This is a genomic window from Blastococcus sp. SYSU DS1024, assembly GCF_054050795.1.
In genome coordinates, this window is record NZ_JBJHAA010000006.1 from 1 (window position 1) to 210319 (window position 210319).

The following is a 210319-nucleotide window of genomic DNA, read 5'->3' on the forward strand; positions in this document are numbered from 1 at the left end:
CCCCCCCCCCCCCCCCCCCCCCCCCCCCCCCCCCCCCCCCCCCCCCCCCCCCCCCCCCCCCCCCCCCCCCCCCCCCCCCCCCCCCCCCCCCCCCCCCCCCCCCCCCCCCCCCCCCCCCCCCCGCGGGTCAGCTCTTCACCTGGTACTCCGCGAACCGGCTGCGCAGGTCCTTCTTGGAGAACTTGCCGACGCTGGTCTTGGGCACCTCGTCGATGAACTCGACCGCTTCGGGCATCCACCACTTGGCCACCAGCGGCTTGAGGTGGTCGAGGATGTCCTGCTCCGTCGCGGTCTCGCCCTCCTTGAGGACGACGCAGGCCAGCGGGCGCTCGTCCCACTTCGGGTGCGGGATGCCGACGACAGCGGCCTCCTTCACCGCAGGGTGGCTCATGATCGCGTTCTCCAGGTCGACCGAGCTGATCCACTCGCCGCCGGACTTGATCAGGTCCTTGGTGCGGTCGGCGATGCGGATGGAGCCGAACTCGTCCATCGCGGCGACGTCGCCGGTCTTCATCCAGCCGTCGGCGGTGGTGAGCTCCACGCCGGCGTCGGGGTTGTAGTAGTCCTGCGCGCACCAGGGCCCGCGCACCTGCAGCTCGCCGGTGGCCTTGTCGTCCCACGGCTGCGGTTCGAGGGTGTCGGAGTCGACGATGCGCGCCTCCACGCCGAGGAACGGGATGCCGGCGCGGGCCCGCTGGGCCGCCTTGGTCTCGTCGTCGGCGTCCTCGTAGCGCTTGGGCAGCACGCCCGACGATGCCACCGGGTGGGTCTCGGTCATGCCCCACGCCTGCAGGATCGGGATGCCGATCTGCTCACGGTAGGCCTCCGACAGCGCCTTCGGCACCGCGGAACCACCGCAGCCGATGTCACGCAGCTTGTGCGGCTGGCCGGCGAGGTGGGGGAGCACGCCCTGCCAGATGGTCGGGACGCCGGCGGTGAAGGTGACGCCTTCGTCGACGATCAGCTTCGCCAGCGCCTCCGGCTGCATGAGCGCACCGGGCATGACCAGCGAGGCGCCGGCGGCGGGGGCGGCCTGGGCGATGCCCCAGGCGTTGGCGTGGAACATCGGCACGACCGGCATCGCGACGTCGTGGATGCCGAGGCCGAAGGCGTTGGGCGCCATCACGCCCATGGTGTGCAGGAACGTCGAGCGGTGCGAGTAGACGACGCCCTTCGGGTTGCCGGTGGTGCCGGACGTGTAGCACATCGAGGCCGCGCGCCACTCGTCCGTGACGCCGAACTCGACCGGCTGCGCGTCGGCGAGCAGCGCCTCGTAGTCGAGGATGCGGGGGTCGTCGGGGATCTCGTTCCCGCCGCCGTCGTCCATGACCACGACCTGCCTGACCGTCTTCATGGTGTCGATCAGCGGCCACAGCAGGGGCAGGACCGTGCGGTCGACGAAGATGACCTCGTCCTCGGCGTGGTTGGCGATGTAGGTGAGCTGTTCGGGGAAGAGCCGCACGTTGAGGGTGTGCAGCACGCGCCCGGTGCAGGGCGCGGCGAAGTACAGCTCCAGGTGCCGCTGGCTGTTCCAGCCGAACGTGCCGACCCGGCCGTCGGCACTGATGCCCAGGGTGTCGAGGACGCCGCCCAGCTTGCGGGTGCGCTGCGCCCACTCCGCGTAGGTCGCCCGGGTCACGCCGCCGGGATTGTTGGTGACGATCGTCCCGTCGCCGTAGTGCTGCTCGACGTGCCGGAAGATCGAGTCGATCGTGAGGGGGTAGTCCTGCATCAAGCCGCGCATGTGCGGATCCTGCCAGTGACCGCGCTCACCTTCCACCGGTGCTGCGACGATCAGCTCACCTGATCATCGCGTGTCCTCCCTCGCGGTGGGCGGTGAGGGAGGACGCCCCGCGGTGAGGGAGGACGCCATCGGTGCCGCGGTCAGCCGGTGAGGACGACGGGCAGCGTCTCCAGGCCGCGGATGACGAACTCGGGACGGCGCACCGGCTCGCCGCCGAGCTCGAGCGCCGAGGTCCGGTCCAGCAGCGCGCCGAAGGTCGCCTGCAGCTCGACCCGGGCCAGCGGTGCCCCGATGCAGAAGTGGATGCCCGCACCGAAGGCGATGTGCGGGTTGTCGGTGCGCCGGACGTCGAGGGTCTCGGGGGCGGTGAAGACGGCGGGGTCGTGGTTGGCCGCGCCGAGCAGCGCGGCGATCTTCTGCCCCTCGGCCACGGTGACGCCGCCGAGCTCCACGTCGGCGGTGGCGGTGCGCTCGAACAGCTGCAGCGGCGGGTCGAAGCGCATCAGCTCCTCCAGCGCCGCGGGCAGCAGTGACCGGTCTGCCCGCAGCGCGGCCAGCTGGTCGGGGTGGCGCAGCAGCGCCAGCATGCCGTTGCCCGTGACGTTCACCGTGGCCTCGTGGCCGGCGTTGAGCAGCAGGATGCAGGTGGTGACCAGCTCGTCCTCGGTCAGCCGGTCCCCGTCGGCGTCCCGGACGGAGACCAGGTGGGAGAGCAGGTCCTCGCCCGGGGCGGTGCGGCGTTCGGCGGCCAGCTGTCGCAGGTAGGTGACGAACTCGTCCGCTGCACGCTCGGCCGCCTCCTCGACGGCCACCGTGCGCCCGTACTCGTACATCTTCACGATCGCGTTCGACCACGGCCGCAGCAGCGGGCGGTCGGCCTCGGGCACGCCCAGCAGCTCGGCGATCACCGCGACCGGCAGCTGCTCGGCCATGCCGGTGAGCAGGTCGACCGGCTCCGACCCGGCCGAGCGCTCGACCAGCTCGTCGGCCAGCCGGCCGGCCAGCTCCTCCACCCAGGGCCGCAGCCGCTCCACGTGCCCGCGGGCGAACGCGCTGGTGATCAGCCGCCGCAGCCGGGTGTGGTCCGGCGGCTCCATCTCGAGGATGGCGTTGCGGTGGATGAGGTTGAAGCTGCCGAACCGCTCGGCCGGCTCCTTGTCCCGCCAGATGCGCCCCAGCCGGCGGTCGCGCAGCACGGCGTTGGACTCCGCGTGGGTCAGCGCCAGCCACAACCCCAGCCCCTCGTGCCACTGCACGGGCGCCTGCGCCCGGGCCCGCGCGAACGCCGGGTACGGGTCGGCGACGAAGGAGGGGGCGGTGAGGTCGAGCGCGTCGACGTCCAGGGACACGCCGGGAAGCCTAGGAGCCCGCCCGCGGCGTCCGGCACCGGCGGGCCCGCCGACGAGTTCGACGAACTCGTGGCGATCAGCGGCTGATGGCCACGAGTACGCATGACTCGGCGGCGATGGCGGCGATGGCGCGGTGGCGGCAGGGACCGGGGGTGGAGACGGCGACGCGCCCCCCGCCCGCGCATCCTCGGGGCGGGGCCCCGCGCGCGGCCACCTACGCTGACCCGCATGGCTTCCCGCAAGCGCTCCACCGCCACCGCCGCCGTCGCCGAGGGCGGCATCAACCCGAAGGCGCCCTGCCCCTGCGGGTCGGGCCGTCGCTACAAGCACTGCCACGGCTCGGGGTACGCCCCGCCGGTCGTCCGGCCGTTCGAGGGCCTGCCCGGCGAGGCCGACTGGGTGGCGCTGCGGGAGCTGGTGCCGGCGGCGACGGCGACGCTGCGGTCGGCCGACGGGCGCGAGCTCACGCTGGCCAGCGTCCTGCCCGGCGGCGCCCCCGGTCTGGTGCGCGCCAACGGCCAGATCCTCGTCGGCGCCCAGCTGGCGACGTCGTCGGACGACGTCAGCCGCGACCTAGGCACCGCCGTCGCCGCCGCGCTCGAGGCCCCCGCCGGCGCGCCGGTGGACCCCGGCCCCATCGGTGGCGCCGGCTCGGCCGGCCCGCGGCTGCAGGAGGTCCTCGACCTCACCGCGCCGCTCGAGGTGACCGTGCACGACAGCTTCGACTTCTGGCTGGAGGGCACCGACCCCAGCCCCGCCGCGCGCGCCGGCCTGACGCAGGCCAACGAGGCGATCCTGCCCACCGTCCGGCTGGAGGGGCTGGGAGCCGCCTACTGGGTGCGCCCGGGCAACGAGCGGGCGCACCTGCGCTGGGTGCGGCCGGAGAAGGAGGAGCAGCTGCTCGACGCGCTGGCCCGCCTGTCGGCGTCCGAGCAGATCCTCCTCGGTGAGGGCACCCGCTACGCCGGTGCCTTCCGCGCCCACGGCCTCGTCGTCCCGGTGTGGGACCTGCCGGCCGACACCCCGGCCGAGGACTGGGTCGCGCCGGCGACCGAGTTCCAGAGCCGGCTCGAGGCGGCCCTGGCCGAGACGGCCCCGCTGACCGCCGACGAGCGGCGCGCCCGCGCCGGGCTGCTCTCCCGCCAGATCACGCTGCGCTGAGCGCCGTCCCCGCGCCCCTGCTGCTGGGGCGCGGGGACGGCGGCAGCCGGAGCGTCAGAGGTTGCGGACCAGGTGCCGGAAGAACTCGACGCCCCGCTCCAGCGTCTCGACCCGGATGCGCTCGTCGGCCGCGTGGAGGGCACCGAGCTCCTCGCGGCTGAGGTCGAAGGGCATGAACCGGTAGACGCTGTCGCTGATGTCGTGGAAGTGCCGGGCGTCGCTGGCCTGCACCATCACGTAGGGCGCCACGGTCGCGTCGGGGTAGACGGCCAGCGCCGAGGCCCGGACGGCGGCGAAGGCGTCGTTGTCGGCCCGGGAGATCGTCGTCGGATCGCTGCCCGAGACCACCCGCACCTCCACGGCCGGGTCGTCGATCACCCGGCGCAGCCGGTCGACGGTCGACTGCACCGTCTCGCCCAGGGCGATCCGGATGTTCAGGTGCGCCGTCGCCCGGGTGGCCAGCACGTTCGCCGCCCGGCTGCCCTCCAGCTGGGTGACCGCCACGGTGGTGCGCACCATGGCGTTGGCCTCCCGGCCGGCGCGGGACAGGACGGCGGCCAGCGCGGGGCGCAGCCGGTGGGCCCGGCCCAGGACCGCGCGCACCGGCGCGGGCGCCTTCGGCCGCACGGCCTCGATCATGCCGAGGACGACGTCGTTGAGGCGGGCCGGGAACGGGTGCTCCTCCAGGGCGACGATCGCTCGCGCGAGCCGGGCCGGCGCCCCGTTGGGCGTGGGGGAGGAGGCGTGCCCGCCGGGGTCGCTGGTGGCCAGCTCCACGTCGAGCAGGCCCTTCTCCGCCAGGCCGACCACGCCGATCTGCCCGGGTACCCCGGGGAACATGCCGCTCACCACGGCGCCACCCTCGTCGAGCACGGCCCACGGCCGGATGCCCCGCGCGCGCAGGGCGTCCACGGCCAGCCGGGCCCCGACCCCGGCGACCTCCTCGTCGTTGCCGAAGGAGAGGTAGACGTCGCGGCGCGGGGTGAAGCCGGCCGCCGCCAGCGACTCGACCGCCTCGATGATCGCCACCAGGGAGCCCTTGTCGTCGATGGCGCCCCGGCCGTGCACCACGCCGTCCTCGATCGAGCCGGAGAACGGGTCGCGGCTCCACTCCTGGCCGTCGACGGGGACGACGTCGTAGTGCGCCATGAGGACCAGCGGCGGCTCGTCGGTCGTGCCGCGCCACCGGTACAGCAGGGCACCGTCGCCCAGCAGCTCGCGTTCGAGCACCTCGTGGGTGGACGGGTAGAGCTCGGCCAGCCGGTCGCGGAACCGGTCGAACACCGTCCGGTCCACCCGGTCGCGGTCGCGGGAGGAGACGGTGGGGATGCGGATCAGCTCCGCGAGCCGTTCGGCCGGTCCGGTCGTCACGCCCGGCTCCTCTCGTCCGCGTCGGGCAGGGGCGCGTCGGCCACGGGTCTGTCGGAGAAGGCCAGCCGCGGCACGAACACCAGCGCCACCGCGGCCAGCAGCGCCGTCGTCCCGCAGACCACCCAGACCGTGATGTAACCCGACAGCGAGCCGGCGGTGCCCGCCGACCCGTCGGGCAGCAGCGGGACGTTGGAAGCCAGCGCGATGGCGAAGGCGGCCGAGGCGAAAGACCCGCCGAGCACCTTCGTGGTGTTGGTGAGGCCGGTGGCCACCGCCGTCCGGCCGACCGGGGCCGCGGCGGCAGCCGCCGCCGGGAGCGCGGCGACCAGGGCGCCGGAGCCGAGGCCGGCGATCGCGATGCAGGCGAGCATCTGCGCGAGCGTGTCGTGGAAGGGCACCAGCAGCAGGTAGCCGACGCCGGTGAGCGTGGCCGCGCCGATCAGCGTGCGCCGCGGGGTGGTCAGCCGGCTGACCCGGGAGAACTGGCTCGCGCCGACCAGCATGGAGATCACGTAGGCGCCGATGACGATGGACACCTCGCTCGTGGAGAGCCCCAGCCCGTAGCCGTACACCTCCGGGTCGGTGCGCGCGAACGTGGAGAGCGGGCCCTGGGCGCCGAGCACGCTGATGCCGAAGAGGCCGGCGGTGAGCTGGACCGGCCACATCGAGGAGCTGCGCAGCACCCGGAAGTCGACCAGCGGGTCGTCCTGGCGCAGCTCGTAGAGCACGAACGGGACGAGCAGCACGAGACCGAGCGCGGTGACCGCCCACGGCCAGAGCGCGTCCTCGTTGAGGCGGACGAAGCTCAGGCCCCCGGTGATGACCAGCAGCACCAGGCTGAGCAGGGCAGCACCCGTCGCGTCGACGCTGCCGCCGGTGCGGTCCTCGCTCTCCGGCACGCGGAAGGCGACGATCGCGCAGACGCCGACGACCAGGACCAGCGGGGCCATCAGCACGAGCCAGAAGGAGCCGGCGAGGCTCTGCCCGATCTGCCCGCCGCCGAGCGCGCCGACGATGGCGCCGGCCTGCAGCGCGGCGACGATCAGCCCGGTCGCGCGGCGGGTCTGGCTCGCGGCCCCCGGCGTCCGGCGCGACCGGTCCCAGATCAGCGCCACCTGCAGCGGCAGCCAGACCACGTACATGCCCTGCAGCGCCCAGGCGACGAGGAACAGCGGGAAGCTCTGGGCGAAGGCGAGCACGACCGTGGACAGCGCGACGACCACGGCGGACCACAGCAGCACCCGGCGGTGGCCGTACAGGTCGCCGAGCTTGGCGAGGACCGGCACGGCGATGGCCGAGAGCATCAGCTGGGCGGCCTCGAGCCAGTTGACGTCGGCGTCGTTGACGCCGAGGTAGCGGGCGATGTCGGTGAGCAGCGGGACGTAGTAGCCCTGCAGCACGCCGCTGGTGAACTCGACGAAGACCAGGTAGCCGACGAGCCCGCCGCCGATCCCCGCGATGCGCCCCGTCCTGCGCGCCGTCCCCGTCGCTGCCACCGCGCCGTCCTCTCGCCGAGCGCCGGGCCCGGCGCGGGAAAGGGCAGCGTAGTGGCCGTGATCACGCCGATGGGAGCTCCGGCGCGGAAAGTCCCCCGGTCGCAGCGCCGAGCCGCCGTCCCCGGCGTCGTGCGCCCGGGGTCAGAGGGGGGCGCGGGAGACGGGGCAGGACATGCAGCGCGGGCCGCCCCGGCCGCTGCCGAGCTCCGAGCCGGCGATCCGCACCACCTCGATGCCCGCGGCCTCCAGCGCGGCGTTGGTGACGGTGTTGCGCTCGTAGGCGACCGTCAGGCGCGGTGCCAGGGCAAGGGTGTTGTTGCCGTCGTCCCACTGCTCGCGCTCGGCGGTGACCGGGTCCAGCCCGGTGTCGATCACCCGGAGCTTGTCGATGCCCATCGCGGTCGCGGCCGCGGTGAGGAACGGCTGCGGCCCGGTGACGGCGAGGTCGGTGCTGTCGGCGTCGTCGGCGACCCCGTACGGGGCCGTCACGGTCCAGGCGACCAGCGAGTCGGCGACCGCCGGGTACATGACCATCGCGTCGACGTCGACCATCGTGGCGATGGTGTCCAGGTGCATCGTGGCGCGCTCCTGGGCGATCGGGACGACGAGCACCGTGTGCGCCAGGCCGCGGGCGAACAGCCGCCGCGCGAGCCGCTCCGCGCCACCCGGCGTCGTCCGCTCGCCCACCCCGACCGCGACGACGCCTTCGGCCAGCAGCAGCACGTCACCGCCCTCCAGGTGCTCGAGCCCGGGCCCGTACAGCTGCTCGGACCCGGAGAAGCGCGGGTGGTGGGTGTAGATGGCGGCGGTGATCGTGCTCTCCCGGTGCCGCGCCGGCATGGCCAGCGAGGTCACCGCCACCTCGTCGCCGATCCAGACCGAGGAGTCGCGGGTGAACAGCAGGTTGGGCAACGGGGGGACGACGAAGTCCGAGCGCGCCATGAGCTGGTAGGCGAGCCCGTGGCCGCGCAGCTCGTCGTGCGCCAGGCCCGCGATGAGCGCCGTCGCCAGGTCCTCGGGGGAGAGCCAGGCCAGGTGCCGGGTGGCGTCGCGCTGCAGGGTCGCGCCCAGCCGGGGGTCGTCGACGGCGGCGCCGATCAGCTCGGCCCGGGCGGCCGGGAAGGCGAGGACCTCGGCCAGCAGCGTGGCCAGGTGCAGCACCTCGACGCCGCGGTCGGTGAGCGCCTGGGCGAACGCGTCGTGCTCCTCCTGCGCCCGCGCCACCCACGGGACACCGTCGAAGAGCAGCTGGTCGTTGTTGCGCGGTGTCAGCCGGCGCAGCTCGGGGCCGGGCCGGTGCAGCAGCACGGTGCGCAGCGGGCCGACCTCGCTCGTGGCCCCCGGGGTCGCGGCGGATCCGATCATGGGCGCCAGGCTGGCACACCTGGCTCCGACGCCGCCCGCTGCGGGCCTCGTTAGGGTGCCGGGGGTGGTGCCGACGACGGCGCTGCGACGCCGAACCGGAGGTACCCGTGGACCTGTTCGACCTGACCGGCAAGGTGGCTGTGGTCACCGGGGGCACCCGCGGCATCGGCCTGATGATGGCCCGGGGGCTGCTGCAGGCGGGGGCGAAGGTCTACCTCAGCTCCCGCAAGGCCGAGGCCGGCGACGCCGCCGTCGCGGAGCTCGCCGAGTTCGGGACCGCCGTCTCGATCCCCGCCGACCTCTCCACGGAGGCGGAGTGCGTGCGGCTGGCCGAGGAGGTGGGCCGCGCCGAGGAGCGGGTGCACATCCTGGTGAACAACGCCGGCGCCACCTGGGGCGAGCCGCTGGAGACGTTCCCCGAGTCCGCGTGGGACAAGCTGCTCGACCTGAACCTCAAGTCGCCGTTCTTCCTCACCCGCGCCTTCCTGCCGAAGCTCGAGGCCGCCGCTGCGGAGGGTGACCCGGCGCGCATCGTGAACGTCGGCAGCATCGACGGCCTGCACGTCAACCCGATGCCGACCTACTCCTACGCCGCGAGCAAGGCCGGGCTGCACCACCTCACCCGCGTGCTCGCCAAGGAGCTCGGGCCCAAGGGGATCACCGTCAACGCCGTCGCCCCCGGGCCGTTCGAGTCGAAGATGATGGCCGCCACCCTCGACGCCTTCGGGGCCGAGATCGCCGCGAAGTCGCCGCTGGGCCGCATCGGGCGCCCCGACGACATGGCGGGCGTCGTCGTCTACCTCTCCTCGCGGGCCGGCTCCTACGTGACCGGTGCGGTCATCCCCGTCGACGGCGGGATCGCCACCACGAGCTGACCCGCGCCCGCAGGGCGAGATCTGCACACTCGCCCCCATCAGCACGCTGAAGGGGGCGAGTGTGCAGATCTCGTCGGGCTAGTCGGGCAGCAGGACGCCGGGGTTGCAGATGCCGCGCGGGTCGAGCCGCTGCTTGACCGCCCGCAGCACCTCGACGCCCAGCGGCCCCACCTCGCGCTCCAGCCACGGCCGGTGGTCGGCGCCGACCGCGTGGTGGTGGGTGAGCGTGCCGCCCGCGGCCAGCAGCGCGTCGGTCGCCGCCCGCTTCGCGGTGAGCCACTGCTGGATCGGCAGGGCGTCGTCGCGGTCGGCGATCACGGTGAAGTAGAGCGAGGCGCCGGTGGCGTAGCCGTGCGAGACGTGCGCCAGCACCAGCGGCCGGTGCCCGCCGCGGGTCAGCGAGTCCTGCAGCGCGCGGCGGGTGGCGTCGTACACGGTGGGCAGCGCCGTCCAGGTGGCCGCCGTCTCCAGCGTCTCCACCAGCAGGCCGCCGTCCATGAGCCGGTCGCGCAGGTAGGGCCCCTCGAACCGGTGCCGGCGCCAGGAGTCGCCCACCCGGCGGCCGAGCCGCACGGCCCCGCCGTCGCGCAGCAGCGAGGCGGCGGCCCGCATCCGGGCGCGCACCAGGTCGGGCACCCCTTCCCAGCCCACGACGAGCATGCAGCCCTCACCGCGCCCCCGGGCCCGCAGGCTGCCGCGCAGCGCCTTCGCCCCGGCGCCGGCGGCCATGAGCAGGTTGGCGCGGGTCTCGTCGGCGTCGGAGAGCCGGACGACGTCGGGCAGCAGGTCGTGCCGGGCGAGCAGCTGGAGAGCGGCGAGCCCCGCCGGCCAGGTGCGGAACGACCAGCCCTCGTAGGCGCTGGCCGACGGCTTGGGGCGCACCCGCAGCGTCAGCTCGGTGATGACGCCGAGCGTCCCCTCCGAGCCCAGCGCCAGGCCCAGCAGGTCGGGGCCGGCGGCCGAGGCGGGCGGGGAGCCGAGCTGGAGCACCCCGGACGGCGTGGCCAGCGTGAGGCCGGCGACCAGGTCGTCGAACCGGCCGACCCCGGTCGAGGACTGCCCGGCCGACCGGGTCGCGGCGTAGCCGCCGAGCGTGGCGAACTCCCAGCTCTGCGGCAGGTGGCCGAAGGTGAGGCCCTCCCGGGCCAGCGCCTGCTCCAGCACCGGCCCGCGCATGCCCGGGCCCACGGTGACCAGCGACGAGGGCACGTCCAGCGCCTGCACCGACGACATGCGCGACAGGTCGACGGCGATGGCGGGCCGGTCGTCGGGGTCGACGCCGGCCAACCCGCCGACCACGCTGGTCCCGCCGCCGAACGGCACGACGACGATGCCGCGCTCGCTGCAGAGCGCGAGCAGCGCGGCGGTCTCCTCGGTGGTGCCGGGCAGCACCACGGCGTCGGGGGCGTCGGAGGCGTCGCCCTCCCGCCGGCGCAGCAGGTCGAGGTAGCTCTTGCCGCCGGCCCGCCGCAGCCGCGACTCCCGGTCGGTGCGCACGTGCTCCTCGCCGAGCAGGCCGGCCAGCGCCGTGCGGTCCTCCTCGGGGAGCCGGCAGGGCGCCAGCCGGATCTGCGCCACCGGCACGGGGGGCGTGGACCGCGGTTCCCAGCGCAGCTCGCGCGTGAGGTAGCGGCGCGCGGCCTTGGGCAGGGCGCCGTCGGGGCTCCCGTCGCCCTGGGTGGCGGGGCGCGGGCCCCAGCCCTGGATCGTCAGTTCCGGCTGCTCGGGCACGGCTACAGTCTGCCGGTGCCGCAGCGCTGGACAGCCAGGTGATCGGCTCCCTGTCACCCGCCCGGCGGGCCCGGGATCTCGCGGAAGCGCCCGGCGCGACCGTCGACGTCGTCGTGGTCGGCGGAGGTGTGACCGGCGCCGGGGTGGCCCTGGACGCCGCGGCGCGTGGCCTGTCGGTGCTGCTGTGCGAGCGCGCCGACCTGGCGGCGGGCACCAGCCGGTGGTCGTCGAAGCTCGTGCACGGCGGCCTGCGGTACCTGGCGCACGGGGAGATCGGGCTGGCGCGGGAGAGCGCCCGCGAGCGCGCCGTCCTCATGGGCGCGACGGCGCCGCACCTGGTGCGCCCGCTGCCGTTCCTCGTGCCCGACGCGGCCGGCCGCGACGTCACCGCCCTCGCCGGGCTCGGCGGGCGGCTCGGTGACGCGGTGCGGTTCTCGGTGCCCGGGGGGCGCGGCTCGCTGCCCTCGACCCGGCGGGTGGACGCCGCCGACGTCGGCCGGCTGGTGCCGGGGGTGCGGGCCGGGGGCGGTGGCGTCGTCTTCTGGGACGGGCAGCTGACCGACGACGCGCGCCTCGTCGTCGCCCTGGCCCGGACGGCGGCTGCGCACGGGGCGCGGGTGCTGACCGGGGCGGCGGTGACCGGCGTCGACGGCGCCGACGTGCACGTGGCCACGGACGAGGGTCCGCTGACCGTGCGGGCGGGCGCGGTGGTGAACGCGGCCGGGGTGTGGGCGCAGCGCCTCGCGCCGCGGATCCGGCTGGTGCCCTCGCGCGGCTCGCACCTGGTGGTGCCGGCCGTGCGGCTGGGCTCGCCGGCGGCGGCGCTGACCGTTCCGCTGCCCGGGTCCCGGTCGCGGTACGTGTTCGCGCTCCCGCAGGCCGACGGGCTGGTGTACCTCGGGCTCACCGACGAGCCGGTGGAGGGCCCGGTGCCCGACGACGACGCGGTGCCCTCCGACGCCGAGGTGCGGCTGCTGCTGGACACGGTGAACCAGGTGCTCGCCGAGCCGCTGACCCGCGCGGACCTGGTGGGCGCCTACGCCGGCTACCGGCCCCTGGTGCTGCCCGAGTCGGCAGGCACCGGGCCGGGGGGCGCCACGGCCGACCTCTCCCGGACGCACCTGCTGGTGTGGGACGGACCGGTCCTCTCCGTGGTGGGCGGGAAGCTGACCACCTACCGGGCGATGGCCGAGCAGGCGGTCGACGCCGTGGTCGCCCGGCTCGGGCGCGGGGCCGCGCACTCGGCGACCGCGCGGCTGCCCCTGGTCGGCGCGGCGCCGCGGGTGGCCCTGGACCGGGTGGCCGCCCCGGCCCGGCTGGTGGCCCGGTACGGCACGGAGGCGCCGGACGTCGAGGCGCTCGGGCCGGCGCTGGTGGTGGCCGGGCGGCCGGAGACGGTGGGGGAGCTGCGCTTCGCCGTCCGCCACGAGGGGGCGCGGACGGTGGCCGACCTGCTCGACCGCCGCACCCGCATCGGCCTGGTGCCGGCCGACCGCGAGCGCGCGGTGCCGGTGGCCGAGCAGGTGCTCGCCGAGTAGGTGCTCGTGGCCACGATCAGGTGACCTGATCATGGCGCTTCCTCCCGCACCGTGGGCGCTGAGGGAGGACGCGCCGCGGCGAGGGAGGAGGAGCGGATCTCACATTGTGGACTGCTGGTTCCAGCCAGCGGGACGTTCGGCCACACTGCGACCGTGGACACCTACACGCACGGGCACGCCGAGCCGGTGCTGCAGTCGCACCGGTGGCGCACGGCGGCGAACTCGGCGGGTCACCTGCTGCCGGTGCTGCGCCCGGGGCTCGACCTGCTCGACATCGGCTGTGGCCCGGGGACGATCACCGTCGACCTCGCCGCGCGGGTGGCGCCCGGCCGGGTGCTGGGCCTCGACGTCTCCCCGGACCCGCTCGACGAGGCGCAGGCGCTCGCCGCCCGCACCGGCGTGGCGGTGACCTTCGCCGTCGGCGACGTCTACTCCCTCGACCTCCCCGACGCCTCGTTCGACGTCGTCCACGCCCACCAGGTGCTGCAGCACCTCACCGACCCGGTGGCCGCGCTGCGGGAGATGGCGCGGGTCTGCCGGCCGGGCGGGCTGGTCGCCGTGCGCGACGTCGACTACGCGGCCACCACCTGGTTCCCCGCCGACGACGGGCTGGACCGCTGGCTGGCGCTCTACCAGCGGGTGGCCCGGCGCAACGGCGCCGAGCCCGACGCGGGACGCCGGCTGGTGAGCTGGGCGCACGCCGCCGGGCTGCGCGAGCTCACGGCGTCGACGTCGGCCTGGTGCTTCGCCACCCCGGCCGAGCGGGAGTGGTGGGGCACCTCGTGGGCGGGGCGGGCGACGGCGTCGTCCTTCGCCGAGCAGGCCCTGGCCCACGGCCTGGCGACGCGCGCAGAACTCGAGGAGCTCGCCGACGCGTGGCGCCGGTGGCGGGACGCCGACGACGGCTGGCTGGGCATGCTGCACGGCGAGCTGCTCATCCGCGTCTGAGGCTCACGCCGCGGCGCGCAGACCATCCTGCGCGCCGAGCGCCGACAGGCTGCGGCGGACCCCGACGGCGACCGCGCCGAGGGCGAAGAAGCCCTCGTCGTCGGAGACCGTGCTGGTCCGGACCAGCCCCACCAGCCGGTGCAGCGCGTCGACGGCGCGGGCGAGCCGGGCGTCGCGCTCGTGCGGTGCCGTCCCCTCGCCGGCGCGGAGCACGTCGGCGAGCCCGTCCAGGGCCTCGGCGAGCACCCAGCCGGTCCCGGCGTCGGCGTGGTCGATGCCGCGCCGGTGCGGGTGGAACTCGACGACCAGCGAGGTGAGGTCGTCGACGAGCACCGCGACGCGGTCGACCGCACGGGACTCGTCCCGGATGCTCTCGGCCCGCCCCTTCCAGCGGCGTGCCCGGGGGTTGGCGAGGCGGGCCCGGTCCACCTGGCGCTCGGCGGCGCGCATGCGGTCCAGCGCGCCGTCCAGCCGGCGGTTGCGCTCGGTCCACTCGCCCGGGTCGGGGACCTGCCCCTCGCGCAGGGTCCCGGCCATGTCGGAGAGGTGCTCGGCGAGGACGGCGCGGGTGGCGGCGATCCGGTCGACGGCCTGGGTGAGCTGCAGGGGTGGGAAGAGCACGGCGGTGACCAGGACGCCGATGGCGGCGCCGACCAGCGTCAGCCCGGCGTACCGCAGGACGTAGGGCCCGGGTTGCCCGGCCCCGACGGTGATCATCAGGACGGCGGCGAAGCTGACCCAGGCGGCCTGGTCCCGCAGGAGGCGACGCCACTGCTCGATCGCGATGGCCAGGGCGACGATCAGCGCGATCGTCAGGGCGTCCGGGACCGTCCGGGTCAGCTCGTACACGGCGTAGGCCAGGGCGAAGCCCAGGAGCATCGCGAGGACGCTGCGCCACGCCGCGCTCGCCGAGTCGGCGATCGTCGGGTGGACGGCGATCACCGCGCCGAGCGGGGCGTAGTAGGCGTACTCCGACAGCAGCGGCGGCAGCATGACCGCCACCTGCCAGGCCAGCCCCGCAGCGACCGCGGCCCGCACCCCCCGCTGCGCGGCCGGGCGGTGCAGCCACACCCATACGGCCCTCATCCCGCCCCAGGATGACCGGTGCCCCGCCGTCCGCGCGCGCCGGGGTCCCGGCGGGGGGCGCGCCACCGCGCGAGCGCGCGGACAGGATCTCCCCGGCGCCCCCGGCCGCGGCTACGGTGGTCCGGACGCGGCCGACCTACCGGCGCGTCCCGCCGCAGCGCGGCACCACCGGGGCGCGGGGATCCGTGCCGGGACGAGGAACGACGACGAACCCCTACGACGAACCCCGACGACGACGTCGGGCAGGGAAGGCGTTGCCGCGATGTGGGAGTACGTGACGGAACGTGCCGATCTCATCGCCTTCCAGGCCTTCCAGCACGTCAGCCTCGTGGTCCAGTGCGTCGTCCTGGGCTCGTTCATCGCCGTCGCGCTGGCGGTGCTGGTCTACCGGAACCCGACCGCGACGTCGGCTGCCAACGGGTTCTCCGCCGTCGGCCTGACCATCCCCTCGTTCGCGCTGCTGGGCATCCTGCTGGCGCCGTTCGGGTTCGGCATCACGCCGGCGGTCATCGCGATCACCTTCTACGCGGCGCTGCCGGTGCTGCGCAACGCCGTCGTGGGGCTGGCCGGGGTCGACCGGTCGCTCGTCGAGTCCGCCCGCGGCATCGGCATGAGCCGCGTGCGCACCCTGCTGCGGGTGGAGCTGCCGCTGGCCTGGCCGGTGATCCTCGCCGGCATCCGGGTGTCCACCCAGATGGTGATGGGCATCGCCGCCATCGCCGCCTACGTGCTGGGCCCCGGGCTCGGCGGCTTCATCTTCTCCGGCCTCTCCCGGCTCGGCGGGGCCAATGCCCTCAACTCCACGCTCACCGGGACGATCGCGATCGTCCTGCTGGCGCTCGTCCTCGACCTGCTGCTCGTGCTGGCCGGCCGGCTGACCACCCCCAGGGGGATCCGTGTCTGAGACCCTGCCCGCCCCGACGTCCGCTGCCGAGTCCGGCCGCGACGACCGGAACATCAGCGGCGTCCCGATCCGCCTGGACGGCGTGACCAAGCGCTATCCCGGTCAGGACGTGCCGGCCGTCGACGACGTCACCCTGGAGATCGCCGCCGGCGAGACCGTCATGTTCGTCGGCCCGTCGGGCTGCGGGAAGACCACGCTGCTGAAGATGATCAACCGGCTGATCGAGCCGACCGGCGGGCGCATCCACCTCGGCGACGAGGACGTCACCGACCAGCAGCCCGACCAGCTGCGCCGGCGCATCGGGTACGTCATCCAGGCCGGTGGGCTGTTCCCGCACATGACGGTGGCGACCAACATCGGCCTGGTCCCGAAGATGCTGAAGTGGGACGACGCCCGGGTCACCGCGCGGGTCGACGAGCTGCTCGACCTGGTGGGCCTGGACCCCGACCAGTACCGCGACCGCTACCCGCGCGAACTGTCGGGCGGCCAGCAGCAGCGCGTCGGCGTGGCCCGAGCCCTCGCCGCGGACCCGCCGGTGCTGCTGATGGACGAGCCGTTCGGCGCCGTCGACCCGATCACCCGGCAGCGGCTGCAGGACGAGCTGATCCGTATCCAGGAGGAGCTCGGCAAGACCATCGTCTTCGTCACCCACGACTTCGACGAGGCCGTGAAGCTCGGCGACCGGATCGTCGTCTTCGACGTCGGCGCGCGGGTGGTGCAGTACGACACCCCCGAGCGGATCCTCGCCGAGCCCGCCGAGGAGTACGTCGCCGACTTCGTCGGCGCGGGTGCCACCCTCAAGCAGCTCACCCTGACCCGGGTGGGGGACGTGGAGCTCGAGCAGCCGACGACGGCGACCGTCGGCTCGGACTCCGTCGCGGCGGTCGCGGCGGCGCGGGCGGCCGGCGACGACTACGTGGTGGTGGTCGACCAGCGGGGGCGGCCGATCAGCTGGCCCACGCTGGCCGAGCTCGAGCGGACGTCGACGGTGCCCGGCGCCGTCGACGAACGGCTCCCCGTGGTCGGGCTCCGCTCGACCCTCAACGACGCCCTGGACGCGATGCTGGCGGCCAGCCAGGGCGGCGTCGTCGTCACCGGCCGTCGGGACGTCCTGGCCGGCGTGATGGCCGTGGAGGCCGTGATGGGGGCCATCCAGCGCACCCGCAGCGGGGGGGACGGATGACCGCCTCCACCGGGCTCCGTCCGGACGGGACGCCCGATCCGACGGCCCCGGAGCCCGCGACCCAGGCGGCCGACGAACGCGCGGCGCAGGCGGGTGCCGGCGGCTGGCGGGCCCTGCTGTGGCAGCCGGTCATGCTGGCCGTCGCGGTGCTGGCGTTCGTCGTCTGGCGGCTGACCGCCGACCTCAGCGAGACCGAGTCCCGCCAGCTGGCCTGGGACGCCCTGTCCCGGACCGTCGTGCAGCACCTGCAGCTCACCGCGGTCGCGGCCGTCATCGTGCTGGCCATCGCCATCCCGCTGGGCGTCGCCCTCACCCGCCGACGGCTCCGCCGCTTCACCCCTGCAGTGCTGGCCGTCGCCAACACCGGCCAGGCGGCCCCCGCGATCGGCCTGTTCGTGCTGATGGCGACCTGGCTGGGTTTCGGGTTCGGCACCGCGGTCGTCACGCTGGTCCTCTACTCGGCGCTGCCCGTCCTGCGCAACACCCTGGTCGGCATCCAGGGCGTCGACGCCCGCCTGGTGGAGGCCGGCCGGGGCATGGGGATGAGCGCCCTCGCCGTGCTGCTCCGCGTGGAACTGCCGCTCGCCGTGCCGGTGCTGCTGGCCGGCGTGCGGACCGCGCTCGTGCTCCTCGTCGGCACCGCGACCCTGGCCACCTTCATCAACGGCGGCGGGCTCGGCCTGCTGATCACTACCGGGATCAACCTGTCGCTCGACGCCCTGCTGATCAGCGGGGCGGTGCTGGTCGCCCTGCTGGCACTGGCCATCGACTGGCTGGGCCGCGTCGTGGAGCACGTCGCCCGCCCGAAGGGACTCTGATGCGCGCGCGCCCGCCCGCCGGACTCGTCGCACTGGTCGTCGCGGGCTGCCTGGCGACCAGCGGCTGCGGCCTCCAGGCCGCCACGCAGTACACCCCACCGTCGGCACCCGGCAGCATCGAGCCGATCGACGGCGCCGACGGCGCCGAGATCGTCGTGGGCGCCAAGAACTTCACCGAGCAGCTGATCCTCGGCAAGATCGCGGTGATCGCGCTGCAGGTCGCCGGTTTCGAGGTCGTGGACCGGACCAACATCCCCGGCTCCGTCCCCGCCCGCCAGGGCATGGTCGACGGCGACATCGACATGGAGTGGGAGTACACCGGCACGGCCTGGCTCTCCTACTTCGGCGAGCCGGAGCCGATCCCCGATCCGCAGGAGCAGTGGGAGGCGGTGCGGGAGGCCGACGCGACCAACGGCCTGACGTGGCTGCCGCCGGCGGAGGCGAACAACACGTACGCCTTCGCCGTCCGCAGCGAGGCGGTGCCCGAGCTGGGCGGCATCTCCACCCTCTCCGGGATCGCCGAGCTCCCGGTCGAGGAGCGGACGTTCTGCGTCGAGTCGGAGTTCGCCAGCCGCAACGACGGGCTCGCCCCGATGCTCGAGACCTACGACATCCCGCTCGGGGATCCGCAGGGCGTGCCGCGGGACAACATCCGCATCCTGGACACCGGCGCGGTGTACGAGGCCACCGGCGACGGGCTGTGCAACTTCGGTGAGGTGTTCACCACCGACGGCCGCATCCCCGCCCTGGATCTCACCGTGCTGGAGGACGACCGGCAGTTCTTCCCGGCTTACAACATCTCCCCGGTCGTGCTGACCGAGACCCTGGAGGAGCACCCCGAGCTGGCCGACCTCTTCGGCCGGATCACACCGCTGCTGACCGACGAGGTGCTGCAGATGCTCAACGCTCGGGTCGACGTCGAGGGGGAGGAGCCCGCCGACGTCGCGCTGGACTGGATGGTCTCCGAGGGGTTGGTCACCCGCGGGTGACCCCCGAGCGCGTGCGCCGGAGCCCGGTTCCGGAGCGGGGGACCGGGCTCCGGCGCACACGCCTGCTCAGCCCTGGCGGGCGGCGTTGGCCTGGACGGCGGCGCTCACGTACTGCGCCAGCCCGGGCGCGATCCGCTCGTAGTACGCGGTGAACCGCTCGTCCTCGACGTACATCCGGCCCAGGCCGGCGTGCACCTCGGGCGGGCAGTCGTAGAAGTTCCGGCTGATCTGCTGCCGGTGCTCCTCGGCCAGGTCCATCGCCGGCGCCGAGTCCGCGGGCACGCCCGCGGCCAGCGCCTCGGCGAACCGGCGCTCGACGTCGTCGGACTCCGCCTTGACCCGCAGCCAGTCGTCCTTGGTCATGGTGCGGGTCCGCTGCTGGGACTGCGCCCAGGCGTCGGTGCCGCCCCACTTCTCCTCGGCCTCGGCGGCGTACTCCTCGGGCAGCCAGTCGCCGAACACCTCGAACCGCTCCTCCGGGGTCAACGAGATCCCCATGGCCCGTGCCTCCATCTCCTTCTCGACGGCCGCGACCATGGCCGACGTCCGGTCCAGCCGGTCCCGCAGCAGCCGGTGCTGCCGGCGCAGGTGCTCCGCGGGATCGGCGGACGGATCGTCGAGCAGCGTCGCGACCTCCTCGAGGGGGAACCCGAGCTCGCGGTAGAGCAGCACCTGGTGCAGCCGCTCCAGGTCGGCCGGCGCGTACTGCCGGTAGCCGGCTGCCGTGCGGCCGGACGGCGACAGCAGGCCGATCCGGTCGTAGTGGTGCAGCGTGCGCACCGTGACGCCGGCCAGCGCCGCGACCTCGCCCACGTTCACGCGGACACCCCCTTCTCTGACATGGAGCAGGCAACAGCCTGACGTCGCGTCAGGGTCAAGCCCGATTCCGGGCGACGTGGTGGCCATGACCCGTCGAGTGTCACGAACTCGTGGTCATCAGGCGCTGATGGCCACGAGTTCGTCGCATTCGGCGCGGTTGCCGGGCCTCGCGGGACGCCGGGCCGCGGCCGGTGCCGACCTCCCGAGGACGGGGCGCCGCCTAGGCTCGACCCGGTGAGCGAGGAACCGCGCGGCTGGGGCACGCCGCTGCACGAGGCCGTCCTCGACGCCACCGGCGTGGGCCGTGGCACCCGCGTGCTCGACCTGGGCTGCGGCGCCGGCCTGTTCGCCCGGGCGGCGGCCGACCGCGGCGCCCGGGTGACCGGCGTCGACCTCGACGCGGAGGCCGTCGCGCAGGCCGCGGCGGAGGTGCCCGGCGGGACCTTCCTGGTGCGGCACGCGCAGGACCCGCCGCCCGGGCCGTTCGACGTGGTGGCCGCCGTCCAGCTGCTGATGCACGTCGCCGACCCGGTCGCGGTGCTGCACCGGGCCGGGCGCGCCGGCGGCGTGGTCGCCGCGACGGTGTGGGGGCGGGATCGGGAGTGCGAGCTGCGCGTGCTGCAGCAGGCGCTGGCGCCCGGCCGCCCGACGCGGACGCCGGCGGTGAGCGAGCCGGCCCGGCTGCGGGCGATGGCGGAGCGGGCCGGGCTGGTGGTCGAGCGGCTGCACGAGGTGCTCGTCCCCTTCGACTACGCCGACGCCGACGAGCTGCTCGGCCCGCTCCTGGCGACCCCGCTGGGCCGCGCCGCCACGCGGCAGACCGAGCCCGACGCCCTGCGCGACGCCGTGCTCGAGCACCTGGAGCCCTACCGGACGGGCGACGGCGGCTACCGGCTGCAGAACCTCTTCCGGGTGCTCATCGGCCGGCCGGGCGCCGGGGGCAGGCAGGGAAGGCCGTAGCGGGCCCGGTTCGTCACCCGCCCAGGGCACTGTTCCGGGCATGGGAACGACGGACCCGGACCGCAAGACGGTCCTGCACACCTACAAGACGGTCCTGCACACCTACCTGCGGCAACGGCGCGACGACCTCCTCGCCAAGGTGGACGGGCTCGACGAGTACGCGATCCGCCGGCCGATGACGCCGACCGGCACCAACCTGCTCGGCCTGCTCAAGCACGTCGCGTACGTGCAGCTGGGCTACTTCGGCGAGGTGCTCGGCCGGCCGAGCGGCCGGGCCTACCCGTGGGACGCCGACGGTGCGGACGACGCCGACATGTGGGCCACGGCCGAGGAGTCCCGGGCGGAGATCGTCGAGCTCTTCCGCTTCTCGGCCGTGCACGCGGACGCGACGATCGACGCGCTACCGCTCGACGCGGTGGGGGAGGTCCCCTGGTGGCCGGAGGAGAGACGGCGCCCCACGCTGCACACCCTCCTCGTCCACGTGGCGGTCGAGGTCGCCCGGCACGCCGGCCACGCCGACATCCTCCGCGAGACGCTGGACGGCGCGGCAGGGCTGAGCGCGGGCAACCCCGACCTGCCCGAGCGCACCCCGGAGGAGTGGGCCACCTATCGGGGCCGCATCGAGGCCGCCGCGCGCGCGGCGGCGCCCGGGTCCGGTGGCTCCGGAGGTGGTCCCGCCGCCGCGGGGTGAGGATCGCCGGTATGGCTGACGAGATCTCGCCCGACGACCCGTTCCCCCGCCGGCGCGTGCGGGTGGGGGATGCCGAGATGGCCTGCGTCGACGTCGGCGAGGGCGATCCGATCGTCTTCCTGCACGGGAACCCGACGTCGTCCTACCTGTGGCGCAACGTGATCCCGCACGTCCAGCACCTCGGCCGGTGCCTGGCCCCCGACCTGATCGGCATGGGCGAGTCGGACAAGCTGCCCGATCCGGGCCCGGGCACCTACTCGTTCGCCACCCACGCCGCCTACCTCGAGGAGTTCCTCGTCGCGGTCGGCGCCACCGAGCGCGTGACCCTGGTGATCCACGACTGGGGGTCCGGCCTCGGCTTCGACTGGGCCGCCCGCCACCCCGCCGCCGTCCGCGGCATCGCCTTCACCGAGGCCATCGTCACGCCGGTCACCTGGGAGGACTGGCCGGACGCCGCCCGCGGCATCTTCCAGGTGATGCGCGGCCCGCAGGGTGAGGCCGCGGTGCTGGACAAGAACGTCTTCGTCGAGCGGATCCTGCCGGCCTCGGTGGCGCGAGGGCTGACCCCCGAGGCGCACGACCGCTACCGGGCACCCTTCGCGCGGCGCGAGGACCGCTGGCCGACCCTCGAGTGGCCGCGGCAGCTCCCGATCGAGGGGGAGCCGGCGGGCGTGGTGGCCCGGGTGGAGCGATACGGGGCCTGGCTCGCGGGCAGCGACGTCCCGAAGCTGTTCATCGACGCCGACCCCGGCTCGATCCTGGTCGGCCGCCAGCGCGAGGTGGTGCGCAGCTGGCCGGCGCTCACCGAGACCACCGTGGCCGGCAGCCACTTCGTGCCGGAGGACTCACCGCACGAGATCGGTCGCGCCGTGGCGGAGTGGATCCCGACGCTGGGCTAGTCGTCGCGGCCGCGCGTCACCGGGTGGCCGCCTCCGGCACGGCGCCCTCGACGCCGGGCTCCCGCGTGACCTCCGCGACCGCCAGGCGCTCGCGCCAGTCCCGCATGGCGGAGCGGTGCGGCTCGGCGACCGCATAGGCACGCGCGGCCGCGGCGTCGTCCCACCACGAGACGGTGCGGAAGCGCCTGGCCAGCGGTTCGGCCTGCAGCCGTACCGATCGGGCGCCCGGGGCGGCGATGGCCTGCCGGTGGACGGCGAGCGAGGTGCGCACGAAGGCGGGCACTTCGCGCAGCCGCCGCAGCCGCAGCTCGGTGCGGACGACGACGCCCGGGCCCGGACGTGGCTCGGGGGCGGTCCAGGTGAGATCGGGGATCAGCGGCACGGCGGCCTCCTCGGCGACGACGGCTTTACATCTGTAAAGCACGGTAGGCCGTGTGTTTACAGCTGTAAATTGCCGATCGTGCCCCGGGACCTGCGCGCCGATCTGGTGACCGCCGCGACCACGCTGCTGGAGCGCGAGGGGTCGCCGACCGCGGTCAGCCTGCGGGGCGTGGCGCGGGAGGCGGGGGTCAGCGCGCCCGCCGTGTACGGCCACTTCGCCGACCTCGACGCGCTGCTGGGCGCCGTCCTGGACGCGGGGTTCGAGCAGCTGCGCGCGGCGGTGCTGGCGGCGGTCGACGCCGAGTCCGACCCCGTGCGCCGGCTGCTCGCCGGGTGCCGGGCCTACGTGCTGGCGGGGCTGGCCGCACCGGCCCGCTACCGGGCGATGTTCGGCCCGCGGAAGGTCGCCAGCGGGCAGCGGGCCTTCGCCGTCCTGGTCGGGGGCGTCGAGGCGTGCGTGGCTGCGGGGCGCTCCCGCAGCCGCGACCCGCGCCAGGAGGCGGCGCTGGTGTGGACGGCGCTGCACGGCGTCGTCACGCTGCGGTCCGCGGCGCCGGAGGTGGGCTGGCCCGACCTCGATGCGCAGCTGACGGCGCTGGTCGAGCGGCTGGCGCTGCTGACGCCCCCGGTCAGCTGAGCGCGCGGACCGTCTCCACGACCGCGACCACGGCGAACACGAGGAACAGCCCCGCCGCGACCCGGCGGATGAGCGTGATCGGCAGCCGGTCGGCCAGCTTCTTGCCGAGGAAGACGGCCAGGCCGGAGACGACCAGGAGCGCGGCCCACGCGCCCACGAAGACCGACAGCGGCGCCTCGTAGCGCGCGGCCAGCCCCGCGGTCGCCAGCTGGGAGAGGTCGCCCCACTCGGCGGCGAACAGCACGCCGAAGGAGATCGCGGCCGCCCGCAGGAACGACGTCGGCTCCCGGCCGTCGGCGGCCGCGCCGGCGTCCTCCGCCCCGGCGGTCGCGCTGCGCCAGAGGATCACCGCGCCCACCAGGAACAGCAGCGCGACGACGCCGCTCACCAGCGCCTCCGGGAGCAGCGAGAGCAGCGAGCCCGCGGTCACGGCGATCGCCACCTGCAGGCCGAACGCGGTGGCGACGCCCACGAACACCGGCAGCGGGGGGAACCGGGTGGCGAGCACCAGGCTGGCGAACAGGGTCTTGTCGGGCAGCTCGACCGGGAGCACCAGGACGAATGCGGCCAGCACGACCGACCAGATCACGACGAACCCTCCTCCGCGGCACTGCCGGGCGGAGCTCGGGCAGGCGACCTTCTCGGCGGCCAACGGTAGCGGCCGCCGGGCGGGGCGGGTGGAGGGGTCAGGGGGCGGGGACGGCGGGTCCCGGCACCGGCCGCGGCGCGGGGAGGCGCCCCGCCCGGCGGGCGGCCTTCACCCGGTACATCGCGGCGTCGGAGGCGGCCAGCGCGGAGTCGGGCGTCTCGCCGGGCCCGCACAGCGCTACCCCGATGCTGATCCCCACGGCGTGCTCGTCGCCGTTGGCGCGGCGCAGCGGGCGGTCGAAGGCGGCGGTGATGCGGTCGGCGATGACCTGCGCGGCCTGCTCGGAGCCGGCCTCCGGGCACAGCACGACGAACTCGTCCCCGCCGATCCGGGCCACGGTGTCCCCGGGGCGGATGGCGGCGGCCAGCCGGTGGGCGGCCTCGACGAGCACCTCGTCGCCGGCCGCGTGCCCGGCGGTGTCGTTGACCGGCTTGAACCCGTCCAGGTCGCAGTAGAGCACCGCCATCGACCGGCGGACCCGCTCCGCGGCGGCGAGCGTCTGGTCGAGCCGGTCGAGCAGCAGGTTGCGGTTGGGCAGGCCGGTCAGCGGGTCGTGCAGCGCGGCCTCGCGCAGCGCGGCCTCGAGGGCCCGCTGCTCGGTGACGTCGGAGAGCGTGACCACCGCACCGAGCAGGGCGCTCTCGTCGTCGTGCACCTGCACGCCCGAGCAGGAGATGCGCCGGAACGGCTCGCCCGGCACCGCGATCCCGATCTCGGCCCGGTCGAGCCGTCCCTCGGCGTAGACCCGCCGCAGCGGAACCTGCTCCGGCGGCAGCGGTGCGCCGTCGACGTCGGTGAGCCGGTAGGTGCCCGGGATGTCCGTCGGCTCGACGGTGGGGTCGGCGTCCAGGCCGTGCCACCGGCGGCTGGCGGCGTTGAACAGGGTGATGCGACCCTCGGCGTCGGCGCCCACGACGCCCACGGGGAGCACCTCGAGCAGCGCCTGGCTGAAAGCGGTGGACCGGGCCAGCTGATGGTGGGCGCGGGCGGTCTCGGCGCGGGCGAGCTGGCTGGCGGCGGCCAGGTCGGCGAGCTGGCGGGCCTGCTGGGCGGCGCGCACCAGCGAGGCCACCGCGGTCGCGACGTCGGCGAGCCGGGCCCGCTCCTCGTCGGTGAAGGTGTGCGGGGCCGAGTCGAAGACGCAGACCGCGGCCAGCGTGCGGCCGTCCACGACCACCGGGGCGGTGCCGAAGGCGCGCATCCCGGCGCGGCGGCCGTCGACCCAGGGGCTCCGGGCGAACCGCGGCTCCGCCATGAGGTCGTCGCAGGTCTGCACCCCCGGGCCGCGCTCGAGCACCGTCGCCACGATGGACCCCTCGCGCGGCCACGCCGCTCCCCGGAAGCCGTGCACCGCCATCACGTGCATGACGGCGGTGTCCATGGTGATCACCGAGGCCCAGGACATGCCGGTGACCGCCGCGGCGACACGCACCAGGCCCTCGAGCGCGGGGTCGGTGTCCATGACCGGCCGCTCGAGGTCCTCCTCGCGGGCACCCGGACGGCCGGGCACCGGCGCGTGCTCGGCCGTGCGCTTCATCCTGCGTCCCTCCCGGGCGGGCCGGTGCATCCGGTCCCTCCAGTCTCGCAACGGCGTGCCGTGGCCGGCGGTTGAGCCCCGGCGTGTCGCTTCCCCCGCACGGGTCATGCCCGCCGGCCCCCGTCGTCACCCGGTGCGCCGGGGCGCCGTCCGGGCTAGCCTGCGGGCCATGCGCCGACATTGATCCGCACCGCCCCCGCTGCCTCCCGCAGCCAGGCCGCTCGCCCGCCTGGCCATCGGTTGGGCAGCGCTCTCCGAGTGGGTGCCGCTGTACCCGCTGTACGCCCTGCTGTTCCTCGACGCCGGGGTCTCCGCCGCCCAGCTCTCCGTGCTGTTCGGCCTCTGGTCGGTCACCGCCCTGCTGGCCGAGGTGCCGGCCGGGCTGCTCGCCGACCGGTGGTCCCGCCGAGGTGTGCTGGCCCTCTCGGGCGTGCTGCAGGCCGCGGCCTTCGGCGTTTGGGTGGCGGCTCCCTCGGCGGGCGCGTTCGCCGCCGGCTTCGTCCTCTGGGGCCTCGCCGGCGCGGGCACGTCGGGCGCGGCGGAGGCCTTGGTGCACGACGGGCTCGCCGAGGTCGGCGCCGCGGAGTGCTTCGCCCGGGTCAACGCCGCCATGACCGCTGCCGAGCTGCTGGTCCAGGTACCGACGGCGCTGGCGGCCACGGCCCTCTACGCCGCCGGCGGCTTCCCGCTGGTCGGCTGGGTCAGCGCCGCCGTCTGCCTGGGTGCCGCCGCGCTCGCGCTCCGGTTCCCCGAGGCGGCGGCCACCGACCCCGCAACCGGCGAGGAGCCGGCCACCGGCCCGGGTGTCGCGCTGCGCCGCCCCGCGCTGCTCGCCGCCGTCGTGGCCGTCGCGCTGGTCGGCGGGCTGGACGGGATGGAGGAGTACTTCCCGGTGCTGGTGGCCGACCGGGGGGTGCCGGAGGTGGCGGTGCCCGGCTCGGTGCTCGTCGTCTCCCTCGCCGGAGCCGCAGGAGCCGCGCTCGGCGGCCGGTTGGCGCGGCCGCCGGGGCGGCTGCCGGCCGCGCTGCTGGTGGCCGCCGGGGCCGGGGTGCTGCTCGCCGCGGCGGCGAGCGGGCTCCTCGTGGTCGCCGTGCTGGCGGTGGCCTACGGCCTGTACCTCGCCGTGCTCGTCGCCGCCGAGGCAGAGCTGCAGCGCCGGATCACCGGCCCGCACCGCGCGACGATCACCTCCGTCGCCGGGATGGGGGTCGAGCTCTCGTCGCTGCTGGTCTTCGCGGCGTGGGCGCTGGGCGGGCCGGCCGCCGTCGGGCTGCTCGTGCTCGCCGCCGTCCCGGTGGTGGGGGCGGGCCTGCGGCGGCGGTGAGGTCAGCCCCAGAGCGGGGGAGCGTCGCCGGGAGGGCCGACCGGGTAGGCGGCCGCCGCGGCGGCGGTGGCGGCCCGCAGCACCTCCTTGACCGGCAGCTCCCGGGCGCGGGCCAGCGCGGCGACGTCCTCGAACTCGACGCTCACGTTCACCGGCCGGCCTCCCGCGGAGGCGATCTTGACGCCCACCCGACCGCCGAGCACGTCGACGGCCGCCTGCATGCGGTCGAGCGCGACCTTGCCCACCGGAACCACCCGCAACCCGATCGTGGAGGTGGTGGCGAAGACGGCGCCCTGCACGGCCACGACCGCGTCGGGCCGGCAGAGCGCCGACAGGGTGTGCGCGGGGCGGCCCTTCTTCATCAGGATCGGGGTGAGCCAGGCGTCCGAGGCGCCGGCGGTCAGCAGCGCCTCCAGCACGCCGGGCCACAGCCGGGGGTCGAGGTCGTCGACGTTGGCCTCGAGCACCACCGGCCCGCCCGGCGCGGGCTCGGCCGGCTCGCCGAGGACCAGCCGGACCACGTTGGGCAGCTGCTCGGGGTCGCGCCCCCCGGCGCCGGTGCCGACCCGCTCGACGCGGAGGGCGGGCAGCGTCGTCCACTCCTCCACCCGGGCGGCGAGCAGCGCGGCGCCGGTGGGCGTGCACGTCTCCGCCGGCACCGGGCCGGCGTGCACCGGCACCCCCGCCAGCAGCTCCAGCACCGCCGGGCCGGGGATCGGGACGACGCCGTGCGCACCGCGGGCCGAGTCGCTGCCGAGCGCGACGGGGGAGGCGGTCAACCGGTCCAGGTGCAGGTGTTCCAGGGCGGCCACCACACCGACGACGTCGGCCAGCGCGTCCAGCGCCCCGACCTCGTGGAAGTGCACGTCCGCGGGGTCGACGCGGTGCACGCGGCCCTCGGCGACGGCCAGCCGCTCGAAGACGGCCAGCGCACCGTCGCGGACCGGGGCCGGCAGCGCGGCGGAGGTCAGCAGCCGCCGGACGTCGGCCCAGGTGCGGTGGACGTCGGAGGGCGGGGCATGCACGTGCACGCGGGTGGCGCCCAGCCCGTGCCGGGTGACCTGCTCGGTCTCCAGGCGGACGCGCTCGACCGGGAGGGCGGCGACCGCCTCGGCCGGCACGTCGAGGGGCACGCCGGCGTCCACGAGGGCACCGAGCAGCATGTCGCCCGAGGCCCCGGCCGCGAGGTCCAGCCAGCCGATCACCGTGACATCGTCGTCCTCCGGACGACACCGCGGCCAGGTGCCGTCCCCCGGTCGCGCGGAGCCGGGTCCGTCCGTCCTCGCGGGACCCTCCGGGCCCCACTCCTCCGGACCCTGCCGAGAGACCGCGGCCAGGTGCCCTCCCCCGGTCGCGCGGAGCCGGGTCCGCCCGTCCTCGCGGGACCCGCCGGGCCCCACTCCTCCGGACCCTGCCGAGACCGCGGCCAGGTGCCGTCCCCCGGACGCTCTGCGCCGGGTCCACCGCTCCCCGGGGGGTCACGCCTTCCGGGCACCCCTCCGTGCCGTGCGTGCGGCGAAGACGCCGGCCGAGCAGCCGTCGTCGACCGCGGTGACGACCACGCCGGACCCGGTCGGGTGCAGCATCGTGACGAGCGCGCCCAGCCCGCCGAGCCCGCCGGGGTGCGCCGCCGAGGTCGGGACCGCGACCACCGGCACGTCGGTGCGCGCGCCGATCGTCGCGGCCAGACCGGGGTCCGCCCCGGCGACGACGACCAGGCAGTCGGTGCCCTCGGGGAGCGACCCGGCCTCGATCAGGCGGACCTCGGTGCCGGTGACGCGGGCGGCGAAGGCCGCCTCGGCGGCGACGGCGGCGTCCGCACCGTCGGCGCACAGCACGGTGGTGCGGCCGGCCGGCTCCGGCAGCGGGCCGACCGCCGCGGCCCGCGCGGCGCCGTCCAGGGTGGTGCCGGATCCGTGCTCGGTGGCCAGCGCCACCAGCGTCTCGGCGGCCGCGTGCAGCACCAACACGGGGCGGTCGGGGGTGTCGCGGCGGGCGTCGCGGACCAGGGCGAGCACCTGCTCGGTGCTGCGGCCCGCGGCCCGGACCACCACCGGGCCGGTCCCCGCAGCGGGGGGTGCCGGCGCGACGGGGGCCAGCAGCGGCTCGTCGGGGCGTGCGGTGCCCAGCGGGGGGTGCGCGCCGCCCAGGAGCGCGGCGAAGCCGGCCGCCTCCGCGCGGACGGCGGCGGCGGCGCGGGCGGCGTCGTCGGCGGACGTGCTTCCCGCGGCCTCCGGCGGCGCGGACTCGGGCGTCGCGGCCTCCGGCGTCGCGGCCTCCTGGGCAGCGGGCTGGGGCGTCGCGCCGTCGGCGGCGCGCGTCTGGGTGACCGCGGAGAGCCGCACCACGCGGTCGCGGCCGCTGCGCTTGGCGTCGTACAGCACCCCGTCGGCCGCGGCGAACAGCGTCTTGCGGTCGTCGCCCCGGGTGGCCGAGGCGATGCCGGCGCTGATGGTCACCGGCAGGTCGAGGCCGAGGTCGGTCCACGGGTACCGGGCGACCGAGGCGCGGATGCGCTCCAGCGCCCGCTCGCCCTGCTCCGCCGTCGTCTCGGGCAGGAGGATGACGAACTCGTCACCGGCCCAGCGGCACACCTCGTCGGTGTCGCGCACGCCGGCGACCAGCAGCTCGCCGATGGTCCGCAGCACGGCGTCGCCGGCCGGGTGCCCGGCGGTGTCGTTGATCGCCTTGAAGTTGTCGACGTCGACCACGGCCAGCGCCGGGACGTCGCCGGCGGCCAGCAGCCCGTCGAGCCGCGCCTCGGCGTAGCGCCGGTTGGGGAGGTGGGTCAGCGGGTCCTCGTAGGCCTGCCGGCGCAGCTGCCCGGCGGCCCGCTCGGTCTCCAGCAGGCTCTTGCGCCGGCCGAACAGCTCCACCCAGCGGGTGCGCCGCTCGTCGACCCGGTCGAGCTCGTCGGCGAGGTAGGCCTGCAGGTACGGGAGCGCGCGGCCGGCGTCGTCGAGGTCGGCGTGCAGCGTGCAGAGCTCCCGCAGGGCGGCCCGGCGCAACCGCGGCAGGCCGTGCCCGGTGGCCAGGGTGAGGGCGGCGACCAGGTGCTCGTCGGCGGCCCGGCCATCGCCCTGGCGGCGCAGCGCGCGGCCGAGCGCCAGCTGCGCCGAAGCCATGCGGTCCCGGTCGGCGGCGGCCGCGGACAGCCGGATCGCGGCGCGCAGCGGCCCGACCGCGGCGGCCTGCTCGCCCAGGCCGACCAGTGCCCACCCGTGCACGACCTGGGCGGGCACGACACCGGCGGAGTCCGGCGGCAGCTGCACCAGCGCCTGCTCGGCGAGCCCGCGCGCCTCCGCGAAGTAGGGCGCGGCCGACTCGGGGGCGCCGTCGTCGAGGAGGCCCTCGCCGAGCTCGGCGCACAGCTCCCCGAGCCGGGTCGCGGCGACGGCGACGAGCACGTCGGGATCGGTCTCCTCGGCCCCGGCCGCGGCGACCGCCTGGGCGGCCTCGAGGGCGCGGCGCTGGTAGTCCAGCGCCAGCGGCATCAGCTCCAGGTCGGCGAGGACGCCGGCCAGCGTGCCGAGCGTGTCGACCAGCAGCGGGCTGGGCGCCATCCCCGGGTCGAGGAGGCTCGCGGCCTCCACGGCCTCGTCCATCGCGGCGTCGATGCGCCGGGAGAGCAGCTCGATGCGGGCGTGGCGGGCCAGCCCGGCGGCCCGCTGGAGGTCGTCGTCGGCGGCGTCGAACGCCGCCTTGGCCGAGCGGACCAGAGCGATGGCCAGGGCCGCGCGGGAGGCAGACTCCGACCGCGGGTCGGTGTCCGCGCGGTCGCCGTCGATCAGCCCCGCGACCCCGGCGTGCAGGTCGAGGGCGGCCTCGGCGGGCCCGGCGGGGGAGACGGGCTCGCCGACGAGCGTGAAGCCGGCGACGCGCAGCCGGCGCACCAGAAGCTCGGCACGCAGGGTGTCGGCCCACGCGCGGCCGAGCGACACCGGGGCGCCGTCGGGCGCGTCGGCAGCCGGTGCGGCAGCGACGTAGGGCGAGGCGTCCCGCTCGACCCCGGCGAGCAGCTGCTCGGCGTCGTCGAGCTGCCAGTTGCTCAGGGCGGCGGTCACCCGGTGGTGCAGGGCTCCCGGTGGCACGAGCGCACTGTGCATGTCGTCACCGACAGTGTCGAGCACGTCACGCGGAACGCGCCGTCCCTCGTCCGTCGTGTCCCTCCCGCCCCACGCGTGCAGGGTCGTCACGCGCTCGCCCCGCGATCGGCCGGGGCGGCGTCGGGGGGGCCGTGCGCGCGGACCCGGTTGCGGCCGAGGCGCTTGGCGGAGAACAGGTGGAGGTCGGCGGTGTCGAACAACGCCCGCCAGCCGACGACCGGGCTCGGCTGCCCGTCGGGGACCGCCGGCGCCGTCGCCACGCCGATGCTCACCGTCACCGGCCCCGAGAGCTCCAGGTCACCCCAGTCAGCCTCGGCGACGGCCGACCGCAGCCGCTCCGTGACGACCACGGCCTGCGCCTCGGTGGCGGTCGGCAGCACGACGAGGAACTCGTCACCGGCCCAGCGGTACACCTCGTCGCCGGTGCGGCTGTGCTCCCGCAGCAGGTCGGCGACCCGGCGCAGCACGGCGTCGCCGTGGGTGTGGGAGGTGTCGTCGTTGACCTCCTTGAACCGGTCGACGTCGACGACGGCCAGCGACAGCGGCTCCTCACCCAGCCGCAGCGCCCCCAGCCGGCGCTCCGCGCTGCGCCGGTTGCCCAGCCCGGTCAGCGGGTCCTCCAGCGCGTGCCGGCGGAGCACCGCCTCCTGCCGCTCGGCCTCGCGCAGCCGGCTGCGGCGGACGAACATCTCCGCCCAGAGCTCCCGGCTGCGGGCGTGCGCCCGGCCGGTGTCGGCGCGGTAGGCCTCCAGCCAGTGCAGCGCCTCTGCCGGCCGGCCCAGGTCGGCGTTCCCCTGCCCCAGCTCCAGCAGGCTCTGCCGGTAGCGGCGCCGGTCGCCTGCGGCGGCGAACGCGCCCGAGGCCTCGACCAGCAGGGTGATCGCCTCCTCGCCGGCCGCGGGGTCCCGCTCGGCCGACCCGACGGCGGCGAGCACGCGGGCCAGCGCCAGGTCGGTGTAGCCGCGCAGCCACAAGCCGCCGCCGTCGCGCTGCAGGGCCCGCCGCACGCGGCGCAGGGGGCCGAGGGCGGCGCCCGGGTCGCCGCTGCACATGAGCGCCCAGGCCTGCACCACGTCGAGCAGGTCGGCGTCGGCCTGCTCGGGGGACCAGTCCAGCTCGCGGGCACCGGTCGCGCAGGCGATCGCCTCGGTGGCCAGCTCGGCGGCGCGCTCGGTGTCGCCGCGGCGGCGCATCGTCTGGGCGAGCTCGACGTGCTGGCGGGCGGTGAGCAGCAGCAGCCGGCCACGGTCGCCGACGTCGGGGAGCTCCGCGGCCACCTGGTGCCCGCGGACGGCGTGGTGGACGGCGAGCTCCTCGAGGTCCAGCGCGGAGAGGGTCATCGACAGCCAGCGGTGGGCCTGCAGCAGGGCGCGGGAGGGCGGCACGGCGGGCCCGTCGGTGAGCAGGCTGGCGTCGACGGCGAGCAGCAATGCCGAGTCGAGGTGGTCGGCGGTCGCCTCGACGTGGGCGAGGTAGGCCATGAGCAGGGCCGTCCCCGACGACACCGGGCACTCGTCGAGCTGCTCGCGGGCCGCCGCGATCCGGACCGCGGTGCCGGCGGGATCGTCGTCCACGAGCGCGCGGTGGGCGTCGAACGCGTGCTGCCAGGCGCGCCAGGCGGGGTCGGGGCTGCCGGCGAAGGCCTCGTCGACCTCCTCCAGGTGCGCCAGGAAGGGGGCGTGGTCTTCCCGGTCGCTGGCGTCGAGCAGCCGCCAGAGCGCGGTGTGCAGGGCGCCGGGAGCGACGCGGGCAGGACCTGCGGTCACGCATCCCTCCCCTCCGCGGTGGGGCCCCGGAGGGCCGGTTCTGCCGGTTCCCGTCGCCCGTCCCGGGCCGGGCGACCGCCTCGTCCCGTGCGCACTACCCTCGTCGGATGCCCGGGATGCCACCCAGTCCGTCTCCGACGCGAATCGCCTACCTGGGGCCCGAGGGTACCTTCGCCGAAGCGGCCCTGAGCAGGGCGATCGCCACTGCCGAGGGACGTCGGGACCCCCAGCCGAGTGTCGCCGCGGCCCTGGCCGCCGTCCGATGGGGCGACGCCGAGGCCGCCCTCGTGCCGCTGGAGAACTCCGTCGAGGGGTCGGTGCCGGCGACCATGGACGGTCTGGCCGACGGCGCGCCGCTGGTGATCACCCGCGAGGTGTACCTGGAGGTCGCCTTCGTCCTCGCCGTCCGCCCGGGGACGGCGCTGTCCGCCGTCCGATCGGTCGCCAGTCACCCGCACGCCCTGGCGCAGACCGGCGGGCGGCTGGCCGAGCTGCTGCCCGGCGTCCACCCGCTGCCGACCAACTCCACGGCCGCGGCGGCCGCGGCGGTGGCCGCGGGCGAGGTGGACGCGGCCGTCTGCGCGGCGATCGCGGCCGAGCGCTACGGCCTCGACCGCCTGGTCTCCGACGTCGCCGACCACCCCGGTGCGGTCACCCGGTTCGTGCTGGTCGGGCCGCCCGCCCCGCCCGCCGCGCCGACCGGCAACGACAAGACGTCGCTGGTCGCCGTGGTGGGCGACCGCACCGGCGCGCTGCTGGAACTGCTGCGGGAGTTCGCCGTCCGCGACATCAACCTCACCCGCATCGAGTCGCGGCCCACCCGGCAGCGGCTGGGCGTCTACTCCTTCTCCCTCGACTGCGAGGGCCACGTGGGCGACCCGCGCGTGGGGGAGGCGCTGGCCGCGCTGCACCGGGTGTGCGAGGACGTCCGCTTCCTGGGGTCCTACCCGCGCGCCGACGAGCGGGGGAACCGGCCGGTGCGGCCGGAGTCGTCCGACGCCGCGTTCGCCGACGCGGAGCAGTGGCTGGCCCGGGTCCGCGCCGGCGACCTCTGAGCAGGTCCGGCCGCGGCTCGCCCGTCGGGAACGGCCCCGATGGCCCGGTGCGCCGCTACGCTGCGCCGCCGTGACCCCTCTCACCGCCATGCCGCCGCCCGGCCGGGCCCTGCCGGCCGACCCGGCGGCCCGGCGTCGCGCCGCGATCGAGATCGGCGTGCTGCAGGGCCTCTACGTGCTCTTCCTGCTCCCGTGGTTCATGGTCGCCATCGGGGGTGTCATGGCGGCGGGCACCGCGGGAACCACGCTCGCCGCGCTGCTGATCTACGCCTGGTTCGGCTACCCGTTCGTCGCCCTCGGGACGACGGTCGCCGCCTGGGTGCTGTTCGGCACCCGCAGCACGGCCGCCGCCCGGTGGGTCAACCGGGTGCCGCTGCTGTGGGTGGTCGTCGGCGGCGCCGTCCTGACCTGGGTGTTCACCGCCGGCTGAGCCGGCTCACCGGAGGCGGGTGCGCAGACCGGCCACGATCCGCCGGGTGACCGGGACGTCGACGCCGTGCCGGTCGGCCGCCCGCAGCACCGCCCCGCCGATCGCCTCCAGCTCGGTCGGGTTGCCCGCCTCGGCGTCGCGCTGCATCGACGAGCGCATGCCGTCGGGCAGCGACCAGGCGAAGTCGCGGGTGGCGGCGGGGTCGGAGGCGGCGCCCTCGGCCCGCGCCACCGCGGCGACCTCGCCGATGACCGCGGTGAGTTCCTCGCCGTGCTCCTCGCGCACGGTGCCGAGGGGGGCCGCGGCCTCGGTGGTCAGCAGCGCCATGGGGGCGAGGAAGCAGAGCTTGTCCCACAGCAGGCCGGCCTCGTCCGGTCGGACCGTGACGTCCACCCCGGCGGCCGCCAGCGCGTCGGCCAGCGGCTCGGCGCCCGGCGCCAGCTGGACGGCGCACAGCTCGCCGTCGTGCCGGACCACGCCGGGTGCGGGGCGGTCGGCGAACACGCGGATCGTGCCGGCGACCACCCGCGCGGCCGGGTAGCGCTCGCGCAGCGCCGCCAGGTGCTCGACGCCGTTGAGCAGCGGCACCACGACCGCGCGGCCCAGCACGTCGGTGGGCACGCGATCGAGCGCCTCGTCCAGCTGGGTGGCCTTCGTGGTCACCAGCAGGACGTCGACCGGGCCGTCCAGCCGCTCGGCGCCGCGGACCCGCGCCGTCAGCTCGCCGAAGCGAGCGCTGGCGACGCGCACGCCGTGCTCGTCGAGGTGCGCGGCGGTCCCCGGCCGGGCGAGGCAGGTGACCGCGTGCCCCTCCCGCGCCAGCAGAGCGGCCAGCAGACCGCCGACGCCGCCGGGCCCGAGTACCGCCACGCGCAGAGAAGTCACGGAGGCCAGCCTGCCACCCCTGCTGATCCCGCCGACGGTGAGCGCACGGCGGCCGGCGTCACCGAGGGCGGGGTGGAGTGCCGATCACCTCGCGGCCGCGCCGGTGAGCTCGCGGTCGGGCTCGGCCGGCTCGGTGGGGCCCTGCGCCAGCTTCCCGGGCCACCACACCTTGTCGCCGATCAGGTGGACCGCCGACGGGACGAGCAGGGTACGGACGACGAAGGTGTCGAGCAGGACGCCGAAGCCGACGAGGAACCCGAGCTGGATGAGGATGACCAGCGGCAGCACGGTGAGCGCCCCGAAGGTGGCCGCCAGCACGAGCCCTGCGCTGGTGATCACGCCGCCGGTGACCGCCAGCGACCGCAGCACGCCGTCCCGCGCCCCGTGCCGGATCGACTCCTCCCGGGCCCGGGTCATGAGGAAGATGTTGTAGTCGATCCCCAGGGCGACGAGGAAGACGAACCCGATGAGCAGCACCTGCGGGTCGCTGCCCGGGAACTGGAACAGGTGGTCGAACACGAGCGCGGCCACGCCGACGGTCGCGGCGGTGCTGAGCACGGTGGTGCCCACCAGCAGCAGCGGCGCCACGACCGCCCGCAGCAGCAGCGCCAGCACGACCGTGATGACGACCAGCACCAGCGGCACGATGACCGCGAGGTCGCGGGCGGCGGTCTCCTGGGTGTCCAGGTCCTGGGCGGTCGAGCCGCCGACGAGGGCGTCGGGGTCGACGTCGCGCACCGCCGTCCGCAGGTCGGCCACGGTGTCCTGCGCGGCCTCGCTGTCCGGGGCGTCGGCCAGCGTGGCGTCGATGCGGACCAGTCCGTCCACCTCGACCGGCTCGCCGGCCTCGGCCCCGGGCGGGCCGCCCTGCTCCCCGGTGTACGGCGCCACCTCGGCGACGCCGTCGACCTGCGACGCGGCGTCGGCGACGTCCTGCCAGCCGTCGGCGGGGGTGACGATGACCGCGGGGCTGGCGCCGCCGGCCTGGTAGTGCCGGGCCAGGGCCTCCTGCCCGGCGCCGGACTCCGAGCCGCCGCGCACCGCCTCCGACAGCGGGATCCCGTCGGCGTCGAAGGCGGGCAGGAACAGCGCGAGGACGACGAGCACGCCGGTGCTGCCGACCAGGTACCGGCCGGGACGGCGGCCGACCGAGGTCGACACCCGCTCCCAGCCCTTCCCGTGCGCGTGCTCCTCGCCGTACTTCGGCCGGAAGGGCCAGAACGCCGCGCGGCCGAACAGCAGCAGCACCGCGGGCAGGAAGGTGAGCGCGGCGAGCATGGCGAAGGCGATGCAGACCGCGGAGATCGGGCCGAGCGCGCGGTTGGAGCCGAGGTCGGAGAAGAGCAGGCAGAGGACGCCGAGGATCACCGTCCCGCCCGAGGCGAGGATCGGCTCCCACGACTGCCGGAGCGCCACCTTCATGGCGGCGACGGGGGACTGCTCGCGGCGCAGCTCCTCGCGGTACCGGGCGACCAGCAGCAGGCCGTAGTCGGTGGCCGCGCCGACGACGAGGATCGAGGCGATGCCCTGGCTCTGGCCGTTCACCGTGATCCAGCCCCGGGAGGCCAGGAAGTAGGCGACCGCGAGGGAGACCACCAGCGCGAGGCCGGCGGTGCCGATGACCAGGAGCGGCAGCAGCGGGCTGCGGTAGACGACCAGCAGGATGAGCAGGACGACGCCGAAGGCCGCGAGCAGCAGCAGCCCGTCGATGCCGGAGAAGCCCTCGGCGAAGTCGGAGAAGATCGCGCCCGGGCCGGTGACGTATGCGGTGGTCCCGTCGATGCCGGGGAGATCCCGCAGGTCGGCGATGACCTGGCCCAGCGCGTCGCCGAGGTCCGGGTCGAAGGGCAGGACGGCCTGCACCGCTTCGCCGTCCTCCGACGGGATCGGCGGCGACGGCTCGCCCGCCAGCGCCCCGGCGTCCTCGGCGATGCCGGCCGCCTGCTCGACGCGCTCCTGCGCCTCGGCGAGCGTGTCCGGGCCCAGCGCACCGCCGTCGCTCTCCCAGAGGAGGATCACCGGCAGGGTCCGCTCGGTGCGGAACTGCTGCTGCAGCTCGGTGACCCGGGTGGACTCGGCGCTGTCGGGGAGGAAGGCGGCGGAGTCGTTCTCCGAGACCTCCCCGAGCTTGCCGCTGAACGAGCCGAGCGGCCCGGCCAGCCCGAGCCACAGCAGGGCGACGACGGCAGGCAGGATCCAGCGGAGGACGGGGGTGCGGCGCGGCATCGCATTTCCTTGACGGTCGATCATCTCGATGATCGAGAGATTAGGGCGGTTCCGTGCCGCGCGCGAACGGAGGTGCGGTGGCCGAGGTCGATCCCGCGCGGCAGGAGCTGGCGCTGCTCCTTCGCCGGCTGACCGTGGAACTGGATGCAGTCGGGCAGCGGTTCGCCGGGCTGCACGGGCTGGGGCGCACCGACGTCCGCGCGCTGGTCGCGGTCATGGACGCCGCCCGCCGCGGTGAGGCGCTCACCGCGGGCCGGCTCGGCGCGGCCGTGGAGCTCAGCTCGGCGTCGGTGACGGCGCTGGTCGACCGGCTGGAGCGCGCCGGGCACCTGCGCCGGGTGCGGGACGACGCCGACCGCCGCCGGGTGACGCTGGAGATGTCACCGGAGGCGATGGCCGCGGGGGCGGAGTTCTTCGGCGGGCTGCAGCGCGACCTGCTCGCGGCGATGGAGGGGTTCTCGGAGGACGAGCTGGCCGTCGTCCGCCGGTTCCTCATCGGGATGACCGAGGTGATCGAGACGCACGCCCGCGAGAGCCCGCACGGGACCCAGGCATAGCAGGCTCTGCATGCGGATCCGCGTCCCAGCACGCATGCATGGCTTCCTGTGCCTGGAACGTCAGAGGTAGAGGCCGGTCGATTCCTCGATGCGCTCGGCGGCGACGGCGTGCACGTCGCGCTCGCGCAGGATGATCAGGTCCTCGCCGTGCACCTCGACCTCGTGCTGGTCCTCGGGGGAGAAGAGCACCTGGTCGCCGATCTTCACCTGGCGCACGCTCGGGCCGACGCCCTTCGCCTCGCCCCACACCAGCCGCTTGGCCACCTGCGCGGTCGCCGGGATGAGGATCCCGCCGGTGGAGCGGCGCTCGCCGTCCTCGCGGCGCAGCGACACCAGGATGCGGTCGTGCAGCATCTTGATCGGCAACCGGCCGGCGCTGTTGTCGGGCACGTCCCCTGACGCTACCCGGCCGGTGTCGTCCGACCGGTCGGGCCCGGGGAGGACGGCGGGGGGTCAGGCCGCTCCGGCTCACCTGGGGCCGCGCCGCGGCCCGGCTGCACGTCCGGCCGGGCGGCTGGACCGCCCTCCCGCCCCGCCCGGCGGCCTCAGCCCCAGCCGAGCTCGTGCAGGCGGTCCTCCTCGATGCCGAAGTGGTGGGCGATCTCGTGCACGACGGTGATCGTGACCTCCTCGACGATCTCGTCCTCGGTCTCGCAGATGTCGCAGATCGCCTCGCGGTAGATCATGATCCGGTCCGGCAGCGCCCCGCCGTAGTCCCAGCCGCGCTCGGTCAGCGCGTAGCCCTCGTAGAGCCCGAGCAGCTCGGGCTCGTCGGGGTTCCGGTCCTCGACGAGGACGACGACGTTGTCCAGCAGCGCCATCAGCTCCGGCGGCACCTGGTCGAGGGCGTCGGCGACGAGCCCCTCGAACACCGGCAGCGGGAGGGGGGTCACCAGGACGTCGGCAGCGGCCGGCCCTCCTCGTAGCCGGCCGAGCTCTGCACCCCCAGCACGGCCCGCTCGTGCAGCTCGTCGACGGTGCGGGCGCCCGCGTAGGTGCACGAGGAGCGCACGCCGGCCACGATCTGGTCGATCAGGTCCTCGACACCCGGCCGGGCGGGGTCCAGGTACATCCGGGACGACGAGATGCCCTCCTCGAACAGCCCCGCCCGCGCCCGCTCGAACCCGGTCTGGGTCGCCGTCCGGGCCTTGACCGCCCGCGCCGACGCCATGCCGAACGACTCCTTGTACAGCCGGCCGGCGTCGTCGTGCACGTCACCGGCCGACTCGTAGGTGCCGGCGAACCAGGAGCCGACCATCACGTTCGCCGCGCCGGCCGCCAGCGCGAGCGCGATGTCGCGGGGGTGCCGCACGCCGCCGTCGGCCCACACGTGCTTGCCCAGCGAGCGGGCCTCGGCGGCGCACTCCTCGACGGCGGAGAACTGCGGCCGGCCGACGCCGGTCATCATCCGGGTGGTGCACATGGCGCCCGGCCCCACGCCGACCTTGACGACGTCGGCGCCGGCCTCGATCAGGTCGCGGGTGCCCTGCGCGGTCACCACGTTGCCGGCGACCACCGGCACGGAGCCGGCCACCGAGCGCACTGCGCGGACCGCCTCGATCGCCTTCTCCTGGTGCCCGTGCGCGGTGTCGACGACCAGCACGTCCACCCCGGCGGCGAGCAGGGCGCCGGCCTTGCCTGCGACGTCGCCGTTGATGCCGACGGCGGCCGAGGTGAGCAGGAGACCGTCGGGGCCGGTCGCCGGCGTGTAGATCGCCGACCGCAGCGCGCCCTTCCTGGTGATCACGCCGACCAGCCGGTCGCCCTCCACCACGGGAGCCGCGCTCACCCGCTCGCCGGAGAGCACGTCGAAGATCTTCGGCAGGTCCGTGCCGGCCGGGATGGTGAGCGGGTCGCGGGTCATGACCTCGGCGAGCTGGGTGAACCGGTCGACGCCCTGGCACTGCCCGTCGGTGACGACGCCGACGGGGGAGTCGCCCTCGACCACCACGACGATCCCGTGCGCGCGCTTGGTGAGCAGCGACAGCGCCTCGCCCACGGTCGAGGTGGGGGAGAGGGTGATCGGGGTGTCGTAGACGGGGTGCCGGGTCTTGACCCACGAGACGACCTCGGTGACGACGTCGACCGGGATGTCCTGCGGCAGGACGGCGAGGCCGCCGCGGCGCGCCACCGTCTCGGCCATCCGCCGGCCCGAGATCGCCGTCATGTTGGCGACCACGATCGGGATCGTCGTCCCGACGCGGTCCGGCGTCGTCAGGTCGACCTCGAGCCGCGATCCGACCGTCGAGTGGTTGGGCACCATGAAGACGTCGGAGTAGGTGAGGTCGTGCGAGGGCCGCTGCAGGAAGCGCATTGCTGCATTGTCGTCCTCCGGACGACACCGCGGCCAACGGCCGTCCCCTGCTGCGGCGAGCGCGTCCGCCCCCCGCCGTCGGGAGCCCTCCGCGCCCCGCGCCGCCGCGACCCCCTCGCGGAGCGACTCTCGTCGCCGAGGCCGTCGCAGGAGCGGCTCACCTAGTGTTGTCCCCGTGATCGACCTCCGGCTCGTGCGCGAGAACCCCGACGTCGTCCGTGCCAGCCAGCGCGCCCGCGGAGCCGACGAGTCCCTGGTCGACCAGCTGCTCGCCGCCGACGCCGCCCGCCGCGACGCGGTGAAGCGGGCCGACGACCTGCGGGCCGAGCAGAAGAACGCCTCCCAGGCGGTGAAGAAGGCGAGCCCCCAGGAGCGCCCCGCCGTCCTGGAGCGGGCGAAGGCGCTGGCCGCGGAGGTCAAGGAGGCCGAGGAGGCGCAGCGCGCCGCCGACGCCGCGCTGCGGGAGGTCCACCTGCGCATCCCGAACGTGGTCGCCGACGAGGTCCCGCCCGGCGGTGAGGACGACGCGGTGACCCTGCGCACCGTCGGCGAGGTGCCCACCTACGACTTCCAGGTGCGCGACCACATCGAGATCGGCGAGAACCTCGGCGCGATCGACATGGAGCGCGGGGCGAAGGTCTCGGGCTCCCGCTTCTACTTCCTCACCGGCCCCGGCGCGCTGCTGGAGTTCGCGCTGGCCCAGCTGGCGATCAGCCGGGCGGTGGCAGCCGGGTTCACCCCGGTGATCGCTCCCGCCCTGGTCAAGCCCAGCGCCATGGAGGGCACCGGCTTCCTCGGCGAGCACGACGAGGAGGTGTACCGGATCGAGCGCGACGACCTGTACCTCGTCGGCACCTCCGAGGTCGCACTGGCCGGCATGCACGCCGGCGAGGTGCTCGACCTCGCGCACGGCCCGAAGCGCTACGCCGGGTGGTCCTCCTGCTTCCGCCGCGAGGCCGGCTCCTACGGCAAGGACACCCGCGGCATCATCCGCGTGCACTGGTTCGACAAGGTCGAGATGTTCAGCTTCTGCCGGCCGGAGGACGCCGCCGCCGAGCACCTGCGGCTGCTCGCGTGGGAGGAGGAGTTCCTCCAGGCGCTGGAGCTGCCCTACCGCGTCGTCGACATCGCCGCCGGCGACCTGGGCACCAGCGCCACCCGCAAGTACGACATCGAGGCGTGGTTCCCCACCCAGGGCACCTACCGGGAGCTCACCAGCACCTCGGACTGCACCACCTTCCAGGCCCGCCGGCTGACCATCCGGTACCGGGACGAGGACGGGAAGAACCAGACGGCGGCCACGCTGAACGGCACGCTCTGCGCCATCGCCCGCACCATCGCCTGCCTGCTCGAGGTGCACCAGCGGGCCGACGGCTCGGTGCACGTCCCGGTGGCGCTGCGGCCCTGGCTCGGCGGCGTCGAGGCGCTGACCCCCGGCATGACCCTGGCGGCCCCCGTCCCGCCCCCTGCGGCATGAGCCCGACTCCGCGCCGCGGTCCGCTCCTCGCGCGCAGTGCTCGCTGCGATGCTCCCGCGACTGTCGTCGGGCGGTCCGCATGAGCGATTCACCGTCGAAGGCCCTGCCGGCCTACGGCGTCCTGCCCGGCGCCGACGAGGTCGTGGAGCTCGGTGACCTCGGCCCGTGGCGGCCCAAGCTGGTCGCCACCGACCTCGACGGCACCCTCCTCGACGACTCCGGCGAGGTCAGCCCGCGCACCCGGGCGGCGGTCACCGCCTGCTGGGACGCCGGCATCCCGGTGGTCGGCGTGACCGGCCGCGGCCCGCGGCTGCTCGACAGCGTGCGCGCCGCCCTCGGCGGGCGCGGCATCGCGGTGCTGTCGCAGGGCGGCTTCGTGGTCGACCTGGAGCGCGACGAGGTGCTGCGCGCCGTCGCCCTCCCGCGGAGCCAGGCGGCCGCCGTGATCGAGCAGATCGAGGCGGTGACCGGCGACCTGGTGCTGGCGGTGGAGGACGCCGCCCAGCAGGGGGAGGCGCGCGGCGCCCTGCGGGTGCAGCACGGCTTCGACTGGCCCTATCCCGAGGACGCCCAGCTCGTGGCCAAGGACGAGGTCCTGCCGGCCGAGGCCGTGCTGAAGGTCTTCCTGCGCTCGCCCACCATCGGCCAGGACGAGCTGCTGGCGCTCGCCCGGTCCGTCGTCGACCCGGCCGACGCCGAGCTGACCCACGCGGGCCTCGGTTTCATCGAGGTGCTGCCGCCGGGCATCACCAAGGCCACCGGCCTGGCCGTCGCGCTCGAGCGCTTCGGCGTCGACCTCGCCGACGTCCTCGTATTCGGCGACATGCCCAACGACCTGCCGATGCTGACCGCGGTCGCCGGGGCCGGGGGCCGGGCGGTGGCCGTCGCCAACGCGCACCCGACGGTGCGCGCCGTCACCGCCCACGTGACCAGCGGCCACCGCGCCGACGGCGTCGCCCGCTACCTGGAAGAGGTCCTCGGTGTCTGACCGGATGCGCGATGTCTGACTGGAAGCCCCGGCTCATCGCGAGCGACATGGACGGCACCCTGTTGCGCTGGGACGACACGGTCAGCGAGGCGACGGTCGCCGAGCTCGAGCGGTGGCGGGCCGACGGCGTCCCCGTGGTGCTGGCCACCGGCCGCCCGCCGCGGTGGATGCACCGGATCCGCGAGGTGCTCGGGTACGGGACGGCGGTGTGCTGCAACGGTGCCGTGCTCCTGGACCTGGAGAGCTTCGAGATCATCCACGAGGAGCCGGTGCACCCCGACGTCCTCCGGTCGGTCACGGCCGAGCTGCGCCGGCGGCAGCCGGACACCTGGTTCGCGGTCGAGTACGGGCTGGAGTTCCGCCACGAGCCGATCTACAAGCCGCGGTGGGACGTCGACGCGCCGGGGGTCGCCGAGGCGACGCTGGAGGAGATGCTGGTGCAACCGGTCGCCAAACTCCTGGCCCGCCACGAGACGCTGCCGCGCGACGAGTTCGTGGCGCTGGTGGAGGAGGTCATCGGCGGCCGGGCCACGGTCACGTGCTCGTCGACGGATGCCCTCGCGGAGATCTCCGCGACCGGGGTGACGAAGGCGTCGGGTCTGGCCACGGTCGCCGATCGGCACGGGATCGGCCCGGAGGACGTCGTCGTCTTCGGCGACATGCCCAACGACATCGCCGCCTTCGAGTGGGTGCGCAACGGCGGCGGCCGCGCGGTCGCGATGGCCCATGCGCACCCCGACCTGCTCGCCGTCGCCACCGACGTCACCGGAACCAACGACGACGACGGCGTCGCCGCCTTCCTGAGGTCGCTCTAGGCGTCCGGCGCTCCGCTGGAGTGACTCCACTCCTGGGTCGACTCAATCCGGCGCCCGATCTGCCGAGAACTGGGGCGGACGACCGCCGGTGGAGCGGTTCGGCCCTCGGGAGGCTCGGCATGGACGCCGCTGTCGCACCAACCGCTCAGCACGGTTCCGATTCCTCGGCGGAAGGAGGGCGCGGGCTGTTCCGCCGGGTCGGTCTGCAGGGCCGGCTCCTGCTGGCGATCCTGCTCGTCGCCCTGACCACCCTGGCGGTCGGCGTCATCGGGGCTTCCCGCATGGCGGTGCTCAGCGACCAGGCCGAGCAGATCTACCACGACGGCACGGTGCCGCTGGACGAGATCCGGCTGCTGCAGGCAGCCTGGTGGGAGTACCAGGCGAACTCGGCGCGCACCACGATCCCCGGGCTCCAGCCGGAGGCAGTCGCCCAGTACCAGGCCCGCGCCACCGAGGTGCAGGCCCGGATCCAGGAGCTGACCGGCCTCGTCGACGGTGAGCCGCTGGGTGCCGAGTCACGTGCGGCCTTCGAGCGCTTCGAGCCCGCGATGACCGACTACTTCACCGTGCTCGGCGAGATCATCGCTGCCCTCGAGAGCGGCGACCCGGCGCAGCTGGCGCAGCTGGAGACCGCGGGCGCCGCGCTCGACGCGGCCGAGATCGAGGCGATCGCCGCCCTCACCGAGGCCGCCGATGCCCAGTCGGAGTTCGCCGACGCCATCGCGGAGGACGCGAGGAACGCCGCCGAGGCGGCCCGCACGCTGACCTTCCTCGTCATCGGGATCGGCCTCGTCGTGTCGGTGGGGCTGGCCGTGCTGGTCGCCCGCAGCATCAACCGCCCGGTGCAGCGGATCAGCGAGGTGCTCGACCGGGTGGCCGACGGTGACCTGAGCGTGCGCGTCGGCCCGACCGGTGGCGCCGAGCTGGCCCGCGTCTCGGCCTCGGTCGACCGGACCCTCGACTCGATCGGCGGGGTGCTGCGGCTGGTCGGCGACTCCGCGAACCGGCTCGCCGACGCCTCGCAGAAGCTCGACGGCGCGGCCGAGGGCATCGCCGCCAACGCCCGGGCGGCGGCCGGCCAGGCCGACGAGGTGGTGACCTCCGCGGGTGCGGTGGCGTCGAGCGTGGACACGGTGGCGACGGGGTCGTCGCAGATGGAGTCGGCGATCCGGGAGATCGCGCACAACGCGACCGAGGCGGCCCGGGTGGCGGGTCAGGCGGTGACGGTGGCGGAGACGACGACGCGGACGGTGGGGAAGCTGGGTGACTCCTCGCAGGAGATCGCCACGGTGATCAAGCTGATCAACGGGATCGCGGAGCAGACCAACCTGCTGGCGTTGAACGCCACGATCGAGGCCGCGCGCGCTGGTGAGGCGGGCAAGGGGTTCGCGGTGGTGGCCAGCGAGGTGAAGGAGCTGGCGCAGGAGACGGCGCGGGCGACCGAGGACATCTCCAAGCGGGTCGAGGCGATCCAGGGTGACACCGCGGGTGCGGTGGAGGCGATCAGCCGGATCAGTGCGGTGATCGGGGAGATCAACGATTTTCCAGGCCACGATCGCGGCGGCGGTGGAGGAGCAGACGGCGACGACGAACGAGATGAACCGCAACGTGGCCGAGGCCGCCAGCGGTTCGCAGGACATCGCCGCGGCGATCTCGGGTCTGGCTGCGGGTACGCAGGAGACCAACCAGCGGGTCGAGGATGCGCAGCGGGCCGCTGCCGAGCTGGCCCGGATGAGCGGGGAGCTGCAGGAGGCGGTCGCCCGCTTCACCGTGTAGTCCGCCAACGCACGCCCGACGGCGCCGTCCTCACCCGGGGACGGCGCCGTCGCGCGTCCCGGCGCACCCCCTCGCTGGAGCCGCTCCACAACTGGGGTGCACTCCGCCGTTCCGCCTGCCGATGAGCAGAACGACGGTCCTCGGCGACCGACCGACTTCCAGGAGAGCGAGCAGGCATGGAGCGCGTGCAGGACCCCGACACCGCGGCGAGCCCGACGCGGTACGACCAGCAGCCCCGGGGGCTGTCCGGCATCGGGCTGCGCGGCCGCCTGCTGGGCTCGATCCTCGTCGTCGCGCTGACCACCGTGGGCGTGGGTGCCTTCGGCATCGACCGGATGTCCACCCTCAGTGACCAGGCCAAGCAGGTCTACGACAACGGTGCCGTCCCGCTCCACGGGCTGCAGGAGCTCGAGAGCGACTGGTGGCGTCTGTCGACCAACGTCGCGCGGGCCTCCATCCCCACGCTCCCCCCCGAGACGATCGCCAAGGCGCAGCGGGGCACCGCGGCCTCCAGCGAGTCGCTCGCCGAGCACATCGCCGCGGTGGGTGAGATGCCGCTGGACGCGGCGACCCGGGCGGCGTACGAGACCTTCGCGACGGCGACCCAGAACTACCTCGCGGCCCTCGCCCAACTGCAGGCGGTCAGCGGGACCAACCCCGCTGCGATGCCGGGGCTGCTGCAGACCATGGCCGAGAACGAGACCATCATCGAGGAGTCGCTGATCGAGGCGACCGACGCCGCGGCCGCATCTGCGGTGGCGACGGCGGAGGACGCCAAGGACGCCTACGAGACGGCGCGGACGCTCACTCTGCTGATCATCGCCGCCGGCCTGCTCGTCGCCGTGGTCCTGGCGATGGTGGTCGCTCGCGGCGTGACCCGGCCCGTGCAGCGGATTCGCGAGGTGCTCGCGCAGGTGGCCGCTGGTGACCTGACGGTGCGGGCGGGTCGTACCGGCGGCGCCGAGCTGGGTGAGATGGCGGCGTCGCTGGACCACACGCTGGACTCGATCGGCAACGTCCTGCTGCTGGTCAACGACTCCTCCACCCGCCTGGCCGCGGCCTCCCACCAGCTCAGCGGCGCGGCCGAGGGCATGCGGGAGAACGCGCGCCTCGCCGCCGGCCAGGCCGACGAGGTGGTGACCTCCGCGGGTGCGGTGGCGTCGAGCGTGGACACGGTGGCGACGGGGTCGTCGCAGATGGAGTCGGCGATCCGGGAGATCGCGCACAACGCGACCGAGGCGGCCCGGGTGGCGGGTCAGGCGGTGACGGTGGCGGAGACGACGACGCGGACGGTGGGGAAGCTGGGTGACTCCTCGCAGGAGATCGCCACGGTGATCAAGCTGATCAACGGGATCGCGGAGCAGACCAACCTGCTGGCGTTGAACGCCACGATCGAGGCCGCGCGCGCTGGTGAGGCGGGCAAGGGGTTCGCGGTGGTGGCCAGCGAGGTGAAGGAGCTGGCGCAGGAGACGGCGCGGGCGACCGAGGACATCTCCAAGCGGGTCGAGGCGATCCAGGGTGACACCGCGGGTGCGGTGGAGGCGATCAGCCGGATCAGTGCGGTGATCGGGGAGATCAACGATTTCCAGGCCACGATCGCGGCGGCGGTGGAGGAGCAGACGGCGACGACGAACGAGATGAACCGCAACGTGGCCGAGGCCGCCAGTGGGTCGCAGGACATCGCCGCGGCGATCTCGGGTCTGGCTGCGGGTACGCAGGAGACCAACCAGCGGGTCGAGGACGCGCAGCGGGCCGCTACCGAGCTGGCTCGGATGAGCGGGGAGCTGCAGGGGGCGGTCGCCCGCTTCACCGTGTGATCGGCTGGGATCAGGTGACCTGATCATCGAGCGTCCTCCCTCACCGCACACCGTGAGGGAGGACGCTCTGCGTCGGGGGAGGATGCGGTCGGCCCTCGAGGCGCCGGTGTCAGGCGACGGCGTCGGCCGGATCGGATCCGGGCTCCAGCCGGCGGAGCGCCCGGAAACGGCGCGGCCCCTCCAGCGGTCGGGCCAGCAGGTGCCGGAGGCGTGCGGCCGGGCCGTGGAGCCGGGGGAGATCGTCGTCGACGACGCGGACCACGCGCACGTCCAGGTCGCGGATCCGGTCCTCGCGACGCTTCTCCTTCCACGCCACCTCTGCCGGGGTGCGTCCTCCGTGGGGGTCCTCGTACTTGATGCGCCCGTCGAACTCGACGGCGACACCGGCCTCCTCGTACCAGGCGTCCACCCGCGCGACGAAGCCCCGGGGCCCGTGCAGGTCCACTTGCAGTTCCGGGCGGGGCAGTCCGGCGTCCAGGAGGGCCAACCGCCCCCGCGTCTCCAGGGGTGACTCGGCCCGCCCGTCGGCCAGGCCCAGGGCGCGCGCGGCGCCGCCGATGCCGAACCAGTGGCTCTGCTCGAGCACCACCGCCGTCAGCTCGGCGCGGCGCACACGCTTCCGGGAGATGGCCGCGTCGATGGCCACGACGGCATCGGCGAGGGGCAGCTCCCTGGCGCAGTCGACGAGCGTTCGCGCGACGCCCGTCACCCGGAACGGGCCGGTGTCGACGACGTCCCCCTGCGGGAGCGCGGCGGCGGCGATGCGGTAGCCGTCGCCGACCCGCCACTGGTCCGGGTCCGTCAACCGGACGACGTCGTCGAGGCCGCGGGGGAGGACGAGTTCGTGGAAGCGGGCCGCCGACGAGTGGCTGAGCACCGGCCCGGGGCCGAGGGCGGTGAGCGCCGCGACCGCCGCGAGGAGGTGCCGGGCACGCGGGTCGCCCGTCGCAGCGGCCCACGCCGGGGCCGGAACGTAGATGCCGCGGCGCAGTCGATGCCAGGCGCCCGATCCGACGGCTGCGCGGATCTCGTCGGGGCGGTAGCCGGCGCGGCGGGCGTCGGCGACGGTGAAGACGCCGCCACGGCGTCGCGCGGCGGACTCGAGCAGTGGATGCACCGCGCCAGTGTCGGAAGCGGCGGTCAGCTGCGGGAACGGCGTGGGCCGATCTGTGGACAAGTGCGTCCACCCTCGGCTCGCAGCGTCCTCCCTCACGGTGCGCGGTGAGGGAGGACGCTCGATGATCAGGTCACCTGATCCCAGCCGCGGGGCGCGTCAGAGGTACTGGCCGCCGCCGGGGCGGAAGTCGGGCTGCTGGCCCGCCGGCGGGTGGCCGCCGGGCAGGGCCTTGCGACGCATCTCCTCCAGCTGCGCCCGGGCGGCCATCTGCTGGGCGAACAGCGCCGTCTGGATGCCGTGGAAGACGCCCTCCAGCCAGCCCACCAACTGCGCCTGCGCGATCCGCAGCTCGGCGTCCGAGGGCGTCTCGCCCTCGCTGAAGGGCAGCGAGATGCGCGCCAGCTCCTCGCGGAGCTCGGGGGCCAGCCCCTGCTCCAGCTCGCGGATGGAGGAGGCGTGGATGTCGCGCAGCCGGTTGCGGCTGGCGTCGTCGAGGGGCGCCGCCCGGACCTCCTCGAGCAGCTGCTTGATCATCGTGCCGATCCGCATGACCTTCGCGGGCTGCTCCACCAGCTCGCCGACGTCCATGCCGCCGTTCCCCTCGTCGTCGGCCCCCGGGGGCATCGGCACGGTGCCGACCGGACGCCCGTCCGGCCCGACCACGACGACCTGCTGGGGGCGCTCGTTGCCGTTCTGCGGTGCAGTCATGCCGCCCATCCTGCCCGGTGGCGCGGACGTTCCGCCGGGGGCCGGGACGGTGCGGGTCGACCGGGGGCGGGAACTAGGGTCGGCCCATGGCATCGGGGGGCCGGCTGGACGTCGCACGGGTCCGCGGTCTCTTCCCCGCCCTGTCCGACGGCTACGTCCACGCCGACGGCCCGGCCGGCTCGCTGGTCCCCGAGAACGTCGCCCACGCGGTCGGCTCCGCGCTGCGCATGCCGATCGCCGACCGGGGCGGGGTCTTCCCGGCGTCCGGGCGGGCCGAGGCGCTGGTCTCCAGCGCCCGGGCGGCCGTGGCCGACCTGGTCGGCGGCCGGCCCGGCGGCGTCGTCCTCGGGCCGAGCGCCACCACGCTGACCTACGGCATGGCCCGCACGCTGGCCCGCACCTGGCGCCCCGGTGACGAGATCGTGCTCAGCCGGCTCGACCACGACGCCAACATCCGGCCGTGGCTGCAGCTGGCCGCGACCACCGGGGTGCAGGTGCGCTGGGCGGAGGTCGACATCGAGACCGGCGAGCTGCCCGCCTGGCAGTACGCCGACCTGCTCAACCGGCGCACCCGGCTCGTGGCGGTCACCGCCGCCAGCAACGCGCTGGGTACCCGGCCCGACGTCGCCGGCATCGCCGCGCAGGCGCACGCGGTCGGCGCGCTGGTCTACGTCGACGCCGTGCACGCCGCCCCGCACGTGTTCGTGGACAAGGGCTCGCTCGGTGCGGACTTCGTCGTGGTGTCGGCCTACAAGTGGTGCGGGCCGCACGTCGCCGCGGTGGTGGCCGACCCGGAGCTGCTGGAGTACCTGCGGCCGGACAAGCTGCTGCCCTCGTCGGACCGGGTGCCCGACCGGTTCGAGACCGGGGCGCCGCCGTTCGAGCTGTACGCGGGGGTGAGCGCCGCCGTCGACCACCTGGCCGGCCTCTGCGCGGAGGCGATCGGCAGCCGCCGCGACCGGCTGCGGGCCTCGATGGCCGCCGTCGCCCGGCACGAGGGCGACCTGTTCGACTGGCTGGACCAGGCGCTGCGGGCGATGCGTCACGTGCAGGTCCTCGGCGAGCCCGAGCGGTGCACCCCCACGCTGTCGTTCACCGTCGCCGGCATGCGCCCCCGCCAGGTGGCCGCGGAGCTGGCCCGGGCCGGCATCTGCGCCTGGGACGGTGACTTCTACGCCCGGGAACTGTTCGACGCCCTCGGGGTGAACGAGAGCGGGGGCGCGGTGCGCCTGGGGCTCATGCACTACAACACCGCCGACGAGGTCGGCCGCATCATCGACGCGGTCGCCGGGCTCCGGCCCCGCTGAGAAAGGGCCCCGCCCTCCTCATCGCTCGCAGGCTCGCGACGAGCCTCGGGGCGGGGCCGTCAGGAGCCGGGGAGCAGCAGCACCTTGCCGACGTGCTCGCTGGCCTCGACGACGCGGTGGGCCTCGGCCGCCCGCGACATCGGCAGCCGCCGGTCGACGACCGGCCGGATCGTCCCGCGCTCGACGTCGGGCCACACGTCGTGCCGCACCGCGGCGACGATGTCGGCCTTGCCGCCCGGGCCGGTCGCCGGCCGCGAGCGCAGGGCGGTGGCGTGCACCGCCGCCCGCTTGCGCAGCAGCATGGCGATGTCGAGCTCCGCCTTCGACCCGCCCTGCATGCCGATGATCACCAGCCGGCCGCCGACGGCCAGCGCCTCGACGTTCCGCGCCAGGTACTTGGCGCCCATGTTGTCCAGGACGACGTCGACGCCGCGGCCGTCGGTCGCCTCGCGCACCCGCTCGACGAAGTCCTCGTCGCGGTAGTTGATCGCGACCTCGGCGCCCAGCTCGCGGCAGACGTCCAGCTTGGCCTGGGTTCCGGCGGTGGTGAGCACGCGGGCCCCGGCGCGGACGGCGAGCTGGATGGCCATGGTCCCGATCCCGCTGGACCCGCCGTGCACGAGGAAGGTCTCGTCCCTGCCGAGCCGGGCCAGCATGAACACGTTCGACCACACCGTGCAGGTCACCTCGGGCAGCGCGGCCGCCGTGGCCAGCTCCACGCCGGCGGGCTTGGGCAGCAGCTGCCCGGCGGGGACGGCGACCCGCTCGGCGTAGCCGCCACCGGAGAGCAGCGCGCACACCTCGTCGCCGACCGACCAGCCGGTCACGCCCTCGCCGACCTCGCTCACGGTGCCGCTGCACTCCAGGCCGAGGATCTCGCTGGCGCCCCCGGGAGGCGGGTAGAAGCCCTGCCGCTGCAGCAGGTCGGCCCGGTTCACCGCGGCGGCCGCGACGTCGACGAGCACCTCGCCGGGGCCGCAGACCGGGTCGGGGACCTCGCCCCACCCGAGGACGTCGGGGCCGCCGGGTTCGCTGATGGTCACCGCACGCATGCCCCGACCCTAGAAGAACCCCGTCGCCCCCCGCCCCTCGCAGGCCCGGGGCGGGACCCTGCGACGGGGCCGTTCCAGCACGTCACCGGCGCCACGCCCCCGAACGATCATGGCGCCGGGACCACCGGACGACGCTGTCCGGCGGTCCCGGCGCCATGCTCACGCGCGGGGGAGCTCCTGCTTACGCGCGGGCCTTCAGGTCCTTGCGCAGGATCTTGCCCGCCGCCGACTTCGGCACCTGCTCGATGAACTCGACGAAGCGGATCTTCTTGTGCGGGGCCACCTTCTCGGACATGTAGGCCATGACGGCGTCCTCGGTGAGCTCCGAGCCGGGGGCGCGCACCACGAAGGCCTTGGGCAGCTCCTCGCCGCTCTCCTTGTCCGGCACCCCGATCACGGCGGCGTCGGCGATCTCCGGGTGGTTGATCAGCACGGCCTCCAGTTCGGCCGGGGCCACCTGGTAGCCCTTGTACTTGATCAGCTCCTTGACCCGGTCGACGACGGTGTAGCGGCCGTGCTCGTCGACGATCGCGACGTCGCCGGTGTGCAGCCAGCCCTCGCTGTCGATGGTGCCGACCGTGGCATCGGGGTTGTTGAGGTAGCCCTTCATGACCTGCGGGCCGCGCACCCACAGCTCGCCGCGCTCGCCGGGGGCGGCGTCCTCACCCGTGCTCGGGTCGATCAGCCGGCACTCGGTGTTGGGCACCGCGTAGCCGACCGAGCCCTTCGGCACCTCGCTGGTGACGCCGGGCGGCTCCGCGCCCGGGTCGGGCGTGGTGTGCGAGACGGGGGAGAGCTCGGTCATGCCGTAGCCCTGGCCGACCGAGACGCCGGTGTCGGCACCCTTGCGCAGCCGGTCCTGGGCGGCCAGCGCGAGCTGCTCGTCGAGCGGGGCGGCGCCGGAGAGGATCGAGGTGAGCGAGGAGAGGTCGTACTGGTCGACCAGCGGGTGCTTGGCCATGGCCAGCAGGATGGGCGGCGCCACGAACGCGCGGGTGATCTTGTGGTCCTGGATGGTGCGCAGGAAGTCCTCGAGGTCGAACCGGGGGAGGGTGACGACGGCGCCGCCCCAGGCCAGGCCCTGGTTCATCAGCACGGTGAGGCCGTAGATGTGGAAGAACGGCAGGACGGCGATGATCCGCTCGTCCTCGCCCAGCTGGATCAGCGGGCGGCACTGCGCGACGTTGGCCACCAGGTTGCGGTGGGTGAGCATGACGCCCTTGGGCAGGCCCGTGGTGCCGCTGGAGTAGGGGAGGGTGACCAGGTCGTTGGCCGGGTCGATGTCCACCTGGACGCTCGGTGCGTCGGCGCCGAGCAGGTCGAACAGGTTGGCGTGGCCCTCGGCGCCGTCGAGCACGACGACCTCGTCGACCGGCGACTTCTCCACGGCCGCGCTGGCGCGGTCCATGAACAGCGAGATGGTGATGAGCATCTTCGCCCCGGAGTCCTTCAGCTGGAAGGCGATCTCCTCGGGCGTGTAGAGCGAGTTGATCGGGCTCATCACGCAGCCGGCGGCGGCGATGCCGTGGAACACGACCGGGAACCACGGGGTGTTCGGGCAGAAGACGGCGACGACGTCGCCCTTGCGCAGGCCGCGGGCGTGCAGGTTGGCGGCGACCCGGTCCACGTACTGGGCCAGCTGACCGTGGGTGATGACGTCGCCCTTGAGGCCGTCGATCAGCGCTGGTGCGTCGGGCTTCTCCCGGCCGGCCGCCAGGACGAACTCGGGGACGGAGACGTTCGGGATCTCGACGTCGGGATACGGGCTGGACAGCGCCACGGGTGTTCCTCCTCGCATGGTGTGTGGCGCCAGTCTCACACCATGCGGTGTCCCGGCTCACAGGGGGGTTACCGGCGAGTTCGCCCGATCAGCGGGGCCAGAGCACCGACTGCGTGCAGCGGAACAGCGCGATGGTCTTCCCCGTGTCGGCGTTGCGCACGACGGCGTCCCACACCTGCGTCGTCCGCCCGGCGTGCACGTTGGTCGCCTCGCAGGCGATGCGGCCCTCGCGCGCGGTGCTGAGGTGGTTGCTCTTCAGCTCGATCGTGGTGAAGCCGCTGGAGCCGTCGGGCAGCAGGGCGCGCGTGGGCAGCCCGCAGCTGGTGTCGGCCAGGGTGACGACCGTGCCGGCGTGCAGGTAGCCGTTCGGTGCCAGCAGCTCGGGCCGGATGTCGAGGTGCGAGGTGAGCCGCCCCGGTTCGTGGGTGTCGACGACGATGCCGAGCAGGCCCGGGAAGGTGCCCGGCAGCAGGTCGTTGAGCTCGTCGGCGGTCAGGAACCCGGTGGCGGACATGGCTGGCAACCTATCCAGGCGGCCGGCCGGCCCTCCGTCCTCCCCTCAGCGGTGGGCGTCCGCCTCGCGGCAGCGCGTCCTCCCTCACCGCAGCGCGTCCTCCCTCACCCCCCACCGCGAGGGAGGACGCTCGATGATCAGGTGAGCTGATCGTGGCGCGGGGCGGGCGCGGCGGGCGCTCAGGCGAGGCCGCGGACGGTGCGCACGGGCGGCCGGGTGCCCTGGATGGACGCCACCATGTCCAGCGTCTGCCGGGTGGCGGCGACGTCGTGGGCGCGGAACACCCGCGCTCCCAGCCACGCGCTCACCGCCGTCGCGGCCAGGGTGCCGGTGAGGCGCTCCTCGAGGGGGACGTCGAGGGTCTCGCCGACGAAGTCCTTGTTCGACAGCGCCACCAGCACCGGCCAGCCGGTGGCGACGAGCTCGCCCAGCCGGCGGGTGGCCTCCAGCGAGTGCCGGGTGTTCTTGCCGAAGTCGTGCCCCGGGTCGACCAGCACCCGCTCGCGCTCCACCCCCGCGGCGACGGCGGCCTCGGCCAGGGCCGTCGTCCGGGTCACGATGTCGGCGACGACGTCGGCGTAGGCGACCCGGTGCGGCCGGGTCCGCGGCGGCAGCCCACCGGCGTGGGTGCACACGATCCCCGCGCCCGCCTCGGCCGCCACCGTGGCCAGCTCCGGGTCACCCCCGCCCCAGGCGTCGTTCACGACGTCGGCACCGGCCGCCAGCGCCTCCCGGGCGACGGAGGCCCGCCAGGTGTCGATCGAGATCGGCAGCGCCGGGTGCGCCGCGCGGATGGCCGCCACGAGGTCGACGGTCCGGCGCACCTCCTCGGCAGGGGAGACCTCCTCGCCCGGCGCCGCCTTCACGCCGCCGACGTCCACCATGTCCGCGCCCTCGGCGACCACCCGGTCGACGCGCTCCAGCGCCGCGGCCAGCTCGTAGGTGGCGCCGCGGTCGTAGAACGAGTCGGGGGTGCGGTTCACGATCGCCATGACCGCGAACGAGCCGTCCGGCACGTCGAGGGCCCCCAGTCGCAGCAACCCGCTCCCCGTCCGATCGTGGTGTGTGGTGGAGTCAGCCAACCAGACCGTCCACGAGGAGGCAGACAGATGGCGCAGACGACGGCGCACGGCGTCGAGGGGGTCCAGGGCCTGGTCGGGCAGCACCTGGGGCACAGCGACTGGGTGGCGATCACCCAGGAGCAGGTGAACCAGTTCGCCGACGCGACCGGGGACCACCAGTGGATCCACGTCGACCCGGAGCGGGCGACGAAGGAGAGCCCGTTCGGTGGCCCGATCGCGCACGGCTACCTGACGCTGTCGCTGCTGCCGTCGCTGGTGCCGCAGATCGTGGAGATCACCGGGTTCCGCATGGGCGTGAACTACGGCACGGAGAAGGTGCGCTTCCCCTCGCCGGTGCCCGTAGGCGCGCGGGTGCGGGCCGGCGCCACGCTCGAGGCGGCGACGCCGTTCGAGGGCGGCATCCAGATGAACCTCGCCGTGACCATGGAGGTCGAGGGCGGGAGCAAGCCGGCGATGGTCGCCACCGTCGTCTACCGCCGCTACCTCTGACCCGGAGGGGCGGGCTCCTCGACGGGGCCCGCCCCTCCAGGGGTCGATCCGTCCGCGGCGGGCCGGTCACGGCGGACGGAGACGGCTCGCACTCGCCGTCCTCCCGCGCCGTGCGGCGTCCTCCCTCACCGCCGACCGTGAGGGAGGACGCTCGATGATCAGGTGACCTGATCCCGGAGCGGACCGGCCCGGGTCAGCTGACGAGGGCCTGGTTGACCAGCTGGCGCAGGTAGTTGCGGATCGGCAGGGTGCTCGAGGGCAGCAGCTGCGTGTAGAAGCCGACGGTGATGTCCTCGACCGGGTCCACGTAGAACGCCGTGGACGCCGCCCCGCCCCAGCTGTAGTCGCCGATGTTCGAGACGACGCCGTAGCGCGTCGGGTCGATCACCATCGAGACCCCGAGGCCGAAGCCCACCCCACGCAGCGGGGTCTCGGCGAAGAGTGGACGGCCGAAGCTCTCCAGGTCCTGGCCGCCGGGGATGTGGTTGCGCACCATGTGCGCGAGCGTGCGCGGGCCGAGCAGCCGGCCGCCGTCGTAGGCGCCACCTCGGCGCAGCATCTCCGCGAACCGCAGGTAGTCCCCGGCGGTGGAGACCAGCCCGCCGCCGCCGGAGAGGAACGCGGGCTTGCTCAGCGCCGCCTGCCCCATGGCGTCGAGCGGGGCGAAGCCCGTGGGCGCGCCGCCCGGCTGCCCAGGGGTGGCGGCGTAGAGCCGGGCCAGGGTGTCGGGGTCGTCCTCGGGGCGCAGCCCGAACGACGTCTGGGCCATGCCGAGCGGCCCGAAGATGCGAGAAGCGAAGAACTCGTCCAGCGGCTGCCCGGAGACGACCTCGACCAGCCGGCCCAGGACGTCGGTGGAGACGCCGTAGTTCCACTCGCTGCCGGGCTGGAACACCAGGGGCACCGAGGCCCACTGCCGGCAGACCTCGGCGGAGTCCGCGCCCGGCGGGGTGCCCCACTCGTGCCCCATCGTGCGGTACATCGCGTCCACGGGGTGGGCGTGGTGGAAGCCGTAGGTGAGCCCCGACATGTGGGTCAGCAGGTGCCAGATCCGGATCGGCTCCACCTGCGGGGCGGTCACCGGCTTCATCGCCGACCCGGCGACGTAGACCCGGGTCTCGGCGAACTCGGGCAGCCACCGCGAGATCGGGTCGGTGAGCTGGAAGGCGCCTTCCTCGTACAGCATCATCGCCGCCACCGAGGTGACCGGCTTCGTCATCGAGAAGATGCGCCACCGGGTGTCCAGCTCGACGGGGAGGCCGTTCTCCACGTCGCGGGAGCCGTAGCGCCCGACGTGCACCAGCTTCCCGCGCCGGGCGACCGTCACCAGGAAGCCGGGCAGCTGGCCGTCCTCGACGTAGCGGGCCAGCCGGCCGTCCAGGCGTCCCAGCCGGGCGGGGTCCATGCCCACCTCTGCCGGGTCGGTGACCACCTGCAGTTCGTCGCTCACGCGCACCTCCGGGTCCCGGGCGCCGTCCGCCGCCGGGCGACGCCTCGACCGGCATCCTGACTCACGCCGTTGTGAGCCGGGACACATGGGGGTCTCGGCGTCCGCCCGGCTGCGGGCGCGACCTGCGATCAGACCGGGACGGAGCTCGCGGCCTTCTTGAGGTTCGAGCCGGCGGTCACCTTGACGGTGTTGGCCGCGGGGATGTCGATCGACTCACCGGTCTGCGGGTTGCGGCCGGTGCGGGCGGAACGCTGGGTCCGCTCGACGGTGATCAGCCCGGAGACGGCCACCTTCTCGCCACGGGTGATGGCGTCGACCAGCTCGTCCTGCAGGCCGGCGAGGACCGAGTCGACGGTCGAGGCCGGGACGTCGGCGCGCTTGGCGATGGCGGAGACCAGTTCGGCCTTGTTCATGTGTTTCCTCTCGTAGGCGGTGGCGGTGCCGTGTGCTCGGCACTCAGCCGGGTCTTCCCTCCCGGACGCGCGGCGCGCCGCCGGGGTTCCCGCTCCCACGCTCGTCGCGGGGTGCGGACGGCCCGTCCCGCGGGAGTCCGGGCCGGCAGCACGGTGTCATGCCGTGTGCTGTCCTGGCCAGTGGGGGGTGCCGGGAAACCCCGCAGCAGACCCGCTGGTCACAGCGGTCACTCCCCGTCGCGGGCCGCGCGAGGCGCCGGGACGGCGGCCCTCCGGGGCGCCCTCGCCGCGCGCGGGAGCTCGCCGGCGGGGCCGGTCTCAGACGTCGAGGATGTGCGAGCGGGCCGTCGCCAGCAGCTCGGCGCCGGCCTCGTCGATGCCGTGCGCGGCGCCGCCGTGGGGCACCGCCTGCGCGAAGATGCCGTCCTCGTCGGCCGCGGTGGACGTGGCGTCGCAGCCGGGGATGACGTCGCCGCGGGCGAAACGCTTCATGGGTGTCTCTCCTCTGGGTGGGTCAGCGGTCCGACCTGGCGCTGGACGCCAGGTCCTCGATCCGCAGCAGCCCGAGCACGTGGCCGGTCGGGTCCGTGCAGACGACGGGGTCGAAGCGGTGGGCGGGCGGTCGGGTGAGCGCCCGGCGCAGGGCGTCGCCGATGTCGGTGGAGGGGTGCACCCGGAGCGAGACCGGCGCGGTGTGCACCTCACCGGTCCGCGGGTCGCAGAGCAGCAGCGCCGCGGGCTCCCCGTGCGGCCCCACCAGGACGGCCGGCGGGGTGGCGGGCACGTCCTCGCCGAGCAGGTGCTGGCGCACCGGCCGCAGCAGGCTGGCGACGCTGTCGGTCAACCCGGCGCGTGCCACGTGCGCGCGCACCAGCCGCGCGACCTCGGGGTCCAGCGGCCGGAACTCCGGGGCCGGGCGGCCCAGCAGCCAGCCCTGCGCCAGCGGCACGCCGAGGCGGGTGAACGCGGCCAGCTCCGCGGGGGTCTCCACGCCCTCGGCCAGCAGCCAGGCGTCGATGCGCCCGGCGAACTCGCCGATCATCTCGACCAGGGCCATGCGCACCGGGTCGCCGTCGACGTCGGAGACGAGGGCACGGTCGAGCTTCACCAGCTGCGGCCGGACGGCGGCCAGCTGCTGCAGCCCGGAGTAACCGCTGCCGGCGTCGTCCAGGGCGATGAGCGCGCCGCGCTGCCGCAGGGCGTCGGTCTGCCGACGCAGGGCGGACAGGTCGTCGACCGGGGTGTGCTCGGTCAGCTCCACCACGACGCGGTGCAGGTCGGGCCGGGCGGCCAGCGCCGTCTGGATCACCTCGGTGCCCAGCAGGTGCGGGCTGATGTTCACGGTCAGGAAGGTGTCGGCGGGCAGCGCGTCGACCGCGGCGAGCGCCTTGTGGACGGCCAGCGCCTCGAGCTCGGCGGCGATCCCGGTCTCGGCTGCGGCGGCGAACCACACGTCGGGCCCGGCCGCGCCGGGGAAGCGGGCCAGCGCCTCGTAGCCGGCGATGCTCGCCGTGGCGAGGTCGACGATCGGCTGGAACACCAGCGTGAGGTCGTCGGCGTCGGCGAGCAGCGGCCGGCAGTCCGGCAGTCCGGCAGTGCGCGTGCCCAGCATGGTCAGGAGATCGACCGGTGCGCCCCGGTCCTTGACCGCAGCTGCGCGCCTCACCCCGGCGGGGGGAGGGCGCGCCCGTGGCGGGGACACCGGTCCGGTCCCGTCGGTGAGCCGTGCCAGCATGTGCGGAGGACGCCCCCGGTGCGGGGGCAGCGGACGCCGGGCGGAGGGTGCGTGGCCACGACAGGCTCCGCTGTCCCGGACGGGCAGTTCGAGGCGGACCCGCTCACCGATCCGCTGCGGATCGCCGCGGCGCGCCGGCTGCTGCTGGAGGTCCCGGGACCCGCGGCCTTCGACCGGCTCTCGGCGCTGGCCGCCCGGCTCCTGGACGCCGGTCACGCGAAGGTCACCCTCTTCACCGACCACGACGTCGTCGTCGGCGGGCACGGGCTACCCGCCGGCGTGGTGGGGGGGCCGGCGCTGACGACCGGTGCCCTCTCGGCCATCACGGTTCGCCAGGGCCGGCCGCTGAAGATCGCGGCGGCCGCCGAGGACCCGCGCGTGGCGGACCTGCCCGCGGTCTCCTCCGGCGAGGTCGGCGCCTACCTGGGCGCGCCGCTGATGGCCGCCTCGGGCCAGGTCGTGGGTGCGCTGGCCGTGTACGACGCCGCGCCGCGGAGCTGGTCCGCCGACGCCGCCGAGCTGCTGGAGCAGCTGGCGGCCTCCGTCGTCGCCGAGCTGGAGCTCTCGGCGGCGCAGTCGGCGGTCGGCACCTCGCGGGCCTGGCTCGAGGTCGCCCTCGAGGCGAGCTCCGTCGGCATCTGGGAACGGGACCTGCGCACCGGGACGATCCACTGGGACGACCGGTGCGCGGCGCTGTTCGGCCTGGAGTCCGCGGTGGAGCTGAACTCGCTGGACGACGTCCTCGAGTCGCACGTGCACCCCGACGACCACGCCGCGATCGCCGATGCCATGCGGGTGGCGACCGAGGAGCGCGGCGACTACACCGTCGAGTTCCGGGCGCTGCGCGAGGACGGCGCGACCCGCTGGGTGCTCGCCCGCGGCCGCGTGGTGGCCGACGCGACGGGCACCCCGGCGCGGGTCCTCGGCACGGCCGTCGACATCACCGAGGCCCGCGGCCAGGCGCAGCGGCGGCTCACCGCCGTGCAGCGGGCCGCCGCCATCGCCGAGGTGGCGGCCGAGCTGGCCAACGCCGCCCGGCCGGACCAGCTCGCCGACATCGCGCTGCGCGGAGTCCAGGTGCTGGGTGCGGAGTCCAGCGCACTGGCCGTCTTCGACTCGTCGGGCGGTCCGCTGCGGCTGCGCATGGCCGGCAACATGGTCGCCACCGTCCGGGAGGGTGTGCCGGACGCCTGGCTCGACGACGGCGTGGTCCTCCCGATGGACGACGCGCTCCCCGCGCAGCACGCGGCCCGGCACGGGCGCCGGTTGCTGCTCGGCGACCCCCGCGAGGCCGTCGACCGGTTCCCCGCGCTCGAGCCGGTCGTCGAGCTGCTCGGCCTGAGCGCGCTGGCGACGATCCCGCTGCGCATCGAGGGGCGGCTGCTCGGGGCCTTCCTGGCGGTGTGGACCACCGAGCACGAGTTCACCGCCGACGACGTCGAGGTGCTCGAGGCGCTGGCCGCGCAGATCGCGCTGAGCGTCTCGCGCCTGCAGGCCGACGCCGAGCGTGCGGCGGCGGTCGCGGCGATGGCGCACGCCAACCAGCGGCTGCGGCTGCTCGCGGACGCCGGCCGGGTGCTCTCGGGCACGCTCGACATCGACCAGCAGATCGGTCGGCTCGCCTCGCTCGTCGTGCCCGAGCTGGCCGACTGGTGCTGGATCGTGGTCACCGACGAGCAGGGCCGGCTGCACGGGCTGGCCAGCGGCCACCGCGACCCCACGCGCCGCGAGGAGGTCCAGGCCTACGTCCGGGCGATGGTCGCGGAGATGACCGAGGAGTCGGCCGCGCGGCAGGTGACCGCCACCGGCCGCCCGATGGTGCTGCCGGACATCGACTGCGAGCACGTCGCCCGCGCGCTGCCCGACCCCGCCACCCGGGAGCTCTTCGCCCGGCTGGGCGCTGCCTCCGCCGTCGTCGTGCCGCTCGTCGCGCGCGGGCAGGCGCTCGGGGCGATGGGGCTGTTCACCGGCGAGGACCGCGGCCCGCTGGGGGAGGGGGAGGTGGACACGGCCGTGGAGATCGGCCGGCGGGCGGGCCTGGCCCTCCACCAGGCGCGGCTGTACGGGCAGCAGCGCGACCTCGCCGACGCCCTGCAGCGCAGCATGCTCACCGAGCCGCCGCAGCCGGAGCACTGCGAGATCGTCGTCCGGTACGTGCCGGCCGCCGAGGGGGCCGAGATCGGCGGCGACTGGTACGACGCGTTCCTGCAGCGCGACGGCACGACCGTGCTGGCGATCGGTGACGTCGTCGGGCACGACACCCGGGCGGCCGCGGCGATGGGCCAGGTCCGCGGCCTGCTGCGCGGGATCAGCTACTCCAGCGGCGGCTCACCCGCGGAGGTGCTCACCGAGCTCGACCGCGCCGTCCACGGGCTGGCGCTCAACACGATGGCCACCGCGCTGGTGGCCCAGCTGGAGCCCGAGCCCGCCGACGAGGCCGGCCGGCTGCGGCTGCGCTGGGCCAACGCCGGCCACCCGCCGCCGGCCCTGCTGGCCTCCGACCGCAGTGTGGTCCTGCTGGACGCCAAGCAGGCCGACCTGCTGCTCGGCGTCGCACCGGAGACCCGGCGGGAGGACCACGTGGCGGTCCTCGCGCCGGGCTCCACGGTGCTGCTCTACACCGACGGCCTGGTCGAGCGCCGCGACCGCGACATCGACGCGGGCACCGAGCAGCTGCTCGAGGTGCTGGGGGAGTGCGCCGGCCTGCCGCTGGACGAGCTGTGCGACCGGGTGCTCGAGCGCATGTTCCTGCCCGACGCCGAGGACGACGTGGCCGTCCTCGCCGTCCGCCTGCGCTGACCCGCGCCGAGCCTGCGAGGCGCGGGTCAGCGTGACGCCCTGGAACGGCCTCGTCCAGGGTCCCGCCCCGAGCGTGCGAAGGGGAGGACGAGGTCCTTCCCCTACTGGCCGGGCGGGACGTCCAGCGCCGTCGCCGTCCCGTCGGGGGTGCTCGCGCGCAGCTCGGCGTCGCGGGCGGCCATCGCCTCCTGCCGGGCCGGCTCCTCCTCCAGGATCGCCGCGGCCTTCCAGTCCGCCGGGATGGCGAAGGCGTCGACCAGCGTGGTCAGATGCGGTCGCAGCTGCTTGAGCAGACCGTTCACCGTGGCCGTGAGCGACTTCGCCCGGGCCGGGGTGAGCTGCCCGTGCTCGAGGAACCAGCCCTTGTCCGCCTCGATGGTCGAGAGGGCGTAGAGGTCGCACAGGGTGTCCAGCAGCGCCTTCGCGGCGGGGTCGCTGACGCGCTCGACGCCTTCGACGAACGCCTCCAGGACGATCCGGTCGATGTGCGCCTCCGCCGTCTTCAGCACGTGGTCCTGGACGTCGTTGAAGACGTCGAAGGGGGCCATGCCCTCGGTGGCCGAGTTCTTCCGCAGCCGCCGGATGGCGCCCTCGAGCGCGTGCTTCTCGCGGAACTCGAGCATCTTGGCCTGCCAGCCGCGGTCGAGCATCGGCACCTCGTCGTCCCGGCCGGGGACGGCGTCGACGAGCCGCTGGAGGAGCGCGCGGGCCGCCGTCCGCTCCAGCACGGTCTCGCGGACCATGTCGGCCACGAAGCTGACCCGGCCCCAGCCGTCGAGAGAGCCGAAGTTGTCCCGGTAGCCGGTCAGCAGACCCTTGGCCACCAGCTGCAGCAGGACCGTGTTGTCGCCCTCGAACGTGGTGAAGACGTCGGTGTCGGCCTTGAGGTGGGGCAGCCGGTTCTCCTGCAGGTAGCCCGCGCCGCCGCAGGCCTCGCGGCACATCTGGATGGTGCGGGTGGCGTGCCAGGTCTGGGCCACCTTGAGCCCGGCGGCGCGCGACTCCAGCTCCCGCTGGGCGTGCTCGTCGATCTCCTGGCCGTGCTCGTGCACCGCCGTCTGGACGTCGTGCATGGTGCTGACCAGCTCGGCCTGCGCGAAGTGCAGCGCGTAGGTCTTCGCCAGCGCCGGCAGCAGCTTGCGCTGGTGCACCAGGTAGTCGTTGATGACGATCTCGCGCTCCTCGCCGGGGGCGGCGAACTGGCGGCGGCTGTTGCCGTACCGGACGGCGATGTCGAGGGCCAGCTTGGTGGCCGCGGAGGCGGAGCCGCCCACGCTGACCCGGCCGCGCACCAGCGTGCCGAGCATGGTGAAGAAGCGGCGGGTCTCGTTCTCGATCGTGGAGGTGTAGGTGCCGTCCTCGGCGACCTGGCCGTAGCGGTCGAGCAGCATGTCGCGCGGCACGGTGACGTGGTCGAAGGTCAGCCGGCCGTTGTCCACGCCGAGCAGCCCGGCCTTGGGGCCGTCGTCGCCGATGGTGACGCCGGGCGCCGGGTTGCCGTCCGCGTCGCGGATGGGCACCAGCCAGGCGTGCACCCCGTGGTTCTTCCCCTGGGTGATCAGCTGCGCGAAGACGACCGCCATCCGCCCGTCCTTGGCGGCGTTGCCGATGTAGTCCTTGCGCGCGGCCTCGTGCGGGGTGTGCAGGTCGAACGTCTGCGTCGCCGGGTCGTAGGTGCAGGTGGTGCGCAGCTGCTGGACGTCGGAGCCGTGACCGGTCTCGGTCATCGCGAAGCAGCCGGGCAGGTCGAAGCTCATGATGTCGCGCAGGTAGTCCTCGTGGTGCCGGCGCGTGCCGAGCAGCTGGACGGCGCCGCCGAACAGCCCCCACTGGACGCCGGCCTTGACCATGAGCGAGAGGTCGACGAAGGCGAGCATCTCGATCGAGGTGACCGAGCCGCCGGCGTCGGCCTCGCCGCCGAACTCCTTGGGGAAGCCGAGGGTGACCCGGCCGGACTCGGCGAGCGTCCGCGCCATGCGGGTGACCCGCTCCCGGGCCTCGGCCATCGACTCCCCGTAGACGGGGAGCATGCCGGGGTCGTGCAGGTTCTCGCGGGCGTCGCGGCGCACGTGCGCCCAGCGGCCGTCGAGGGCCTCCTGGAGCAGAGCCGGGTCGACCGTGGGGGGCAGGGTGCTCGTCACAGTTCCTCCTTGCGGGGTGCGGTGGCCACGACGCCGGAGAGCCCGGCCCAGGCGAGTTCGGTGAGGTGCGCGGCGAGGTCGCGGCGCGGCATGGGGCGGCCGGCGCGCAGCCACCAGTCGGCGGCGGAGCGGACCAGGCCGACGACCCCGTGCCCCCAGGGCGCGGCGGTGACCGGGTCGCCGCCGGTCCGCGCGAGGGCGGTGGCCAGGAATGCCGCGGCCTGGTCGCCGACGAGATCGGCGAGGCCCGTCACGGGGTCGGCGGCCTCGCCGGCGCCGACCGGCCCGTGGACGACGAAGCGGTAGAGCTCGGGGTCGGCCTCCAGGAAGGCGAGGTAGGCCTCGACGGCGGCGGCCAGCATGTCGCGCGGCCGGTCGGAGCTCTCCATGGCCGCGCGCAGCGTGGTCAGCAGCTGCTCGGCCACCCGGGCGCAGACGGCGACGTGCAGGTCGCTGCGGTCGGCGAAGTGCCGGTAGACGACGGTCTTGCTGGTGCCGGCCTCGGCGGCGATCTCGTCCATGCCCACGCCGGCGCCGTGCTTGCCGACCGCGACGACCACGGCCTCCACCAGCGCCGCCCGGCGGGCACGGCGGTGCTCGTCCCAGCGGGAGTCGCGCCGGTCACGCGTCCCGGCGGCCCGCGCCGGGCGCCGGATCTCCGCGCGCACGGGATCGCGCCGGCCGGTGCCGGGGGCTGCGGCGACTTCCGGCGCGCGGCGCTCGTCCGCCGGCGTCCCCTGTGGTGGCTGCACCGCCTCGACTTTCACGGCACCCACGGTACCGGGTACTGTTGGTACCGGCCAGTCCCACCCGACTTCGGAGGTCCCGATGGCTACCCAGAACCCGGCCACCCGCAAGGCCGCGATCGTCGGCGGCAACCGGATCCCGTTCGCGCGGTCCAACACCGCCTACGCCCAGGCGTCCAACCAGGACATGCTCACCGCCACCCTCGACGGGCTGGTCGCCCGCTTCGGGCTCCAGGGTGAGTCCGTGGGCGAGGTGGTGGCCGGCGCCGTCCTCAAGCACGCCCGCGACTTCAACCTGACCCGCGAGGCGGTCCTCGGCTCGAAGCTGTCGCCCACCACGCCGGCCTACGACGTCCAGCAGGCGTGCGGCACGGGGCTGGAGGCAGCGATCCTCGTCGCCAACAAGATCGCCCTGGGGCAGATCGAGTCCGGCATCGCCGGTGGCGTCGACACCACCTCCGACGCCCCGCTCGCGGTCAGCGACGAGCTGCGCCGCGTGCTCATCTCGCTGAACAACGCCAAGACCTGGCAGGACCGGCTCAAGGTCCTCGGCCGGATCCGTCCGGGCATGATCGCGCCGGAGATCCCGCGCAACGCCGAGCCGCGCACCGGCCTGGCGATGGGCGACCACGCGGCGATCACCGCGAAGGAGTGGGAGATCGGCCGCGAGGAGCAGGACGAGCTCGCGGTGCGCTCGCACCAGAGCATGGCGGCCGCCTACGACCGCGGCTTCTTCGACGACCTGGTGACGCCGTTCCTGGGGCTGGCCCGCGACAACAACCTGCGCCCCGACTCCAGCGTCGAGAAGCTGGCGAAGCTGAAGCCGGTCTTCGGCAAGGGTGACCCCGACGCCACCATGACCGCGGGCAACTCGACCCCGCTCACCGACGGCGCCTCGGCCGTGCTGCTGGCCTCCGACGACTGGGCCGACGCCAAGGGGCTGCCGGTGCTGGCGCACCTCGTCGACGCGCAGACCGCCGCCGTCGACTACGTGTACGGCGGCGAGGGGCTCCTCATGGCGCCGGTCTACGCCGTCCCGGTGCTGCTCGCCCGCAACGGGCTGACCCTGCAGGACTTCGACTTCTACGAGATCCACGAGGCGTTCGCCTCGACGGTGCTCGCGACGATGAAGGCCTGGGAGGACCCGGCCTACTGCAAGGAGAAGCTGGGCCTGGACGCCCCGCTGGGCTCGATCGACCGGTCCAAGCTCAACGTTAACGGCTCGTCCCTGGCGGCCGGGCACCCGTTCGCCGCGACCGGCGGCCGGATCGTGGCCCAGCTGGCCAAGCAGCTGCACGAGGCGGGGCCCGGCAAGCGTGGCCTGATCTCCATCTGCGCCGCCGGCGGCCAGGGCGTCGTCGCCATCCTCGAGTCCTGACCCACCCGCCGTCGTCCGGCTCCACCCGCGCCGCCCGACGTGCAGCCGCGTCACGACCCGGCTGCACGTCGGGCCGGGCGGCTCGACCCGGGCGGCGGGCACCCTCGATCCCTCCTGGAGGCACCAACAGTGGCTGACTGGTACACGAACTTCGCCAACTCCGGCTTCGGCACCACGCTCACCAAGCAGCTCGGCCTGCCGCGGCCGGCGGAGCTGCGCCGCTACGAGCCCGGCCAGCCGCTGCTGCACGGGCCGGCCGTCGTCGGCTCGGCCGGTGCAGGCCGGCTGCGGGAGACGGTCACCGCTGTCCTCCGGGACGCCGGCGTGACCGTGCAGTCGCCGGCGACCGCCGACGGCGGCACCGACGGCGAGAAGCTCGGCGCGGTCGTCCTCGACGCGACCGGGCTCACCGGGCCGGGAGACCTGGCCAGCGCGCACGACTTCCTGGCCCCGGCGATCAAGCGGCTGCGCGCCTCCGGCCGGGTGGTGATCCTGGCCGACCCCCCGTCGGACGCCGGCTCCCCGGCACAGGCCGCGGCCCGCCAGGCGGTGGACGGACTGGTCCGCTCCATCGGCAAGGAGCTGCTGAACGGCTCGACGGCCAACGCCCTGTTCGTGCCCGAGGGTGCCGAGGCGTCGCTCGCGAGCCCGCTGCGGTTCTTCCTCTCCGGCCGGTCGGCCTACGTCGACGGGCAGCTGCTCACCGTCTCGCCGGCCGACGTCCCGGCCGACCCGGACGAGGAGAAGCCGCTGGCCGGGAAGGTCGCCGTCGTCACCGGCGCCGCGCGCGGCATCGGTGCCGCCATCGCGACGGTGATGGCGCGGGACGGCGCGCACGTCGTCGCCGTCGACATCTCGGCCGCCGGCGACAACCTGGCCCAGGTGGCCAACGAGATCGGCGGGACGGCGCTGCAGCTCGACATCACCGCCGACGACGCGCCGCAGCGGCTGGTCGAGCACCTGAAGGAGCGTCACGGCGGGGTCGACGTCGTCGTCCACAACGCCGGGATCACCCGCGACAAGCTGCTGGTGAACATGGACGCCGCCCGCTGGAACTCGGTGATGGCGGTCAACCTGCAGGCGCAGCTGGACATCACCCAGGCGCTCCTGGACGCCGACGGCGTGCTGAAGCCCGGTGCCCGCATCGTCTGCGTCTCCTCGCAGTCGGGCATCGCGGGCAACCGCGGCCAGACCAACTACGCGGCGAGCAAGGCCGGCGTCATCGGCATGGTGCGCGCGTGGGCGCCGGAGTTCGCGGGGCGCGGCGCCACCATCAACGCCGTCGCGCCGGGCTTCATCGTCACCGAGATGACGGCGAAGATGCCCTTCGGCACCCGGGAGATCGGCTCGCGGATCAACTCGCTCCAGCAGGGCGGGCTGCCGGTGGACGTCGCCGAGACGATCGCCTGGCTCTCGCAGCCGGGCAGCGCCGGGGTCAACGGGCAGACCGTGCGGGTCTGCGGCCAGTCGATGCTGGGGGCCTGATGGCGACGACGGAGCTCGACGGGCCGCCGAACATGGCGGCGCTGTTCGCGAAGGCGGCGCTCACCGCGCGGGGTCGGGGTGGGGAGCTGCCGGACACCCGGCTCGCGCGCACCGGGGTGACGGTGGACGGCGCGAACCTCGCCGACTACGCGCGCGTCTGCGGGTTCCCGCTGACGGACTCGCTGCCGGCGACCTACCCCCACATGCTCACCTTCCCGCTGCAGACGGCGCTGATGACCGACCGCGCGTTCCCGCTGGCGCTGCCCGGGCTGGTGCACGTGCGCAACCGGATCGACGTGCTGCGGCCGATCGGCGTCACCGAGGAGCTCGACCTCGAGGTGTGGGCCGAGCGGTTCGCGCGGCACCGCAGCGGGGCGACCGTCGACCTGTGCGCGTCGGTCTCGGCCGACGGCGGGGAGGTCTGGCGGAGCCGCTCGACGTACCTGGCGCGGGGGGCCGAGGCTCCCGGGGGCGCGCCGGAAAGCGATGTGACGGTGGCGGTGGGGGACCTCGACCGTGCGGTCGCCACCTGGCGGGTGCCCGGCGACGCCGGCCGCCGGTACGCCAAGGTCTCCGGGGACGTGAACCCGATCCACCTCTCGGGCCTCACCGCGAAGGCGTTCGGCTTCAAGCGGGCGATCGCGCACGGCATGTGGGTCAAGGCGCGGGTGCTGGCGGCGCTGGAGAACCGGCTGCCCGAGGCGTTCACCGTTGACGTGGCCTTCCGCAAGCCGCTGTTCCTGCCCTCGACGGTCGAGCTGTCGACGGCGCGGGCCGACGGTGGCTGGGACGCCGCGGTCCGGCACGCGACGAGCGGCACCGAGCACCTGGTCGGGGCGATCCGGCCGGCCTGACGTCGCCAGGGGCGGCCCGGTCGCGCGCCGCGGGGTCGGTACCGCTGGGCAGATCCGCACAAGCCGCGCCGGGGGTCTCGTCGCCATTTCGGCTGGTGGCACCGGCCCCGACCTGCGGTTTCCCGGTGGTGGTCACGGTCCGGCCACGCGCCGCCACAGGCGTCACCAGGCGCATGTCGCGGGTGCCCGCCGACGGCGACGGGGTGGTCTCGTAACCCGGCGTCCGACGACCGGGCGCGCGTCCCCGGCGCCATCCGGGTCCCCTCCAGGGAGTCGGCGTGCACCTCGCTCCACCGTCCCGGCGTGCGGTCGGCCTCACGGCCGTCGGCGCCATCGCCATGTCCACCACCGTCTTCGCCCTCGGTGGGGTCGCCCAGGCGGCCCCGGCCCCGGCGCCGTCGTGGTCGGTGTCCGAGGCCGGTGTCACGGCACCCGTGCCGGCCGGGATCTGCTTCGTCCGCTGGACGGTGACCGGCGCCTCCGGCGGGGCCGACAGCGACGGCGCCGCCGGCGCCCTGGGCGGGCAGTTCACGACCTCGCTGCGCGTCGCCGCGGGTGACGTGTTCACCCTGAGCCCGGGCGGCGTCGGCGCCGACGGGGTGGCCGCGCAGACCGGCGCCGCGGGCGGCACGAACGCCAGCGGTGCGAGCTCGACGCAGGGTGCGGCCGGCGGCCTCGACGGGGCCGTCGGCGCGGGCGGCGGCGGCGCGGCCAGCGTCGTGCAGAAGGACGGTTCGGTCTACCTGCTCGCCTTCGGTGGCGACGGGGCCGGCGCGAGCGGCGGCGCCGGTGGCGGGAACGAGGCCAACACCACTCCGGGGGGTGCACCGGCGGACTGGCAGGTCTCCACTCCGTCCGCCCCGGGCGCCGGTTCGATCTCCGGCGTCGGGACCCCCTGCCAGCCGATCCCGCCCTACTTCATGGGGATCGGCTCGGGGGACGGCGAGCTGACCCTGCACTTCGCCGACATGCCGAACATCCCCGGTGGCACGCAGACGGTCGGCTTCGAGTACACGATCGACGGCGGGACGACGTGGCGGCCGCTGGACGCCGACCCCGCGGACGACACCTCGACGGTGACGGTGTCCGGCCTGACCAACGGCACCGCCTACACCGTGCGGCTGCGCGGGCTCGGCGGCCCTGACACGGTCCCCAGCGAGCCCAGCAACCCGCTGACCGCGACGCCGTACGCGACGATCGGGGCCCCGACGAACGTCGTGGTCACCCCGGGCGGGACATCCACCACGATCACCTGGGACGCCCCCGCGCCGGTCGCCGGCAGCCCGGAGGTGACCGGCTACGAGGTCGTCCACTCCTCGGGCGGTGAGCTCGGCGGCCTGTTCTGCACCACCCCGGCCGACGTCCGCACCTGCACGGCGCCGCTGTTCCCCGGCAACGACTACACGGTGAGCGTGTACGCGGTCGGCGCCCAGGGGCAGATCGGCGAGGTCGCCGAGGTCTCGACGGGGGTCATCCCCTTCCCGGCGACCGTCCCGGCCCCGAACGGTCAGCTGCAGAAGGCCGGCGCCGCCGGCAGCACGCTCGCACCGGGGCAGAAGGTCACGCTGACCGGTGCCGGGTTCAGCCCGTGGTCGGCGGTGACGGTGCTCGTCTACTCGGAGCCGCAGGTGCTCACCACCACCGTCGCCGACGGTGACGGCCGCATCTCGGTCGAGGTGACCGTGCCCGACGGGCTCGCCGCAGGTGAGCACACGCTCGTCGCCATGGGCGACGACCCGATGGGCAACCCGTACACCCTGACCCTGCCGATCACGGTCCGCGGCGGGACGACCGGGTCGGGCGGGCTGGCCTACACCGGCGCCGACGTCGCCGTCCCGGCGATCGGCGGCGTGGCCGCCCTCGCCGTCGGCGGCGCTCTGGTCCTCGCCGGCCGGCGCAGGGCCGCCGCCGAGTAGCACGCCCCGCTCCACGGCGGCCGTCGTCCCTCCGGGGGCGGCGGCCGTCGGCGTCTGTGCGGAGCCGGCTCCGCGCGCCGGGCGTTCCCCCGCGCCGCATGCCAGGATCCGAACCCCGATCCGGTCGCGCGGCGACGTGCCACCGGTTGCCGCACCGAGAAGGGACCTGCCGAGGATGCCCGTGTCGTTCGACCTCACCGAGGACCAGATCGAGCTCCAGAAGTGGGTGCACGAGTTCGCCGCGAACGTCGTCCGCCCGGCGGCGCACGAGTACGACGAGCGGGAGGCCTTCCCGTGGGAGGTCCTGCAGGAGGCGGCGAAGATCGGGCTCTACTCGCTCGACTTCTTCGCCACCCAGTGGTTCGACGAGTCCGGCCTCGGCATCCCGCTCACCATGGAGGAGCTCTTCTGGGGTGACGCCGGGATCGGGCTGGCGATCGTCGGCACCACCCTGGCGGCCGCGTCGGTGCGGGCGAACGGCACCGACGAGCAGGTCGGCCAGTGGATCCCCGCCATGTTCGGCACCGAGGCCGAACCGAAGGTCGCGGCGTTCTGCTCCTCGGAACCCGACGCCGGCTCCGACGTCGGCGCGATGCGCACCCGGGCCGTCTACGACGAGGCGGCCGACGAGTGGGTGCTCACCGGCACCAAGACGTGGGCCACCAACGGCGGGATCGCCGACATCCACGTGGTCACCGCCGTCGTCGACCCGGAGCTCAAGGCACGCGGGCACGCGAGCTTCGTCGTCCCGCCAGGCACGACGGGCATCAGCCAGGGGCAGAAGTTCCTCAAGCACGGCATCCGCGCCTCGCACACGGCCGAGGTCGTGCTCGACGAGTGCCGCATCCCCGGCGACTGCCTGCTCGGCGGCCGGGAGAAGCTGGAGGAGCGCCTGGCCCGCGCCCGTGAGGGCGTCAGGAGCGGTCGTACGCAGCCCTCGATGGCCACCTTCGAGCGCACCCGCCCCGCGGTCGGCGCGCAGGCGGTCGGGGTGGCGCGGGCCGCCTACGACTACGCGCTGGACTACGCCAGGCAGCGGGTGCAGTTCGGCCGGCCGATCATCGAGAACCAGGCGATCGCCTTCCAGCTCGCCGACATGCGGACGCGGATCGACGCCGCCCGCCTGCTCGTCTGGCGCGCCGCCTGGATGGCGCGCAACGGGCAGCGGTTCACCGCCGCCGAGGGCTCGATGAGCAAGCTCGTCGCCGGGGAGACCGCGGTGCGGGTCACCGAGCAGGCGATGCAGATCCTCGGGGGCAACGGCTACACCCGCGACTACCCCGTCGAGCGCATGGCGCGGGACGCCAAGATCTACACGATCTTCGAAGGCACCTCGGAGATCCAGCGCCTGGTCATCGCCCGGACCATCTCCGGCGTGCAGATCCGTTGACGCGCCGTCGCGCGGCCGATCAGCGTGCGCGAACGGGCAGTTCCGGGCCCGATCCCTGCCTCCCCGGGCACACGGTCCGACCGGCAGCTTTCCCGGCGCGTCGGATCACGCTGAGCGCTCGTTCCGTCACTTAACATCTGGCCGAGCGCGCCACGGGCGTGCATCGCAGGCCGACGACCGGGGGCACGGTATGGCGGACCCGGACCGGGGACGGCGCGAGGACGACACCCGTCCCACGCAGCGGTGGGACCGCGTCGACGAGCCCGACGTGGTGCCGGTGCTCGGTCGCCCGCCCGTGCCGCCGGTGCCCGCCCGCGACGCCGCGCCCCGGCACGGCGCGCTCCCGGACGCGGGGGGCAGCTCGACGGGCACCGTCGCCGAAGAGCCTCCGGCCGATCGTCCGTGGGACGACGGGCCGTGGGACGAGCACTGGGACGAGCTGGTCTCGGACGACGGCGCCTGGGACGACCTCTCCCCGGACGACCGCTCCTGGGACGACGGCTCCTGGGACGACCAGCCGTGGGACGACGACCGCGACCAGCCGGCCGCCGAGCCCCGGCGCCGCGAGCCGCGGTGGCAGGTGGTGTCCCGCGGCATCGGTGAGCTGTTCGTCACCGCCGGCCTGGTGCTGCTCCTGTTCGTCGTCTACGAGGTGTACGTCACCGACCTGCTCACCGACCGCCGGCAGGACCAGCTCAGCGCCGAGCTGCAGGAGCGCTGGGAGGACGCCGACGCCGACGCCGGCCTGGTCCAGGTGGAGATCGGGGATGCGTTCGGCGTCCTGCGGATCCCCCGGCTGGGCGAGGACTACGCCCGGGTGATCCTCGAGGGGACCACCGAGGAAGCGCTCTCGCAGGGCCCCGGCCACTACGCCGACACGGCGATGCCCGGTGAGCCCGGCAACGTCGCGCTGGCCGGCCACCGCGTGGGCAAGGGCTCGCCCTTCCTGGAGCTGGACGCGATGCAGCCCGGCGACCCGATCGTCGTGGAGACCGTCGACAGCTGGTTCGTGTACCGGGTGCTGGGCGACCCCGCGACCGGCGACGTCGACGCCGATCCCAGCGGCATCCCCGGCATGCAGATCGTCAGCCCGAGCGACGTCTCGGTCATCGCCCCGACGCCGAACGCCGATGTCGCGGTCGGGCCGACGGGCTCCTACCTCACGCTCACGACCTGCCACCCGCGGTTCTCCGCGAAGCAGCGGCTGATCATCCACGCGGAGCTCGACGGCGCGGGCATCCCCAAGGCCGAGATGCCCGACGGCCCGCCGGCGTTGCGCGAGAGCTGACCGAGGAGGCTGCGATGTACGGCTGGATCTGGCGTTCCCTGCCCGGCGGCAGGGGCGTGAAGGCGCTGGAGGCGCTGGTGCTGGCGCTCGCCGTCTGCGCCCTGCTGCTCTTCGTCGTCTTCCCCTGGGTGGAGCCGCAGCTGCCCTGGAACGACGTCACCGTCGACGGCTGACCCGGCTCACCTCCGGTCGAGCACGCCCAGCACGGCGTCGAGCACCCGGGTGGCGCCGAAGCGGACGACGTCGTCGGTGACCAGCCCGGTCTCCGCCGCGGCGGCCTCGACCGCGGCCCGGGCGTCGTCGTCGCCCAGCCCGGCGGTGTTCAGCGCGACGGCGGCGACCCGCGCGGGGCGCACCCACCCGGCGGCCTGCTCGTAGCCGCGCACGAGCTCGCCCAGCGGCGGCAGCGCGGTGCCCGGGTAGTCGGCGATCGCGGTGCGCCCGGCCCGGTGGCACAGCACCAGCGCGTCGGCCGAGGAGCCGTGCAGCAGGCCGAGCGTCACCCCCGAGTAGGCCGGGTGGTGGATCGAGCCCTGGCCCTCCAGCCAGAGCAGGTCACCACGGGTCGCCCCCTCGCGCACCAGCCGGTCGGCGGCGCCGGCGACGAAGTCGGAGATCACGTGGTCGACGGCCATGCCCCAGCCGGAGATGGCGACCCCGGTCTGCCCGGTGGCCACGAACACCGAGCGCAGCCCGCGGTCCCGCGCGGCCCGGTCGAGCTCCAGGACGACGCTCATCTTCCCGATCGCGCAGTCCGAGCCCACCGTGTGCACGACCCGGGCCCCGACCGGCCCGGCGAGCGGCACCCCGAGGTCGTCCGGCACCGCCCGCAGGTCCCGGATCCGCACCCCCGAGGCCCGGGCGGCGGCCGCCAGCTCCGGATCGGCGCGCAGGTCGGTGTGCAGCCCCGCCTCCACGTGCATCCCCAGGCGCAGCGCGGTGAGCAGCGTCCGCCGCCAGGCGTCGGTCAGCCGGCCCCCGAGCGGGGCCACGCCCAGCAGCACCGTCGTCGCGCCGAGCTCCCGGGCGGCCGCGACGTCCGCGACGACCGGCACCGGACGGGCGCAGAACGGGACGACGTCCACCGCCCGCCGCCCGGCGTGGACGTCGTCGATCACGCACACGACCTCGCGGGCGCCGTAGCGCAGCACCCCGTGCGCGGTCTTGGCGTAGGACTCCGCGAGCTGGCCGCCGGTGAGCACGGCGAGCCGTTCGCCGCTCACGCCGCCTCCCGGGCGGTGAGCCCGAACCCCGGCGCGTCCGGCAGCACCAGCCGGCCGTCCCGTAACCCCAGGCCGGTGAACGGCTCGTCGCTGATCAGCAGGTGGCCGTCCAGGTCGACCAGGTCGGCCAGCGGGCCCAGCTGGGCGGCCTGCGCGATGCCGAGCTGCGACTCGATCATGCAGCCGAGCATCACCCGCAGGTCCAGCGCGGCCGCCGCGGCGATCATGCGGTGCGCCTCGCGGATGCCGCCGCACTTGGCCAGCTTCACCACGATGCCGTCCGCGTAGCCGGCGACGCCGGCCACCGAGGCGAGGTCCTTGCACCCCTCGTCGACGAAGACCGGGAGCCGCCCGGGCAGCTCGCGGTAGCGGGCGAAGGAGTCCAGGTCGGCCGCGGGGAAGGGCTGCTCGACCATCTCCACGCCGAGCTCCCGCAGCCGCGGGGTGAGGTCTCGAGCCTGCTCGAACGTCCAGCCCTCGTTGCCGTCGATCCGAAGCCGGGCGCCGGAGACCGCCCGGATCGCCGCCAGCCGCTCCAGATCGCCTGGGCCGCCGACCTTCACCTTGTAGACGGCGAAACCCGGGGCCCGGCGCACGCGGGCCACGGTCTCCTCCACCGTCGAGATGCCGATCGTGAAGCTCGTCGGCGGGGCGACGCCGTCGAGGCCGAGGAGCCGCCACACCGGCAGGCCGTACCGGCGGCCGACCCAGTCGTGCGCGGCACCGTCGAGGGCCATCTTCGCGCCCTGCGGACCGTCCCAGGCGCGCAGCCGGCCGGCGATGCCCTCGAGGTCGCGCAGGTCGTCGCCGAGCAGCGCGCGCCCGTCCGCGGCGACGGCGTCGGCCATCGCGGCCACCGATTCGCCCCAGTAGGCCACCGGCGCGCCCTCGCCGTACCCGCGGACGCCCCCGTCGTCGACCTGCACCACGAGCACCTCCTCGGTGTCCACCGACGAGCGGGCGATCGTGAACGTGTCGCGCAGGCGCAGCGTCCGGCGACGGCAGGTGAGTTCCACGGGGGTGAGTCTGGCGCGCCGCGGGCGGGATGTCTCGAACAGGCAACGATCCTGCTCAGCGGCTGGTTCGGGTTGTCGGCCGGCAGTGACGGGGTCAAGGTCGGAGGTGGACGACCTGCCCCGACCCCGGAGGTTCCCGTGCGCAGCACCCGACTCCTGTCCCTGGGCGCCGTCGGCGCGCTCGCCCTCTCCGCGTGCGGCGGCGGTGGGGAGAGCGTCGACACCGGCGGTGGCGGTGGCGGCGGGGACAACGTGCTCGTGGCCGCGGTGAGCGCGCAGCCCGACCAGCTGGACCCGCACGTCACCAGCGCCTACCCGAGCTTCCAGGTGCTGGAGAACGTCTACGACACCCTCGTCGTCCCGAACGCCCAGGACCTGACGATGGAGCCCAGCCTGGCCACCGACTGGGAGGTCAGCGACGACGGGCTGACCTGGACGTTCAACCTCCGCGAGGACGTCACGTTCCACGACGGCACCGAGTTCGACGCCGCCGACGTCGTCTACTCCTACAACCGGATCATCGACGAGGAGCTCAACAACGCCTACCGGTTCGCGACGGTCGAGAGCGTCGAGGAGGTCGACCCGCAGACCGTCGAGATCACCGTCAGCCAGCCGACGCCCAACCTGCCGGCGCTGATCGGCGCCTTCAAGGGCATGGCGATCCTGCCCGAGGGCGCGGCCGAGGAGTACGACCTCCAGACCGAGGCGGTGGGCACCGGGCCGTTCACGCTGGAGAGCTTCGGCGCGAGCGGCACCGAGCTGGCCGCCTACGAGGACTACTGGGGCGGCGCGCCGACCGTCGACGGGGTCGAGTTCCGCTACGTCACCGAGCCGGCCGCGGCGCTGACGGCGCTGCAGAACGGCGAGGTGCAGTGGACCGACAACGTCCCGCCGCAGCAGATCGAGTCGCTGGAGGGTGACGACGCCGTCGAGCTGGCCACCACGCCCAGCGTCGACTACTGGTACATGAGCATGAACTACGACCGGGAGCCCTTCGGGAACCCGCTCGTGCGGCAGGCGATCGCCACCGCCGTCGACCGGGCCGCGGTCACCGAGGCGGCCCGCTTCGGGGCGGCGCAGCCCAACCAGACGGCCATCCCCGAGGACAGCTTCTACTACTACGACTACTCGCCCTTCGAGCCCAGCGCCGAGGAGGCGCAGGCGCTGCTGGAGGAGGCCGGCGTCCAGACGCCGATCACGATGGGCCTGATGGTCACCGACGAGTTCCCCGAGACCGTCACCGCCGCGCAGGTCATCGCCAGCCAGCTGCAGCCGATCGGGATCGAGGTGGACGTCCAGACCGTGGACTTCGCCACCTGGCTGGACCGGCAGAGCCAGGGCGACTTCGACGCCTTCATGCTCGGCTGGCTGGGCAACATCGACCCGTTCGACTTCTACCACGCCCAGCACATCACCGACGGCTCCAGCAACTACCAGGGCTACAGCAACCCGCAGGTCGACGAGCTGCTGACCCAGGCCGCCACGGAGACCGACCAGGACGCCCGCAAGGAGCTCTACGACCAGGCGGCGACGCTCATCGTCGACGACGTCTCCTACCTGTACCTGTACAACCCCGACGTCGTGCAGGCCTGGGCGCCGGGGCTGTCCGGGTACGAGATCCGCGCGGACAAGGCGATCAACTTCGAAGGCGTGGAGCTGCCCTGACCGGCTACGTCCTCCGGCGCATCGGCCAGTCGGCGGTCGTCCTCGCCGGAGTGAGCGTCATCGTGTTCGCCCTGGTGCACCTCGTACCGGGCGATCCGGTGCGGCTCGCCCTCGGCACCCGCTTCTCGCAGCAGAGCTACGACGCCCTCCGCGAGCGGTCGGGGCTCGACCAGCCGCTGGTCGAGCAGTTCTTCGGCTGGTTCGGCCGGGCGCTCACCGGTGACCTGGGGGTCAGCTTCCGCAGCGGCGAGACGGTGACCTCCCAGATCGCCGAGCGGTTGCCGGCCACGTTGACGCTGGCGTTCGCCGCGATCCTGGTGGCGCTGCTCATCGCCATCCCGCTGGGCACGATCTCGGCGCTGCGTCCGCGCTCGCTCGTCGACCGGGTCGCCACGGTGATCAGCCAGTTCGGCATCTCGGTGCCCGACTTCTGGATGGGCATCGTGCTGATCCTGGTCTTCGCCGGGACGCTGGGCTGGCTGCCCTCGGGCGGCTACGTGCCGCTCAGCGAGGACCCCGGAGCCTGGTTCCAGCGGCTGCTCATGCCGGCGCTGGTGACCGGCGTGGTCTCCGGTTCGGTGATCACCCGGTTCGTCCGGTCCAGCATGCTGGAGGCCCTCGGCGCCGACCACGTGCGGACGGCGCAGGCCAAGGGGCTGCCGCAGCGACAGGTCTTCTCCTGGCACGTGCTCCGCAACGCCCTGCTGCCGCTGGTCACGGTGACCGGCGTGCAGCTGGCCTACCTGCTGTCGGGGGTGGTCGTCGTCGAGATCGTCTTCTCCTGGCCGGGGCTGGGCCAGCTGGCGCTGCAGGCCGTGCAGGCCCGCGACTACCCGGTGCTGCAGGGCGCCATCCTGCTGTTCGCGCTGGTCTTCCTGGTGATCAACCTCGTCGTCGACCTCCTCTACACCGCGATCGACCCCCGGATCAGGCGATGACACGCAGCCGAGTCCTGCTGATGATCCCCAGCCGGGTCCTGCTGATGACCCCCAGCCGGGTCCTGCTGATGACCCCCAGCCGGGTCCTGCCGACGACACCCGGCCGGGGCCTGCTGCCATGAGCATCCAGCCGACACCGGGCCCGCCGCCCTACCAGGAGCCGGACGGCGAGCGCCGCCCGGAGACCCCCGAGGAGCCTCCGGGCGGCTCGCCGCAGCGGGAGTCGCGGACGCCGCCGACGCTGCGCCCGGCCCGCCCGCGCTGGCGGGAGACGCTGAGCCTGCTGGCGCACAACCCGACGGCGGCGATCGCCTCGGTGGTCCTGCTGCTGATCGTGGTCGTGGCGGTCTTCGACGACACGTTCGCCCCGGAGGGGGCCAACGAGATCTCGGTGACCGACCGGCTCCAGCCACCCAGCTGGGCGCACCCGTTCGGCACCGACGACTTGGGCCGGGACATCCTCAGCCGGGTGATCCTGGGCGCCTCGGTGTCGCTGCGGGTGGGGTTTCTCGCCGTCGGCTTCGCGCTGGTCGTCGGCACCCTGATCGGCCTGCTCGCCGGCTACTACGGCACGTGGGTCGACGACGTCCTGATGCGGTTCATGGACATGCTCTTCGCGTTCCCCGCGGTGCTGCTGGCGATCGCCGTCCTCGCCGTCCGCGGCCCCGGGTCGGGGAACACCGCGCTGGCCATCGGGATCGTCTACACGCCGATCTTCGCCCGGGTCACCCGCGCGAGCGTGCTGGGCGTGCGCGAGGAGGTGTACGTGCGGGCATCGCGGTCGGTGGGGGCCTCGGACTGGCGGATCCTGACCCGCCACATCCTCCCGAACGCCGCACCGCCGATCATCGTGCAGACCTCGATCAGCCTGGCGTTCGCGGTGCTGGCCGAGGCGGCGCTGTCGTTCCTCGGCCTGGGCACCCAGCCGCCCAACCCGTCGTGGGGGCTGATGCTGGCCGAGGGGCGCGGCTACATCGACCTGGCCTGGTGGCTGGCGTTCTTCCCGGGGATGGCGATCTTCCTGACCGTGCTCTGCTTCAACCTGCTCGGTGACGGGCTGCGCGACGCGCTCGACCCGAGGCAGCGGACCCTCATGGCCGGGGGTGGCAAGTGAGCGGCGAGCCGGTGCTGGAGGTCGAGGACCTGCGGGTGCGGCTGCGCACCCCGCGCGGGCCCGCCGACGTCGTCAACGGGCTGAGCTACACCGTCGGCGCGGGGGAGACGGTCGCCGTCGTGGGCGAGTCCGGCAGCGGCAAGAGCGTCTCGGTGCTGGCGCTGCTCGGCCTGTTGCCCGCCCGGGTGGCGACGGTGACCGGCCGGGCCCTGCTGCAGGGCGAGGACCTGCTGACCATGCCGCCCGAGCGGCTGCGCCAGGTGCGCGGCCCGGGCGCCGGCATGGTGTTCCAGGACCCGATGACGTCGCTGAACCCGGTGCTCACGGTCGGCCGGCAGCTGGTCGAGGGCATCCGGGCGCACGGCGACGTCGCCAAGGCCGACGCCCGGGCCCGCGCGGCGGAGCTGCTCCGCGAGGTGGGCCTGCCCGATCCGGAGAAGGCGCTGGACCGCTACCCGCACGAGTTCTCGGGCGGCATGCGCCAGCGGGTCGTCATCGCGATCGCGCTGAGCAACTCGCCCTCGCTGCTCATCGCCGACGAGGCGACGACGGCGCTGGACGTCACCGTGCAGGCGCAGATCATCGATCTGGTCGAGAAGCTGCAGGCCGAGCACGGCACCGGCGTCATCTGGATCACCCACGACCTCGGCGTCGTCGCCGGGATCGCCGACCGGGTGCTGGTCATGTACGGCGGCCGGTGCGTGGAGGACGGCACGGTCGACGACGTCCTGGAGCGCCCGGCGCACCCGTACACCCGCGGGCTGCTCGGCTCGCTGCCCGACCTGGCGGCGCCGGTGGGCCCCGACGGCGAGGTGCCCGAGCTGACCGCGATCCCGGGGCTGCCGCCCCCGCCCACCGACCTGCCCCCGGGCTGCGTGTTCTGGCCGCGCTGCCCGGTGCGGTCCGATCCGCGCTGCGAGACCGAGCAGCCGCCGCTGGCGATCGTGCCCCGCGCCGCGGCCGGTGGGCCGGCGGGCGCGACCGCGTCGGGCAGCTACGCGGGCGACGGCGCGGGGCTGCCGCACCGCGCGGCCACCTGGTGCACCGAGGGCGTGGACGGGGGGAGCCGGGCATGAGCGAGGACGTGCTGGTCTCCGCCCGCGGGCTGGAGGTGCACTTCCCCATCGGGGGCGGCGGCCTGCGGCGGACGCCCGCGAGCGTGCTGCGCGCGGTGGACGGCGTCGACCTGGACATCCTGCGTGGCGAGACCCTGGGCCTGGTGGGCGAGTCCGGCTGCGGGAAGTCGACGCTGGGCAACGCGCTGCTGCGGCTGGTGCCGCCGACCGGGGGCACGGTCACCTTCGACGGCACCGATGCCACCTCGCTGGACCGCCGCGGCCTCAAGGAGATGCGCCGCCGGGCCGGGATGGTGTTCCAGGACCCGTTCGCCTCCCTCGACCCGCGGCGCACCGTGGCGCAGACGGTGAGCGAGCCGCTGGAGGTGCACGGCCTGCGCTCGGGCAAGAGCGAGCGCGCGGCGCGGGTGGGCGAGCTGCTGGAGCTGGTCGGGCTCGACCCCGTGGTGGCCGGCCGCTACCCGCACGAGTTCTCCGGTGGGCAGCGCCAGCGCGTCGGCATCGCCCGGGCGCTGGCGGGGGAGCCGGACTTCCTGGTCTGCGACGAGGCGATCGCCTCCCTCGACGTGAGCGTGCAGGCGCAGGTGCTCAACCTGCTGCGCCGGCTGCAGCGGCAGCTGGGGCTCACCCTGCTGTTCATCTCCCACGACCTCTCCGCCGTCCGGCACATCTCCGACCGGATCGCCGTCATGTACCTGGGCCGGATCGTGGAGATCGGGCCCGCGGCCGCCGTGGGCAGCGAGCCGCAGATGCCGTACACGCAGGCGCTGCTGTCGGCGGTGCCGCTGCCGCACCCGGCGCAGGAACGAGCGCGGGAGCGGATCGTGCTGCACGGCGACGTCCCCTCGCCCTCCGACGTCCCCTCGGGCTGCCGGTTCCGCACCCGCTGCCCGTACGTCTTCGAGCCGTGCGACGACGTTGACCCGGCGCTGCAGCCGGCCGGGGCGCCCGGCCAGCTGGCCGCGTGCCACCTGCACGGCGTCGTCGGCACCCCGGTCACGAAGACGCCCGAGGGCGTCACCGCCGACCCCGGCGGCTGAGCGGGTCAGACGGCGGAGCCGACCAGTCGGGGGCGGGCCGCGGCGAGCCCGACGGCCGTCTGGGCCAGGACGACGACCAGCAGGAGGAGCAGCCCCGGAACCCACTCCCCGGTGGCCTCGTGCAGCAGGCCGACGCCCAGCGGGCCGGTGGCGGCCAGCAGGTAGCCGACGCTCTGCGCGGACGCCGACAGCCGACCGGTCTGGGCGGCGTCCCGGGTGCGCTGCAGGATGAGCGTCATGGCCAGGGGGAACGAGACGCCGGTGCCGAGGCCGTAGAGCAGCGCCCACAGCAGGGGAGCCGCCGCCGGGGCGAGGACGAGGCCGGTGATCCCGGCGATGACCGGCAGGGTGCCGACGAGCACCCACCCGCCCTGGCCGGGACGCCGGGCCGCGAGCGGGGGGACGACCAGCGACGCGGGGATGCCCAGCGCGGCAGCGAGCGCCAGCAGGCCGCCGGCCGCGACGGGGGAGAGGCCGGCCTCGGCCTCGAGGATCTCGGCCAGCCAGGTCAGCATCGCGTAGAACGCGAGCGACTGGAGCCCGAAGAAGAGGGTGACGGCGAGGGCCACCCGGTCGCGCAGGACCGCGGTGCGGGCGCCCTGGGGAGCCGGCGGCGGGGGCGGGACGTCGCGCCGCGCACGGGCGAGGGCGGCCACCGCGACCAGGGCGGCCAGCACGGGCACGCCCCAGAGCAGCAGGCCGACCACGGCGCTGCCGGCGGCGGCGGCCAGCGGCTGCGCCACCCCGGCCCCGATGCTGGCCGACGCCGCCATGGAGGCGACGATCATCCCGACGACGACCGCGCTGCGCGCGCCGTACTCCGCCCGCGCCACCGCGGGCAGCAGGACGTTCCCGATCGCGATCCCGCCGGTGAGCAGCACGGTGCCCACGTAGAGCCCCGGCGTGGCGGCCAGCCGCACCAGGATGCCGACCGCTAGCAGGACGACGCCGAACAGCACCGCCCGGTGCAGGCCCAGGCGCGTCGCGAGGGCAGGGGCGAACGGCGAGACGAGCCCGAAGCAGACCAGCGGCAGGGCGGTGACGACGGCGAGCGCCCCGGTGGAGAGCGCGAGCTCGTCGCCGAGTTCGGCGAGCAGCGGCCCCACGGCGGCGAAGGGCGCGCGCAGGCAGAGCGCCACCAGGACGAGGGCGACGGCGGGCAGCGCCAGCCGCCAGGTGGCGCGCGGCCGCCGATCGTTGACGGTCACGCCTGCGTGCGCCGGCCGCTCGTCGGGCACGGAGGCCACGGCGCTCCTTCGCTCCGGTCGGTGGGCGGCACCACCCTAGTGCGCGCGATGGACGGCGTGCGCGGTGCACCGGGTTCGAGCCGGTCGCGCTGCTCCCCGGCGGAACGTTCCGGCGTGTGCGCCGACCGGCAGGTCGACCGGTGTCTCCTGCCGATCCGCGCACAGCGTCCGGCGCGCTCGGCCCGGCGCGGGTGGGCCGGGAGCGGGCGCCCGGGCTGACGCACTAGCCTCGACGGCGCCAGGAGGGCTCGCCTAGTGGCCGATGGCGGCGGTCTTGAAAACCGCTAAGAGGTAACCCCTCTTCGTGGGTTCGAATCCCACGCCCTCCGCACTGCGGTGCCGCGCGAGGTCGCCACACCGCCCGGACGGGCGTCTGACCTGCCATGTGTCCCGCCTCGGACCCGACCGTCCCACAGCATGGGACACGATGGGGGCGGATCCGGCGGTCCGGAGACTGTTTCGCAACGGTAAAGAGCCTGGTCGGATCCGTAGTTCCCCGTGGCGAGGCGCGACCGCAGCGTGACCGGTCGGTGTCGATATGTAGACACAGGTGCAGGCTGCATCTAACGTCCCGCTCGACCGCCCGCGAGCGGCCGCCGGTGGCCCCCCACCGGCCGGCTGGACGGTCTTCCTCCGAACGCAGGAGAACCATCCTTGAAGAGAGCTCTGGCCGTCGTCGCCGGCGCCGCCCTGGTCATGGCGGTGCCCGTGACGGCTTCCGCCGCACCCCCCGCAGAAGACGCCCCCGCGACCCCGCAGCGCGCCCACGACCTGCCCAACCCGCTCGCCGAGACGCAGCAGGCGCTGCGTGCCGAGGCGCTCGAGCAGGTGCTCACCGGGCAGACCACGCCGCGGGGCAGCAACAAGGTGGTCGAGGTGGCCCGCGGCCGCTACGTCGAGCTGGCCCAGGAGGACAGCGACGCGATCTGGACCGTCCTCGGCGAGTTCAGCGACCTGCCGCACAACTCGATCCCGGAGCCCAAGCGGTCGGTGGACAACACCACCATCTGGACCGAGGACTTCTCGCAGGGCTACTTCGACACCCTGCTCTACAGCTCCGCCCCGGGCGTCAACTCGGTGGCCAACTTCTACGAGCAGCTCTCCTCGGGCCGCTACACCGTCACCGGTGAGGTCGAGGACTGGGTGCAGGTGCCCGGGACGGGTGCCTCCTACGGCGACAACGACCTGGGCGACAGCGCCGTCTGGGGCTTCATCAACGACTCGGTGAACACCTGGTACGCCAACCAGCTGGCCGCCGGCAGGACCGCCGAGCAGATCGACGAGTACCTCTCGCAGTTCGACGTCTGGGACCGCTACGACTCCGACGGCGACGGCATCTTCGACGAGGCCGACGGCTACATCGACCACTTCCAGGCCGTGCACTCGGGCGAGGGCGAGGAGGTCGGTGGCGGCGTCCTCGGCGACGACGCCATCTGGAGCCACCGCTGGTACAACCAGACCAACCGGATCGGTACCGCCGGCCCGACGGTCGACGGTGCGGTGAACCCGCTCGGCGGCGCACAGGTGGGCGGCTCGAAGTACTGGATCGGTGACTACACCGTCGAGCCCGAGAACGGCGGCGTCGGCGTCTTCGCCCACGAGTTCGGTCACGACCTCGGTCTGCCCGACCTCTACGACACCTCCGGCAACAGCGGCGGCGCGGAGAACAGCACCGCCTTCTGGACGCTGATGAGCTCCGGCTCCTACGGCAACTCCGGCCGCCCCGAGGACGGCATCGGTACCCAGCCGATCCACATGGGCGCGTGGGAGAAGCTGCAGCTGGGCTGGCTCAACTACGAGGTGGTGCAGCCCGGCGAGAGCGCGAACCTGCGGCTCGGCCCGGCGGCGTACAACTCCAAGGAGAACCAGGCCGCCGTCGTCGTCCTCCCGGAGAAGGAGGTCACCGCCACGATCGGCACGCCGTTCGAGGGCGAGGACTTCTGGTACTCCGGCTCGGGCGACGACCTCGACCACAGCATGCTGGCGCCCAAGCCCGCCGGGGCCGGCGAGCTGACCGCCCAGGTCAAGTACGAGATCGAGGCGGACTGGGACTACGCCTACGCGGTGTACTCCACCGACGGGGGTGCCACCTTCACGTCGATCCCGACCAACCTGTCCACGACGACCGACCCCAACGGCCAGAACTTCGGCCACGGCATCACCGGCAGCACCGGTGGCGAGTGGGTCGAGCTCACGGCCGGCCTGGCGGGCGTGCCCGACGGTGCGCAGGTCGGCTTCCGGTACTGGACCGACGGCGCGGCCACCGAGCCGGGCCTGCAGGTCGACGCCGTGGCCATCGACGGCGCACCGGTCACCGACTGGACGCTGGAGGGCTTCGAGCTGACCACCGGCACGACGACGAACTCGTACTTCAACGCCTACATCCTCGAGAACCGGGCCTACACCGGCTACGACGCGGGGCTGAAGACGGGGCCGTACAACTTCGGTGACCCGCGGCGGCCGAACTGGGTCGAGCACTTCCCGTACCAGGACGGCCTGCTGATCAGCTACTGGAACACCCAGTACAACGACAACAACGTCGGCGCCCACCCCGGTGCGGGCCTCGTCCTCCCGGTCGACGCCCACCCGGGCCTGCTCTACGAGCCGACCGACGACGAGGGCGAGGACCGCACGAACGGGGAGAGCTGGCGGCCGCGGGTGCAGTCCTACGACTCCACCTTCGGGCTCCAGCCGACGGACAAGATCACCCTCCACGACCCGGACACCGGTGTGGGCCAGAAGGTCGGCGGCCTCCCGGCCGTGCGCACCTTCGACGACACCAAGGACTGGTGGGTGGCGCCGGGCGAGCAGCCCGACGCCAACGGCTGGACCGGCGTCGACGTGCCCAAGACCGGCACGACGATCACCGTGACCGGCATGAGCGCGCAGGGCGCGCTCATGCAGGTGCGGGTCAACTGACCCGGTAGCGCAGCACGCGAACGGCCCGTCGGCACCCGCCGGCGGGCCGTTCCGCGTCGCGCGGGAGGTCCACCGGGCGGCTGCGCGCGGCGGCGGGGGATGCGCCCCCGCCGTGGCGTCCACCGTCCCGCGACCCGCCGCCCCCGCCGGGGTGACCGAGCCTGCGCCAGGCGCATCCGCGCTGGTCAGCGCCGTCCATGTCGACATGACGGTGATCCGGGCGAGGGGTGACCGCACGCTCGCGGAGCCGGTCGCAACGATCCGGTGACGGGCGTTCCGGGGTGGCGTCGAAGCCGCCGATGAGGAGGTCGGTGCGCCGTAACTTCACCCGTGATCGCGGCACCTTCCCCGGCCGCGACGCGCGCACGGAGGAGTCCTCTGGTGATCATGGGCACGATGCTGCTGTGGCCGGCCGCTGCGGTGCTGGGCTTCCTGCTCTGCACCGCGGTGGTGGTCGCGCTCGGCGCCAGCTCCACCGCCCGGTACGAGTACGCCGGCGCGGCCACCACCCAGCAGGCCCAGCGTGCCGCGGCGCGCGCCGCCGGCACCCACCCGGCCGGACGCCGCGCCGCCCCCGCCCCCGCTCCGGCCGATGGCGGGGCCCAGGGGCGCCCCCGGGCGGTCGCCCTCGCCCTCCGGCCCGCCGCGGCGCCGGCGCCCGCGCGGCCGGCCGCCGCCGCTCCCGTGGCCGCGAACGGCTGGTGGCTGGTCGACGAGGCGGCCCAGGTGGTGGCCGGCCCCTTCGACGACCGGATCGACGCCGACTGGGCGGCGCTGTCGGGTGAGCTGGCGGCCCTGACCGTCTTCGGCACCCCGCGGCCCGACGGCACGATCGCCCCGCGACCCTCGCCGGCGGACCGGGTCTGGCTGACCGAGCTCGGCGACCAGCTCGACCGGCTGTCCGAGGACTGGGACGCGCTGCTGACCGACACCGACCCGCTGACCACCCTGGTCGTGGAGGTCGCCGCGGCGCTGGTCGAGGCCGGGCTGCCGCTGCACGACGCCGCCGGGAGCGGGACGGCGGGCGGGGTCTGCCTGGTGCCCGAGCCCGCGTCCTGCGGGGTGCTGGTCAGCTGGCGGACGCACGACCGGATGGGCGTGCAGCACTCGCGCGGCGAGGCGGCGCAGGTGGTCGTGCAGGAGGTCATGGCCGCCGCCCTCGCCGACACGCTGGCCGAGCTCGGCTTCGTCGTCCAGACCGTCGGGGCGACCGGGGTCACCCTGGTGACCGCGCTGCGCTGAGCGCTGCCGCCGCGAGGCGCGAGGGAGGCGACGCGGAACCGGCGGCGAACGCTCGGTGAACGCTGCGTCCAGGCCGTAACTGCGCGGGGGCCCGGTCAATGGACGGACCGTGATCACCCGTACGCCGCCGATCTCCCGCCGCACCGCCCTGCAACTGGCCGCCGTCACCGGCGCCGGGGTTGCGGGCGCAGCGGCCGCCGGCCCCGCCGCCGCCGCGCCGCCGGCCCCCGCCCGCGGCCCCTTGCCGTTCGCGCACGGGGTCGCCTCCGGCGATCCACTGCCCGACGCCGTGGTCCTCTGGACCCGCGTGACGCCCGACGCCCGCTCGACGCCGGGCTCCGGCGCCGGCCCCGTCGTGGAGGTCGGCTGGGAGGTGGCCACCGACCCCGGCTTCCGCCGCGTCGTCCGCCGGGGGCGGGTGCGCACCGGGCCCGCCGCCGACCACACGGTGAAGGTGGACGCCGCCGGGCTGCGGCCGGCCACCGGCTACTGGTACCGCTTCAGCTGCCGGGGGGCGACCTCCCCGGTGGGCCGCACCCGCACGGCGCCCGCCACCGGTGCCGCCGTGCCGCGGCTGCGCATGGGGGTGGTCTCCTGCGCCAACCTGCAGGCCGGCTGGTTCACCGCCTACCGGCACCTGGCCGCGCGCGGGGACCTCGACCTCGTGGTGCACCTGGGCGACTACCTGTACGAGTACGCGCCGGGGGAGTACCAGGCGCGTGACATCGTCGTCCGGCCACACGACCCGCCGCACGAGATCGTCACGCTGGCCGACTACCGGCGCCGGCACGCGCAGTACAAGGCCGATCCCGACCTGCAGGCCCTGCACGCCGCCGCGCCCTGGGTGGTCACCTGGGACGACCACGAGAGCGCCAACGACGCGTGGTCCGGCGGCGCGGAGAACCACGCGGAAGGGGTCGAGGGTGCCTGGGCCGTCCGGCGCCGCGCCGCGCAGCAGGCCTATGCCGAGTGGATGCCGGTGCGCTACACGCCGGGCGGCCGGCTCTACCGGCGGCTGCGGTTCGGCCGGCTGGCCAGCCTGTCGATGCTGGACCTGCGCACCTACCGCGACCAGCAGGCGGCCTCGCCGGTCGATCCCGCCCTCGGCGACGCCGGCCGCACGCTGACCGGGCCGGAGCAGCTGGAGTACCTGCTGGAGGGGCTCGCCGACGACGCGGTGCAGTGGAAACTCGTGGGCAACCCGGTGATGATCGCGCCGGTGCGGTTCCCGAACGGGCTCGACCTGCGGGTCGTGCGGGGGATCGCCTCGCTGGTGGACGCCCCGGCGCCGGCGGTGACCGGGCTGCCCTACAACGTCGACCAGTGGGACGGCTACCCCGCCGAGCGGGACCGGGTGCGGGCACACCTGCGGGACCGCGCCCTGCGCGACACCGTCTTCCTCACCGGCGACATCCACTCCGGCTGGGCGGCCGAGCTGCCCGCGGACGACGCCACCTACCCGCTCACCCGCGACAGCCTCGGAGTGGAACTCGTGTGCACCTCGGTGACCAGCGACAACCTCGACGACATCCTCGGCAGCGCGCCCCGGACGACGTCCCTGGCGGTGGAGACGGCGATCCGGGTCGCCAACCCGCACGTGAAGCACCTGGACTTCGACTCGCACGGCTTCTCGGTACTCGACGTCACGCCGGAGGCGGTCCAGATGGACTGGTACGTCCTCACCGACCGCACCGATCCGGCGTCGGCCGCGGTCTGGTCGACGTCCTGGCGGACACCGGCCGGCACCGGCCGCGTGGAGCGCGCGACCCGGCGGCTGGGATGAGCGGCGCGGCGCAGGGCATGGACCGCCGGCAGTTCCTCCGGGTCACGGCCGCGGGCGGCGCGGCCGTCGTCCTGTCGACGGCGCTCGGCGCGCCGCGGGCCCGGGCGGCCGACCGGCTGCGGGTCTACGTGCTGGTCGTCGACGGGACGCGGCCGGAGGAGATCACCCCGCTGCTCACCCCGAACCTGCACCGGCTGAAGACCGGGGGCACCTGGTTCCCGTCGGCGCGCTCGCTGCCGGTGATGGAGACCATCCCCAACCACGTGATGATGATGACCGGCGTCCGGCCCGACCGGTCCGGGGTGCCGGCCAACTCCGTGTTCGACCGGACCGAGGGCGTCGTCCGCGACCTGGACCGCCCCACGGACCTGCGCTTCCCCACGCTGCTGGAGCGGGTGAACGCCACCGGGCGGACCACGGGCACCGTGCTGTCCAAGGAGTACCTGTACGGCATCTTCGGAGAGCGGGCCACCTACCGCTGGGAGCCGTTCCCGGTCCTCCCCGTCACCGGGCACGCGCCGGACGCCGCCACCACCGACGCGCTGATCGCGATGGTCGACGAGGCCGACCCCGACCTGGTCTTCGTCAACCTCGGCGACATCGACCGCGTCGGGCACAGCGACCTGACCGGCAGCACCCTGCGCGTCGCCCGCACCCTCGCGCTGAGCGGCACCGACCTGCAGGTGGGCCGGTTCGTGCGGCACCTGCAGCGCACCGGCCGGTGGGCCAGCAGCGTGCTGGTGGTGCTCGCCGACCACTCGATGGACTGGTCGGTGCCGACGAACCTCGTCTCGGTGGACGCCGTCCTGCGCCCGCGACCGGACCTGCGGCAGGCTGTGCAGATCGCTCAGAACGGGGGAGCGGACCTCCTCTACTGGACCGGGCCGGCCGCCCAGCGGGCGGCGGGGCTGGCGGAGGTGCGGCGGCTGGTGGCCGGGCACCCGGGCGTGCTGTCGGTGCACCGGCCGGCGGAGCTGCGGCTGGGGCGGGAGGCCGGCGACCTGGTCGCCTACTGCCGGGCCGGGTGGCGCTTCACCGACCCGACGCCGCTGTCCAACCCCATCCCCGGCAACCACGGGCACCCGGCCACCGAGCCGATCCCCTTCCTGCTGTCCGGCGGGCACCCCCTGGTCCGCACCGGGGCGGTCAGCGGGGCGCCGGCGCGCACGGTGGACGTCGCGCCCACCGTCGGCGCGCTGTTCGGCCTCGGTGCGCCGCGGGGCGGGTACGACGGCGCGGCGCGCACGGAGGCGTTCACCCGGCTGCCCGGGCGGCGGTGAGCCGACCGCACCGGGGGGTTGCCTCCTCGGCCGGGGGGTTGCCTCCCCGTCCGGGGGAGGGGGAGCTCCGGTGCCGACGTCCCCGTGCCGATGGGGGGAGGTGAGCTTCCCGCCGTCGCTGCGAGCGCGCGAGCCCCGTGCCGCGGCGCGCACGGCCGTCGTCGTCCTGGCCGTGTGCGCCGGGATGCTGGCCCTGGTGGGCCTCCTGGGGCCCGCCGCGGACGGTGATGCGAGCCCGGCGGTGGTCTGGGCCTGCGTGCTCGGCCTGGTCGGGGTGGCGGCCCTCTTCCACCGGGTGCCCGCGGAGCGGCTGGACCGCGCCGGGGCGTTCGTCGTCCTGGCCGTCGGCGGGGTGACGGTGCTGTGCGTCCTGGCGGTCGTCAACGGGGGGACGTCGACCCGCGCGCAGGCGTTCCTGGCGTTCGTGGTGCTCTACGCGGGCTTCCACCTGCGGACGGCGGGCGCGGTGCTCGCCACGGTCGCCGCCGTGGCGGCCGGCGGAGTCATGCTGTTCGACGCCGCGCCGTTCAGGGGCGCCCTCACCGACTTCGCGTTCTTCGGCGCCATGCTCGGCGTGATCGGCGGTCTGCTCATCCGCTCCACCGGCAAGCAGGAGCGGCTGGTGGCGGCGCTCCAGCAGCAGGCGGACGTCGACACGCTGACCGGGCTGGTCACGCGGCGCGTCCTGGACGAGGCGCTGGATGCCGCCGGCGCCACCCCGGCGTCGTCGCAGGGCACCGCGCTGATCCTCATGGACGTCGACCGGTTCAAGATGATCAACGACGTGCACGGTCACCTGGCCGGCGACGACGCGCTGGTGCACCTCTCCACGCTGATCAAGCAGCAGATCCGCAGCGCCGACGCGCTGGTCAGCCGGTTGGGCGGGGACGAGGTCGCGGTGCTGCTGCGCGACTGCTCGCGGGCCACCGCGGTGCGCCGCGCCGAGCAGGTGCTGGACGCCGTGGGCGGTGCGCCGCTGGTGCTCCCCGACGGGAGCGCGCTGGCCATGTCGGTGAGCGTCGGGGTCTCGCACGTCGTCGGCGCGGCCACCGATCTGCGCGAGCTCTACGCCGCCGCCGACGTCGCCCTGTACACCGCCAAGCGCGCCGGGCGTGGCCGGGTGGAGGTCGCGGCGGCCTAACCGGCCGGTGGGGGGCGCAGGGAGCGGGCGGCGCCCGCGAGGGCCCGCAGGCTGAGCCGGCCGTCGGCGAGGCCGAGGTCGACCACGTCGTCGAACACGCGCTGCGAGCCGGCCGCGGCCCGGAACACCGCGTCCATCAGCAGCGGCCAGCGGCTCAGCCGGGAGGCCGTCGCCGAGTGCCGGAGGTGCCGGCCGAGCCGGTCGGCGAGCGCGCGCCGGTAGGCCGCGCCCGCGCCCGCCCCCAGGGCGGCCGCCTGCCCGGCGAGAGCGCCGGAGAGCACGGCGTAGAAGATGCCCTCACCGGTCAGCGGGTTGATCAACGCGGCGGCGTCCCCGGCCAGCAGCACCCGCCCGTCGGGCTGGCGGGGTCGGCCGGTGCTCAGCGGCAGCCGGTGGGCGCGGAGCTCCTCGGGCTCGGCTCCCGGCAGCAGCCGGCGCAGCCCGGCGACGAGCTCGGCCCGGGTGGCGCCGCCCGACACCAGTTCCCCGTACCCGACGTTGGCCCGCCCGTCGCCCAGGGGGAAGGACCACGCGTAGGCCGGCCAGCGCTGGTCGGTGGTGGTGATGACCTGGACGCCGCGCTGCCCGGGGGGCTCGGGGGCGTAGCCGCGGAGGGCGACGGCGAGGTGGTCGGGGCGGTTGCGCCCGGCGCCCAGCGCCCGGCGGACCACCGACTCCGCGCCGTCGGCGCCGATCAGCACCCCGGCCGTGACGGACCCGTCCACCTCGACGGCGTCGGTGCGCACGGCGAGCCGCCGGACCACGTGCCGGCGCAGCACCGCCCCGGCGTCCCGGGCGGCCGCGATCAGCCGCGCGTCGAGCACCGCCCGGGGGACGACGTGGGAGGGCCGGGCGGTGGCCCGCTCGACCGTCGTGCCGCCGGGGGAGCGCAGCCGCAGCCGCGGCACCGGCGGGAAGCCCGCCGTGACGGCGCCCGGGTCCAGGCCGAGGCCGGCGAGGACGTCGAACGCCTCGGCGGCGATGCCGTCGCCGCAGACCTTGTCCCGGGGGAACTCGGCGCGGTCGAGCACCAGCACCCGCGCCTCGGGCCGGGCCCGGCGGGCGGCCAGGGCGGCGGCGGCACCGGCCGGCCCACCACCCACGACGACGACGTCCCAGTGCTCCACCTGCCCGACGCTAGGCAGTCGCGGGGCTCACCGCGCGACTGACCGCGGGACGCCGTCCCAGTTCTGGGCGAGCAGCCGCCGCCAGCTGTCCAGGTCGTGCTCGGCCGGCTCGGTGGTGGCGACGAAGTCCAGCAGCACGTCGCAGAAGCGGTCCGGCTCGTCCAGGTGCGGCCAGTGGCCCGCGTCCTCGAACACCTCGATCCGCGCCGACGGGACCGTGGTGCGGACCGTCTCGGCGTGCTGCGCCGGCACGATCGGGTCGCGGCCGCCCCAGACGACCAGCATCGGCACGGAGTCGGCCAGGTAGAGCCGGTCCAGCGCGGTGACCGCCTGCCCCCGCACGTCGACCACCCCGCGGAGGGTGCGCAGGAACGCCCGCCGCGCCTCCGCGTCCTGCAGGGCCAGCAGCGCGTCGCCGGCCTCGGCGAGGTCCCGCACCCGTCGCCACCCGGCGAGCGTCCCGAGCCCGTCGACCGCGCGCAGGCCGAGGCGCAGCGGGCCGGAGACCCCGGCCAGCGCGGTCACCACGAGCTCGGCCCCGGGCAGGGTGGCCGCCCGCAGCCCGGCCGAGAGCTCGGGGCCCAGCCCACCGCTGCCCACGAGCGCCAGCCGCTCGCAGCGCTCGGGGAACTGGTAGGCGAACTGCAGCGCGATGCCCCCGCCGAGCGAGTGCCCCACGACGGTCGCCCGCTCGATGTCGAGGACGGTCAGCAGGTCGCGCATGCCGTTGGCGTAGGCGGCGAGCGAGTAGTCGCCGCGCGGCTTGTCCGAGTCGCCGTGCCCGAGCAGGTCGGGAGCGATGACCGTGTGCGACTCGGCGAGGCGGTCGACCACCCCCGCCCAGGTCTGGCAGTTGTTCCCGATGCCGTGCAGCAGCAGCAGCGGCGGACCCTCCCCGGCGCGGAGGAAGGCCCGCTTGTGCCCGTGGACGATCCGTGACTCGCGGAGCAGACCGGGTGTCACGGCCCTAGTCCACCACGGATCGTGTTGCCCCGGGGTTACGGCGGCGCCGGTCAGGCCGAGGACGGCGCCGTCCACTTCCGCGGCGGGTGCTCGTAGCCCTCGGCGAACCGGAGCAGCCCGGCGGCGTCGCCGACCACCCCGAGCGCGTCGAGCCGGCGGGCGTCGAGGTAGCCGTCGTCGACCATCCGGCGCAGCTGGGCCAGCAGCGGCTGCCAGAACCCCTCGACGTCCAGCAGCGCCGCCGGCTTGCTGTGCAGCCCGAGCATCCCCCACGTCCAGGCCTCGAACAGCTCCTCCAGGGTGCCGGCGGCGCCGGGGAGCGCGACGAACGCATCGGCCAGGTCGGCCATCAGCGCCTTGCGCTCGTGCATGGTGGCGACGACCTCGAGGCGGGGCAGCCCGGGGTGGGCCAGCTCGTCGTCGACGAGGTGCTGCGGGATGACCCCCACCACCTCGCCGCCGGCGGCGAGGGCGGCGTCGGCGACGACGCCCATCATCCCGACGCGCCCGCCGCCGTAGACGATGCCGACGCCGGCCTCCGCCAGCCCGGTGGCGAAGGCCGCGGCGGCCTCCGCGTGGGCCGGCGGGCCGGCGTGCGAGCCGGTGAAGACGGCGATGCGCACCGGCTACTTGCCGCCGTAGTAGCGGAAGACCGGCTCGGCGATGCAGACCGGCTTGTCCCCGCCCTCGCGCTCGATGACGGCGCCCAGCGTGACCTGCAGGCCGCCGGTGACCTCCTCGACCGACTTCAGGGTCGCGGTCAGCCGCACCCGCGAGCCCACCGGCACCGGGGAGGGGAAGCGCACCTTGTTCAGGCCGTAGTTCACGCCCATCACCGTGTCGGTCACGGCGAGGACCTGCGACGAGAGCGGGGCCAGCAGCGAGAGCGTCAGGTAGCCGTGCGCGATCGGGCCGCCGAAGGGGCTCTCCGCCTTGGCGCGCTCGACGTCGACGTGGATCCACTGGTGGTCCCCGGTCGCGTCGGCGAAGAGGTTCACGTGCTCCTGGGTGACCTCGTACCAGTCGCTGCTGCCGAGCTCGGTGCCGGTCAGGCCCTGCAGCTCGGCCATGGTCGTCGTGGTGCTCATCGGTGTGCGCTCCTCCGTTGGACGTGGGTGCCTCCAGGCAACGTAGTCCTGGCGGACGTAGCGCTCTGCCCACCCCGGGTGGGCAGAGCGCGAGCTCCGCCGGGGCACCCCCGGTCCCGCTCCGGTCCGGCCGGCCTCGCGCCACCCGGGCCGGGCGCGGGCGCGCGGAACCGGGTTCACTGGCCGTCGTGCTCACCTCGACCGACGGCTGGACCGCCTGCGACCAGGGGCACCGCCACTGGGGGCGGGCCGGGGCGGCCGGCCTGCTGATCCACCGCGACGGCCCCGACGGCGTCGAGCTGCTCCTGCAGCACCGGGCCTGGTGGTCCCACCACGGGGGCACGTGGGGCACCCCCGGGGGTGCGCTGCACGCGGGGGAGGCGCCGGCCGACGGTGCGCTGCGCGAGGTGGCCGAGGAGCTGGGGCTCACCGCGGCCGACGTCGTCCTGGGCGCGCAGTCGGTGGACGACCACGGGGGCTGGGCCTACACCACGGTGCTGGCCCGGCCGGTGCGCCCGTTCGAGGCGGTCGACCTCCGGCTGGACGGCGAGAGCGACGGCGTGGCGTGGGTGCCGCTGGCGGGGCTGTCCGCGGTCGCGCTGCACCCGGGGCTGGCCGCCTCGCTGGACCGGCTGCGGCCGCTGCTCGAGGACGGCGCTGCTCCGCCTCCGGCCGCGGGTTAGGTTCGGCGCATGAGCGCCCGCGACGACGTCTCCGAGATCTTCGACAGCTCCGCGTGGGCGCCGGTCGAGGGCTTCGACTTCAGCGACATCACCTACCACCGGGCCGTGGACGCCGGCGTCGTCCGCATCGCCTTCGACCGCCCCGAGGTGCGCAACGCCTTCCGGCCGCAGACCGTCGACGAGCTGATCACCGCGCTGGAGCACGCGCGGCTCGCCACCGACGTGGGCTGCGTGCTCCTCACCGGCAACGGGCCGAGCCCGAAGGACGGCGGCTGGGCGTTCTGCTCCGGCGGCGACCAGCGGGTGCGCGGGAAGTACGGCTACGAGCACGACAAGGGCCGCTCCAGCGGCCGGCTGCACATCCTGGAGGCGCAGCGGCTGATCCGCTTCATGCCGAAGGTCGTCGTCTGCGTCGTCCCCGGCTGGGCCGCCGGCGGCGGGCACAGCCTGCACGTCGTCGCCGACCTCACCCTGGCCAGCGCCGAGCACGCCCGGTTCAAGCAGACCGACGCCGACGTCGGCAGCTTCGACGGCGGGTTCGGCTCGGCCTACCTCGCCCGGCAGGTGGGGCAGAAGTTCGCCCGCGAGATCTTCTTCCTGGGCGAGGAGTACACGGCGGCCGACGCCCACGCGATGGGCATGGTCAACCGCGTCGTCCCCCACGCGGAGCTCGAGGCGACGGCGCTGGACTGGGGCCGGAAGATCGTCGCCAAGAGCCCGACCGCCCAGCGGATGCTCAAGTACTCGTTCAACCTGATCGACGACGGCCTGGTCGGGCAGCAGCTGTTCGCGGGGGAGACCACCCGGCTGGCGTACATGGCCGAGGAGGCCGTCGAGGGCCGCGACGCCTTCCTCGAGAAGCGGGACCCCGACTTCGGCCGGTTCCCCTGGCATGTTTAGCGGAAGGACCCCGTCCTCCCCATCCTTCGCAAGCTCAGGGCGGTGCCGTGGACGGGGCCATAACCTGTCATCCATGAGGAGTTCGAAATGATCGTCGAGGTGATGACGGGCGCCGACGAGCGACCCGAGGCGCGGGTGGTCGACGTCGACGACCTGGGCCGGGTGCACCTGGCCCTGGGCGCGGTCACCGACCAGGAGGCCGCCGAGGCGCTGGAGCGGTCGGGGCTCGGCCGGTTGCAGGACTCCGAGACGGCCACCCTCGACGTGGCGGCGCTGCGGGCTGCCGCGGCACCCCGGGCCACCGCCCCGGACTGGACCACGCGGTGGGACGCGATGATCGCCGGCGCCCGCGCCCAGGGCTGGCTGTCCGAGGACGGGGCGAACCTCCGGGTGCACATCGAGAGCGCAGCGGGCGCCTGACCAGCGCGGTCCTCCGCTGCACCCGGCCGGGGGACTGCGGAAGTTACCTGTGCCTCAAGGGACCGAGATCATTGTGGTGACCTCGTCCGGCAGCCAGGATGACCGCGTGCATAGGACAAGCCGTGACAGGACGGCGTCGTGAGCGGCACGCCGGGGCGTCCGCTGAGCGCGCAGCTGTCGGAACAGCTGCTCGCCGTCGCCGTCGACATCCTGGCCGACGAGGGGTGGGGTCGCCTGAACAGCGACCGCATCGCCGCCCGGGCCCGGGCCGGCAAGGCGGGCATCTACCGCCGGTGGCCGTCCATGGCCGCGCTCGCCCGGGCGGCGGTGAGCCGTTTCGAGCTGGTGGTGCTGCCCGAGGACTCCGGGTCGCTGCGGGCGGACCTGCTGGGCCTGCTCACCGAGCGCTGGACGCAGCCGCTGGACCGGGAGGAGCGGGCGGTGGCGAGCCTGGTGGGCGCGGCCCGGCACGACGAGGAGCTGCGGGAAGGGCTGGACGAGGCCCTCACGCGCCCGCTGGCGGCCGCGGTCCAGACCCTCGGTGAGCGGGCCCAGCAGCGCGGGGAGCCCCTCCGCCTCGAGCGCCTGCGGTTGCTGACCTCGGTGCTCGAGGCCTTCTGGTGGCAGCGCTACCGGATGGTCGAGCCGCTGACGGCGGAGCAGGTCGAGTTCATCGTCGACGAGGTGCTGGTACCGCTGCTGCGACCGGTCGACGAGACCGTCGCCGCCTGAGCAGCCGGCGGTTCAGCCGGCGCGGCGGGGCAGCGAGGCGACGTTCGCCGGTGGCTCCAGGCCGAGCTGGGCGTACAGCCCGCTCATCAGGCTGTCGGTGAGCGCCCGCACCTCGGTCGCGGCGGTCCGGTGGTCGGCGGCGTGCTCGACGACGCGTCGCTGCTCCACGACGACCACCCGGGACACGGTGAGCCAGAGGGCCGCGGCCAGGGGGGCGGCGATCCGCGGGCAGAAGAGCACCGGCGAGGTGCCCATCCCGGGCTCGGGGTCGGTCTCCCACGCCTCGGCCAGCGCGGTCGCCAGCTGCTGCTCGGCCTCGAACAGGACCCGCTGCTCGTAGGCGGCCAGTGCGGGGCTGGTGTGCACCGACTCGGTGAAGGTGCGTTCCTCGGGGTGCAGGTGCAGGGCCACGAAGTGCGCGGCGCCCTCGGCCAGGTGATCGCCCAGCGCGATCAGCGGCGTGGTGCCGGGCGGCCGGCTGCGGACGGCGTCGGCCGGGCCGCGGGCCGACGGGATGCGCCCGTCGAAGAAGAGCTCCTCCTTCGTCGGGAAGTGGTTGAACACCGTCTGCACGGCGACGTCGGCCCGGCGGGCGACGTCGGCGACGGTGACCGCCTCGAACCCGCGCTCGGCGAACATCTCCTGCGCCACGGCCCGCACGTGGGCGCGGGTCTGGGCCTTCTTCCGCGCGCGGCGGTCGCTGAGTTCACGCACGGTGCACAGCCTAGGCACCGGAGGTGGCGATTCGCTGTCACAACCGACCGTCCGGTATGTCGCGGGCTCGCTGCCCGGGGGCGTGTGCGGCGGGCTGGGCACCACCAGGCACGATGGCCGCGGATCGGCCCGCCCGGGGCGACCGGACGACGACTGCGAGGAGGAGCCGCCCGGTGCGGACGAGAGCTGCGGTGCTGCGCGAGGCAGGAACCGAGTACGAGATCGTCGAGCTGGAGGTCCTCGACCCCGGGCCCGGCGAGGTGCTGGTCGAGATGGCCTACGCCGGCCTGTGCCACTCCGACGAGCACCTGCGGCACGCCAACCCCGGCGGGCGCTACCCGATCGTCGGCGGGCACGAGGGCTCCGGCGTCGTCCAGGCCGTCGGCGCCGGCGTGACCGGGGTGGCCCCCGGCGACCACGTCGTCACCAGCTTCCTGCCCGCCTGCGGGCACTGCCGGTTCTGCGCCTCGGGCCGCTCCAACCTCTGCGACAAGGGCGCCACCATCGCCACCGGGCAGCTGCCCACCGGCACCTTCCCCTACCGCCTCGACGGCGAGCCGCTGGGCGGGTTCTGCATGATCGGCGCCTTCGCCCGGCACACGCTGCTCAGCGAGTTCTCCTGCGTGCGGATCGATCCCTGGCTGCCGCTGGAGACCGCGGCCCTGGTCGCCTGCAGCGTGCCCACCGGCTGGGGCTCGGCGGTGTACTCCGGCGGGGTGCGGCCGGGCGACACCGTGGTCGTGGTCGGCCTCGGCGGGGTGGGCGTGAACGCCGTCCAGGGGGCGGTGCACGCCGGCGCCATGCACGTCATCGGCGTCGACCCGGTGGCGATGAAGCGGGAGTTCGCCGAGTCGCTGGGCGCCACCCGCACCGTCGCCGACGCCGGCGAGGCGGTGGGGCTGGCGCGCGAGCTCTCCCGGGGCACCGGCGCCGACGTCGTCGTCGTGACGGTGGGGAAGATGACCGGGGAGGTCCACCGGGCCGCCTCGGCCTGCCTCGGCAAGGGCGGCACGCTCGTGCTCACCGCGCTCGCCGACCGGCCCGAGGAGGGCCGGGCGACCCTCAACGGGCAGCTCACCACGGTGTTCGAGCACCGCGTGCAGGGATCGATGTTCGGCTCGTGCAACCCGTTCACCGACATCCCCCGGCTGCTGCGGCTGCACGAGGAGGGCCGGCTCGAGCTCGACCGGCTGATCACCCGCCGCTACGCCCTCGACGAGGTGAACCAGGGGTACCGCGACCAGGCCGCCGGCGAGACGGTCCGCGGCCTGCTCGTGCACGCCGACTGATCCCGCCCGCGCCCCCCGGGCACAGGAGGCTCTGCCTGTGGATGCGGCCTCGGAACCGCATGCACAGCCTCCTGTGCCCAGGGGCGGGGGCCGGTTGGGGAGTGCACCAGCTGGGCAGCCCCCGGGGCGTGAGTTCTCCCCGCATCGCCGTCCTCGACGTCGACGGCACGCTCGTCGACACCAACTACCAGCACGCCCTCGCCTGGTACCGGGCCTTCCGGTCGCTGGGGGAGACCTTCCCGATCTGGCGGATCCACCGGCTGATCGGCATGGGTGGCGACCGGCTCCCGGCCGCGCTCGGCGGGGACGACGTCGAGGAGCGCCTCGGCGACCAGGCCCGTGAGCGCTGGACCGAGGAGTTCGACCGGCTGATCGACGAGGTGGCGCCGCTGCCCGGCGCCCGGGAACTGGTGCGGGCGCTCCGCGAGCGGGGTCACCGCGTGGTGCTGGCCAGCTCCGGCAAGGCGAAGCACGTCGACCACTCGCTGGACCTGCTCCAGCTGCGCGACCTGGCCGAGGCCTGGACCACCAGCGACGACGTCGAGTCGAGCAAGCCCGCCCCCGACCTGCTCGAGGTGGCCCTGACGAAGCTGGGCGAACCCGCGGGTGCGCCGAGCGTGATGGTCGGCGACTCCGTCTTCGACGTGGCGGCGGCCAAGCGCGCCGGGATGCCGGCGCTGGTCGTGCGCTCCGGCGGGTTCGGGGACGACGAGCTGCGCGACGCCGGCGCCCTGGACGTGTTCGACACCCCGGGCGATATCGCCGCCGCCCTGGATCGCCTCGACCTGCGCTGACCCGAGGAGGGCGCGAGGGGCTCTCCGAGCGGGGGAGAGGGCCCGGAGGGCGGCAGGGACCGCGCCGGTGGGGGGTGGTCCGGCGGGCGCGGACGCTCAGGACGCCGTGGAGGAGCGGCCCAGGCGGCGCAGCGCCTCGTCCGGGTGGTCGGTGATCATCGCGTCGACGCCCAGAGACACGAGGAAGTCGATGTCGGCGGCCGAGTTCGCCGTCCACACGTGCACCTCCTTGCCGGCGGCGTGCGCCTGCGCGACGTACCCCGGGTCGGCCCGCAGCAGCGCCAGCCCCGGGCCGACGGCGCTCATGGTGCCCCCCAGGAGCTCGGTGCGCACCGAGCGCAGGCGCTTGCCGATCAGCTGCACGGTCGGCACCCCCGGAGCCAGCGCGTGGACCCGGCGCACCGCCAGCTGGGAGAAGCTCATCACCCGGAACGCCGGCCGGCCGGCCCACTGCGCCGGCCGGTCGCCCCGCAGGAGTCCGTAGCGGCGCAGCAGACGCACCAGCTCCTGCTCCACCCGGTTGGTGTGCCGGGTCGGGTGCTTGGTCTCGAAGGCGAGCCGGACGGAACCGGGTGTGGCCGTGGCGAACTCGAGCAGCCGGTCGAGGGTGAGCACCAGGCCGTTCTCGACGTCGGGCTCGTCGGTGATCGCGGTGATCGTGTCGTCCTTCCACCGGTCCAGCCGGCCGCGCCGGGCGCCGAACCGGAACTGCTCCAGCTCGGCGAGGCGGAGGGCGGAGACGACGCCGCGGCCGTTCGAGGTGCTCCGCACCCGCCGGTCGTGGACGCAGACGAGCACGCCGTCGCGGGTCATCCGGACGTCGCACTCCACCGCGTCGGCGCCCACGATCGCCGCGTTGCGGTACGCGGCCAGGGTGTGCTCGGCCGCCTCGGCGGTGGCCCCGCGGTGGGCGATGACCTCGGGGCCGTTCACCGGGGTGGACGGGGCGAGCGGCGGGTGGTGCGGTGGGGCGGCACGCGGGGATCCTCCCCGCCCGCCGCGGGTTCCGCGAGGTGTGGGTGCCGCGGTCAGACGGCGAGGCGTGCGCGGTACTCGGGCACGGTGATCATCGGCGGGCGTTCGTCGACCGCGACGGCGGAGCTGCGCGGCACGAACCCCGCGCCGTCGTGCCGGAACTGGGTGAGCAGCCCGCTGGGCTCGCGGGTGCACGCCGCCCGGGCCAGCACCGTGGCCACCACCTGGCCGGCCATCTCGCCCAGCGCCTCGACGCTCTGCGAGGTGTGCCGGCGTTCGCCGAGGTCGACCTGGGCCAGCGAGGAGAGGCCGCCCAGGCGCAGCAGGTCGACGAGCAGGCCCACTTCCACGCCGTAGGCCGAGACGAACGGCACCTGCTCCAGCGCCACGCGGCGGCCGGCGTACTCGCCGCCGAGCGGCTGGACGAAGCCGGCGAGCTCCGGCCACAGCGCGTTGAGCAGCGGACGGGCGGTGAGCTCGGTGACCCGGCCACCGCCGGCGGGCTGCTCGGCCCCACCGACCTGCAACGGCCGGGTGTAGCAGCCCTTGACGTAGCTGACCTGCGGGTCGGTGAGCAGCGGCCCCAGCAGGCCGGGCACGTAGTGGGCGACGTCGCCGAGCAGGTCGGCGTCGAGGAAGACGACGAGGTCGCCGGTCGTGGCCGCCAACGACTTCCACAGCGCCTCGCCCTTGCCCCGGCGCGTCCCGGTGGCGGGCAGCACGTCGGTGGTGGCGACGACGGCGGCGCCGGCGGCCCGGGCGACGGCGGCGGTGGCGTCGGTGCTGTCGGAGTCGACGACGACCAGCTCGTCGACGAGCGGGACGCCGCGCACCCAGTGCGCGCGCAGGTCGGCGACCAGCCGGCCCACGGTCGCCTCCTCGTCGCGCGCGGGGAGGACGACGCTGACCCGGTGCCCGCCGCGGCGCTTGGCGTGCAGCAGGGCCGCGGGGTCGACCTCCGCCAGCGAGCGCGCAGCGGTGGTGCGGTCGGCGAACCAGGCGCGGGCGTCAGGTCTCACGCACCCACTGTCGTCCAGCTCCGGGGCGGGCACCAGGCGCGCTTCCCGGTGTTCACCGTGCCGTCACGCGAACGTTCCGGGCGGTGAGCTGCCGGATCCGGCGCGGACCCGCCGGGGGATCAGGCGGTGGGGACGGCGGAGATCAGGCGGGCGAGCTCGTCGGCGTCCAGGTCGTGCGGCAGCGCGCGGCCGTGCACCAGGTGGACACCGGCGGCGAACGCGGCGTCGCTGAGCTCGGGCGTGCTGATGCCGCCGGCGATCGAGGTGAGGCCGAATCCGCTGGTGGTGCGGGCGATGGCGGCCAGCACCCGGAGCGCGCGGCCGGTGTCGTCGCGGGCGGCGAGGGCGGTGAGGTCGACCCGCACCAGGTCGAGGGCGACGCGGGCGAGCAGCGCGAAGATGCTGTGCCCCATGCCGTAGTTGTCCAGGCAGAGCCGGACGCCGGTGCGGCGCACCGCCTCCAGCTCGGGCACGAGGCCGACCGCGGAGGTGAGCAGGGTCTCCTCGGTGAAGGAGAGGACCAGCCGGCCGGCGGGCAGCGCCGCCGCCTCGAGGGCCGCGGTGACCGTGCCGGCCAGCCCCTCGACGCGGACCAGCCCGGCGGGGAGGGGGACCGCGACGGCGACCTCCTCGTCGGGCAGCCCGGCGACCGCGCGGCAGGCCTCGTGCAGCACCCAGGCCTGCAGCTCGGCGACGCGGCCCTGGCGCTCGGCGACGCCCCACAGCTCCAGGCCCCGGACGGAGTCGCGCAGGGGGTGGGACCACACCGGCACGGCGTGCACCACCTCGATGCGGCCGTCCGGACCGCACCCGGCGTCCATGCGCACCGAGAAGGTGCCCTCGGCGACCACGTCGTGGAAGTCGGGCAGGCTCTCCGGGCCGTCCCGCTCGGCGTCGGCGGCGAGCCGCACGCAGCCCTTGCCGGCCCGCTTGGCCGAGCGCAGGGCGACGTCGGCCTCGCGGAAGGCGTGCTGCCCGCCGGCGGCGGTCACCGGGGCGACGCCGACGCTCGCCCCGGTGGCGAAGGTGGACCCGCCGGAGCGGAACGGCATGGCCATCACGTCGACGATGCGGTGCGCGACGTCCTCGGCGTCGGGCAGCGTGCCGCCGACCAGCACCGCGAACTCGTCGCCGCCCAGGCGGGCCACCAGGTCGTCGTCCCGGACGACGGTGTGCAGCCGCCGCGCGACGTCGACGAGCAGCTGGTCGCCGGCCTCGTGCCCGGCGACGTCGTTGACCGCCTTGAAGCCGTCGAGGTCGATCACGAGCAGGCAGCGTTCCTCGGGAACCGGCGCGGCGAGCTCGCGGAAGAGCATCGCGCGGTTGGCCAGGCCGGTGAGGTGGTCGGTGTAGGCCATGCGCTCGAGCTCGCGCTCGCGTCGGCGGCGGGTGGTCACGTCGCGCAGGTAGAGCACGCGGCGGCTGCCGCCGGGGCGCTCGGAGGAGGTCGCCTCCAGCTCGCGGGTGGCCCCGTCGTCGACGGGCACGCGGAACTGCAGCGGCGGCCCCTCGCCCGCGGGGCGGTCCTGCGCCGCCCGGCGCAGCGGCTCGCGGTCCTCGGGGAGCACCAGCTCCAGCAACGACACCTCGGGGTCATCGGTGCCGATGCCCAGCAGCCTGCGCGCCGCGGGGGAGGTGAAGAGCAGCCGGAACCGGGTGTCGATGATCGCGATGCCGTCGGAGCTGGCCTCGACCAGCTCGCGGAAGTCCTCCTCGCTGCGGACGAGGTCCTCGCTGAGCCGGCCGTCCTCGCGGATGCGCAGCACCGCGCGCGCGGCCATGAGGGCGAAGACGACCGCCATGCCCAGGTCGGCGAGCAGGGAGTGGCCCTCGCCCAGCAGGTCCATGGCGATGGTCGACGCCGGGAGGGCCACCATCACGGCCACGACCAGCAGCAGGCCCACCGGGCTGACGACCGGCGTGGCCGCTCGGGCGGTGCGCTCGGTGAACGCCCGCGGTGCGCGGTGGACGGCCAGGGCGGTGGCGACGAGCGAGGTGGCCACGCTCAGGTCGGAGACCGCCGTCCAGACCGTGCCGGGGGAGACGATCGCCATGGCCTCGGCGCCGGCGCCCACCGACTGGGCGATGACCGCGACCATCAGCGTGCTCACCGACCGGCGGAGGCCGGCGGTCGAGACGGTGCACAGGGCCCCGCAGGCGCCGAGCATCACGGCGGCGTAGGACCCGTAGAGCAGGACGAGGGTGCGCAGGTCGTCGGGGGCGCCCACCGGGTTCACGAGCGGCGCACGCAGGATCTCGGTGACCACGAGGACGGCGGTCGCCACGATGGCCCCGTCGACGACGAGCGCGCTCCACCGGGTCCGGATGACCCGCCGGGCGAGCAGCGCCGCGGTCACCAGCGGGGTGGCCGCACCGACCACGAGCAGCACCTCGTCGACGCCGAACCCGTCGAAGGCCGGCCCCGGGAAGGAGCCGGCGAGGAACTGGGCGACGGCGAAGCACAGCGCCCCGGCGGCGACCGGCCACCACGGCCGGGCGGCGGCCGGGTCCATGGTGCGCAGGTGCCGCAGCATGACGAGCGCGCCGCTGGTGGCGACGGCGCCCAGGACGAGCTCGTCCCACTGCATGCCGGTGCCCCCGGGGGCGCTGAACGGGACGGCGAGCACCAGGCCGAGCAGGCCCAGCACCGCCGTCCAGCGCAGCTCCCGGGGGAGTTCGCGCCACCCGGTCACGACGGCACCGCCGCGGGGGGCTCGCCGGCGGAGGTCACGCCGTCGTCATCGGGCGCCGGGGCCGCGCGCTTCACCTGCCGTCGGTCCGCCGTCACCCGATCGGGGGACCGGGCACGGGTGGGCGCCGAGTCGCGGGCCGGCCGGGCCTCCCGCACGATGCGGGCATGACCTCAGGTCAGCTGCCCGCTGTGCGCGTGGGAGGCGAGGAACGGCGGCGGGTCGCGCTGCTGCTGGAGACCGCAGACGTTCTCGCCGACCGGGCCTCGCGCACCGCCGACGCAGCCCAGGCCCAGGTGCTGCTGCGCCGGTCCGCCCAGCGCCGGGCGCAGGCCGAGCGCCTGGCGGCGGAGGGCCCGCCGGGGCGCGACGGCCGCGGGGCGGACGGTGCCCTGCCGTCCGCGAGGAGCGCAGCCCGGCCCTGACGCGGCCGCCGCGAGGCGGGTCCCTGCGGGAGCGGGGCGGGTGGGGCCCGGGCGCGGCTACGGTGGTCCGATGCTCCGCTGGCTCTGCGCCCTGGTCGCCGGGGCGGTCGTCTCCGGGTTCGCCCTCCTCCTGGTCACCGGCGAGTACCGCAACGAGGGCCCGGTGCTGCTGACCATCGTCGGCAACCACGGCGTGCACGCCGGCGACCTGTTCGTCCTGGCGGGGTGGGCGGTCGCCGTCCTGGCGCTCCTGGTGCTCGCGGTCGCCCCCTGCCCGCACCGGCCCGCCGAGGCGCCGCCGCGGGGCTGACGCCGCCGTCCTGCGGTTTTCTTGCGGATCGCTGGACACGACCCTGCGGTTGGCGGCGCAGGGTCGCTCCTGCCGCGGGATGGAGCCGCCACCCCGGCACGAGCAGGGGAGGCAGCGACGTGACCAGCCGGACGAGCAGCACCGTGGCGCACCAGGGCACCACCGCGAAGGTCGTGGGCACGCTCGCCGTGCTCGCCGCCGTGGGCGCGGTCGCCGGACTGGGGACCCTCGGCGGGTTCAGCACCAGCGACAGCGTGGCCACCAAGGTGCAGGCGGGGGTCGTGTCGATCCGGCTGGACGCCGCGGCCGGCGGGTACAGCGTGCCGTTCTCCGGTGGGGCGATGCTCCCCGGCGACGTCGTGCAGGTGCCGTTCGACCTGCGCAACGACGGGGACGTGCCGCTGTCGTCGGTCGGCTTCCGCTCGGTCGCGCGGGTGTCGAGCCCGCTGGACACCGACCGGGTCCACGGACTGCAGATGAGCGTGCAGTCCTGCGACACGCCGTGGGCGAAGGCGGGCGGGAGCTGGTCCTGCGGCGGTGCCGTGACCGACTTCTACGCCGGCCCGATCGTCATGGACCGGGCGCTCGCCGGCGCCGCGAGCCTGCGGCCCGGTGGGGTGGACCACCTGCTGACCACGGTCTCGTTCCCGTCGACGGCCGGTGACGAGCTGCGTCGGCAGTCCAGCACCTTCACCTTCACCTTCACCGCGGCGCAGCGGGACGGCGCCGCGCGCTGACCCGACCACGGCGGCGGCGGGTACCGGGCCCACGGGGGGCCCGGTCCCCGCCCCGCCGTCCGCGCCACCCCCCGTTGCGGACGGTGCCGATCCGGAGCGCGGGCCTGTCGGCGCGCCGCGCGGGACGCCGGATGGCAGAGTGACGCGGGTGAAGACCTGGCTCGACAGCTGGCCGGTGTACCGCCAGCTCACCGGCTCCGACCCGCTGGGTCGCGGCAAGGCCGCGCGCAGCAAGGCCACCGAGGCAACGGTGTCGCGCACCGCCACCGCGGACAGGGTCGTGAAGAGCGTCTGCCCGTACTGCGCCGTCGGCTGTGCGCAGAACGTGTACGTGAAGGACGAGAAGATCGTCCAGATCGAGGGCAACCCCGACTCGCCGGTCAACCGCGGGCGGCTCTGCCCCAAGGGCAGCGCGAGCAAGCAGCTGGTCACCAGCCCGACCCGGGTCACCACGGTCAAGTACCGCCGTCCGTTCGGGACGGAGTGGGAGGACCTCGACCTCGACACGGCGATGGAGATGATCGCCGACCGCGTCCTGGAGGCACGCCGCAAGGGCTGGCAGGACGAGGACGGCGGGAAGCGCGTCAACCGCACCATGGGGATAGCGAGCCTCGGAGGGGCGACCCTCGACAACGAGGAGAACTACCTCATGAAGAAGCTCTACAGCGCCCTCGGCGCCATCCAGATCGAGAACCAGGCGCGCATATAGCACTCCTCCACGGTGCCCGGTCTGGGTGCCTCGTTCGGTCGTGGTGGCGCCACGAACACCCAGCAGGACCTCGCGAACGCCGACTGCATCGTCATCGAGGGCTCCAACATGGCCGAGTGCCATCCGGTGGGCTTCCAGTGGGTGGCCGAGGCCAAGGCGCGCGGCGCGAAGGTCGTGCACATCGACCCGCGGTTCACGCGGACCAGCGCGATCGCCGACCTGCACGTGCCGCTGCGGATGGGCAGCGACATCGCCTTCCTCGGCGGCCTGATCAGGTACGTGCTCGACAACGAGCTGTACTTCAAGGAGTACGTCACCGCCTACACGAACGCCGCCGCGCTCATCGGTGAGGAGTTCGTCGACGCGGAGGACCTCGGCGGCCTGTTCTCCGGCTTCGACCCGGAGACGAGCACCTACGACGAGACCAGCTGGCAGTACGAGCTCGAGGAGCCGGCGCAGTCGGGTGCCGACGACCCGGCCCAGGCCGCGGAGCAGGACCGGACCGACGATGACCCGTCGGTCACCAGGTCCGACCGCGCGCAGGCGGCCGGCAGCGGCGGGCCGCCGATCCCGGGCAAGCCCAAGCGCGACGAGACGTTGCAGCACCCGCGCTCGGTGTTCCAGATCCTCAAGCGGCACTACGCCCGCTACACCCCCGAGATGGTGTCCGAGGTCTGCGGCATCGAGCCGGAGGTCTTCGAGCAGGTCGCGCGGTGGGTCACCGAGAACAGCGGCCGCGACCGGACGACGGCGTGGGTGTACTCGGTGGGCTGGACGCAGCACAGCGTCGGCGCGCAGTACATCCGCACCTGCTCGATCCTGCAGCTCCTGCTGGGCAACATCGGCCGCCCCGGCGGCGGGATCATGGCGCTGCGCGGGCACGCCAGCATCCAGGGCTCGACCGACATCCCGACGCTGTACAACATCCTGCCGGGCTACCTCCCGATGCCCCACGCGCTGCAGCACGACGACCTCGACGACTACGTCGCCGACGCCGCCGGCAAGGCGGGCTTCTGGGGCAACAAGCGCGCCTACATGACCAGCCTGCTCAAGGCGTGGTGGGGCGACGCGGCGACGGCGGAGAACGACTTCTGCTTCGACTACCTGCCCAAGATCAACGGCGACCACAGCTCCTACCGCACGATCGCCGACATGATCGAGGGCAAGGTCTCCGGCTACTTCCTGGTCGGGGAGAACCCCGTGGTCGGGCACCCCAACGGCCGGATGAACCGGTTCGGCCTGGCCAACCTCGACTGGCTGGTCGTCCGCGACCTGCAGTTGATCGAGTCGGCGACCTTCTGGCAGCAGGCGCCGGAGATCGAGACGGGGGAGCTGTCCCCCGATTCGATCGGCACCGAGGTCTTCTTCATGCCCGCGGCGACGCACGTGGAGAAGGAAGGCACCTTCACGCAGACCCAGCGGATGCTGCAGTGGCGGGACAAGGCGGTCGAGCCGCCGGACGACGCGCGCAGTGACCTGTGGTTCTACTTCCACCTCGGCCGCATCCTCCGCGAGCGGCTGAAGGACTCCACCGACCCGCGCGACCGCCCGCTGCTGGACCTGACCTGGGGCTATCCGGTGCACGGCGAGCGGCTCGAGCCGGACGCCGACGCGGTGCTGCGCGAGATCAACGGCTTCGGCCCCGACGGTCAGCTGCTGAACTCCTACATGCAGATGAAGGACGACGGCTCGACGACCGGCGGCTGCTGGATCTACTGCGGCGTCTACGCCGACGGCGTCAACCAGGCCCGCCGGCGCAGGCCGGCGGCCGAGCAGGGCCCCGCGGCCCCCGAGTGGGGCTGGGCCTGGCCGCTCAACCGCCGCGTCCTCTACAACCGTGCCTCGGCCGACCCCGACGGCAAGCCGTGGAGCGAGCGCAAGAAGTACGTGTGGTGGGACGAGGCGGCCGGCGAGTGGACCGGTCTGGACGTCCCCGACTTCGAGAAGAACAAGCGCCCCGACTACGTGCCGCCCGACGACGCGCGGGCGCAGGACGCGCTGCGCGGCGACGACCCGTTCGTCATGCAGGGCGACGGGAAGGGCTGGCTCTACGCGCCGGCCGGCCTGGTGGACGGGCCGCTGCCGACGCACTACGAGCCGGCGGAGTCGGTCGTCGGGAACGCGTTGTACGAGGTGCAGGCGAACCCGACGATCGAGCGGATCCCGGGTCCGTGGAACCGGGAGAACCCGTCGCGCAGCGACGTCTTCCCGTTCCAGGTGACCACCTACCGGCTCACCGAGCACCACACCGCGGGCGCGATGAGCCGCACGCTCCCCTACCTGGCGGAGCTGCAGCCGGAGTTCTTCGTCGAGGTGAGCCCGGAGCTGGCCCGGTTGCGCGGACTGGCCAACGGCGAGTACGCGACGCTGGTCAGCGCCCGGACGGCGATCGAGGCGAAGGTGCTGGTCACCGAGCGGATGCGGCCCATCAAGCTGCGCAACGGCACGGTCGTGCACCAGATCGGCATGCCGTACCACTGGTCCTACAGCGGCATCTCCACCGGGGATTCGGCCAACGACCTGCTCGGCATCGTGCTGGACGCCAACACGCACATCCAGGAGGACAAGGTCAGCACCGCCGACATCGTGCCGGGACGACGCCCGCGCGGCCCGGAGCTGCTCGACTTCGTGGAGAGCTACCGCCGGCGGGCCGGGGTGGAGTCGGGCCGGGTGGGGCTCAACGGCCGCGACCCGGTGGCCGCCGAGGCCGGCGAAGGGTCCATGCAGTGACCGCCGGGATCAGGTTCCCTGATCGTGGCGTGTCCTCCCTCGCGGTGTGCGGTGAGGGCGGACGCGCTGCGGTGGGGGAGGACGTCGACGACCGGCGTCGGCGCGACCGCGAGAGGAGGGGAGCGAGATGACGATCAGCTCGGCCAGCCCGGCCTTCACCGGCCGCGACCCGGAGAACCGGCTGTTCGGCCCGCTGCCCGACGTCACGGCCGAGGCCGGCTACGAGGAGGAGCACCCCAAGCGGGTGGGCTTCTTCACCGACACCTCGGTCTGCATCGGCTGCAAGGCTTGCGAGGTGGCGTGCAAGGAGTGGAACACGCTCCCGATGGACGACTCCCACGGCGTCCGCGATGCCCTGGGCCTGTCCGGCATGTCCTACGACAACACCGGGCAGCTGGGCGCGAACTCCTGGCGGCACGTGGCGTTCATCGAGCAGAGCCGCGCCGTCGACCTGCCGATGCCCACGTTCGGCCGGCCGGGCGACGACCGGCAGGGCAGCGGACCGTCACCGGCGGTCGCCGGGGACGACGTGAGCCTGGCGAACGCCCAGCAGAGCGTGCTCAACGCCGAGGCGCTGAGCGAGTTCGACCCGCAGACCGGCCAGACCGGCGCGGACAAGCAGATCCGCTGGCTGATGAGCTCCGACGTGTGCAAGCACTGCACGCACGCCGGGTGCCTGGACGTCTGCCCGACGGGGGCGCTGTTCCGCACCGAGTTCGGCACCGTGGTGGTGCAGGGCGACATCTGCAACGGCTGCGGCTACTGCGTTGCGGCCTGCCCCTACGGCGTGATCGACCAGCGCAAGGACGACGGCCGGGTCTTCAAGTGCACGATGTGCTACGACCGCCTGACCGACGGGCTGCAGCCGGCGTGCGCCACTGCGTGCCCGACGCAGTCGATCCAGTTCGGTGACCTCGACGAGCTGCAGGAGCGCGCCGACGCACGGCTGGCGACGCTCAAGGCGCAGGGCGTGGAGACCGCCCGGCTCTACGGCCGCGACGAGAACGACGGCGTCGGCGGTGACGGGGCCTTCTTCCTGCTGCTCGACGAGCCGGAGGTCTACGGCCTGCCGCCGGACCCGATCGTGACGACGCGGGACCTGCCGGCGATGTGGAAGGCGGCCGGCAAGGCCGCGGCGATGATGGTCGGGGTCGCCGTCACGGCGATCCTCGGCTCGCGGCGGAGGTGACATGACCGGCGGGATCACCAGCCCGGGCTCGGGGTGGCGCCAGGCCGACCAGGGCCCGGCGGTGCAGCGGACGGGCAAGAAGCGCCGCAAGCGCGGCGGGGGCCGGGGTCGCGGCGAGGTCGCGATGGTCGACGACGTCGAGTTCACCTCGTACTACGGCCGGCAGATCGTGAAGACGCCGGTGTGGAAGACGCCGGACGTGCCGCTCTACCTGTTCCTGGGTGGGGCGGCCGGCTCGTCGGCGATCCTCGGCGCACTGGCCGACGTCACCGACCGCCCGGCGCTGACCCGGGTGTCGCGGTACACCGCGGGCGCCGGGTCCATCCTGTCGGTGGTCTTCCTCATCCACGACCTGGGGCGGCCGGAGCGGTTCCTGCACATGCTGCGGGTGCTCAAGCCGACGTCGCCGCTGTCGGTGGGCACCTACATCCTGGCGCCGTTCAGCGCGGCGGCCGGCGCGACGGCGGCGGTGGAGCTGCTGGGCTGGTTCCCGCGGCTGAAGCGCTTCGGCGGTGCGGTGGCCGCGGTGTTCGGTGGCCCGCTGGCGACCTACACCGGCGTGCTGCTGGCCAACACCGCGGTGCCCTCGTGGCACGCGGCGCACACCCAGCTGCCGTTCGTCTTCGGCGGCTCGGCGATGGCCGCCGGTGGGGGCATCACGATGGTGTTCACGCCGGTGGAGGAGGCGGCGCCGGCGCGGAAGATGGCGATGGCCGGGGCGGCGATCGAGCTCGCCGCGATGCACAAGGTCGAGAACGACCACGGCATCCTCAGCGAGCCGTTCCACGAGGGGCGGCCCGGGAAGCTGATGCGGGCGGCGCAGGCGTGCACCGCGGTGGGCGCCGGGCTGACGGCGGTGGCCGGGCGGAAGCGGTGGGGCGCGGTCGCCTCGGGCACGCTGCTGGCGGCCGGCTCGCTGCTCACCCGGTTCGGCGTCTTCGAGGCCGGCATCGCCAGCACCAAGGACCCGAAGTACGTCGTCGTCCCGCAGAAGGAGCGGCTCGCCGCCCGGCAGCAGGAGCACGCCGACACGACCACCCGCTGACCGGCGGCGGTCGGGGGCCGCACCCGGTCAGCTGGCCGGGTGCGGCAGTGCCGTGGTGCGGGGCGCCGGCCGGTGCGCCGCCGGGATCCACCCGGCCTGGGGACGGGGATCCACCCGGCCTGGGGAATCGTGGGGGGGGGCGTGACCCCGGCGACTCGCCGGCGCCAGTACGTTCGTGCCCATGTCGGGCGTAGATCAGGCGGCGACCAGGACCACGCCGCGGCCGCCCGGCGGTCCGCTGCGCTTCCGCGCCGACATCCAGGGGCTGCGGGCCGTGGCGGTGGCGCTGGTCGTCGCCGACCACATCCTCGGCTGGCCCCACGGCGGGTTCATCGGCGTCGACGTCTTCTTCGTCATCTCCGGGTACCTGATCACCGCGCTGCTCCTCCGCGAGCTCGCGTCGAAGGGCAGCATCTCCTTCCGCGACTTCTACCTCCGGCGCGCCAAGCGGATCCTGCCCGCGGCCATGGTCGTGCTGGCGGTGACCGTGGCGGTCGGGTACGCCCTCTGGTTCCTGCCGCGGGCGAACCAGACCGCGGTCGACGCGCTGGCCGCGGCGCTGTTCGTCGAGAACTGGCACCTGGTGGCCGTCGGGGCCGACTACCTGCAGGCCCAGGGGCCGATCTCGCCGGTGCAGCACTACTGGTCGCTGTCGATCGAGGAGCAGTTCTACGCGCTCTGGCCGCTGCTCCTGCTCGCCGGCTTCCGGCTGCTCGACCTCCGCCGCCGGCCGGAGCGGCTGGTCTGGTTCATCACCGCGGGGATCGCCGTCTCGCTGGCGTGGGCGGCCTACCGGACGAGCACCGCCCCGACGGCCGCCTACTTCGACACCCTGGCGCGCGCGTGCGAACTGCTGATCGGGGCGCTCGTCGCCGTCGTCGCCGGTCGGGTGGCCGTCGCCGACCGGTTCCGTGCGGGGCTGAGCCTCGGCGGGCTCGTGGCGATCCTCGGCTCCGCCGTGGTGATCTCGCCGTCCTCGCCGTTCCCCTTCCCGTGGGTGCTGGTGCCGGTGCTCGGCGCGGCGATGGTGCTGCTGGCCGACCCGCCCCCGTCCCCGGCCACCGCCCTGCTGACCAACCCGGTGGCGCGAAGGCTCGGCCAGTGGTCGTACTCGATCTACCTGTGGCACTTCCCGGTGGTGGTGTTCGGGGTCGCCGCGCTCGGCAGCTCCTTCGCCGTGCAGGTGGGGCTCGTGGCCCTCACGGTGCTCCTGTCCGCCGCCTCCTACCGGTGGGTCGAGCAGCCCGTGCTGGCCCTCCGCGCCCGCCCCCGCTACGTCTCGGGGTGGGAGCGACGCCCCGGCACGGGGATCCTGCTGCCCGTCGCCGTGGCCGGGGTGCTGTTCGTGGTGGGCGCGGCCCAGTTCTGGGGGCCGGCGTGGCTCCGAGGCGCCGACACCGCCGGCGCGGACCCGGCCCCCTCCGCCGCCGCCACCGGGGAACGGCCTACCGCGGCCCAGCTCGAGGAGCAGGTGGAGGAGGCGCTCTCCGCCGAGTCCTGGCCGGCCGACCTCACGCCCTCCCTCGACGGGCTGGGGCCCGCCCAGCAGCCGGTGGAGATGGGCACCACGGCACCGGGGTGCCGGAACACGGTGGCCGCCGGAGATGACCCCCTGGTCTGCCGGCACGGGCCGGAGGACGCGGCGAAGACGGCGCTCCTGATCGGCGACTCGGTCGCGATGAGCTGGGGGCCCACGGTCAGGGCGGTGTTCGAGGGCGACGACTGGCAGGTGCTCGCGCTCGGCTACGCCAGCTGCCCGTTCGTCGACGTCGCCGTGGCCCCGCCGACCGAGGGGCCCGACTTCCCGGAGGAGTGCGCGGCCGCGCGGGAGCGCACGCTGCAGTTCATCGAGGAGACGGCGCCCGACGTGCTGGTCCTCTCGGCCGGGCAGGGGTACTTCGGCAACTTCGTCAGCGGGAGCGGTAGCGACGGCGACAGCGACGCCGCCATCGACGAGTGGCGGCGCGGCCTGGAGTCGACCCTCGAGACCGTGATGCCGCTGGTCGGCTCCGTGGTGGTCCTGGGCAACCCGCCGCTGGGTGCCGACCCCCGCGAGTGCGGCGGCCGGCTGGGTGGCCCGGAGGACTGCGTCAGGGCGATCAGCCGCGGCTTCCTGGACAAGGCCGAGGCCGAGCAGGCCGCCGTCGAGGCGCTGCAGGAGGCGGGTGCGGACGTGACCTACGTGGAGACCCGGGAGATGTTCTGCGCGGACGGCCGCTGCCCCGCCTTCGCCGGCTCCGTGCTGCTGCGCACGGACGAGACCCACCTGACGGCGGCCGCCGCGGACATGGTGGCGGCCGCCGTCCGGGAGATGATCCCGGCCCGGGTCAGGTCGTGATCGCGCTGGACCCGGTGGCCCTTCCCGCCTGACCGGCCGGCGGACGGCTGCTGTCCCCAGGTCCGGGCAGTCGCTCTCTGCCCACCTGGGCGGGGCAGAGAGCGATGCCCGAGGAACACGTCCTGCCCTGGTCAGAGCCGGGCGACACCCCAGCGCGCGTTGTGCTCTCGGGCCGCGTTGGCGGCCGTGCAGGCAGCGACGATGAACAGCGGCAGCCAGAGCAGCGGTGCGACGACCCAGCCGATCAGCGGTATGAACCAGAGGATCCAGAGGAAGAAGCCGGTGGTCATGAAGCCGATGCCGGGCCCGATCCGTCCGGCGTAGAGATGACCCGCACCCATCCACAGCAGGGACAGCAGGACCGCGATCCCCGGTGTCTTGGCGGTGACGACGGCCGCCGGCTGCGGCACGTAGCCGTAGGGCGCGACCCCGGCGGGTGGGCCGGGCGGGAAACCGGGCGGCGGGAAGGGCGGGAACCCGGCCGTGGCGCCCGGCGAGAATCCGGCCGTGGCGCCCGGCGGGAATCCGGCCGTGGTGTTGGGCGGATGTCCGGGCGGTGGCCCCGGTGGTCCGGGCGTCACCCACCCGGGTGGGAGCGGCTCGGGGTGAGGCGTGGGCGACATGGGACCCCCCGTTCATGAGCTGCGACGCAGTTCCGGAACGGTACTGCCGCGTGGGCCCCATCGAGTAGCGGTTCGGGGATGCCGGCCGTGGTCCGGCGGCGTGGCGGCCGCGCCACGCCGGGAGCCGGACAGCACGTCGTCCTCCGGGGTACGCGCCGGTCGGGTTCGCGGAGCCCTGTGAGCCTTCCCGTCTGACCGGCGGGCCCACCGGTCATGGCCGCATGTCCGGGCAGTCGCTCTCTGCCCACCTGGGCGGGGCAGAGACCTACTGTCCGCGGAACAGCGGTCCTGCCCCGCGAGCCAGGGGCGCGGGCCGCCGGCCTACCTGAGGGGCGCGCTCTCGCGGCGGGCCGTCGGCGGCCGCCACCCGGTGGTGTCCCGGCGGGGCTGCTCCGGGAGCGCCGGCTCGGCCGCCTCGACGAGGACGCCGCGGGTCGCCGCCAGGTCGGCCGGGTCGACCGTGATCGAGCGGAACACGCCGTGGTCGAGCGCCGGGGCCAGGTCCGGGCGGGCCCCGTACACCTCGGCCTCCGCCGTCGCCACGACGAAGACGCACGGGGTGCTGGCGGGGGAGCCCAGGTAGGGCCGGGACGTCGCGCCCGCCATCGCGTGCCAGGGCAGGCCCATCGCGCGCACCAGCCGGTGCACCCGGTCGTCGAGGATGGTGACCATGCCCGGGATCCCGCAGTTGCGCGCGTACCGCCAGATGCCGTGGCACAGCGCGACGCTGACCTCGGCGCCCGCGGCGCCGGCGCGGTACCGGGGGTCCACGGCGAGGCTCGCCACGTCCCACACCGTCCCGGGCGCGAGCCCGACGGCGCCCAGGCTCTCGGCCACGGGGAGGTGCCACGGCGGACCCGCGATGTCGACCAGGGTCTTCACCGGGCTCGCGTCGGCGGTGATCAGCCGCGCGGTACCCAGGGCGGTGCCGCTCTCGTCGTCGATCACCGCGACGAACCGCGACCGCGCCTCGTAGCCGCCGTACTCCTGCTCCATGAGCTCCGGCGTGTTGCCGAACGCCTGCAGGAAGACGTCGGCCTCGACCTGTCGTGCGGCATCGCGTTCGGCGGGGGTGTGCGCCACCAGCAGTCGGAGGGCCATGTCAGAAGGACTTCGCGACGACGGTGCCGGCGGCGAAGAAATCGGCGGTGAACGCCACGGCGACGTCCGGGTCGAACGCCTTGCACGTGTAGATGTCGACGGAGAAGAACAGCCGCGGCTGCTCCCAGGCGTAGAAGTGCGCGCCCGACGTCTCCCAGTGGATCCAGCCGGCCCAGCCGTAGAGGTCGGAGCGGTGCGTCACCGGCTCGAGGAGCTGGACCATGTCCACCTCGCGGGAGAGGGCCGAGAGGTACGTGCGGATCTGGGCGTCGTCCACGGGCGCGGCCGGGTAACCCTCGATCACCAGTCGCTGCCGGAGGATCTCCGGGGCGAGGTCGCGCCAGGCGACGGGGGAAGGGAGCAGGTCAGGGGCGGTGGAAGGCGGCGTCACCCGCTCATAGTCCACAAACCGCAACGCTGCGTGGTGATCACGGTCGGCGTGTCGCCCGGTCGCGCGTCACCCCGTGGTGTCCTCCTCACCCCGCGGAGTCAGCCGGGGGCCGACCACCGGCTGAGCTGCGGGATCAGCGCCGCGTCGACGAGCCCGGAGTCGGAGGCGGCCAGCCACTCCAGGAAGTCCTCGACCGGCATCGGGCGCGCGAGGGCGTACCCCTGCGCGACGTCGCACCCGAGGCGGGCGAGCGTAGCGCTCGTCGCCAGGGTCTCGACCCCCTCGGCCACCAGGCTGAGGCCGAGGGCGTGGGCCAGCGCGACGGTGCTCTGCACGATGGCCGCCGCCCGCGGGTCGCGGTCGACGTCGGCGGTCAGGCTGCGATCGAGCTTGAGCTCGTCGGCCGGGAGGTGCCGCAGGTAGGCCAGCGAGCTGTACCCCGTGCCGTAGTCGTCGATCGACGTGCGCACGCCCGAGGCGCGCAGGTCGGCGAGCACCGTGCGGCCGCGCTCGGGATCGGCCATGAGGGTGTCCTCGACGAGCTCCAGCGTGAGCGCCCGCGCGGGCAGGCCGTGCCGGTGCAGCGCGGCGGCGACCTTGCCGGCCAGGTCGAGGTCGGTGACGTTCGCCGCCGACAGGTTCACCGACACCGGCACCTCGCGCCCGGGCCACCAGCGGGCGGTCGCGGCGAGCGCCAGTTCGAGCACCCGGTCGGTCAGCGGCCGCAGGAGCCCGGCCTGCTCGGCCGCCGGCAGCAGGTGGGCGGGCGAGAGCAGCCCACGGGTGGGGTGGTTCCACCGGACCAGCGCCTCGGCGCCCACGATCCGGCCGTCGCGCAGGTCCACCTGCGGCTGCAGGAAGACGCAGATCTCGTCCCCGTCGAGGGCGGTCCGCAGCTCCTCCATGGTGCGCAGGCGGTCGCTGCCGGCGGTGCCGGTGACGGGGTCGGGCACGTAGACGTGCACGCCCTCGCGGGCGCGCTTGGCGCTGTACATGGCGACGTCGGCGCACTGCAGCAGCTCCTCGACGGTCGCCGCCGGGGCCGGCGTGGTCGTGACGCCGATGCTCACGCCGACGTGCAGCCGCACGTCGGTCACCGTGAACGGTGCGAGCAGCAGGTCGCGCAGCCGCTCGGCGAGCGCCCGGGCCTCGGCCAGCCCCGCGGCGGGCATGAGGACGGCGAACTCGTCACCACCGAGCCGGGCCAGGAGGTCGCCGGCCCGCAGCGAGCCGCGCAGGCGGGGGCCGATCTGGCGGAGCAGGTCGTCGCCGGCGGTGTGGCCGAGGCTGTCGTTGATCTCCTTGAACCCGTCCAGGTCGAGCAGCAGGAGGGCGGCGGGCCGCTCGGGAGAAGCGGCGGTGACGACGCGCTGGGCATGCTCGAGCAGTGCCCGGCGGTTGGCGAGCCCGGTGAGCTCGTCGGTGCGGGACTCGAGCTTGACCTGGTTGTACCCGCGGACCTCGCGGAAGGTGACGGCGATGCGGAGGACGCCGGCGAGCACGCACCCGATGGCCAGCCAGCCGGCGATGTCGGGCACGGGCTGCGACCAGGGGCTGAGCACGACGAGGCTGGCGACCAGGCAGGCGAGCGGCACGGCGATCAGCCGCCAGCCGGTGCGGGTGCCCCCGCTGCCGAGGCGGCGGGGTGGCTCGACCGCGTTCTCGGCGGCCGCGGCGGCCAGGACGACGGAGGCGAGCCAGCCGAGTTCCAGCGGCCCGCCGTCGACGTAGGTGCCGCGCACCTTGAGGCCGAACAGGACGAGGTCGGACAGGCAGATCAGGCTCAGCGCCGCGCCGAGCAGCACGAACGTGCGGTCGAGGCGCACGCCGAGGATGCCGCCGACGGCCATGACCACGGCGATGAGCAGGATCGTCGTGGTCGGTGCCGCGAGGTCGACGGCCGCCACCGGCGTCCGGCCGGGCTCGACGAGGAGGTAGGGGCCCAGCAGGAAGGCGACGCCGGCGGCCAGGCTGCCGAGCGCGGCGACCACGCCGTCGAGCCACATGCTGGGGTGGAAGCGCGGCACCCGCGTGCGGATCAGCACGACGACCGGCACGTACATGGCCAGGTAGGCCACCAGCATGACCGCGTGCGAGAGGGTGGACGACGGTTCGTTGCCCTCCAGGCCGGAGGAGAGCACGCGCAGCACGTTGCCGAGCGCGCCCAGGACCAGGGCGACGGCGAGCGTGGCCCAGGCGATCCGTTCCGTCCGCACCCGCCGGGCCGCGATGACGCACACGGCCGCGGCCGCGAGGTACGGCAGGTTGTAGAGGACGACGTCGTAGGTCCGGTCCCACGCCGCGCCGGCCGGGCGAGGCCCGATGCCGGTGGCGAAGAGCGCGACCAGCCCGATGGTCAGGAGCAGCGCGCGGCCGGGGCGCCGCCGCGTGGCAGCGTCCTGGTCTGGCTGGTGCATGGCAGGGGCATCGGCCGCGAGGCGGCGGGAGTTCACCGGTCCGGGGCCCGGATCACCCGGAGGGGGGAGCCCCGCGCGCTCGACCGGGCACCGTCACGAACGCAACCCCGGCTGCCGATCAGGTATGTGTGGGGCGATCGAACGAGCATGCAGCGGTACTGCCGTGGACGGTGGCTCTCGACCCGGAGGCGATGAGCGCCACGGTCGTCCGCCGCGGTTCAGACGCCGAGAGCTACGGCCGCCATGCCGCGCCGCCGTCCGCGTACGGACCGGCCGACGTCCACCGCCTGCCTCCCGTGGCGCCTTCCCGACTCCGGCCGGTGGAGTGGGTCGACGGCGGGGACGCGGCGGTGGATGCCATCGACGACGCGGTCGTCGCCGAGGCCGTCGCCGCCACCGGCGCCCGGTCGTCGGGCGAGGTGCCGGCGAGGGCCACCGGCTTCCTGGCCCGCCTCCGTCTGCTCCCCCGGGCGGCATAGCGCAGGAGCAGCGCCAGGCGCCCGGGCTGCCGGCGGAGTCGCTCGACCGGGGGGTGCCGTCTCAGCAGCCCTGCGTGATCTGCGCCACACCGCGATGTCGCACGGCCGATCGGATCACGGCTCGTGGTAGACGCCCGGCCCTCTCCGGGCGGTGCGCCGAGGTGGGGCGGGCGAGGCCGTCGGTGGCGGGTCGTCCGGCTCCGCACGCCGTCCACCAGATCGGTGGGCCACAACTTGTTCGTTTGCACCTGCATATGCGCCGTGCCGCTGCATTAGCACCGCACTCCACCGCGGTTGGAGGTTCGCGCACACCCTGGGATCTCGCGGTCGAGCCACCTCGGACCAGCCGGCACGTCTCCGCACCACCGCCCCTACCAGCCAGTTCTCCGCGGGGCGGGTGCACCGGCCGAGCGGGTGGGCGTGCCCGAACGGGTGCTCCGCGAGGGTGGAGAGATTGCTGGGGAGAATGGCTGGACGAATGCGCGGGGAGCTCGCGACAAATGCGACCGAAAGGGCTGTGCGGCGGAAACTCAGAGTGACGGCGCCCGGACCCGTACAGTTCGGCCCACGGTCGAACGTGCACGTCACAGGGCCGCGGCCGCAGACCTCTGATGACTCACCGTAGTCAGTTGAGCGCACAAAGATCGTACCGGTAAAGCCTTTCCCGGCGACCCTCCCACGGCATACGTTTTCGGCGCCTGCTCATCGTTGCCGCGATGAGCAGGAACATGCGGGATGAAGATCCGTGAGCCCGAGGCGCACTCGCCGGGTCGCTCGCGGCAATCGGGGGGATCCGGTGGGAACTGCAGGAATCGAGGGCGCTCACGCGCGTCCTGTGGACGACCGCGGCCCCGCCGCGGGGGCGCGCACGGCGTTCGCTCCGGAGGTCCCCCGGCAGTACCGCTTCGAGTCCAACGCCGCGGTGCTGGCGCCGGCCGAGATCCCGCGCACGGCGCCGGAGCCCGGCAGGGGCGCCCATCGCCGGCAGGCGCGGGTCACCGCGGTCATCCCGGCGCACAACGAGGAAGTCGGCATCGCGCAGACGATCGCGAGTCTCCGTCGGCAGACCATGCCGCCGCAGCGCATCCTCGTCGCGGCCGACAACTGCACGGACGGCACGGTCGAGATCGCCCGGGCGCTGGGCGTCGACGTGCTGGAGACCCGGGGCAACAGCGCCAAGAAGGCGGGCGCGCTGAACCAGGGGCTGGCGCTGGTCCTGGCGGCGCTGGAGCCCGACGACGTCGTCCTGTCGATGGACGCGGACAGCCGGCTGAGCCCCGACTTCATCGAGCGCGGGATGCGGTACTTCGAGGCCTACCGGCAGCGCGGTGGCATCAGCGGCTCCTACGAGGCCGCCGACCACCCGTCGCGGATCGGCCTGCTGCAGAAGATCGAGTACGCCCAGGGCCTGCGGACGGTGCACCGCCGCGCGGGCCGGATCCACGTGCTCTCCGGGGCGGCCACCATGTTCACCGCCGAGGCGCTGCGGGCCGTGGCCGCCGCCCGCGGCTCCGCCCTGCTGCCCGGTGTGCCGGGGCAGGTCTACCACGAGACGTCGCTCACCGAGGACTACGAGCTGACCGTCGCGCTGCAGCGGCTCGGGTACGACCCCCGGTGCGCGCCGGACTGCACGGTGGTCACCGACATCATGCCGACCTGGTCGGAGTGGAGGACCCAGCGGCTGCGCTGGCAGCGGGGCACGCTCGAGACGCTCATGACGTACGGCTTCGTCGAGCACACCCGCAAGGCGTGGCTGGTCCAGGCGTGGACGTACTTCCGCAGCCTCGTGCCGCTGCTCATGGTCGCGGCCTGGTCCTACGCGCTGGCCCTCGAGGAGCCGTCGCTGCACCTGATCTGGCTGGTGATCATCCCCGTCTTCGTCCTCGACCAGGTGCTCGCGTCGTGGAAGGCGGGCCGGCGAGGCCGCGTCTACGCGGCGTTCCTGCTCCCGATGGTCGTCTACGACATGGCCCAGGCGGTCGTGAACTGGCAGGCGCTGTCCCGCGCGCTGCACGGCGCCGAGCCCGAGTGGATCACCTGATGGACACCGGATTCCCCGCTCTCCTGGAGCAGGTGAGCCACGACGGGTTCATGGGCGCCACCGCCGTCCTGACGGCGGTCACGGTCCTGATGCTCTCCCTGGCGGTGCGACGCATCCTCCCGAAGAACGACCGCGACGACACCCTGCCGGCGCGCGAGGAGGGGCGGCGATGACCGTCACCTCCGCCGCGCCCACAGGGGCCTACCGGGCACCGCACTGGCACGACGCGCTGCTGCTGGCACTCCCCGCACGCCTGGTCCGCCCGGCGAGCCGCCGGTGGATCGCCCGGCTGCCGCTGGTCCTGACGGCGGTCGTGCTCGCCGTCCTGGCGCTGCGGCTGCGCAACGGCGCCTCGGCCGACGAGGCGCTCGCCGTCACCACCGGCCGGGACGTCATCGGGCAGTGGATCGCGCAGGCACCGGCCGGCGTGCCCGTCGAGGCGCTGCCGGGCGCTCCCTTCCTCTACCCCGTGCTGGCCGCCGCGCTGGACAGCGTCGGCGGGCTGCTCCTCGTCCGCGCGTTCGGGCTGGCCTGCGTGGTCGCCGCGATGGTGCTGCTGTCGGGTGCGGTCGCGGCGCGCTTCCCGCACCGGGCGGGCGTCCTGACGGCGGTCGCCTTCGCGCTGAGCGCGCCGGTGGTGTTCGTCGCCGGGCTCGGGACGGCGGACGCGGTGGCGCTGGCCGGCCTGGCGGCCGCCCTCTGGGCGATCGCGGCGCGCGGCGGAGCCGCATCGGCGCTGGGAGCCGGCGCCCTGCTCGCCCTGGTGCCGGTCCTCCTGCACTCCACCGCCCTCCTCGTTCCGCTCGTCCTCGTCGCGGGGGCGGCCCTGGCCGGTGCCGGTGCGCTCCGCCGGACGGCTCTCGTCGGCGGCACGGCGGTGCTCCTGACGGGCGTGGTCCACCTGCTCGGGGCGGGGCCTGGCACGCGGGCGTGGACCGACCTCCTCGGCAACGTGCCGCTCAGCCCGCACCCGTGGACGGGGCTGGTCGGCTGGGTGGTGCTCGACATCGGCGTCCTCGTGCTGCTCGCCGGCGCCGGTGCGGTGCGGCTCGCCGGCACGGGCAGGACCAACGCGGTGCTGGCCGCGGCGCTGCTCGCCGGGAGCGCTCTGATCCCGGCCGCGCAGCTGTGGACGGGCTCGGCGGTGGCGTTCGACCGCAACCTGGCGTACTCGGCCCTGTTCCTGGCGCCGCTGGCCGGCCTCGCGCTGAACCGGCTGTCGCGGGGCACGTGGCGGCTGGGGCCGGTGCTGCTGATCCTGCCCGTGCTGGTGCTGTTCGGCTTCTCCCGGTCGGGGGCGGTCTACGCGGCCTGGCCGGACGTCCGGCCGGTCGTCGCCGAGATCCTCGCCGACCCCGCCGCGGGGTCCTACTTGGCCAGCGGCACCGCCGCGGAGGCGCTCGAGTTCTACACGTTCGACCAGCCGGCGGTGCAGTGGGCCGACACCTACGGCCTCTACGCCCGCGGCGAGGACGCCGTGCGGGTGGCCATCGAGGACCTCGAGTACGAGGCGATCGTCCTGCACTCGGCCAGCACCGGCTCGCCGGCCGAGGACGCCATGGAGGAGGTCATCCTCACGGCGCTGCACGACAACTACACCGACTACGAGCTGGTGGCGGCCATCCCCGCCTCGGGCGTCGCCGACGCCGACGTCTGGCTGCTCTACCGGCAGGTGGCCCGGTGAGCCGCCGGCGGCGGATGCTGCTGGTCGCGCTGGCGGTCGTGCTGGGGCTGACCTTCACCGGCTACCGGGTGGTCTCGGACGTGTCGGGGAGCGGGGTGGCGTCGGCCGCACCGGCGTCGGCGGGTGAGCCGGTGGAGCTCCGCCCCCTCACCAGCGACTGCTCCGGCGGGTACGTCGTCCTCAGCTTCGACGACGGCCCGCGGCAGCACACCGATGAGCTGCTGGACCGGCTGCGCGACCTGGGCCTTCCCGCCGTCTTCTTCTGGAGCGGGCACAACATCGAGGGCCGGGGGGAGCTCGTCCGGCGGGCCGTCGCCGAGGGGCACGTCCTGGGCAACCACACCCAGTCGCACGCGAACCTCACCACCGGGGAGCTGCCCTCCGGCGAGCAGGTGGCGCCGTGGGGCGACGCGCAGATCCGCGAGGAGCTGCGTCGGGCCAACGAGCTGCTGGTGGCCGAGGGCGCTCCGGTGCCCGACCTCTACCGGCCGCCGTACGGGGCGGTGAACCAGCAGGTGGACGACGTCGCGCAGGCGCTCGGGCTGCGGCTGGTCATGTCCTTCGGCCGCGACGCGAGCGACAACCTGGTCGACTCGCACGACACCGAGGGGATCTCCGCCGAGGAGATCGCAGCCAACGTCGTCGGGCCGATGCGGGACGGCTCGATCATCACCATGCACGACGGCCTGGGGCAGGCGACGCTCAACTCGATCGAGGCCCTGCAGCCGATCGTCGACGCGATGAACGAGCGCGGGCTCTGCGCCACCACCGAGGTGCGGCCCGATGCGACCGGCCGGATGCTCGAGCCCGGGCCGACCGCGGTTCAGGTGCCGAGCTCGGCGCCGAAGGCCTCGGCGAACGGGTAGCCCTCCGCGCTCTCGATCGTCATGTCCCACACGTAGGCGCCCCGCACGCGGAGGCCGGCGTCGGCGAGGGCGCGGTAGGCGGCGAGGTACTCCTCGACCGGCATCTGCCCCGGGTCGCCGAGCGCGGAGCCGGCGTAGGTGGTGCCGATCGCGAACCGGGACGGCTCCAGGCCGCGGTCGGCCAGCCGTCGCGCCGTGGCCACGATGTCGGCCCGGCGCTCTGCTGCGGTCTGTGCGAAGTCGTAGAACTGGGGACCGTAGAGGTCGCAGACCCGGCCGCGCCACGTGCGGCCGTCCACTGTGGCCTCGCCCTCGGCCAGGGCGAAGTCCTCGTACAGGCGCAGGCCCGGCTCGGCGGAGACGGTGACGGCGAAGTCGGCTCCCCGGCTCGCCTTGAGCCGGGCGCTGGCGCTGACCAGGGCCGGCAGGTCGGTGCCGGCGCCGCCCTGCTCGAGGTCCCAGTCGACGCCGTCGCAGCCGTAGGTGTCGCAGATCCGCTCGATGCTGCTGACGACCTCGTCGACCTGCTCGTCGGTGCGCACGACGATCCCGCCGTCCTCTGCGCCGCCGACGGAGAGCAGGACCGCGGCGCCGCGGGCCTGCACGGCCGCGATGTCGGCGCGCAGCTGCTCGGGGGTGACGCCGCTGCCCTGGTCGGGGTCGAACTCGAGCCGGCCGGTGCCGGGCTGCGCGCTGGTGGCGAAGGCGAGGAAGAAGACGGTGACGCGTTCGCTGGCCGTGGTCAGCCGGGGCGAGCCGTCGGCACGCCAGTACTCGGCGACGACCGCCCGGGGGAGGGGATCCACCGCGGCTCCCCGCTCGGGCTCATCTGACGAGCGCACTGCGGCGACCACTCCGATCGCGACGGTCAGCGCGACGACGCCGACGAGGAACGGCACCGCCGTCCGGCGGCCAGGAGAGAGCACCGGCACCCCCTCCTGCAGTCGTCCGCGCCCGGGGGTGCCCGGCAGGTGTGCGCGGGCACCCGCTGGAGCCGATCCTAGGAGCCCGGCCGGGCGACCCGGATCCTCCGGGAGGTCGCGTGCCTCCTGTGCCGCGCGGCCTGTGCCGTCACTGGCAGACGGGGACGGCGAAGTCGGTGTTGTGGAGGTACGGGCCGCCGGGCGGATCGCCGTTCATGTAGGAGTTGGCCGGCGTCCAGAGCCCGTTCCAGGGCTCGGTCTCGATCAGGTACCAGAAGCCGTCGGGGCTGACGCTGGGCACGCTCGGCGCGTAGTAGCGGCAGCGCACCAGGATCGTGGTGTGCGGCGGGATGGGTGCGCCTCGCCCCGACAACGTGCGCGGATCGGCGAACGTGTTGGCGCCGATGCTGCCGGCCTCCTCCTCGACGGGCGTGCCGTCGCCGGTGCTGGGCAGCGGCACGTCCACCAGGCTGTTGGCGGCAGCGGTCGGGTCCGCCGCCGACGCCGCGGGGCCGCGGTCGCCGATCACGAGGACGGTGAGCGCGGAGGAGAGGACGGCGACCAGGACGAGGGCGGCGGCCATGAGCGCCCAGGCAGGCGGCCGGCGTCGGCGGGGCGCCGGCCCGGTGCGGTCGGCAGCGACGTCCTCGGCCGGGGCGGGCGCCGCCACGGGGACGGCCGAGGCGCCGCGGTAGGGGCCGCAGGACTCGACGAGAGCCGGCACCCCGGCCGCCTCCGGGTACCCGGGCATCTCGGCCCGCGCCCACGTGTCCAGCTCGCGGACGGCGCCGGTCACCTTGGTGCGCGGGTAGCTGCCGGCCATCCAGTTGTCGAGCGTGCGGGCACTCACCAGCCCGCCGGAGCGTGTGACGAGCTGTTCCTTCCCGCCCGCCGCCGCGATCAGCCAGCCGACCTGCGCCACGAAGGGGTCGAAGGCCGGGGTGGTCGCAGGCTCCCGCGCCTCGTCCGTCGATCCGCTCATCGGTACCCCCCGTGCTCGCAACTGCTTGCCGGGCAACCTAGCGCAGCGGGGCAGCGACCCCGCGCAGCCGTGCGCAGGTGGTGCTGCGCTCAATCTGCGGGCGGCTTGCACCTCGCCTCCGTTGCCGCGGCGGCGCCGCACGGGTTTAGTACGAAGCGGTACCGCATGGCGGGGTCCGGAGTGCGCACGCCGTCCTCGCCCCTCGGCCCGGCTGACCAGCACGGGGGTGGTCAGCCCGGCCCAGGAGGTCGACGGAACGGCGCAGCGGCCCTGACCCCGCCGCTGCGCCGGCCCGGCGTGGAGGTCAGCGGAGGCGGCTGTCGATCGACTGCTGCCAGGCCAGCTCGTCGATGACGGCGCGCTTCTCGACGTCGTCGAAGCGCACGTCCTTCCACCGGCGGCGCTGCTCGTCGCCGAAGGCGCCGCCGCGGTGCCACTCGCCCTTGCGGGTCAGGAACCACGAGCGGCCGTGGTAGTCGGGCCCCTCGAAGGCCCAGCCGGTCAGCCGGGTGAGGCCGGTGCGCCGGGTCTCGGGCTCGCGCGCGTAGGGGAGCAGGTAGAGGCAGACATCGGTGAACTGCGCGGCGGTGAGCCGGCGCAGCACGTGGACGGCGGAGCGGACCTCCTGCTCGGTGCGCTGCTCGTCGCGGGCGTAGAGGAGCCAGAGGGCGTCCTCGTCGGCGAGCTCGAGCAACGTGGTCCGCTGGCGCAGCCGCTCTGCCTCCGCGGCGGCGGCCTCCTCCTCGCGGCGCTTCTCCTCGGCGGCGGCGGCCGCGCGGGCGCGCAGCCGGGCGTTGGCCAGGTCGCGGTCGCACACCCGCCAGCCCTGCCACAGGTCGGAGTGGTCGGCGCAGACGGCGCGGGTGCACTCGGTGCACTCACCGATGGCGGGCTCGCCGCAGCGGCAGGTGGCGGTGGCGTCGTCGTCGCGGGTCTGGATGTAGACGGTGCCGCAGCGACGGGTTTCGACCGGTGACGGAACTGCCGTGGGCTCCGCGCCGGCGGGGACGAGGTGGTCGATGCGGACGTCGGCGTCGCACCGCCAGTAGCCGGGGAGGATCTGCGTGCGCGTGGCCGTCGCCCCACAAGAGGGACAGGGCATGCCACGAAGCATAGAAGCGACTAGGGCTGATGGACGCTGTTCGCATACCGTGTCGCGCTACGAGGCACTCCCGTTACAAGCCGCGGTGCGTCGGGCTTTAAGCGGCGCGACCGATGCGATGCTATTCGCACCCTGTGCGGCCGGGTGGCGGCTGTGCACCATTACTGCCCAAGGATCGGCTCATGTATCGATGTCACCGATGGGCACAGCGGACACTCGCGCAACATTGGTCACCCGCCGAGTCCCCGCAGCGTGGAACGGTGGGCACGAGGACGCTGGCGTCCACCTGCAGCGAATGCACAGGAGGCCGCGCAACCACGCATCCGGCGGCCAAATCGTGAGCGAAGGACTGGATTTGACACATCGCTGCTGGACCGCCGCCATCGCCGTTGTGATCGTTGGCAGCTGCATTGTTGTGTCGACTGAGATTGCGAGCGAGGGACCGCACGGCAGCGCCGCCGGCCGACATGTGGATGTCGGGGAATCCATCGCGGCGTCGGGACCCAAGACTCCCGAAGGGACTAAGCCTAGTGGCGTCGTGCTGCACGACGAGCGGCCTGGCTCCGTAGAGCAACGGCAGCGCGCCTCGGATGACGGTGCGATAGACGAGTACTCACCAGATCGTGAAGTGCCAGTAGAGCTCAGTGAGGCATGGGCGACTGCGGGGGGCGCCTTGGATGGAATTCCTTCCGTCCCGGATCGACCGCAAGGGCCCCCCCCTGCCTTACAGGGTGACACAGGCGCCACCGCTGACGGGACCTCGGACTCGACGCCGGGGTGGCTATCGGGCGCAGCAGGCTTCGGCGTCTCGTCCGGAGATTTCGCTGCCTGGCGAGGGTCTGCGGTCGAAATCGCTGGTACGTGGGCGGATAGCAATGCAGGACAGCGCAACCTTTGGCCGCTTAAATCTGTTGAGCAATATGGCGCCTGGAATGGAAACTTGGATATTGCTATCGGCGCTATAGATGATGGTGAGACATGGGAGGCCGCCTCGACGGGAGCCTATGACACTCGCTGGCGAAATGCGCTTGAGGACCTGCGGCGACTCTGGGGTAAGCGCGAAGGCACCCTCTATATCCGATTCGCCCACGAGATGAATTCCAACTGGTATCCGTGGGCAGTGGATGCAGGCGACTCTGAGGAGTTTATCGCCGCATGGCGCAGGTTTCGGGCTATCCAGCAGGAGGTCTTCCCGGCGGCCAAGCTCGTCTTCTGCGTGAATCGAGAGTCGATAGGCACAGGCATCGACTGGCGCGTCACCTTTCCGGGGAGCGATTATGTTGATGTCATGGGTGTTGACTACTACAACCAGTGGCCGTACGTCGACACCGCAGAAGGGTGGACCTCCTCCCTGCACGCCGTTGATAGTTTTGGGGCGCCGAAGGGGCTTGCGCAGCACCTAGAGTTTGCGCGAGAGGTGGGCCTGCCTCTCGCCATTCCTGAGTGGGCTAGCGTTCCCAGTCAGGGGGACTCTGCCATTTATGTCGAGCAATTTAGGCAGTACTTGGGTGCGCATGCGGGCGCAGGCCCTGGGCAGATTCTCTACGAGATCCTGTTCAACGTTCTGCGCGCGAACGGGGACGACTATCGCTTTTACGGCGGGGCTGGCATGCCGGCGTCCTCGGGAGCCTACCGAGCAAACTTCTAGCGAGTGTCCCCTTCTATGGAAATAGTCGATGAGCACTGGACTCTCTGTCCTGGACGCTACCGGCTATGCCTCCCCCGGCACCGCAATGCCTCATGCCGGAACGTCGGTTTCGCCTGTCGGGACAATTAGTCCTTCGACCGCCGGTGCCGGGTAGCGCCCATGGACCCGTTGCCGGAGGTCGTTGCGACGACACCGGCTTCAGCGCGGCCGATCTTTGCGGGCGACTCCTTCTCGCAACCGCACGTGCCCTCGCCAGTCGCCGGCCGGTCGCAGGCTTGGGGGGGTTGCGTCAGCGAGGGCTGCTCAGCTGGCCCTCGCTCAGACAAGCGGCGGCAACGGTCAGACCCCGGCGACTACACCGGCAGACACATGCTCCGAGAGTCGACAGCCTCGGTGACGCTGTAGCTGGAGGAAGTCAGCAGATCGCTACGCGCATGAGCGCGGGTCGCGCGAAGGCCAAGGTGCCCTTACGGGTGAGAAGCCATGGATGCGCTAGTCGCGGGGCTGTTACCGTGACTTGCAGAATCTGCGATAGGTCGATCCGCGCACGCGTTGTGATGAGGGCCGGTGAGCAAGGGGTGCCGGTCGAATGTCGGTCGGCAAGTGAACTCCCATGCGGATGAGAAGTACCGGCAGCAGGTGACGAAAGGCGGTTGTCAATGAGTGACGCGAGCGCGCGGCGGGCTGAATCGCAACCGCACACGGAGTCAGCGCCCATGCTGGCGGAAGTAGACGTGTGCAAGCCGGGTCAATCACGTTCTCTGCCCACCGTAGGCGTAGTCATCCTCACGATGGGGACCCGTCCTTCGGAATTACGCACCGCGTTGGAGTCGGTCCTTACCCAGCGCGGAGTCGCCCTGGACATCGCGGTCGTTGGCAATGGCTGGGAGCCTGTCGATCTCCCCGCCGGGGTGAAGGGCGTCGGCCTGCGCGAAAACTTGGGCATCCCGGGTGGGCGTAATGCCGGAGTACCCCATGTCACGGGCGAGTTTCTACTCTTCCTCGATGACGACGAGATTCTTGCGGAAGAGGACTTCCTCCTTCAGGCCGCACAGCGTTTCGCTGCGAATCCCACGCTCGGAATGATCCAGCCCCGCATCGACGTACTGGGCGGCGGGGAGCCGCCGCGCCGGTGGACTCCACGATCGAGGGTTGGGGACCGAACGCGCTCGAGTGTGGCCTTCTACGTGATGGAGGGGGCGCTGGTACTCCGCAGGTCTGTCTTTGATCAAGCGGGAGGATGGGCGGCCCAATTCTGGTACGCCCATGAAGGTACAGAGCTGGCATGGCGAGTGTGGGACACCGGACACACCGTCCACTATGCCGGTGACCTTGCAGCCGCCCATCCGCTTACTTCCGTGACACGCCACGCTGACTCTTACCGCCTGAATGGCCGTAATCGCGTGCTACTTGCGCGACGCAATTTGCCGATCCCGTTCGGGGTCGCGTACGTCGCCTCATGGGCCGCGCTTCAATGCGCCCGGTCGTGGCGGCATCCTGTCACGCTTGCCAGCTATATTCGCGGCTCCATAGAGGGCCTGACCATGGAGACGACTCGCAGGCGACTCAAGTGGCGGACCATCGCGCGAATGACCCGACACGGACGTCCGCCAGTGTGGTGAGTAGTGCACCGGCCAGGGTAGGGGCAACAACGTAGTGCGCCCGCAAGGCTGGCCATGGACGGCTGAACTTCGGCAGTGCGCCACCTTCCGCTCGCGGAGTGGCCGCTGGCATATGAAACCGAAATCGCGCTAAGACGAAGGAATCATGAGTAACGTAACGGACGCAATGCCACACAGCTCGCCATCATCCCGCGGCGGAAGTGTCGCCCCTTTGGTAACCGTGGTGGTGCCGGCAAAGAATGAAGAGCGAGCGATTGGGCCCTGCATCGAGTCGATCCTGCGGCAGTCGTATGAAGACTTCGAGCTCATCGTCGTAGATGGTGCATCCACCGACGCGACGGTCGATGTCGTGAGGAGCTTCGGCGAGCGGGACCCACGCGTGACTCTCATCTCCAACCCTCTCGGCATCATTCCCGTGTCCTTGAACATGGCTCTGCAAGAGGCCCGTGGCCGCTGGTTCATCCGAGTTGACGCTCATGCCGCCATCCCCCGGGACTACATCGCCCGCCTTGTTGGCCACCTCTCCACAGGCGCCTGTCAGGCAGCAGGTGGAAGGAAGCAGGGCATAGGCCGCACTAGCGCGGGAATCGCCATCGCCCGAGTGATGGACTCGAAGTTCGGGGTAGGAGGCTCCACGTATCACCATGGCGACCGGTTGCAGACGGTTACTCACGTGCCATTCGGCGCCTACGATACTGACTTTATCCGGCGGCTCGGTGGTTGGAACGAGAGTCTTAGGGTCAATCAGGACTTCGAGCTTGACTTCCGTGTTGTCCGGAACGGTGGAACGATTGTCTTCGACCCGGCCATCGTAGCGGACTGGGAGTGTCGCCAAAACATCCCGGATCTTTGGCGACAGTACGTGAGATACGGCGGGGGTAAGGTTCACGTCGCATTGCTGCACCCGGCGTCTGTATCGCTTCGACACCTGGGACCACCCGCGCTTGTCCTGTTGCTCGGCTCCGCCCTGCTTGCTGGTCTCCGAAGGCCGAGTATGGGGCTCGCCCTAGCGGCGCCCTATGCGGCCTTTCTCCTGACGGGGACAGCGTCAGTGGCCACCAAGGTGCCGCCGCCATCACGCCCCTACGTGGCGCCGGCGCTTGTCTCTATGCACGTCGGCTGGGGATTCGGGTTTCTGAAGACGCTTATTGCGCGCGCGACCCCTTCGTGGCGGTGAAGTGCTGCTCAGTTCCTAGGTTGGTGGAGCTCCTCACCAGCGGTGCGGGGTCACGAGAAGGGGGTCGTAGGCGCATCCCGATGCCACGGGTCGGGCCGGACGTTCGGGAAGCTGCTGGGGTGGTTGCCCACTCTCCCTGCGTGGCTCGTGCGAGAGAGGCCGTCGACCTTCAAGCCTTCCCACGACGCAGAGATCCGAACGACGCGGGCCAATGTCTGCTGTAGAGCGCCTCGGTGGAGGCGGTGTCACTGCGTCACGGGTGACGGGCGCCGTGGGGAGTGACGCCGACACGTCAAGGCGAGCGACGCGCTTCGTTAAGGCGTGGCTGCTGGCCCTGCTGGTGACTCAGCGGCTCGCCGTCGACATCCCGGGTGTGGGTCAGCTGAGCCTGTCCCTGTTAATCCTGCTTGCGCTGGCGGGTTATGGTGTGGCAGCGGGACACCTGGCTCCGCGGCTGAATCGTCTTACGGCCTTCATTTGGTTGTCGGCAGTCGTCAGCACGATCGCATGGCTAGACCAAATGCGTTGGGGCTCAATATCCGTTCCAGCCCTGGTGTTATTGATATCGGTGTACAGCGTGAGCCCTTTCCGGCCAAAACTGGGAACGTGCGGTGCCGACGAAGTGCTCCGATTCTTCATCAGCTTGATGCTGGTTGCCTCGGCCGTCAGTCTGGCGCAGCTAGGCAGCCAGATGCTAGGCGTTCCCTATAGCGACTTCCTAGGGCAGGTGCTTCCTCCCGAACTTCTGGCAAGCACCTACAACACGGCCAACCCCATCACCTTCGGGTCGGATATCTATAGGTCCAGCGCCTTCATCTTTCTCGAGCCGTCGTTCCTCTCCTTCTTCCTCGGTATAGGCGCTTTGGCCGCTCTGCATCTACGGGCGCCGTGGTGGAAGGCTCTCCTGATCTGTCTTGGCATCGTGCCGACACTCGCGGGGAACGGCATTGTCATAGTTCTGCTTGGGCTCCCGGTGCTCGCCGTTCGTGGCCGCCTTCGCGAGGTGGCGCGACTATCGTTGCTGGGAGTCGTCGCCGCACTCTTTGCACTGCTAACACCACTGGCTGAACTCTTTGTGCGACGCTCCTCCGAGCTAAGCGGTGGCGGGTCGGCGTCATTAAGGCTGATTGAGCCATACGAGGCGCTCATTCCTCGATTCTCGAGCAGTACTTGGTCGACCTTCTTTGGCTATGGCCCGGGTACATCAGATGCCTACCTGCAAGCGCTCCAACCAGGCGTGGCAGTGTTGAACCCGTACCTGACTAAGCTGCTGAATGAGTACGGACTCGTAGGCTTCGTCGCATTTACGCTGTACCTGGCGCCGATCGTGTTCAACAGGATCCTCCGCCTGCCCTGGGTGGCCGGTGTGGCCTTCTGCTTCTTCGCGCTTAATGCTTCCCTGGCTCAGCCAACCTTCGCTTTGGCGACAATCCTGTTCTGCGACTGGCTGAGAGACGCCGGCGCTGGCGCATCGGCACCACCGCCGGAGGTCCTGCCTTCAGCTGGCGGCGCAGGACCCAGTGGATCGTCGAAGATGTTGGCGAAGAGTGAGGCAGGGCTGCTTAGAGGAGTCGAGCTACGTGACTGAAACCGCATCTGGCGTCTCAAAGTCAAGAGGTGGCCGGGCGGTCTGGACGGTGCTTGATCAGGCGGTGTCGTCGGTCGGTAACGCAGGCATGACAATCCTTGTGGCGACTACTGTGTCCCCACGTGAATTCGGCTACTTCGCCGTCTGCTTCTCGATCTATGCGCTCTCGGTGGCGGCTGCTCAGGCGCTGGTGGGTCAGACCTATGTGATCGCGTATGCCGGGGAGAGCGCTGTCAGTCAGCTTCGCGCGGCTCGAAGCGCGTCAGGTGCTGCGTTGGTCGCTGGGTGTATCGCAGGAGTCCTTGTGGCGATGTGCGCGGCGGTCTTCGACTCAACCCTGCGCTTCAGCTTGCTGGCACTGGCGGTCAGCTTGCCTGGCTTGCTGGTGCAGGATTGCTGGCGGTCGGTTCTCACTGGCACTATGCGAGCGCGCCTGACCTTCCTTAACGACGCTTTATGGACGCTGCTTCAGGTGGCGGCGATCGTGATTATCCTGTGGGCAGTCGACACCTCTCTCGCCTGGCCCTTGCTACTGGCCTGGGGGCTCTCTGCGTACGCCGCCGCTATTTATGGGTGCGTGCAGGTGGGAATCTGGCCGGGCCCTGGCGCAGCGATGCTGTGGATTAGGCGGCACAAGTCGACTGGGCTGCCACTGGTGCTTAACTCGGTTGCCACCGCCGGGAGCGTGCAGGTTGCCTACCTTATTGTCTCCTCACTGGGATCCGCAAGGGATGCGGGATCGCTACGGGCCGCCCAAACTCTGCTTGGGCCCTTAACGGTTCTGATGGTCGCGCTCAACAACTTCGTGCTACCAGAGCTCATTCGTCAACGACCCACCGGCCGACGCCTGTGGGTGGTCGTTAGTGCCCTCAGTGCACTGCTGGCCTTGGTGGATCTGGCTTGGGGGGCGGGGATGTTGCTGATTCCCGACTCCTGGGGAGTTCTGCTGTTAGGGCAGTCTTGGGAGGGTGCCCGGGAAGTCTTGCCTTACCTCATCCTGATGACTGTCGCCACGGGGGCTGCTGCTGGAGCTAGCACGGGCATGAGAGCGTTTCGAGCATTGCGCTCGTTGACTGGAATCCATGTGGGCTTGGGGGTTGCGCTCGTGACTCTGGCGACGGTTGGCGTATCGGCTGGGGGGGCGGTCGGTGCGGCATTGGGCATGGCGCTCGCCAGCGTGGCCATCCTTCCTGTCTTGTGGCTTGCGTTCGCGTTCGTGGTGCGCAAAGGCTGGCCGGATTGCGTGCGGTCGTGATGCACGGCTGTCGGCGCTCGCGATCAACGATCGAAGTGAAAGGAACCGCGCGGTGAAGGTTCTTGCGGAGTGTCGGACTGCTGAACAGCGTGACTCGCTGCCTCGTTGGACAGGCCGTGGTGAATAGCAAACCGGACGGGGATGAAGTGCGACTAAGGGAATTCATCGAACCGCTGCGCGACCAGTGGTGGATCGTGCCGACCGCCTCGCTCGTAGGTGGGCTTGTGGCTCTGATGATTAGCTCCGCGACCACTCCGCTATACAGGGCGGAAACGCAGTTCTTTGTGTCGACGCGGGAAGCGACGTCAACTGCGGAGGTGTTCCAAGGTGGCCAATTCTCGCGCGAACGCGTGGCTTCCTACGCGCGCCTGCTCTCTGGCGAGGAGGTCGCTAGTCGGGTCGTTGACCGCCTGGGGCTCGAGACTACGGCACTAGAGTTGGCAGATTCGGTCGACGCCACTGCTGTTGCGGATACGGTGTTGATCGATATGGCAATCACGGATAGTTCGCCGGAGCGGGCCCAGCGCATAGCGGAGGCGTTCGGTGCGGAGTTTCCACAGTTCATAGAGGAGTTGGAGTCGCCAGTGGACGGCGTCTCCCTTGTCGACGTGACTGTGACCGATCGTCCAGAAGTTCCGGACAAGCCAGCCCTTCCGCGCACTCCTTTGAATGTTGCGCTGGGGGTCTTGGCGGGACTACTGATGGGAATCGGCATCGCTCTGCTGCGCGCGCGACTCGATCGAACTGTCAAGGACGTAAAAGTCACCACACCTGGCGGCGCTCCCGTCATCGGAACGGTGCTCAAAGACGCCTCGATTGAGACGCGGCACGTGGCGGATTGGGTCAACCCCTCCCGGTCGGCGGAGGACTTCCGGCAATTGCGTACGAGTCTTCGGTACCTCAGTGTGGATGAGCCCCCGCGGGTAATGGTGGTGTCGAGTGCCATGCCGGCTGAGGGAAAGACGACGGTCGTCGTCAATCTGGCCTTGGCGCTCGCCGAGGGCGGTCAGACGGTTGCCGTTGTGGATGCGGACCTTCGTCGCCCCCGGCTATCGCGCTATTTGGGCCTTGTCGAGAATGTGGGCCTGACCAACGTCCTCGCCGGGACGGCGGAACTTCCTGAAGTTGGTCAGCGCATCGCTAATGGGGGTGTGACTGTTGTCGGGTCTGGCCCATTGCCTCCGAATCCGAGTGAGTTGTTGGCGTCCAGGCAGATGTCCGCCGTGATCGAGGAACTTCGCAGTACGAGCGACTATGTGCTCATCGACGCGCCGCCTCTCCTTCCCGTCGCCGATGCTTTGGGGCTCGCCGTGGTGGCGGACGGGGTCTTGTTGTCTCTGCGCTACGGCCGGAGTCGCAAGGACCAGTTGCATCAGGCCGCCAATGCCCTGGAGCGCGTTGGCGCCCGGACGCTCGGACTTGTGCTGAGCGAGGTGCCGGCTAGGGGGGATGCGGCGCGGGGCTACGGGTACTCGTACGCGGAGAGCGAGCCAGCTGACGTGCCGAATCGACGGAGGCATCGGCGACAGAAGCTGTGACGGAAGCTGTAGGGGGTCCTGACCACGGTGGGCCCGTTCGAGTGCGGATGCAGCGCGCGCGTGTCGAGATCGCTTGCCTCGGCGGGTGGCGTTCTGTGGGGTGACGCGCTGGCTTGCACCCGTTCGTGGGTCGCTCAGTCTCGCTACTTGAGCTCAGCCCCTATCCGCCGCGCCAATCGGGAGGTACGTTCCCTCTGCCGGTTGAACAGTGAAGTTCCTGGTTGTACGCACAGTCACGCTGGGGCCTCCGTCCTGGCAACCGCACGGGGGTACGGGGCTTGTCTTTGCTTGATGTCCGTGACGACGCTGTTCGTCACATTCCGCGACAGCGTGATCGCCGGCCGCTGTGGCCTGCCGCTCGCCTCCGTGGCGAGGGGACGGCCGCGCGCCGCGCCTGGCGTTCCAGGTATGTCCGCCGCCTGATCGCGCTCGATGTGGTCAGCGCCATCGCCGCCGGTGTCCTTGGTCAGATCGCCGAGACGCAGCCCGTGAGCGGGTCGCTCGACCTGGTCGGCAGCCTGGTGACGGTCCTCGTCGCCTTCCCGCTGCTGTGGGCGGCGGCCATGCTCGTGGCCCGCGCGTACGAGGAACGGTTCCTGTGGATCGGGGCCGAGGAGTTCCGGCGGGTCTTCTTCGCCGCGGCGATGCTCCTCGCCACCATCGGCACCGTCTCCTGGGCCTTTCGGCTCGAGCTCGCCCGCGGCTTCGCCATCGTTGCTCTCCCGGTCGCCCTGCTGCTGACGCTGGGTCACCGCATGGCCCAGCGCTCCTGGCTGCACGGTGAGCGCAAGCAGGGCAAGCTCCAGCAGACCGCGATCGTCGTGGGGCACCGCGGTGGTGTCGCCGCACTGCACTCGCAGCTGAATCGGGCCACGGAGCACGGCTACCGCGTTATCGGGTGCTGTGTCCCCGCCGGTGAGGGGGTCGGGACTTTCGACGGAATGCCCGTGCTCGGTTCCCTCGACTCCGTCGTCGACGTCGTCCGGCGCTACGAGGTCGACACGGTCGCGGTCCTCCCGTCACCGGAGCTCGATGGGCCGGCTCTTCGGCAGCTCGGTTGGGATCTGGAGAGCACGCAGGCCGAGCTCCTGCTGGCCCCTGCCGTCACGGAGGTGGCCGGCCCCCGAGTGCGCATCCGACCCGTGGCGGGTCTGCCCCTCATGCACGTCGAGCGCCCCGAGTTCACCGGTCACCGGCGAATCGTCAAGAACGTCTTCGACCGCTCCGCGGCCCTCCTCGGCATCCTGCTCATCTCGCCGGTGCTCGTCGTCCTGGCGCTCGCGGTCAAACTGACCAGTCGCGGCCCGGTGTTCTACAAGCACGAGCGGATCGGCCTGGGCGGCAAGCCCTTCGAGGTCTACAAGTTCCGCAGCATGGTGCCCGATGCCGACAAGCTCGTGGACACGCTGTTCGAGCAGAGCAACGAGGGCAACGACGTCCAGTTCAAGATGAAGCGCGATCCGCGGGTCACCCGCGTCGGCGCCATCATGCGGCGTTACTCGCTGGACGAGCTGCCCCAGCTGCTCAACGTGCTGAACGGCAGCATGAGCCTCGTCGGCCCCCGTCCGCACGTCACCCGCGAGGTGGAGCAGTACGGCTTCGACATGCGCCGCCGGCTGCTGGTGAAGCCTGGGATCACCGGGCTCTGGCAGGTCAGCGGCCGTTCGGACCTGTCGTGGGACGACTCGGTGCGCATCGACGTCCGGTACGTGGAGAACTGGACGCTGACGTTCGACCTGATGATCCTGTGGAAGACGTTCGGCGCCGTCCTGCGCGGCGCCGGCGCCTACTGAGGGCCTCGCTGCCTCGGCGGCCTGCGGGGTGAAGGCGGCTGCTCGCCTCGTACCTCTGTACCTGCGCGTCAGCCCCTCGGCCGCCTGGCCGAGGGGCTGACGCGTTCGGGCCTCGAAGGAAGGTGTGGCGCCAGTCCGGCGACTGCTGAAGCGCGGCCGCGCGGGTGTGGCCGTGGCTCGGCTTCGCGGCGGGTGGACGATCGCGCCTTCGCGGTCGATCACGTGCCAGGACCCGCAGATGGCACGCGGCTGCTGCGACAGTCGCGCGCGCTCCGCTCAGCGGGGGACGTCAGGCAGGGCTTCGTCGGCGAACTCGTCGGCGTTCTGCCCGAGGGAGTCGCTGCGCAGGTACTCCCACATGCGGCCGGCGGTCACGTCGTCCAGGTAGACGACGCTGGCTGCCCCCTCTGTGCCGAGGCCCATCACCGGGGCGGTGAAGAACTCGACGTCGCCGGGCGTCACGTCCCGCATCGAGTAGGCCAGGCTCACCAGGTCGGCGTTGCTCAGGGTGTCGTCGACGCTCACCGCGTTCGTGATGGCGAGCATCGCCGCGTCCAGCTTCGGCGGGCTGGTGAAGGTCTCGGAGCTGAACAGCTTGTCGAACATCGCGCGCAGGTACTGCTGCTGCCGCTTCACCCGGTCGAAGTCCCCGCCCGGCAGGCCGTAGCGCTGACCGAGGTACCAGCGGGCCTGGTCGCCGTCGAGGTGGTTCATGCCGGCGGTGAAGGTGTACGGGCCGTTCTGCGTCGTCTCGGCCACCACCACGTCCACGCCGCCGAGGTCGTCGGTCACCTGGATCAGGCCCTCGAAGTCGATGGCGACGTAGTGGTCGATGCGCACCCGGGTGAGCTGCTCGACGGTCTGCACCAGCAATGACGGGCCACCGAAGGCGTAGCTGGCGTTGATCTTGTTCATGCCGTGGCCCGGGATCTCCACCCACGAGTCGCGGGGGATGGAGATCAGCTGCGCGTGCTGCCGGTCGGCCGAGAGCCGGGCCAGCATGATCGCGTCGGAGCGGCCGCCGGGATCGACGCCCTGCGCGCCCTCGCTGCGGGTGTCGGAGCCGACCAGCAGGAAGGTGACCGGCTCCTCGCCGGCGCTCTGCGGCGGGGTGGCCGGCGCGGGCCGCGCGTCCTCGTCGATGTCGGCGAAGACGTCGGAGACCCGGTCGATGTTGCCGGCCCACCGGTCGGCGAGGAACCAGAAGCCGCCCCCGACCAGCACGGCCAGGAGGAGAGCCAGCACGCCGAGGCTGATCAGCACCCGGCGCAGCCCGCGGGGGCGAGGGCGCTCCCCGTCCACCTGGTCGCCGTCGGCCACGAGAGGGATGGGTGAGGTGTCACCCGTGCGCCCACTGCTGCGCACGCCGTCGTCCTCGCTCTGCATCGCCTGACCCCCGTCGCCGTACAACCCGGCCGAGGGTACGGCGACGCCGGAAAGGCCAGGCCCCGGTCTGCCCCGCGGGGGTGAGGATCAGGCCAGCCCGGGCTCGCGATCGATCGGGGCGGTGTCGGAGGCGCGGATGCGCTCGTCGATGGACGGGCTCCCCGGCGGTCGTGCCCGGCGCGGCAGCCCCTCGGTCGCAGCGCCGCCCCGGGGCGACCACGGAGCCTCGTCGGCGCACACGGTCGAGCGAGGGGGCCGCGCCGCCTCGGCAGTCGGCTCGGTGAACCGGGTCCGGGCCGCTTCGGCCGCGCTGTCGGCCAGGCGGATCCCCCGCCCGATCACGATGGCCACGGCGAGGCCGAGCATCATCCACACCGCGATGAGGATCAGCACCCAGCCCATGGGCTCTTCCTTGGTGTCGTCGGCTCGCCGCCGGATTCGAGAGGGGACTACCCTTCAGGTGACCGAGATCACCTACCCCGACGGTACGCGCAGATGACCGCCGGCAGGACAGATCTGTGCGTCTTCAACCGTCCCGGCATGGTGGAGTCACCGCGCGGCGATTGCTGAGCGCAGCCGGGCGAAGCCGGTGGCGCTACCGCTTCTGGACGTGACCGCCGCCGCCGGTGCTGACCGGCAGCGTGCCACCGCGCAGCCGCCGCTCCAGCGGCTTCTCGACGACGGTGAACAGCACGTAGGCGCTGGCGATCGAGCCGGCCAGGGCCAGCGCGGAGGCGCCGATGGCCACCGCCACCGAGGTCGGCTCGAGCACGTAGTCCACCGCCCGGATCACCAGCTGGTGGGTGAGGTAGAACGCGAACGACCACTCGCCGAGCTTCACAAGCACCGGGTGACGGAACACCGACGGGCGCCCGTCGAGGTCGGCCTGCGCGGCCGTCGCGATGGTGAGCGCGAACGGGATGAACGGGATCGCCACCCAGATCAGGTACGCGGGTGCATACGCCGCGACGACGTAGGCGACGGCGACCAGCCCGAGCGAGCCGCCGAGCCCGATGCGGCGGACCCGGGCGCCCTCCTTGATCCACAGCGCGATGAGGATGCCGAGGCAGAACTCCCACAGCCGCTGCACCGGGAAGATGAAGATCGCCCAGTCGGCCACCGTCTCGCCGTGGGTGAGCGGCGCCAGCACGATCGGCGGCACGATCACCAGCAGGCAGAGCACCCCGGCCACCCACCACCGCGCCCGCTGCGACAGGCGCAGCGCCTGCACGATCAGCAGCGGGAACAGCGCGTAGAAGAACATCTCGCAGGAGATCGACCACGTGACGCCGTTGCCGGCCCAGTAGTAGTCGGAGTCGGGGATCCACGCGTGCAGGCCGAGGAACTGCGGCGCCATGTGCAGCAGCAGCGTCCCGGTCTCCTCCGGGCGGGCCAGCGCGTTCAGCGGGATGAACGCGATCACGGCCACCCAGTACGCGGGCGCGATGCGGGCGAAGCGCCGGCGGTAGAACGGGCCGGCCTTGTCACCGGGGCGGTGCGTCCAGGTGAGCACGAACCCGCTGAGGATGAAGAAGAAGCTCACGCCGGCCGCGCCCGGCTCCAGGTACGGGTAGACCGTGTCGGCCACCGGCGTGAACTCGAACGCCGCGATCAGGTGCGAGCCGAAGACCAGCAGCGCCGCCACGAACCTCAGGCCGGTCAGCGAGTCCAGCCGCGCGGTCGGCTTCGCGGGAACAGGACCGGACGACGACGCCCGCGGACGCGCCGGCAGCGCTGCCGGGCGACGCGACTGCCGCTCACCCGCACCCTGCCCCGTCGGCCGCGCAGCAGCGCCGCGCGAGGTCGTGCCGGGGCGTGGTGCCGACACCGCTAACCCACCCGAGGTGCGCCGGGCACCTCGGGCCGCTCGTCGCCGACACGCCTGGGGAAGATCATCGCCACCGACGATAAGCGCTGCTCGCCGTCGCCGCTGGGCGTCGGGGAACACGTGAGGTGAACACCTCGTTTCCCCCTGCGTGGCGGTGACGCTCCGGTCACGGGCTCTCGGTGAGTAATCTCGGGCATCCCGCCCGTGGTTGCCCGGCGCGGGCCCGCGCCGGGGGAGTCGGCCGTCGTCCGGGGCGCTGCGCCGCCCACCGCGCTGAGACCAGGACCAAGAGGGAACCGCAGTGACTCGAGGACGACGACGGCTCCCGCTCGCCCTGGCGGTGACGGCGTCGCTGGTCCTCAGCGCCTGCGGCTCGGATGACTCCGACGACGGCGAGACCGAGGCCCCGCACGCCACGGCGCAACCGACGTCCACCCCGATCGAGAGCACCGCGGTCCCGCGCTCCGACCTCGACCCCGTCCCGACCACGGGCGACCGGTTCACCACCTCCCGGTCGAGGTCCGCGTCCCCCTCCGGCTCGGCGTCGCCCGAGGCGGCGGAGGAGCCCGAACAGGTGTGGAGCTACGCCGACGGGGACCTCTCCGACTGGAGCGAGGTCCAGGCCGCCCGGCCCGAGCAGGTCCGGGTCGTCGACGAGCCGGTCCGCCCCGGGTACGAGTACTCCGCCGCCTTCTCCGCCCGCCCGGGCGACTTCACCTTCGGCGTCGACACCACCATCCGCGGGGAGGTGCGCTCGACCATCGAGGAGGCCGGCGCACCCCGCGAGGGCGACGTGCAGTGGTACTCGTGGTCGACGTACTTCCCCGAGGACTTCCTGTGGGACGGCGGCAACGAGTTCCTGATCTACACCCAGTGGCACCAGACGGCGAACGAGGGGTCGCCCAACGTCGACCTCTGGGTCACCCCCGGGCCGGAGCCCGAGATCCGGCTCTCCGTGCGCGGCGGGCTGCAGGGCCGGGAGTCCGCGCAGTACGTCGCCACCTACGACCTCGGCCCGCTGGAGCGGGGCGAGTGGCTGGACCACACCGTCCGCATCGAGTGGTCCACCGACCCCGAGCAGGGCAACACGCAGGTGTGGATCGACGGCGAGCGGCTGGTCAACGCCGTCGGGGCCAACCTGTTCGAGGGGCAGAGCGTCTACTTCAAGCAGGGCATCTACGCGGCGAGCAACACCCGGCGCGAGCACACCGTCTACTTCTCCGACGCCCGCTGGGGCGAGTCGCGGGAGAGCGTCGCCCTCGACGCGGCCGGCGACTGACGGCTACTGCGCCGCGGACGCCGGTGAGCCCAGCGGGTTCTTGCCGGTCGGCGCGTTCTCCGTGGGCTCGACGGCCTCGTCGCCGGCCGTGCCCTCCTCCTCCGGCGGCGGGGTCTTCGGCACCACCCGGACGGCGACCAGCCAGCTCACCAGCGACATCGTGGCGGCGGCGATCACCAGCCCCGCCATCAGGCCCGTGCGGCCCCAGACTGCGGTGAGGGCGACGGGCAGGAGCACCGCGATCGGCGCCACCGCGATGCGCACGCGCAGCGCGGCCCCGGTGTTGCGCGACCCGCGCATCGCCAGCAGCGCCCCGTGCGTGATGCCGAACAGCACCATCTGCACGCTCACCGCGGCCACCAGCCAGCCCGAGCCCCAGGACTCACCGAACAGCGCCTGACCGACGCCCTGCGGCAGCAGCACGAGCACCGTGCCGTACACCACCGCGACCCCGGCCAGCGCCAGCGAGGCGAACCGGCCGATGCGCAGGGCCCGGTTCCGGTCGGACTCCACCGCGCTCGCCACCATCGGCAGGCAGATGACGCTGGCGGCGGCCACCGTGATGTTGAGCGGGCCGTTGGCCACCTGCGCGGCCTTCAGCGAACCGAGCAGCGCGGTGCTCGCCACCAGCGGCAGCACGAAGATCGTCAGCTGGCCGGAGCCCGAGGAGAGCGCGAAGTCGCCGAGCAGCGGGCCGGACACCGGCCACATCGCCCGCAGCCGCGCCCGCAGGCGCAGCGGCTCCCGGCGCAGCCGGAAGGCGACCAGGCCGATGACGTCGGCCAGCAGCGCGCCGAGGATCCACAGGCCCAGGACGACGGCGGTGCCCGAGATGACGTCGGTCAGGGCCAGCACGGTGGCGACGATCATCACGACCAGCCAGACGCCGTCCAGCAGCACCGCCCGGCCCGGCCGCTGCTCGAAGAAGCCGACGTAGCGCAGGGCGTCCTGCACCAGCAGGGCGGGCAGCCCGAGGAAGAACACCACCCAGGCGACGTCCAGGGGCGTGGCCAGCAGGAGCAGGCCGACCGGTACCCCGACGGCCCCGACCGCCGCCGCCGAGGCCACGGCGACCAGGTGCACCGGCGCGCCCTTGAGCACGTTGCGCTGGGTGATGAGCAGCGGGTCGAGGACCGCGGCGCGGGTTCCGCCCAGCAGCAGCCAGTAGATGCTGTAGATGATCGCGAACTCGCCGAAGACGCTCGCGCTCACGCCGGAGGCGATCGCCACCGACAGCAGCATGTTGCTGGCGCTGGAGATCGCCTGGTCGGCGACGGTGAGCCCCCGGCTGACCAGCTTCCCGCCGCGCAGGGCCCGGCCCAGGCGTCGGATCACCATGGAGCGGCGCGGAGGGTCAGCGGCACGGCAGGCGGGATCGGAGCGGCGTTCAGCCGGCGCGGCGGCCGAGGGCCCGGTAGGTCCAGCCGGCGGCGGTCCACGCCTCGCGGTCCAGGGCGTTGCGCCCGTCGAGCACCCGCTTCTGCGCCACCACCCGGCCGAACGCGACCGGGTCCAGCTCGCGGTACTGCTTCCACTCGGTGAGCACCAGCACCGCGTCGGCGCGCTCGGCGGCCTCCTCCGGGGTGGCGGCGTAGTCCAGCTGCGGCCACTGCCGGCGGCTGTTCTCGATCGCGGCCGGGTCGGTCACCCGCACCACGGCGCCCTGCAGCTGCAGCTGGGCGGCGACGTTGAGCGCCGGGGAGTCCCGGATGTCATCGCTGTCGGGCTTGAACGCCGCCCCCAGGACGGCCACCTTCTTGCCCAGCAGCGACCCGTCGCAGACCTCCCGGGCCAGCTCCACCATCCGGATCCGCCGCCGCATGTTGATGTTGTCGACCTCGCGCAGGAACGTCAGCGCCTGATCCGCACCCAGCTCCCCGGCGCGGGCCATGAACGCCCGGATGTCCTTGGGCAGGCAGCCACCGCCGAAGCCCAGGCCGGCGTTGAGGAACTTGCGGCCGATCCGGTCGTCGTAGCCGATCGCGTCGGCCAGCAGCTTCACGTCGGCACCGGTGGCCTCGCACAGCTCGGCCATCGCGTTGATGAAGGAGATCTTGGTGGCCAGGAACGAGTTCGCGGCGGTCTTCACCATCTCGGCGGTGGCGTAGTCGCTCTCCACCTTCGGGGTGCCCCGCGCGACGATCGTGGCGTACACCTCGTCCAGCAGCCTGCGGGCGGTCTCGCCGTCGGCGCCACCGGGCAGGCCGTAGACCAGCCGGTCGGGGTGCAGGGTGTCCTGGACGGCGAACCCCTCGCGCAGGAACTCCGGGTTCCACGCCAGCAGGGCGCCGGGCACCTTCTCGTCGATCAGCTCGGCCAGCCGGGCCGCCGTCCCCACCGGCACGGTGGACTTGCCCACGACGAGCTCGCCGGGGGCCACGACCTCGAGCAGCGACTCGACCGCACCCTGCACGTAGCGCATGTCGGCGGCGTACTCGCCGCGCTTCTGCGGGGTGCCGACGCAGACGAAGTGGACGGCGGAGCCCGCCGCGTCGGCGAAGTCGGTGGTGAAGCGCAGCCGCCCGGTGGCCAGGGTGCGCTCGAGCAGCTCCTCGAAGCCCGGCTCGAAGAAGGGCGCCTGGGCCTTCGCCAGCAGGTCGATCTTCGCCTGGTCGACGTCGATGCCGACGACGTCGTGACCCAGCTCGGCCATCGAGGCGGCGTGCACCGCGCCCAGGTATCCGCAGCCGATGACCGAGATCTTCACGCAGTGCTCCTGTAGTCCGAGTGGGGGTTGCTCCGGTGGATCGGCCCCGGCGTTCCCCCGTCCGTCCGTTGCAGGCCCCCGCCATGTTCGACCACACACCACCCGGAACGCCAGCCGGGCGGCGACGGGGAGGAGGAGAATCCACCGTGCAGGTGGCGGTGGGCCCCCGGGGGATGTGATGACAGCCATACCCAGGCGTCGCCCGGCCGGGGGGTTCCCGGCGGCGTGGCATTGTCGGAGCGTCGGTACGCGTGGAACGCTGCGTCGGACCAGCGGGGACCGTATCGCCCGGGGCGAGCGGCCGGTGGCGTGGAAGGGGTCGGGGTGGGTGACGCGCTGACCAGGACCGTGCCGCGCACGCTGGTCGTCTGCGTGCTCGCCGTCGTCGTGCTCACCGTGGCGGCGTCCTACCAGCCGGTCCCGGTGCTCCTCCTGGTGGTCGGCGTGCCCGTGCTCGTGTGGGGCTGCCAGCACCCCAAGCGCTTCGTGGCGGCCGCCGTCCTGATCAGCCTCTTCAACAAGTCGGCCGCCCAGGTGAGCGGCATCAGCCAGGTCGACTACCTCGACGAGGCGGCGATCGCGGCCGCGCTGCTGGTCTGCGTCGGGCCCCGGCTGTTGCGCGGCGAGCCGCTCCGGACCTTCCCCGGGTTGGGCTGGTTCGCCCTCTACGGCGTGCTGGGCGTGGTCAGCGGGCTCGTCGTGAACGTGCCGCTCGTCGTCCTGGCCTCGGGAACCGCGCTGGCCGGCAAGGGGATCCTGCTCGCCCTGGCTGTGGCCCAGCTGCGCTGGTCCAGCGCGGACGTGCGCCGCCTGGCCAAGGGCGGCGTCGGCGTCCTGCTGTTCATCATCGCCTGCTGCCTGGTCAACCTCGCCATCCCGCAGACCTGGCAGAGCACGGTCGGCAACATCGACCAGCTCAGCTACCGCGCGGCCATCCCGTCGCTGATCGGGCCGTTCGTCGAGCCGGGCACGCTCGGCATCATGGCCGCCCTGGGGTTCCTCGCGGTCATCGCCTGGAACACCACCATGGGCTCGACCCGCCTCACCTGGCTGCTGTCGGCCGGCATGGCCCTGGTCGCCGTCCTCTCCTTCCGGCGCAAGACCTGGCTGGGGATGATGGGCAGCTTCCTGTGGCTGAGCTCCCGGGCCGGTCGCGCCGGCGTCTTCCCGGCGGCGCTCACCGTCGTCGCCGGCATCGTCATCGTCTTCTGGTCGACGCTGCTGACCGCGCTGCAGGGCATCGTGGCCACCTACCTGGACCAGTCCGAGGGCACCGCGGCGCGCACGCTGATGACCCGCGACTCCTTCTTCGTCGCCCGCGACTACTTCCCGCTGGGCGCCGGCTTCGGCCGGTTCGGCTCGGACACGGCCTCGGAGTTCTACAGCCCCCTCTACCTCGAGCGCGGCTACCAGCACGTCTGGGGGCTCTCCGAGCGCACGGGCAACGCGATGTTCCTCACCGACACCATGTGGCCGGCGGTGCTCGGGGAGTCCGGCTTCTTCGGGATGCTGGCGTTCCTCGCCGCGCTCGTCGCCATCTTCCGGACGCTGAGCCGGCTCACGCGCGACGCCGAGCCCGTGGCGCGCTTCCTCGGGCTGACCGGGATCGCCTGGCTGGTCCAGTACATGCTGGAGTCCACCGGTAACCCGGTGTTCGTCTCCCCGCCCTCCTACATCCCCTTGTTCGTCCTGGTGGGCCTGCTGGGATCGTTCGGTGCACGGTCCGCCGAGGAGGACGGCGCCGCCCGGGAGCAGCCGGCCGCGGCGCGCCCGGCCCGGCGGCGCGCCGAGCGGGCGCGAGCGGACGTGGCGGGGGCCACCCGGCCGGTGCCCGTCGGCTGACGGCGTCCACCCCAACCGGCGAATCGGCGCGCGCGGGAGCGAGCGCGCTCCCGCCCCCCATTACGCTTCGGGAGTGCCACCACGACGGGATCGAGACGAATCAGCAGCTGAGAGGGTGGAGCTGTCCGCCGCGCTCGGCGGCAAGCGCGCGCTCCTGGTCGCCTCGACCGGTGGTCACCTGGCGCAGATCGTCCGGTGGGCGGAGCGCTTCGACCTCCAGCCGGATTCGGTCTTCGCCACGTTCGAGTCCGAGCAGAGCCGGTCGTTGCTGGGCGGACGCCGCGTGGTCACTCTCGACTACGTGCCTCCGCGCGGCCTGGCGCCGGCGGCCCGCGCCGCCGTCCGGCTGTACCGGGAGACCCGCCGCGAGCCCTTCGACGTCGTCCTGAGCACCGGAGCCGCGGTCGGTCTCTCCGCCTACGCGGTCGCGCAGCTGCGGCGCATCCCGTTCGTCTACATCGAGAGCGTGTCCCGCTTCGACGGGCCCTCGGCCACCGGCCGCATCCTCGAGCGGCTGCCGCGGGTGCAGCGCTACTGCCAGCACACCGCGTGGGCCGACCGCCCCGGCTGGCAGCTCGGGCCCTCGCTCCTCGACGACTACACCGCCGTCCCGGATCCCGACCGCGCTCCCCGGAGCGGCGAGGGACGCCGCATCTTCGTCAGCCTCGGCACCATCAAGCCGTTCCGCTTCGACGCGCTCGTCGACGCGGTGCGGAGCGGGTTGCGGCCCGGCGACACCGTCACCTGGCAGCTGGGCGTCACGACGCGCGACGACCTGCCGGGTGACGTGAACCAGGAGATGCGCGCGGAGGACTTCGACCGCCTGGTGGTGGAGAGCGACGTCTTCGTCACCCACGCCGGCGTGGGCACCCTCATGCGCGCCCTCGAGCTGGGCGTCCGGCCCGTCGTCGTCCCGCGGGTGGCCGGGCGCGGTGAGCACGTCGACGACCACCAGCTGCAGGTGGCCCGGGAGCTCGCCGAGCGCGGGCTGGTCCTGCTGCGCGCGCCCGGGGAGCTGACCGCCGCAGAGCTCGACCCCTCCGGCGTGGTGATCCGCCGAGCCGGGGACACGCCGGCGTGAGCCGCCCGTCGCGGCCCGCGCTGCGCGTCACGCAGATCGGCAACGCGTCGGAGGGGCGCGGCGGTGTCTCCTCCGTGGTGCGCACGATGAACACCTGGAGCGGCGAGGACCTCGTCGTCCGCGAGTGGCCCTCCTACTGGCACGGGGACCGGCGGCGCACCCTCGCCACGTTCGCCCGGACGGCGCTGAAGGTGCTGACCAGCCGGGTGCAGCCCACCGACGTCTGGCACTTCCACCTGACCCAGTACGGCTCCTTCCTCCGCGAGGGGCTGCTGCTCGGCATCGCCCGTCGGCGCGGGGTCTGCTGCACCGTCCTCGTGCACGGCTCGCAGTTCGTCGCGTTCGCCGAGGGCAACCGCCGGCTGGCCCGGCTGGTGCTGCGCTGGCCGGCAGTGGTGTTCGTCCTCACCGAACCGGCGGCGGAGGTCCTGCGCTCCCTCGGCATCGACGCCGTCCGGGTGGCCAACTCCGTGCCGATCGAGGACGCCCCGGTCGCCGACGGCCGCTCGGGGTTCGTCTTCGCCGGGGAGGTCGGGCCGCGCAAGGGCGCCGACGTCCTCCTCGACGCCTGGGCGACGGCCCGGCCGGCCGGCCAGCAGCTGGTCTTCTTCGGCGACCTCGCTCCCCAGTTCCGGCTGCCCGAGCCGCTCCCCGACGGGGTGGTGTTCGAGGGCCCCGTCGCGCCGGAGCAGGTGCGCGCCCGGCTGCGGACGGCGCTCGCGCTCGTGCTGCCCAGCCGGGCGGAGGCCATGCCGATGATCATCCTCGAGTCGATGAGCCTGGCGACGCCGGTCATCGCCAGCGACGTCGGCCAGATCGCCGAGGTGGTCGACGACACGGGGATGGTCGTGCCCCCGGCCGACCCCGAGGCGCTCGGGGCGGCGCTGCGCCAGATGGCCGATTCCCCGGAACTCGCCCTGTCGCTGGGGCGCCGCGCGTGGGACCGGGTGCGGGCCCGGCACTCGAACGACGTCGTCAAGCGCAGGTTCGTCGAGCACTGGCAGAGGTGCGTCGGCCATGGCCCGTCCGGGTGACGCTTCCCCCGGATTCCCGGGACGATATCTAGCCTGGACGGCCCAGCAACTGCTTGAGTCGGCTGCGACGGCAGGGCGCGGGCCCGTGCGATGTCCGCGACCGCCCGCAGCTCACGGCAGTGAGCGTCGATCATCGGAGACGAGGAAGTAGTGGATCTCAGAGACACCATCGCGGCCTTCCGCGCCGGGTGGTTCCTGCCCGTCATCGGGATGATCCTGGGCGGCGCGGTCGGGGCCGGCACCACCCAGGCGATGACGCCGACGTACACGTCGTCGGCTCAACTCTGGGTGACGTCGACGGACGCCAGCTCCACCACCGCCGCGTTCCAGGGCACCCAGTTCGCCGAGAGCCGGGTGCCCTCCTACGTCGAGATCCTCGGCAGCGAGGTCCTGGCCGACTCCGTCATCGACCGCCTCGACCTCGACCTCACGGCGGCGCAGCTGCAGGAGCGGGTCGAGGCCTCGGTGCGGCCGGACACCACCGTCCTGGACATCGTCGTGACCGACACCTCGGCCGAGCGTGCCCGCGACATCGCCGTGGCGGTCGCCGCCGAGTTCACCGAGCTGGTGCTGGCGGTCGAGGAGACCACGACGACGCCCACCGACCCCGACGAGGTGCCGGTGACGACCGTGCCGGTGGAGATCCAGCCTTTGGGCACCCCGGCGATCGCGGAGGAACCCGCCTCCCCGAACCTCGTCGCCAACACCGCCGTCGGCGTGCTCATCGGCCTGCTCGTCGGCCTCGTGCTGGCCTACGCGCGGGTGCGGATGGACCGCTCGGTGCGCGATGCGAAGGTCGCCGCCGCGGCGGCCGGCGTCCCGGTGATCGGGGCCGTCGCCCGCGATCGGCAGCTCGCCTCCCAGCACGTGCTCGAGCGGCACAGCCGGTCGGGCAACGCCGAGGCGTTCCGGCAGCTGCGCACCAACCTCCAGTTCCTCGACGTCGACCAGCCGCCGCGCGTGATCATGGTGTCCAGCGCGGCCGGCGCGGAGGGCAAGACCACCCTCGCCGTCAACCTGGCCGTCACGCTGGCCGAGGGCGGCCACCGGGTGGCGTTGGTCGACTCCGACCTGCGGCACCCCCGGGTGGTCGAGTACCTCGGGCTGTCCGACGGCGCGGGGCTCACCAGCGTCCTGGCCGGCACCGCGGAGCTCGACGACGTCCTCCAGTCCTACGACAACGGCCGGCTGGCGGTGCTCGGCGCCGGATCGATCCCGCCGAACCCGAGCGAGCTGCTCGCGTCGGGCAAGCTGCTCGGCGTGGTGGACCGGCTGCGCGCCACCCACGACTTCGTCGTCTTCGACACTCCGCCGCTGCTGCCGGTCGCCGACGGCAGCGCCGTCGCGGTGGCCATGGACGGCGTCCTCCTGGCCGTCCGCCAGGGGAAGACCCGGCAGGACGAGCTGGAGCGGGCAGCGGCGGTGCTCGACCGGGTCGGCGCGAGGAGGCTCGGGGTGGTCCTCACCCACGCCCCGGCGTCGGCGCTGCCGCAGGCGTCCGGCTATCAGGGGGAGCCCCCCACGGAGCCCGAGCCCAAGCTCCGGCCCGCCGCCGCCCAGGAGACCCCCCAGGCGCCGGGTGAACGGAGCGGGGACGGCGGCGGGACCGAGCCCGCGCGAGCGACGACGCGGGAGGCGCCGGCGGCGGCACCGCGCCCCGACGTGCCGGCAGCGACGCGCCCCGACGTGCCGGCAGCGACGCGCCCCGACGTGCCGCCCCCGCCGGCGGGGGCGACGCGGCCCGCGGTGCCGAAGGATCCGGCGACCACCGAGATCCCCGCCGTCGGCTCCACCGCGCCCCGGCATTCGGACTCGACGACCCGGGGCTGAGCCGTTCGCGCCACGGGCGAGCGTGCGAAGTGACGGGCGTCGCTGACAGGGTGTGACCGGCGGCCTCCGTTACGTACTGTCACGTCGTGAGCGCGACATATCGGCCCTGAGCAGTTAACGTCGTGCTCGGCGGCTCGACCGGCCGGTGCAATGGTGCCCGGCCGCTCATGCGTGCTCACTCTCCGTACAGGTGAGCGAGGCGGTGTGTTGGCGGGTTCGCCACCACGACGACCAGACGCACCCAGGGGGCTCGGTATCTCGATGCAGGTTGCTCACGAACAGACCACTCGTGAGGTGCTGCCGGCGAAGGTGCGGACCCGCTTCTACGGCCTCCGCCGCCTCCGCGGCGAGGGCACCGAGGCGCGACGGGCGTGGCGCGCAGCCTACGTCCGGAGCATCGTCCTCGGTGATGCGGTCTGCGCCGTGCTCGCGGCCACGATCGGCTACTTCGTCCGGTTCGGCACCGATGTCGACGGCGCGGCCCAGTACTCGCTGTGGGCCGCCGTGCTCCTGCCCGTCCTGTGGCTGGCCGCCATGCACGTCGGCCGCAGCTACGAGGAGCGCTTCCTCTGGGTCGGCGCCGAGGAGTTCCGGCGGGTCCTGCACTCCGCCGCGGTCCTGCTGGCCGTCGTGGCCGTGGTCTCGTGGGGGCTGGACCTGCGCGTCGCCCGCGGCTTCGTCGTCGTCGCACTCCCGCTCGCCGCGGTGCTCACCCTGCTGCACCGCTACGTGCGCCGGCAGGCGCTGCACCGGGCCCGCACCGGCGGGGCGTTCCAGCAGACGACGGTCATCGTCGGGCACCGCAACGCGGTGGCCTCGCTGCACGCCGAGCTCGACCGCGCCGCCTACCACGGCTACCGGGTCATCGGGTGCTGCCTGCCCGACGGCAAGGCGGCCGACGTGCCCACCGACTTCGACGGCCTGCCCGTCCTCGGCGGCCTCGACGAGGTGCTCGACGTGGTGAAGCGGTACGAGGTCGACACCGTCGCCGTCATGCCCTGCCCGGAGCTGGACGGGCCGTCGCTGCGCCGGCTCGGCTGGGAGCTGGAGAAGACCGAGGCCGAGCTGCTGCTCGCCCCGGCCGTCACCGAGGTCGTCGGGCCGCGGGTGGCCATCCGCCCCGTGTGCGGGCTGCCGCTGCTGCACGTCGAGCGGCCCGAGCTGCGCGGGGTGCGCCGGCTGGCCAAGACGGTCGTCGACACCTCCCTCGCCGCCGTCGCGCTGCTCCTGACGTTCCCGCTGTTCCTCGTCATCGGGCTGGCCCTGAAGACGACCAGCCGGGGCCCGGTGTTCTTCAAGCAGACCCGCGTCGGCCGCGACGGTCAGACGTTCTCCATGCTCAAGTTCCGCAGCATGGTGCAGGGCGCCGACCGGATGGCCGAGGTGCTCGAGGCCGACAACGACGGCAACGGCGTCCTCTACAAGCGCAAGGCCGACCCGCGGGTGACGCGGGTCGGGCGGGTGCTGCGCCGCTACTCCCTCGACGAGCTGCCGCAGCTGATCAACGTGCTGCGCGGCGACATGAGCCTGGTCGGCCCGCGCCCGCCGCTGCCCAGCGAGACCGAGCGCTACGGCTTCGACATGCGCCGCCGCTTCCTGGTCAAGCCGGGCATCACCGGGCTGTGGCAGATCAGCGGCCGCTCGGACCTCTCCTGGGACGACTCCGTGCGCATCGACGTCCGCTACGTGGAGAACTGGTCGCTGAGCTTCGACATGATGATCCTCTGGAAGACCCTGGGGGCCGTCCTCCGCGGGCGCGGCGCCTACTGACCGGCGGCCGCCGTCCGCCACGTGGCGCGGATGTCGGCGTACATGGTGCGGGCGTCGAAGCCGGCCACCCACGTCTCGTAGGCGGCCTGGGCCATCTGGTCGCGCAGCTGCGGATCGGCCAGCAGGCGCACCAGGTGCTCGGCGAGGGCGTCGACGTCGCCCGGGGGGACGAGGAATCCGTTCCGCCCGGAGGTGACCAGCTCCTCCATGGCGCCGACCGGTGTCGTCACGGCGGGAATGCCCTGGGACATCGCCTCGATGACCACCATCGGCAGTCCTTCGGCGTGGCTGGGCAGGGCCAGCAGGTACGCCTCGCGCAGCAGGGTCTGGGCCTGGGCCCGGGGGAGCGACCCCGCGTAGGTGATGCGGCCGGGGCGGGCCCGGACCGCCTCCTCCACGAGCGCGACGACGCGGGGCTCGGCCGGGGGGCCGGCGAGGACCAGCTCCACGTCGGGGAGGGCGTCGAGCCGCTCGAACGCGCGCAGCAGCTCCGGCACGCCCTTGGACTCGTCGATCCGCCCGAGCAGCACCACCCGCCGCGGGCGGTCCGCCGGCCATGGCACGACCGGGGGTGCGCCGTCCGCCACGCCGTTGTGCACGACGTGCACCCGCGCCGCGGGAACGCCCAGCTCCTCGGAGACCAGCCGGGCCCAGGGCTTGCCCAGGACGACCACGTACGCCGCGCGCTGGAAGAACCGGTCGACCCGGCGCTTCGCGGCCGGTGAGAGCGTCGCGAGGAAGTCCCGGTACCCGGCGCCGTGCAGGTGGATGCCGTAGGGCAGGCCACGCAGCGCGCACGCCTGCGCGACCGCCATCTTCCGCCAGGTGCTGCCGCGGCTGGCGACGTGCAGGTGGACGACGTCGGCGCGCGTCGTGGCGGCCGTCGCCAGGCAGCGGGCGAACGCCACGGCCCGCTGCGGGGCGGGGCCGATCCCACCGGAGTCCACGACCCGCAGCTGCAGGGGGGTGGCGCTGAGGCGGTTCTGGGTCTCCAGCTCGGCGACGACCGAGGCCATGCCGCCGGGCTGCCCGCCGGTCGGGCCGACGCTCAGGACCCGGAGCGCGCCGTCGACGTCGTCGTCGGGGCCGGTTGTTCCGTTCCGCATCGTGCCCGGCTCACCGCCCCGCGACGTCGTCGAGGTCGGGCAGCGTCCACTGCTCCCCGAGCCAGGCGTCGAAGCTGGGCGGCTCGAACGGCAGCACGCCTCCGCCGGGGTACGGCGTGAACTCGCTGAACCAGATGGTGCCGTCGACGTTGTAGAGGTCGACCCGCATGAAGTCGAAGTCGCGGCCGAGCACCTCCGCCGCGTGGTTCAGGGCGGCCAGGTTCTCCGGCGGGGGGCCGGGCTCGCCGCTGCCGAGGGCGGTCGCCACGTGCAGCGGCTCCCAGTCGGCCGTGTAGAAGGTGCGCGAGTGCTGCTTGGTGAACCGGCCCGTGTCGACCGACACCGCGGCGATCTTGCCGTCGAAGACCAGGTACTTGTAGTCGTCGGGCGGCGTCACGCCGTCGCCGATGGCCTCCTCGATGACGTAGAGGGGCCGCGCCTCGCTGTACGCCCACTCGCCGAGCAGGACGCTCTGGTCGTCGCGCAGCCAGGTCCTCGTCGCCGCGATCGTCCGGGCGTCGACCGACTCCTTCGCGCTGCCGAAGCGCACCAGGCCGCTGCGGTGGTTGGGCTTGAGCACCCAGGGGCGGTCGAACATCCGGCCGGCCACCTCGGTGAGGTCGGTGCCCGACCAGAAGGTCTCCGGCACCGAGATGCCGGCCTCCTCCCGCACCTGGGCCGCGTGGTCCTTCATCGCCAGCTTGTCGCAGGTCCAGGCCAGCAGCGGGCGCCGGTCGTGGAGGATCCGCCAGTTGATCTTCTCGCCGAACGTCTGCGGATCGCGCAGCCGCGGCAGCCGCCCGTGCCCGGCCAGGTACAGGTACCGCCGCCGGAGGGGGAGGGGCAGGAGGCCGGCGACCCTGCGGTGAGCCGGCTGGAAAACGTGTCGGAGGCTCTCGTTCAAGCCGCTCCGGGGCATCCTGACCCCTTCTGGTGTGAGACGTGGGCACGCCGGCTGGTGTCTGCTCCCGGGCGTCCGATCCGGCGTCCGGTGTCGCGGCGAGCCTAGTACCCGGGGATCAGGGGGGCCTTCCCGCGCAGTGCAACCACCCCATCGGAGGTGTCGGGGAACCGGCAGCACCGCCCACACTGGTGCCGTGCCCGACCAGCAACCGCCCGCGAGCCCCGTCACCGTCCTGCTGGTGTGCACCGGGAACATCTGCCGCTCCGCCCTGGGGCAGGGGCTGGGGCAGGCCTACCTGCGCGAACTCCTCGGGCCGGCGGTGTCCGACGTCCGGCTGGTCAGTGCGGGCACGCGCGCGGTCGCCGGCTCGCGGATGCACCCCCACAGCGCGCTGGTCCTCGCCGGGCTCGGCGGGGACCCCGAGGGGTTCGTGGCCCGCCAGCTGGAGCCCGGGATGGTCGCCGAGGCGGACCTGGTCCTCGCCCTGACCCGCGACCACCGCCGCGACGTGCTGGGGCTCGTGCCCCGGGCCCTGGCGCGCACGTTCACCCTGCGGGAGGCCGCGGCCCTGCTCGACGCCCTCGACGACCGGCGGCCCGAGGGGGACGGCTTCGCCGACCGCGTCCGCGCGCTGGTCGCCGCCCTGGCCGCGGCGCGCCCCGGGCGCAGCGGCGGGGAGGACGATGACATCGCCGACCCGATCGGCCGTTCCCTGCAGGGGCACGAGGAGGTGGGGCAGGCGGTGGCCGAGGCGCTGCTGCCGGTGCTGGCCGCCCTGGCCGCCCTGCACCCGTCGCTCGACGACGCGGCCGTGCCCGATTCCCTGGGGGCCACCGCGCACGTCGATCGCGGCGGGGCCCATGCGGCCGGCAGCCACCCGTCCGGCGAGGGCGGCCCGACCGCGGACGGCTCCGCACCGGTGGAGGGGCGGCCCGGGCGTCCCGCGCGGCGTTCCTTCGGCGTCCTGGGCTTCCGCCGGCGCGCCGGCTCCGGTTCCTAGCGAGGGGTGATCGGGGAGGCCGTCCACTCCGCGGGCACGAAGTCCGGCACCGGCGGGGTACCCGGCGCCTGCCGGCGGTCGGCCACGCGGACCGCCCGGCCGATGGCGAGCGCCAGGAGGCCGGCCAGCGTCATCCAGGCGGTCGCGAGGACCAGTACCCACGTCATGGGACCTTCCTAGGCGGGCCGCTCCCGGCGGGCCCGCTACGACGCGGGCAGAACCTGCCGAAAAAGTTCGTCCCCGCATGTTCGGGTGTCCGCGCAGGTGGGGCCGCGAGTCGCTTAGCAGAACCGGAGACGGCTCGCCGCAAGGCCGGAAGAATTCACTCGAACGGGCTTGGCGTTATGTAACCGTGACGCTACGGTCTGTCGCGTGTCACGAACCGCTCACCGACAGTGGCGAAACAACCGGCCCCGCCGCAGGCGTCTCTCCCGACGTCGGCTGGCGCAGTTGTCCCTCGCCCTGGTCGGCATCCTCCCCCTCAGCTACCCACTCGTGCAGGACCAGCGGGTCGACGTCGTCGCGAGCCAGTCCACGCAGGCCGCAGAGACCCGGGACGCCCGCCCCGCCGCGCAGCCCCCCGTCGGTGCCCCGCCGGCCGGCCAGGCCCCGGCCCCCGCCGGTACCCAGACGCAGGCCCCGGTCCGGACCGAGCAGCCGGCCCCGGTCGCCGATTCCCGCACCGGCACGCGCCCCGCCGGCCAGACGGCCACCGCTCCCACGACGCCCGCTCCGGTCCCCGCGACCACGCAGCCCGCGACCACCCCCGCGCAGCCCGTCACCGCTCCCGCGAGCGGCCCCCTCAGCTGGGCCCCGCCGGCCGGCTGGCAGAACTACCCGGTCACCAGCATCACCTCGACGACCTCCGTGACCACGGTCAGCGGCAACGGCGGCGACGTGCTCGTCAAGCTCCCCGCCGACCGTCCCGCAGCGCCGGTCATCATCGCCAACTGCCGCAACGCCGTGATCATGGGCGGGCAGATCACCGTCCTGCCGACCGCGCGGATCGGAACCGACGACCAGCGCGCCATCTACGTGCACAAGTGCACCGGCACGGTGCACATCGAGGGCGTGCACATCAACGGCAACGTCAACGGCTCCCAGGCCGACGGCATCGCCGTGAACGCCCCCGAGGCCACCGTGCAGATCCAGAACGTCCGGATGGACGCCCTGCGCGGCACGTACTCGGTGAACCACGCCGACGTCTTCCAGCCGTGGGGCGGGGTCAAGGAGTACCGGATCGACCGGCTCACCGGCTCCACCAACTACCAGGGCATCCAGGTCCGCCAGGACCTCGGGGCCATCAGCAAGGGCACCATCCGGAACACCAACGTCGGCAGCTCCGAGGTGAACCCGATCGAGCGGGGCGGGCAGTTCATCCGCATCGACTGCAACACCTACCCGCTGGCGCTCGAGAACGTGTACATCAACCCGCGCTCCGGCCGCGACATGGGCTACAGCGTGTGGCCGCAGACCGATGACCGCAGCTGCCCCGCGAAGATCAGCAACGGCGTCGTCTCGTGGCCGTCGATCGGGAACCTGAGCGGCACCCTCACCCAGGGCAAGCCCGCGTCGGGTGACTTCGTCCCGGCCGGTTCCGTCGGCCTGGGGTACGTCTCTCCCGGCTACCGCTGACCTGACCTCGAGGGGCGGGTGCCGCGCAGGATGCGCGGTGCCCGCCCTTCGTCGTCCTAGTAGGCCCCGCGTCCGGTGACCACCGCCCCCACCGTCCGCCACAGGATCATCAGGTCCAGCATGAGGGACCAGTTCTCCACGTAGTGGATGTCCAGCCGCACCGAGTCCGTCCAGGACAGGTCGGACCTGCCGCTCACCTGCCACAGCCCGGTCAGGCCGGGCTTGACCACCAGCCGGCGGCTCATCTCCACCCCGAACCGCTCGACCTCCGACGGCAGCGGCGGGCGGGGGCCGACCATCGACATCTCCCCGCGGAGGACGTTGAGCAGCTGCGGCAGCTCGTCGAGCGAGTACCGCCGCAGGAACCGGCCCACCCGCGTCACCCGCGGATCGCGCCGCATCTTGAACAGCACGCCGTTGCCGTCGTTCACCGAGGCCAGGCGGGCGACCAGCCGGTCGGCCCCGACGTGCATGCTGCGGAACTTCAGCATCGGGAACCGGCGCCCGTCGCGGCCCACCCGCACCTGGCGGTAGAACGCCGGCCCCGGGCTGTCGAGCTTGACGGCCAGGGCGACGACGAGCAGGAGCGGGGTCAGCAGCAGCAGGAGCAGGGCGGCGCAGGACCGGTCGAAGGACTCCTTCACCAGCCGGTGGAGGCCGCGCAGCTCGGGCCGCTCCATCTGCAGCAGGGAGAGCCCGCAGACCGGGCGCACCCGGATGCGCGGGCCGGCGACCTCGGAGACCGACGGCGCGAGCAGCAGGTCGGCCTGCGTCTTCTCCAGCTCCCAGCCCAGCCGGCGCAGCGCCGCGCCGTCCAGCTCCGGGCACGGCAGGACGGCCACGGTGTCCACCTCGTACCGCTCGACGACGTCGACCACCTCGTCGAGGCCGCCGAGCACCGGCAGGCCGACGGGGCCGCCGCGGGCGCCGGAGCGCGCGGGCAGGCAGCAGCCGATCACGGAGTAGCCCTGGTCGACCTCCCGGTGCAGCTGCTCCCGGAGCGCGGCCACGCCGTTGCGGTGGCCGACGAGCAGCGTCGTCTGCTGGAACCGGCCGCGGGCCCGCTGCCGGCGGAGCCAGGACCGGTGCGCCTGGCGGTGCGCGAGGGTGAGCGCGGTGGCCAGCGGGAGGGCGACGACGACGAAGCCGCGGGCGACCTCCAGCTTCAGGCCCCACGAGACCGTGCCCACCAGGGCCAGCAGGAGGGCGGCGGCGAAGAAGACCCGGCGGAACTCCTCCGGTCCCTCCCAGAGGTAGCGGCTCTCGTAGCTGCGGGCGATCACCATGGCGAGCAGCCAGACGCCGGGCAGGGCGACGGCGATGGCCAGGGACGCGCTGGTGGCACCGACGTCCGGTGGGTGGAAACGGGCGAGCAGACCGCTGCCGGCGGCGGCGGTCGCGCAGAGGGCGTCCCACACGACGAGGCGGCGGACGTAGGGGCCGCGCCAGGCGCGGCGGGCGACGGTGCCGGCCCCGCGCAGCCGGTCGGCCCGCGTCAGCCGCGGCGGCGGCGCGGCACGGTGGTGCGTGACGTGTCCGGACGGGATGGCTTCACTGCTCATAGGGCGAATTCCCTGCGGTGCGAACGGCGATCCGGCGCTCGGCGGGAGAAGGCCACCGGGGCGGGACGCGCGTGCGGAGTCATGGACTGTGCGACGAGCCGATCGACAGACCGGCGGGGCGGGGCAGAGGAAAGCGCGCGCCCGTCAGTCGGGGCTGGCGCCCGGGTCCTCGACGCGGCCGAGGAGGGCGGCGTCGTACCCGCGAGCAGTCCGGATCGAGCCGGCGAGAGAGGCGGGGAAACCTGCGTCGAGCACTGCCAGCGCGGCGTCCGCGTGGTCGGTGTGGCCGGCGCCGTAGGACGCGCTGCCGGAGGCGGTGGTCGCGCCGGGGCCTCCAGGACCGCTCGCGGGAACCGGCGGCACGGGGGTCGCGGGCGGGCCGGGGTTCCTGGGTCGGGGCGCGGGCGGCGGCGGTGGCGGGGCGGTGTCGCGGGGGGCCTCGGTGACGACCGGAGCGGTGGTGGCGGCCGGAGGGGTCGATGACGCGGAGGGCGTCGGGGAGGAGCCCGACGTCGCCGGCTCCGTCGTCGTGACCGCCTTGTCGCGGGGCGCCGCGGTGGGGTCCGGCGCGGCCGGGGGCACTGTCGGTGCGTCCTGCACCGGCGCCGTCGGCGGCTCCGCTGCGGTCGTGTCGGAAGTGGTCGCCTCGCCGGCGGTCGTGTCGGTGCCGACGGTGTCGGCGTCGATCGCGGCGAGGTCGGTGTCGGTCCCGCTGTCGGTGTCGCTGGTGCCGGTGCCGGTCGTCTCGGTGTCGCTGTCGCCGGTCGTCTCGGTGTCGCCGGTGTCGGTGGTCTCGGTGCCTGTGTCGCTGCCGCTGTCGCTGCCGCTGTCGCTGTCGCTGCCGCTGCCGCTGCCGCTGTTGCTGGGATCAGGGGGGCTGGTCCCGATGGTGGCGGGCTCGCCTGGATCGAGATCTTCCTCGTCGCCGACCGCCCCCGGGTCCCCGTCCGGGAGGTCGTCCCCGGTGCCGGTGCCGGTGCCGGGCTGTTCCTCCTCCGGCGTGGGCGGCGCCACCGGAGGCGCCGGGGGCTCGGCGGGCGGCGGGTCCGCCGGCGCGGGCGGGGGCTCCGTCGGGAGGACGGGCGGGTCCGGAGGGGCCGGCGGTGGATCCACCGGGACGGGTGGGTGGTCGGTCGGGACGACGGGTGTCTCCGCCGGCGGGGGCGGAGGACCGGGCGGGACGTCGGGGGGCGGGTCGGCCGTGCCGTCGGGGGGCGCCACCACGTGGCTGTCGGGTTCCGGCACGGTGGGGGAGTCGGCCCGTGCCGGGTCGCCGGTTGCGGCGAGCAGCGCCCAGCCACCCAGCAGCAGCAGGGCGGTCAGCAGCAGGCGCCGCAGCCAGGCCGCGCGTCCGGGCGGGACGGTGCGCGGCGTGCCGAGGACGTGCGGTCCCGCCAGCGCTTGCGCCGGCCGGCCGATGGACACGCGGCTTCCCCCAGCTCGTCGTCCCTCTGGAACTCCCTCGGTCGAGTGTGGGCACGGGCGACCGGCCCCCGGGTAGCGCGCCGGTTAACAGCCGCCGTTCCCCGGCCCGGCCTCACGCTGCGTCACGTGACGGTCCGGTAGCGGTGGCACGGGTGTGGCGGTCAGCCACGTCGAGTGCCCCCACGATCGGGTTCGTCGGGCTCTGGACCGGCACTGCGTGACGCCAAAGACGACTACGGTCTGGCCTGCACGACGACCCGCCGCAGCGCGGGGCTCGGGCGGCACCGTCGTCCGGACGCGGATCCACGATGGAGGTTCAGCAGGCGATGCGCATGCTCGTCACCGGGGGCGCGGGCTTCATCGGCGCCAACTTCGTGCACCAGACGCTGCGCGAGCACCCCGAGTTCGAGGTCACCGTGCTCGACGCGCTGACCTACGCGGGGAACGAGGCCTCCCTGGCGCCCGTGCGCGACGACATCGAGTTCGTCCACGGCTCGGTCGCCGACGCGGACCTGGTCGACCGGCTGGTGAGCCGCTGCGACGTCGTCGTCCACTTCGCGGCCGAGAGCCACAACGACAACTCGCTGCGCGATCCCTCACCGTTCCTGCAGACCAACGTCGTCGGCACGTTCACGCTGCTCGAGGCGGTGCGCCGGCACGGCGTCCGCTACCACCACATCTCCACCGACGAGGTCTACGGCGACCTGGAGCTGGACGACCCGGCGAAGTTCACGCCGGAGACGCCGTACAACCCGTCCAGCCCCTACTCGTCGACCAAGGCGGGCTCGGACCTGCTGGTGCGGGCCTGGGTGCGCTCCTTCGGCATCCACGCCACCATCTCCAACTGCTCCAACAACTACGGGCCGTACCAGCACGTCGAGAAGTTCATCCCGCGGCAGATCACCAACGTGCTCTCCGGCCTGCGCCCCAAGCTCTACGGCGCGGGCGAGAACGTGCGCGACTGGATCCACGTCGACGACCACAACTCCGCCGTCCACGCGATCCTCGACCGGGGCCGCACCGGTGAGACGTACCTGATCGGCGCCGACGGCGAGAAGAACAACCGCGAGGTGCTCGGCCTCGTCCTCGAGCTGCTCGGCCGGCCGGCCGACGACTTCGACTCGGTCACCGACCGGGCCGGTCACGACCTGCGCTACGCCATCGACGCCACGAAGCTGCGCACCGAGCTCGGGTGGACGCCGCGCTACACCGACTTCCGCGACGGCCTGGCCGCCACCATCGACTGGTACCGGGAGAACACGGCCTGGTGGCGCCCGCTGAAGGAGGGCGTCGAGGCGCAGTACGCGGCCCAGGGGCAGTGAACGCCGTCATCGTCGGCGCCGGCGGGCAGCTCGGCCGCGCGCTGCGGCGCGAGTTCCCCGGCGCCGTGGCGCTGGACCGGGCCGCGCTCGACGTCACCGACGCCGCCGCCGTGCGGGCCTTCGACTGGAGCGGCGTCGACGTCGTGCTCAACGCCGCCGCCTGGACCGCCGTCGACGCCGCGGAGGACCCGGCGAACCTGGCCGCGGTGCGCGCGGTCAACGTCGACGCCGTCGCGCACCTCGCGCACGCCGCCGACCGGGCCGGCGCGGCGCTGGTGCACCTCTCCAGCGAGTACGTCTTCGACGGCACCCATCCCGGCCCGATCCCCGAGGACCTGCCGCCCACGCCGCTGTCGGTCTACGGCCGCAGCAAGGCCGACGGCGACGCCTGCGCCGCCGCCGTCGAGCGGCACTGGCTGGTGCGCACCACCTGGGTGGTGGGGGAGGGGGGCAACTTCGTGCGCACCATGGCCGGCCTCGCCGACCGCGGGATCAGCCCGTCGGTCGTGGACGACCAGATCGGCCGCCCCACCACCGCCGTCGACCTCGCCGCCGGCATCCGCCACCTGGTCGGCACGGGGGCGCCGTACGGCACCTACAACCTCACCGGCGACGGCGAGCCGGTGTCCTGGGCCGACGTCGCCGCGCTGGTCTTCACCGCCCGCGGCCGCTCCGCCGACGACGTCACGCGCGTGAGCACCGCCGAGTACTTCGCCGGGAAGACCGGGATCGCGCCACGACCGCTGAACTCCGTGCTGGACCTGGCCAAGATCCGCGCCGCCGGCTTCCGGCCGGCGCACTGGCGCGAGAGCCTGCGCGACCACCTCACCCACCTCAGCTGACCCCCGCGTCCCGCCGCCCCCGCCACGGGGGACGGATCGGTCAAGTTCGGCCACCCGCGTGCCGATGATCGCCGTGTGTGGTGGGCCTGGATCGTCGGCGGACTGGTCGTCTGGATGGCGATCGCCGTGGTGCTCGGCGTCGTCATCGGCCGGACGATCCGTCACGCGGACGAGCGCGCGGCCGCCTCCTGGGTCGAGCCGGCTCGCGCCCCGCAGCCCGCCGCCGTACGCGCCCGTCGCCGCGCCGTCCCGCTGCCCCCGGTGGGCATCGGGCTGGCCGCCGCCGCGGTGGCGCTCATGGGCACCGGCTTCCTGCTGCGCCTGACCGGGGCCACCGGCACAGCGGCCCGCGCCCTCTCCATGGACGCGCCCTTCTCCCTGCCCCGCCTCTTCGTGGCCGGGCTGTTCGTCGTCGCGGCCCTGGCCGCCGTCGCCGGCGCCGCCCGCAACCCCGGCCGCCGCACCTGGTGGCTGGCCGTCGGGCTGGTCGCGGCCGGCATCGCCTCGGTCAAGGCCGGGGGCACCGTGCACGCCGACGCGATGGCCGGCCTGGACGCCGCCGTCGGCCGCCCCGCCGCCATCGCGCTCAGCGCCCTCGTCGCCCTGGCCGTCGTCGGGGCACTGTTCTTCCTCAGCCGCACCGAGCGACGCGACCGGCGGCGCGTCCTCGGCAGCCTCGCCGGGTACGGCTTTGCCGCGGTCGGGCTCTCCGCCCTCTCCGTCGTCGCCCCCGACTCGCTACGGGTCGCCGCCACCTTCGTCGAGGAGTCCGGCGAGGCGCTGGCCGGTGTGGCCTTCCTGGTCGCCGTCCTCGTCGGTGTCGCGCCGCAGCTGGTGCTCCCCGCCGACTGGGCGCTGCGCCGCACGGACGACGCGCTCGGCATCGAGGCCGCCGACGTGCTCCCCGGCCGGGCCGCCGACCCCACCTCCTGACGGCTGCGGACGCCGCCCGCGGCCGGAGAGGCCGGGCGCGGAGCCTCCCGCAGCCGTGCGGCGCCGCACTGCTGGACGGAGCGCAGGCCGGCCACCGGCCGCGGTGTCGTCCCGGGCCGAGCGCGGACCCGTGGTGGTCGTCGACGCCACCCCCGATACTCGACCGGTGACCTGGGACCTGGCCGTGCTGGAGGCGCTGGCCCGGAACCGCACCGACTGGGCCGACGCCTTCACCCTGGGCCTGATGGCCGCCGGCCAGCCGACGGCCACCTACCTGGCCGCCCTGGTGCTGGCGGTGCTCTTCGCGATCGCGTTCGGTGCCTGGCGGGCGACCGGCGCGGCCGTGCTGGCCACCGTGGCCGCGACCGCGCTCGCCGAGTACGGCAAGGAGTTCATCGGCCGGCCGCGGCCGCCGGCCGAGCTCGCCCTGGTGGCGACCGACGGGTACGCGATGCCGTCGTCCATCGCCGCCCTCACCGCCGGGGCCGCCGTTCCGCTCGTCCTGTGGGGGCTGGCCCGGGCCGACGCCATCGGGCGGCTGGTCGTCGCGGTGCTCGCCGGGGGAGTCCTGCTGGTCGGCGTCAGCATGGTCTACCTCGGTGCGCACTGGGTCAGCGACGTCCTGGCCGGGTGGGCGCTGGGTGCCCTGTTCGGCGTCCTGGCGTTCCGGCTGCTCGAGCGGCTCCCCGGGCGGAGGATCCGGGCGGCCGGCTGATCGGGGCTGCTACTGGTGCCGGTGCAGCGGTGCGCGTCGCCGGGTGGTCGCCGGTGTCCGGGGCGGCGTTCCCGCTCCCTGGCCGCCGGGCTCCTGCCGGGCCGGATCGGTGCCCTTCGCGCCCGCATCGCGCGGGGACCCGGGACGCGGGTGGACCGATCGGGCGACCACCGCGGACGGCCTGCGGCGGGTGCGGCGGCCGGCCGGGCTCGGTGGCAGGGGAGGGCCGGGATCGGCCTGGCCCGCCGCGGTGGCGCCGAGCGGGTCGGTGTCCGTGCGAAGGGCGTGCGCCGGGCGGCGACCCCCCTGGTCGCCGCGGCGGAGGAGCCATCCGGTCAGCAGAGCGAGGGGGAGGGCGAGCGCCGTCCAGGCCAGGGCTGCGATCCACACCCAGTCCATAGGCCTGCCCGATTCACCAGGGGCGTCGTAGCCAGCGAACGCCCGACCCGAGACGCAGATTGTGGCCGCTCTTCTACCCGCCCGGCATGCGATCGACTCCACGGTTCATCCACCGGGGCGCGCGGTCGGGGGGTCGCGGGCGGACCGTCGCCGGGCGGTCGCCCTGTGGTACGTGGTGCAGCACTGGATCACGTGCAGGGTCGGTCGGCTCCGGTCCGCCGGCCGCGGTCACCGCCAGCCGAGGCGCACCGGCGACCCGCCCCGGGCGATGTCGAGCAGGGCCGGGAGCTCGTCGAGGCGGAGCGCACGCAGCAGCTGCCCGACCCGCGTCGTGCGGGCTTCCGGCGCGGGTGATCCCGCGGTCGTCCGGAACTGCAGGGCGGGGTACGGGCGGCCGTCGGCGCCCCGCCGGTCCTGCCGGACCAGGACGGGGCCGGGGCCGGACAGCCACACCACCAGGGCGATCAGCAGCAGGGCGGGCAGCAGGGCGACGGCCACGAGCGCCGCCAGGGACCGGCCTGCTGCGTTCGGCAACCGCGCCAGCGCGCCGGCGGCCAGCAGGAGGCTGCCCAGGACCAGCCAGTGCAGCCGTGGTGTGCCGGGGTCGGAGACCAGCGTGAACAGGCACACCGCGATACCGAGCCCGGTGAGGACCGGGGCGGCCGGGTCGACGTCCGACAGGCCGCGACGGGTGGGACGCGGCGCGAGCTCGCCGGAACTCCGGTGGGCGGTCGGTCGGGTGCCCGGCTCGCTGTCGGCGGACCGGGTGCATGCGCTGGCCCGGCGGTGCACCGGTCCACCCGGCGGGTGGGCCAGCGCGCGGTGGAGAAATCTGGAGTGCCGCATGGTGAGACGGTCCTTCGGCAGATGCGCTGAGGCGCGGGAGGTGGTCAGCGGGCGGGAGGCCACGTCGGGAGGACGGGCCGCCGCGAGGCGTGGCGGAGCGGGGGGCGGTGGGCGTCGCGTGGTCCGGACGCGGGGTGGCGTGTCAGTCGGGGCGCGCGCCGGGGTCGTCGGTGCCGCTGAGCACGCGAGCGGGGACCTGGGAGGTCAGCCGGGCCCATGCGCGGTCCTGCGTCGCCGCGAGGACGCCGTCCACGACGGCCAGCTGGCCGCTGGCGGTTCCTGCGCTGCTGCCCGAGCCCGAGAGGGAGGTCGTCGCACAGCCGGAGCCGCCGGGCGCCGGCTGCCCGGGGGTGGCCGGGGAGGGCGCCGGGGGCGGTGGGGGTGGTGACACCGGCTGGGCGGGCGAGGACGGGAGGGTGCTTCCGTGCGGCGCGTGGTCCGGCGACGAGGACACCGTCTGCGGCGGAGCCTTCCGCTCGGACGGTGATGCTGACGGGGCGGCGTGCCCGGCCGCTCCCAGGGCGAGGTCGGCGGGGCTGTCCGCTGCGCCCGTCGCCCGGGGGCGCTCCTGGGGCCACCGGCCGCCCACCGCCGTCGTGCCGTCGTCGAGGGTGACGGCGCAGGGCGTCACTTCCGCGGCAGTCCGACCCTGCCCAGGAACGGAGGGCGGCCCGGAGGTGATCCCGGTTGCCGGCACCGCGGGGGTGACCCCGGTCGTCGTGGGCGGCCCGTCCGGGACGGTCGCAGCCTCGGCGGTGGTCGGCTGCGGGGTGGTCGGCTGCGGGGTGGTCGTGGTGTCGGGGACGTCGGTCTCGGGGACGTCGGTGTCCGTCGTGGCGGTGGACGGCGCGGTCGTGCCGGTCCCGGTGGGCTGCGGCTCGCCGGTGGCTTCGACGCGCGGCGCCGGCACGGCCTCGGTTCCGGCAGGTTCGGCGCCGGCATCCGCCGCCGTCGGCGCGGGGATCTGCGCAGGAGGTGCCGAGGGGACGACCGGGTCAGGGGAGGGGGCGGCTGGTGCCTCCGGCGCCGCGGTAGGTGGCGGAGCTGTCACGGGAGGGTGCTCCGCGGGCACGGGTGGTGCGGGGACCGGCTCGACGTCGCTGGTGGGCGGCACCGGGTCACCCGTCGGGGCGGCGGGGCCCGGCGCCGGCGTGGTGGGCGCTGAGCCGGGACCGGGCGGGGGCGGAGGTGGGACCTCGGGTGCGGGGGGCGGCGGGGCGTCCGCCGGTGAGGGCGGCACCGTCGGAGGCGCGGGTGGGACCTCGGGTGCCGGGGGCGGCGGGGCGTCCGCCGGTGAGGGCGGCACCGTCGGAGGCGCGGGTGGGACCTCGGGTGCCGGGGGCGGCGGGGCGTCCGCCGGCGAGGACGGCGCGGCCGGGGTCGAGGGCTTCTTGGGGGCCCGGCTGCCAGCAGGGGTCGGGCGGAACGGCAGGGGGCGGTCGGACGGCCGCGCACCGTGACCGGGGGACGCCGCGGGCGCGGCCGTGGCCGACACCGGGGGCGCCGGCGGCTGCGGATCCGCAGCCCGGGCCGGTCCGGGCTCGAGCAGGAGAACCAACCACCCGAAGGCGAGCAGGGCCAGCACGCGTGGGGCGGCGACGCGCGCGGCGGCACGGAGGGGCGCCGTCGGACCGCCGGCGGGCACGGCCGTGGGGCCTGGGGGCCCCTCGCCGCCGTCCACCACCGGAACCTCCTCGTCACGGGGCCCGCGCCCCGGCTCTCGCAGCCGTGCGAACCTCTCGCTGTCCCGGCGTCGCCGCAAGTCCTCCCGGGACGGACGCCGGAGACGACCGGCCTGGCCTCACGCTGAGTGAGCGCGCCCGGGGCTGATGGTCCAAGTCCGCGCCCCGCCACGAGCCTCTGGTTGCGGCGCGTCACGAGGCCCGGCGCTAGGTGCGGGTCCTGGCGAGCAGCTCGTCGGCCGGGCGGGCGTTGATCACCCGCTCGATCGGGACGCCGCACTCGATCGCCCGCTCGCAGCCGTTGTACTGCCAGTCCAGCTGGCCGGGGGCGTGCGCGTCGGTGTCGACGGCGAACTCGCAGCCGAGCTCCACCGCCAGGCTCAGCAGCCGCCGCGGCGGGTCCAGCCGCTCGGGGCGCGAGTTGATCTCCACCGCGGTGCCGTGCTCGACGCAGGCGGAGAACACCGCCTCGGCGTCGAACTGGCTCTCCGGCCGCGGCTTCTGCGTGCCGTCGCGCTGCCTGCGGCCGATGACCAGCCGGCCGGTGCAGTGACCGAGGACGTCGGTGTGCGGGTTGGCGACGGCGGCGAGCATCCGCTCGGTCATCGCCGAGCGCTCGGCCCGCAGGTCGGAGTGCACGCTCGCCACGACGACGTCCAGGCGGCCCAGCAGCTCCTCGGTCTGGTCCAGCGAGCCGTCGACGTTGATGTCGCACTCGATGCCGGTGAGGATCCGGAACGGCGCGAGCTCCTCGTTCAGCGCGGCGACGACGTCGAGCTGCTGCTCCAGTCGTTCGGGGGAGAGCCCGTTGGCCACCGTGAGCCGGGGGGAGTGGTCGGTCAGCGCCAGGTACTCGTGGCCCAGCGCGATCGCGGCCTCGGCCATCTCCCGGATCGGGCTGCCGCCGTCGGACCAGTCGGAGTGGACGTGCAGGTCGCCCTTGAGCGCGGCGCGGAAGGCGGCGACGTCCTCGGCCGCCGGCAGCTCCCCGGCGTAGGTCCCCTCCAGCGTGGCCAGGTACTCGGGCACCTGGCCCCGGTGCGCCTGGGCGACCACCGTCGCCGTCTTCGGGCCGATGCCCTTGAGGTCCTTCAGCGTGTTGGTGCGGATGCGGCGGTCCAGCTCGGCCTCGTCCAGCCCGTCGACCACCGCCGCAGCGGTGCGGTAGGCGCTCACGCGGTAGCTGGCCTCGCGGGCGCGCTCCAGGAGGAAGGCGATCCTCCGGAGCGCGGCCGCGGGCGGGAGCGGAGCGCTCAGCGAAGCACCTTCAGGGCGCCCTTGCCGGACTTCTTGCCGACCTTGCGGGAGGCCCGCTTCTGCGCCTTGGTCGCGCGCTTGGAGGCCTTCTCGTAGTTCTTCTCCGTCGCGGTGGCGGCCCGCTTCGCCGCCCGGCGCGTGCGGTAGCCCACCGACGGCTTGCCCTCGGTGTCGACGGCGGCCAGCAGCAGCCCGCCGAACAGGCCGGTGTTCTTGAGGAAGTTCGAGAGCTGCCCGAACTTCTCCGTCGGGTCGTCGTGCTCCCAGAACCGGTGCCCGGCCAGCGTCGTCGGGACGACCGACGCCGACAGCACGATGGCGGTCAGCCGCGGGAACCGGTTCAGGGCGAACAGCGAGCCGGCGGCCACCTTGATGGCGGCGTCGGCCTTCACCCACTGCTCGACGTCGCGGGGCAGCTCCACCGGGAGCTGCTTGTCGGCGGTCTCGGCGATCTTCTCCACCACGGGGGTGGCGCCAGGCACGCGTTCCTGCGGCTTGCGCAGCGTGCTGATCCCCCCGTAGATGAACGGCGCGGCGAGCAGGGGCCGGGCGATCCGGCGAACGAGCATGGTGACCTCTTTCCTCGATGCCACTGGGCAGTCGCAGCGTGCACTGCCCGGAAGATCCATCCGGCAATCACGCGGCGCAACTCGGGCGGCCGATCTCCCCGGCGGCGCGGGAGGACTCGGCGGTGCCGCAATCCGGGATCGCTGCACTACGGTCAGCGGGTGCCCGTCGCCGCCGCGCTCCGCCAGGTCGTCGTCATGCTCGCGGCCGCGGGCCTGGCCGCTGCCGTCGCGGGCGGGGTGTGGGCGGCAGTGGGCGACGAGGGCTTCCGCAGCCGCTTCGCGCTCTCGCTGATGGTGGTCGCCGGTCTGCTGGCGCTCGTCGGCGGCACGCTCGCGCCCCGCCTGGCCACCGCCGAGGCGCGTGCCCTCCTCGGCCAGGGGCCGGGTCAGGAGGAGCCGGGGGAGGGCGAGCCGCTGACGGCGCTGGGCGTCTTCCTGTTCGTGGCGCTGCCGCTGTTCGCCGCCGGCCTGGTCACCTACGGCAGCGGCTGACCCGCGGGGTCACTGCAGGTCGACGAACCGCTCGACGTCGCGGGGCCGCCCGGCGATCACGATCGTCGAGCCGTACGTGAGCACCGTGTCGACGGCGGCGTGGGTGTAGGCCCCACCGCCCTCGGGCTTGACCGACACCACGGTGACCCGGTGCCGCTTGCGCAGGCCGGTCTCCCCGAGCGGCAGCCCGACGATCTCCCGCGGCGGTTTGGTCTTGGCGAACACCCACTGCGGGTCGAGCTCCACCCAGTCCAGCAGCCGGCCGGAGACCAGGTGCGCGACGCGCTCGCCCATCTCGTGCTCGGGGAACACCACGTGGTGGGCGCCGATCCGCTCCAGGATCTTGCCGTGCTGGCTGCTCAGGGCCTTCGCCCAGATGTCGGCCACCTCCAGCTCCACCAGCAGCGAGGTGGTGAGGATGCTGGCCTCCAGATCGGTGCCGATGGCCACGACCACGCGGCGGAACTCGGCCAGGCCCAGCTCGCGCAGCGCGTCCAGGTCGGTGCCGTCGGCGACCGCCACCTGCCCGAGCTGGCCGGAGAGCCGCTGCACGATCTCCGGCCGGTGGTCGATCGCCAGCACCTCCGTGCCCCCATCGGCCAGCTCCATGGCCAGGGCCGTGCCGAACCGGCCCAGCCCGATGACGGCGACCGGATCCCTGTGACTAGCCAACGATGGTCCTCTCCTCGGGGAGCTGGTAACGCCTCGCGCGGTCCCGCAGGGCCAGGCCCGAGGCCAGTGTGAGCGGGCCGATCCGGCCGACGAACATGAGCAGGACGACGAGCAGCTGGGCACCAGGTGGCAGGCCGGCCGTGATGCCGGTGGAGAGGCCGACGGTGGAGAACGCCGACACCGTCTCGAACAGCACCTGCTCGAAGGAGAAGTCGGTCAGCGCCTCCATCGCGAACGTGGCGACGGTGACCACCCCGATGCTGAGCAGCGCCACCGCTAGCGCCTGGCGCTGGTTCGTCGGGGGCACCCGGCGGCGGCCCACCTCGACGTCGACGTCGCCGCGCAGCTCCGCCCACAGCACGTAGGCCAGCAACCCGAAGGTCGTCACCTTGATCCCGCCCGCGGTGCCGGCGCTGCCTCCGCCGATGAACATCAGCGCGTCGGTGAGCAGCAGCGTCTCCGGCTGCAGCGCGGCGATGTCGAGGTTGTTGAACCCCGCCGTGCGCGGCATGACGCCGGCGACGAAGGCCGCCATGACGGTGTCGCCGGCTCCGAGCGGACCGAGCGTCCGGGGGTTCCGCCACTCGGCGAGCAGGTAGCCGGCCGTGCCGACGACGATCAGCGCGGCGGTGACGACCACGGTGACCCGGGTGAGGACCGACCACGTCCGCGGCCGGCGCCACGACCGGAGCAGCTCGAACACGACCGGGAAGCCCAGGCCGCCGACGATGACCGCCGCCGCGATCGTGAGGCTCACCCAGGGGTCGCCGACGTAGCGCACCAGGCTGTCCGGGTGGAGCCCGAAGCCGGCGTTGTTGAACGCCGAGATCGCGTGGAACACCCCGCTGTACAGGGCCGCGGGGGCCGGCTGGTCGTAGCCGAGCGCGAACCGGGTGGTCAGCACCACCGCCGCCACCGCCTCGCAGGCGAGGCTGAACAGCACGACCCGGACGATCACCCGCCGCACCTCGGCGGCCGACAGCGACTTGGTCTCGGCCTGCGCGATCAGGCGCGCCCGGAGGCCCAGCCGCCGGGAGAGCACCAGCGCGACCAGGCTCGCCAGGGTCATGATCCCCAGCCCGCCCGCCTGGATGAGCGCCAGGATGACGCCCTGCCCGAAGCCCGACCAGTAGGTGCCGGTGTCCACGGTCACCAGGCCGGTGACGCAGACCGCGGAGGTCGCGTGGAAGAGCGCGGTGAGGAGGTCGGCCCGGCCGGGCCCCGGCGTCGCCAGCGGCAGCGACAGCAGTGCGGTGCCCACGGCGATCGCGAGCAGGAACGCCCCGGCGATGACCCGGCCCGGGTGCCGGAAGCCCCGGGCGATGGCCCGCTGGGGTGCCGGTGCGCGGTAGCCGAGCGTCACCGCGGTCCTCCCGTCAGCGCCTCCGACGGTCGGTGGGCGAGCCACCTTCGCACACCGTCCGCGGGCCGACCGCGCAGCCGGTGCCCGGCGGGTCACCCGCTCCGCGGGGCCGGCGGCTCAGCGCCCGACGCGCCGTCCCGCCACGGCGACCGCGCCGCCCACCGCGAGCCCCGCCAGCACGTCCCCGGGGTAGTGCACGCCGACGTGCACGCGGGAGTAGGCGACGCCCACGGCGAGCGGCGCCGCGACGGCCCCCGCCGCGGGGTTCTCCAGGGCCAGGCCGGTGACGAAGGCCACGGCCGAGCTCGCGTGGCCGCTGGGGAACGACAGGCTCCCCGGTTCCCGGCGCAGCCGGCGCTCGGTGCGCAGGTTCGCCAGGTCCGGCCGCACCCGGCCGAACAGTGGCTTGAGGACGGCGTTGACCACCGCGCTGGCCACCAGCATCGACCCCACCCCGCGAACCGCGCCGCGCCGCAGCCCGCCGGGACGGCTGCCCAGCGCGAGCCCGACCAGCAGCCACAGCTTCCCGTGGTCGGCCGCGGCCGAGAGGTGGCGCAGCCAGCGGTCGGCCGGGGTGGTGGGGAGCCCGCCGATCCAGGCGTGCAGCCGCGCATCGACGTCGCGGGGGATGCGCACGTCCGGACGCTAGCCGCCGGGGCGATGATCAGCCCACCTGATCGTCGAGCGTCCTCCCTCACGGTGGGCGCTGAGGGAGGACGCTCCATGATCAGGTTCCCTGATCGTGGCCGGGGGTCAGGACTTCCGGCGGGCCCGGTAGGCGGCCACCGTCGAGCGGCTGGCGCACGTGTTCGAGCAGTACCGGCGGCTGGCGTTGCGCGAGGTGTCGACGTAGACGTCGTCGCAGCCCTCGGCCGAGCAGACGCCCAGGCGCTGCCAGCCGTGCTGCACCACGACCTGCGACAGGCCCATCGCGACCGTCGTCGTCAGCTGCTCGAGGGCCGGGGCGTCGGGGCGGGCGTAGTGCAGGTGCAGCTCGCCGTCGTGGTCGGTGGCGTAGGGCCGCGGCCGGGCCAGCGCCAGGAGCTCGTTGAGCCGGGCGAGGACGTCGGGCTGTGACTCGGCCAGCGCGACGGCCCGCACGAGCTGCGCGGTGGCGGCCGCCTTCGCGACGTCCGAGGGCGCCAGGTCCAGCGACGTCCCGGGCGTGAACCACTCGTCGTGCGCCGCGAGGAAGCGCGCTATCCCGTCCTCGGGTGCCAGGTCGGCGTTGGCCAGGGCGATGGCCAGCTCGACCGCGGTCGACCCGTAGGTATCGTAGTCCAATTGACTCCCTACCGTCGAGTCCCTACTCTCGGGACTGCGTAGGCGGTCAACAGCCTTTGACCGCCTACTGTTCCTTCCCCTGCAGTGCGAAACGAGTGCAAGCGTGCGTGCCTACCTCGCCGTCTGGCGGCTTCCCTCCGCCAAGGTGCTCCTCCTCGCCGGCTTCGCCGGCCGTCTGCCGTCGTCCATGGTGCCGCTCGCGCTGCTGCTCATGGTGCAGCAGCAGACCGGCTCGTACGCGATCGCCGGTCTGGCCGCGGCCACCCTCGGCATCGCGTCGGCCGTGATGGCGCCGGTCCTCGGCCGCCTCGCCGACCGGAAGGGTCCCCGCCGCATCCTGCTCGCGCAGTCGGCGCTGTACCCGCTGCTGCTCGGCCTGCTGGTGGCGGTGACCCTCGGCGGCGCGCCGCATGCCGCCGTCGTGGCCGCCGCCGGCCTCGCCGGCGTCAGCACGCCGCTGGTCTCCGGCACGGTCCGCGCCCTGTGGTCGCGCACCGACCCGCGCGTCCGCTCCACCGCCTACGCCCTCGACGCCACGGCCACCGAGCTGGTGTTCGTCGTCGGCCCGACGCTGGTCGCCGCGCTCGCGGTGCTCGCCGCGCCGACATGGGCGGTGGGGCTCGCCGGTGCGCTGGCCGTCGTCGGCGCGCTCGGCGTCGCCCGCGTCGCCCGGTCGTGGGTGCCCGTGTCGGCGCCCGCCGCCGGCCTGTTCACCACCGTGCTCGCCCCGGGCATGCCCCGGGTGCTGCTCAGCGGGTCGGCCGTGATGCTCGGGTTCGGGGCGCTCGAGGTCGCGATACCGGCGTTCGCCGACTCCACCGGATCCCCGGGGCTCTCCGGGGTCCTGCTGGCGGTCTGGTCGCTGGGATCGGTCGCCGGTGGCCTGTGGTTCGGGGCGCGGGTGATGAGCGCGTCGCTGCCCCGGCAGTACCGCTGGCTGCTCTTCGGCGTCACGATCGGCCTCGCGCCGCTGGCCTGGGTCTCCAGCCCGTGGGCGCTGGGTGTGCTGCTGTTCCTCGGGGGGACGGCGATCGCGCCCACCCTGACCGTGCAGAACTCGCTGGTCGGCTCGCTCGCCCCGGTGCACGCCACCACCGAGGCGTTCACCTGGCTGTCCACGATCACCGTCGGCGCCTCGGCCATCGGTGCGGCCCTGGGTGGCGCACTGATCGAGACCTCCTCCGGGGTGCCGGGGGCGCTCGTGCTGGCCTGCGCGGGGGCGGCCGCCGCCGTCGTCGTCACCCTCGTGCCCGGTCGCAGCCCGCTGGCACCCACCCGGTCGCGCGAGGCGGTCGCGGCCTGAGCGCCCACTGCCGGGGGTGCCGGTGCACCCCCGGCAGACCTCGCCTCGAAGCGCTGGTAGTCTCTCTCCTCGGTGGTTACGAGGTGACTCGAGCCCCGGGAGGCTTCGCCTAGTCCGGTCTATGGCGCCGCACTGCTAATGCGGTTTGGGTTAATCCCCATCCCGGGTTCAAATCCCGGAGCCTCCGCGCACGACAACTGAACACAGGCACCCGTAGCTCAACGGATAGAGCATCTGACTACGGATCAGAAGGTTAGGGGTTCGAATCCCTTCGGGTGCACGTCTGGTTGAGACAGCGACGAGGCCCCGTTCCGTAGTTCCGGAACGGGGTCTCCTCGTGTTCCCGTCGTGTCACTGCACTCGGTGCCGATCCGGCGAAGCAACCCCCACACGGGGATCCCGCCGACCTCTCGGGGGACACGTGCGTAGCCGTGCACCTGCACTGGGTAAGGTCGCCTGCGTCGGCCGTGACGGGCCGGCCACGGCCCGTCACGCGGGCCGCGAGACGGAGGGTGGCGCTGATGACCGGTCTGCTCGTGGCGGCAGCGGTGTGGCCGGTGCTCGTGGTCCCGCTCGCCTTCCTCATCGGCCGCCTGCTCCGGTCCACCGATCGGCTCGAGGAGGCGCAGCGGGCCGCCGACGCCACCGCCGCGGCCCCGCCCGTCCGGCGCGGAGCACGGTCGCGTGCCCGCCGGTCCCGCGCCGGCCGCGGGCGGCTCTCGCCGTCCCTGGGAGCCCACGGAAGCTGAGCCGGAGGCTCCCGCCGCGTCGCGGAAGGCTTCCACGTCGCACGTCCGGCCCTACAGTGACCCGGTGATCCCGCGATCCGTACGGACCGTCCGGTGAACGCGCCGCGGCTGGTCGTCGCCGCCTCCTACGGGCCCGCCGGTGCCAGCACCCGGGTTCGGGTGCACGAGTGGCTCGCCGTCCTCCGGCTCGAGGCGGAGTGCCTCGACTACCTGGGCACCTCCGATGTCCGGCCCCGCACCCTCGCCCGGCAGCCGCTCGGCGTGCTGCGCGCCGAGGCCCGCCTGCGGCGGCTCCACTTCCGCCCGGCACCCGAGCGGCTGCTGGTGTCCCGCTCGATGGGCCCGTTCACCGGGGGCCGGCTGGAGGCGTCGCTCCTGCGGCGCGCGGGCTGGGGTGTCTACGACTTCGACGACGCGCTGCACGCCGATGACCGCGGGGGCATCCACCGGTTCTTCGGTGAGGCCGCCGGCTGGGGCCCAGCCGTGCGCAGCGCCGACCTGGTCATCGCGGGCAACAGCTACCTGGCCGACGCCGCCGCCGAGCACAACGCCGACGTCACGATCATCCCGAGCTGTGTCGACCCGGCGGCCTACCCGCAGAAGCGGGACTACGCCGTGGGGCCGGTGCCCCGGATCATCTGGGTCGGCTCGCCGTCGACCGAGCGGTACCTGGAGTCGGTGGCGCCGGCGCTCCTGGAGGTGCACCGGCTCACCGGCGCCCGGCTGACGGTCGTGAGCGCCGGCGACCGGCCGCTCGGGGACCTCGCGCCGATGACCGACCGGGTGCAGTGGGACGGCCCGCGCACCGACGCCCTGCTCGCCGAGGCCGACTGCGGCATCATGCCGCTGCCGGACACCCCGTTCACCCGGGGCAAGTGCGCCTACAAGCTGCTGCAGTACGGCGCGGCCGGCCTGCCGGCGGTCGCCTCGCCGGTGGGCGTGAACGCCACGGTCGTCCGCGAGCTCGACGGGTACGGGGCCGTCGGCGTCGACGACTGGGTGGACGCGCTGGTGGCGCTGCTCGAGGAGCCGGAGACCGCTCGCCGGGCGCGTGGGCTGGCCGCCCGGCGAGCCGTGGAGGAGCGCTACAGCTACGCGGCCTGGCGCCCGGCCTTCCTGCGTGCCCTGCGGCTCCCGGAGTCCGGGATCGCCCGGGACGCCGTCGGTGAGAGCGCCGCGGAGCCGCCGAGGTAGATCGACTGCAGCCCTGACCAGATGGTGGTCGGGCGGAAGTCGCGGAGGGCCCGCTGCCGCGCGGCGCGCCCAGCGGCGCGGACACCCTCGCGGTCGGCCTCGCAGGCCCGGATCGCCGCAACGAGCTGCGGTACGTCCCCGGTCTCCACCAGCCACCCGGTCTCCCCGGGGACGACGGAGTCGCGGGACCCGGTGGCCGTGGTGGTGATCGTGGGCACCTGCGCCAGGGCCGCCTCGAGCACCACGTTCGGGAAGCCCTCCCGCCGCGTGGGCAGGCAGAACACGTCCATGCCGACGTAGGCCTCGTAGGGGTCGAACGTCCAGGCGTCCACGCGCGTGACGTTGTCGTCCAGCTCCGCGACGGCGGCGCCGAGCTCCTCGTCCTCGATCGGCCCGAGCAGCATGAGCTTGACCGGCAGATCGTGCAGGTGCCGGAACGCCTCGAGGAGGTCCTGGACGCCCTTGTCGTAGGAGATCCGGCCGACGAAGCCCACCACCAGGTCGTCGGGCTCCACCTTCCAGTCCGCCCGGACGGCCTCCCGGTCGACGCCCGCCAGCCCCGGGTCCCAGCGCTCGGGGTTCACCCCGTTGCTGCTGCCGTGGGCGATGACCACGGGCCGGTCCCGCCGACCGAACAGCCGCCACCGCACCGCCTCGTCCCGCAGGCTGTCGCTGACGCAGACCACCTCCGTCGCGAGGAGCACGGTGAGCCGCTCGGCGAGCCACAGGACGGCCAGCTGCGGCTTCGAGCGGGCGCCCTCCAGCCGCAGGCCGCGGAGGATGTAGACCCGCCGCGGCACCCGGGTGAGCCAGCCCGCGATGCTCCCCAGCAGGCCCGCCTTCGGCGTACCGACGTTGAGGACGTCGGGGCGCAGCCGGCGCAGGAGGCGGATCCACTGCACGAGGGCGACCGCGTCCTTGCGCAGGCTGGTGTCGCGCTCCATGGGCAGCGGGTGGATCGTCACCTTCTCCCGCTCGGCGACCGTGTCCAGCGGGTCGCCGGGGGACGTGACCAGGTGGACGTCCCAGCCCTGCTCCCGGAACCAGCCGAGCTGGCCGCGCAGCAGGGTGGCGGCCGACTGCGGCACCGTGATGCCGTAGACGATCCGGCCCGGCGCGGGGGAGCCGCCGGGACGCTGCACCGAAGGGGTGTTCATCAGGCTCCCTGCCACTGTGCCAGCCAGCCTTGGAAGACCAGCAGGTTCCAGACCTCGTTGGTGTGGTCGCGCCGGCCGCTTGCGTGGCGGGCCCAGGTAGCCCGGACGGCGTCGACGTCGAGGATCCCCTGGCGGCGGAGCGTCGCGGGGGAGAGCAGGTCCTCCGCCCAGCTCCGCAGCGGACCGCGCAGCCAGTCGCCGATCGGCGGGCCGAACCCCATCTTGGGCCGGTCCATGAGGTCGGCGGGGAGCAGGCCGGTCAGCAGCCGGCGCAGGACCAGCTTGCCCACCCCACCGGCCAGCTTGTGCTCCAGCGGCAACGACCAGGCCAGCCGGTAGATCGCCGGGTCCAGCATGGGGATGCGGGTCTCCAGCGAGACCGCCATCGCCGCCCGGTCGACCTTCACCAGGATGTCGTCGGTCAGGTACCCGATGGCATCGGCCAGCATGAAGGACTCGGCCGGGCTGCCGACCGACGGCAGCAGCGCCGGGCGGGGCGCGACGTCCCCCAGCACGTACCGGCGGCCGGTGACGGACGTGAGCTTCGCGTAGAGGTCCTGGGCGTCGGCGAAGTCCGCGATGGCGCCGAGCTTGTGCACCCGCGGGCCCAGCCCTCCGGTGGGCGCACGCATGCCGGCGGCCCGGCCCACGGAGTCCCAGGCCGACGGGCTCACCCGCAGCGCGGCCGACCCGGCGAACCCGCGCAGCCCCCGGGGCACACGGGCCAGCGGTCCGTACAGGCGCTCGGAGGTGATGTGCCGGTTGTAGCCGCCGAAGAGCTCGTCCCCGCCGTCGCCGGACAGGGCGACGGTGACATCGGCCTGCGCGACCCGGGCCACGAGGTGGGTGGGCAGCTGCGAGGGGTCGGCGAACGGCTCGTCGTACATGGTCGGCAGGTCGGGCACGACCGCGAGGACGTCGTCGGCGGACAAGGAGACGGTGGTGTGCTTCGTCCCCAGCGCCGCGGCGACGGCGGATGCGTAGGACGACTCGTCGACGGACGGGTCGTCGAAGCCGATGGTGAAGGTCCGCACCGGCAGGTCCGACGCCTCCTGCATGAGCGCGGTGACCACCGTGGAGTCGATCCCGCCGGAGAGGAAGGCGCCGATCGGCCGATCGCTGATCGTGCACCGCTGCACGCTGTCGCGCAGCTCGGTGTGCACGGCCTCGACGGCGTCGTCGAGGGAGCCCCGGAAGGGCGCCATCCGGGCCCGGACGGCCTCCCCGACGGCGTCCCAGTGCACGTGGGTGCTGATGCCGGCGTCGTCGATCCGGTCCTCGAGTTCCACGCACACGGCGCCGCCCGGCGGGACCTGGGCGACGCCCTGGTAGATGGTGGCCGGCTGCGGGACGGCGCTGCGGGAGAGGAACGTGGCCAGGGAGACCGGGTCGATCGCCGGCCGGTGCCCGGTGAGCGCGGCCAGCGCCTTCAGCTCGCTGGCGAAGGCGACCGAGGACCCCTGGTGCGTCCAGTACAGCGGCTTCTCGCCGAACCGGTCCCGGACCAGCCACAGCCGGCGGCGGAGGCCGTCGACGTACGCGAAGGCGAACATCCCGCGCGCCCGCCGCGCCGTCTCGACCGGGCCCCACCGGCGGCAGGCCAGGAGCAGCACCTCGGTGTCGGAGCGGGTGCGGAACCGGTCACCGCGCCGCTCGAGCTCCGCGCGGAGCTCGTGGAAGTTGTAGATCTCCCCGTTGAAGGTCACGGCGTGCTCGCCGTCGTCGACCGTCATCGGCTGGGTGGCATCGGTCGTGAGATCGATGATCGCGAGCCGGCGGTGGCCCAGGGCGACGGGCAGGCGGGAGGAGAGCCACCTGCCCTCGCCGTCGGGACCACGGTGCCGCAGGGCGTCCAGGCTCGCGCCGATCAGGTGGTCGAGGCTCTCGGGCGACCGGCCGACCAGCCCGCCCGCGACTCCGGCTATCCCGCACACGGGCCGGAACGTAACTGCGTCGGGGGGGAAGCGGAACGGTTCTCGTCGCGATCGGCCGCCGGGGTGCGCCACGGGGGGAAGAACCCGCTCGTCGAGTCGGTCCCGGCCAGCTCCGCGTAGCGCTCGCGGTCGTGCACGAGCTTGGCGATCCGGAAGGTCAGGGGAGCGCTGCCCGGGTCGAAGCGGTGCTTGAACAGGAACAGCGGGGACGCCGAGCTCCCGCCGACACCGCCGCCGAGGTGGAAGCCGGTGACTCCGCGGGACTGCGCCCACTGGGCGGCCGCCAGGAAGCAGCGGTTCGAGGCGCCGGTCCTCCGGGCCAGGTCCGCCGAGCCACCGAGGTGGTAGTGCAGCCACGGACCCTTCATGAAGCAGAGCAGCGACGAGACGAGCTCGCCGTCGATCCGCCCCTCCACGAGCACCGGTTCGAGGTCCGCGGAGTGCGTGAGCAGCGTGTCCCAGTACGGCGTCGGGAAGAAGAAGAACGGGTTGGCCCCCTGGCGGCGCATGGTGATGTCGTAGAGCTTCCGGAAGCCCTCCAGCGAGGGCGGGCCCGGGTGGATGGTGATCTCCAGGCCGGCCTGGTCCGCCCGGCGGACCGCCCGGCGGTGGTGCGGGTGCATGTGCGCGACCAGGTCGCGGCCGGCCGAGACGTCCCACGCCACGGTCTGCCCGAGGGTGGTGACGTCGCCGGTCGGCGGGACGAACCGGTCGTTGCCCAGCAGCGGGTGCAGCCGCAGGAACGTCGAGACGACGTGGTTCCGGCGGGCCCACTCGTCGAGGGCCCGGCCGAACGCGGCCACGTCCGGGGCGCCCCGCGACACCGGGCCGCCGTAGCCGTACGGGGTGGTGGCGTCCCAGCCCCAGTCGGGCAGCGGCCGGAGGAGCAACGGCAGTCCGACGTCCCCGCCGGGCAGGCGGACGCGCAGGAAGACCGGCCGGGTGCCCGGCGGCTCGAGCAGTGCCGAGGCGTGGTGGTAGGCGGCCTGCAGGTAGGTGTCGCGGGCGCCGAGCGCGGCCACCAGCGCATCCCACCCGGCGGCGGGCACGACCTCGACGGCGCCGGCCGACACGACGGGCTCGGGAGGTGCGATGGTCACGGTGCCTCCACGGGTGACGGGCTGCCGAGCGGCCGCTGGACGTGACGGGTCAGGCGCGCCCGCGCCACCGCGGCCATCACGACGTAGGCCAGGACGACCCCGCCGCCGATCCCGGCGGTGCCGAGGAGCAGGTAACCGGCCGACGTGGTGATCACCAGCGCGACGCAGCCCACCAGCGCCCCGACCGCTCCGGTGCGCAGGTCGCGGCGCCCGGCGCAGGCCGCCGAGTCGACGTGGTAGCTGGCGTAGGGCACGGCGGCGAGGCAGAGGATGGGCAGGACGTCGCGCGCCGGGGTGAAGGTCTCGCCCAGCAGGAAGGGGATCACGAACCAGCCCGCGACCGATACCGCGACGGCCAGCACCGCGGTCAGCCCCAGGACCCGCAGGTACATGCGCCGCCACGGCTCGAACGTGCCCGCTTCGGCGGTCCGGCGGGTCAGCATCGGCGCCAGCGCCACGGGGGCGACCCACGAGATCTGCGCCAGCGACGAGGCCGCGGCGTAGATCCCCACCTGCGCCGGGGAGCCGAGGGCGCCGAGGACCAGGCGGTCGCCGATCACCACGAACGACGTGCCCAGCGCGGCCACGAGGGCCGCCCGGCTCAGCAGCAGGAAGCCCCGGGCCTGGGCCCACCACTCCGCGAACCCGGTGCGCGGGCGTGCCCGGCTCGCGGAGTCCGCGGCGCGGCCCACGAGGATCTGCGCCGTGATCGCGCCGCCGTAGCAGACCGCGCCGGCGTACAGCGCCGTTCCCGGCGTCAGCGCGCTGCTCGCGTGCAGTGCCGCGATCAGCAGGAGCTGCACCGTCGCCGCGGCCACGTCGATCGCCATCGTCGTCCGGTGCCGGCCGAGCCCGTGCAGGCCTTCCCGCAGCAGGTGCGCGCTCAGCGCGGTGGCCGAGTAGGCGAGGAACGGGACCACGATGCCGGAGTCGCCCGTGGTCAGCCGGAGCAGGACGACGAGGCCGAGGGTGGCGCTGACGACGACGTGCGGCACGGTCAGCAGGCCGGCCAGCCCCAGGTACCGCGGCCACGTCCACCACCGGCCCGGTTCGGCGAGGACGACGTGCGAGGCCTGGCCGGCGCCGAGGCTGCTGAGCAGCAGCACCAGCGTCGCGACGGTGGTGGCCAGGACCAGGTCACCGCGGTCGTCGGGCCCCAGCCACCGGGCCGAGAGCAGAGCGACGCCCATCTGGACGGCCATCTGGACGGCCGACCAGGCCGGGAGCTGGAGCCCGCGCAGGAGCGGGCGCAGCCGCCCACCGGGGGGTGGTGCGGGGGCGCCGCCGACCGCCGTGGTCAGGCCACCGGACACGGAGGTCACGACGACTCCCCGGGTGGTCGTCCTGGGGTCATGCGGCATCGTGCCGGGTGACCGGCGTGCCGTCCTCCGCGCGGTCGGGCGCCACGGCCGGGGCGGGCTCGCTCCCGGTGAACAGGTGCATGGTCGCCGTTCCCGGGGCGGAGATGCCCTGGCGGCGCAGCACGGTGACCAGCGTGGTCAGCAGGATCCTCGCGTCGAGGGCCGGGCCGAGGTGGTCGACGTACTCGACGTCCGCCGCGAATTTCTCCTCCCAGGTCAGCGCGTTCCGCCCCCGGACCTGGGCGAGCCCGGTCACGCCGGGGCGCACCTCGTGCCGGCGGAACTGCTCGGGGGTGTACCGGTCGAGGTACTCCATGAGCAGCGGCCGGGGGCCGACGAGGCTCATGTCGCCGCGCAGGACGTTCCAGAGGGTGGGCAGCTCGTCGAGGCTCGTGCTGCGGAGCCGGCGGCCGAACGGGGTCAGGCGCACGGCGTCGGTGTCCACGCCGTCGGTGTCGCCGAGCGTGCGCATGGTGCGGAACTTGACCAGCTCGAACGGCCGGCCGTCCAGCCCGGGGCGCACCTGGCGGAACAGCACCGGGGACCCGAGGTCGCGGCGTACCGCCAGGGCCACCGCCGCCATGACCGGTGCGGTGACCACCAGGCCGGCCCCCGCCACCAGCACGTCGACCGCGCGCTTGACCCGCAGGTACGCGCCCCGGCGCGCGCTCACCGGCGCTGCCCGAGGAAGGAACGCAGGCACGACTGCACCTCGTCGATCTGGCCGGACGTCAGGGCCGACCCGCTGGGCAGGGTGAGCCCGGTGGCGAACAGGCGGTCCGCGGCACCGTTCAGGACGGAGCGGGCTCCGGCGAAGACGGGCTGCCGGTGCATGGGCTTCCACAGCGGCCTGGACTCGATGTCGGCCTGGTCGAGCGCTGCCCGCAGGTCGTCCGCCGACCAGCCGGCCTCGCCGGGCTCCACGAGCACAGCGGTGAGCCAGCAGTTGTCGGCGTCGTCCCCGGCGCGCTGGAAGACGCGCACCCCGGGCACGCCGGCGAACAGCCGGGCGTACTCCTCGCGCAGCCGCCGGCGGCGGCCGATCATCTCGTCCAGCCGCTCCAGCTGGGCCAGGCCGAGGGCCGCCAGCACGTTGCTGAGCCGGTAGTTGTAGCCGATCTCGGTGTGCTCGTAGTGCACCGCCGGCTGCCGCGCCTGCGTGCTGAGGTACCGCGCCCGCTCGGCGATGGATCCGTCGTCGGTCAGCAGCATGCCACCACCGCTGGTCGTCATGATCTTGTTGCCGTTGAAGGAGAGCGCGGCCATGAGGCCGAAGGACCCGGCCGGGCCGGACGCGTGGCGGGCACCGAGGCCCTCGGCGGCGTCGGAGATGACGGGCACCCCGAACCGCTCGCAGACCGGCACCAGCCGGGTGTAGTCGGCGCACCGGCCGAGCAGGTCCACGGGGATGACGGCGGCCACCCGGGCCCCCTCGGCCTCGAGGGACCGCAGGGTCCGCTCCAACAGGTCGGGGTCGAGCGTCCCGGACTCCTCCTCGCAGTCGACGAAGACCGGCTCGGCGCCGGTGTACACGACCGCGTTCGCGGTGGCGGCGAACGTCAGCGTCGGGACGACGACGACGGTGCCGGGGCCGGCCCCCACCTGCAGCAGGGCCAGGTGCAGCGCCGCGGTGCCGGAGGAGAGCGCCACGGCGTGCCGCCGCCCGCAGCGGTCCGCGATGCGCCGCTCCAGCTCGTCGACCATCGGGCCCAGCGGGGCGATCCAGCCCGACCGGATCGCCGCGGCGACCAGCTCCTCCTCCCGCAGGCCCACGTCGGGGGAGGACAGCAGGATCCGCCCGCGCTCTCGGGCACCCGCCAGGCCCAGCGCGGTCATCGCGTCACCGTCCGGGCGTCGTCGGCGAGCCGGTCGGCCGTGGCGCCCTCCCGCGAGGTCCACACCTCGTCCACCAGCTGCGAGGTGCCCAGCTCGGCGAGGGCCTCGGTCGTCAGCCCCTGCACCGCGACGTGGCTGATCATCGGGTGGACGGGCCGCTCCCCGCGCTCGCCGGCGCCGAACAGGTCCTCGTGCAGCTTCTCGCCCGGACGGAGCCCGGTGAACAGGATGTTGATCGGCCGGCCCTCCATGCTGATCAGCTGCGCCGCGACGTCGGCGATCCGGACGGGCTCTCCCATGTCGAGGACCAGCGCCTCGCCGTCGTTGCCGATGGCGCCCGCCTGGATGACCAGCTGGACGGCCTCGGGGATGGTCATGAAGTACCGCGTGACATCGGGGTGCGTGACGGTCACCGGCCCGCCGCGCGCGATCTGCGCGGCGAACGTCTCCAGGACGGATCCGCGGCTGCCCAGCACGTTGCCGAACCGGACCGAGAGGTACCGGCCCTCGGCCTGCTGGGCGTACGTGGCGGTGAGCCGCTCCGCCATCCGCTTGGTCCGGCCGAGGACGTTCACCGGGTCGGCGGCCTTGTCGGTGGAGACGTTGATGAAGTGGCTGACCCCGACGGAGGTCGCCGCCTCGAGGACGTTGCGGGTGCCCAGCACGTTGGTCTTCCAGCCCTCGCCGGGGTACTGCTCGAGCATGTTGACGTGCTTGAGCGCAGCGGCGTGGAAGACCACGTCGGGCCGCCGCTCCGCGAATAGCTGACGGAGCGCCCCGGCGTCCCGGATGTCGGCGAGGATCGCCTGGGGGAGGTCGAGCCGGGCCTCCCCGAACATCGTCAGCTGCAGGGCGTGCAGAGCCGATTCGTCCCGGTCGAGCATCAACAGCTCGGACGGGTCGAACGTCGCGATCTGCCGGCACAGCTCGGACCCGATGGATCCACCGGCGCCCGTGACCAGGACGCGCTTGCCGGTCAGGTAGCCGGCGATCTCGGCGACGTTCGTGTCGATCTGGCGGCGCCCCAGCAGGTCGGCGACATCGATGTCCCGGACGTCGCGGATGCCGACGCGGCCGTGCAGCAGGTCGGCGAAGCGCGGCAGGACCTTCACCGTCAGCCCCACCTCGGTGGCGGGCCGGGAGACCTCGCGGACCAGGGCCGAGTCGGCCGACGGGAGCGCGATGACCAGCACCTCGGCCTTGGTGCTCACGACCGCGGAGGGGATGTCGTCGCGGCCGCCGAGCATGCGGACGCCGCGGATGCGCACGTGCCGCTTGGCCGGGTCGTCGTCGAGCAGGCCCACCGGCAGGTAGGGGCTCTGCGGGTCGCTCAGCATGGAGCGGATGAGCTGCTCCGCGGCGTCACCCGCGCCGAAGACCAGCGTCGGCAGGCCGGTGCGCGGCCGGACGGCCCCCTCGCGCTGGCTGCGGATCACCAACCGGACGGTCGTCATGAGGACCAGGGAGAGCACGGCACCGATCACCGGGACGCTGAGCGGCAGCAGGCGCGGGGCCCCCGACGCGAGGACGACGGCCAGGACGGCGGTCGCGCTGACCCCGACCGCCAGCCCCAGCGCCTTGAGCTCGTCGGCGCCGCCGACGGCGTAGCGGCCCTGGTGCAGGCGGAGCGCGGCGGAGGTGACGGGGAAGACCGCGGTGCCGACGAGGATCCCGACGAGGAGCCCGGAGGGGTGGGACTCCTCCAACGAGCCCTCGTAGCGCGCGGCCAGCGCGAGGACCAGGCCCGCGTGCAGCGAGAGGACGTCGACGACCAGCATCAAGCACCGGACGAGCCGCCACCGCGTGACGGGCCTCCCCCGCGCGCCGTTCCGCCGATCGTGCGGAGCGACCCGCGGTGCCTCGTGCGCTTCCATTCCGCCCCCCGTTCGTCCAGGTGGAGCCCGTGTACTCCCGGCCCCACGACAGGTGGCGCCGATGACGACGGAACGTAGTGCTGGCGGGGGCGCTGTCGAGCGCTTCACGTCCTCCCGTCTCGCGGTGCGCCGTGGTCGTCCGGCTACGGTCGGGCAAGCCTGCAGGTCACTGGCTTGTTTTCGGCGAACGACACCGAATGACCACTTTCAGTCACGGCGGTCTGTCGATCCGCTCGGTGCTCATCTCTCGACGCTGCGTGTTCCGCTGTCGTGCGCTGGCGCCTGCCCACCCCCGCCGTCACCTGCGGGAGCGCACCGGCCAGGTGCCCGCCGGACGGTGACGCATCGTGACCCCTACTCCTCCGGCCTCCGCGCCGTTAGCCTCCGCACGAGCGACCCCGGCGGGCGTGTCAGGCCTGCCGCGCACCCGTCCCGCACGCCCGGTCCCGCCCGCGGGCCGCACCAGAGGGAGAACCATCGTGAGCGTCCTGATCACCGGTGTCGCAGGCTTCGTGGGCAGCGCCCTCGCCCGGCGCCTCCTGGCCGCAGGTGAGCGCGTCATCGGGGTCGACTGCCTCACGGACTACTACGACCCCGGCCTGAAGAAGGAGAACCTCGCCTCCCTCCCCGCCGACGGGTTCACCTTCGTGGCGGAGGACCTCAACACCGCCGACCTGGACCGCCTCCTCGAGGGCGTGTCGACGATCTTCCACGAGGCCGGCCAGCCCGGCGTCCGCAAGTCGTGGGGCGAGGAGTTCGCCACCTACGTCGACGCGAACGTCTCGGCCACCCAGCGCCTGCTCGAGGCCGCCCGCCGGGCGCCGGACCTGCGGCGGCTGGTGTACGCGTCCTCGTCCTCGGTGTACGGCAACGCCCTCGCCTACCCGACCACCGAGGACGACCTGCCCCGCCCGCACAGCCCCTACGGCGTCACGAAGCTGGCGGCGGAGCACCTGTGCACCCTCTACGCGGACAACTTCGGCGTCCCGACCGTCTCGCTGCGGTACTTCACCGTCTACGGTCCCGGCCAGCGACCGGACATGGCCTTCAACCGGTTCATCCGGGCCGCGCTGGCCGGCCGGCCGATCGAGGTCTACGGGACCGGGGAGCAGATCCGCGACTTCACTTTCGTCGACGACGTGGTGGCGGCCAACCTGCTCGCCGCCGGGGCCGACGTCCGGCCGGGGGCGGTCTTCAACGTCTCGGGCGGCACGAGCATCAGCGTCAACGAGGTCCTCGACGTCCTCGGCGAGATCGCCGGACGACCGCTGGAGGTCGACCGGAAGGACCCGGTCGCCGGTGACGTCCGGCGGACGGGCGGCTCGGCGGACCGCATCCGGGACGCGCTCGGCTGGGAGCCGACCGTGGACGTCGTCGCCGGCCTGCGGGCCCAGTGGCGGTCGCTGGGCGGCGACGCCTGACCGACGGCCGGGTGGCCGGCCCGGGTCAGCGGGGCCGGCCACCCGGCCGTCAGCGCCCGCTGGCGACCAGCGTCCGGGCCAGGTCGGTGCCGAGCGCGGAGCCGAAGGCGCTGATCCGTCCGCAGTGCTCCATGTGCCACACCGGGGCGCCACCGACCACGTTGCCGGCCAGCAGCGGGCCCATGACGTAGAGGCCGGGAGCCGCGGCCATCGACGAGTCCACCGCGATGCCGCCCCCGGACGGGGTGAGCCGGCACACCCCGCTGGTGATCAGCTGGGTCAGCAGCGGGGGAGCGGCGTGGCGCAGGCTGCGCGCCGGCCCGGCGCAGTTGACGACGGCATCCACCGGCGAGGCGATCTGGTGCAGCTCGCCGTCCACCTGGTACCGCACGTGCACCTGGCCGGCCGCATCGGCGACGAGGTCGACGAACGAGCCGGCCACGAGGCGCAGCCGGCCCTCGGCGGACAGCCGCTCGACGACCTCGCAGTACTCCCAGCCCGCCCGCCGCTGGTGACGGCCCAGCTCCACACCCCACCGGTCGGCGAAGACGGCGGTCTCGTCCTCGGGGAGCCGGCGCAGCACCCGGCCGACCGCCGCGGAGATCGGCGCGAGGGTGTCGGAGACCGACAGGCCCAGGGCCCGTCCCAGGGCGATGTCGGCGACGGCCGCCCGGTAGACCGCGGCCGCGTCGAGGGTCGCCACATCCTCGAGGGCGGCGAGGTGCTCGGGGTGGAACGGCCGGACGGCGCGCCCCTCGTCGAGCCGCTCGGGGAGCTGTCCGCTCGGCGAGAGGACCGTGAAGACGGTCTCCGCCGGGCCGGGGCCGGCGGCGTCGTTGACCTGGTAGAGCATGTCCATGGTGCTGGCGTTCGCGCCGATGACCGCGACGTGCGCCGGGCGGGCCCTGGAACCCCGGGCCGCGGCGGCGACGATCCGGTCGACGGCCTCGCCCATGTCGTCGAAGGGGTCGTCCACCAGCACCGCGCCCGGTGCGCCGAGGTCCTGCGACAACCGTCGCAGCACCGGCGGAGACCCGGTGGCGAGGACCACGCGACGGCCGTCGACGACCCGGTCGGTGCAGCGCACCAGGTAGCCGTGCCCGGCCGGCTCGATGGCGACCACGTCCTCCTGGATGACCTCCGTCGTCACCAGGCCCGCGGCCTCCGCACGGGCGATGGCCTCGCGGGTGCGCCGGGCGAGGAACTCCCCGAACGTGTACCGGGGGAGGTAGAGGGACTCGAAGTCGTTGCGCCGGACGGACTCCTCGTGGCGGGCCCACCACCGCGCCGAGAACGGTCCCTCCGCGGCGAGGAACTCCTCGAACACCCAGCCCTTGTTGTCGCCGAGCCACTCCACGAACAAGGCGCGCTCCTGCTCCGGCAGGAAGTCCCGCAGCGCGGTGATCAGCAGGGAGGTGCGGGCGGCGCGACGGCCGTAGGGCACGCCGGTGAACGGATCGGGCGCCCGCTCGACCACCGCGATGCGCAGTGGCTCCGCGGCCGGTCGCTCCTCCAGCGACCGGAGCAGCGCCAGCAGGATGTACGAGGTCGAGGCCCCGGCCCCGACGAACACCAGGTCCTGCCCGGGCGGCTCGTCGCCCACCTGTCCGACCACTGCGCTCGCCCTTGCTGTCGCGGTCACGTCCGTCACGAGGTCACCAGCCGGGTCGCCGCCGGGTGCCCGGCACGGGCGAGGGACCAGTCGGGCACCGGTTCCCCGCTGCGGTCGGGCAGGATCCGGGCCGGGTTGCCCACCGCGGTGCAGTGGTCGGGCAGGTCCCGGATGACCACCGCTCCGGCGCCGACCCGGCACCACCGGCCCACCTTGATCGTGGGGATGAGGACCGCCCCGGCCCCGATGTGCGTGCCCTCCCCGATGTGCACGTGACCGCTGAGGGTGGCGTGCGGGCTGATGTGCGCGTAGTCCTCCACGACGCAGTCGTGGTCGACGCTGGCGGCGGTGTTGACCAGGACGTGCCGCCCCAGACGCGCGTTCGGCTGGACCACGGCACCGTGCAGCACCACCGTCCCCTCGCCGATCTGCGCCGTCGGCGCGATGAGCGCGGACGGGTGGATCGCCAGCGCGAAGGTGGCGTCGAGCATGACGTCCAGTTCGGCGCGCTCGCCGTTGATGCCGACGGCGAGGACGACGGGGACGTCGATCGCCGGGAAGCCCGCCGGACCCGTCCGCCGGATCCCCGGGTGCACGTGGAAGCTCGCGGGGTGCTGGTTCTCCGGCCGGTCGTTGTACTGCCGTCGCACCCGGATGCCGCGAGCCCGCAGGACGTCGATGACGACCTGGGCGTGCCCGCCGGCGCCGTAGACGTCGTGCACCGGTTTGGGTCCGAAGGTCATCGTGGCCTCTTCCTGGTCACCGACCGCGGGGTGGGTGGGGACGTGCCCGGCGTGCGGCCGGTTCGACGCGGAGGTTAAGGGTTCCGCCGGGCCCGGACGGGGTCGTCGTGCGCGCCATGTGAAGTCCGTCCACCCCACTCGGCGGCGCTCCCGGCCCTGTACTACGCACCGTCGACGCCCGACCACGGAGTGCGTGCCCCGTACCGATCGCCGACCACGCCGCGGCGGCTGGCCCGGCCGCGAGCGACGGGGTGTCCACCCGGCGGGGAGGCCCTACGGGGCTTGCCGCGAGCCCTGGCCGGCCGAGGCGAGGTGCGCGGCGCTCCCGGAGGGAGGAACGGTGCTGGTCTCCGCCGGGGCCCTGGCCGCCGTCGGGAACAGCCGCCCGCGGTGGCCGAAGCCGGAGCAGGTCACCGGAGCCTCGATCCGGTGGCGTCCGGACAGGTTGTCCGGCGGAACCGGGTGTTCGACGGCCGCACTCTCCTGGACCCGGGACTCCGGTTGGGGGCGCAGCGCACGCCCCAGCCCCGCCAGGGCTACCCGTAGCCGATGAGGTCGTTGCCACGCACGTCTGCGCCCGGCGTCGAGACCGTCCGGATACCGACCGGATCGCCGCACGAAGGCCCGACGAGCGTGGCCCGGTTGTCCCGGATCGCGACGTCGGTCGCGTCCTTGACGAAGATCGCGTCGGTGCGCGAGACGAGGCTGTTGCCCGTGATGACGACGTCGTGCACCGGCACCTTGCTGTAGACGAAGCTGATCTCCGGGGTGCACTCGCCGTCCAGCGACGCCCCCGGCTGGGTGACCAGGTTGTCGGCGATCAGGATGTCGGACACGTCGTTGCGGAACGTCTGGAACGGCGTGCCGACGGAGAAGAACGCGTGCCCGTGCCGGCCGATCGTGTTGCCGGTGTAGCGGACGCCGCGGGTAGGCCACTCGTCGTCCTCCACCTCGAGGTCGAACACGTGGTATCCGATGCCGTTGAACACGCTGTCCTCGACGGTCACCCCGTCGCAGGCCACGCAGGAGATCCCCATCCGTCCGACGGTCTCGGCCGACGAGCTCCGGATCCGGATGCCGGTGGGGATGGTCCGCCGGTCGAGCCCGTGCGCGATCGCCACGAAATCCCCGTAGGCGCCGCGCCCGTGCACGTTCTCGACGGTGACGTCGCTCGCGCCGCGGATGAAGACGTTGTGGTCGAACTCGTTGTCGGGGTCGAAGCGCGGCTCGGGGTTCATCCCGACCAGCGTCATGTTGCGCAGGACGATCCCCGTGCCGTAGTTCAGGTGCCACTGCGCGCGGTTGGTCTCCGGTGTGGGCACCGGGACTCCGGCCCGGAAGGTCGCCCCGTTGCCCTCGATGACCAGGTCGGCCCGGCCCTCGAGGGTCAGTGAGCCGTCGACCCGGTAGCAGGCCTGCTCGTCGAAGAGCACCTCGCTCCGGTCGGGCACGCTCGCCAGCCACTCGTTGAGCGCGGCGGTCACGTCGGTCGAGCAGTCGGCCGCGATGCCGGCGGGCACGACGTGGCGGGGGAGGCGGGGACCGGCGACCGGAGGAGGCTCGCGGGGAGCCCCGGTCATCCGAACGGTCAGCAGGTCGCCACCGGTCGGAGGCTCCGGGGCCCCGTCGCCCCGCCGCACCGCCACCGTGTCCTGCAACCGTTCCGGGCCGCTGACCGCAGTCACCTCCACGTCGTCGGTGACGCCGGCCGGCGGGCGGAACGCGAGGGCGAACCTGCCGTCCTCGTCGGCCACCACGAGGGCCGACCCGCTGCCCCCCTCGAACCGCGCCGACACGTCGATCGGCTGCTCGGCCACCAGGCCGCGGCCGGTGACGACCACGACGTCGTCCTGCCAGGTGGCCGCGACGGCGAAGGTTTCCCGGACCCGATCGATGGCGGGGGGGTCCCGGACCACCGCAGCGACCACCGCCAGCAGCAACCCGGCCAGCACGACCAGGCGCCACTGCCGGCGTCGCCGTGAACTCGCGGCCACGGTCGGCCCAGTGGAGGCGCTCACGGCCGTGTCACCGGGTGCCCCGCACGCCGGCGGACGGCCGGACGGTCCCGCTCCCGCCTCGCGGCGCGACGGACGGCCACCTCCGGGCGTCCGGACGGTGGCAGGCTCCACGGGCATGCGCAGGAGCCTCGTGGCGGCCGCGATCCTCCTCCTGCTCGTCGCGGCCGGCGTGGCCCGGCTCTTCGTGCACCCACCGACCGATCCGGCCGCCGGCGCGGACGCGGTCGTGGTGCTGGCCGGGGATGCGGGCAGCCGCCTCCCGGTCGCGATCCGGCTCGCCGAGTCGGGGGCCGGTGTCCTCGCCGTCTCCGTGGACGATGGGCGGGACAACGAGCAGGCTCGAACCCTGTGCGAGGACCCCGGTGGCCTGGAAGTCCACTGCTTCACCGCGACGGGGTCGGACACCAGGTCGGAGGCGCGTGCGCTGGGCGCACTGGTCGACCAGCAGGGCTGGGCCAGGATCGCCGTGGTGACCAGCAGCTACCACGTCGTGCGGGCGGGAGTGCTGATGCGCCGCTGCACGGACGCCGACGTCGCCATGGTCGAGGCCCGGGCGGGTATGACGCCGCGACGCTGGGTGATGGCAGTCCTCCACGAGACCGGTGGCATGGTTGCCGCCGTGGCCGGCAGCGGCAGCTGCTGACCACGGGTGGAGGCGACCGGGCGGCATCAGCTCGTGGCCGACGGAGAGGATCCCGGTCCAGGGCGCGAGGAGCCGGACCACGCCTCGGTCGGCCGGCCGGTCGGCGGGGCCGGTGGGGGGAGCGCCCCGGTGATCGGGAGCGCGTCGGGCTCGTCCTCGGCGTGCGTCCGGCCGGCGGCACCGACATCGGCCGCGTCACCGGGCGCGTGCCGGGCCGCAGCGGGAGCGCCGGTGCGCTGCCGGCCGGTGTCGGGTGCGTAGCTCTTGCGGCCGCCCCGGGTGGTGGTCGGCGGCATGCGGTTGAGCACCGTCCCCAGGACTTCTGCACGTACCCGGTTGATGGCCGCCGTGCCCTCCGCCAGCTGGTCCTGGGTGGTCCGCCCGTGGCGCACCACCAGCAGGCAGCCGTCGGCGAGCGCGGTCAGGACCGCGCCGTCCACGACGGACAGCAGCGGTGGTGCGTCGACGATCACGTGGTCGTAGCCGTCCCGGGCCTGCTCCAGCAGGGACTGCATGGTCGGTGAGCCGAGCTGCTCCGCCGGCTCCGCGGGCAGCGGACCCGCGTCCAGCACGGTCAGCGTGCTCTGGCCCCACGGCCGGGTGACCTCGTCCAGCTCGGCGGTGCCGGCGAGGACATCGGTGAGACCGGGGCCGGCCGGGAGGCCGAGCTGCCGCGCAACCCGCGGCCGCCTCAGGTCGCCTTCGATCAGCAGGACCCGGCTCCCCGACCTCGCGAGGGAGACAGCCAGGTTGACCGCCACCGTCGATGCCCCCTCCCCGGGTACGGCCCCGGCGACGACGATGACGCGTGACCGTCCTCGGGGGCCGACGTGCTGCAGGTTGACCCTGAGCGTCCGGAAGGCCTCGGCGACGGCGGACTGGCCGGTGGCCGCCCCGGAGGCGACGTGCCGGCGCGTCAGCTGCCGGTCGACCGGCACCCGTCCGAGGATCTCCGCGCCGGTGGCTGCGGCCGCGTCCTCTTCGTTGCGCAAGCTCCTGTCCATGCGCACGCTCAGCAGGGCTGTCCCGACACCGAGGAGGAGCCCCAGCGCGCCGCCGACCGCGAGCGTCCGGGCGGTGGCCGGGCTCACCGGGGTCGCGTCGTAGCTGGGGGGCTCCATGAGCTCCACATCGACGGTCGGTGTGGCCGCGCCCTCGGGGGTCTCCAGCTGGCGCACGCGGTCGATGAAGTTCTGGGCCACCGAGGTGGCGATGAGCTGTGCCCGGTCGGGCGAGGTGTCGGTGACCGTCACCTCGAGGACGACCGTGTCCGGCAGCGGGGTCGCCGTGATCATCTCAGGCAGCTCGGCGGCCGAGATCGGCAGCCCGAGGTCGTCGACGACCCGCTGGGCGAGCTCCCGGCCAGTGAGCACCTGGACGTAGGTGACGACCCGCTGCTGGGAGAACTGCTGGTTGCCGTAGGGGTCCCGCGACTCCGTGGACTCGGGGGTCACAGTGACGAACAACTGGGCCGTTGACGCGTATCGACGCTCCGCGGACCAGTTCAGAAAGGCGGCCACGGCGAGGCCGAGGAGTAGTCCGGCCACGATGTATCGCCGTCTGGTGCGGAGCGCGCGCAGCGCGTCGGTCCCTTCCACTCACATCCCCGTTCTCGGCCGGAGCTCGGCAGCTCCGGGATCGGTCGGCGCCCGGCTCAGGGCCTATGTGGGCACGGACGGTAACGCCGGGACGGGCGGCGCTGGCCCCTTCTCCGTACGGCGAGGAGCTGCTGCACGTTCCGGCGCGGGCCGCCGGAGCTCGAGCAGCCGGATCGACCAGCAGTTACTTCGCTGGGTAGTTGCGCCACGACAGGACGCTGTTTCGGCTTGTCGCCGCTCTGCGTCATCGCACCAACAGCCTGCGTGACGGACGGCTCGTCTGCGACCTCCCGGCCCGGCGGACGGCGGCGCGCAAGCACTACTGCGCGGGTCCTGGTCTGGTTAGCGTGCCCGGTGTGAAGCAGAAGCTCGGCCCGTGGCGCTGGGCGGCGTTGTTGCTGCTGGGGTACGTCCTGGCACGGCCGGTCTCGACCAACATCGTCCTCGTGCCCGTGCTGGCCGCCCTGGGGGCGCTGTCGGCCGGCACGATCGTGCTGGCGCGCCGCCGTCTCGCGCCGCCCCTGGTGCCCATCGTGTTCGTGACCTTCGCCTACGCACTGGTAGGCCTGCTGGCGGGCCCGACAAATCCGGGCTTCACGGGCGGCTTCCTCGTCTTCGTCGCCGCCCCGCTCCTCTGGTGGATGGCCGCGACGGCCGTGGACGAGCGGACCCTGCGGGCGGTCTTCACGACCCTCGCGGTGGTCACGGTCTTCATCGGCGGCACGATCTCCCTCTACGCAGCGGGCAACACCGGGGTGGTCCCGCAGGTTCTCCCGTCATGGTTGCTGGACCAGTACGGCGCTGGCTTCGGTGGCGGGCGGTACACCGAGGTGCGCCTCTACGGGCTCTCGACGCTGGTCGCTGCCGGGCCGCTGTGGATCGCCTCCCTGTTCGTCGGCAACGACCGGCTGCTCCCGCCGACGTGGCTCAGGCTGGTCGCCGCGCTCGCCGCGACCGCGGGAACCCTGACCGGCGGCCGTCGGGCGCTCGCCCTCGTGCTCGTCCTGGCGCCACTCATCGGCTGGTTCCTGCGGATGGCCCTGCAGGGCCGCCGTCCGGTGGAGGGGACCACGGTGCGCGGGCGCGTGCTCCTGGCGGCCGGCGCAGCGGTCCTCGTGGTCGGCTTCATGCCAGGGCTGTTCTCCTCCGGCGTGATCGGTGCGGCCTGGCAGAGCGTCGCCAGCTACGTGACCGGCGCGGTCTTCCCCGATGCCAGTGCGGCGGATGACCGCCTGCGGGCGTACCAGGCCGATCGCCTGCTGGAGGAGTGGAGCGAGAAACCCTTCTTCGGGCACGGGTTCGGAGCGGTGATCGACGGCTTCGCCCGGGATCCGGTGGAGCCGTGGCGCTGGGAGCTGCAGTACCACGGTCTGCTCTTCCAGACCGGGGTGGTGGGCATGCTCATCGTCCTGGTCGGCGCCCTCCTCACGCTGGGGGCGGTGATCCGGGCCGCGCGGGCGCGGGCCGACCTGGTGCCGAGTCTGGTGGTCACGTGCACGGGCGCCGCCGGGATGCTGATCGGGAACGCGACGAACCCGTACCTGCAGGCTCCCGGTCACGTCTGGTCCATCTTCCTGCCGATCGCGGTCGCCAACGTCGCGCTGCTGAGCGCCCGCGGTTGCGGAGCGGAGCGGGCCGCTGATCGGGTGGCGGCCGGTGCGGGCAGTGACGGCGGGGGAGATCCCGAGCGGCTGGACGGGAGCGCGGCGCTCCCGTCACGTGTTCCGGGCCGTGCACCCTGATGCCCTCGGCGGCCGGCCCGCTCCACCTCTCCCCCCGGCCACCGGCCCTGCCCGGTCGCCGGATCGCCCGATCCGATTGTCGCGCACCGAACCCCCCCGTGGGCTGCGACGACGTCATACGGTGCCGGCGCGGCGGCACAGGGTGTCCGCCCCGTGCCGGCCGCGGAGCGGACACCCTGTGGGCCTCGCCGCGGCCGTGCGGATCCGTGCGGTCATACGTGTGGAGAGACATCGCGGGGGCGTTGTGGCAGGAGATCGAGCAGGTACGGCCCGTGCCGGGTCCGCATTCCGGGGATCGGTGCGGAAGGGGCTGGTGCGCTGGTCCGCGGCGGTGATCGCGGCCGCCGTCACCGCCGGGCTCGCCGGCTGCGGTGGCGGTGCCACCGCAGCCGCCCCGGAGCCCACCGGCGCGCTCGCCGTGGTGGTGGGAGCTCGCGCCAACATGCCGCCCGCAGCGCTCGGCGGACGTTCGGCCAGCGTCGTCGAGATGGCAGTCGCCCAGCGCGCAGCGTTCTCGCTGATCGTGGCGGACGGGGCGCCGTTCCAGGACGAGGCGGCCGGCTCCCCCGAGCTCGCCGACCGGCGGCCCGTCGACGATGCGGTCAGCGGAGCCCGGGCCCGGACGGAGGGATCCGATCTGCTCGGTGCCCTGGGCCTGGCCGTGGAGGAGCTCGCCGGGCAGCCCGGGCTGCGCAGCCTGGTCGTTCTGGACTCCGGGTTGTCGACGGCAGGTGACCTGGACTTCACCACGCCGGGGATGATGGACGCCCACCCGCAGGAGGTCGCCGAGGCCCTGGGTGATGCCCAGCGCCTTCCCGACCTGTCGGGCATCCGCGTCGTCTTCCAGGGGTTGGGCGACGTGGTGGCCCCCCAGCAGCCGCTGGACTCGATCCGCCGCGCCCAGCTGGTGGCCATCTGGAGCACGGTCGTCCGGCAAGCGGGTGCGGCGAGCGTCCACGTGGAGAGCACGGCGCTGGAGGGATTGCCTGATCCTTCGCTGCCCCCGGTGGAAACCGTCGGGATGGACCCGGGCTACCGCTGCACCGGGCAGACCATGACCATCACCGGAGGGCCCTTCGCCTTCCGGCCGAACAGCGACCAGTTCATCGAGCCGGGGGCTGCCGAGGACGTCCTGCGCGGGGTCGCCGAGCAACTCCGGTCCGGCCAGGTCGTCGCCATCCTTTTCGGCACCACCGCGAACATCGGCGAGCCCGCCGACCAGGTGAGGTTCAGCGACGAGCGGGCACAGGCGGTGGCCGATCTCCTCATCGCCCTTCGCGTGCCGATCCCGCAGCTCCACGTCGAAGGCCGGGGGAGCGACTTCCCGGGGTACGTCGCCGACCGGGACCCCCAGGGCCGGCTTCTCCCAGCTCCGGCCGCGCTCAACCGCACGGTGCGCATCGAGTTCTCCGCCCCGGTGAGCTGCTGAGCGACCCGGTTCCGGGCTCCCGGGGCTGACCAAGATCAGGGACGGCATCAGGGCTTTCCCTGATGTTCCGTCCCGCCTCCTCCGGAAGTCTCTCCGCCGGCGGGCCGCGCCCCGATGATCGGGCCCCCCGACCCCCGCCCGACCAGCCGGCGGGTGGGTGCGCGCGCCCGTGACCAGCAGGTCGGCCTTCGGACACCGGCACTCGAACAGGAGACGACGATGGATGGATCCCGCAACCTCGCGGGGCGGGTCGGCCGCTGGAGCGCCCGGCACCGGAAGACGGCGGTGCTCGGCTGGCTGGCCTTCGTGCTGGCCGCCGTCGCGATCGGTGCGCTGGTCCCGCAGGGCGAGCTCACCGACGCCGAGCAGTCGCTCGGCGCCCCGGCCCAGGCCCGCCAGATCCTCGACGACAACGGCTGGGAGGAGCCGGCCTCGGAGATGGTCCTCGTGCAGCGGGCCGCCGACGTGCCCGGGGCCGCCGCCACCGCCGCGCTCACCGACCTCGTCGACGGGCTGCGGGGCACCCCCGAGGTCACGAACCTGGTCAGCCCGCTCGACGGTGCCCCGCTGGTCTCCGCCGACGGCCGCTCCGCGCTGGTCACCTTCGACATCGCGGGGGACCCGGACGACGCCGCCGACCGGATCGGCCCTGTGCAGGCCGCGGTCGCCGCGGTGGCCGCCGAGCACGACGACGTCCGGGTCGAGCAGTTCGGCGGCACCAGTGCCGACGTCGCGCTGGGCGAGACCCTGGACGCCGACTTCCAGCGCGCCGAACTGCTCTCCATCCCGATCACGCTGGCCGTGCTGCTGCTGACCTTCGGGGCGCTCGTCGCGGCCCTCCTCCCGCTGGTCTTCGCGCTGACGGCGTTCGTCGGCGCCCTGGGCCTGCTCAGCCTCACCAGCCAGATCTGGCACGTCGACCAGGCCGCGCAGATCGTCATGCTGCTCATCGGCCTGGCCGTCGGCGTGGACTACTCGCTCTTCTACCTGAAGCGGGAGCGCGAGGAGCGGGCGAAGGGCGCCGGCCCGGTCGACGCCCTCGACGTCGCCGCGGCCACCTCGGGGCACTCGGTGCTCATCTCCGGCATCACCGTCATGGTCGCGATGGCCGGCATGTTCCTCACCGGCTTCTCGATCTTCACCGGCGTCGCCTCCGCCACCATCCTGGTCGTCGCCTGCTCGGTGCTCGGCTCGCTCACCGTGCTCCCGGCGATGATGGCCTGGCTCGGTGACCGGGTGGAGAAGGGCCGGCTGCCGTTCCTGCGCCGGCGCGCCGCCGACCGGCCCGGCCGGTTCTGGCCCGTCGTCCTCGGCGCGGTGCTGCGCCGGCCGCTGGTCGCCGCGGTGGTGGCCGGTGGCGCGCTGGTCGGGCTCGCCGTCCCGGCGCTGTCGATGGACCTGCGTGCCGAGGGCGTCCAGGACCTGCCGCAGGCGCTCCCGGTCATCCAGACCTACAACCGGATCACCGAGGCGTTCCCGGGCGGCCCCTCACCGGCCGAGGTCGTGATCCAGGCGCCCGACGTCACCGCCCCGCAGGTGCAGGCCGCGATCGCCGAGCTGCGCGAGCGCGCCCTGGCCAGCGGGGAGATGAACGAGCCGATCGCCGTCGAGACCAACGAGGCCGGCACCGTCGCCGTCGTGGGGGTGCCGCTGACCGGCGACGGCGAGGAGCAGGCCTCCCGCGACGCCCTCGCGACCCTCGCCGACGAGCTGGTGCCCGAGACAGTCGGTGCGCTGGACGGCGTGACCGCGGTCGTCAGCGGCGGCACGGCCTCCTCGGTGGCCTTCGACGAGCTCATGGCCGAGCGCACCCCGTGGGTGTTCGGCTTCGTCCTGGTGCTGGCCTTCCTCCTGCTGCTCGTCTCGTTCCGCTCGGTGACCGTCGCGGTCACCGCGATCGTGCTCAACCTGCTCAGCGTGGCCGCTGCCTACGGCGTGATGGTGCTGGTGTTCGAGGAGGGCGTCGGCGCGGGGCTCATCGACCTCGACCGGACCGGGGCGATCGTGAACTGGATCCCGCTGTTCCTGTTCGTCATCCTCTTCGGCCTGTCGATGGACTACCACGTGTTCATCCTCAGCCGGATCCGCGAGGCCCGGGACCGGGGGCTCGCCACCCGGGACGCCGTCGCGCAGGGCATCACGTCCTCGGCCGGGGTCGTCACCAGCGCCGCGGTGATCATGGTGTTCGTCTTCCTGACCTTCGTGACGCTGTCGATGACGAGCATGAAGCAGATCGGGCTGGGCCTGGCGGTGGCGGTCCTGCTGGACGCCACCGTCGTCCGGGCGCTGCTGCTGCCCGCGGTGATGCAGCTGCTGGGTGAGCGCAACTGGTACCTGCCGCGCTGGCTGGGCTGGCTCCCGGCGGTCCGGCACGAGCCGGCCGTGCAGGTGCCTGCCGTGGTGCCGGCTCCGCGGCCGGCGCCGGCGGCGCCGGTGGTGGCCGCGGTGGACTGAGCGCGTCCGGCCCTCCCTCCGGGAGTGCCGCGCGGCCGGCCCGTCCCGCGACGCCCGGCCGCGCGGCACCCGGGCGCCGCGCGGCGGCGGCGCACATTGCGATCGCATGACAGTTCGCTCATCCGGGAGGCGGATCCCGGACGGAGGGGTACCGAGGAAGGCGGGTCCGCTCCGCGTGGGCGCCGCCGTTGTCGCCTGTGCCGAGGAGTTCCGTGTCGCCCCGTCCCGTCATCGACGGCCTGCCGCTGCCCGGCGTGGAGGAGGCGCCGGTGCGGCGCGTCCACCGGGGGAGCGCGCTGCTGGGCCTGGCGCTGGCGGTCGTACTGGCAGGTGCGCTGCTCGCCGGTTTCGCCCTGCCGCTCGTGGGTGGGGCCACCTTCGCCACCCGCGCCGGCGCCGACCTGATGCGCCCGGTCGGCGACGAGCTGCTGGACCGCACGCCGGCCGGCAACACCCGCGTGCTCGCGGCGGACGGGTCCCTCGTCGCCGAGTTCTACCGGCGCAACCGCACGGTGGTGCCCTCCGAGGCGATCGCCCCGGTGATGAAGGACGCGGTCGTCGCGATCGAGGACAGCCGGTTCTTCGACCACAGTGGTGTCGACGGCAAGGGGCTCGCCCGTGCGCTGGTCCGGAATCTCTCCGCCGGCCAGGTGGTCGAGGGCGGCTCCACGCTGACCCAGCAGCTGGTCAAGCAGATCCGCCTGCAGTCGGCCACCGATCCCGACAGCCGGCAGGCCGCCACCGACGAGAGCGTGGCCCGCAAGCTCCGGGAGGCGCAGCTGGCCCTCGCCTTGGAGCAGGACTACACCAAGGACGAGATCCTCACCCGGTACCTCAACCGGGTCTACTTCGGCGCCGGCGCCTACGGGGTCGCCGCCGCGGCCGAGACCTACTTCGGCGTGACGCCGGACGCGCTGACCCTCGCCCAGGCGGCCACGCTCGCCGGCCTGGTGCAGAGCCCCACGCAGTACGACCCGTTCGTGGCCCCCGACCGGGCCACCCAGCGCCGCGACGTCGTCCTCGCCCGCATGGCCGAGCTCGGGATGGCCGATCCCGCCGCCGTCGACGAGGCCCGGAGCGAACCGGTGGTGCCCACGCCGGGCGAGGGGCCGCCGCGGGGCTGCCAGGAGGCCCGGATCGGCGGGTTCTTCTGCGACTACGCGATGAGCTACCTGACCGGCACGCTCGGGCTCGACCAGGAGGCGATCGAGACCGGCGGGCTCACCATCGAGACGACGCTGGATCCCGCCGTGCAGCAGGCCGGGGACGCCGCCGTCCGGGCGACCCTGGCCCCGGACGACCCGCGCGCCGGCATCTACACGGCCGTGGAGCCGGGCACCGGCCGGGTGCTGGCGATGTCGGTCAACCGGACCTACGGCGCCGCCGAGGACGACCCCACGCAGACGATGGTCAACCTCAACGTCGCGGCGGGGCAGGGCACCGGGTCGACGTACAAGGTCTTCACCGCCGCCGCCGCGCTCGAGCAGGGCCTCGGCCTGGAGCACCGCATCACCACCTCCGACCCCTACGAGTCGACGGTCTACCGCGACGGCGACGGCCCCTACGACGTCGAGAACGCCGGCCGTTACCGGTCGACGCTGGACATGGAGCAGGCGCTCTACATGTCCTCCAACACCTACTTCCTCGCGTTGTCCGACCAGCTCGGCAGCGTGGAGGCGCCGGTGCGCATGGCGCAGCGCCTGGGCCTGCGCTCCCTCGACCCCGTCGCCGACCAGGTCGTCGCCGAGAACCGCGGGTCGTTCACGTTCGGCGCCGAGGCCACCAGCCCGCTGGACCTGGCGAACGCCTACGCCACGCTGGCCGCGAGCGGTACCCGCTGCGAGCCGACGCCGATCCAGCGCGTGCTCGACCGCTCTGGTGAGCCGGTGCTCGGCGAGGACGGGCAGCCCCTCGGCGGCCCGCGCTGCGAGGAGGTCGTCGCCCCCGGGTTGGCGAACACCCTCAACCAGGCGCTGCGCAAGGACGTCGAGCCGGGCTACCCCGGGCAGACCGGTCGCCGCGCCTACGTCCCCGGCCACCAGATCGCCGGCAAGACCGGGACGACGCAGGACGCCTTCTCCGTCACCTTCGTCGGGTACACACCGCAGGTCTCGGCCAGCGTGATGATCTACAACCCGGCGGAGAACCAGGACGTCGGCGGCTTCGGCGGCGGCATGCCCGCCCGGATCTGGCACGACGCGATGCAGCCGGTCCTGAGCTCCCGGGAGCCGGTGCCGTTCCCGCCGGCCGACCCGGTGTTCGTGGAAGGCACCCGGGCGGGGGTGCCCCCCGGCTGCGCCGGCCGGTCCGCCGCCGGTTGCCGCCAGCTGCTCGGCGCCCGGGACCTCGGTGCCTCGATCGTCCGCGTCGACAGCGCGCTCCGCCCCGGCACCGTCGTCGGCGTCGACCCCGCGCCGGGCACGCTCCTCCAGCGCGGCGACACGGTGACCGTGCTGGTCAGCAACGGCGCCCGCTGGAACCCGCCGCGCCCCGCGCCGGCCCCGGCGCCGCGGCCCGCGCCCGAGCCGTCGCCGGCCCCCGCACCGTCGCCGGCCCCCGAGCCGAGCCCGGAGCCGCCCCCTCCGCCGCCGAGCCCGGAGCCGCCTCCGCCGCCGCCGAGCCCGGAGCCGCCTCCGCCGCCGCCGAGCCCGGAGCCGCCTCCGCCGCCGCCGAGCCCGGAGCCGCCTCCTCCGCCGCCGAGCCCGGAGCCGCCTCCGCCGCCGAGTCCGGAGCCGCCTCCTCCGCCGCCGAGCCCGGAGCCGCCTCCGCCGCCGCCGAGCCCGGAGCCGCCTCCGCCGCCGCCGCCGACTGAGCCCGAGCCGCCGACGGAACCGGAGACGCCGACCCCGGAGACGGCGGACCCCCCGCCGGACGCGGTGCAGTAGGAGTGGGGGCGGGGGGCCGGTCCTGACGGTCTGGCCGCGTTGGTCGGTCTACCCAGCAGTGGGTAGCCACTGTTTCCCGGCTACCCCCGCCCACTTCTACTGTGACCCAGGCCACAGGCATCGTCAACCCGCGGCGCGGCAGCGTGCGTCAGCCGACGCGGTGCAGGACCTCCGGCGTCAACTGGTCGACGGCGGTGTGCCCGGTGAGCCCCAGCGTCAGGTCGAACTCGCCGACGACGTCCTCGACCACCTGCCGCACGCCCGCTTCGCCGGCCAGGGCGAGGCCCCAGGCGAACGGCCGGCCCAGCAGCACCGCACGGGCACCCAGGGCGACGGCGGTGAAGACGTCGGCGCCGCTGCGGATGCCGCTGTCGAGCAGCACCGGCGCCCGGTCGCCCACGGCCGCGACGACGTCGGGCAGCGCGTCGAGCGCGGCGATCGACCGGTCGACCTGGCGCCCGCCGTGCGTGCTCACGATCACGCCGTCCATGCCCTCGTCCAGCGCGCGCCGCGCGTCGTCGGGGTGCAGCACGCCCTTGAGCAGGATCGGCAGCTTCGTGCGGGAGCGCAGCCAGGCCAGATCGGCCCAGCTGATCGACGGCCGGGAGTAGATGGCCAGGAAGGTCTCCACGGCCGCGCGGGGCAGCGGTGAGCGCAGGTTGTCGCGGAACGACCCGGGCCAGGCCCGCGCCATCGTCACCAGCGCCCTGACCGCCGCCGGGGTGGGCCGGGGCTGCGGTTCCCGGGGGCCGGCGGCCGCCGCGCGCTCCTCGACCAGGCGGCGGAACACCGGGTCGGAGGTGTACTGCGCGATGCCCTTGCCCAGGGCGAACGGCAGGTGGCCGAGATCCAGGTCGCGCGGGCGCCAGCCGAGCATCGTCGTGTCGAGGGTGACCACCAGGGCCTCGCAGCCGGCGGTCTCCGCCCGGTGGACCAGGCTCTCCACGAGCTCGTCGGAGGTCGACCAGTACAGCTGGAACCACCGGGGCGAGCCGCCCATCGCGGCCGCGCACTCCTCCATGGACCGCGAGCCCTGGTTGGAGAAGACCATCGGCACGCCGGTGGCGGCGGCGGCGCGGGCGACGGCCAGGTCGGCCTCGGGGTGCACCAGTTCCAGCGCGCCCACCGGGGCGAGCAGCAGCGGGGCGGGGAGCCGGCGCCCGAACAGCTCCACGGAGGTGTCGCGGACGCTCGCGTCGCGCAGCACCCGCGGCACCACGGCCCACCGGTCGAACGCGGCGCGGTTGGCCCGCTGGGTCACCTCGTCGCCGGCTCCGCCCGCGACGTAGGCGTAGGCGCGGGCGTCCAGCGCCCGCTTGGCGCGCTCCTGCAACCGCCGGATGCCGACCGGCACCCGCGGGGAGCGGCCGTACACGCCGGCCCGGTACACCTCGTTCTGCCGCCGTCGGCCGGCACCCGCTTCGTCCACGCGGTCACCGTAGTGACCCCGCTCACGGCGACCGGAGGAGGGGCGAGTCCGCGTGCGTGAGGAACGCGGCAGCCGGGTAGTGCGCGAGCTCGCCGGGATGACGAACGGGCGTCCGGCGGTTCCCCCGGACGGGCGATCGGCGGGTCGATTCCCGACACGCCGCACGACACGCGCGACACGCGCGTAACGGGCTAGCAACGAACTGTCACTTCCGTCATCATCTGGAACTCGAGTGCATCGCAAAGGGGAGACCGGGCTGAACACCAGCTTCGAGCGGATCACCGGGCAGACGTGGACGACGTCGGCCCGGGTGGTCCGCGGCGCCCTGCCCGCCGGTGTCGTGACCGGTCTCCTCGTCGTCCTGCTCGGCCTCACCGTCTCCGCGGCCGCCCCCGCGCACGCGCTCGACGATCCCACCAAGCCCGACGCCCGCGTCACCCACGGCCCGAGCTGCCGCCCGGGCGGGATCGTGGTGGAGGTCGTCGCCGGCACCGCTCCCTACAGCGTGCGCCTGGCCACCACCCGGACGCCGTCCGGTGAGGACGAGGCCACGCTCGTGCCCCTCGGCAGCGTGGTGCTGCGCACCGACGACGTCGCCCCCGGCGAGACCATCGACCCGCGGCTGGAGTTCACCGCGCGCGACGGGTCGGGCCGGACCCACGTCGACGAGCTGACGGACTACACGCTCACCCGGCCCACGGTGGAGGACTGCGAGGTCGCCCTGTCCCCGCCGCCGCCCCCGCCGGCGCCGCCGACCGCCACGGTGGAACCGTCCGCTCCGGCGCCCTCGACCACCGGTGGTCCGACCACGGGCAGCGCGCTCCCGGGGACCACCGCTCCGCAGGCTCCCGGCACCACGACGGCGCCCGGCTCCCCGCCGACCACGGGCGGCGCGCCGACGAGCTCCGGGACCACGGCCGGCGGCACCCCGACGCGCAGCTCCGGCGATGCGGGGGCGGTCGCGCCGGGCGGACCCGGCGGCGGCGTTCCCCAGGTGCAGCCCGGCGGCACCGTGGTGCTGCGCGGCGCCGGCTTCAACCCCGGGGAGCGGGTGGACATCGTGTTCCACGGCGGCGAGACCGTGCTGGCCACGACGACCGCGGACCTCGCCGGCGAGGTGCGCGTCGACGTGCGCATCCCCGAGGGCGCCGCGGCGGGCCCGGCCACGCTCGACCTCGTGGGCGCCGACTCGGCCGTGCGGACCGGCGTCGCCCTGCAGGTCGCCGCCGCCGTCGGCGAGGCCGCCCCCGCCCGGGGCGTGGTGTCCCTGGCCTCCCTGGCGGTCGCCGCGGTGGCGCTCGTCGCCACCGCCGGCGGGCTGGTCTCGGTCGCCGGACGCCAGCACGCCGGCCGGCGCGCCATGGGCTCGATCTCTGCCGTCTGAGATCGGTTTCACCGGCTCGTGATCCGGGGAGTCTGAGCGGGTGCCACGGTCCGAGGACGCGCTCGCGCGCGGTGTCCCCCGGGATGCTGCCGCTCTTCCCGGAGTCGCTCCCCGCCCCGCCGAGACGTGGTTGCGCATCGTGCAGGTGCACGACCGCATCACCCGGCGGGTCGACTCGGCGCTCCACCGCCACCACGACCTCTCCCTCACCGGCTTCGAGGCGCTGCGCCGCATCGCCGAGTCGCCGGGGGAGCGGGCCTCCATGGGAGAGGTGGCCGAAGCGGTCGGCCTCTCCAGGCCCGGCGTCACCAGCACCATCAACCGGCTGGTCGCCCAGGGGCTGGTCATCCGCGAGCGGGTGGAGGCCGACAAGCGCCTGCTGCACGCCCGGCTCACCACCGCGGGGCGGGAACGGGTGGCCGCGGCCCGCACCACGCACGACGAGCTCGTCGCGCACCTGCTGAGCCTGCTGGGGGACGACGCCGCCGTCGTCACCGACGCCCTGGCGCGGGTCTCGGCCGCCACCCGCGCCCGTCGTTGACCCGTCCGTCCGCGCACCGCCGGCGCGCGTACGGTGCCCCCATGGGTGCCCAGGGTGATCCGCCCCACGTCCGTACGGGTCGCACGGCGGTGGTGGCGTGAACGGCGCCCGCGCCCTCATCCGGACGCTCGTCGCCGGCGGGGTCGACGTGTGCTTCGCCAACCCGGGCACCTCGGAGATGCACTTCGTCGCCGCGCTCGACGCCGTCCCCGAGATGCGGGGCGTGCTCTGCCTGTTCGAGGGCGTGGCCACCGGGGCCGCGGACGGCTTCGGCCGGTTGGCCGACCGGCCGGCGGGCGTCCTGCTGCACCTCGGGCCGGGCCTCGCCAACGGGCTGGCCAACCTGCACAACGCCCGCCGCGCGGCGACGCCGATGGTCACGGTCGTCGGTGACCACGCCGGGTACCACAAGGAGTACGACTCCCCGCTGGAGTCGGACATCGACGCGCTCGCCGGCACGGTCTCGGCATGGGTGCGCCGCTCCTCGACCGCCGCGGACGTCGGGGCCGACGCGGCGGAGGCGATCGCCGCCGCCCGCACGGCCCCCGGCGGCATCGCGACCCTCGTCCTGCCCGCCGACGTCTCCTGGTCCGAGGGTGCCGAGCCCGCGACGGCCCCGGAGCCGGGCAGGCCGCGGACGGTGCCGGACGACGCCGTCGCCGCGGTCGCCGCACTGCTGTCCTCCGGTGAGCCCTGCGCCGTCCTCGTGGGCGGGGCGGCGACGCGGGCGCCGGGGCTGCGAGCGGCGAGCCGGGTGGCGCGTGCGGCCGCGGCGCGGCTCTACTGCGAGACCTTCCCGGCGAGGCTGGAGCGCGGTGCGGGCCTGCCGCCCGTCGAACGCCTGCCCCGGGCCGGGCAGCAGGTCGCCCAACGGCTGGCCGGCGTCCGCCACCTCGTCCTCGCCGGCGCCCGGTCCCCGGTGGAGTTCTTCGCCTACCCTGACCGGCCCAGCAGCCTGGTCCCCGAGGGGTGCCAGGTGCACGTGCTCGCCGACGGCGCGGACGACGTCGTCGACGCCCTCGTCCGGCTCGCCGACCTCGTCGGCCCGGGGGAGGAGCCGGAGGAACAGCCCCTGGTGCGACCCGCCCTCCCCACCGGCGTGCTGACCCCCGACGCCGTGGGCGCCGTGCTCGGCGCCCTCCTGCCGGAGGGTGCGATCGTCGTCGACGAGGGGGTGACCTCGACCCGGCAGATGCCCGTGCCGACCGCCGGGGCGCCGCGCCACGACTGGCTGACCCTCACCGGCGGCGCGATCGGGCAGGGGTTGCCGGTCGCCACGGGCGCCGCGATCGCCCGGCCCGGGCAGCGCGTCGTCTGCCTGGAGGGCGACGGCAGCGCGATGTACACGATCTCGGCGCTGTGGACCCAGGCCCGGGAGTCCCTCGACGTGACCACGGTGGTGTTCAGCAACCGCTCCTACCGGATCCTCGAGGGGGAGCTGCGCAACGTCGGGGCGGAGGCGTCCGGGCCGCGGTCGAGGGACCTGCTGGAGCTGGACCGGCCGGACCTGGAATTCGTCTCCCTGGCTGCCGGGATGGGCGTGCCCGGCAGCCGGGCGACGACCGCGGAGGAGTTCGTCGAGCAGTTCCGCCGGGCGATTTCCGAGCCCGGCCCGCACCTGATCGACGTCGTCCTCGCGGCGCCCTGACCGAGTCCGGATCGTTGCCTTTTCGGGGCGCTGGCCACCCACCCCTGTGCTTACATCGCAGTGATCCGCACCACCGGCCGGGCGCAATCCGGCGGGGGCAGACCGGTCAACGGTGACCGTTGGGGGAGAGACATGCGCATCTCGTCAGGCATCGCGGCCGTCGTGCTGGTCGGTCTGCTCGCCGCGTGCGGTGGGGACGACGGCGGGGGCACCGGCACCGCGGCCGAGGGTGGCGGTGACGCCTCGTCCTACCCGACCGAGTCGATCCGGATGCTGGTGCCCTACGGCGCCGGCGGGCCGACCGACCTGACCACCCGCACCGTGGGCGCCTGCCTCGAGGACGAGCTGGGGCAGACCGTGGTGGTCGAGAACCTGCCGGGCGGCTCCGGCGCGCTGGCCACGACCGAGCTGATCGCCGCCGAACCCGACGGGCACACCCTCTCGCTGGTCACCGCGGGCACGATGGTGCTGACGCCGCTGGCCAACGAGGTGGGCTACACCAAGGACGACATCACGCCGGTGGGGGTCATGGCCGAGGTGCCGTCGGTCCTCGCGGTCGGGGAGAACTCGCCGTACGCCTCCGCCGAGGACTTCTTCGCCGCGGCCGAGGCCCAGCCCGGCACGGTCACCGTGGGCACCCCCGGCGCCTCGACCCCCCAGGCCATCGAGCTGCAGCGGCTGGCCGACGAGCACGGGGTGCAGGTCACCGCCGTCCCCTTCAACGGCAACGCCGAGATGACCACCGCCCTCCTCGGCGGGAACGTCGACGCCGTGCTGATCAACGCCTCGATCGATGTCGTGCAGAACATCGAGTCGGGTGCGTTCGTCCCGCTCGTCGCCTCGCCCGAGGAGCGGCTCTCCTGGCTGCCCGACACCCCCACGTTCGCCGAGCTCGGTTACGACGGCCTGACCCTCTCCGGCTCGACCTTCGGCCTCGCCGGCCCGGCCGGGCTCCCGGACGACGTCGTCACGACGCTCGAGGAGACCCTGCAGACCTGCCTGGAGAAGCCGGAGGTGCAGGAGCGGATCGGCGAGCAGTACGTGCCGGAGGAGTTCGCCGGCGCCGAGGAGCTCGCCGAGGTCCTCGACCGCACCCAGGAGGTCTACGAGCCGATCCTCGGCTGACCCGATCCCCGCACGACCCACCCCCGACCACCGGAGGAACCCATGCGCCGTACCCGCTCGACCTGGCCCGCGCTGATCGCCGCGTCCGTGCTCACCCTCGCCGCCTGTGGCGGTGACGACGGGGGCGACACCGGCGGAGGGGGCGGTGGCGGCGACGCCGCGGCGTCGGACTACCCGACGGAGAACATCACGCTGATCGTCCCCTACGCCGCCGGAGGCCCGACCGACCTCGCCGCGCGCACCATCGGCAGCTGCATCGAGGAGGAGCTGGACCAGACCGTCGTCGTGGAGAACCGCGAGGGCGCCTCCGGCTCCGTCGGGATGCAGGCGATGCTCGCCGGTGGGAACGACGGGCACACGCTGTCGCTGATCGCGGTGCCGGCCTCGGCCACCAACCCGTTGCAGCAGGACGTCGGCTACACCAACGACGACTACGTCCCGATCGCCGCCGTCACCGAGATCCCGTCGGCGCTCATCGTCGGCGCCGACTCGCAGTTCTCCACCGCCGAGGAGTTCTTCAGCTACGCCGAGGAGAACCCCGGCGAGCTCAACGTGGGCGTCCCCGGCACCACCACGTCGCAGGCGATGGAGCTGCGGCGGCTCGCGGAGGAGTACGGCGTCGAGGTCACCGCGGTGCCCTTCACCGGCAACGCCGAGATGACCACGGCGATCCTCGGCGGCAACGTCGACGCCATCTTCATCAACTCCTCGCAGGACGTCCTGGAGAACATCGAGGCAGGCAGCTTCGTCCCGCTGGCGGTCAGCCCGCCCGAGCCGGTCGACTACATCGACGCGCCGACGCTGGCCGAGTCCGGCTACCCGGAGCTCACCAACAGCGTGTCGGTCTTCGGCCTCGCCGCGCCGGCGGGCGTCCCGGACGACGTGGTCTCGACGCTCGAGGACACGGTCGACACGTGCCTGCAGAAGGACGACGTGCGGGAGCAGCTCGGCGAGCAGTACGTGCCCGACGAGTTCGTCAGCAGCGACGCCTTCTCGCAGCGGATCGACGAGATCGTCGAGGCGTACGGGCCGATCCTGCAGGAGTGAGCCATCCTGTCGCGGGGCCGGTGCCGTACCGGTCCCGCGACGTTCGCCCCGGCCCCGTCCCCACCTTCCCCGGAGACCTGGATGTCGAAGCAGCTGCACCGGATCGCCCCGCTGGTCCTGGTGATCTTCGGTGCCGCCGCGATGCTCGGCGCCCGCAACCTCGGCCTCGGCGAGATGAGTGCGCCCGGCCCCGGCCTCTGGCCGTTCATCGTCGCGACCCTGCTCACCGTCACCGGGGTGGTGGTGCTGTTCATCGACGACCCCGAGGACTACGAGCCGTGGACCCGCGGCACGCTCAAGATCGTCCTCGGGCTGGCCGGCCTCGCTGTGTTCGTCGTGCTGTTCCAGACCATCGGGTTCTTCGTCTCGGCCGTGCTCATGCTGCTGTTCTGGCTGCGGGTCTTCGCCCGGGAGCCGTGGCGCTGGGCCGTCCCGCTCGCGGTGCTCGGGGCGCTGGCGTTCCACCTCATCTTCGTGGAGGTGCTGGCCGTACCGTTCCCCGACGGCATCGTCTTCGCACCGGTCGGGAGCTGAGGCATGGGCATCCTCGACGGCCTCGGCCAGGGGTTCTCGGTCGCCCTGGACCCGACCAACCTGCTCTACGTCTTCATCGGCGTCCTCATCGGCACGGTCATCGGTGTGCTGCCGGGCCTCGGGCCGACGGCGACGATCGCGCTGCTGCTGCCGATCACCTACGAGATCGAGCCGGTCACCGCGGTCATCATGCTGGCCGGCATCTACTACGGGTCGATGTACGGCGGCACGATCACCTCCGTCCTGCTGCAGCTGCCCGGCGAGGCTGCCTCGGTCGTCACCACCTTCGACGGCTACCAGATGGCCAAGCAGGGCCGCGCCGGGCCGGCGCTGGGTATCGCCGCGGTCGGCTCGTGGATCGGTGGCACGGTCTCCATCGTCGGCCTGGTCCTGCTGGCACCACCGCTGGCCGACCTGGCGGTCGAGTTCGGCGACCCGGAGTACGTGGCGCTCACCGCGCTCGGCATCCTGCTGGTCACCTACCTGGGCACGCGGCACCCGGTGAAGAGCCTGGCGATGGCGGCCCTGGGCCTGCTCCTGGCCACGGTCGGGCAGGACCTGATCACCGGGACCAACCGATTCACGTTCGGGCAGATCTCGCTGTTCGACGGCTTCGACTTCGTCGCCGTGGCGATGGGGCTCTTCGGCGTCGGCGAGATCCTCTACAACGTCGAGAAGACGGAGAAGGCGCAGGCGCTCAAGAGCAAGATCAAGGACATCTGGCCCAGCCGCAAGGATTTCAAGGACTCCTCCGGCGCGATCGCGCGTGGCTCGGTCCTCGGCTTCTTCCTCGGGGTGCTGCCCGGCGGTGGCGGCGTCATCTCCTCGCTGGCCTCCTACGGGATGGAGAAGCGGCGGGCCAAGGACCCGACCCGGTTCGGCAAGGGCGCCATCGAGGGCGTGGCCGGCCCGGAGACGGCGAACAACGCCTCCTCCACCTCGGCGTTCATCCCGCTGCTCACCCTCGGCATCCCGCCCAACGTGGTGCTGGCGCTGATCTTCGGCGCGCTGCTGCTCAACGGCGTCCAGCCGGGCCCGCAGCTGATCGACCAGCAGCCGGAGATCTTCTGGGGCGTCATCGCGTCGATGGCCATCGGCAACCTGATGCTGCTGATCCTGAACATCCCGCTGGTCGGGTTCTTCGTCCAGCTGCTGCGGGTCCGCGCGGGCATCCTCGCCGCGTTCGCGCTGCTGGTCACGATGGCCGGCGTCTTCTCGGTGAACAACGACGTCTTCGACATGTGGGTCGTGCTCGCTTTCGGCGTCATCGGCTGGCTGATGAAGAAGACCGGCTTCGAGCCGGGCCCGCTGGTGCTGGCGTTCGTGCTCGGCGCCATCCTGGAGAGGTCGTTCCGCCGCTCGATGCTCATCTCGGGCGGCGAGGTGTCGATCTTCTTCACCCGGCCCATGTCCGGGACGCTGTTCGCCCTGATGGCCCTCGTCATCATCTGGAGCACCGTCCAGGGCATCCGTCGTCGGCGGCGGCGCAGCCGCCCGGCCACGCCGGGGGAGGAGGACCTCGCGGCGACCGGGACCACCGCCGAGCCCGAGGGCAGCCCGGGCGCGGAGACCACCGACGACGCGGAGGGCGCCACGACGGGGGCGCCGCGGGACGGTGCCGGGGGCGCGGGCTCCACCGGGGCGACCGGGGCGACCGGCCCGACGGCGCAGGGCAGGGGGCCGGGGCCCGACCGTTCCTGACCGATCGTGGCGGGTACCGCCGTCAGCACCCGGTGGCTCCGCGCCGGCACGACCCCCGGGGGGGACAGTGATCGACAAGAGGGTCGGCTCGCTCGCGGCCGCGGTCGAGGGCATCGCCGACGGCGCCACCGTGCTCGTGGGCGGGTTCGGCGCCGCCGGCGTCCCGGTGGAGCTCGTGCACGCGCTGCTCGAGCAGGGCGCCCGCGACCTGACGATCGTGACCAACAACGCCGGCAGCGGGGAGACCGACGTCGCCGCGCTGATCCGGGAGCGCCGCGTGCGCAAGATCATCTGCTCGTACCCGCGGTCGGCCGGCTCGATCTGGTTCGAGGAGTTCTACCGGGCGGGGGACATCGACCTCGAGCTCGTCCCGCAGGGCACGCTCAGCGAGCGGATGCGCGCTGCGGGCGCGGGGCTCGGCGGCTTCTTCACCCCCGCCGGCGCCGACTCGCTGCTGGCCCGGGGCAAGGAGGTGCGGATGATCGGCGGACGGCGGCAGGTCTTCGAGGAGCCGCTGCGGGGCGACGTGGCGCTGGTCAAGGCGCTGAGCGCCGACCGATGGGGCAACCTCGTCTACAACAAGGCGGCCCGGAACTTCGGCCCGACCATGGCCACCGCCGCGGAGCTCACCGTCGTGCAGGTGCGGGAGTTCGTCGAGCTGGGGGAGCTCGACCCCGAGGCCGTCGTGACCCCGGGCATCTTCGTCGACCGGGTCGTGGAGGTGGGGGTGTGAGCACCTCCCCGCTGTCGCAGACCGAGATGGCCGCCCGGGTGGCCCGCGACATCCCCGACGGCTCCTACGTGAACCTCGGGATCGGCATGCCCACCCTCGTCGGTGACGTCGTCTCCGCCGGCAAGGAAGTCGTCTTCCACAGCGAGAACGGCATCCTCGGCATGGGGCCCGGGCCGGCCCCCGGCGCGGGGGTCTGGGAGCTGATCAAACCACGCAATGCGCCGGGCACCACCCTCCCCGGCGGCAGGTACTTTCAC

175 protein-coding genes, 3 tRNA genes and 1 pseudogene are annotated in these 210319 nt (G+C 74.0%); 101 read left to right on the plus strand and 78 right to left on the minus strand.

Annotation, left to right across the window (positions count from 1 at the left end):
* Window positions 1-127 precede the first annotated feature (127 nt).
* Together ACI79S_RS07345 and ACI79S_RS07350 are read right to left on the minus strand one after the other, a co-directional pair.
* Window positions 128-1744, minus strand: a complete 1617-nt coding sequence (locus tag ACI79S_RS07345) for a long-chain fatty acid--CoA ligase (protein WP_456592787.1) — start codon at window positions 1742-1744, stop codon at window positions 128-130.
* Window positions 1745-1884: 140 nt separating this feature from the next.
* Window positions 1885-3093: a cytochrome P450 gene (locus tag ACI79S_RS07350; protein WP_456592788.1), complete on the minus strand. Its 1209-nt coding sequence runs from the start codon at window positions 3091-3093 to the stop codon at window positions 1885-1887.
* 228 nt (window positions 3094-3321) lie between these two features.
* On the opposite strand from ACI79S_RS07350, the gene ACI79S_RS07355 reads away from it, so the two are divergent.
* Complete coding sequence (locus tag ACI79S_RS07355) at window positions 3322-4254, plus strand: DUF5926 family protein (RefSeq protein ID WP_456592789.1); 933 nt, start codon at window positions 3322-3324, stop codon at window positions 4252-4254.
* Between the two features lie 54 nt (window positions 4255-4308).
* Here the strand turns inward: ACI79S_RS07355 and ACI79S_RS07360 are convergent, their stop codons facing one another.
* From ACI79S_RS07360 to ACI79S_RS07370, 3 genes are all read right to left on the minus strand, one after another.
* Window positions 4309-5625, minus strand: coding sequence for a M20/M25/M40 family metallo-hydrolase (locus ACI79S_RS07360; protein WP_456592790.1), 1317 nt, complete (start codon window positions 5623-5625; stop codon window positions 4309-4311).
* The gene (locus tag ACI79S_RS07365; protein WP_456592791.1) at window positions 5622-7121 is read right to left on the minus strand and encodes an MFS transporter; all 1500 of its coding nucleotides are present in this window, start codon (window positions 7119-7121) and stop codon (window positions 5622-5624) included. Before ACI79S_RS07365 ends, ACI79S_RS07360 begins: the two co-directional genes overlap by 4 nt.
* A 141-nt stretch (window positions 7122-7262) precedes the next feature.
* Complete coding sequence (locus ACI79S_RS07370; RefSeq protein ID WP_456592792.1) at window positions 7263-8486, minus strand: arginine deiminase; 1224 nt, start codon at window positions 8484-8486, stop codon at window positions 7263-7265.
* Between the two features lie 107 nt (window positions 8487-8593).
* Between ACI79S_RS07370 and ACI79S_RS07375 the strand changes: the two genes are divergently transcribed.
* Entirely contained in the window at window positions 8594-9361 is a 768-nt protein-coding gene (locus ACI79S_RS07375; RefSeq protein ID WP_456592793.1) for an SDR family oxidoreductase, read from the plus strand.
* Between the two features lie 78 nt (window positions 9362-9439).
* On the opposite strand, the gene ACI79S_RS07380 is transcribed toward ACI79S_RS07375, so the two are convergent.
* A complete protein-coding gene (locus ACI79S_RS07380) occupies window positions 9440-11092 on the minus strand; it encodes an FAD-binding oxidoreductase (protein ID WP_456592794.1) in 1653 nt (550 codons plus the stop codon).
* Window positions 11093-11130: 38 nt separating this feature from the next.
* On the opposite strand from ACI79S_RS07380, the gene ACI79S_RS07385 reads away from it, so the two are divergent.
* Window positions 11131-12630 (plus strand): glycerol-3-phosphate dehydrogenase/oxidase, encoded by a 1500-nt coding sequence (locus ACI79S_RS07385; RefSeq protein WP_456592795.1) that lies wholly within the window; start codon window positions 11131-11133, stop codon window positions 12628-12630.
* 153 nt (window positions 12631-12783) lie between these two features.
* Window positions 12784-13578, plus strand: a complete 795-nt coding sequence (locus ACI79S_RS07390; protein WP_456592796.1) for a class I SAM-dependent methyltransferase — start codon at window positions 12784-12786, stop codon at window positions 13576-13578.
* Window positions 13579-13581: 3 nt separating this feature from the next.
* Here ACI79S_RS07390 and ACI79S_RS07395 read toward each other — a convergent pair whose 3' ends face one another.
* Entirely contained in the window at window positions 13582-14664 is a 1083-nt protein-coding gene (locus ACI79S_RS07395) for an FUSC family protein (RefSeq protein WP_456592797.1), read from the minus strand.
* Between the two features lie 274 nt (window positions 14665-14938).
* On the opposite strand from ACI79S_RS07395, the gene ACI79S_RS07400 reads away from it, so the two are divergent.
* From ACI79S_RS07400 to ACI79S_RS07415, 4 genes are read left to right on the plus strand one after another with little or no spacing between them, the layout of a single operon-like run.
* Window positions 14939-15568 carry an ABC transporter permease gene (locus tag ACI79S_RS07400; protein ID WP_456592798.1) on the plus strand — a complete coding sequence of 210 codons (630 nt, stop codon included), beginning with the start codon at window positions 14939-14941 and terminating at the stop codon, window positions 15566-15568.
* The gene (locus ACI79S_RS07405) at window positions 15561-16751 is read left to right on the plus strand and encodes an ABC transporter ATP-binding protein (protein WP_456592799.1); all 1191 of its coding nucleotides are present in this window, start codon (window positions 15561-15563) and stop codon (window positions 16749-16751) included. The genes ACI79S_RS07400 and ACI79S_RS07405 overlap by 8 nt, the downstream gene beginning before the upstream one ends.
* Window positions 16748-17569 carry an ABC transporter permease gene (locus tag ACI79S_RS07410; RefSeq protein WP_456592800.1) on the plus strand — a complete coding sequence of 274 codons (822 nt, stop codon included), beginning with the start codon at window positions 16748-16750 and terminating at the stop codon, window positions 17567-17569. The genes ACI79S_RS07405 and ACI79S_RS07410 overlap by 4 nt, the downstream gene beginning before the upstream one ends.
* Entirely contained in the window at window positions 17569-18558 is a 990-nt protein-coding gene (locus tag ACI79S_RS07415) for a glycine betaine ABC transporter substrate-binding protein (protein WP_456592801.1), read from the plus strand. The genes ACI79S_RS07410 and ACI79S_RS07415 overlap by 1 nt, the downstream gene beginning before the upstream one ends.
* Window positions 18559-18624: 66 nt before the next feature.
* Here the strand turns inward: ACI79S_RS07415 and ACI79S_RS07420 are convergent, their stop codons facing one another.
* A complete protein-coding gene (locus ACI79S_RS07420; RefSeq protein ID WP_456592802.1) occupies window positions 18625-19377 on the minus strand; it encodes a MerR family transcriptional regulator in 753 nt (250 codons plus the stop codon).
* A gap of 234 nt (window positions 19378-19611) precedes the next feature.
* Between ACI79S_RS07420 and ACI79S_RS07425 the strand changes: the two genes are divergently transcribed.
* The 3 genes from ACI79S_RS07425 to ACI79S_RS07435 are packed head-to-tail and all read left to right on the plus strand — an operon-like array spanning window position 19612 to window position 21927.
* Window positions 19612-20337: a class I SAM-dependent methyltransferase gene (locus ACI79S_RS07425; RefSeq protein WP_456592803.1), complete on the plus strand. Its 726-nt coding sequence runs from the start codon at window positions 19612-19614 to the stop codon at window positions 20335-20337.
* Window positions 20338-20377: 40 nt separating this feature from the next.
* Window positions 20378-21028, plus strand: a complete 651-nt coding sequence (locus ACI79S_RS07430; protein WP_456592804.1) for a DinB family protein — start codon at window positions 20378-20380, stop codon at window positions 21026-21028.
* 11 nt (window positions 21029-21039) lie between these two features.
* Window positions 21040-21927 carry a haloalkane dehalogenase gene (locus ACI79S_RS07435; RefSeq protein WP_456592805.1) on the plus strand — a complete coding sequence of 296 codons (888 nt, stop codon included), beginning with the start codon at window positions 21040-21042 and terminating at the stop codon, window positions 21925-21927.
* Window positions 21928-21943: 16 nt separating this feature from the next.
* Here the strand turns inward: ACI79S_RS07435 and ACI79S_RS07440 are convergent, their stop codons facing one another.
* Window positions 21944-22351, minus strand: coding sequence for a hypothetical protein (locus ACI79S_RS07440; RefSeq protein WP_456592806.1), 408 nt, complete (start codon window positions 22349-22351; stop codon window positions 21944-21946).
* A 36-nt stretch (window positions 22352-22387) separates the two neighbouring features.
* On the opposite strand from ACI79S_RS07440, the gene ACI79S_RS07445 reads away from it, so the two are divergent.
* Window positions 22388-22945 (plus strand): TetR/AcrR family transcriptional regulator, encoded by a 558-nt coding sequence (locus ACI79S_RS07445; protein ID WP_456592807.1) that lies wholly within the window; start codon window positions 22388-22390, stop codon window positions 22943-22945.
* Here the strand turns inward: ACI79S_RS07445 and ACI79S_RS07450 are convergent.
* Together ACI79S_RS07450 and ACI79S_RS07455 are read right to left on the minus strand one after the other, a co-directional pair.
* Window positions 22938-23534 (minus strand): TMEM165/GDT1 family protein, encoded by a 597-nt coding sequence (locus ACI79S_RS07450; RefSeq protein WP_456592808.1) that lies wholly within the window; start codon window positions 23532-23534, stop codon window positions 22938-22940. The genes ACI79S_RS07445 and ACI79S_RS07450 overlap by 8 nt on opposite strands.
* 97 nt (window positions 23535-23631) lie before the next feature.
* The gene (locus ACI79S_RS07455; protein ID WP_456592809.1) at window positions 23632-25131 is read right to left on the minus strand and encodes a diguanylate cyclase domain-containing protein; all 1500 of its coding nucleotides are present in this window, start codon (window positions 25129-25131) and stop codon (window positions 23632-23634) included.
* A gap of 262 nt (window positions 25132-25393) precedes the next feature.
* Between ACI79S_RS07455 and ACI79S_RS07460 the strand changes: the two genes are divergently transcribed.
* The gene (locus ACI79S_RS07460) at window positions 25394-26455 is read left to right on the plus strand and encodes an MFS transporter (protein WP_456592810.1); all 1062 of its coding nucleotides are present in this window, start codon (window positions 25394-25396) and stop codon (window positions 26453-26455) included.
* A gap of 2 nt (window positions 26456-26457) precedes the next feature.
* On the opposite strand, the gene larC is transcribed toward ACI79S_RS07460, so the two are convergent.
* From larC to ACI79S_RS07475, 3 genes are all read right to left on the minus strand, one after another.
* Window positions 26458-27660 (minus strand): nickel pincer cofactor biosynthesis protein LarC, encoded by a 1203-nt coding sequence (gene larC / locus ACI79S_RS07465; protein ID WP_456592811.1) that lies wholly within the window; start codon window positions 27658-27660, stop codon window positions 26458-26460.
* 273 nt (window positions 27661-27933) lie between these two features.
* The gene (locus tag ACI79S_RS07470; RefSeq protein WP_456592812.1) at window positions 27934-30546 is read right to left on the minus strand and encodes a diguanylate cyclase domain-containing protein; all 2613 of its coding nucleotides are present in this window, start codon (window positions 30544-30546) and stop codon (window positions 27934-27936) included.
* Window positions 30547-30647: 101 nt separating this feature from the next.
* Window positions 30648-32327 carry a diguanylate cyclase gene (locus tag ACI79S_RS07475; RefSeq protein WP_456592813.1) on the minus strand — a complete coding sequence of 560 codons (1680 nt, stop codon included), beginning with the start codon at window positions 32325-32327 and terminating at the stop codon, window positions 30648-30650.
* 107 nt (window positions 32328-32434) lie between these two features.
* Here ACI79S_RS07475 and pheA point away from each other — a divergent pair, with 107 nt between their 5' ends.
* Together pheA and ACI79S_RS07485 are read left to right on the plus strand one after the other, a co-directional pair.
* Complete coding sequence (pheA, locus tag ACI79S_RS07480; RefSeq protein WP_456592814.1) at window positions 32435-33382, plus strand: prephenate dehydratase; 948 nt, start codon at window positions 32435-32437, stop codon at window positions 33380-33382.
* A 70-nt stretch (window positions 33383-33452) separates the two neighbouring features.
* Window positions 33453-33812 carry a hypothetical protein gene (locus ACI79S_RS07485; RefSeq protein ID WP_456592815.1) on the plus strand — a complete coding sequence of 120 codons (360 nt, stop codon included), beginning with the start codon at window positions 33453-33455 and terminating at the stop codon, window positions 33810-33812.
* A gap of 6 nt (window positions 33813-33818) precedes the next feature.
* Here ACI79S_RS07485 and ACI79S_RS07490 read toward each other — a convergent pair whose 3' ends face one another.
* Both ACI79S_RS07490 and ACI79S_RS07495 read right to left on the minus strand, forming a co-directional pair.
* A complete protein-coding gene (locus tag ACI79S_RS07490; RefSeq protein WP_456592816.1) occupies window positions 33819-34697 on the minus strand; it encodes a ketopantoate reductase family protein in 879 nt (292 codons plus the stop codon).
* 84 nt (window positions 34698-34781) lie between these two features.
* Window positions 34782-36923: an MMPL family transporter gene (locus ACI79S_RS07495; RefSeq protein ID WP_456592817.1), complete on the minus strand. Its 2142-nt coding sequence runs from the start codon at window positions 36921-36923 to the stop codon at window positions 34782-34784.
* A gap of 77 nt (window positions 36924-37000) precedes the next feature.
* On the opposite strand from ACI79S_RS07495, the gene ACI79S_RS07500 reads away from it, so the two are divergent.
* A complete protein-coding gene (locus ACI79S_RS07500) occupies window positions 37001-37480 on the plus strand; it encodes a MarR family winged helix-turn-helix transcriptional regulator (RefSeq protein WP_456592818.1) in 480 nt (159 codons plus the stop codon).
* A gap of 60 nt (window positions 37481-37540) precedes the next feature.
* Here ACI79S_RS07500 and ACI79S_RS07505 read toward each other — a convergent pair whose 3' ends face one another.
* The 3 genes from ACI79S_RS07505 to ACI79S_RS07515 form a co-directional block, all read right to left on the minus strand.
* Window positions 37541-37870 (minus strand): GroES family chaperonin, encoded by a 330-nt coding sequence (locus ACI79S_RS07505; protein WP_456592819.1) that lies wholly within the window; start codon window positions 37868-37870, stop codon window positions 37541-37543.
* A gap of 155 nt (window positions 37871-38025) precedes the next feature.
* Complete coding sequence (locus ACI79S_RS07510) at window positions 38026-38373, minus strand: metallopeptidase family protein (RefSeq protein ID WP_456592820.1); 348 nt, start codon at window positions 38371-38373, stop codon at window positions 38026-38028.
* Window positions 38370-39794 carry a GuaB1 family IMP dehydrogenase-related protein gene (locus ACI79S_RS07515; protein ID WP_456592821.1) on the minus strand — a complete coding sequence of 475 codons (1425 nt, stop codon included), beginning with the start codon at window positions 39792-39794 and terminating at the stop codon, window positions 38370-38372. Before ACI79S_RS07515 ends, ACI79S_RS07510 begins: the two co-directional genes overlap by 4 nt.
* Before the next feature lie 175 nt (window positions 39795-39969).
* Between ACI79S_RS07515 and serS the strand changes: the two genes are divergently transcribed.
* From serS to ACI79S_RS07540, 5 genes are all read left to right on the plus strand, one after another.
* A complete protein-coding gene (serS, locus tag ACI79S_RS07520) occupies window positions 39970-41271 on the plus strand; it encodes a serine--tRNA ligase (protein ID WP_456592822.1) in 1302 nt (433 codons plus the stop codon).
* Window positions 41272-41350: 79 nt separating this feature from the next.
* Window positions 41351-42259 carry an HAD family hydrolase gene (locus tag ACI79S_RS07525; protein ID WP_456592823.1) on the plus strand — a complete coding sequence of 303 codons (909 nt, stop codon included), beginning with the start codon at window positions 41351-41353 and terminating at the stop codon, window positions 42257-42259.
* 11 nt (window positions 42260-42270) lie between these two features.
* The gene (locus ACI79S_RS07530; protein ID WP_456592824.1) at window positions 42271-43074 is read left to right on the plus strand and encodes a Cof-type HAD-IIB family hydrolase; all 804 of its coding nucleotides are present in this window, start codon (window positions 42271-42273) and stop codon (window positions 43072-43074) included.
* Between the two features lie 119 nt (window positions 43075-43193).
* The gene (locus ACI79S_RS07535; protein ID WP_456592825.1) at window positions 43194-44975 is read left to right on the plus strand and encodes a methyl-accepting chemotaxis protein; all 1782 of its coding nucleotides are present in this window, start codon (window positions 43194-43196) and stop codon (window positions 44973-44975) included.
* Between the two features lie 51 nt (window positions 44976-45026).
* Window positions 45027-46667, plus strand: a complete 1641-nt coding sequence (locus ACI79S_RS07540; RefSeq protein ID WP_456592826.1) for a methyl-accepting chemotaxis protein — start codon at window positions 45027-45029, stop codon at window positions 46665-46667.
* Window positions 46668-46776: 109 nt separating this feature from the next.
* Here ACI79S_RS07540 and ACI79S_RS07545 read toward each other — a convergent pair whose 3' ends face one another.
* The gene (locus tag ACI79S_RS07545) at window positions 46777-47784 is read right to left on the minus strand and encodes a type IV toxin-antitoxin system AbiEi family antitoxin domain-containing protein (RefSeq protein WP_456592827.1); all 1008 of its coding nucleotides are present in this window, start codon (window positions 47782-47784) and stop codon (window positions 46777-46779) included.
* A gap of 156 nt (window positions 47785-47940) precedes the next feature.
* A complete protein-coding gene (locus tag ACI79S_RS07550; protein WP_456592828.1) occupies window positions 47941-48492 on the minus strand; it encodes a bacterial proteasome activator family protein in 552 nt (183 codons plus the stop codon).
* Between the two features lie 86 nt (window positions 48493-48578).
* Here ACI79S_RS07550 and ACI79S_RS07555 point away from each other — a divergent pair, with 86 nt between their 5' ends.
* The gene (locus tag ACI79S_RS07555; RefSeq protein ID WP_456592829.1) at window positions 48579-49799 is read left to right on the plus strand and encodes a cysteine desulfurase-like protein; all 1221 of its coding nucleotides are present in this window, start codon (window positions 48579-48581) and stop codon (window positions 49797-49799) included.
* Window positions 49800-49858: 59 nt separating this feature from the next.
* Here the strand turns inward: ACI79S_RS07555 and ACI79S_RS07560 are convergent, their stop codons facing one another.
* The 4 genes from ACI79S_RS07560 to folP form a co-directional block, all read right to left on the minus strand.
* The gene (locus tag ACI79S_RS07560; RefSeq protein WP_456592830.1) at window positions 49859-50851 is read right to left on the minus strand and encodes an NAD(P)H-quinone oxidoreductase; all 993 of its coding nucleotides are present in this window, start codon (window positions 50849-50851) and stop codon (window positions 49859-49861) included.
* 181 nt (window positions 50852-51032) lie between these two features.
* A complete protein-coding gene (locus tag ACI79S_RS07565) occupies window positions 51033-52631 on the minus strand; it encodes a 4-coumarate--CoA ligase family protein (RefSeq protein WP_456592831.1) in 1599 nt (532 codons plus the stop codon).
* Window positions 52632-52719: 88 nt separating this feature from the next.
* Window positions 52720-53145: a PaaI family thioesterase gene (locus tag ACI79S_RS07570; protein WP_456592832.1), complete on the minus strand. Its 426-nt coding sequence runs from the start codon at window positions 53143-53145 to the stop codon at window positions 52720-52722.
* A 179-nt stretch (window positions 53146-53324) separates the two neighbouring features.
* Window positions 53325-54185, minus strand: a complete 861-nt coding sequence (folP, locus tag ACI79S_RS07575; RefSeq protein WP_456592833.1) for a dihydropteroate synthase — start codon at window positions 54183-54185, stop codon at window positions 53325-53327.
* A gap of 69 nt (window positions 54186-54254) precedes the next feature.
* Between folP and ACI79S_RS07580 the strand changes: the two genes are divergently transcribed.
* Window positions 54255-54716, plus strand: coding sequence for a MaoC family dehydratase (locus tag ACI79S_RS07580; RefSeq protein WP_456592834.1), 462 nt, complete (start codon window positions 54255-54257; stop codon window positions 54714-54716).
* Between the two features lie 193 nt (window positions 54717-54909).
* Here the strand turns inward: ACI79S_RS07580 and ACI79S_RS07585 are convergent, their stop codons facing one another.
* The 4 genes from ACI79S_RS07585 to ACI79S_RS07600 form a co-directional block, all read right to left on the minus strand.
* Window positions 54910-56166 carry a serine hydrolase domain-containing protein gene (locus ACI79S_RS07585; protein WP_456592835.1) on the minus strand — a complete coding sequence of 419 codons (1257 nt, stop codon included), beginning with the start codon at window positions 56164-56166 and terminating at the stop codon, window positions 54910-54912.
* 128 nt (window positions 56167-56294) lie between these two features.
* Complete coding sequence (locus tag ACI79S_RS07590; protein WP_456592836.1) at window positions 56295-56678, minus strand: HU family DNA-binding protein; 384 nt, start codon at window positions 56676-56678, stop codon at window positions 56295-56297.
* A gap of 219 nt (window positions 56679-56897) precedes the next feature.
* Window positions 56898-57071, minus strand: a complete 174-nt coding sequence (locus tag ACI79S_RS07595; RefSeq protein ID WP_456592837.1) for a DUF1059 domain-containing protein — start codon at window positions 57069-57071, stop codon at window positions 56898-56900.
* A 22-nt stretch (window positions 57072-57093) separates the two neighbouring features.
* Complete coding sequence (locus ACI79S_RS07600; protein ID WP_456592838.1) at window positions 57094-58245, minus strand: EAL domain-containing protein; 1152 nt, start codon at window positions 58243-58245, stop codon at window positions 57094-57096.
* A gap of 120 nt (window positions 58246-58365) precedes the next feature.
* Between ACI79S_RS07600 and ACI79S_RS07605 the strand changes: the two genes are divergently transcribed.
* Window positions 58366-61113: a SpoIIE family protein phosphatase gene (locus ACI79S_RS07605; protein WP_456592839.1), complete on the plus strand. Its 2748-nt coding sequence runs from the start codon at window positions 58366-58368 to the stop codon at window positions 61111-61113.
* 101 nt (window positions 61114-61214) lie between these two features.
* Here ACI79S_RS07605 and ACI79S_RS07610 read toward each other — a convergent pair whose 3' ends face one another.
* Window positions 61215-63254 carry an acyl-CoA dehydrogenase family protein gene (locus ACI79S_RS07610; RefSeq protein ID WP_456592840.1) on the minus strand — a complete coding sequence of 680 codons (2040 nt, stop codon included), beginning with the start codon at window positions 63252-63254 and terminating at the stop codon, window positions 61215-61217.
* Complete coding sequence (locus ACI79S_RS07615; RefSeq protein WP_456592841.1) at window positions 63251-64021, minus strand: TetR family transcriptional regulator; 771 nt, start codon at window positions 64019-64021, stop codon at window positions 63251-63253. Before ACI79S_RS07615 ends, ACI79S_RS07610 begins: the two co-directional genes overlap by 4 nt.
* A 61-nt stretch (window positions 64022-64082) precedes the next feature.
* Between ACI79S_RS07615 and ACI79S_RS07620 the strand changes: the two genes are divergently transcribed.
* The 7 genes from ACI79S_RS07620 (at window position 64083) to ACI79S_RS07650 (ending at window position 72484) form a co-directional block, all read left to right on the plus strand.
* Window positions 64083-65378: an acetyl-CoA C-acetyltransferase gene (locus tag ACI79S_RS07620; protein WP_456592842.1), complete on the plus strand. Its 1296-nt coding sequence runs from the start codon at window positions 64083-64085 to the stop codon at window positions 65376-65378.
* A gap of 129 nt (window positions 65379-65507) precedes the next feature.
* Window positions 65508-66863, plus strand: a complete 1356-nt coding sequence (locus tag ACI79S_RS07625; protein ID WP_456592843.1) for a 3-oxoacyl-ACP reductase — start codon at window positions 65508-65510, stop codon at window positions 66861-66863.
* Window positions 66863-67717, plus strand: coding sequence for a MaoC family dehydratase (locus ACI79S_RS07630; RefSeq protein ID WP_456592844.1), 855 nt, complete (start codon window positions 66863-66865; stop codon window positions 67715-67717). The genes ACI79S_RS07625 and ACI79S_RS07630 overlap by 1 nt, the downstream gene beginning before the upstream one ends.
* A 278-nt stretch (window positions 67718-67995) precedes the next feature.
* Window positions 67996-69633, plus strand: coding sequence for a fibronectin type III domain-containing protein (locus ACI79S_RS07635; protein ID WP_456592845.1), 1638 nt, complete (start codon window positions 67996-67998; stop codon window positions 69631-69633).
* Window positions 69634-69808: 175 nt separating this feature from the next.
* Entirely contained in the window at window positions 69809-71023 is a 1215-nt protein-coding gene (locus ACI79S_RS07640; RefSeq protein ID WP_456592846.1) for an acyl-CoA dehydrogenase family protein, read from the plus strand.
* 190 nt (window positions 71024-71213) lie between these two features.
* Window positions 71214-72311, plus strand: a complete 1098-nt coding sequence (locus tag ACI79S_RS07645; RefSeq protein ID WP_456592847.1) for a class E sortase — start codon at window positions 71214-71216, stop codon at window positions 72309-72311.
* A 14-nt stretch (window positions 72312-72325) separates the two neighbouring features.
* On the plus strand, window positions 72326-72484 hold the full coding sequence (locus ACI79S_RS07650) for a hypothetical protein (RefSeq protein ID WP_456592848.1): 159 nt from the start codon (window positions 72326-72328) through the stop codon (window positions 72482-72484).
* 6 nt (window positions 72485-72490) lie between these two features.
* Here ACI79S_RS07650 and ACI79S_RS07655 read toward each other — a convergent pair whose 3' ends face one another.
* A complete protein-coding gene (locus tag ACI79S_RS07655; protein WP_456592849.1) occupies window positions 72491-73534 on the minus strand; it encodes a DUF1611 domain-containing protein in 1044 nt (347 codons plus the stop codon).
* Entirely contained in the window at window positions 73531-74550 is a 1020-nt protein-coding gene (locus ACI79S_RS07660) for a dipeptide epimerase (protein ID WP_456592850.1), read from the minus strand. The genes ACI79S_RS07655 and ACI79S_RS07660 overlap by 4 nt, the downstream gene beginning before the upstream one ends.
* 138 nt (window positions 74551-74688) lie before the next feature.
* Here ACI79S_RS07660 and ACI79S_RS07665 point away from each other — a divergent pair, with 138 nt between their 5' ends.
* Genes ACI79S_RS07665 through ACI79S_RS07690 form a run of 6 tightly spaced genes read left to right on the plus strand, consistent with a single transcriptional unit; the run spans window position 74689 to window position 80383 of the window.
* On the plus strand, window positions 74689-76215 hold the full coding sequence (locus ACI79S_RS07665; RefSeq protein WP_456592851.1) for an ABC transporter substrate-binding protein: 1527 nt from the start codon (window positions 74689-74691) through the stop codon (window positions 76213-76215).
* Complete coding sequence (locus tag ACI79S_RS07670) at window positions 76212-77153, plus strand: ABC transporter permease (protein WP_456592957.1); 942 nt, start codon at window positions 76212-76214, stop codon at window positions 77151-77153. The genes ACI79S_RS07665 and ACI79S_RS07670 overlap by 4 nt, the downstream gene beginning before the upstream one ends.
* Window positions 77150-77275 (plus strand): hypothetical protein, encoded by a 126-nt coding sequence (locus tag ACI79S_RS07675; protein WP_456592852.1) that lies wholly within the window; start codon window positions 77150-77152, stop codon window positions 77273-77275. Before ACI79S_RS07670 ends, ACI79S_RS07675 begins: the two co-directional genes overlap by 4 nt.
* Window positions 77272-78267: an ABC transporter permease subunit gene (locus ACI79S_RS07680; protein ID WP_456592853.1), complete on the plus strand. Its 996-nt coding sequence runs from the start codon at window positions 77272-77274 to the stop codon at window positions 78265-78267. Before ACI79S_RS07675 ends, ACI79S_RS07680 begins: the two co-directional genes overlap by 4 nt.
* The gene (locus ACI79S_RS07685; protein WP_456592854.1) at window positions 78264-79343 is read left to right on the plus strand and encodes an ABC transporter ATP-binding protein; all 1080 of its coding nucleotides are present in this window, start codon (window positions 78264-78266) and stop codon (window positions 79341-79343) included. The genes ACI79S_RS07680 and ACI79S_RS07685 overlap by 4 nt, the downstream gene beginning before the upstream one ends.
* Entirely contained in the window at window positions 79340-80383 is a 1044-nt protein-coding gene (locus ACI79S_RS07690; protein ID WP_456592855.1) for an ABC transporter ATP-binding protein, read from the plus strand. The genes ACI79S_RS07685 and ACI79S_RS07690 overlap by 4 nt, the downstream gene beginning before the upstream one ends.
* 5 nt (window positions 80384-80388) lie before the next feature.
* Here the strand turns inward: ACI79S_RS07690 and ACI79S_RS07695 are convergent, their stop codons facing one another.
* Window positions 80389-81630: an MFS transporter gene (locus ACI79S_RS07695; protein WP_456592856.1), complete on the minus strand. Its 1242-nt coding sequence runs from the start codon at window positions 81628-81630 to the stop codon at window positions 80389-80391.
* Window positions 81631-81871: 241 nt separating this feature from the next.
* On the opposite strand from ACI79S_RS07695, the gene ACI79S_RS07700 reads away from it, so the two are divergent.
* From ACI79S_RS07700 to ACI79S_RS07725, 6 genes are all read left to right on the plus strand, one after another.
* A tRNA-Ser gene (locus ACI79S_RS07700) sits at window positions 81872-81959 on the plus strand.
* A 325-nt stretch (window positions 81960-82284) separates the two neighbouring features.
* Complete coding sequence (locus ACI79S_RS07705) at window positions 82285-84549, plus strand: immune inhibitor A domain-containing protein (protein WP_456592857.1); 2265 nt, start codon at window positions 82285-82287, stop codon at window positions 84547-84549.
* A 387-nt stretch (window positions 84550-84936) separates the two neighbouring features.
* Window positions 84937-85791: a hypothetical protein gene (locus ACI79S_RS07710; RefSeq protein WP_456592958.1), complete on the plus strand. Its 855-nt coding sequence runs from the start codon at window positions 84937-84939 to the stop codon at window positions 85789-85791.
* 109 nt (window positions 85792-85900) lie between these two features.
* Window positions 85901-87574, plus strand: a complete 1674-nt coding sequence (locus ACI79S_RS07715) for an alkaline phosphatase D family protein (protein WP_456592858.1) — start codon at window positions 85901-85903, stop codon at window positions 87572-87574.
* Window positions 87571-88854: an alkaline phosphatase family protein gene (locus tag ACI79S_RS07720; RefSeq protein WP_456592859.1), complete on the plus strand. Its 1284-nt coding sequence runs from the start codon at window positions 87571-87573 to the stop codon at window positions 88852-88854. The genes ACI79S_RS07715 and ACI79S_RS07720 overlap by 4 nt, the downstream gene beginning before the upstream one ends.
* Before the next feature lie 70 nt (window positions 88855-88924).
* Window positions 88925-89995 (plus strand): GGDEF domain-containing protein, encoded by a 1071-nt coding sequence (locus tag ACI79S_RS07725; RefSeq protein WP_456592860.1) that lies wholly within the window; start codon window positions 88925-88927, stop codon window positions 89993-89995.
* On the opposite strand, the gene ACI79S_RS07730 is transcribed toward ACI79S_RS07725, so the two are convergent.
* Genes ACI79S_RS07730 through ACI79S_RS07745 form a run of 4 tightly spaced genes read right to left on the minus strand, consistent with a single transcriptional unit; the run spans window position 89992 to window position 93173 of the window.
* Window positions 89992-91122 (minus strand): NAD(P)/FAD-dependent oxidoreductase, encoded by a 1131-nt coding sequence (locus ACI79S_RS07730; protein WP_456592861.1) that lies wholly within the window; start codon window positions 91120-91122, stop codon window positions 89992-89994. The two genes, ACI79S_RS07725 and ACI79S_RS07730, sit on opposite strands and share 4 nt — an antisense overlap.
* Window positions 91123-91149: 27 nt before the next feature.
* Entirely contained in the window at window positions 91150-92085 is a 936-nt protein-coding gene (locus tag ACI79S_RS07735; RefSeq protein WP_456592862.1) for an alpha/beta fold hydrolase, read from the minus strand.
* Window positions 92086-92135: 50 nt separating this feature from the next.
* Window positions 92136-92708: an LOG family protein gene (locus tag ACI79S_RS07740; RefSeq protein ID WP_456592863.1), complete on the minus strand. Its 573-nt coding sequence runs from the start codon at window positions 92706-92708 to the stop codon at window positions 92136-92138.
* A 3-nt stretch (window positions 92709-92711) separates the two neighbouring features.
* Entirely contained in the window at window positions 92712-93173 is a 462-nt protein-coding gene (locus ACI79S_RS07745; protein ID WP_456592864.1) for a MaoC family dehydratase, read from the minus strand.
* 188 nt (window positions 93174-93361) lie between these two features.
* Here ACI79S_RS07745 and ACI79S_RS07750 point away from each other — a divergent pair, with 188 nt between their 5' ends.
* The 4 genes from ACI79S_RS07750 to ACI79S_RS07765 all read left to right on the plus strand — a co-directional run bounded on the left by ACI79S_RS07750 (window position 93362) and on the right by ACI79S_RS07765 (window position 95908).
* Window positions 93362-93856 carry an NUDIX domain-containing protein gene (locus ACI79S_RS07750; protein WP_456592865.1) on the plus strand — a complete coding sequence of 165 codons (495 nt, stop codon included), beginning with the start codon at window positions 93362-93364 and terminating at the stop codon, window positions 93854-93856.
* A gap of 9 nt (window positions 93857-93865) precedes the next feature.
* The gene (locus tag ACI79S_RS07755) at window positions 93866-94756 is read left to right on the plus strand and encodes a 1,4-dihydroxy-2-naphthoyl-CoA synthase (protein WP_456592866.1); all 891 of its coding nucleotides are present in this window, start codon (window positions 93866-93868) and stop codon (window positions 94754-94756) included.
* An 87-nt stretch (window positions 94757-94843) separates the two neighbouring features.
* On the plus strand, window positions 94844-95176 hold the full coding sequence (locus tag ACI79S_RS07760; protein WP_456592867.1) for a hypothetical protein: 333 nt from the start codon (window positions 94844-94846) through the stop codon (window positions 95174-95176).
* A 138-nt stretch (window positions 95177-95314) separates the two neighbouring features.
* Window positions 95315-95908 carry a TetR-like C-terminal domain-containing protein gene (locus tag ACI79S_RS07765; RefSeq protein WP_456592868.1) on the plus strand — a complete coding sequence of 198 codons (594 nt, stop codon included), beginning with the start codon at window positions 95315-95317 and terminating at the stop codon, window positions 95906-95908.
* Window positions 95909-95920: 12 nt separating this feature from the next.
* Here the strand turns inward: ACI79S_RS07765 and ACI79S_RS07770 are convergent, their stop codons facing one another.
* Window positions 95921-96622 (minus strand): TetR/AcrR family transcriptional regulator, encoded by a 702-nt coding sequence (locus ACI79S_RS07770; protein WP_456592869.1) that lies wholly within the window; start codon window positions 96620-96622, stop codon window positions 95921-95923.
* 173 nt (window positions 96623-96795) lie between these two features.
* Here ACI79S_RS07770 and ACI79S_RS07775 point away from each other — a divergent pair, with 173 nt between their 5' ends.
* Window positions 96796-97911 carry an NDMA-dependent alcohol dehydrogenase gene (locus ACI79S_RS07775; RefSeq protein WP_456592870.1) on the plus strand — a complete coding sequence of 372 codons (1116 nt, stop codon included), beginning with the start codon at window positions 96796-96798 and terminating at the stop codon, window positions 97909-97911.
* A 128-nt stretch (window positions 97912-98039) separates the two neighbouring features.
* Window positions 98040-98705, plus strand: coding sequence for an HAD family hydrolase (locus ACI79S_RS07780; protein ID WP_456592871.1), 666 nt, complete (start codon window positions 98040-98042; stop codon window positions 98703-98705).
* A 96-nt stretch (window positions 98706-98801) separates the two neighbouring features.
* Here ACI79S_RS07780 and ACI79S_RS07785 read toward each other — a convergent pair whose 3' ends face one another.
* From ACI79S_RS07785 to ACI79S_RS07795, 3 genes are all read right to left on the minus strand, one after another.
* Window positions 98802-99638: a glycerophosphodiester phosphodiesterase gene (locus tag ACI79S_RS07785; RefSeq protein WP_456592872.1), complete on the minus strand. Its 837-nt coding sequence runs from the start codon at window positions 99636-99638 to the stop codon at window positions 98802-98804.
* A gap of 95 nt (window positions 99639-99733) precedes the next feature.
* Window positions 99734-100699: a glucosyl-3-phosphoglycerate synthase gene (locus ACI79S_RS07790; RefSeq protein WP_456592873.1), complete on the minus strand. Its 966-nt coding sequence runs from the start codon at window positions 100697-100699 to the stop codon at window positions 99734-99736.
* Window positions 100700-100818: 119 nt separating this feature from the next.
* Complete coding sequence (locus tag ACI79S_RS07795) at window positions 100819-103392, minus strand: diguanylate cyclase domain-containing protein (RefSeq protein ID WP_456592874.1); 2574 nt, start codon at window positions 103390-103392, stop codon at window positions 100819-100821.
* A gap of 164 nt (window positions 103393-103556) precedes the next feature.
* On the opposite strand from ACI79S_RS07795, the gene ACI79S_RS07800 reads away from it, so the two are divergent.
* From ACI79S_RS07800 to ACI79S_RS07830, 7 genes and pseudogenes are all read left to right on the plus strand, one after another.
* Window positions 103557-103814 (plus strand): hypothetical protein, encoded by a 258-nt coding sequence (locus tag ACI79S_RS07800; protein ID WP_456592875.1) that lies wholly within the window; start codon window positions 103557-103559, stop codon window positions 103812-103814.
* A gap of 70 nt (window positions 103815-103884) precedes the next feature.
* On the plus strand, window positions 103885-104124 hold the full coding sequence (locus tag ACI79S_RS07805; RefSeq protein WP_456592876.1) for a hypothetical protein: 240 nt from the start codon (window positions 103885-103887) through the stop codon (window positions 104122-104124).
* Between the two features lie 119 nt (window positions 104125-104243).
* Window positions 104244-104861, plus strand: a complete 618-nt coding sequence (locus tag ACI79S_RS07810; protein WP_456592877.1) for a hypothetical protein — start codon at window positions 104244-104246, stop codon at window positions 104859-104861.
* Window positions 104862-105000: 139 nt separating this feature from the next.
* A pseudogene (gene fdh / locus ACI79S_RS07815) lies at window positions 105001-108300 on the plus strand (formate dehydrogenase).
* Between the two features lie 127 nt (window positions 108301-108427).
* Window positions 108428-109489 carry a 4Fe-4S dicluster domain-containing protein gene (locus tag ACI79S_RS07820; RefSeq protein WP_456592878.1) on the plus strand — a complete coding sequence of 354 codons (1062 nt, stop codon included), beginning with the start codon at window positions 108428-108430 and terminating at the stop codon, window positions 109487-109489.
* Window position 109490: 1 nt separating this feature from the next.
* Window positions 109491-110534: an NrfD/PsrC family molybdoenzyme membrane anchor subunit gene (nrfD, locus tag ACI79S_RS07825; RefSeq protein WP_456592879.1), complete on the plus strand. Its 1044-nt coding sequence runs from the start codon at window positions 109491-109493 to the stop codon at window positions 110532-110534.
* A gap of 181 nt (window positions 110535-110715) precedes the next feature.
* Window positions 110716-112872: an acyltransferase family protein gene (locus ACI79S_RS07830; protein WP_456592880.1), complete on the plus strand. Its 2157-nt coding sequence runs from the start codon at window positions 110716-110718 to the stop codon at window positions 112870-112872.
* A 131-nt stretch (window positions 112873-113003) separates the two neighbouring features.
* Here ACI79S_RS07830 and ACI79S_RS07835 read toward each other — a convergent pair whose 3' ends face one another.
* From ACI79S_RS07835 to ACI79S_RS07850, 4 genes are all read right to left on the minus strand, one after another.
* Entirely contained in the window at window positions 113004-113282 is a 279-nt protein-coding gene (locus tag ACI79S_RS07835) for a hypothetical protein (RefSeq protein ID WP_456592881.1), read from the minus strand.
* Between the two features lie 534 nt (window positions 113283-113816).
* A complete protein-coding gene (locus tag ACI79S_RS07840) occupies window positions 113817-114596 on the minus strand; it encodes a hypothetical protein (RefSeq protein WP_456592882.1) in 780 nt (259 codons plus the stop codon).
* A gap of 1 nt (window position 114597) precedes the next feature.
* Window positions 114598-114987, minus strand: coding sequence for an S-adenosylmethionine decarboxylase (locus ACI79S_RS07845; RefSeq protein WP_456592883.1), 390 nt, complete (start codon window positions 114985-114987; stop codon window positions 114598-114600).
* Window positions 114988-115085: 98 nt separating this feature from the next.
* Window positions 115086-117404 (minus strand): EAL domain-containing protein, encoded by a 2319-nt coding sequence (locus tag ACI79S_RS07850; protein WP_456592884.1) that lies wholly within the window; start codon window positions 117402-117404, stop codon window positions 115086-115088.
* A gap of 170 nt (window positions 117405-117574) precedes the next feature.
* Here ACI79S_RS07850 and ACI79S_RS07855 point away from each other — a divergent pair, with 170 nt between their 5' ends.
* The 5 genes from ACI79S_RS07855 (at window position 117575) to ACI79S_RS07875 (ending at window position 122474) form a co-directional block, all read left to right on the plus strand.
* Window positions 117575-117883: a hypothetical protein gene (locus tag ACI79S_RS07855; RefSeq protein WP_456592885.1), complete on the plus strand. Its 309-nt coding sequence runs from the start codon at window positions 117575-117577 to the stop codon at window positions 117881-117883.
* An 835-nt stretch (window positions 117884-118718) separates the two neighbouring features.
* Window positions 118719-119924 carry a glycosyltransferase gene (locus ACI79S_RS07860; protein ID WP_456592886.1) on the plus strand — a complete coding sequence of 402 codons (1206 nt, stop codon included), beginning with the start codon at window positions 118719-118721 and terminating at the stop codon, window positions 119922-119924.
* Window positions 119924-120097, plus strand: coding sequence for a hypothetical protein (locus ACI79S_RS07865; protein WP_456592887.1), 174 nt, complete (start codon window positions 119924-119926; stop codon window positions 120095-120097). Before ACI79S_RS07860 ends, ACI79S_RS07865 begins: the two co-directional genes overlap by 1 nt.
* Window positions 120094-121608 carry a hypothetical protein gene (locus tag ACI79S_RS07870; protein WP_456592888.1) on the plus strand — a complete coding sequence of 505 codons (1515 nt, stop codon included), beginning with the start codon at window positions 120094-120096 and terminating at the stop codon, window positions 121606-121608. Before ACI79S_RS07865 ends, ACI79S_RS07870 begins: the two co-directional genes overlap by 4 nt.
* Window positions 121605-122474: a polysaccharide deacetylase family protein gene (locus ACI79S_RS07875; protein ID WP_456592889.1), complete on the plus strand. Its 870-nt coding sequence runs from the start codon at window positions 121605-121607 to the stop codon at window positions 122472-122474. Before ACI79S_RS07870 ends, ACI79S_RS07875 begins: the two co-directional genes overlap by 4 nt.
* Here ACI79S_RS07875 and ACI79S_RS07880 read toward each other — a convergent pair.
* The 3 genes from ACI79S_RS07880 to ACI79S_RS07890 form a co-directional block, all read right to left on the minus strand.
* Window positions 122432-123400 (minus strand): glycosyl hydrolase family 18 protein, encoded by a 969-nt coding sequence (locus ACI79S_RS07880; protein ID WP_456592890.1) that lies wholly within the window; start codon window positions 123398-123400, stop codon window positions 122432-122434. The two genes, ACI79S_RS07875 and ACI79S_RS07880, sit on opposite strands and share 43 nt — an antisense overlap.
* Window positions 123401-123545: 145 nt before the next feature.
* Window positions 123546-124379 carry a hypothetical protein gene (locus tag ACI79S_RS07885; protein ID WP_456592891.1) on the minus strand — a complete coding sequence of 278 codons (834 nt, stop codon included), beginning with the start codon at window positions 124377-124379 and terminating at the stop codon, window positions 123546-123548.
* 304 nt (window positions 124380-124683) lie between these two features.
* Window positions 124684-125481, minus strand: coding sequence for a hypothetical protein (locus ACI79S_RS07890; RefSeq protein WP_456592892.1), 798 nt, complete (start codon window positions 125479-125481; stop codon window positions 124684-124686).
* Between the two features lie 940 nt (window positions 125482-126421).
* Here ACI79S_RS07890 and ACI79S_RS07895 point away from each other — a divergent pair.
* The 7 genes from ACI79S_RS07895 to ACI79S_RS07925 all read left to right on the plus strand — a co-directional run bounded on the left by ACI79S_RS07895 (window position 126422) and on the right by ACI79S_RS07925 (window position 136102).
* Window positions 126422-127129, plus strand: coding sequence for a glycosyl hydrolase (locus ACI79S_RS07895; protein WP_456592893.1), 708 nt, complete (start codon window positions 126422-126424; stop codon window positions 127127-127129).
* A 791-nt stretch (window positions 127130-127920) separates the two neighbouring features.
* The gene (locus ACI79S_RS07900; protein WP_456592959.1) at window positions 127921-128751 is read left to right on the plus strand and encodes a glycosyltransferase family 2 protein; all 831 of its coding nucleotides are present in this window, start codon (window positions 127921-127923) and stop codon (window positions 128749-128751) included.
* Window positions 128752-128974: 223 nt separating this feature from the next.
* Window positions 128975-129928: a glycosyltransferase family 2 protein gene (locus tag ACI79S_RS07905; protein WP_456592894.1), complete on the plus strand. Its 954-nt coding sequence runs from the start codon at window positions 128975-128977 to the stop codon at window positions 129926-129928.
* A gap of 271 nt (window positions 129929-130199) precedes the next feature.
* Complete coding sequence (locus tag ACI79S_RS07910; RefSeq protein ID WP_456592895.1) at window positions 130200-131516, plus strand: hypothetical protein; 1317 nt, start codon at window positions 130200-130202, stop codon at window positions 131514-131516.
* Window positions 131509-132771, plus strand: a complete 1263-nt coding sequence (locus ACI79S_RS07915) for a hypothetical protein (protein ID WP_456592896.1) — start codon at window positions 131509-131511, stop codon at window positions 132769-132771. The genes ACI79S_RS07910 and ACI79S_RS07915 overlap by 8 nt, the downstream gene beginning before the upstream one ends.
* A gap of 119 nt (window positions 132772-132890) precedes the next feature.
* Window positions 132891-134309, plus strand: a complete 1419-nt coding sequence (locus tag ACI79S_RS07920) for a polysaccharide biosynthesis tyrosine autokinase (protein WP_456592897.1) — start codon at window positions 132891-132893, stop codon at window positions 134307-134309.
* 284 nt (window positions 134310-134593) lie between these two features.
* Window positions 134594-136102: a sugar transferase gene (locus tag ACI79S_RS07925; RefSeq protein ID WP_456592898.1), complete on the plus strand. Its 1509-nt coding sequence runs from the start codon at window positions 134594-134596 to the stop codon at window positions 136100-136102.
* Between the two features lie 276 nt (window positions 136103-136378).
* Here the strand turns inward: ACI79S_RS07925 and ACI79S_RS07930 are convergent, their stop codons facing one another.
* The 3 genes from ACI79S_RS07930 to ACI79S_RS07940 all read right to left on the minus strand — a co-directional run bounded on the left by ACI79S_RS07930 (window position 136379) and on the right by ACI79S_RS07940 (window position 139733).
* Window positions 136379-137512, minus strand: coding sequence for an LCP family protein (locus ACI79S_RS07930; RefSeq protein WP_456592899.1), 1134 nt, complete (start codon window positions 137510-137512; stop codon window positions 136379-136381).
* A 63-nt stretch (window positions 137513-137575) separates the two neighbouring features.
* A complete protein-coding gene (locus ACI79S_RS07935; protein WP_456592900.1) occupies window positions 137576-137890 on the minus strand; it encodes a hypothetical protein in 315 nt (104 codons plus the stop codon).
* Between the two features lie 193 nt (window positions 137891-138083).
* Window positions 138084-139733, minus strand: a complete 1650-nt coding sequence (locus ACI79S_RS07940) for an acyltransferase family protein (RefSeq protein ID WP_456592901.1) — start codon at window positions 139731-139733, stop codon at window positions 138084-138086.
* On the opposite strand from ACI79S_RS07940, the gene ACI79S_RS07945 reads away from it, so the two are divergent.
* The gene (locus tag ACI79S_RS07945) at window positions 139618-140595 is read left to right on the plus strand and encodes a polysaccharide lyase (protein ID WP_456592902.1); all 978 of its coding nucleotides are present in this window, start codon (window positions 139618-139620) and stop codon (window positions 140593-140595) included. The two genes, ACI79S_RS07940 and ACI79S_RS07945, sit on opposite strands and share 116 nt — an antisense overlap.
* Window positions 140596-140598: 3 nt before the next feature.
* Here ACI79S_RS07945 and ACI79S_RS07950 read toward each other — a convergent pair whose 3' ends face one another.
* Window positions 140599-141933 (minus strand): hypothetical protein, encoded by a 1335-nt coding sequence (locus tag ACI79S_RS07950; RefSeq protein WP_456592903.1) that lies wholly within the window; start codon window positions 141931-141933, stop codon window positions 140599-140601.
* A gap of 49 nt (window positions 141934-141982) precedes the next feature.
* A complete protein-coding gene (locus tag ACI79S_RS07955) occupies window positions 141983-143302 on the minus strand; it encodes a UDP-glucose dehydrogenase family protein (RefSeq protein WP_456592904.1) in 1320 nt (439 codons plus the stop codon).
* 324 nt (window positions 143303-143626) lie between these two features.
* On the opposite strand from ACI79S_RS07955, the gene ACI79S_RS07960 reads away from it, so the two are divergent.
* The 5 genes from ACI79S_RS07960 to ACI79S_RS07980 all read left to right on the plus strand — a co-directional run bounded on the left by ACI79S_RS07960 (window position 143627) and on the right by ACI79S_RS07980 (window position 150859).
* Window positions 143627-145144, plus strand: a complete 1518-nt coding sequence (locus ACI79S_RS07960) for an O-antigen ligase family protein (RefSeq protein ID WP_456592905.1) — start codon at window positions 143627-143629, stop codon at window positions 145142-145144.
* 115 nt (window positions 145145-145259) lie between these two features.
* On the plus strand, window positions 145260-146225 hold the full coding sequence (locus ACI79S_RS07965; protein WP_456592906.1) for a glycosyltransferase: 966 nt from the start codon (window positions 145260-145262) through the stop codon (window positions 146223-146225).
* Complete coding sequence (locus ACI79S_RS07970; protein ID WP_456592907.1) at window positions 146222-147259, plus strand: glycosyltransferase family 4 protein; 1038 nt, start codon at window positions 146222-146224, stop codon at window positions 147257-147259. The genes ACI79S_RS07965 and ACI79S_RS07970 overlap by 4 nt, the downstream gene beginning before the upstream one ends.
* Before the next feature lie 150 nt (window positions 147260-147409).
* Window positions 147410-149089 carry a polysaccharide biosynthesis tyrosine autokinase gene (locus tag ACI79S_RS07975; RefSeq protein WP_456592908.1) on the plus strand — a complete coding sequence of 560 codons (1680 nt, stop codon included), beginning with the start codon at window positions 147410-147412 and terminating at the stop codon, window positions 149087-149089.
* A gap of 261 nt (window positions 149090-149350) precedes the next feature.
* Complete coding sequence (locus tag ACI79S_RS07980) at window positions 149351-150859, plus strand: sugar transferase (RefSeq protein WP_456592909.1); 1509 nt, start codon at window positions 149351-149353, stop codon at window positions 150857-150859.
* On the opposite strand, the gene ACI79S_RS07985 is transcribed toward ACI79S_RS07980, so the two are convergent.
* Together ACI79S_RS07985 and ACI79S_RS07990 are read right to left on the minus strand one after the other, a co-directional pair.
* The gene (locus ACI79S_RS07985) at window positions 150853-151965 is read right to left on the minus strand and encodes a glycosyltransferase family 4 protein (RefSeq protein WP_456592910.1); all 1113 of its coding nucleotides are present in this window, start codon (window positions 151963-151965) and stop codon (window positions 150853-150855) included. The genes ACI79S_RS07980 and ACI79S_RS07985 overlap by 7 nt on opposite strands.
* Before the next feature lie 10 nt (window positions 151966-151975).
* Window positions 151976-152869: an ATP-grasp fold amidoligase family protein gene (locus ACI79S_RS07990; protein ID WP_456592911.1), complete on the minus strand. Its 894-nt coding sequence runs from the start codon at window positions 152867-152869 to the stop codon at window positions 151976-151978.
* Between the two features lie 193 nt (window positions 152870-153062).
* Between ACI79S_RS07990 and ACI79S_RS07995 the strand changes: the two genes are divergently transcribed.
* Entirely contained in the window at window positions 153063-153869 is an 807-nt protein-coding gene (locus ACI79S_RS07995) for an arsenate-mycothiol transferase ArsC (RefSeq protein ID WP_456592912.1), read from the plus strand.
* Here ACI79S_RS07995 and ACI79S_RS08000 read toward each other — a convergent pair.
* On the minus strand, window positions 153866-154036 hold the full coding sequence (locus ACI79S_RS08000; RefSeq protein WP_456592913.1) for a hypothetical protein: 171 nt from the start codon (window positions 154034-154036) through the stop codon (window positions 153866-153868). The two genes, ACI79S_RS07995 and ACI79S_RS08000, sit on opposite strands and share 4 nt — an antisense overlap.
* 283 nt (window positions 154037-154319) lie before the next feature.
* Here ACI79S_RS08000 and ACI79S_RS08005 point away from each other — a divergent pair, with 283 nt between their 5' ends.
* Complete coding sequence (locus ACI79S_RS08005) at window positions 154320-155504, plus strand: hypothetical protein (RefSeq protein ID WP_456592914.1); 1185 nt, start codon at window positions 154320-154322, stop codon at window positions 155502-155504.
* Between the two features lie 56 nt (window positions 155505-155560).
* Here ACI79S_RS08005 and ACI79S_RS08010 read toward each other — a convergent pair whose 3' ends face one another.
* Complete coding sequence (locus ACI79S_RS08010) at window positions 155561-157066, minus strand: sugar transferase (protein WP_456592915.1); 1506 nt, start codon at window positions 157064-157066, stop codon at window positions 155561-155563.
* Window positions 157067-157210: 144 nt separating this feature from the next.
* Window positions 157211-158491 (minus strand): hypothetical protein, encoded by a 1281-nt coding sequence (locus ACI79S_RS08015; RefSeq protein ID WP_456592916.1) that lies wholly within the window; start codon window positions 158489-158491, stop codon window positions 157211-157213.
* 308 nt (window positions 158492-158799) lie between these two features.
* On the opposite strand from ACI79S_RS08015, the gene rfbB reads away from it, so the two are divergent.
* The 4 genes from rfbB to ACI79S_RS08035 all read left to right on the plus strand — a co-directional run bounded on the left by rfbB (window position 158800) and on the right by ACI79S_RS08035 (window position 162303).
* A complete protein-coding gene (gene rfbB / locus ACI79S_RS08020) occupies window positions 158800-159813 on the plus strand; it encodes a dTDP-glucose 4,6-dehydratase (protein WP_456592917.1) in 1014 nt (337 codons plus the stop codon).
* Window positions 159810-160655, plus strand: coding sequence for an SDR family oxidoreductase (locus tag ACI79S_RS08025; protein WP_456592918.1), 846 nt, complete (start codon window positions 159810-159812; stop codon window positions 160653-160655). Before rfbB ends, ACI79S_RS08025 begins: the two co-directional genes overlap by 4 nt.
* A 75-nt stretch (window positions 160656-160730) precedes the next feature.
* Window positions 160731-161588: a hypothetical protein gene (locus ACI79S_RS08030; protein ID WP_456592919.1), complete on the plus strand. Its 858-nt coding sequence runs from the start codon at window positions 160731-160733 to the stop codon at window positions 161586-161588.
* A 166-nt stretch (window positions 161589-161754) separates the two neighbouring features.
* Window positions 161755-162303, plus strand: a complete 549-nt coding sequence (locus ACI79S_RS08035) for a phosphatase PAP2 family protein (protein WP_456592920.1) — start codon at window positions 161755-161757, stop codon at window positions 162301-162303.
* Window positions 162304-162930: 627 nt separating this feature from the next.
* Here ACI79S_RS08035 and ACI79S_RS08040 read toward each other — a convergent pair.
* The 3 genes from ACI79S_RS08040 to ACI79S_RS08050 form a co-directional block, all read right to left on the minus strand.
* Window positions 162931-163548: a sugar transferase gene (locus ACI79S_RS08040; RefSeq protein ID WP_456592921.1), complete on the minus strand. Its 618-nt coding sequence runs from the start codon at window positions 163546-163548 to the stop codon at window positions 162931-162933.
* A 1889-nt stretch (window positions 163549-165437) separates the two neighbouring features.
* Window positions 165438-166487 (minus strand): PHP domain-containing protein, encoded by a 1050-nt coding sequence (locus ACI79S_RS08045; protein WP_456592960.1) that lies wholly within the window; start codon window positions 166485-166487, stop codon window positions 165438-165440.
* On the minus strand, window positions 166484-167056 hold the full coding sequence (locus ACI79S_RS08050; RefSeq protein ID WP_456592922.1) for a DoxX family protein: 573 nt from the start codon (window positions 167054-167056) through the stop codon (window positions 166484-166486). Before ACI79S_RS08050 ends, ACI79S_RS08045 begins: the two co-directional genes overlap by 4 nt.
* 159 nt (window positions 167057-167215) lie before the next feature.
* On the opposite strand from ACI79S_RS08050, the gene ACI79S_RS08055 reads away from it, so the two are divergent.
* Window positions 167216-167548 (plus strand): hypothetical protein, encoded by a 333-nt coding sequence (locus tag ACI79S_RS08055; RefSeq protein WP_456592923.1) that lies wholly within the window; start codon window positions 167216-167218, stop codon window positions 167546-167548.
* Window positions 167549-167557: 9 nt separating this feature from the next.
* Here ACI79S_RS08055 and ACI79S_RS08060 read toward each other — a convergent pair whose 3' ends face one another.
* From ACI79S_RS08060 to ACI79S_RS08075, 4 genes are all read right to left on the minus strand, one after another.
* Window positions 167558-168220, minus strand: a complete 663-nt coding sequence (locus tag ACI79S_RS08060) for a potassium channel family protein (protein WP_456592924.1) — start codon at window positions 168218-168220, stop codon at window positions 167558-167560.
* Window positions 168213-169583, minus strand: a complete 1371-nt coding sequence (locus tag ACI79S_RS08065; RefSeq protein ID WP_456592925.1) for a TrkH family potassium uptake protein — start codon at window positions 169581-169583, stop codon at window positions 168213-168215. Before ACI79S_RS08065 ends, ACI79S_RS08060 begins: the two co-directional genes overlap by 8 nt.
* A gap of 117 nt (window positions 169584-169700) precedes the next feature.
* Entirely contained in the window at window positions 169701-170219 is a 519-nt protein-coding gene (locus ACI79S_RS08070) for a phosphatase PAP2 family protein (RefSeq protein ID WP_456592926.1), read from the minus strand.
* Window positions 170220-170336: 117 nt separating this feature from the next.
* Window positions 170337-170867, minus strand: coding sequence for a CGNR zinc finger domain-containing protein (locus ACI79S_RS08075; RefSeq protein WP_456592927.1), 531 nt, complete (start codon window positions 170865-170867; stop codon window positions 170337-170339).
* A 103-nt stretch (window positions 170868-170970) separates the two neighbouring features.
* Between ACI79S_RS08075 and ACI79S_RS08080 the strand changes: the two genes are divergently transcribed.
* The 5 genes from ACI79S_RS08080 (at window position 170971) to ACI79S_RS08100 (ending at window position 174113) form a co-directional block, all read left to right on the plus strand.
* The gene (locus tag ACI79S_RS08080; RefSeq protein WP_456592928.1) at window positions 170971-172170 is read left to right on the plus strand and encodes an MFS transporter; all 1200 of its coding nucleotides are present in this window, start codon (window positions 170971-170973) and stop codon (window positions 172168-172170) included.
* Window positions 172171-172268: 98 nt separating this feature from the next.
* Window positions 172269-172357: transfer RNA gene (locus tag ACI79S_RS08085), tRNA-Ser, on the plus strand.
* 20 nt (window positions 172358-172377) lie between these two features.
* A tRNA-Arg gene (locus ACI79S_RS08090) sits at window positions 172378-172450 on the plus strand.
* A 241-nt stretch (window positions 172451-172691) separates the two neighbouring features.
* Entirely contained in the window at window positions 172692-172919 is a 228-nt protein-coding gene (locus ACI79S_RS08095) for a hypothetical protein (protein WP_456592929.1), read from the plus strand.
* A gap of 93 nt (window positions 172920-173012) precedes the next feature.
* Window positions 173013-174113, plus strand: coding sequence for a glycosyltransferase (locus ACI79S_RS08100; protein ID WP_456592930.1), 1101 nt, complete (start codon window positions 173013-173015; stop codon window positions 174111-174113).
* Here the strand turns inward: ACI79S_RS08100 and ACI79S_RS08105 are convergent.
* The 7 genes from ACI79S_RS08105 to ACI79S_RS08135 are packed head-to-tail and all read right to left on the minus strand — an operon-like array spanning window position 174011 to window position 183279.
* Window positions 174011-175270, minus strand: a complete 1260-nt coding sequence (locus tag ACI79S_RS08105; protein ID WP_456592931.1) for a glycosyltransferase family 4 protein — start codon at window positions 175268-175270, stop codon at window positions 174011-174013. The two genes, ACI79S_RS08100 and ACI79S_RS08105, sit on opposite strands and share 103 nt — an antisense overlap.
* Window positions 175270-177204, minus strand: a complete 1935-nt coding sequence (gene asnB / locus ACI79S_RS08110) for an asparagine synthase (glutamine-hydrolyzing) (RefSeq protein WP_456592932.1) — start codon at window positions 177202-177204, stop codon at window positions 175270-175272. Before asnB ends, ACI79S_RS08105 begins: the two co-directional genes overlap by 1 nt.
* Window positions 177192-178304, minus strand: a complete 1113-nt coding sequence (locus tag ACI79S_RS08115) for a GNAT family N-acetyltransferase (protein WP_456592933.1) — start codon at window positions 178302-178304, stop codon at window positions 177192-177194. Before ACI79S_RS08115 ends, asnB begins: the two co-directional genes overlap by 13 nt.
* The gene (locus ACI79S_RS08120) at window positions 178301-179626 is read right to left on the minus strand and encodes a lipopolysaccharide biosynthesis protein (RefSeq protein WP_456592934.1); all 1326 of its coding nucleotides are present in this window, start codon (window positions 179624-179626) and stop codon (window positions 178301-178303) included. Before ACI79S_RS08120 ends, ACI79S_RS08115 begins: the two co-directional genes overlap by 4 nt.
* Window positions 179627-179654: 28 nt before the next feature.
* Entirely contained in the window at window positions 179655-180338 is a 684-nt protein-coding gene (locus tag ACI79S_RS08125; RefSeq protein WP_456592935.1) for a sugar transferase, read from the minus strand.
* Window positions 180335-181501, minus strand: a complete 1167-nt coding sequence (locus ACI79S_RS08130) for a DegT/DnrJ/EryC1/StrS family aminotransferase (RefSeq protein WP_456592936.1) — start codon at window positions 181499-181501, stop codon at window positions 180335-180337. The genes ACI79S_RS08125 and ACI79S_RS08130 overlap by 4 nt, the downstream gene beginning before the upstream one ends.
* Complete coding sequence (locus tag ACI79S_RS08135) at window positions 181498-183279, minus strand: polysaccharide biosynthesis protein (RefSeq protein ID WP_456592937.1); 1782 nt, start codon at window positions 183277-183279, stop codon at window positions 181498-181500. The genes ACI79S_RS08130 and ACI79S_RS08135 overlap by 4 nt, the downstream gene beginning before the upstream one ends.
* 575 nt (window positions 183280-183854) lie before the next feature.
* Here ACI79S_RS08135 and ACI79S_RS08140 point away from each other — a divergent pair.
* On the plus strand, window positions 183855-184796 hold the full coding sequence (locus tag ACI79S_RS08140) for an NAD-dependent epimerase/dehydratase family protein (RefSeq protein WP_456592938.1): 942 nt from the start codon (window positions 183855-183857) through the stop codon (window positions 184794-184796).
* A 49-nt stretch (window positions 184797-184845) separates the two neighbouring features.
* Here ACI79S_RS08140 and ACI79S_RS08145 read toward each other — a convergent pair whose 3' ends face one another.
* The 3 genes from ACI79S_RS08145 to ACI79S_RS08155 all read right to left on the minus strand — a co-directional run bounded on the left by ACI79S_RS08145 (window position 184846) and on the right by ACI79S_RS08155 (window position 189169).
* The gene (locus ACI79S_RS08145) at window positions 184846-186399 is read right to left on the minus strand and encodes an FAD/NAD(P)-binding protein (RefSeq protein WP_456592939.1); all 1554 of its coding nucleotides are present in this window, start codon (window positions 186397-186399) and stop codon (window positions 184846-184848) included.
* Window positions 186400-186443: 44 nt separating this feature from the next.
* Window positions 186444-187151 carry an acetyltransferase gene (locus tag ACI79S_RS08150; protein WP_456592940.1) on the minus strand — a complete coding sequence of 236 codons (708 nt, stop codon included), beginning with the start codon at window positions 187149-187151 and terminating at the stop codon, window positions 186444-186446.
* A 536-nt stretch (window positions 187152-187687) separates the two neighbouring features.
* The gene (locus ACI79S_RS08155) at window positions 187688-189169 is read right to left on the minus strand and encodes a hypothetical protein (RefSeq protein ID WP_456592941.1); all 1482 of its coding nucleotides are present in this window, start codon (window positions 189167-189169) and stop codon (window positions 187688-187690) included.
* A gap of 115 nt (window positions 189170-189284) precedes the next feature.
* Between ACI79S_RS08155 and ACI79S_RS08160 the strand changes: the two genes are divergently transcribed.
* Window positions 189285-189812 (plus strand): YdcF family protein, encoded by a 528-nt coding sequence (locus ACI79S_RS08160; protein WP_456592942.1) that lies wholly within the window; start codon window positions 189285-189287, stop codon window positions 189810-189812.
* 26 nt (window positions 189813-189838) lie between these two features.
* Here the strand turns inward: ACI79S_RS08160 and ACI79S_RS08165 are convergent, their stop codons facing one another.
* On the minus strand, window positions 189839-191266 hold the full coding sequence (locus tag ACI79S_RS08165) for a polysaccharide biosynthesis tyrosine autokinase (RefSeq protein ID WP_456592943.1): 1428 nt from the start codon (window positions 191264-191266) through the stop codon (window positions 189839-189841).
* A gap of 500 nt (window positions 191267-191766) precedes the next feature.
* Here ACI79S_RS08165 and ACI79S_RS08170 point away from each other — a divergent pair, with 500 nt between their 5' ends.
* The 4 genes from ACI79S_RS08170 to ACI79S_RS08185 all read left to right on the plus strand — a co-directional run bounded on the left by ACI79S_RS08170 (window position 191767) and on the right by ACI79S_RS08185 (window position 199920).
* Window positions 191767-193152 (plus strand): hypothetical protein, encoded by a 1386-nt coding sequence (locus tag ACI79S_RS08170; RefSeq protein ID WP_456592944.1) that lies wholly within the window; start codon window positions 191767-191769, stop codon window positions 193150-193152.
* A gap of 298 nt (window positions 193153-193450) precedes the next feature.
* Window positions 193451-194581: an OmpA family protein gene (locus ACI79S_RS08175; RefSeq protein ID WP_456592945.1), complete on the plus strand. Its 1131-nt coding sequence runs from the start codon at window positions 193451-193453 to the stop codon at window positions 194579-194581.
* A gap of 219 nt (window positions 194582-194800) precedes the next feature.
* Window positions 194801-197035 carry an MMPL family transporter gene (locus ACI79S_RS08180; RefSeq protein WP_456592946.1) on the plus strand — a complete coding sequence of 745 codons (2235 nt, stop codon included), beginning with the start codon at window positions 194801-194803 and terminating at the stop codon, window positions 197033-197035.
* 212 nt (window positions 197036-197247) lie between these two features.
* Window positions 197248-199920, plus strand: a complete 2673-nt coding sequence (locus ACI79S_RS08185) for a transglycosylase domain-containing protein (protein ID WP_456592947.1) — start codon at window positions 197248-197250, stop codon at window positions 199918-199920.
* Window positions 199921-200068: 148 nt separating this feature from the next.
* Here the strand turns inward: ACI79S_RS08185 and ACI79S_RS08190 are convergent, their stop codons facing one another.
* Entirely contained in the window at window positions 200069-201349 is a 1281-nt protein-coding gene (locus ACI79S_RS08190) for an alpha-hydroxy-acid oxidizing protein (protein ID WP_456592948.1), read from the minus strand.
* A 232-nt stretch (window positions 201350-201581) separates the two neighbouring features.
* On the opposite strand from ACI79S_RS08190, the gene ACI79S_RS08195 reads away from it, so the two are divergent.
* The 9 genes from ACI79S_RS08195 to ACI79S_RS08235 all read left to right on the plus strand — a co-directional run.
* Entirely contained in the window at window positions 201582-202733 is a 1152-nt protein-coding gene (locus ACI79S_RS08195) for a hypothetical protein (RefSeq protein WP_456592949.1), read from the plus strand.
* Window positions 202734-202872: 139 nt separating this feature from the next.
* Window positions 202873-203274 (plus strand): MarR family winged helix-turn-helix transcriptional regulator, encoded by a 402-nt coding sequence (locus tag ACI79S_RS08200; RefSeq protein WP_456592961.1) that lies wholly within the window; start codon window positions 202873-202875, stop codon window positions 203272-203274.
* A 97-nt stretch (window positions 203275-203371) separates the two neighbouring features.
* Window positions 203372-204922 carry an acetolactate synthase large subunit gene (locus ACI79S_RS08205; protein ID WP_456592950.1) on the plus strand — a complete coding sequence of 517 codons (1551 nt, stop codon included), beginning with the start codon at window positions 203372-203374 and terminating at the stop codon, window positions 204920-204922.
* A 132-nt stretch (window positions 204923-205054) separates the two neighbouring features.
* Window positions 205055-206047 (plus strand): tripartite tricarboxylate transporter substrate binding protein, encoded by a 993-nt coding sequence (locus ACI79S_RS08210; protein ID WP_456592951.1) that lies wholly within the window; start codon window positions 205055-205057, stop codon window positions 206045-206047.
* A gap of 42 nt (window positions 206048-206089) precedes the next feature.
* Window positions 206090-207094 carry a tripartite tricarboxylate transporter substrate binding protein gene (locus ACI79S_RS08215; RefSeq protein ID WP_456592952.1) on the plus strand — a complete coding sequence of 335 codons (1005 nt, stop codon included), beginning with the start codon at window positions 206090-206092 and terminating at the stop codon, window positions 207092-207094.
* Between the two features lie 81 nt (window positions 207095-207175).
* A complete protein-coding gene (locus ACI79S_RS08220) occupies window positions 207176-207628 on the plus strand; it encodes a tripartite tricarboxylate transporter TctB family protein (RefSeq protein ID WP_456592953.1) in 453 nt (150 codons plus the stop codon).
* Window positions 207629-207631: 3 nt separating this feature from the next.
* Complete coding sequence (locus ACI79S_RS08225; RefSeq protein ID WP_456592954.1) at window positions 207632-209329, plus strand: tripartite tricarboxylate transporter permease; 1698 nt, start codon at window positions 207632-207634, stop codon at window positions 209327-209329.
* Window positions 209330-209396: 67 nt separating this feature from the next.
* Window positions 209397-210062 carry a 3-oxoacid CoA-transferase subunit A gene (locus ACI79S_RS08230; protein WP_456592955.1) on the plus strand — a complete coding sequence of 222 codons (666 nt, stop codon included), beginning with the start codon at window positions 209397-209399 and terminating at the stop codon, window positions 210060-210062.
* On the plus strand, window positions 210059-210319 hold a 261-nt coding region (locus tag ACI79S_RS08235), incomplete at its 3' end, for a CoA-transferase (RefSeq protein WP_456592956.1). The genes ACI79S_RS08230 and ACI79S_RS08235, both read left to right, overlap by 4 nt.

Coding starts and splice junctions, on each gene's coding strand:
- ACI79S_RS07550 (WP_456592828.1), bottom strand. CDS start 48,492: ATGACTGCACCGCAGAACGGCAACGAGCGCCCCCAGCAGGTCGTCGTG.
- ACI79S_RS07800 (WP_456592875.1), top strand. CDS start 103,557: ATGACCTCAGGTCAGCTGCCCGCTGTGCGCGTGGGAGGCGAGGAACGG.
- pheA (WP_456592814.1), top strand. CDS start 32,435: ATGCCCGGGATGCCACCCAGTCCGTCTCCGACGCGAATCGCCTACCTG.
- ACI79S_RS08105 (WP_456592931.1), bottom strand. CDS start 175,270: ATGAACACCCCTTCGGTGCAGCGTCCCGGCGGCTCCCCCGCGCCGGGC.
- ACI79S_RS08150 (WP_456592940.1), bottom strand. CDS start 187,151: ATGACCTTCGGACCCAAACCGGTGCACGACGTCTACGGCGCCGGCGGG.
- ACI79S_RS07985 (WP_456592910.1), bottom strand. CDS start 151,965: ATGCGGAACGGAACAACCGGCCCCGACGACGACGTCGACGGCGCGCTC.
- ACI79S_RS07395 (WP_456592797.1), bottom strand. CDS start 14,664: ATGAGGGCCGTATGGGTGTGGCTGCACCGCCCGGCCGCGCAGCGGGGG.
- ACI79S_RS07675 (WP_456592852.1), top strand. CDS start 77,150: ATGACACGCAGCCGAGTCCTGCTGATGATCCCCAGCCGGGTCCTGCTG.
- ACI79S_RS07680 (WP_456592853.1), top strand. CDS start 77,272: ATGAGCATCCAGCCGACACCGGGCCCGCCGCCCTACCAGGAGCCGGAC.
- ACI79S_RS07885 (WP_456592891.1), bottom strand. CDS start 124,379: ATGAGCGGATCGACGGACGAGGCGCGGGAGCCTGCGACCACCCCGGCC.
- ACI79S_RS07980 (WP_456592909.1), top strand. CDS start 149,351: ATGCAGGTTGCTCACGAACAGACCACTCGTGAGGTGCTGCCGGCGAAG.
- ACI79S_RS07870 (WP_456592888.1), top strand. CDS start 120,094: ATGACCGTCACCTCCGCCGCGCCCACAGGGGCCTACCGGGCACCGCAC.
- ACI79S_RS07435 (WP_456592805.1), top strand. CDS start 21,040: ATGGCTGACGAGATCTCGCCCGACGACCCGTTCCCCCGCCGGCGCGTG.
- ACI79S_RS07840 (WP_456592882.1), bottom strand. CDS start 114,596: ATGGCCCTCCGACTGCTGGTGGCGCACACCCCCGCCGAACGCGATGCC.
- ACI79S_RS08135 (WP_456592937.1), bottom strand. CDS start 183,279: ATGCTGGTCGTCGACGTCCTCTCGCTGCACGCGGGCCTGGTCCTCGCG.
- ACI79S_RS07950 (WP_456592903.1), bottom strand. CDS start 141,933: ATGGTGATCCGACGCCTGGGCCGGGCCCTGCGCGGCGGGAAGCTGGTC.
- rfbB (WP_456592917.1), top strand. CDS start 158,800: ATGGAGGTTCAGCAGGCGATGCGCATGCTCGTCACCGGGGGCGCGGGC.
- ACI79S_RS07430 (WP_456592804.1), top strand. CDS start 20,378: ATGGGAACGACGGACCCGGACCGCAAGACGGTCCTGCACACCTACAAG.
- ACI79S_RS07645 (WP_456592847.1), top strand. CDS start 71,214: ATGGCGGACCCGGACCGGGGACGGCGCGAGGACGACACCCGTCCCACG.
- ACI79S_RS07415 (WP_456592801.1), top strand. CDS start 17,569: ATGCGCGCGCGCCCGCCCGCCGGACTCGTCGCACTGGTCGTCGCGGGC.
- ACI79S_RS07850 (WP_456592884.1), bottom strand. CDS start 117,404: ATGCACCAGCCAGACCAGGACGCTGCCACGCGGCGGCGCCCCGGCCGC.
- ACI79S_RS07555 (WP_456592829.1), top strand. CDS start 48,579: ATGGCATCGGGGGGCCGGCTGGACGTCGCACGGGTCCGCGGTCTCTTC.
- ACI79S_RS08225 (WP_456592954.1), top strand. CDS start 207,632: ATGGGCATCCTCGACGGCCTCGGCCAGGGGTTCTCGGTCGCCCTGGAC.
- ACI79S_RS07690 (WP_456592855.1), top strand. CDS start 79,340: ATGAGCGAGGACGTGCTGGTCTCCGCCCGCGGGCTGGAGGTGCACTTC.
- ACI79S_RS07745 (WP_456592864.1), bottom strand. CDS start 93,173: ATGAGCACCACGACGACCATGGCCGAGCTGCAGGGCCTGACCGGCACC.
- ACI79S_RS08095 (WP_456592929.1), top strand. CDS start 172,692: ATGACCGGTCTGCTCGTGGCGGCAGCGGTGTGGCCGGTGCTCGTGGTC.
- ACI79S_RS07650 (WP_456592848.1), top strand. CDS start 72,326: ATGTACGGCTGGATCTGGCGTTCCCTGCCCGGCGGCAGGGGCGTGAAG.
- ACI79S_RS08050 (WP_456592922.1), bottom strand. CDS start 167,056: ATGCTCGTTCGCCGGATCGCCCGGCCCCTGCTCGCCGCGCCGTTCATC.
- ACI79S_RS07935 (WP_456592900.1), bottom strand. CDS start 137,890: ATGGGCTGGGTGCTGATCCTCATCGCGGTGTGGATGATGCTCGGCCTC.
- ACI79S_RS07535 (WP_456592825.1), top strand. CDS start 43,194: ATGGACGCCGCTGTCGCACCAACCGCTCAGCACGGTTCCGATTCCTCG.
- ACI79S_RS07755 (WP_456592866.1), top strand. CDS start 93,866: ATGAGCGCCCGCGACGACGTCTCCGAGATCTTCGACAGCTCCGCGTGG.
- ACI79S_RS08160 (WP_456592942.1), top strand. CDS start 189,285: ATGCGCAGGAGCCTCGTGGCGGCCGCGATCCTCCTCCTGCTCGTCGCG.
- ACI79S_RS07530 (WP_456592824.1), top strand. CDS start 42,271: ATGTCTGACTGGAAGCCCCGGCTCATCGCGAGCGACATGGACGGCACC.
- ACI79S_RS07830 (WP_456592880.1), top strand. CDS start 110,716: ATGTCGGGCGTAGATCAGGCGGCGACCAGGACCACGCCGCGGCCGCCC.
- ACI79S_RS08215 (WP_456592952.1), top strand. CDS start 206,090: ATGCGCCGTACCCGCTCGACCTGGCCCGCGCTGATCGCCGCGTCCGTG.
- ACI79S_RS07595 (WP_456592837.1), bottom strand. CDS start 57,071: ATGAAGCGTTTCGCCCGCGGCGACGTCATCCCCGGCTGCGACGCCACG.
- ACI79S_RS07370 (WP_456592792.1), bottom strand. CDS start 8,486: ATGATCGGATCCGCCGCGACCCCGGGGGCCACGAGCGAGGTCGGCCCG.
- ACI79S_RS08180 (WP_456592946.1), top strand. CDS start 194,801: ATGGATGGATCCCGCAACCTCGCGGGGCGGGTCGGCCGCTGGAGCGCC.
- ACI79S_RS07515 (WP_456592821.1), bottom strand. CDS start 39,794: ATGCGCTTCCTGCAGCGGCCCTCGCACGACCTCACCTACTCCGACGTC.
- ACI79S_RS07865 (WP_456592887.1), top strand. CDS start 119,924: ATGGACACCGGATTCCCCGCTCTCCTGGAGCAGGTGAGCCACGACGGG.
- ACI79S_RS07805 (WP_456592876.1), top strand. CDS start 103,885: ATGCTCCGCTGGCTCTGCGCCCTGGTCGCCGGGGCGGTCGTCTCCGGG.
- ACI79S_RS07560 (WP_456592830.1), bottom strand. CDS start 50,851: ATGCGTGCGGTGACCATCAGCGAACCCGGCGGCCCCGACGTCCTCGGG.
- ACI79S_RS07640 (WP_456592846.1), top strand. CDS start 69,809: ATGCCCGTGTCGTTCGACCTCACCGAGGACCAGATCGAGCTCCAGAAG.
- ACI79S_RS08130 (WP_456592936.1), bottom strand. CDS start 181,501: ATGACCGCGCTGGGCCTGGCGGGTGCCCGAGAGCGCGGGCGGATCCTG.
- ACI79S_RS07355 (WP_456592789.1), top strand. CDS start 3,322: ATGGCTTCCCGCAAGCGCTCCACCGCCACCGCCGCCGTCGCCGAGGGC.
- ACI79S_RS07580 (WP_456592834.1), top strand. CDS start 54,255: ATGGCGCAGACGACGGCGCACGGCGTCGAGGGGGTCCAGGGCCTGGTC.
- ACI79S_RS08040 (WP_456592921.1), bottom strand. CDS start 163,548: ATGCGGCACTCCAGATTTCTCCACCGCGCGCTGGCCCACCCGCCGGGT.
- ACI79S_RS07410 (WP_456592800.1), top strand. CDS start 16,748: ATGACCGCCTCCACCGGGCTCCGTCCGGACGGGACGCCCGATCCGACG.
- ACI79S_RS07570 (WP_456592832.1), bottom strand. CDS start 53,145: ATGTCCGCCACCGGGTTCCTGACCGCCGACGAGCTCAACGACCTGCTG.
- ACI79S_RS07720 (WP_456592859.1), top strand. CDS start 87,571: ATGAGCGGCGCGGCGCAGGGCATGGACCGCCGGCAGTTCCTCCGGGTC.
- ACI79S_RS07540 (WP_456592826.1), top strand. CDS start 45,027: ATGGAGCGCGTGCAGGACCCCGACACCGCGGCGAGCCCGACGCGGTAC.
- ACI79S_RS08220 (WP_456592953.1), top strand. CDS start 207,176: ATGTCGAAGCAGCTGCACCGGATCGCCCCGCTGGTCCTGGTGATCTTC.
- ACI79S_RS07495 (WP_456592817.1), bottom strand. CDS start 36,923: ATGCCGCGCCGCACCCCCGTCCTCCGCTGGATCCTGCCTGCCGTCGTC.
- ACI79S_RS07710 (WP_456592958.1), top strand. CDS start 84,937: ATGGGCACGATGCTGCTGTGGCCGGCCGCTGCGGTGCTGGGCTTCCTG.
- ACI79S_RS08000 (WP_456592913.1), bottom strand. CDS start 154,036: ATGACGTGGGTACTGGTCCTCGCGACCGCCTGGATGACGCTGGCCGGC.
- ACI79S_RS08210 (WP_456592951.1), top strand. CDS start 205,055: ATGCGCATCTCGTCAGGCATCGCGGCCGTCGTGCTGGTCGGTCTGCTC.
- ACI79S_RS07620 (WP_456592842.1), top strand. CDS start 64,083: ATGGCTACCCAGAACCCGGCCACCCGCAAGGCCGCGATCGTCGGCGGC.
- ACI79S_RS07455 (WP_456592809.1), bottom strand. CDS start 25,131: ATGAAGCGCACGGCCGAGCACGCGCCGGTGCCCGGCCGTCCGGGTGCC.
- ACI79S_RS07525 (WP_456592823.1), top strand. CDS start 41,351: ATGAGCGATTCACCGTCGAAGGCCCTGCCGGCCTACGGCGTCCTGCCC.
- ACI79S_RS07890 (WP_456592892.1), bottom strand. CDS start 125,481: ATGCCCTGTCCCTCTTGTGGGGCGACGGCCACGCGCACGCAGATCCTC.
- ACI79S_RS08010 (WP_456592915.1), bottom strand. CDS start 157,066: ATGAGCAGTGAAGCCATCCCGTCCGGACACGTCACGCACCACCGTGCC.
- ACI79S_RS07345 (WP_456592787.1), bottom strand. CDS start 1,744: ATGCGCGGCTTGATGCAGGACTACCCCCTCACGATCGACTCGATCTTC.
- ACI79S_RS07900 (WP_456592959.1), top strand. CDS start 127,921: ATGGGGACCCGTCCTTCGGAATTACGCACCGCGTTGGAGTCGGTCCTT.
- nrfD (WP_456592879.1), top strand. CDS start 109,491: ATGACCGGCGGGATCACCAGCCCGGGCTCGGGGTGGCGCCAGGCCGAC.
- ACI79S_RS07630 (WP_456592844.1), top strand. CDS start 66,863: ATGGCGACGACGGAGCTCGACGGGCCGCCGAACATGGCGGCGCTGTTC.
- ACI79S_RS07820 (WP_456592878.1), top strand. CDS start 108,428: ATGACGATCAGCTCGGCCAGCCCGGCCTTCACCGGCCGCGACCCGGAG.
- ACI79S_RS07760 (WP_456592867.1), top strand. CDS start 94,844: ATGATCGTCGAGGTGATGACGGGCGCCGACGAGCGACCCGAGGCGCGG.